Genomic DNA, 230,686 nt, shown 5'->3' on the forward strand with positions numbered 1-230,686 from the left:
CAACCGCACCGAAGTCATCAAGAACGACAGCCACCTGACGGTGGAGAACAACCGCGTCAGCCACACCAAAGGCAACCGCCATCACACCGTGGATGGCGAAAAGCGGGAGCAAACCGGCAAAGACCACAGCTTCAATGTCACCGGTACTCTACACCTGAAAGCCGGCACCGCCTGGCTCAGCAATTCCGGCACCGAACTGCACATCAAAGCCGGCCAGAAAGCCGTGATCGAAGCCGGCGCTGAGATCACCCTGAAAGCCGGCGGCAGCTTCGTGAAGATCGATCCCAGCGGCGTGGCCATGGGAGGCGCAAGCATCAAGATGAACGCCGGTGGGGCTGCAGGGAAAGGCAGTGGGCAGAAGGTGCAGGTGCCTGAGATGCCGGGGTTGGTGACGGCTGCTGGCGGGGCAGAGGCGCCGGAGGCGTTGGCGGAGGTTAGCCAGAGAGCGAATGCTCAGCCAAAAGCCATCGTTGCCCACCGACTGAAACAGGCTCGGATGAATCGAACGGCTATTGTTGAGCAGTGCCAGCAGAAACCCGATGGCACTTGTCCGCTTGGGAACTGTCCTTGCGGTAAGAATCAGACAGCGTGATACGTGAAGGAGCCCATTGTGGTATTTGCACAACCTTCGACTGACAAGGTGCGTTTTTTAGTGCTGGAGGCGCAGCAGAAACCATCGGTTGTGCGGTCTTTGTATGAGCAGACAGACGTTCCGAAGTGGCTTTATCTGTTTGCTGAGACTGACTGGCAACAGTACCTGGCCGAAAGCCCCGTTGTTCTGGAAGCTAAACAGCAGAGCCCGGAGTATCAGTGGGCTTTGAAAGGATTGAAAGAAGGGCGGCTTATCGGGCTGATTCTGGAGTCCTCTGAGAGCCTTGATTCCGTGACGGGTTGGCTAAGGGCTCGCTTGACAGTGCGCTTTGACGGGGAAAGACAGGGCCTGCTGCGACTTTACGACCCTGAGGTATGGCAACGCTTATCTCCGGGGACTCAAGACCAGGCGGATGTGATTGAACGGGTTATTTACTGGTACGGAGAAAGTGGTCAGGAACGTTGGCAAACCACCGACAGACCAAATCTGTTCACTATGTTGCCCGTACCAACGCTTTCAGAAACTCAGTGGCAGGCATTGAACACGCCTGATGCCTGAGTCTGAATTGATACGTTTAGAACGCAAGGAATGACAGGGATGTCTGAGAATAGTGCAAAGCAGTCTACAGCTGGTTGTAGCCAGACTTGCGAGGACGAATCGCTGATTATCGAGGTTATCGGCAAAGAGCATCCGGATGGGCATGCTTTTCGAATCTTTGATGAAACCAACTACGAGCAGCAAGAGTGGTTGGAGAAACAGGTTGAAATAGAACCTCTGGAAAATTCCATTCTGCATGTCTGGCCCTGGAAGGGGCAGCCCTCCAGGAATGTCTGGATAGAAATCAAGTCTGAAGATGGCCCGATTCGGGTGCCCTTTCTGGATGATGCGACCAGCACCGAAAGGGAGGTTGAGCATCAACGCCACGTCGTACTGCCGGTCGTGCCGGCGACCCTGTTGTCAGGCATAGAGCTACATGGGCAGAAGCCTGCCCGCCAGGTTCTGGCTCGTGCGGGGTTCCTGTATATCTTTTACAAGGAAAAGCTATGGCGTGAAATTGAAATCCGCATAGATGAAGAAGGGCAAACTTCGTATCACGATGTGGCGCTTACCAAGTATCGTTCGCGCAGTGGTCAGCTAGAGCCTGGATACCGGAAAGTCACTGGGTCCGCAATGAGTGAAATCTGGATACCGGCCCGGATTAACAGTGATTGGCTGACATTGGAGATGGCCTTCAGCGAATCGCAGTGGCCGGGAGAGCGCGTGATGCATTTGGAGCGCTCCGCTACAGACCGGGAAAATCGTTGCGTTAGCATCGATATGCGTTTTGGATCAGAAACGAAGGAAAGTGTAGAGAACTCCAATACTTCCAACGGTAACAGTGTTGCATTTCTTGCTGAGTATCTTTCACCGCAACGTTCCCGAGTGCCCGCATTGGAGTGGCAGTTTGACCGCCCAGATGACTATCTGTTGGATTTAGAGGGAACCTATCCGGATCGGGCTATGCAAAAAGCAAAGTCCATTCACCAGAGGCAGGAAAGTCCGGATCCCGAAGACCCGATCGCCGAAGACGAAAGACCGGAGATGACTGCTCTCAGCAATTGCCTGCATCGATCATTGCACCAGGCTGAGGAGGCATTGATACAGCAGTGTCGGCCAGAGGACCCAGAGCCCTTCACTTGGCCTGGCTCTGGAACTGCTGAGACGGATGCTACGATCAATGCAAAAAAACGTGGCATTGGCGTTATTCTGCTGGACGATCCGATCTACCAGCTTAGATACAATCAGCGTCGTCGACAGGTGGCGGCCTGGTATATGAATGCCGCTGTGCGGCGCGCCAAGGCAAGACCATACTTTGACTCTGCCTTGCTGGTCCATTCTGTAATCGAGCCAGAACACATTGCGTCGGAGCCTAATCAGCTTCACAAGCACATGGCGGAAATAAATAATCAGGGCAGAGCAGAGCTTGAACGCTCGCTTGCGGTTTCTGAGCGTCAGATGGGGCGAGCTTATCTCGAGAAGGTGCATTCTGAGCTATTGGAATTGCTATCAAACGAACGCACCCATCATGTTCTGACGGATTTGTTCACTCATGACAGCTATGATTACGCTGGTGCATTCAATTTCGTAACATCTCTGGTGATGAACCTTGTCACCGAACCGGCGGAATGTGATGCCCTCGACATTGACGTTGAAGGTGCGGTCGATGGTGAAGGAAAACACTGGTTACAGGGACTGTGTGAGGGCCGGCACAGTCGCGTTCTCTACTCTCTGCTGTTTCCCCGCTTCAGCCCGGAAGATCAGAAAAAACCGTATCAACCTCCGGCAGAGCCTCAGGTCAATCATGGCAATGGGCAGTTCCGCGAAACGGAACTCGCTGCCATGTCTATTACCGACCTTCCCGATATTGAAGAGCTAAAAACGATCGATGGACTTGAATTAGCAGTCGAAGCTGCCGCAGGGTCCTACGAAACACTTCTGACGGCGAACATGAGGCTCGGTAGTCAGGTTTTGATGAGTGTCCACGGCAATATGTGGGCTGCGATTCATCATGCCAGCCAAGCTATTGAGGCGAGAAATGCAAAGCTGGCGGCTATAAAAAAGCAGTTGGCAGAGCTTCGAATAGAAATCTCCAATCTTGAAAACCAACGCTGGAACATCGAACGGAGAATTAACAACCTCAGAGGGAAAGAAGCTGAGCTTGAGGCGATCCGGAACAAACTAATCGAGCTCGACGTACGCTTCAAAGAACTGAGCCGGCAGAAACAATCCATCATGAAAACGGCGGTTGCAGGCAGAATGAAGCTTTATTCTGTTTCGTTGGAGCAATTACGTCGGTCCCTACCGGAGCTTCTAGGGAAAGTGGAGTTGATGCGACTCTCGAAAGCGCGTCAGAAAGATTATTTCATCTTCGAGTTTAGTGAGGCTGAACTTAGGTCTGGAACTGGAAAGCGGGCTGTAGAGCTTTTTGGGGACTTGATACAGGCAGGCGAAGAACCTGACGTTCGCGCGTCAACAAGTAGAAGACGCAGCAAGGCTGCGGGTATCGCATCCGAGGTTGCTGAGGATGTATACGTGCTGGCAGTCCCTAAAACAGAAACGGTTGTGACGTTAATTGAGGATATCCGGAAAGCTGAGTCTGACTTCCGGCAAGCGGTGCGTGCGTTAGCTGAACTCGACGAGCTCGTTGGGCCGAGTCCCGGCACCCCCGCCGCGGCAATGGCTGCCGCTGCGCAAAGAATCGAGGCGGCAAAAGCTGAAGTTGCCCGAGCGGAACGGGAACTCAAAGCATTCGAGCAAGAGATTGATAGCCGGAGAAGCCGTGTTGCGAAGAAAGAACAGTATATCCGTGACCTGGAGGCCGCGAACGATGCGGCGAACAAGATTGATCAGGCAGAAATTAACAGTAACAGATCCAGTCGTTTATATCGGGTGTTGAATAAACCAGCTTTTCCGGTATTTGTTGGTTTGATTGAGGTGTTTAACTCAGCGAGCGTTTGGTCAGGGCGGTCTCAAGATGCAAGGATTAAAGGGAACAATCGTGCCGGCCTCCGAGTATTCAGTGCGGGTTTTGATCTGTTTGTTGCGGGCACGGCAATTAGTGAACGGTGGGTGCTGGGGCCATCCAAGATCTTGGCGCTCGAACTGCCAGAAGACATTGGAAGAGTTTTCGTTAAATCTCTTGGTGCTCCACTAACAGTAAGAAGTGGGCTTGGCGCTGCAGCCGGTTTTCTTATGGCCTTGGATGCCGGGTGGGATGCCTATTACGAGTATCGGATGGGAAATCACAAAGCGGCGTTCGGCTATGGATTGCTGGCGGGTAGCGGGATCGCTTTCGGATTCGCAAGTGTTGTAGGTAAATCAGGACTTCTTTTGGTGTTAGGGCCGAAAGGTTGGCTGGCGGTAGGTGTTATCCTGGCCGTAGCGGGCCTGGCGACGGTTTTCGCATTCAGCGACGAACCGCTCGACATCTGGATGCGGCATGGGCCTTTCGGGCCTTTGGCGGAGAAGCCCTTCTTGAAAAAACCAGATGAAGCCTACTATCGCTTGATCAGCCAGTTAATGGGCGTCACGGTCAGACTTGAATACAATCCCTTGCGACGAATGGCGCGAGACGGCGTTCTGGAGGGCTACAGCGATGATCAGGTGGCCGCTTTGTCGATGGCTGGTGAGCGTTTTGTGATTGAGAGCGCCATTCCTGAATTGTTCAATTCGGGCGGGGTTGTCACTGTTTTACCGAAGCTTCAGCTCAACGAAACGATTGCTGTCGCTAAAGGTAGATCGGGTCACGTTCAGAATAACCGAATAGAAGGGGCTGATCTGGAGCCTTATGTACTAATGACAGAGGAGTCTGGTACGGGTTTGCATATTTATCTGAATGCACCTGAGAGCGCGAGACGCAAATTAGAGACTGCAGTCTGGCAGAGCGATACGTGGGAAACGCGAACATATAGATGGAAGGCCAAAGTCCAGATTCAGGCGAGGCAATCGCTCGAATCCATGTTGATGGTCTTCCCGGCGCCTCCACCGCAAGACCCTCTCGTGTTTAGTAAATCGGACGAGCGTCATACCCAACCTGACTTTAGCAGTGAAGACCAGCCATTTTGGTACAGTCAAAGAGTTCAAGAAAATGTCGATTGATGTTTCTCCACATGGTAGCTCGAGTGATTATTATGGGTCGCATAGCTACCGTTCTGACTCGATTCCCGAGCAAAGCAATCAAACTCAGGAATTGAACCGAACCGGATTAGATCGCTCAGCCAGCTTACGATTACCGTGGGGTAATACCCGTGAAGTGATGCCGCCCACCTTCATGTCAAGAAACCCACCCAAGAAGTTGCGGCGACTGGAGAAAAAAGAGGATCTGGCAGAGAAGTACGGTCTTCACGTTGAGAGTAATCATGAATGCTTCCGGCATGCACCATTGGCTCTCCAGGCTCGATTAGTAAGTATAATTAGTGTTACAGGTGCGTTGTGGGCCTACATTGTTTCTCCCGGATATTTGATAACACTGATTTTGATGTCGCCGTTGTTTACGTCCATTAGTAGAAACTATTCCGAGTACATACAAAGTCTTGGTTTATTCGAATTTATCATGCTTGGAGGCGGCTGGATTCTCATTTTGATGGCCAAACTGGCGTTACGCCTCTTCCCGAAATGGCTTTTACGGAATGGCCGAGGCCCTGAATGGGAATTCAACCGTCGCACCGGCATGATCAAGGTTTGGCAATACCCGAAAAAGTTTCCTTTTCTCCCCAGAAAGCCGCCGGTAGTGGTTGAAAAGCCCTTCTACGAATTCGATGCCTGGTGCTGCGCGAGGGTGGATCGCTTTGGCACTTTGTTTGACCTGGTGCTCTCCCACCGTTACAGCAAACTGGATGTTACCGTTGGCGATATTCTCGGCGCCCACGGCAGTCCCACCATGTGTTACGCCTACTGGGATTTCATTCAGAACTACATGGATGTCACAAAGCCGTTGCCGGAGCTGCCCATGCTGGAGCAGTATCGACACCTTGACCCGACCACCGCAAAGCACGATCAGGCGGCGGGCCGTCCTGCGCGTTACTGGCGGGATATGGATGACAAAACTTTCAAGCGGAAAGTGGACGACATGTTTACCGATGTCTCTATCATCGATACCACACGCAGGCCAGACCTGATGGCGGAAAAGCTGAGTTATGCGTCCTGAGCGAGCAGGAAGCCCTCCCGGCCAATCTTGGGGTTGCTTGAAAACATGTGCTTCCCACAATGCTTGTGGGGTGAGGTCGACAGTTTGGTCTCGTTACTGATTGCAAAAGACCAATTAATATACGGTTAATGGAATGACCAATCTGCACAATGGCAACGATACTTTGTCATCTCATCCATCGGCTGAATCCAACTGGGAAGCCGGTGTGCGCCGCACAACCAAGGACCGTCGGTTACTAGTTCTGAGTCCTGAGCCGGTGATGACAGGGGCGCGAGCGGTGGACGTCAACGCTTGGATTAGGAGAAAGACCGATGGCTGGCTGGATTTGCAGGGCGGAAACCTGCTGTTTGGTGCCGAATTTGCGTTGATGTTCTTGAGCTTGGGCGTGTTATCCACTGGTATCTTGGGTTTTGGTCTGATGTTTGCGCTAGGCCCCGACTCGCTGGGCCGTTGGGATTGGGAGTCGCCACTTATAATGCTGATTGGAAACCTCCTGATTTCTTTACCCTGGGGCTTGTACATGCATTTCCTGGGTAACAAAGCCGTGAAAGAAACCCCACCGGTGCGATTTAACCTACAACGCCGGCAAGTAGCCATCCCGCGTTGGATTGAAGGAAAGGAATTCAAGCTTCCGTTTTGGACAGATAATGCAGCTGGAATAGCCTATATAGTGATCGCTTTTACAATAGCCGCAGTTCTGTATACGCCTATTGGTTTGGAAAACAATCCGGTGGAATACGTTCAACGTGTACGGAACTACTTGTTGACAGCTCTGGTAATTGAGGTTCTGGTGGTCGGCACTTACCTTTTCTTCGGCCTCCGCCTAAAGAAAAAACATGACCCCAAACTCGTCTACGAAATCTACCCGTGGGAGAAACTGGTCGCCTACATCGAAACCCGCCAGGACATCGGTCCCGGACTTATGGCTACCCACACGGTTCTCACCCTGGCGATTCCGAAGCCGGACGACCCGGAATCGGCCCTGGCCGCTGCCAGCATCAACGTCGGCCATGAAACCGCCGGCCTGGCCCAGTGGGAGTGTATTCGCCAGTTTATGGAAAACGGTCCCGAGGCCTGCCCGGATCCGAAAGAGGACGAAACCCTGGCCCACTACAAAGCCAAGTGCAGACAAGCCCGCAAAGAGATGTCCTTGTTGCCCTGGCTGAGCAAGAAGGTGGGCGACTGGTTCTTCCAGCGTTACCTGGCTCACATCATCACTGAACGCCGCATCAAGACCCTGGCCCTAAAGAGCCTGCCCGAGGAACTGAAAGCCTGGTCCGCGCCTTTGCCAAAAGAGCAATGGGCCAAACCGTCTGAGGCACTGCAGAACCTGAATCAACAACTCGCACGCGCTTATGAACGTGGCCTGAAGTTTACCCAGATGGGGCCAGTCTCTGAATGGCAAGCGGGTCGTGAGGAGAAGCAACAACAGAAGCGAGGAAAAGGTCGTTTCCGAGCCTGATTGTCTTATTGATTAATGGGCTGCTGTCGGATGTGGGAACCGATTGTTATCAGATGATAGCGGCGCGCTGATTGAAACGGTCCAACACGTATCTGGTTAATGGATTGACCAACATGCATTCGACGTATACCAAGCTTCCCGTTGTTAGACATGACGTGTACCGGAAAGACCGGGCATTAATGTACCAAACGGCTGGACTGCTGTTCGCTACGATCTGCGGTCTCGCCTACTGGTTTTACCTGGATACCTCATCAGTCGTACCGGCAATCATCTTTATTATCTTCACGAGCTTTGTTTTTTGGGGGTATCTGCGGCTGGATTTCGGAAACATCAATCACATGGTTGAAGTGACTCCTCAATTCTTGCGAGTCGATGACTGCCCATTAAAGGAAATCGCCTGGCGGGATATTGCTCAACTTAAACTGGAAAAGCGTTCCAGTTCACAGGGCGCGCGATCTGCGCTACTGATTATCTATTTGAAGGACGGACACAATTACCGTCTCCCGAAGCCTGGCAGATTCATATCGAAACAGCGCAGGGATGGTGGCATTGTTGCCACCAACCTTTACAACTACAAGGGCGATTACAACGAGATTTTTGAGCAACTTTGCGTGGCGAAAGAGGGCGGGCAATTTGTTCGGTGGTCATCTGCAATGAAAATAAATGTCCCAAGAACTTGTCTTTAATAAAAGGCGGTCCACCCAATTCATGACCAGATCAAAGTTCCCAATAACATCATCGGGTAGACTACCCCTTCGAAAGTCGCCAAAAGCATTATTCGAAAAGGAATTCAGTTATGACACGCAAGCTTCTCATCTCTTTATTTCTGCTATCCCTTGGTCCGTTTTCTCACGCTGCCGTCTACCAGTGGACAGATGCCAACGGTCAGACCCATTTCGGCGATCGCCCCCCGGCGAAGGCCAGTTCGAAGGAAGTGCGCGTCAATGCAGCGCCGGCCCAGGCTGATGCCACAGCCCGTGACCGGCAGCAGAAAATGACGGAGTTCCTGGAACAGCAACAGAAGGAGCGGGAGGAGCGTCAGGCCAAAGAAGCGAAAGCCCGGCAACAGGCCGAAAAGCAGGAGGAGCTATGCAGGAATCTCCAGGCCCGTCTCAAGCACCTGGAGAGTGTTTCAACCTTCTATGATATCAATGAGAAGGGTGAGCGGGAGTACGTGTCCGAGGAGGAAAACCTGAGAATCCGTGAGCAGTTCCGCGCCAAGGTTCAGCAAGAGTGTGGTGGCGCCTGACACGTTGTTTTACGGGTTGAAGACGACCTGTCGTCTCTATACCATAGCCGCTCCAAATGGAACTGTAGACATGGAGTCTAAGGAATGGAATCTTCCAACAAGCAGCGGCTTACCCTGGCCGATCTGCCCTATCGTATTGAAAAATCTCCCCTCGCCCGAAAGTTTGAATCACGCCAGAGCATCAGCACAGCGCTGTCATACATTGGTATTGCTGTCGCTATCATCGGGGGCCTGATTCTGATCGGCGGGCCGAGCTCTATCCAGGTTGGCTGGGATGGCCCCAGTCTTTGGGAACTGATCCTGCTGAGCCCCGGGCCCATCATATCCATTGGCATGTTGTTGCTGTTCATTGGCAGCCAGATTCTGCCTCCGGTTATTCAGGAGCTGGACGCCTTTATTGAAGAGAATTTTGCCTTGGTTGACGATAACGGTATTCCGGTCATGGATGCGGTCATTACCTGGCAGTCGGAGGCCGGTGGCAACCTGAGCGTGGTTGCTGTCTCTTTGAATCAGCCTGCCGAGTCTGAGCAAAGCGCCTGAGCCTGCTGGTTGATTACTCGGAATAACCGGCTGTCAGTCAGCTACAAGGATGGTAGGTCATGAATACCGTTGGCAAAGTGTCGAACGCATCTGTACTTAAGCGAGCTATCCGCAGCGATAACCCCAAACCGCTGCTGCAGGATTGGGCGCTCCGGCCCTTCTACGCCCTGTTCACTCTTGATGAACACGGGCAGGAGCGCGGAGCCTGCGTGCGTTGGGGCCGAGACCTGGCGGTGCTGGTTACGCTGGAAAAAACGGAAGCGGAGAGCCTGATTGAGTCATTGGTCAGCAGCGACAGCAGCCAGGAGATATATATAAAGTCTGTTCCTCTCTGGGAATTGGCGCGGTTTGCCTATTCGCAGCACATGATACTGGCGTGGGCCAAAGAGGATCTGGTATTCCCCAGGGAAGCGCTTGAGCTTGTCGGTTACAAGGCTTTCGTTTGCGATGCTGATGGTGCGGAAACCCTGGTCAAAGTGCAGGTAGTGCCTCTGGATAGCGGGGGAGAGAGTTCCTTGGTATCGGGTGATCTTCAGTGGTGGACCCGTGATTCAGGCGCTGAATCAACCGAGCGTGTGTTGATCTACAACGACAGCCTGCGGTGGAAAGACAACTCCGTGTTGCCGGCTCTGCCGGACAATGCGCGCCCGTTGTCGTTCCTTTCTCCTGAAGAGCGTGTTGTCTATGACCGGTGGGCTCGCCCCAGTCTGCCATTGGAGTTCGGTGATGTAGAGACCATTGATGCCGATGTGGATGTGCAGCTTCCCCCCAATGAGTGGCTTGGCGAAGATTGCCTGGAAGGGCCGAGAAAAATTTGCCATTTGATGGGGCAGTTAGTTTTTCCGAATGCTCGGAATTTCAAGCTGGAAGTGAAGCATGACAAGCTCGCGCTGGACGATGATCAGTCGGATGCAGAGTCATCAATGAAAGTAATCAGACTTACCTTCCTTTACCTCGAGCAGAACAGCCTGGATGACCGGATTACTCCGTTGTCGATTGCCCAGGAAACGCTGACGCTTGATGTATTGAACGCCCTGCCATTCCGCTTGCCAACGGCACCGGGGATGCACCCGATGCCCGAGAATTTGCTGGGAATGTTGAGACGTCGGCTGGCCTGGGGGCTGTTCTCAGCCTCACGGCAGCTGGACGGCGGCGCGTCGCTCCTGGATGGCCTGCTCCGTAGCCTTCTTGTTGCGTTTCCGGACAACGCTGATGAACGCTTCACCTGCGATCCTGACGACAGAACATTCCCGTTCCTTGCGGCGTTTCGATGCGATCATAAGCGGGTGCCGGTAATGGTGCTTGGAAATCAGGATGGCAACCTGGTGTGTAATCCATTAGTGGACCTGAACGTGCCGGAGGCCCAGGTACCCGAGACGTTGCCGCTGCGCGATGATCTGATTGTCGATGGCACGATGACCTTGTGGGCCCTGTCAGGCTCGGTATTGATACCCGAGCAACTGATCGAGTGTCCGCAGGGCTGGTACAGGGGGGCCAGGGTTTCGGCAAGACATGCAGTGTTGAATATGAGTAACAATCTGCATCTCATCAACTATGTCATGGCCGACGATGCACCTGAACCGGATGAACTCAAGGAGTCTGGAGGCAAGGATCTGCTGAAATGGATGGGAGGCATTGCAGTGATATTTGTTTTCGTTGTGATGCTTATGGAGGCCTGAACCTCCTCTTGTTGGGTCGCAAATGCTGATCCGCCGCTGGGGTTCTCAGCGGCGGATCTGAGCTTCCGGCTGATTTAGCATCGCGATCAGAGGGTTTCTGCGCATAACATGGTCCCGCAACAGGTAGCCGAGCAGCAAGCCAAAACCGAACCCGCCCAGATGCGCTGCCCAGGCAACCCCGCCCTGGCTGGTAAACATGCCAAAGATGTTGATGCCAGACCAGATCAGGAAGTACCAGTGAGGGGCGAGCTTTTTCTGATACACAACGATCATGAAGGTGAGGCTCGCGTGCCGGAACCACATCAGGTAGAGGCCAAACAGCGCGGCGATTGAGCCGCTCGCGCCCACCAGCAGCAGGGGGCCCTGAGACGAATCAAACAGAAGCAGTTCTGCCAAGGCTGCCATCATACCGGATAGCAGGTAGAGCCCGAGAAATGCCCAGTGACCCAGGGCATCTTCCAGGTTGTCTCCGATAATCCACAAGAAGTACATATTCCCCAGCAAGTGCATGAGCCCGCCATGCACGAACTGGTAAGTGAGAAGCTGCAGCACAATCTGAATCGGATCTGGTGCATCGGAGTTAAGCCCCAGGTTCACGAGGATCCAGTGCTCGCTTTCCGGTCCGTTCAGGTTGCCCAGAAAAACAACGGTGCAAAGTGCAATCAGGGTCCAGGTAACGAACGGAGCCTTCTGAGGCTGAACGTTGTATTCAACAGGCATGGCCGTGAAAAACTGGAACAGCCAGGATTTCCAGCTGACCTTCTTGTTAAGATCGGCCAGTGCATCTTTCAGCAGAGGAGAATGCATCACCTGCTCAACTTCGTCGTGATCAAGCCAGACGCCATCGCAGGATGGGCAGCAATCAATCTCTACCCGATAATTGGAGAGCAGCTGGTAATGCGCCATCGGCACCCGACACCGCCGGCATTGCCGGTCGCTGGTGCGCAGGCGTTTTCCCAGATTGAGTTCGTGATCATAGTCATCCACATGATCGTGTTCCGAAGAAATTGCCTCATTCAGGGCTCCGTCCTCAAACCAGAGGCCGTGACAGCTACTGCAGTCAGCAATACGGGAATCCCCACCTCTGACGAACCGAAGAGTGGGTGTGCCACAGGCGGGGCATTGTGATTTCATAATCTGGACAGTACCCGGTAATCTCGCCATTCCAGTAGCCAGCCTAATATCTGGCCGGCACCCCAGGCGGCAAGCATGCTGAATTGCGCGATGAAGAAGATGCCACCAGTGGCAAAGACAAAATGCATGATTACCAGTGGTATGTTGATAAACACAAACAGAACGAGCAAAGAGCCATCCTTCGCCTTTTCTTCCAGGTGCGCCTTCAACGTCGGAGGCTGCCAATGGGGAATGGCTTCGACTTGCTCGGGCTCTAGTTCGGCCAGGGTGCGTTCGTTGGCGGTTAGATGCCAGCCTGAGCGAAGCGGTTGATACAACGTCAGAGTATCACCCTCGTTGCTTCGGCGGAGCCTTAACGCCAACGAGGTAGATTGGCCTGAGTTCAGATGACCAATTTCACGCTGGTCGAAATCCAGTGAGTAAACATGCCTTCCTGTTCCAGCCACCAATGTGAATGCGGCAAGAGCCGCCCAGCCACAGAGCCAGACTGCCAGAATCAGCAGCAGGTTATTCTCACCCCACTGGGTAAAGGTGAAAGGGACCACAAAACCGTAGCAAAGAGCGGCAAACACCGGAAACCAGATCACCAGAAGGGAGGTCCAGCCACTGGCATTGCCTACCAGAAATAGAGTGTTGTTTTGGCCAGGGTTGGTGGCCAGTTGTTTCAGGCCGTCCAGCGGATCGGGTGCTTGAAGTCTTTCGTCAGCTATCGACATGGTTACAGGTTCCTTTCCACCGCGAAGAAGACGAGATCGGAATCGGGATTCGAGCTGAGCACCTGAAGATCATCATCAGAATCCTCCGGCAGCTTGTCGGAGAGCGCGATGGCGTACAGGGTGTTGTTCGCACGGACCATTCTCAGAAGGTACATGGCGGTGCCCGGAGGCGTTTCCGGCTCCCAGGACATTCGTGTTCTGACGGGCCGAATCAGGCCCTGGGCAAACTCCGGGATTGCACCGGGTGCGGCCGCTTTTTCCAGTAGTGGTCCGGCTCCGGCTACCGTCCCGGCCTGCAGCAGTAATTGGCCGTCGCGGTCTATCCCGACGATGCCGGAGGGCCAGGACAGAGCGCGCCATTGCTCAAGTTCGGCAAGTGATGGAGACTCCGGCATGTCCAGCGAATGCCAGTATTCTGTCAGCTCTTCCAGCCCCTGTGCCGAGATGTAGGTGAGCATCTTCTCATAGGGGCCCCGTGGCTCCCCATTATGCCGTCGGGTCTCAAAACTCCGACTGGCCGGGGCGTAGCGCAAGGTTTCATACTGGTTTCTTTCTTTCGAGAATCGGGTGCGGGAGGTGCCGGATACGTCGTGAATGGACACGATTTGTCCCGGCCCCCATTGATCGCTCTGATATTCCCAAGAAGAAAGGGTCTGGATTCCAACGACGGTAAAACCCACAAACTGGGGCGTTACACAGCGAAGCAGAAATCTTGGCGAGGGGCTGAGTCGAGCGGGTAGGGGCTTGGTGCAGTCTCCGGGCCTGATTCCGACTTCTTCGGTGGTCACCGGTTCGGCCTCGTTTGGCATCCGCCATTGCAATGACTCGGGAGAGTTCAACAGTTTTTGATGCAGCGCCTCGGCCAGTTCGCCCACCGAAGGTGCGGCCAGGGCTGGAGAGCAAAACAGGCATGCACAACAGAGAATCAAACTAAGATGAAGGGATGCTGGCACTGGCATGGCTATCAACTCCTCGCGGCTTGCATCGTTTGCCGGGCTGTCGAGCCGAAACCGCCTCGTTGGGTTTTGCCGTTATAGACCTTGCCGGAACTGCCCGCCAGCTGAGTACGCGCCATAGTGACGGGGCCACGGAGGTTTTTGTTTCCAAGATATTGGCCGTTCGCCGTCACATAGTGCCAGAAAAACGGGACGTGGCTATGGTGCGAATAGCTGTCGTCACTATCGTCTCCACTCTTGAGCGTCTCGTCGGAGATTCCGTAAACCGGCTGGAGCTGGCTATCACTCAAAGCTGAAGGGTCAGGTTGTTCGCCGTGGTAGCTTTTATCCAGTACCGACTGGTCAACCAGAAAGCCGGAATAGGGCGGTTGATAGAGGCCGTTGTCTGCCTGCTCACACGTGGCCAGGTTGTCGGCGCTACACCATCCGGTTTTGCAGGATTCCTCGTTGATTACATGGGCAAAGTCAGCTTCACACTGCGCCCGTGAGGTGTACTTCGGCGCCATGACGGCATGCCGCAATGCGACTTCCCGTTCGAGATCTTCACAGTAACCTTGTGCTGATGACAGGGTGCTCTGGCAAGCATCGATAGTCCGGAAAACACGAACGTCGGTATGCCATGGATCGAACCCAAGCACAACCAGTGGTGTTGCGCCCATCAGCACAAGCGTGGCTGCCTGGGAGCGTTTCTGGCGGCGAGAGCGGGTTTTAAGTGCGGTGCTGATCCCTTCCTGGGCGGCCATGGAGCATCCTTCTCCTCAAAGCGGTCTGGGCGGCGAATCTATAGCAAGCGAGAGAAAAGGTCAAACCTGGCGGCTTTCCTGTCAGTTACTTTCTGGGTAGACTCCCGCCGCTCATCCTCAACTCCAGGAGAAGGAACCTCCATGCAGCGTATTCAGCTCACGCCCCGCCCCGATTGGGTGTCGCAGGCGGAATCCTACGGTTTTCACTTTCACACGCTCGAAGGCGAGCCTTATTGGGATGAAACTGCGGCCTATCAGTTCAGTCTTCGGGAGATCGAAGAGGATATTGAAGCGCCCACCGAAAACCTGCACGCCATGTGTATGGAGCTGGTGGCGGAGGTGGTGGCCAGTGAGCGCTTGATGAAGCAGCTGGCCATTCCGGAGCGGGCCTGGGATCTGGTTGCCGAGAGCTGGAAGTTTTCGGAGCCTTCCCTCTATGGACGAATGGACTTCTGTTATGACGGCCAAGGCCCCGCCAAGTTTTATGAATACAATGCCGATACCCCCACCTCTCTATACGAAACCGGCTTTTTTCAGTGGTTGTGGCTGGAGCAGCAGGTCGCCCTCGGCCAGTTGCCTCAAGAGGCTGACCAATACAATCGATTGCAGGAAGCCTTGATTGAACGGCTGGAACTTATTGGCCGGGCTGGTCAGAGCTTGCACCTGGCATGTTGCCGGGACCATCCAGAGGATGCGGGAACCATCCAGTATCTTGCCGATTGTGCCGAACAGGCGGGCCTTAAGCCATCAAGCCTTTTCATGGATGAACTGGGTCTTAATGATCAGGGCCGGTTTGTAGACCTTGACGACCTTCCGGTAGATCAGCTTTTCAAGCTCTATCCCTGGGAATGGATTTGGCAGGAGGCCTTTTCGAAGGCTATCGCGCAGGGTGGAACGCAGTTTGTCGAACCTCCCTGGAAGCTGATTCTCTCCAACAAGGGCATCCTTCCTCTACTGTGGGAACGGCACACCGGGCATCCGAACCTGCTGCCAGCCTGGTTTGAACATGAAGTGGCGAATGGCGCGAACGTTGAACGATGGGTGCGCAAGCCGCTTTTTTCCAGGGAAGGAGCCAATATCTCTGTAGAGACGTCATCGGGCGTAGAGTCCGTTGTGGAAGGGCCGTACGGCGATTGCCCGACGATCATCCAGAGCTGGTGTCCGCCGCCGCAATTTTCCGGCAACTATTGCCTGATCGGAAGTTGGGTAGTCGGGAGTGAGGCTGTTGCCATGGGGATTCGGGAGGACAGCTCGGTGATTACCAAGGATACCTCCCGGTTTGTGCCGCATTTCATCTGTGACTAAATAGCTGCTCAGTCTGCGAGATACTGCCTGGCAAATCCCTGCAACTCCTCCGCCACGCGCTGGCGAATAGCGGCACGATCCTGCGGATCCAGTTCGTACTTGCGTGCCAGCAGTTCGAAATCCTCGTCTTTGAGGGTTACCGTCAGTCGCGGGCGGGCACGGCCTTTACGGTAGGGCAGGTGGAGCACCTTGCGCACCATGTCGGCGGTCGTCATATCCTGCATGGCCGCCGACACGCGAAAGGCGCGCTGGATGTCGTTGGACAGGTCGAAGGCCATCTGTACCGCCTGAACGGCCTGTTCTTCTCGGGACCAGTCCTGTTTCTTCGCCATGGGGTTGCCTGTGAGAGCGCCTTTGAGGTGCTTGAGTGAGCGCCCCGAACTCGGGGCGCTCAGGGTTTACGGGTTTGCGTTGCCGCCCTTGAGGCGAGCCAACACATCGTTGACGGCATCCTGTTCGCCGTCAATGCCGGCGGCTTTCAGTTTTTCGTCCAGATCTGCGCCGGTCAGCTCTTTTTCCAGGGTGGCGCTGGCGGTCTGGCGGTCTTCTTCCCGGGCCTGGCGCTCGCGAATCCGTTCCAATGTCTCTTTCGCGGTGCTCAGGGAGGACTGCTGGCTGTTGATGTTGGTGTCAATCTGCGCGGTGGTGCGTAGCACCCGCTCGTTGGTCTTCACCACTTGCAGTTCCCGGCGGTAGTCGGCCAGCTGTTTCTCGGCTTTCTGAACTCGCTCTTTCAGGCCCACAATGCGCTGTTGCAGCAGTTCCCGGGTTTGGGTCAGCTCCGAGGCGCGGCGTTCATGGCCAACAATTCGCTCCGCCACTTCCCGGGCCAGGTCTTCCTGGCCAGCCGCGATGGCTTTGCGGGCATCGTCTTCACGCTTGGCGGCGCTGTCCTGCTCGGTACGGATCTGTCGGGCCAGGGAGGCCGCTTCGGCCATCAGTGACGCCAGCTCCTGCTTGGCCTGTTTCAGCTCATGCTCGGAATCGCGCAGTTCCTGTTCCAGAATCCGGTTGCCCTGGCCGTCGACAACGGCTTCACCCAGTTCGTTCACACCCCCGCGCATGGCGGTCAGGATTTTTTTAAGTACGGTTCTCATGTCTCAGCCCTCACTCAAGCCAGGTAGTCTTCAAAAGTCTGTAACAGGTCGATGGCATTCTCGGCGAGGGTTACCAGTTCCTGCATGATCTCGCTGGTGCCGGACGTGGGGCTCAGTGCGCCATAGACCACATAGTGCTGGCCGGTTTTGCCAAGAGAGCTTAAGGGCATGGGAACACTGATGCGCAACATGTTTTCATGCAGCTCGTTCAGACGTTCCGGGGCCAGTTCCTGTTCGTCGAAAAGGTACGCAAGGCACAGAATCTGGGTGTCGGTTACGGTAATATACACCGGTGTTTCTTCGGCGCCGGACACGATCACTTGCAGCACCGGTTCTTCGCCGGCAATGGGCATGACATCGAAGGTTCGGCCAGCATGGGTGGCGTCACCCAGGGCCAGGGTGAGAGATTGGGTATCCACGAATAGCTCCTTCCTGTGGCGTTGAATCGGTTCGGCCGATCCGGACGAACCTTGTCCTGTCGCTTGACATTTTATGTCAATAATCCGAGTCTATACCTCGCAATTAAACATTTGCAAGAAATAGTTTGTTTACGTTATAAACAACTCGTCAGTCTGACACGGACTGTCGCCCAGTGGATTTACCAGAACGGATGTCTGGTCGCGTATGGATACATTCTTTGCAATTGCCTTCTCCTTCCCCACGGTCATTTTTTCCGTATTGCTGTGCGTGGCCATCGTTTACTGGCTGATTTCCCTTGTGGGTCTGGGCGATATCGAGGCCGATGGCGATATTGATGCCTCCGGCGACTTCTCCGGCCTGATGGTGACCCTGGGGCTCCAGGGTGTCCCGCTGCCACTCGTGCTTACTCTGTTGTTCCTGATTGCCTGGTTGGCGAGCTATTTTGCGGAGCTGCTGCTCGGTGCACTGGTGCCTGATGGTTTCCTGCATGCACTGTTCGGCCTGGCGATCATCGCCGGCGCTCTGGTGATGAGTGTTCTGGTGACCGCGGTTGTTATCCGCCCACTGCGGCCACTGTTCCGGCGGGCGTATTTACCCCCGCTTCAGAAACGTATTATCGGTACCGCCTGTGTCGTGACCTCAGCAACGGTTACGGAAACCAAAGGCCGGGCTGAAGCGATCCTGGATGGTGCCCACCTGGTACTGCAGGTTCGTAGTCATACGCCTTTGGCGCATCGCGAGCGCGCGGTGCTGATCGAACATATTCCGGACAAGAACGCCTGGTGGGTGGTTCCGGAAGCTGAATTCCTTGCCGGCGAATCGGCCGGTTAATCCCCGCACCTACTCCCTTCAATCAGCGCAGGAGAATGACTAAATGGACTTATCTTGGATGATGCCAGCAATCATGACCGTCGGGGTCCTGGTTCTGCTGATACTGGGCATACTGGCCCTGTTCAAGGCGTTTTACCGCAAGGTGGACCAGGGCCAGGCCCTGATCGTGAACGACCTGTCGCCCACGCCCAAGGTGTATTTCACCGGGGCCATGGTGCTGCCGGTTATCCACCGCGCCGAGACCATGAAAATCTCGGTCATTACCCTGGAGCTTAACCGTACCGGCAAGGAAGGGCTGATCTGTAAGGACAACCTGCGGGCCGACATTACCGTTGCCTTCTACCTGCGGGTGAATGAAACCCAGGAAGACGTACTGCGCGTGGCCAAATCGGTGGGCGTGGGCCGTGCCTCAGACCGGGATGCCGTGAACGAGCTGTTCAATGCCAAGTTCAGTGAAGCGCTGAAGACCGTCGGTAAGAAGCTCGAGTTCATGCAGCTGTTTGAGGAGCGTCAGCGCTTCCGCGATTCCATCGTCGAGACCATCGGTGAAGACCTGAACGGTTACGTGCTGGAAGACGTGGCCATCGACTACCTGGAGCAAACGCCGAAGACCTCGCTGGACCCGAACAACATCCTGGATTCCGAGGGCATCAAGCGGATTACCGAAATTACTGCCCTCCACAACGTGGAAACCAACCGTCTGGAGCGGGACCAGGAGCTGGAAATCCAGCGTAAGAACGTCTCGGCCCGGGAAGCCTCGCTGGAACTGGAGCGCAGCCAGGCCGAAGCCGAAGCGCGCCAGCGCCGCGAAATCGAAACCCTGCAGGCCCGGGAAACCTCGGAAACCGAGCAGGTGCGTGAGCAGGAGCGGGCCCGTGCCGAAGCCGCTCGCATCAAGACGGATGAAGAACTGGCGATTGCGGACGAAAACAAGCAGCGCCAGATTGAAATGGCCATGAAAGCCCGCGAGCGTGCGGTGCAGATTGAAGAAGTGCGTATTCGTCAGGCCCGGGAGCTCGAGGATGTTAACCGTGAGCGGGCGGTAGAAATTGAACGCATTGGCATGGAAAAGGCGTTGGAAGAAGAGCGCAAGGAAATTGCCGATATCACCAGCCAGCGTATTGCTGTTGAGCGCAATGTGGCGGAAGAGGAAGAGAACATCAAGGATGTTCGCAACCGCTCTGAAGCAGACCGCTTGAAGGTGAAGAAAGTGGTGGCGGCTGAAGCCGATGCCGAAGAACTGAAGCTGAAAGATGTGAAAGCGGCCGAGGCGGCGTTTGAGCGCTCCAAGCTGGAAGCTGAGCAGATTCGGGTTACCGCCCAGGCGGAAATGGACGCAGCCGAGAAGAAATCGGTGGCTGACGAGAAGCTGGCCCGCGGTCGCCAGGCTATGGCCGCGGCCGATGGCCTTGCCGAAGCGCAGGTCAAGGAAGCCCAGGCGTCTGCTATCCGGGCTGATGGTCTGGCCCGCGCCGAGGTTAAATCGGTTACCGCCAAGGCCGATGAAGAAGCCGGCATGGCCGAGGTTCGGGTGCTTGAGCAGCGTCTGGAAACCGAAGCCATGGGTGAAGAGAAACTGGGTGTTGCCAAGGCCGATGCCCGTAAGGCTATGGTTCTGGCCGAAGCCGAAGGTGAGCAGCGCATGGGCCACGCCAAAGCCGAAGCCCGCGAAGCCATGGCCAAGGCCGAAGCGGCTGGTCTGGTTGAGAAACTCAAGGCCTACGATGGCATGTCTGAGGAATCCCGTCACTTTGAAGAGTTCCGCATGAACCTGGAAGTTCATGAGAAGGAAGTGATGGCCCAGATCGACGCCCAGAAGGCTGGCATGCTGGAAAATGGCCGGGTTATGGCTGCTGCCCTGAAAGACGCCAAGTTCGAAATGATCGGCGGCGACGGTGGCATTTTCGAGAAGTTTGCCCAGGGCCTTGGCTACGGCAAGAGTGTTCAGGGCGTGCTGGACAAGTCCCCCTCGCTGCAGGCGGCGCTCTCGAACATTGCCGGCCGGGTGGCAGGTGAAAAGCCCAACCGCAGTTCCGAGACGGCCTGATAAGGCCGATGGCTCCCGGTACCGGACCCAAGGTGCCGGGAGTGCTTTCCCCTAACCGCATTCCCCTCTTTGGTTCAGGATGATTTGGTATGTCGACGGATCGCACCGAGCTCGAAAGCATTGTTCAGGAAGGTTCAGCCTTTGAAACCATCAAGCGCCGGCTGAAAGAGCAGGGCGGGCAACTGCGTGAGCAGGTGTCCGGGCTGAACCAGGCCCGCGAAGAGATCTTTGGCAGTGCCGGCATGAACGTGCTGGGCCGGGCCCGGGTGCGAACCGAAAACAACGCCATCGCCCGGGATGTGGTGCGTCTGGGCGACAAGCTGTTGTTCGGTTTCAATCTGCAGCTGGGCTTGCGCAAGACGCTGGTGATTGAAGATGTGTTCAGGCTGTACCACCTGAACGACGGCGACAGCGGGTTCGAGATGACCGAAGCGGCCATTGAGGGTTCGTTTCTCAAGGATGAACGCTTCGCCACCGACTTCCGGGAACTCCAGCAGTACTACAACACCGCCACGCTGTCGCAACTGGTGATTCTCAAAGGCATGTTGCTGATGGCGTTCCGCATCGGTGACAAGCTTGATGATCTTCGGGTGTTTCGCTGGGAACTGAAGCCCGATGGTGAGGTCAGCCGCTACATTGATAATCGCGGCGAGCGCGATCTGTCTTTCCCGGAACGTTTCAGTTTTCCCTGGAAAACCGTGGGCCGCGACAGCCAGGTTCAGGGCCGCTCTCCGCACCTGAACATCGCCGACACCCTGTTTGTGGATAACCTGCGGGGCAACATTACTTTCAAGGTGGAGAACAACACCTCCACCGGCGAAGGCATCTACTCGGACCCGGTGGAGTCCGATTCCCAGTCACTGGACGACGCCAGCTTCGATTTTGCCGATCTGGGCGAGATTCTGCTGGTGCGGATTCTGCCGTTTAACGAAGAACACTGGCGCTATTACCTGTTCAATCGCACCGAGCGCAAGATCGAGCGGGTTGACGCCATGGCCGGTTCCGTCGCGTCGCTGCCGGACAATCACGGCCTGATTTTTCCGTCGGGTTACTACCTGAGTACCGGCGAGCTGAAAACCTTCCAGATTCCCGACGGGGATTTCCGGCTCAAGCGTACCTTGCGGGCCCCCAACGGCGAAGACATGCTGTATGTCTTCTTCGAACAGCGCACCGGTCAGGTGATCCTGTTCCGCTACAACCTGATTCGCAAACAGGCGGATGTGCCACTGATTGGCCACGGTTACGCCCTGTTCGAAAACGGGCATCTGGTGATTTTCAATGCCGACAAGGAACCTACGCTGGTGCACCCGTTGCAGGTGTGGGAAACGCCGTTCACTTCTGAAAGTTTCCACGCTGCGGCGAACGTCGCCAACGATTCCGAGCTGGCGCGCATTGGCAATCCCGAGCTGGTGCGGGGAATTGCCGAGCTGAATACGGTGGTTACCCTGGTGGAGGGCGCCAGCGCCAGTGAGCGGCATTTCACCAACCTGATTCGTACCGTGGACCGTATTCTGGACCAGTTTTTCTGGCTGTCAGCGCGCCAGGAAGAAGCCTTGTTTGCCGGGTTAAACCAACAGCTCAGTACCATCCGAAGCACCGCAGAGCTGGTGCTGGATGAGTATGAAAAAGTCCAGAGCATTCGCGCCCAGACTGAAGCTGCGATTACCGAGGTCGCTCAGGACCAGGGCGCGTTGATGCGGGACCTGAAACCGGATAGCTGGAAAGCACCGGATCAGTTTGTCAGTTACCTGGCACGTTTGCGCGATCATCGCGGCCGGGTGCGAACTCTCAATGATCGGCGCTATGCCGACAAAGCCCGTATCGACAGTCTTGAAGAGGAGCTGGCCGAGGCTGAGGGCCGGCTGACCGAGCGCACCTTCCGTTTCCTGGCGTCGCCGGAGGCGCTGGATGGCTACCGCCAGACCCTGACCGAGTTGCAGACTGCGCTGGCCGAGGCCGACAGCCGGGATGCCCTGAAGAAGATTGTCGATCGCTATCGGGAACTGACCGAAGGCCTGGACATGATCCAGGGCATGCTGGCGTCGATGGGCGGTGACGATGCCGCGCTGGAAACGGCGATCACCGATAACATCTCGGGCATCTACGCGACCATCAACCAGCAGCGTTCCGAAGCGGAAATCCGGCTGAAAGAGCAGGGCAGTGCGGAAGCCCGGGCCCAGTTTGCGGCTCGTATCCGGCTGTTTGAGCAGAGCCTGGCGAACGGCGTCAGCGCGCTGTCGGATGTGCGCGAATGCGATGGTCTGATGACCCGGATGCTGGATCAGCTGCAGGAGCTGGAAAGCCAGTTTGGCGAATATGACGAGTTCCTGGCGGCTATTCTGGAGCAGCGTGAGAACGCCCATGAGAGCACCGAGGCACGGCGCCAGCAGCTCCAGGATCAGCAACAGCGCCGGGTAACCACGCTCACCGATGCCGCTGCCCGTATTCTCAAAAATCTGGGCCGCCGTACCGAACGTTTCAGCAGCCCGGAAGAGCTGCATGCCTTCTTCGCCTCTGATGCCATGGTTAGCCGGTTGCGCAGCATGGCCGGTGAGTTGCGGGAGCTGGGTGCCGCCATGGAGGCGGACGATTGCCTGGGCCAGCTTAAAGCGGCTCAGGACACGGCCCTGCGCAGCGTTCGGGACAAGGCCGATATCTTTGAGGATGGCGGTGCCGTTATCCGGCTGGGCAAGCACAAGTTCAGCGTTAACCAGCGGGAGCTGGATCTGACCCTGATTCCCAGGGACGATCATGTCCTGCTGCACCTGACCGGAACCCAGTATTACGAACGCCTGGAGGAGCCCGAGCTGGACCGCCTTCGGGGCTACTGGAACATGAGCCAGCCTTCGGAATCCGACCGGGTGTACCGGGCGGAGTATCTGTCGGCACTGGTGATTGAGGAGTTCCGCAAGACCGGAGACCTGCCGGTCAATGTCGCGGATCTGGATGAGCTGACCGGTTACATCCGCAAATTCGCCTCGCCCCGCTACCGGGAGGGCTACGAAAAAGGCATCCACGATCACGACGCAGCGCTGATTGTCAGTACGCTGTGGCCGGCGATTCAGAACGCCGGGTTGCTCCGTTTCAGCCCCAGGGCGAGGGCACTGGCCATGCTGTTCTGGGCCGAGTTGAGCCAGCAACAGAGCGCGGGCCAACAACTGCGTTCCCGGTGCCTGTCTGCCGGCATCCTCAGCCGCATGATGCAGTCCGATGAGCTGCTGGAATCCCTGCAACAGGAACTGGAACCGCAGCTCGCAAACTTTGTGGAAGAACAGCAATTGAGCCTGGCCGGGCCGGGCAGCGATGGTCGCAGCCTGGTGCATTCCGCAGCCCAGTACCTGGTGCGGCAGCTGGCGGAAGAATCCGAAGCCTTCGATATCACTCGCTATGCCGGGGATCTGGCGACCGGCTTTGTCGAGGCACTGAAACGGGATAACCAGTTTGCCCAGTATCAGCAGGCACTGGAGGTCGTGGCCGATCAGCCGGCTGCTCGCTGGAGCATCACCAGCCACTGGTTGAAAGCCTGGATGGCCAAGACGGATCAGCAGCATCTGCTGCACTATCTTCCGGAGGCCGTGGTTGTGCTGAACGTAGGCGAAACGGTGAAAACCTCGGTTCGCAGTGTGGAACTGGCGTTCCAGATTGAGGGTCTGCTGGGCCAACACCCTCGCATTGAAGAGCGCACGCTCAGTCTGCAACTGGATGAATTTGACGAGCGTCTGCGATATCACCAGCAGGAGATCATTCCTGGCTGGCAGCAGTTGCAGGAGGTGCGGCAACAGGTACTGGAGAAATGGCGTGGCCAGTTACGGCTGGACGAGTTCCGGCCCCGCCCGCTGTCGTCGTTCGTACGTAACAAGCTGATCAGCGAGAGTTACCTGCCGATCATTGGCGATAACCTGGCCAAGCAGATGGGCACGGCGGGTGAAGACCGCCGTACCGACCAGTCTGGGCTGCTGATGATGATCTCGCCGCCGGGCTACGGTAAAACGACGCTGATGGAATACGTGGCCAACCGTCTGGGCCTGATCTTCATGAAGATCAACTGCCCGAGCCTGGGCCACGACGTGATGTCGCTGGATCCGGAGAAGGCACCCCATTCCACCGCCGAAGCGGAGCTGATCAAGCTCAACCTGGCGCTGGAGATGGGCAATAACGTGATGCTGTATCTGGATGATATCCAGCATACCCACCCCGAGTTCCTGCAGAAGTTCATCTCCCTGTGTGACGGCACGCGCCGCATTGAAGGGGTGTGGCGCGGCAAGACCAGCACCTACGACATGCGTGGCAAACGTTTCTGTGTGGTGATGGCGGGTAACCCCTACACCGAGAGCGGCGAAGTCTTCAAGGTCCCCGACATGCTCGCCAACCGGGCCGACATCTACAACCTGGGTGACGTGCTCTCGGGCATGGAGCATGCCTTTGCGCTGTCCTACATCGAGAACAGCCTGAGCTCCAACCGGTTGCTGGCACCGCTGGCCACCCGGGGCATGGCGGACTTTTACCGGTTCGCCGATCTGGCCGAAGGCAAAACGGTGGCGGATTCGGACTTTGAACACGACTACAGTGCCGCCGAGCGCGATGAAATCGTTGCCCTGCTGAAGAAAATGATCCGGGTGCGGGAAACCGTGTTGCGGGTCAATCAGGCTTACATTGCCTCCAGCGCCCAGGCAGAAGCATACCGTACCGAGCCCACCTTCAAGCTGCAGGGCAGCTACCGGAACATGAACAAACTGGCGGAGAAGCTGTCGCCGGTGATGAGTGACCAAGAGCTGGAAGCCCTGATTGATGACCACTACCAGGGCGAGGCTCAGCTGCTGACCTACGGTGCCGAAGAAAACCTGCTCAAGCTCAAGCAGATGCGCGGCACCATGAATGACGAAGAAGCGGCACGCTGGCAGACCATCTGTGAGGAATACCGCCGCCGTCAGCAAGCCGGTGGCGACGAAGAAACCGGGGTGAAAGTGGTTCGCCAGCTGGGGCTGATCTCGGAACATCTGCAGCAACTGGGGCAACAGCTGGTTGCCGGACTGGACAGCCGAAAACACCCGGAACCGGACCTGGACAAGGCTCTGAGCCAGCTGTCCCGTTCCCTCGAAACCGGCCTCACCAAAGGCCTGCAATCGGTACAGCTGAATCCCGCTGTCACCGTCAACCTGGACAGCCCGCCCCAGGTGGGCGACGCGCTGATGGCCTTCGCCCGGATCTTTGAAGAATCCATTGTGCCGCTGGTGAAAACCATGGATGGCAAGCTGGATCTGGATTTGAAAACCCAGAGTGACATGAGCCGGGTGTTGCGGGTGATCCGGGAGCTGCAGGAGCGTTTGCTGGCCGGTTGACCACGTTGATACCGGGGGCGAATGTCTGGATCGCCCACCCCGGTATCAATGCGTTGGCTTTACTGAGGGATGGTCTGTCCTGAAGACCGGCGCAACTGCTCCATAGCACCAAGACTGGTAAATACTTCCAGGCTACTGACTGGGCTGGCGCCTGCGTCGGCCCCGACATAGTAGTCCGGCATGTCGATGGTTACGTCCTTCAGGGCCGGGTACATTACCTGGGCGATATCGCGCTGAATTTCGGCCATGTAGATATCCCGGGCGGCCTGTTTGGCCAGCAGGTGTGCCTTGGCGACTTCGGCTTCCGCCAGGCCTTGCTCACGAATGGCTTTTGCAGCGTAGGTGGCGGCTTCGGCATTGGCTTTCTGGATGTCTCTTTCAGCAACCGAGATTTCCAGCTGCTTCTGTTTCTCCAGCACGGCTACGGCCTTTTCTTTTTCTTTGCGGACGGTTTCCAGTTCTGCCTGCTGGCGCTCCATTTCCACTTCTTTCTGCTTGGAAATAATGGCCAGTTCTTTGCTGCGCTGGGCGTCCTGGATGGCCCGGGCCTTCTCGATCTCTTTTTCCAGCTGCGCGGTTTTGGCTTCGGCGCGGGCGGTTTCCTGGGCCTGGATCGCGGTGATCCGCTTGGCGACCAGGTCCTTCTTTTTCACCAGCAGCTCATCCAGTCGCTTCTCGGGCAGCGGACGGCCAATGGTCACCTGGCGTACCTGAATGCCATAAGCATCCAGCGGGTTGGCAATGCGCTTGGCTTGGCCGGCGCTGTCCTGCAGGATGATGTTCTTCCAGACCAGCTGCACTTTCCGCTCCAGCCGGTCGCCGTCGTCATTGGTTGAAGATACGGCAGCCAGGTCGGTCTGCTCCACTTCCACCTGCTGTCGCTCGGTTTCGTAAAGGCCATTCTGCAACTGGTCTTCCAGTTGAACCTTGAACTTGTTCAGACCACCCTGGAAGAACTCTTCGCCGGTGTACTGGGTGGCGGTCACTACGGTCACGTTCTTGGCGTTCTTGATCAGCAGGGAATCGATCAGGTTGTCGTAGCTGCGGAACTCACGATGCATAGCCACAATCTTTTCGGGATCTGCTGACAGTCGGAACCGGAAAGTGGCCGGAATCCGGGCGGTGTAGGTGTCAGCGAACTGCACTTCCACTTCGCCCAGTTGGCGGGTGGATTTGATCTTTTCACCACTCTCCTGGTTACCGAAACTCAGGGTCATGGCCTGATTGTAGGTATAAACGTTTGAGAAGAACGGTACCTTGAAGTGCAGGCCGGGCTCGGTGAACACGCGGATGGTGCCAAACAGGGTGTCCTGAACCACATAGGTGTAGCCCAGCTCCGTGGTAAAAAAGGAAGACATGGCCAGGAAGACCGCGAACAGCGAGCTTGCGATGGCCAACAGATATTTTTTCAGATTATTCAGAACAGCAGAGAGCAGTTTCTCTGTCCGTGAGATTGCCGGGGCGTCCATTCGATACTCCAGATGGGTTCTTGGGGCGGCCGAATGTACCGGAATGTTGTAAATAGTGTGTAGGAAGATCAGTCAGATCCTTGTAGGAAAAGTCTGCATATGAGGAGAAGTTGATCGGCTGGTCAAAAAAACGTCATGCGGTGGTCATGGCTCTTGTGAACACTGACGCTGCAGTATCATTCATTTCACAAGGAGCAGGTTATGAAGTTACGCGTTATCACAAGTGTGGTGTTGAGTACTCTGATGGCCGGAGCCGCCAATGCCACACCGGGCTGGCATGATGAACGTCAGTGGATGCCGCCTGGGCTGGAAAAGGCATGGCACGAGCACCGGGGTCATAAGGATTGGTATAAGTACCAGGGCAAGCCATCGGTTGAGGTGGGTGTGCGGCCCTACTGGCTGGTCGAGGATATGGATGACGGCCCGCTCAAGGAACGTCTCAAACGCTGTGACGTGCGCAACTTCCAGGTGACGGACTTCTCGATTGGTCACCGGGGAGCGCCCCTGCAGTTCCCGGAACATACCCGGGAGTCCTATCTTGCAGCCGCTCGGATGGGCGCCGGCATTCTGGAATGTGATGTTGCATTCACCAAGGATCGCGAGCTGGTGTGTCGCCACGCCCAGAATGATCTGCACACCACCACCAACATTGTCACCATTCCGGAATTGAACGCGAAGTGTACCCAGCCGTTCGTCCCTGCTGATCCGGCGACCGGCACTCCGGCCAAGGCTGAATGCCGGACCAGTGACATCACCCTGGCGGAGTTCAAGACCCTCGAGGGTAAGATGGATGCCTACGATCCGATGGCGACCACACCGGAAGAGTATGTCGGCGGCACTGCTGACTGGCGCACCGATCTGTATGCCAGCCGGGGCACCTTGATGACCCACCGCGAGAGTATAGAGCTGTTCAAGTCACTGGGCGCCAAGTTCACACCGGAGCTTAAAACGCCAGTGGTCGATATGCCGTTTGAGGGCGAGTACAGCCAGCGGGACTACGCCCGTCAGATGATTCAGGATTACATCGACGCTGGCATTAACCCGAAAGATGTGTGGCCGCAATCGTTTAATCTGGACGACGTACTCTTCTGGGTGAATGAAATGCCGCGCTTTGGTGAACAGGCAGTGTTTCTGGATCAGTCGCCGATCATGCCGGAGACAGAGTCTCTGGCGCACATGGAAAGCCTGAAGTCCCGGGGCGTGAACATTCTGGCGCCAGCGCTCTGGAAAATGCTGGCGCTGAATAGTTATGGCGAGATTGAACCGTCTGAGTATGCCCGCAATGCCCGCATGGCTGGTCTTGATCTGATCGCCTGGACCGTGGAGCGTAGTGGTCCCCTGGCAAATGGCGGTGGCTGGTATTACCAGACAGTTTCGGATGCCATCAATAACGACGGCGATGTCATGAATGTGATTGATGTGCTGGCTCGGGAGGTGGGCGTCATTGGTGTATTCTCGGACTGGCCGGCCACGACCACCTATTACGCCAACTGCATGATGAACCCGAAAGGGCGCCGTTAGCTGGAGCTGTAACACCTGTCTGATGCCTACATTAAAGCCGGCCCGTAGGTTAGACTGGCCGGCTTTAAACTGGCGTAAGGAGCCCAACATGATCTGGACCGTATACCTCTCCGGCGAAATCCACACCGACTGGCGCGAGCAGATTGCTGCGGGTGCCGAGGCGGCCGGCCTGCCGGTAGAGTTCACGTCTGCCAATACCGATCACGAATCCAGTGATGCCGCAGGTGACTTCCTGGGCAAGCCGGAAAACAATTTCTGGCGTGACCACCAGTCGTCCAAGGTAAACGCCATCCGCACCAAAACCCTGCTTGAGCAGTGTGATCTGGCGGTCATCCGCTTTGGCGACAAGTACAAGCAGTGGAACGCGGCCTTCGACGCCGGTTATTGTGCGGCTATGGGTACGCCATACATTACCCTGCATGACGAAGACATTGTGCATCCGCTCAAAGAAGTGGACGCCGCCGCCATGGCATGGGCTCAAACGCCGGAACAGGTGGTAGAGCTGCTGAAGTATGTAACGGCTTAAGAGCCGAAATATCGGAATTCTGTAAACAGGGACGTAACAGGGCAAAGGACTATGCCACTCTGCAATACCACCCGTGTCAGGGCGATGCCTCTGGCATTCAGTTTTATTGTTGTATCAATCTTCCTTTCAGCGTTTGGGCACGCCAGTGGCCGGCCGCCGGCTCTTCCGCTCGCCAATGTCTACCATCCCGGGGTCAATCTGGAAGAGTACTGGGTCAGTGAAAAGCTGGACGGTGTCCGGGCATTCTGGGATGGCGAGACGCTCTGGTCTCGGGGCGGGTACAGGTATAGCGCACCGGCCTGGTTTACCCGTCAGTTTCCCGCTCAACCGCTGGATGGCGAACTCTGGAGCGGTCGTGGCCGTTTTGCGGAACTATCTGGCGTAGTCCGCAAAGTTCAGCCAGTAGACCAGGAATGGCGTCAGGTGCGCTTCTACGTCTTTGATTTGCCCGAGCCAGATCGGCCTTTTGAGCAACGCTATAGACGCTTGCAACAGCTGGTGACCGCAGCAGATTCGCGTTATCTGGTACTGGTGGAACAGCAGGTAGTTGCCAGCCACGATGAGCTGATGGCCCGGCTTGAGCAAACGGTCGCGGCCGGTGGTGAGGGACTGATGCTGAAACGCCGCAAAAGTTGGTATCAGGCGGGCCGTTCAGATGACCTGCTCAAGGTGAAAAAACATCAGGATGCGGAAGCCACAGTGGTTGCTCATCTTCCCGGCAAGGGCAAGTATGAGGGATTATTGGGGGCTCTGGAGGTAGAGCTGGAAAGTGGTCGCCGGTTCCGGCTTGGCACCGGGTTTACCGATGAGGAGCGGCACAATCCGCCGGCTATTGGCGCCCGGGTTACTTTCCGCTATCGCGGCCTCACGGCTACAGGCTTACCCCGGTTCGCCAGCTTTCTAAGAATTCGTAATGACGAACCGGAGAGTATCGAATAGTTCAGCCTGCCAGCGCCTTCTTACTCTCGGCGAGTTCCTCGAGGGTGCTGTATTCACACTCGTTTTCAACGATAAAGCTGCGGCCTGAGTCGATCAGGATGTTGTCATCGCGCATGAAGCGACGGCCCAGCAGCACCGGATAAGAGAACTTGCCCCGATCCGTCAGTGAAAACTGGGTTTCATGGGTTTTGCCGCCAATACAGAAGTCCATTTTTATCACGTATCGGCGTTGTGACGGCGCGCCCTTGCGCTTGATCAGAACGGTCCGGTATACCGGCCGTTCGAATTCTAGAATCACTTCTTCGTGATCAATATCTCCTTCACTGGGCTGGTCTTCATGGTCGCCCAAGGGCAGTTGGAACCGCACCCATTCTTCATTGTCCTTCTCGAATGGTTCAACATTGACCGCATGCAGAGAGGAGGTCTTGGCACCGGTGTCGAGACGGGCTTTCAGGCGTATGCCGGTTTCGCCCATTACCACCCATTCCACAAACCCCATAACCTCGGGTTCCGGTGTGGCCTCTTCTGTGCTTTCGGCTGATGCCGGAAGCGCGGAAAAAATCAGGCTTGTCAGAGTGAGTAAGAGAACAGCAGATCGCATTGGATGCTTCCTTGTATTTTCCCGGTTAAACGACAAATACGGTTCGAAAGCGTATCAGGATTCCTTCTCTGTCGCCCTTGCGGGCAGATTAAACTTCCTTGAGCCGAAGCGTTGGCAGCCATTCGCCCGTGAGCCTTATTCTGGCCCGATTATCGCCATAGCCATTGTCCCTGGCAGGCGTACACTGGAGTTATCAACAGGAGAATGATGATGGCACCTCAGGCCTCAACCGGGCGAATCCAGCAACAGGTAGCGGCCATCGCCAGTGGTTTTCTTGGCGACTGGCTGGAGCATCGTGGCAATAGTCTTGCCGTTCCTATGTCCGTATTTGCCGGAGATACAGAGCTGAGGTAGAGAAACCGGAACCCGAGGCGCCCGGCCGTACCCTGTGCCTGTCGATCCACGGCCTCATGGAACTGGAGTCGGTATGGGATTTTCCCTCGCGACCGGGTTACCACTATGGCAGCTACCTGGCGGAACAGCTTGGCGATGCCAGCGCCCTGAAACTGCGTTTCAACACCGGTCGGCCGATTTATCGTAATGGCCAGGAGCTGGCGGCACTGCTTGAATCCCTGGTCAGTAACTGGCCCGTTCCGGTGCAGCGGTTGATCCTCACGGCGTGCACCACCGTGCCGTGAAACTGCAGCGGGTTCATTTGTCGGTGGCCGAAGAAAGTTTTCGGATACTGGAATCTGTGCCGGTTACCCGGCCCGGAGCGCGAGTGGTTCGGGGATGGCATCACGGCATTTCCCGGCTGAGTTACGGTAGTGTGGCGATGGCGGGGCAGCTGGTCACCACGCTCACAAGTCGCCAATTGCGCGAACGACATGACCAAAAGGTGAATAATTCTTAGTCCGGTTTTAACCCCAAAGCTGGCCAATCCTCGGTAGGGTGTCATTACGCAATCGGGAAACAAGGATTCCGGTTGATCGTTTCGACGAAAGGAAACCCAACCACAGAGGAAAACGCGTTATGAGCTATAAAGCCAGTTTTGCGTGTGCAACTGTTCTGACTGCCGCCGTCTTCACTGCCCCTGCTGTCTGGGCCCAGGATAATGTCAGCCGCGACAAGTCAGGACCGTACATCAGTGGTAGTTACGGGGGATACAAGGCTCACGGCGGCGAATTCGAGGACGAGAACGATCTGCTTGGTGCAGCTCTGGGCTATCAGTTCAACGAATTCTTTGCCCTTGAAGCCGAATACATCGATTTTGGCAATTTCGGCGATGATGACGTGGAAGGTAAGCTTAAAGGCGCGGGCCTGAGTGCCATCGGTCGCCTGCCACTGACCGACAGCTTTGGCGTTTATGCCAAGGCCGGAGCCTTTGCCTCAGCATTCGATGTAGACGCCTTTGACGAAAGCGAAACCTACGATGAGGTGAGTCCGTTTGTCGGTGCCGGTGTCGATTTCCGGGTGACCGAGCAACTGACCGCGTTCGCCGAATACAACCGCTACAACGTGGATATCGATGAAGACGACTTCAACGGGCAGGTGACCAATGACGGCCCGGACTTCGATACTGGCCGGGTGGGCCTGAAGTTCCAGTTCTGAGCCGTCTGAAACCAAAAAGCGCAGCCCGGCAAGGCTGCGCTTTTTGCGTTTACAGAGGTGGTATTACTGCTGGTTTTCCAGCTCACCAAAGGTGTCGGCAAACAGCGCCGTAGACAGGTAGCGCTCGGCGGAGTCCGGCAGGATTACCACGATGTTCTTACCCTGATGCTCCGGCTGCTTGCTCACCCGGACGGCCGCGGCTACCGCAGCGCCGCAGGAGATGCCGCACAGAATCCCTTCCTCTTTCATCAGCCGGTGTGCCATGGCCATGGCGTCTTCGTTGCTGATGGCTTCAACCTGGTCCACCAGGTCCATATCCAGGTTGCCCGGAATAAAGCCGGCGCCAATGCCCTGGATTTTATGGGGGGCCGGTTTCGGGTCCTGGCCGTTGCGTACCTGGGTGATGATCGGCGAATCGGTGGGTTCCACTGCCACGGTGGTGATGGCCTTGCCCTTGGTTTGCTTGATATAGCGGGATACGCCGGTCAGCGTGCCACCGGTGCCCACGCCGGCAACAAAGATATCCACTTCACCGTCGGTATCGTCCCAGATTTCCGGGCCGGTGGTGTCCTCGTGAATCTTCGGGTTAGCGGGATTCTGGAACTGCTGCGGCAGGAAGTGGTTGTCCGGATCGGAGGCAAAAATCTCCTCGGCCTTGGCGATGGCGCCCGGCATACCCTTGGCGGGTTCGGTGAGTACCAGTTCGGCTCCCAGGGCCTTGAGAACCTTACGCCGCTCGAGGCTCATGGAGGCAGGCATGGTCAGTACCAGCTTGTAACCCCGGGCGGCTGCCACGTAGGCGAGGGCAATACCGGTGTTGCCGCTGGTGGGCTCAATAATGGTCATGCCCGGTTTCAGAACGCCCCGTTTTTCAGCGTCCCAGATCATGGCAGCGCCAATGCGGCACTTAACGGAATACGCGGGGTTGCGGCCTTCAATCTTGGCCCAGATGGTGGCGCCATCATTCACCCGGTTCAGTTTCACCAAGGGGGTGTTGCCGATGGAAAGGGAGTTGTCGTTATAGATGCGTGCCATGGTTTGCTCCTAGTGTCTGATAAGATCTGCAGATCCTACCCCTTCAGGTCTGGCCAAGGCCAGACTGTAAGCGGGCATATTCAGAACCAAACGGAGTAAGGTTATGAGCGAAACCCCTTTCGACTGGGCGCACATTGCGGCGGCGGTCTGGCGCCGCCACCGTTCAGGCCTGCGGGCTATCCGTCGGCTGGACCCGGTCAGCTGGCGCGATCTCACCGGCATCGACCGGCAAAAGCAGGCCCTGGCCCGCAACACCGAGCGCTTCCTGGCCGGCGAGCCGTCCAACAACGCGCTGCTATGGGGGTCCCGGGGGACCGGTAAGTCGTCGCTGATCAAGGCCTTGCTCAACCGTTACCGGGATCAGGGGCTGCGGATGATCGAGGTTGACAAAGACGACCTGGTAAACCTGCCGGAAATTGTCGATGACATCTGCGACCTGCCCTTCCGGTTTGTGATCTTCTGCGACGACCTGTCGTTCGATGTGGGGGAGTCCGGTTACAAGGCACTGAAGAGCGTGCTGGAAGGCTCGCTGGAGTTACCGCCGGAGAATGTGCGGGTGTATGCCACCTCCAACCGCCGGCACCTGATGCCGGAGTTCATGAGCGACAATGTGAAAAGCGAAGTGCGGGATGGCGAGCTGCATCCGGCGGAGGCTATCGAGGAGCAGGTGTCGCTGGCAGACCGCTTTGGCTTGCAGCTGTCGTTCTATCCCTTCTCCCAGGATATCTACCTGCAGGCGGTGGATGCCCTGTTCCCGCAAGTGGCAGACCGGGAACAGCTGCATATCGAAGCGGTGCGCTTTGCCACCGGCAAGGGTGTGCGCAACGGCCGCACCGCCCAGCAGTTTTTCCGCCAGTTTGCTGGCGACCCCCGGTTCTGCTGAACCGCTACTGCCGACGGGCCATGCGGATGAAACGATGATGGATGGTGCGGATGCCGATAAACACCAGCACCATCACCACCGGTATGGCCAGGCCTGTCACCAGGGGTTCGTTGATGGTCAGGCCGGTGCCCGCCAGGGCGTCCAGCGCCAGTTTCAGCAGGCCAATCAGGTAGTAGGAAATGGCCACCACGGAAAAGCCTTCCACGGTGTGCTGCATCATCAGTTGAATGCGGGAACGGCGGTCCATGGAACTGAGCAGTTGCTGGTTTTGGCTCTGGATGGCCAGTTCCACCCGGGTGCGCATCATTTCCGAGGCCCGGTCGACCCGGCGTGACAGATCTTCCAGGCGTTCGTTGACGGCTTCACAGGTTTTTACCGCCGGGGTCAGTCGCCGGGTCATGAATTCGGTGATGGTCAGGTGGCCGGAGACTTCATCTTCCCGCAGTTCCTCCAACCGGGTCAGCACCAGCCGGTGATAGGCCCGGGTTGCGGAGAACCGGAAGGTGGTATGGGCACGGTAGGCTTCGATTCGGGCTGCGATGTTGGTCAGTTCTGCCAGAATCTGCTGTTCATCCAGGCTCTCGTTGTCCGCCAGGGACTGAGTGATGCGGGCAAGCTGCTGGTCCATGTCGTTCAGGGAAGGGGTGATTTCCCGGGCCACGGGTAAGGCCAGAAGGGACATCAGGCGATAGGTCTCGATTTCCATCAGACGCTGAACCAGACGACCAAGCTGGCTGTTGGACATATGGTGGTTCAGCACCATGAACCGCCCGAAATTGTCGCTGTGCAACTGGAATGAGCCCAGTACCCGGGCGGCGCCTTCCTGCGGGCTGCTGCCCACCAGGCGCATACCTTCAAAATGCTTGCGCATGAAGGCCAGCTCGCTGCGTGCGTCCTCGGAGGAGGCGCGCACCTCAACGTGAAAGGCCCCCACCACGGTACCCTCCAGTTGCGACAGCCAGCCGTCGGGCAACAGGCTCAGGCCGGTTTCGGCAAACGGATCCGCGTCTGAATCGGCCAGATTGATGAAGGTGTAGGAGGTAAACTCCATGTGCACTTCACGCCGGATGCGAAGCTTGCCGAAGCTCTGTTCGTAGCAGCTTACCTCTTGCTCCGGCCAGGGTTCGCCCAGCAGCCGGTGCAGTTTCTGGAGATGTTCAAACTGCCGGGTTCGCTGTTCCGGTGTGGTGATCACCGCAATCTGGGTGACCCGGGCATGGGGCGGAATGATCTGGAACGGTCGGGAATGAAGTTCCTGATACAGATCCGCCCGGAGCGGGTGAAAATCCAGGCTGTTGGTGTCGGCACTCACGGTGATGTCCTTGCTTTGGCCTCGGTAGCGGGGATGATAACCCGGAAACAGACCCCGTCAATGCCACTCTGGTGCTGGTTTCTGGCCTCTACCCGGCCACCATGGTAGTCGGCAATCAGTCGCACGATCAGCAAACCCTGGCCAAGGTGCCCGTCGTGAGCGCCGCTGCGTTGCGAGACGAACGCACCGAAAATATCGACGCCGTCATGGTCCGGCAGCCGGGAGCCTTCGTTGAACACCTCGATCAGATAATGGCTATCGCGAGTGTGCAGGCAAACATCAATGCCGCCGCCTTCTGGCGTGAAGTCCCGGGCGTTGTCCACCAGCTTGTCGAGCATCTGTACCAGCATTTCCGGTGAGCCGTTCATCACACAATCAGAGGCCGGGCCCGAATAAACGATACGGTGCCGGGTATCCAGCTGCTGGTACGCGGAGGTGGCTTCGGCCAGCACCCGGGCCAGATCAAACGGCTCTTTTTCGGTGTCCTCAAAGCTTTGCTCCAGCCGGGCGGCTTCGCTCATGCTGTGCAGGATATGTCGCAGGCGCTCGGTGGCGGTGGCTGCGCGCTCAAGGTATTGTTCCCGATCTTTCTCGGCGACTCCCTGGGCCAGGTTCTCAAGGGAGGAGCGCACCACCGCGACCGGGGTTTTCAGCTCGTGGGAGAGGCGTCTGGAAAAGCTTTCCAGATACTGGTTGTAGCTCTGCAGACGGGCCACCATCTGGGCAAAGTGCTGTTGCAGTTGCCCGAGTTCGTCCCGGCTCCGGGGTGAGGGAATGGCGGCCAGAATGCGGCCATCGTCGTCGACACTGGCCTCAACCAGCGCCTGCAGCCGGGTGATGCGCCAGGAAAGCCAGCTGGCATAACCCAGTAACACCAGCATCAATGCCAGAATGATCAACAGGCTCCGGGCCAGAACGCTCCCCAGGGTCGACCCGGACAGGGTCAGTAACTGATCCAGCGATTGCTCCAGTAACAGGGTACGGCCGCCGAACAGCTCATGCCGGGTGGCCAGCCAGACCGAGCCATCGTCGTGCCGAACCAGGCCGTTGTCGGGCAGCCTGGTCATCTCCAGCCGGTTGTTTTCCTTTGACAAGTGCATCGGTTCCGGCTGATACAGGCGAATCAGCCCGCTCAGTGCATTGAGGCTGATTTGTTCCAGAATCTGCCCGGGGGACAAGTCATCAAACACTGAGGCTGGGGCTGGCGCAGCGACCCGACTGTGGGCCAGTATCCAGGCTCCCGGTTCCAGTACCGTGGCCTGCTGCCCGAGGCTGATCTGGCTCTTCAGCAGGTGCTCCAGACGGCTGTCCTGTTGCACCAGCAGCGGCGGTGGTGCCAGTGCTGTCCCCGCGTTGCTGTCTGGCTGGCCTTCCCGGGTGGCCTGAAATCCCAGCCGGCTGCCGGGCGATGGCAAGGGGAGTTTCAGTTCCAGTTCCCAGCTTGCGCCTTTGTCCTGCCAGCTGGCCTGTAATCGGTGATCTCTGGCTTGTGCTGGCTCAGCCCGATACACCGGCACGTCACCGGGGGCCACCGCCCGGATAAACCAACGTTGGTCCTGGTTGCGAGCGCCCAGTTCTCGCGCCGGCGCCTGGAGCCATAATTCAAAGTGTTCATGGGCCTGGTCAGGCCGGGCCGGATTATAGAACGCCAGGCCCTGATCCAGCCGCTGGATCAGCAAATACAGGAACTGATCATCGTGACTGGCCTGCCAGCGTATTGGGGATGTTGTGCCGGCGGTTTGCCAGGGGGCAGGCTGATCGCCCTCGTCGAATCCGGGCCACTCATGGCCATAGCCGTCAATGGTGATGGCTTGGTCGGTGCTGCTTGCGTAGATGGCGGCCTGGTCGGCGACGACCGGGGTGTCCAGCAGCCGGTCGCCGGCCACGTCTGCCAGGCGGGTGCCCTGGGCCTGAAGCTGCTGCAGGGCCTGTTGGCGCAGGGCGTTGTCCAGCTCCAGCACGAAGCGCAGCCCTGCCCAGGGAATCAGCAGCATCAGCAAACTGGCCAGCAGCAACTGCCGTTTCAGGGTCAAGGTTCAGACCTCACGGGCATTCCAGCGGTAGCCCATACCGTAGGCAGTCTGGATGCCATCGAACTGGTCATCCAGCTGGCTGAATTTGCGGCGGATGCGCTTGATGTGGGAGGTCACGGTATTGTCATCGAGCACGGTGCTGGCAGCTTCCATCAGCTGTTCGCGGCTGCGCACATGGCCCGGGTGCTGAACCAGGGCATGCAACATCCAGAATTCGGTCACGGTCAGGTCCACAGGCTGGCCCTGCCAAGCCACCGTCATCCGGTCCACATTCAGGGTCAGCTTGCCCCGCGTGAGGATGTCATCGGGTTTCTGCAGTGCTTCGGCCCAGGCTTCCGCGCGCCGAAGCAGGGCGGTGATGCGCGCCAGCAGGTGCTCCAGGCTCATGTCTTTGGTGACGTAATCGTCGGCGCCCAGCCTCAGGCCATGCACGGAGTCGATGTCGCTGTCGCGTGCAGTCAGGAAGATAATCGGCAAGGTGGCAGACAGGCTGCGCAGATCCTGGCACAGGGTAAAGCCCCCCTCGGCTTCCTCGCCCAGCCCGACATCGATAATGGCCAGATCGGGCAGGCTCTGGCGCAGCACCTGCCAGGCCGCCGGCCGGTCGCCGTAGGTGGATACCCGGTAGCCCCGGCGTTCGAAGGCCGCGCGATAGTTGTCGCGAATGCCGGCCTCATCCTCAATCAGGACGATGTGCTTCTTCATGGTCGGTTCAGTCTGCCTTGTTGACGAAATCGCAGTGCCATTAAATCACGCTGACCATGGCATACAAGCGATGTCGACGCCATTGCCATAATTCATCATTTTTCATCGTCAGCGTGCCGGATTCTGCCATCGGGTTGCCCTGTGGCCGAGCTGAAATAGTGGCATCACCATCAAGACAAGGAAAATCCAATGATGCTGCTATCGCTGCTTGCCAACCCGGTCGTTCGGCCCGAATGTCACCAACCGTCCTTAAAACCGTCGCTGTCGACCCGGGCCAGACGAAACATGATCCGCTGCGCCGAGGGCATCAGCCTCTGGCTGGCTATGGTGCTGATGTTGTTTGTGCATCCGTTGTATGCCGAGGCCCGCGCCATGGAATCCGAGCAGCCCGGGCAGCTGTATCTGGTTGAGCGCAACAGTGCGTGGCAGGAACCGGCACTGGTTCTGGACAGCCGGTTTGAAGTACAGGTGACCGGCTTGCTGGCGCAGACGCACCTGACCCGGACCTTTCGCAACACCAGCGATGTCTGGCAGGAAGGCCTGTTTGTATTCCCGTTACCGGAGCAGGCCAGTGTCTATGGCCTCACCATGACCGTTGGCGAGCGGCGGATTGTGGGCCAGCTACAGCCCCGGGCCCAGGCTCGCCAGAACTATGAAAAGGCAAAGCAGGCTGGCCAGAAAGCAGCGACCGTGGAGCAGAACCGGCCGAACCTGTTCACCAGCCGGATTGCCAACATCGCACCGGGCGAGGAAGTGACCGTGGAAGTGCAATATCAGCAGCCGGTAAACTATCGTCATGGCGAATTCGAGTTGCGTTTGCCTACCACGCTTACACCCCGATACATGCCGGGCGCCCCTGTTGCCACGCCCGCCAGTGCATGGCAATCCGGCTGGTCATTACCCACAACGCAAGTAGCCGATGCCGATGAAATCAGTCCGTTCACGGTGCTTCCGGATGACGTAAACCCCGGCAGTCACCGCGCAACCATTCAGTTGGATATCGAAGCCGGATTGCCTGTTGATGAGGTGACCAGCCCCAGCCACCCACTGCAGGTCGAGCTGGAGGGTAGTCGTGCAACAGTAGCGCCGGAACAAGGGAAAATCCTGATGGACCGGGATGTAATTGTGCGCTGGCGGCCCGCTGACAACCAGGCTCCGACGGCCGCGTTGTTCCGTCAGCAATGGCAAGGCGAGGATTTTCTGATGGCCATGGTCATGCCGCCTGCAACCACCGGCCAGGTTCTTCGCCGAGAGCTGCTGTTCGTTATCGACACCTCCGGCTCCATGGCCGGGGAGTCTATCCGTCAGGCTCGCTCGGCTTTGTTGAGGGGGCTCGACACTCTGCGCCCGGGTGACCGTTTCAATGTTATCCAGTTCAACAGCCAGGCCCATGCCCTTTATCCGCAACCGGTGCCTGCCAATGGCCACTATCTGGCTCGGGCGCGGGATTATGTGCAGGATCTGAATGCCGACGGTGGCACAGAAATGGCCGGTGCGCTGTCACTGGCGATGGGTATGGACAGCTCGGAGTCGTCCGGCCATGTGCAGCAGATGGTGTTCATGACCGACGGCGCCGTCGGCAATGAATCGGCCCTGTTCGATCAGATCCGCACCGGGCTTGGAAACCGCCGGCTGTTTACCGTCGCCATTGGTACTGCTCCAAATATGCATTTTCTCCGGGAAGCTGCGCGCTGGGGCCGGGGTCAGTACACCGCGGTACACAGCGCAGCGGAAGTGGATAAAGCCCTGGGTAAGCTGTTTGCCGCCATGGAAGCGCCGGTGATGACGGATGTCGAGGTGCAATGGCCCGGTACTGTTGCACAACCGGTCCCGGCCAAACCGGGGGATCTGTTCCATGGTCAGCCTATGGTGCAGGTGGTTCGTGGCGCACCGGCTGAAGGGGAACTCACGGTCTCCGGCCGTTTACCCGGTGGCCGGTCGTGGCGCACCAGCCTGGATCTTGCCAGTGCTGCGCCGGGCAAGGGCCTGGACCGACAGTGGGCCCGGGGGCGCATCGATGCAGTGATGGACAGCGCGCGCCTGGCGGGCACTGAGCCTGATGAGGCGGCCATCGTCGAGCTATCACTGAGCCACGGTGTGATGTCGCCGTTCACCAGCTTCGTCGCCATTGAGGAGCGTGTATCTCGGCCTCAGGCAGAATCCCTCAATCAGGAGGCCGTGCCCACCTTGCTGCCGGCCGGCAGCCAGCCAGGAATGCTGCGTTACCCGCAAACGGCCACCTTCGGTCCGTTGCTGACCGCCCTGGGGCTGGTGGGGCTGATGTTCTCACTGGCCATTGTCATGCTCAGCCGGAGGCAGACGCTATGAGCCGGGCGTTGCTATTGTTGGTGGGTTGTTCCGCCACCCTGCTGGTCTTTGGTTTGTGGATTCCGTTCAAGGCACTGGTGGCCCAGGAAATGCTGGAGCTGGCCTGGGCCGAGAGCCAGGCCCGACAGAGCGAGGCAAGGCCCTGGCCCTGGGCCGATACCTGGCCAGTGGCGAAGCTGGATATACCGGAACAAGGCGTGTCCATGATCGTGCTGGAGGGCGTTCATGGTGAAAGCCTCGCGTTTGGTCCGGGGCGGGTGCCCGGTAGTGAAGGCCCCGGTGCGCCGGTGGTGCTCGCGGGCCACCGTGATACCCACTTTCGGCATCTACAGCATCTGGAACCGGGCGATGCGGTCAGGCTGCAGGGCATGGATCGGCAGTGGCGACGTTATCAGGTGACAGCCACCCGGGTGGTGGACAGTTCCCGTGAGTCTCTGGATACCCGGTCTCTGGCCCGGGATACCCTGGTATTGATCACCTGTTACCCGTTTGACAGCCTGGACGCTTCCGGCCCGTTGCGTTATGTGGTGGAGGCAAAACCGGCTTACGGTATGGAACAAATTGATACTGTCGCCGCTCTGTGATGTTGGCGTACACTTGTGCGCCAAAATGCAGTGAATCGGATCAAACAGAATGTCACAAGTTCGAAAAATCCTGGCCTGGCTCAGCGTTCCTGTCGTATGCCTGGTTATGATGTTGCTCTACCTCTTTCGGCCTTTCAATCCTGACAACAACCGCATCCTGGGCTGGGTTGTGGCCAGAATCGGCCGATGTATTCTGGGAATGAAGCGCCCCCTCTACGGCGCTGAAAACATGCCCAAGGATCGGCCGACCGTGATTATCGCCAATCATCAGCAGAACGATGATCTGTTTGTAATGGGTGATTTGTTACCGCCACGTGGGGTGGCGGTTGGTAAATCTTCACTGGTTTGGGTGCCATTCTTCGGGCAGGTATTCTGGCTGGGAGGCAACATCATCCTGAATCGCGGCCGTGCGGCCAAAGCTGTGGCCACCATGCAGGCCACCAGCGACGCCATTAACCTGGAACGCAAGAGCATCTGGGTGTTTCCGGAGGGAACCCGCAGCCGTGGCCGTGGCCTGGGTAGCTTCAAGAAAGGGGCATTTCACATGGCCGTTGCCGCTGGCGCACCCATCACCATGGTGTGTGCGGGCGAATACCATGGCAAATCCAGAGGCTGGACCGGACGACGGGAGCCTGTGCCTTTGCGGATTCTCCCGCCAGTCGAAACACAGGGCATGACCAGCGAGGACATTCCCGAATTGATGCACCGTTGTCGCCAACAGATGGAAGAGGCCATTACTGACCTCGCACTTACCCACGGAACTGCTTGAACAGCCAGTGAAAACAGGGCAGTCTTTCGGACGAAACTGACGCTGATTCTGGACATCTGGGGAGTGACATAATGAACCTGATCTGGTTTCTGATCATTGGCGGTCTGGCCGGCTGGCTGGCCGGGCTGATCATGAAGGGCAAGGGCTTTGGCGTGTTGGCCAACATTGGTATCGGGATTGTCGGCTCGTTTATTGGCGGCTTCCTGTTTGGCCTGTTGCAGCTGTCGGCCCACGGCGCCATTGGCCGCCTGGTGACCGCAACGGTAGGCGCCGTATTGCTGCTGGCCATCGTTAACAAGATCAAGAAGGGCTGACATGATCGTACCTGTCACTGCTGTTTTCGCGGCTGTCACCGGCCTGTTGTTGCTGGTGTTGTCGGCTCAGGTGGTCAAGTACCGGTTGAAATACCGCAAGGGCCTTGGGGTTAATGATGACCCGGAATTCGAGGCTGCCGTGCGCGCCCACGCCAATCTTGTGGAATACGCACCGCTGGGGTTGATCATGCTCGCCATTGCCGAGCTCAATGGCGTTTCCAGTTCGCTGATTTACTGGACCGGAATGGCGCTGGTGGTGGGCCGCATTCTCCACGCCTGGGGCATGATCAATGGCAAGGGCGGGCCACACAAGGCGCGCATGATCGGTATCCTGCTGACCTGGCTGGCGATTCTGGTTGCGGCCTTGCTGCTGTTCTGGAACGTCTGGCAGGTTTATGGCTGAGACGGTGTCCAGCCATTGAAGAACGGGGCCGCGAGGCCCCGTTTGTGTTTCTGGCGATTACAGTGCCTGGGCGATATCCAGGCTCAGGTATTCCAGTTCCACCCGCCGGTTGGCAGCGTGATCTTCCGGCCGGGTCAGCGGGCGATCGGAGCCCCAGGTGGCAAGCAGGATGGCCGATTGCGACACGCCTTCCTGAATCAGTAGCCGGGCCACAGCATTGGCCCTGAGCCGGGCCAGAAAACGGTTGTATTCGGCAGAGCCAAAATTGTCGGCGTGGCCGTGAATCCGGACCCGCATGCCGGGGTGCCCTTTGATATAAGCCGCGTGCCGCTTGAGCATGTCGATATCCTGGGCATCCAGGGTGTGTTTGTTGAAACCGTAGTGGAATCGGGTACGGTGGGGACGGTCGGCGTCGGCCGACAGTTGCCCGTTGGCGCCGGCGAAGGCCAGGGCGGCCTTGGCCAGCATATCGGGGTTGTCCAGAACGAGTACGGTCATTTGCTGCTTCCTCGAGTCGAGTGCCCGGCGTTTTTTGTTATGTCCCCTTCACTATTGATGTCAGAGGCCATAACGGCAATTGGCGAATGGTCGATAGCCACCCGGGTTCTATAGCTACCGATTGAATGGCATTTGTGTGACTGTGTGATTACACCGGGAAAAGAAGGCCCCGCTGTGGTAAAAAGCAGCTTTTCAGGGACAGATTATGATGAATTGTGACCGCCCATGCTGATTATTCCTGCCGAGAATGCCGTTAACTGGAAACGCCCGCCCTGGGTAACCCTGGGCCTGATCATGGCCTGTTTGCTGGTGTTTCTGTTCTACCAGGGCGGAGACGACCGCAAGCTCGAAGCCGCACTGGAAGACTATCTGGAGAGCGATCTGCTGGCCCTGGAGGCCCCCGCCTATGAGGACTACCTGCAGCGGGAAATCCAGTTCGAAGGCAACCAGCAACGGGTTCTGGAGTTGCAGGAGTTCCAGCAGCTTCAGGAAAATGAGGAAGAACTCTGGCAGGCGGTGACGCTGCTGCTGGATCGTGAGTTTTACCAGTATCTGCAGCAAAACCGGGATCTGATCTGGGCCCCGGCCGAGCGTAACCTGTGGCTGGAGCAGCGCTCGGCGATCGAGCAACAGTGGATCAGCCGGATGAGCGCCTATCAGCTGGGACTGGTGCCGGCAGAGCTCTCGCTGTACACGCTCATTACCTACCAGTTCCTGCACGGCGGCTGGGGCCATATCATCGGTAACCTGCTGTTCCTGTTCCTGCTGGGTTTTACCGTGGAAAAAGCGCTGGGCCCGGGGCGCTTTCTGGTGGCTTATCTGGTGTGTGGTGCTCTGTCCGGACTGGTTTTTACCGCCTTTTCCATGGGCAGTCAGGTACCGCTGGTGGGCGCATCCGGCTCCATTTCCGGGTTGATGGGCATGTACGTCGCCATATACGGGCTGCAGCGCATCCGCTTCTTCTACTTCCTGGGCGTTTACTTCAACTATTTCCGGGCGCCCGCTATCGCCATGCTGCCGGTCTGGCTGGGCAAGGAAATCTATGACTACTGGTTTGCCGGTGCCACCGGTATTGCCTACATGGCCCACGCCGGTGGCCTGGCGGCCGGTGCCGGGCTGGTGTGGTTGCTGGGCCAGAGCTGGCTGCAGGTGAAAGAAGAGTTCTTTGAGCCGGAGCAGGAAGAACAGGACGAACAGTTCACCAAGGCCTACGGCCAGGCCATGGCCAGCCTTGGCCGCATGGAGTTCGACCTGGCCCGGCGCCAGTTCGAGGCGTTGCGGGAGCGTTATCCGGAACGGCCCGTGCTGCTGGAGCACCTGTATCAACTGGCTAAATTAAGGCCGGACCTGGACAGCTACCGTCTGCTCGCCGAGGAAATGATGGCCGACGCCATCGCCCGGCGGCAGCCGGAACAGATGGTGGATATCTGGCAGGAGTACCTGAGCAAAGGTGAGGCCTATCATCCGTTGGCACCGGAGGCGCACAACCGTGTGCTGTTCGCCAGCCTGAAGCGCCATGATTTCAAAGCCGCGGAGAAGGCGTTTGAGCGCATGCGAGCCAAGGCCGAACCGGACATGGTGAACGAAGCTTGCCGGCTTCTGGTGGCAGAGTTCGAGAAACTGCAAATGGAGCCGAAAGCGCGCCATTACCGGCAGCTGTTGCAGCTGCACGGCTGAGGCGTGGCAGGCAAGCCCTCAGTCTGATACCTGAAAGCTTGCTTTCGGACCTTTCAACGGTTGCTGGTTCGCCGCCTGTTCCAGCCAGACATCAATGTGCTCGTGGGCCGGATGATTCACGCAGCGCTTCTTGATGAATGACAGGAAAGCACCGGCTTTTTCCCATTGCTGCAGGCCATTGGCGAGGGCCTGGGCGACAATCAGGTAGGCCGGTGCCAGCTGATCGCTGTCCGGGAAGCGTTTGTGGAAATCCTGCAGTAAACGGATAGCTGCTTTATGGTGGCCCCGATGGTACAGTGTGCCCGCACACTGCACTGCCAGTTCCGGGTCGTCCAGCTGGAATCTTGGCTCCACCACCTGCAACGTCTGTAACAGTTGATTCAACCCGTCTCCATCATGCCGTTGGGCCAGCCAGGCCATAATCCTGGGGTGGTAGCGGTACAGCTCTTCGGCATCATTGCGGGCGGTCAGCAACTGGTAGAGCTGGCCGATGCGGGTAGGGTTGGTCCGGTCCCGTTTGAGGGCTTCCTTGAGCATGCTCTGCACGCGGTCGTAGTTGCCGTCTTTCAGGTTCATGTCCAGATCGGCATCAAACCGGCTGCTGCGATCCCGCTGGTGTTGGTCCGTTTCCGAAATCTCGTCCTGAATGTCCGAGGCAAATCCGAGTTCTTCCTGATACTGGAACAGCAGGTAGCCCAGCATGTGAAACAGGATCAGGGTAAAGGTACTGTTCAGGAAACCGGCCAGGGGTTGGGCCACCCACATGGGGAAATGGTTCACGGCAAAATCCTGCGCCGCGCCGGAAGCCAGGGTGAGCAGAATCAGGTACCCGTAAAGCAGGAAGTAGGGCGTGCCGATGCGTGAGATCAGCATCGCCAGGTTCATGGGGTTTACAGCAGCGCCTACCGAGCGTTCCATGGCCAGCACCATGATGCTGGCCGGCAGTGCTAGTACCACAAACGCCACCGCAAGCATCATCAGTATCGGCCCGCCCAGCATGGCGGCGGCGCCTACCAAGCCGCCCATCAGCACAAACACCAACAGTTGCAGCACCACAATGTCAAAACCGCTGCCGGTAAACGCCACCGACACCGCTGGCGGTTTCAGGTGGCCTTCCGCGGTGTGGTTGATCACCGCATAGGTGTACTTGAACAGCGCCAGCGCCAGCACCAGCCAGATGATCAGGCCAATAATATTGGCTGGCGCCACTACAGGAACCAACGTGCAGATGGCGATGACAATCAGCGGATCGGTGTGGAAGGGGTAACGGAAAAAGGCCCCGACCCGCTGCCAGAAGGGCACCACTTCGGTGGCTGCGCCCAGATAACGCATGGCTTTACTGCAGCGGGGACAAAGCCCCCGACGCTGGCGGGTATCGGCATCCGGCATACAACGGCTGCAGTAGTGCATCTGGCATTCGCCACAATGCCACTTGGCAGGGTCGCCCGGATGGTAATGACAATCGTGCTTCACGTGAGACAGTTCCTGATCCGTCAGAAATCAGCCGCCAATCATGACAGAACTCGTCCCGAGCCGCACCTTTCGGGTTCAAAGTTGGTGGATGGGGAGTGTGCCTCGGGGGCGTATGTATAACTACTGAGGGCAGCAAAAGCCAGTGATCTGACGAGGGCGACAGGCGTATGTAACAAAAGTCCGTGATGTTCGGAATAACCCTATCAATCGCCAACCTGATTGGCCGTTAGTATTTTGTCTGCCCGCCCACTTCTTTTTCGCTTTGAGGAAAATCACATGGCCAACCTTATCCGTATCCAGGACCTGTCCCGGCAACAGGCGGTATCCACGGATCGGCAACTGCTCTTCATTCTGTTGGCCCATGTTCCTGTCGTAGGTCTGCTGGTGCCTTTGGGTTATGACACCCATGGTTTTGCTCTGGTTTCGTCAAGCCTGATTGGTGCGCTGGCGGTGATGGGTTACCGCTTTCTGCGAGGCACCAGGACCTGCTCAACTCTATTCGCTGTGTGTCTGATGCTCTTCTCTGCGGTGATGATTCAGGCTCAGCTTGGGCGCATTGAAATGCATTTCCACATATTCGCAGCGTTGGCGTTGGTCATTATCTATCGTGACTGGTTGCCCGTGGTCGCGGCGGCACTGACGATTGCTGTACACCATCTCGTATTCAATGGGCTGCAAATGGCCGGAGCTCATATTGGTTCCTTGCCTGTGATGGTCTTCAGTCACGGGAGTAGTTGGGGGGTGGTGTTCCTTCATGCTGGCTTTGTGGTATTTGAGGCATGCGTATTGGTGTTTTTTGCCTTGTTGATGAACAAAGAACGTAATCAGGCTTTCCAGATGATGTCGATTGTTCAGGATTTTGACCGTGACCACGATGTGTCGGGTCGCCTTCCTGTTGATGATCGAACTGCCAGTGGTGCATCGTTCAACGAGATGATGGAAAAAGTCAGCGAGTTGATCCAACAGATGCGGGATTTTTCCGGTGCACTGGGGAGCAACTCCAGGCAGTTGCTCCAGGCAAGTCAGCGCACACGACAATACGTTGATGACCAACAGCAACAGGCTGATCAGGTAGCGACAGCCACCAATCAGATGTCGGCCAGCGTGCAGGAAGTGGCCCACAATGCGCAACTGGCATCGGAAGCCGCCAAAGATGCCGCCGATTCTGCCTCTGCGGGCAGCCAGGCTATGGCCAGTGCCCGAACAATGACGGATGCAACCAATAAGGCACTGGAAGACAGCGCTCGGATGGTGGCTCAATTGGCTGACAAAGTGGAATCTATCGCCAGAGTTACAGGTTCAATTCACGATATCTCTGATCAGACCAATCTCCTGGCTTTGAATGCGGCTATTGAGGCAGCCAGGGCCGGCGAACATGGCCGCGGTTTCGCAGTAGTGGCGGATGAAGTACGATCCTTGTCGCGTCGGACCCAGGAGTTCACTGAGGAAATCCGTACGACAGTGGACGAACTGAAAAACCTGTCGGAGGCCACCAGCGCCGCCATGGAAATGGGACAGACCCGCTCCACAGAATCCAACCGGGCGATTCAGCAGGCAGCTGAGGCTATCAGCCGTATCGAGCAGGCCATTGATTCTGTGAGCAGTATGAACAACCAGATCGCTGCAGCCTGTGAGCAACAGGCTGCCACGTCATTACAGATCAACGAGAACATTCATGCAGTGGCCACCCGTAACAGTGAGGTGGCCGACGAGGCCGACAGTGTGCAGGGGTTGGCAGGTGAATTGGAGAACAGCGTCATCCGGGTTGATGAGTTGATCAGCCGTTACCGGTTGCTCTAGTCAGGATTCCTGCCAACGCTGGCGCACCTCAAGTATCGCCGGCAGGCAGCGGAAGAAGGCTTCGACCAACTCGGGGTCGAAATGCTTGCCGCTTTGCTCGCGAATCAAATCCGTTGCCTGTTCTATCGACCATGCTTTCTTGTAAGGGCGCTCGCTGGTGAGAGCGTCGAAGACATCAGCCAGGGCCACGATCCGGGCAGAGATGGGAATGGTGCTTCCTTTCAGGCCTTTCGGGTAGCCGCTGCCGTCCCATTTCTCGTGGTGATTCATGGCCACTTCCCGCGCCATGTTGAGCAGATCTGAGCCGTCTTCACCGATGATCTCCGCCCCGATTTCCGCGTGGCGTTGCATGATGACCCACTCATCCGGCTCCAGCTTGCCAGGTTTCTGGAGAATGGCGTCCGGAATGCCGATCTTGCCGATATCGTGCATCGGGGCGGCATTGAGCAGAGTGTCGGACCAGGCTTCGCCGAGGCCGGCCTCCAGCGCGATCAACCGCGAGAAATGGCTCATGCGGATAACGTGCAGGCCGGTTTCGTTGTCCTTGTATTCCGCCGCGCGCCCCAGCCGCTGAACGACGGCCAACCGGGTCTCTATCAGCTCGTCCATACGCACCAGCGACAGATGGTTTTTCACCCTGGCCCGGACAATCGCCGCATTCACGGGTTTCGTAAGGTAGTCCACAGCACCCAGCTCAAAGCCCCTGGCTTCGTCATCGGCATCAGACAATGCGGTGACGAAGATTACCGGGATAGCGCGGGTATCCTGGCCGGCCTTCAGGGTTTTGCACACCTCGTAACCGGACATGCCCGGCATCATCACATCCAGCAGAACAAGATCCGGTTTTTCGCTGCGTGCCAGTTCCAGCGCCCGTTCACCATCTTTGGCGAACAGCAGCCGGTAGTGGTCGGAAAGTACGTTGCGCAGTACCTGAAGGTTGGCTGGCTCGTCGTCCACCAGCAGCAGGGTCTTGGTGTCGGTCAGCATTGCGAGGCCTCCAGGGTATCGCGAAAAGTGATCAGAAGTTCGGCCGCTTTCTCTGGTTCGAAGTCGTCGAGAGCCTCGTTCATCGCATCGGCGATCTCCGTGGGCAGTCCTGGCTTCAGCTGGTCGATAGCGCGTTCCGGAATTTCGCCCTGGCTCAGGCGTTCGATCACTTGTGCCAGCGTTTTCGGGTCTATGGCATTCGGTTCAGTCCAGCTTGCGGGGCGCGTTTCAGAGTCCGCTGCTTGTTCGGTCAGCCACTGGCGTGCCCGATCAAAATCGTTCTGGAGCTCCTGCCACAGGGCCTCCGGCACCGGTTTTTCCGATTTCAGCCGGGTCTCCAGGTTTGCCAGCGTTGCCGCTAAACGCCGGAAACCCAGATTACCGGCAATGCCGCGAACCCGGTGGGCTTCGGCTGTCGGGTTATCGGGGCAGAGCCGGATTGCTTCGGGTTGATTCTCTGGAGCTTGCAGCAGACGTCCAGCCGCCCGTAGGTGTTTTTGGGTGTCCGGCCAGAGCTGCCTGAGCGTGACGGTATCTATCGTGCTGTCGTCGACATCATCGCCTGCATTGCTCGGAGCCGAAGCCTCTATGCCCAGGACTCTGGCCATCTCGGCAGTGAGTTCCGGCAGATTGAGTGGCTTGATGGCGAAACCGTCCATCCCTGCCTCCGAAGCCTGCCTCCGATCGTCTTCCAGCACGCTGGCGGTAAGAGCAATTACGGGCGTGTATCGTCGCTGGGCGGCTGCTTCATGTCGACGTATCGCCCGGGTGGCTTCGTGGCCGTTTATTCCGGGCATTTGCACATCCATCAGAATCAGATCGAAAACCTGGTTACTATAGAGGTCTATCGCTTCTTGTCCGTTCCCGGCCGTGGTGACCTCATGTTTGCGGTGAAGCAGCAGGGTTTTCAGCAGTTCGAGATTTTGTGGCACGTCATCAGCCACCAGAATGCGCAAAGGGGGAAGAGCGACTTCCTGGTCTGCCAGCGTATCCTCGTCCACGGCCAGGCCGCTAGGCAGAGGCAGTTCTACCTGGAAAACCGAGCCCTCACCCGGGCTGCTGGTCACGCTGATGGTGCCACCCATCAGTTCCACCAGTTGTCGGGCAATGGTCGTGCCCAGGCCAGTGCCACCAAAGCGACGGGTCATGCTGGAATCGGCCTGGGTAAACGGTTCGAAAATCCTGTCGATGCGATCGGCAGAAATGCCAATGCCGGTATCCTCAACCCGGATAACGACATTGTGCACAGAGGGCTCCTGCACCTTCAGGGTGACGCCGCCTGTCTGGGTGAATTTTACGGCATTGCTTAACAGATTCAGCACCACTTGCTGAATGCGCAAGGGATCGCCCTGGTAGTATTCTCCGGCCTGGTAATCCAGTGTCAGATAAAGCCCTTTGCGCGCGGCATTCAGGGATTGCGTGGCAATCACCTGGTCACAGAGGCGGCGCAGGTTAAAATCGCGCAGTTCGAGTTCGGTATGACCACCGTCCAGTTTGGCGGTGTCCAGTATATCGTTGAGCAGGTTAAGCAGAGACCGGGCCGAGGTTTTCACCACGCCAAGATGCCGTGCCTGAGTTTCATCCAGCGGTGTGTCCAGTACCAGGTCGGTGAAGCCGATAATGGCGTTCATCGGGGTGCGGATTTCATGGCTCATGTTGGCCAGAAACGCACTTTTGGCGGCGGCAGCCTGCTCAGCTTCCTCTTTCGCCCGGCGCAGATCGGTTTCCATTCGATGGCGTTCGGAAATGTCAGTGATGAAGCCTACGAAAGTGCTGATGCCGCCCAGCCGGGATTCCCCAATGCCGAGCCGAACCGGAATCTGGTGGCCATCTTTATGAAGAGCCCATACTTCGCGGCCAGAGCCTATGATTTTACGTTCTCCGGTGCGCAAATAGTTTTTCAGATAACCGTCGTGGGCATCACGATGGGGGTTCGGCATCAGCATGCTGACATTCTTGCCCACGACTTCATCAGCGCGGTAACCGAAGATGCGTTCAGCGGATTCGTTAAAGGAGAGCACAATGCCCCGATCGGAAATTTTGATAATGCCATCTACGGCGGCATCAACAATGGTGCGCAGTTCGCTGGCGGTTTCCTGGCTGCGCCTCATCAGAGCGCGATAACGGGCTACCGCGTTGACCCCGGATGCGAGCAGGCTGAGGGTTACCGTTACGAAAGCAATGGTCAGTGCCAGAATGGTGTGGCTGTTGCTCCCGGGCAGAAAATCCGGGGCGGGCTGGCCGATAAACCGGGCGGCTTCCATCGCAGTGTAATGCATGCCGGCGATGGCCAGCCCCATCACGGTACCGGCGAGTAAACGGCGCTTGTACCCGCGCAGGCGCGTTCTGTGGCGCAGTCCGAAGCTGATCCACAGCGCCAGGGTGCCCAGCATCACAGCCACCACAATCGACAGTGCGAATAACGTTGGGTCGTAGCGAAGTGCCGGCCCGATCTCCATAGCGGCCATGCCCAGATAGTGCATGGCACCGATGCCGGCCCCGACCACCACGCCACCACCGATCAGTCGCTGCCCGGTCAGGTCGTGCCGGGCCAGGAGGCTGAGCGCTACCCAGGAGGCAAACAGGCTCGGAGCGGCGGAAAGCGCGGTAATCCAGGGGTGATAGTGCACATGGGTGGGCATTTCAAAGGCCAGCATGCCGATAAAATGCATGGACCAGATGCCAAAGCCCAGAGAAGCAGAACCGCTGAACAGGTGCAGGCGCTGCATGTAAAGGGTGTTGCTGCGGCGCGCAGCGGCAGCCAGAGTCAGCCCCAGGTAGGAAGCGCCCACTGCGATCAGCAGAGACAACATCACCAGGCCATAGTCGTATTGGCCCGACACCAGTTTGTCAGTCTCGGTATTCAGAACAAAGAAGTGATCAAGCGCCGGCAAGCGAGATTCCTGTAAAAGTCGGGGAAAGCTGAGGTATGTACGGTATCAGTACGGGATTGGCTTCAGTATCGTCTTTTTGTGTAACTTGTATACGCCAGGTTACGGATGATACTGACAGTATTCACCGTGGTAATGCGGAACATTCACGGGACTGCAGTTGAACTCTCGCCATTCGATGCAATAGTTAAAGGAGATTTCCGACGAGGAGGCATCGCATGTCGAGTTCATCCCTGAGTAAAGACAGCCTGAATACCCTCTCCACCCTTAGCGCGGGTGGCCAGACCTACCACTACTACAGTTTGCCGAAGGCAGCGGAGACCCTGGGCGACCTCAATCGCCTGCCGTTCTCGTTGAAAGTGTTGTTGGAGAACCTGCTGCGCAACGAAGATGACACCACGGTCGACCGCTCCCACATTGATGCCATGGTGCAATGGTTGAAAGACCGGGGCTCGGATACCGAAATCCAGTTCCGCCCGGCCCGGGTGCTGATGCAGGACTTCACCGGGGTGCCCGGGGTAGTGGACCTGGCGGCCATGCGCGAGGCCGTGAAGAACGCTGGTAAAGATCCCGCCCTGATCAACCCGTTATCGCCGGTGGATCTGGTGATCGACCACTCGGTGATGGTGGACAAATATGGTAACCCGTCGGCCTTCAAGGAAAACGTCGCCATCGAGATGGAGCGCAACCAGGAGCGTTACGAGTTCCTGCGTTGGGGCCAGCAGGCCTTTGACAACTTCCGGGTGGTGCCGCCGGGCACCGGCATCTGCCATCAGGTGAATCTGGAATATCTGGGCAAAACGGTGTGGCAGAAGGAGGTGGACGGTAAAACCATCGCCTACCCGGACACGCTGGTGGGCACCGATTCCCACACCACCATGATCAACGGTCTGGGCATACTCGGCTGGGGCGTGGGCGGTATCGAAGCGGAAGCCGCCATGCTTGGCCAGCCGGTCTCCATGCTGATTCCGGAGGTGATCGGTTTCAAGATCACCGGCAAGCTGAGGGAGGGCATCACGGCGACCGACCTGGTGCTGACCGTCACGGAAATGCTGCGCAAGAAAGGCGTGGTGGGCAAGTTTGTGGAGTTCTATGGGGACGGCCTGAAAGACATGCCAGTGGCCGACCGTGCCACCATTGCCAATATGGCGCCGGAATACGGTGCTACCTGTGGTTTCTTCCCGGTGGATGAACAAACCATCAACTACATGCGCCTGACCGGGCGGGATGAAGCACTGCTGGAACTGGTTGAAAACTACGCCAAAGCCCAGGGATTGTGGCGGGAACCCGGTCATGAGCCGGTATACACCGACACCCTGGAGCTGGACATGGGTGAAGTGGAAGCCAGCCTTGCCGGCCCGAAGCGGCCCCAGGACCGGGTCGCCCTCACCAACATGAAAGCGTCGTTTGAGTTGCTGATGGAAACGTCGGAAGGCCCGGCAGAAAGCCGTGAGGCCAAGCTGGAATCGGAAGGGGGTGGTACAGCGGTCGGTGCTCAGAGCGCCTATTTCGAACACCCCGCCAGTCAGCCACTTCACATGAATGGTGAATCTACCCGGCTGGACCCAGGCGCGGTGGTGATTGCGGCGATTACCTCCTGTACCAATACATCCAACCCCAGCGTGATGATGGCGGCTGGCCTGATTGCCAAAAAGGCCGTGGCCAAGGGTCTGAAAACCAAACCCTGGGTCAAAACCTCACTGGCGCCGGGCTCCAAGGTGGTGACCGACTACCTCAAAGTGGCCGGCCTTCAGGATGACATGAACCAACTGGGTTTCAACCTGGTGGGTTATGGCTGCACCACCTGTATCGGTAACTCCGGCCCGCTGCCGGATGAAGTCGAGAAAGCCATTACTGATGGGGATCTCACCGTGGCCTCGGTGTTGTCCGGTAACCGCAATTTCGAGGGCCGGGTGCATCCGCTGGTGAAAACCAACTGGCTGGCCTCGCCCCCACTGGTCGTTGCCTATGCTTTGGCTGGCAACGTACGGGTGGACCTTACCAAGGATCCTCTGGGCGCAGACCAGGATGGCAACCCGGTGTACCTGAAAGACCTGTGGCCAAGCCAGGCCGAGATCGCGGAAGCGGTCGAGAAGGTCAAGACCGACATGTTCCGCAAGGAATACGGCGAGGTCTTCGAGGGCGACGACATCTGGAAATCCATCAAGGTGCCGGAAAGCAAGGTGTATGAGTGGAGTGACAAATCCACCTACATCCAGCATCCGCCCTTCTTCGAAGGCATGGGTGAGCAGCCCGAGGCCATCGATGACATAACGGATGCCAACATCCTGGCCCTGTTGGGAGACTCGGTGACCACCGACCATATTTCGCCGGCCGGCTCCTTCAAGCCGGATACACCGGCGGGCAAATACCTGCAGGAACATGGTGTAAAACCAAAAGACTTCAACTCCTACGGCTCCCGCCGGGGCAACCACGAGGTGATGATGCGCGGCACCTTTGCCAACGTGCGCATACGCAATGAAATGCTCGACGGCGTGGAAGGCGGCTTCACCAAATTTGTGCCCACCGGGGAACAAATGGCCATCTACGATGCCGCCATGAAGTACCAGGAGCAAGGCACGCCACTGGTGGTGATTGCCGGCAAGGAATACGGCACCGGCTCCAGCCGCGACTGGGCCGCCAAGGGTACTCGCCTGCTGGGCGTGAAAGCCGTGGTGGCGGAATCCTATGAGCGTATTCACCGTTCCAACCTGATCGGCATGGGGGTGATGCCGCTGCAATTCCCGGAGGGGACTGATCGCAAGAGCCTGAAACTCACCGGGGAGGAAACGATCAGCATTCAGGGACTGTCTGGCGAGATCAAGCCGGGCCAGACCCTGACCATGACGGTGAAATACAAGGATGGCTCTACCGAAACCTGCGAGCTGAAGTCACGGATTGATACTGCCAACGAGGCAGTGTATTTCCAGCATGGTGGTATCCTGCATTACGTGGTGCGGGAGATGCTGAAAAACGCCTAGGCGGCCGGGACTTCCAGCCAGAAGGTGGCTCCCTGGCCAGCTTCTGACGTGAAGTCGACGTCGCCCTCCATCCTGGCCATCAGCTCTTTGGTGATGGCCAGGCCAAGGCCAGTGCCACCCTTGCTGCGTCGATCCGAACTGTCGGCCTGGGAGAACTTCTGGAACATGCGCTCTCTGAATTCCGGAGCGATACCAGGTCCCTCGTCCTGCACGTAGATTCGAAGCCCTTGGCCATGCGGTTTTGTCCAGATACGAATCTGGCCGTTGACCGGTGAGAACTTGATCGCGTTTGACAGGATGTTGTTGAGTGCCTGTGCCAACCTTTGTTTGTCCGCCTTAACCGTGGATGCTGAAAGTTCTTGAGCGTTGAGAGTGATGTTTTTTTCGGTGGCATAGTTCTGGATGTTTTCCAGACTTTCGGTGATCGCCTCAGACACAGGAAATTCGACCACATTGAAATCCATCTTGCCCGCAATCAGTTTCTCGATGTCCAGCAGGTCATTGATCAGAAAACCCAGCTGATCGCTGTTTCTTTGGGCGATCTTCAGCAATTGTTGTGCTTTTCCTGAAAGCTCTCCGCCAGCATTGGTCGTTAACAGCGACAGCGCCCCGGAAATGGAGGTGAGGGGGGTTCTGAGTTCATGACTGACGGTCGAGATAAACTCGTTCTTTAATCGTTCCGCCTCTTTTCGTTGGGAAATGTCCTCGACGATGATCCAGATAACGGACTCTTTTCCCTGGAGGTCCAGGCGCAAACCGTGGAGCATGAGCGGCTGGAGAGTCCCATCTGCCATTGGGAAGAAGCCTTCAACTCCGGTGAAGCGAACCTGGCTTGCCAGGCGGTTGGATATTGAAGGTTCGCTGCGTTGTTGATCGCCGGAAAGGCTGCGCACATCGTCGAAATACCCGATGTTCTTGGCTTTCGAGTCCAGTATTCGGGTGAAGCCCGGGTTGGCCTGTAGCAACTCCCCTGAGATCGCGTCATAGAGGGCGATGCCGAACGGGGCGAGTTCAAACAGGCCCCAGAATCGGAGTTGCATCTGGCGATCACGGAGGATGAGTGTCGTTATCCAGAGTGTGCCGGCAATGATGATCAGAGTGACCAGCCCGAGCAGACTACGCAGCAGCCACGGAGAGTCCGGATGATCCGGCCATCCATCCGCTGGCTGAGCGTAGAGCTTCCAGGAAAATCCCGGCATGGCCATGGTTGTTGACACGGGCGCTTGCCAGGCTGCATCGGGCTCACCGAAAAACAAGCCTTCATCTATGTTGCCGGAGCCTGTCGTTGAGAGCGCAAAGACCACCTCGGGAGGGAGGCTGTCCAGCCCAATCGCGGTGTAAAGTCGATTCAGATCCAGAATGGCGGAGATAACCCCCCAAACCCGTCCCGTGTCGTTCTCGAAAATGGGAATACGCGCGGCCAGGCCCTGGCCTCCCTGTACCAGATTAATAGGGCCGCTGAAGACTGCTCGCCGGCTTTCCAGTAGCAGGGCCATTTGATCTCTTGACAAACTCTGAGCCTGAAGGTCGAGCCCGAGGGCAGCCTCATTTCCATCCAGAGGGTAGATGTGTTTTATGACAAATCCGGGGGCCAAACCGATATTCAGCAGTTCTGGTGCCAGTTTGAAGATGACGGAAGCCAGCCGCTGAAATCGCTCTTCGCCGATGTCGGGTTGGACCGCAACGTTTGCGGCGAGACCCCATACTGTCTGTGTGTTTTGCAGAATGGTGGCGCGCAGACGCAGCCCCAGATCATCTACCTTCTCTTGCCAGTTCGCCCGCACATCAGCCCGGTGTCGTTCCGTTGCGGTTGAGTCGATCGCCAGCGCGAGCCCGACCGTCAGCAGGCAAACCGTCAATCGAGCAAGCCAGACCAGGCCGAAAAAAGCTTGTTCTTGTTTTTGTGTGCTCATGTCAACGCAAGCTCATGTTAAGGGTAACTCCAGCCAAAAGGTGGAACCCTGCCGCTCGGCCGAGTTGAACCCGACACTGCCACCCATCTTCGTCATGATTTCTCTGGTGATTGCCAGTCCAAGGCCGGTCCCGCCTTGTCCGCGGGTAACAGAGCCATCTGCCTGCGCGAACTTCTGAAAGATCCTGGATCGGAAGCTCTCAGGTACGCCGATCCCCTGGTCTTTCACCAAGATGCGCACCGTCGATTCTGACGATTCAATATCGACGAGGACTTCGCTGCGCTCATGTGAGAACTTGACGGCGTTTGACAACAGGTTGGTGATAGCCTGTTTCAGCCGGATGCTGTCAAACAGCGCCGTGAGCCCCGGCGAGCCGTCCCGCAGTGTGATGCGCACCTGACGCTGTTTGGCAAAGGGCTGGATTTCTTCAATGGCGGCGGTCACGCACGTTCCAATGCCTTGCTCCTCAGGCGCCATGGGCATATTGCCCGCAATCAGTTTTTCGATGTCCAGGAGGTCGTCTATCAGCAGTTTCAGATGGTCGGCGTTGCGCTTTGCGATGGAGAGCATGTGCCGGCTTTTTTCGTCGATGTTCCCCGTAATACCACCCAAAATCAGCCCCAGGGACCCGGAAATCGAAGTGAGGGGAGTGCGCAGTTCGTGGCTGACGGTGGAGATGAACTGGTTCTTCATCTGTTCGGCTTCGTATCGCTCGTTGATGTCTACGATATAGCCGTGCCAGAGAATGCTGCCATCCGGCAGTTTTTCGGGGTTGGCCTGCCCCTCGACCCAGTGCCAGTTCTGGCCTTGCCACTGAATTCGATAACGCTGGTGCCAACGGCTCAAGTTGTCTGCGGACTCTTGAATGCTCTCAGCAACCTGTGGAAGGTCTTCAGGGTGGATGACGCCGAAGACTGGGCCGGCATCGTTTGCCGCAGCTTCGGCGCTGATGTTGTAGATCTGCTGGATACCTTGGCTGGTGTAGGGAAAAGTGCTGTGACCGTCTGGCCAGAGGCGGTACTGGTAGAGCATTCCCGGGGCGTTGCTGACGAGTTTTTCCAGGGTCTCGGCCTGCCGGGACTGGTGAATGGCGTCGGCGACCCAGCGGGCCAGCAGGTTTACAAACATCTTTTCCGTTTCGGTAAACGGTGGTTTGCGCGGTATGGAGGATGAAAAGTTCAGGGTTCCGAACAGTGTGTCATCTATCCAGATTGGCGCGGCCAGGTAGCTTTCCAGACCAAACTCGGCGTAGCAGGGGTGGTCCTGAAATCGCGAGCGCCCCATGTGGTTGATGGCGAGCACGTCACCCCGCTCGAGAAGAATGGAGCAGTAGGTTTGCTCAACGGGCAAGGTGAGTCCGTTCTCAAGCGCCTTGTTTCGGCGCGCATGGTGCCAGAGTACGGTGTAGGCGCCACCATTGATTTCGCTGACAATGGCCGTTTCTGTCCCCAGGAAATGGTTGGCCTTGTTGAGCGCTAGCGGAATGGCGGTATCAAGGTTGCCTTTCACTTCCAGAACGATTTCGTTCAGTGCATTCAGTGCCCGGGTGCGCTCACTGTAGTAGTTGCCCAGCTCCTGAAACTGGAGTTCGCGTTCGATGATATCGGCCAGGTCTCTGAGTGTTTTCTCGTCCCGGTTCGAAAAGCCTCGAGGTTTTTTGTCGATAATGCATAGGGTGCCAATGCGAAAGCCGGAGCGGTCTTCCAGCGGTGCGCCCGCATAGAAACGGATGTGGGGTTCTCCCGTGACCAGGGGGTTGTCGGAGAACCGCTCATCGGCCAGTGCGTCGGAAACCACGAAAGCCTCGGATTTCAGGATGGCATGGCCGCAGAACGAAATGTCACGACCGGTTTCCCGGACTCCCAGGCCATAGCAGGACTTGAACCACTGGCGTTCCCGGTCGACCAGTGACACCAACGCAATCGGCACATCGAACGCCTCGGCGGCAAGCCTTGTTACCCGATCGAAGCGCTCCTCCGGGGGAGTGTCGAGCAGCTTTGTCGCCTCCAGGGCGGAGAGCCGTTGTGGTTCTTCGGGTGGGTACTCAGGTGACTTCATGATCAGGCTCCCTTGAGGTCTCCTGGCGGGGGATGTCGAGCCAGAAATGGGCCCCTTGCTGGTAATAGTAGCCCACCTGGCCGTGCATCAGATGGGCCAGCTCACGGCAAATGGCCAGCCCCAGGCCAGTGCCGGACTGTGCCTGTTTTGAGGATGGGTTGGCTTGTGCAAACCGCTCGAACAGATGTGGGATAAACTGCTCATCCACCCCCGGGCCGTGGTCCGAAACGATGAATCGGATGGTGTTCTGATTAACCGCTCGGGCGGACAGCTGAACGGCGGCACCAGTAGGTGAGAACTTGATGGCGTTGCTGATAAAGTTGTCCAGTATCTGTCGCAGTCGCTGGGGGTCGGCTCGGACCACCAACGGTTCAGGGGCCGGGACTGCGCTCAAAGAGACACCATAATGGGTGGCCATTGAGCGATTGCCTTCAATGGCCTGCTCCAGGGCTTCACTGACCTGGATTGTGCCAATCTGCAACATCATTTTTCCGGCGATGGCTTTATTGAAATCCAGCAGATCTGAAATCAGCAGCTGCAGTTGTTCGCCGTTGCGCAGCGCTACTTGCACCATTTTCCGGGCCTTTTCCGGAAGCTCGCCGGCCGCCTCCCGGTCCAGCAGTTTCAAAGAGCCGTTGATTGAGGTCAGAGGCGTTCTCAATTCATGACTCACGGTGGCCACAAACTGGTCTTTCATCTGGTCCAGAGCTTCCCGTTCCTCCATCAGCCGGTTGAAGGCCAGCGCGAGATTGCGGGTTTCCGGTGGCCCCTTGGGCTTCAAGTGGCGGGTATCCGATGCGCCATCCACCATGGCCCTTATCCGCGTGGACATGTGTTCCAGGGGCCGGGTGGCAGTGCGCCCGAGTAGCCAGGCTGCGGTGGCCAGAATCAGTGCAGCCAGTACGCTGAGCAGCAGAAAGTTTTCAAATGAGGCCCTGGCCGGGCCGGTCACGCCTTCATAGGGCTCTGCGCGCAGAAACAACCAGCCGACACGCTCCAGATGACGGGTCGCATAAATCCAGCGTTTACCGGATTTGTCGGTCACGACACCCGATGTGACGCCAGACAGCGCTGCGTCGATAATCAGGTTCTCGCCGGGTGGGGGTAGCTCAGGCATCGGAGCGCCGGGGGTCAGCGAATCCACCTGAGTGAAATGCCCGGTATCGAGCACCTTGAAGATGGCGTTGCTTTTTTCACTCAAGGAGTCGGGAATGATGCCGGATTCAGCCAGGTTGATGCTGCCGCCCGCCAAGCCCAGCAGATCGCCGTCGTCACTGACAATGGGAGCCAGAAAAGACAACAGCGGCAATCCGGTGGTACGGCCGATAATGGGGCGGCTGATCACCGCTTGTCGGCTGGTCAGGGCTTCCCGGAAATGCGGGCGGTCTGAGTAGTTGGTGCCGATTCGTCTGGGCACAAAACGGTTCTCTGCAATGGCGACACCCTTGTCATCAAAAATGAGCAGACCGCCTTCGAAATAGCGTTCAAGACTGGGTTGGCGCCCGAGAAGCTCTTTCAACTCAGGCAGAGGGCGCAGGTTGTCGCCGTCTGTGAGAAAAGCCGAGAAGGCCTTCAGGGCCTCCAGGCGAATCTGAAGTTGTTGGTCCACGATGCGCGCAGCCGAGTCGGTTTCCAGCAGCTGCCTTTGGGTCAGAACGTTCTCGAAATCCCTTACCAGCCCGTTGTAGGCAAAAAACAACACGGCTGCCATGGTCGCAATACTGCTGGAGATCGTAATCAGGGTAACGCGTATACCTAACGATGGGGATCTCAACGGTAATCCTTAGTGGCGTGGTCGAGAGCGGAAAAACGTGGTTACATAGAGCTTAGAGTATTTCCAGAGTCGGAAAAACCAGGATTCGGGGAGTTTTTTTGGATAACCAGCAGCAAGATTACATCAGTGATCGCCTGAACGTTTTGAAACTGCGTTTTATCGAGCGATTGAGGGGCGAGTTGGCGTACCTTTCAGGCTTTGCTGACCAGGTTAGGAAAGGTCATGTTGATGAACTGGCACTTAATGACTGTCGTCAGAGACTTCATAAGTTGGCGGGATCTGCAGGCACGTTTGGTTTCCCCTCCCTTGGAGAATTTGCACGAGATCTCGAAAAACGTCTCAAGCGGGAGCAGAAAGCGTTGGCGAAGGGATCCGACGCCCAGTTCGATTTTCTTCCCGTTGATGAAAACGTCGCCGACCAGCTCGAACTCCTGATTGGCATCGCCGACCTGGATAACCCGTTGTCCACGGAGCGGGAGCGGTCGGCGCAAGCCGATGAAGAGCTGGTCTCCCATGGCATGCAGGTTCGGCTGATCGTGGTTCTTGACGCCACGGATCAACTGGAGTCCTTGCCGGATGAATTGCAGAAATACGGGTTTTCTGTCGAGACGATAGAGAGCCGGGAAGGCGTGGTGAAGGCCTCAGGTACTGATCCTGGTAATGCCGCAGCCGTGCTCTGCAGCGATGCCAGTATTGAAAGTGTGGCTCGTTGGTTGGAGGCCCATCCCCGCGGCGCCTATCAGCCACCGGTGCCGGTTGTTTGCATCGGACAGGCCGAAAACTTCGATCGTCGCTATCATGTTGCCCAGCACGGGGCACGTGCGTTCATGTCGGCGCCGGTGGATTTGCCCGAGCTGGTGGAGCGGCTGGAAACCCTGGTTCAGGAACTGGCCGCCGGCACCAAGGGCCGCGTGATGATCGTCGACGACGACCGGGAACTGGCCGAGCACTATTGCCTGGTGCTCAATTCTGCCGGTATTGAGGCCCATGCCGTATCGGACCCTTTGACGCTGCTGTCAGAACTTTATGCGTTCGAGCCTGAGCTGTTGCTGATGGATATTGAGCTAGGCGCGCATTCTGGCGTAGTTCTGGCTCGGATGATCCGCTTCCATGCTCGCTGGTTGAGCCTGCCGATTGTTTATTTGTCTTCCGAAGATGATCCGGAGCGCCAGCTTCGGGCGCTGTCCGGCGGTGCCGATGAGTTCCTGGTCAAACCGATTTCCGATGATTACCTCATCCGGGCCGTCCAGATGCGCTGTCATCGGGCTCGGCAGCTGTCTGAGCTGATGAACCGCGATAGTCTGACGCGACTGCTGAAACACTCGGTAATCAAACAGGAAGTGGAAAGGGAGCGTCAGCGTTGCACCCGGGGCGATTACAGTTCTGTTGTGGTTCTGCTCGACATTGATCATTTCAAGCAGGTAAATGACACCTGGGGGCATGCACAGGGTGATGTCGTCATCCGGACTCTGGCCAATCTTTTGCGCAACCGGCTGAGGGAATCCGATGCCATCGGTCGCTACGGTGGTGAAGAATTTCTTGTGGTACTGCCGCATTGTGAGCCGTCAGCAGCCCTGCGACTGATGTCCGGTATTCTTGAGAGCTTTTCTGAACTGGAGTTTTCCAGTGAAGACGACGTGTTCCACGTGACGTTCAGCGCGGGGGTCGCAAAAATCAATGATTTTTCTGCCGGTGATCAAATCATCGAGGCGGCTGACAAGGCACTCTATGAGCGGAAACGAAACGGCCGCAATGGCGTTACGCTGTATACAGCTAACGCGTAGGTCAATCATGCTACGGAGAATGCCTTGAAAGCATTGGTGCTTGAAGACGATGATCTCTTTTCGGAGCTGCTGGAGACCGTCGTGGCGGGGCTCCGTCCAGGCATGCGGGTGACGGTGGCGAGCCGGCTGTCCGAAGCCTTCCGGTTTGTTGACGATGACGATTTTGATCTGATTATTGCGGACTGGAACCTGCCGGATGGCTCGGGGCTGGAGCTGGTTCGCAGGGTGCGTTCGGCTAAAGCGACCATGCCCGTTGTGATCGTCTCGGCCCGGGCCGATCGGGACTCCGTATTGAAGGCCGCCCATTACGGCATCAATGGCTATATTACCAAGCCGCTGGACGTTCGTGTCCTGCATAAGAAACTCACCGATCTCCTGTCCGATACTCCTGCGAAGCTGCCTTCGATCTCGAGTTATCTGGCCGATGCGCTGGAGAACATTACGCAGTTGCCGTCCGATCTGGATGCTGCTGAGATTCTGGATTTATACCGGCGTCAGGACGAGCTTTCTGCTTCGCAACTTGCAGAGCGGTGGCGGGATCACCCAGCGCTGACGCTGCGTCTGCTGGATGTGGCCAACAGCACCTCCTTTCGGCGCACGGGTGAACCTCTGGATACAGTCCGGGACGCGATCAGTTCGATCGGGGTTGCGATGGCGTTAAACCAGGCGCTGGCATTGTCTCTGGATGTCTCGCGGAATATCCAGCATCCGCCGTTGCGCGCCCGGGCTGACGTCTATTATGGCCAGGCGCTCAGTGTCGCAAAATCCGCCCAGGCTCTGGCGCTGAGACTCAAAAAGCAGCCGATGCTGTTCCAGCAGGCTGGCTTGCTCAGTCGCCTTGGTGAGATGGCCCTGGTCAAAGTGCTGGATGAATACGTGGCGCTGGGTGGCGAGGTCGAGGAGGCCGCGTTTGAAGCCCTGTTTCGGGAATGGTCCGCACCGTTTGGAAACCGACTGAAAATTCACTGGCATCTGCCACTTGGTTTGAGAGAGTTGATTGGTGCAGTGCATTCGCTTGGTTCTGACTGTACCCGTGAAGACCGACTGTTGATGCGGGCGGCCACTCTGGAAGCGGCGGGTGAGAAAGCCGGCGAAGAATGCCAGCGTTTACTGCGACGGCTGGGCCTGGATGAGACACAATCAGAGGAGTTAAAGCCCTCGTGAGCCAACAAGTTGATCGCGTGCTTTACGTTGAAGATGATGAGGACATTCGCAGTGTGGCTGAGCTGGCACTGGTGGATGTGGGCGGCTTCGACGTCTGCCTGTGTGCCTCTGGTCAGGAAGCCCTATCGCGCATTGAGGAATTTGGACCGGATCTGGTTTTACTGGATGTGATGATGCCGGGTATGGATGGGCCCCAGACTCTGAAAGTCTTGCAGCAGCGCCCGGAGGGGCTGAATATTCCGGTCATCTTTATGACCGCTCGTTTGCAGCCCTCGGAAATTGAGGAATACCGGTCGCTGGGCGCTATCGGTGTCATTCCGAAACCCTTTGATCCCATGACTCTGGCCGATGATATCCGGCGTTTGGTGGCCGACCACCCGGAGCGTTGAACCGGGTGCGTCGTCATCGGTTTTAGGGTAGGCTGGCGCCCCGCAAATGAACTGATCACCGAGGTTGTCATGTCATCCCCCCAGTCGCCGGAAGAAATCAAGGCCAAACTCAACCTGGAGACCTCCCGCATTCGCTGGCATGAGCTGCAAACCTATTATGCCCGGGGTCAGGTAGTGCGAGTGGCGCCAGAGCTGGACCTGCTGAATGTGGCGGCCCAGTTGGCGGCGGACAACAAGGCCCAGTTTGAGCACTGGATGTCCGGTGGGCAGGTGGGCGAGGTGGCACCGGACCTCGCGCGCGCCTGGTACGACCGCAATGCGGAACTCTGGGCAGTCGTCATTGCCCCCTGGGTGCTGGTACAGGACCGTTCTGGTGAGTGTCTTCACTGAACTGCACCGTTTTTATCCCTAGCTGTTCTGCTCTTTATCCCTGTCTTCGTCCGAGGTTTTCATGCTGACCGGTGCGCTCCTGATCCTGGCCCCGTTATTTCTGGGCTTTGCCATTGCCCTCTCCAATCGTCAGTTGATGACCGTGATTCACTATTCGGTGGAGGGCCTGGTGTATTTCATCCTGGCCCTGTTGGGATTGGGGCTGGGACAGATGGAAGGGCTATTGGGCCAACTGGGTACCATGGCTGCCCAGGTAGCGGGGCTGGTGCTGGTCCTGCTGGTGGCGAACATGGCGGGCCTGTGGCTGTTTCACCGTTGGCAGCCCATGCACACGGAGGCGGCTGAAACCGGTTCCAGGCCCGGTTATGGCCGCTTGTTTCTGGCAGGCCTCAAACCGCTTTTGTCCGTGCTTGTCGGTGCTCTGCTCGGGTATTTCCTGTTCCCGGAACTGCCGATGGTGGACGACGTGGCCACCTGGGCGCTGATGTTGTTGCTGTTCCTTATAGGGCTTCAGTTACGCAATGCCGGCCTGTCATTGCGCAAACTGCTGATGAACCGCCAGGGGCTGGGGATTGCACTGGCTCTGGTGGTTAGCTCCCTGGTGGCGGGGCTGGCTCTGGTGCCGGTACTGGATATCCCCTGGCATCAGTCTTTGGCCCTGGCCTCCGGGTTTGGCTGGTATTCACTTTCAGGCATTGTCATTGGCGATGCCCTGGGACCCGCCTGGGGCGGCGTCGCTTTCCTGAACGATGTGCTGCGGGAAATTATTGCTCTGGCCCTGATACCGTTGGTAATCCATACCCGGCCAGCCATGGCCATCGGCTACGGCGGAGCCACCGCCATGGATTTCACACTGCCGGTAATTCGCAGTAGTGGTGGCCTGGCCTGCGTGCCGGTGGCCATCGCTTCCGGCTTTCTGCTGTCTTTCCTTTCGCCGGTGCTGATGGGAGTCTTTCTGTCGCTGGGATAGCTTGATTTTGCTCAATTTGACCCGGTGCAATGCTTTGGTCAGATTTACGGTTATAGTGGCTACGGATTAGTATGCAAAGAATACCCACCTCTGTCCCGGAGCTTCTGGATGCACCGCCGTCACTTTCTGCACCTGACAATAGCTGCCGCTGTTGCTGCGGGAATGAGTGGTTGCTCCCGGCGAGATCCTCTGAGAACCGGTATTCATCCCTGGATTGGTTACGAACCCCTGTACCTGGCAGAAGAATTCGGCTGGCTGCCGGAGACAGTGCAGTTGGTGAAAGGCCAGGCGGCCAGTGATTCCATCAGCGGACTGGTCTCCGGCAATCTGGACGCCGCAGCCCTGACTCTGGATGAAACCCTCAGGGTTCTTGTCGCCGGGGTGCCCGTAAAGGCCGTTGCCGTCACTAATGTTTCCGTGGGCGCGGATGTGCTTCTGGTGCGGCCTGCAATTACCAGCCTTTCGGGTTTGCGGGGCCGACGGGTCGCGGTGGAGCTCGGCGGCGTGTCCGGCATCATGTTGTTTTCTGTGCTTGAGCGCGCCGGCTTGACCAGTAACAACATATCGGTGGTGGATTTACCGGTCCACGAACACATCGGGGCCTGGCAGCGTGGTGATATCGACGCTTCCATCAGCTACGAACCGGAGGCCTCCCGGCTGGCGGCCGAAGGCGCGGTGCGTCTGTTCGACAGCAGCCAGCTGCCGGAAACCATCTTCGATCTTCTGGTGGTCACTGATGCAGCGGTCAGTCGGCAGCCAGGCGCGGTAAGGGATCTGGTAAAAGGTCATTTTCTGGGCCTGCAACATCTGGTGCGCAACACGCACGATGCGGTCTATCGTGTTGCTACGCGCCAGCAGGTATCTCCGGAGATGGTGCGTCAGTCTCTGGCGACGGTGATGTTGCCGGAACTGTCTGCCAACCACCGCTATCTCACCCACAATGGCCGGCTGGAAGTGGTGGCAAAGATGCTGGCGAGTATTATGGCTCGTGAGGGGCTGATAGATGCGCCCCTGCACTATGAGCATCTGACCGATCCGGCTTTCCTGCCTCGGAGCCTGCCATGATGAAGGGGATGCTTTACCGCTGCCTGGTTTCGCTGTTGGTGGTTGCTGTCAACGTGCCGGCGCAGTTGGCAGCCAGCGACTCGGTCACGCTCGGCGTTTTTGCCTACCGGCCTGACAATGTGATCAACGAACGCTATCAGCCGCTGGCCGACTACCTGACCCTGGAAACCGGCATGGCAGTGAACCTGAAGGTTTTCAATCAGGATGACATGAACCGTGCCTTGGCGGCCAACCAGATCGACTTCTTTCTCACCAATCCCAGCCACTTTCTGGTGATTCGCAGTGAACGCAGTCTGACCGGAGCCCTCGCAACCCTGCGCCGCAGCTGGCGGGGTGAAACCACGGGCAGTATTGGTGGCGTGATTATTACCCGTGTTGAACGGGACGATATCAACCGCCTGCAGGATCTGGAGAAAAAGAGTATTGCCACGCCAGGGCTGACCTATCTGGGTGGCTATCAGGCCCAGGCGCTGGAGTTGGCCAGCGTGGACGTGGATGTTCGGCGCCATAACCGGATGGTGTTTCTGGGTAATCACGACCGGGTGATCCGCTCGGTGCTGACGGGCGATACCGATGTCGGATTCATCCGAACCGGCATCTATGAAGAACTGCTGAACGAGAACCCGAGCCTTGCAGATGAGCTGAAAATCATCAATCCGCAGCAGCTGCGAGGCTATCCGTTTGTTCTGTCCACCCGGCTGTACCCGGAGTGGCCTCTGGTTTCTCTGCCCCATGTCGACAGCAGGACGGTACGCCGGGTTGCTTCCGCCCTGTTTGCTCTGGAGCCAGAGCATGCGGCGGCGCAGGCGGCGGGTCTGGCCGGGTTTTCGCCGCCTGCAGATTACCAGTCGGTCGAAATGCTGAGCCGAAGCCTGCGGATGCCGCCGTACGATCAGGTGCCGAGGGTAACCTGGGTCGACATACTCCACCAATACCGTAACTGGGTGATTACCGTTGCTGTGCTGTTTGTACTGCTGGTAATCACCAGTCTCTGGCTCGGCCGCAAGAAAAAGCAGCTGGCCTCTGAAGAGCGCAGGCTGCGCACACTGATTGCCAGCTGGCCCCAGCCGATGCTGATGATCCGCAATGGTGAACTGGTGGACTGCAACCGGGCGGCCGTGGATCTGGTTGGCTATACCTCCGAAGCTTCTTTGTTGGGCAAGTCCCTGGCGGCTTTCTCTCCCCATAGCCAGCCGGATGGAGCTCCGTCGTCACAGAAATCCGAGGCGCTCTTTACCCGGGTGACGGCTGGAGAGGTGTCCCAGACGGAATGGCTGTTTGTGCGTTCGAACGGGGAACGGGTGTGGGTGGCCATGACCCTGGCCCCGGTTTATGAACACGGCAGCGACATCCCTTCGGTACTCTGTTCCTGGCATGACATCACGCGCAGAAAGCAGGCCGAGGAACAGCAGCGGTTGGCGTTAAGGGTGTTCAAGAATGCCCGGGAAGCGATTTTTATCACCGATGCCCACGGCGTGGTGATGGACATCAACGAGGCCTACACCCAGATCACCGGGCGGGATCACAAGTCTGCTATTGGCAGCCTACCGCCCATGCCGGTAGATGAAGGCAGTGCCATACTGGTGGCCGCCAGCAGGCATGGAGTGTGGAGCGGAGAGTTTGCAGCCCGGCATCAGGACGGCCAGGCCATTGTCTTGAACCTGAGTCTGAGCAGTGTGCTGGACGAGCAGGGCGAACTGTCCCATTTTGTGGGTGTCTTCAGTGACATCACAAGGCAGAAAGAGATCGAGAAGCAGCTCCGGATCATGGCCCACTACGACGCCCTGACCAATTTACCGAACCGGGTACTGTTCTCGGATCGTCTGCACCAGTCCATGGCCCAGGCCCGTCGGCAGAATTACCGGTTGGCGGTTGTCTACATCGATCTGGACCAGTTCAAACCGGTGAATGATGCCTTTGGTCACGATGCCGGTGATGGCTTGCTGGTGGAAGTGGCCCGGCGCATGCGTGCGACCCTCCGGGAGGAGGACAGTCTGGCACGATTGGGCGGCGACGAGTTCGCCGCCATCATCGTCAATGTCCCGGACGCGGTTACCCTGGATATATTGCTCTCGCGTTTGCTAACGGTCATTGCCGAACCGGTGTGGGTGGCCAATCACAGCGTTGAAGTGTCTGCGAGTATGGGTTACACCCTGTACCCTCAAGGCGAGGAAATAGACGGAGATCAGCTGCTTCGCCAGGCTGACCAGGCCATGTATCGGGCCAAGCGTGAAGGCAAGAACCGCTATTACTGTTTTCAGGATGCCGATGCCTGATCATGGCTTTGGTTGAGTAGCCCCACGCCGTCCTGCCAATACAGCGCCTTGCTCCACTGATCGGTGAGCCGGCGCACGGCGCTGAGCTCATCCAGAACCTCGGCCCCCAGGCTGGAACTGAATTCCCGCCGGATCATCTTCTGCAGGGTGGCTGCTTTCAGCTGATGGTAGACGGTTTCGGCTTCCTGTAGCTGCTCCGGTACGGGCGTTTCTGAGGCCACCAGCGCCCGAATAACCTCGAAATAGCGGTTGAAAACCGACTCCAGCGTCTCGAAATCCCTGCGCCGGGCCAGCGCCCGGAGTCGAACCAGATGCAGGGTCAGCTCGGTGGCTTCCGCCAGGTAACGGCAGGTGCGAATGCTCAGCGTCAGGGCATCCACCACCGACGGATGCATTTTCTCGGCTCTCAGGCGCCCGATGTAGTCGGTAATGGCCAGGTTCAGGTTGCGCACGGCATCGGCCTTCGGGCGCACATCGGATTCCTCCAGGCTTTCCCGGTCCAGGCATACCCGCAGCAAACCCCGGCTGTGACCAATCAACCGCTTCATTTCCTGATCCACGGCGCCGATGGCCAGTTCCGGTGTCGTCACCAGAGTGTCATCGAGATAGCGGGGTTCGGCGTTGTCCTCTTCCTTGCTGCGAAACAGCCGGCCGAGAAAACGGGCGAACGGTTGGGTGAAGGGCAGCATGATGGCGGCACCCAGAACGTTGAACAGCGTATGGAATAAGGCCAGCGAAACCGCCGGGTTGGCTTCCAGGTCCAACAGGTTGGTCAGGGTATTCACCAGCCAGAGCATGGCCGGCAGCACCAGCAGGGCGATGACGCCGGTGACCAGGTTGAACAGGATATGCCCGGTGGCCAGCCGGCGGGCGTTTGCCGTGGCTTTCAGGGCCGACAGCGCGGCAGTCGACGTTGAGCCCAGATTGGCCCCAATCACGGCCGCGGCGGCATTGTCGAGCGGGATCAGGCCGCCAGCTGCAGCGGTGAGTACGATGGCCAGGGCGGCGCTGGAGGACTGGGTAAGAACCGTGGCCAGCAGGCCAATCAGCATGAAGGCCGGCAGGCCATAATCGGCGTTGATCAGGTGGCCGTTCTGGAAGCCGAGAGCCGAGGATTCGAGCGCGGTTTTGAGAATCGACAACCCCAGGAAAAACAAGGCAAAGCCTGCCAGAGCTTCCCCCAGAAACTGGTTTCTCGGGTTGCGGCTGACCAGTTTGAAGCCCACCCCGGCGGCCAGCAGTGGCAGCGCCATGGCTTCGATCTTGAAGCCGAAGCCAATCAGGCTGACCAGCCAGCCGGTCATGGTGGTACCGATGTTGGAACCGAAAACAACGCCCAGGGACTGGGCCAGAGTCATCAGGCCGGCATTCACAAACCCAATGGTTGCCACGGTTACCGCCCCGGAATGCTGCACGATACCGGTAATAACAAAGCCGGCGAATAGTGCCCGCAGAGGCGTTCTGGTCCAGTGCCCCAACATATGGCGGAGATGATGGCCGGCGGCGTTTTTCAGACCATTGGTCATCATCTCCATGGCCAGGAGAAACAGGGCCAGACCGCCCAGAACCTGGAAAACCGATGACAGCATGATGGATTATCTTTTTTATGGATGGGGCGTTAACACAAGCCTAGCAGAGCCCGGGCAGCTTTCAGAGTGTCAGACCAGAAACTTTCGGATATCGAGTTTGTAGTCGTCTGGATCGACCGCCCGAACGATCCGGTCCTGGTTGCCGGGGCGAGACAGATCAATGGTATGCACGGTTACAGGCATTCGGAACTTCGTGTTGTACATAACGCGCACCACGGGCAGTCTCTGGTCAGATTCATTCGTTTCGATGACCACGCCCAGCTTGCCGCTTTCAAGCAAGACCAATGAACCTATCGGGTACAGCCCAACGCAACGGATAAACTGTTTCACCAGCGTCGGATCCAGGTGATCCCCGGACCATTCCAGCAGTTTCTTCAGCCCTTGAGTCGGCGTCAGGCCTTTGTGGTAAACCCGGTCAGCAGTGATGGCATCGTAAACATCCGTGATGGCAACCATGCGTCCGTACTCGGTGATTTCGTCGCCTTTGAGACCCTCCGGATAGCCGCTGCCGTCCAGTTTCTCATGATGTTGGGCGGCGGTTATCACGGTGATCTCGCCGATGCCTTCGGTGCTGGCAAGAATGTCACGGGAATGGCGGGCGTGCAGCTTCATGACCTCGAATTCTTCCGCCGTCAGTCGGCCAGGTTTGTGCAGAACCTCATCGGGCGTAAGAATTTTTCCGATGTCGTGCAACAAAGCACCTACGATGGTCTGGTGCAGAACATCCTGAGAGAGGTTTCGGTAATGTCCGAACAGTGACATCAATACGCTCAGGTTGACTGAGTGTTCCAACAGGTAATTGTCTTTCTCGCGGATCCGTCCCAGGCAGCTCAGGGCATTGGCATTGCGTAGTACTGAATTTTGCAGCTCGTCTGCGAGCTGGTGGATCGGGGCCACATCAATTGCACCACCAATCTTGACGTTGTTCATGAAACTGCCCACCAGGCTTTGGGCCTGGCTGTGCACCTGTTGAGCAATAACTATTTCTTCCGCCAGAGGGGCCTTCGGGGTGTATCCCGGTTTCAGGGCTCCGGCATTCTGCAGGGCCGTTTCATTGCGCCGGTCCACCTCCGCCGCCGGCTCGGAATCCTGACAGTCGGCGCCCCGGCTGACATCAATGTAGACATACTGCACACCCATCCTGCGAATTTTTTCAATGGTCTCTTCCCGCTTGATCACCCCTTTCTTGCGCTGGGTGTTATGGGGGATCCAGTCGTTGTTGAGGTCGGTAATGTACATACCGACCTTCAGGGCAGAGATGGGAATGCGCTTAATCATAGGTTGGGGAAAAACGTCCGCAGGCTGTTTTGATAGGTCTGGCTCAATACCTGATCCAGGGGTAAATCCTTTACTTCGGCGATTTTCTCGGCCACGAACGGCAGGTAGAACGGCGCGTTTTCACGGCCGCGATAGGGCACAGGCGTCAGGAACGGGGCATCAGTTTCCAGCAGGATCTGCTCGATGGGCGTCATGCGCACAATGTCCCGCACGTTCTCTGCCTTGTTGAAGGTGGTGATGCCGTTGAAGCCCAGGCACCAGCCCTGGTCGATGGCGTATTGTGCCAGCCCGGGCCCGGAGGTGAAGCTGTGAATAACACCCCGGCGCTCCAGCGAATGCTCGAACTCTTTCAGAATCGCGATGGTGTCGTCATCGGCGTCGCGGCTGTGAATTACCACCGGGCGGTCGCTGTCGCAGGCAATCTGCAGCTGCCGGCGAAACACCTCCCGCTGCACGGCGCGATCGGCATTGTCGTAGAAATAGTCCAACCCGATCTCGCCGACGGCCACGATCTTGTCGTCGGTGGCATGCTGGCGAATTTCCGCCTCCACCTCATCGGTATAGGTTTCCGCTTCATGGGGATGAATGCCCTGGGTACCAAACACCCAGTCAGCCGAACCAGCCAGCTCGCGCACGGCGGCCAGGTTCTCAGGTGACACGGCAATGGTGATCACCTTTTCGATGTTGACCCGCTGGCTTTGCTCCAGAGTATCGGACAACGGCCGGTCTTTCAGGTAGTCCAGATGGCAGTGGGTCTCGATGATCGGATGATCAAATACGGGAATCTCACGACGTTTCTTGCTCATGCCAGGGTACTAGACTCCATCAGGGTCGGTGTATGGATGCTATTCTGAGAATCTGATCACGTAAGTGTATCACTTTGTACGATTATTGACCTGCAACGGGGCGATAGGGAGTTTCCTTGATGAAATATACAGCATTTGCCCGTTCCTGGTTCTTGAATCCTGACCAACCGGCTCTCGAAGGTTATCCCTCGCTGTACGAGGGCGAAGACAAGCTGCCTGCGCTTGAAGCCAGTCTGGAGGACATCGGAGAGTACCAGAGGCGGTTGTGGGCGAATCGTAAGCGGGCATTGCTGGTAGTCATCCATGGCCCGGACACCAGCGGCAAGGACAGCCTGATCCGGACGCTGGCCACCTACGCTGATCCGGCCGGCTTTCACGCCTGGTCATTCGGGCGACCCAACGCATCGGAAGCCGCTCATGATTTTCTCTGGCGGGTGACACCCTATCTCCCCGCCTATGGCCAGATGGTGGCCTTCAACCGCAGTCATCACGAGGCCGTCATCGGCGAGCGGGTATGGCCCGTGCGTGACGCCAGCACCTATCACTGGCCGGCCCGATTCGAGGCCATACGGAATTTTGAGCGCCACCTGGTCAGCGAAGGCACCAGTGTCGTAAAAATCTGGCTCAACCTTTCCGAGGATGAACATAAACAGCGATTGCTCAAACGCCTGGACAAGCCCAGGAAGCGCTGGAAGTTTGACCGCTCCGACATCGAGGGCTGGAAGCAGCGCGCCCGTTATCAGGCCTTCGCCGAGGAAGCCCTGGCTCAGACCCACACCGAGGAAGCGCCCTGGTTCATTGTGCCCGGGGACCGCAAACCCCAGGCCCGGGCGATTGTGGCGGCCTTGCTGGCCGGGGTGCTGAAACAGCTTGCGCCGGACTACCCGGCGGAGCATCCGGATGTACTGGAAGACTATCGTCAGCTGCTGGCAGCGAATGGCGTCAGCTAATGGAGGCAATATGCACATCGCAGTGGTAGGGGGTGGCGTGGTGGGTGTTACCACCGCCAGGGAACTGATTCGCCGGGGGCATCAGGTAACCCTGCTGGAGCGACACGACCTTGCCGGTAACGAGACCAGCAAAGGCAACGCCGCCCAGCGGTCTTACGGCGTGGTTTACCCCTGGGCTGATCCCTCCATGGTCTTCAAGGCACTGCCCTGGCTGTTGAAAACCGACGGCCCACTCAAGCTGCGAGTGCCGCCTTCGGTGGATGCCATCAAGTTTATGTTTGCCACCCTGCGCTACGCCTGGAGTCCTGGCCTGTTTGGCCTCAACAAACGGGCCATGCTGCGCCTGGGTGTCCACAGTCGGGAGCGATTTCTGGCTCTGGAACAGGAGCATGACCTGAACTTTGATGGCGACCACAAGGGCCTTCTGCACCTGGCCAGCAGCCCTGAGGCCATGGACGGTTATCGTGAGATCCACGACCTGCTGAATGAGCTGGGCATCGCCTCGCAGCTGCTCACGCCCGAGCAGGTGCGAGCCACAGAGCCGGGTATGACCGGAGACGGGCCCCTCTATGGAGCCATCAGCTATGACACAGACGGCACCGGCGATTGCCACCTGTTTTCCCGGGCACTGGCGCAGGTGTGTGAGCAGCAAGGTGCAAGTTTTCACTATGGTGTCGAGGTTGAGCGGCTGTTGTTTGATGATGAAACTGTGAACGGGCTCGAGTATCGAGCCCGCAGCGGTGAATTGGTCACCCTGGAAGCCGATGCGGTGGTGGTTTGCGCCGGATGCTGGTCACCGCAGCTGGTTCGGCCCCTGGGGCTGGAGCTACCGATCTATCCGATCAAGGGTTACAGCCTGACGGTGCCCCTGAGTGATCCGGACAAGGCCCCGGCCAGCACGATCCACGACGATAACCTGAAGGTGGTGTCTACCCGGTTGGGTAACCGGCTCCGGGCCACGGGCTTTGTCGAATTGGCGGACTTCAATCGCGACATTCCTGAGGCGCGCATCGCCACTATCAAGAAATCCGTGCGTTCACGCTTTCCCGGCTGCGCGGATCTTGAGGCTGCCGAAACCTGGACCGGTTTCCGCCCCATGACTCCGGATGGCCCCGCCATTATTGGTCGCGGACCCCGCCGGAACCTGTTTTTGAATACCGGCCATGGCACCTTCGGCTGGACCCTGTCGGCGGGCAGCGCCTCGGTGATTGCCCAGGTTATCGACGGTGAAGAACCGGCCGTGCCGCTGGATGCGTTCCGGCCCGGAAGGTTCCAGGAGTAAGCTCAGAGTTTGCGTTCGAGGTTGCCGCACAGGGTGTGAACAAAGCCGATGTCCCGTTCGGAGAGCATGGGCAGGCGCTGGAATACCCATTGCGACAGCTTGCTGTCTGCCGGGGCATCCAGCGCCGGTAACAGCGTTTCCAGGCGTTGCCGCAAGGCGCCCAGGCTGGCGTCTGAGGCGACCTCCGGCGCGCTGACACTCTGGCGCGCCAGTCCGGACAGCTCCCAGGCATACAGCATGACCGCCTGAGACAGATTCAGGGACGGATAGCTGACCGCCATCGGAAAGCCGGTGAGGAGATCGCACAGGGCCAATTCTTCATTGGCCAGGCCCCGGTCCTCGCGACCAAACACCAGTGCTGCCGTCGCCACCGAGCCGCCTTTGTTGGCCAGTACCGAGCGCAGTGCTCCGGGTTCGTGCCAGTCCTGTCGGTGATGGCGGGGCTTGGCCGAAGTGCCCATCAGCAAATCCGCTGAGTTTCTAACTGCAGCCAGATCGGGGAAAATGCGCGCATTATCCAGAATGTGGTCACTGCCATGGGCCAGCCAGTGGGCTTCGGGCCGCGTATGCAGGTCGGAATTGACCAGCCATAGCTCGGAAAAACCCATGGTGCACAGGGCCCGAGCAGCGGCGCCGACATTTTCCGGGACTTTCGGTTCAACCAGTACAAAGGCCAGTTTCATGACATTACCTCCGGCGGCGAGTTTACACCAAGCCTCGGGTTGTTTTTACCAGCGCTGGCAGTCTTTGAATGACTGGCTGCGGGAACTGGAGCCACTCTGGCGCCCCATCCCGTTCATGGAACCTGCCCCCGCCTGGCGCGACGCGCATCCGGACCTGGCGCGCTGGCTGGAGGCGCTTCCAGAGGTGGAGTGTCAGGACTGGGAGGAGCGGCTCCCGGAACTGTCCTCGGTGTTAGCCGGCTATGTCCCGGCGCTGGCCCGGTACCGGGATCTGCTTGATTTACCCCGTCTGGCGACCGAGGCCGAGGGCCGGCAGGCGGAACTGGCGGAGGTGGCCGCCGTTGATATGCCTGGCCGAAAACGACAGCAGGCCGGCGCATTCGCCGCTGCAATTTTGCCCCTGGGCTATCCGGTACTGGACTGGTGTTGTGGCAAGGGGCATCTGGGCCGGACCCTGGCCCGGCGGGGTGTGGTGCAGGTAACCGGATTTGAGTGGAATCCGGAACTGGTGACCGATGGCAACCGCCTGGCCGAACACTATGGCGACCCGGTTCGCTTGTCTCATCAGGATGTGATGGTTGATGGCCTCAAACTGCCTGAGCGCCACCATGGGGTGGCGCTGCACGCCTGTGGTGATCTGCACCGCCGGCTGATGCAATCCGGTGCCCAGGCGCGTTTGCCCCGGCTCAGTCTTTCTCCCTGCTGCTACCACCTGACCGGTGGTGAACGGTATCAGCTTCAAGCCCGGCGAACCCGGGAGTATGGCCAGTGCTTGTCGGTGGATCGTAACGATCTGAGGCTGGCGGTTCAGGAGACGGTCACGGCGCCGGAGCGAGTGCGCGAGCAAACCACGCGCATCAGTACCTGGCGTCTGGGTTTCGATGCGTTGCAACGGGAGCTGACCGGCAACAGGCATTACCTGCCGGTACCGTCGCACCCGGCCCGGCTCAATAATGGCCGTTTCGAGGATTTCTGTCGCTGGGCGGCGGCAAAGAAACAACTGGCTCTGCCCGCCGATGTTGACTGGGCAGAATGGCTGGCGCGCGGTGAGGAACGATATCGTCAGGTGCGCCGGCATGAACTGCTGCGGCACCTGTTCCGGAGGCCCCTGGAACTCTGGCTGGTCATGGACTACGCCGTGTTTCTGGAAGAGCAGGGTTACCGGGTTCGGCTGGGCACTTTCTGTGATCGCCAGCTGACGCCGAGAAACCTGATGCTGGACGCGGTACGCGAGGGCGATTGAAAGCCTGAACGGATTTCTGAATACGGGACAAAAGAAAGGCGCCCGAAGGCGCCTTACCGAGGGTGCCCGGATTGCCTTAACGGCGAACCTGGATGCGCGCCTCTACACGACGGTTCTGGGCACGGCCAGCCGGCGTGTCGTTGGTGGCAACAGGCTCGGTTTCACCATAGCCCACCGCGCTGACACGGTCCGGATCGACCCCCAGAGGCCCGGTCAGTCGACCGGCAACCGCTTCTGCCCGGCGCTGGGACAGAAACTGGTTATAGCCCGCTTCACCGGCGCTGTCGGTATGGCCAGCGATCTCAACGGTGGTTTCCGGGTATTCCTCCATGAAATCGGCGACGCGACGAATTTCGTTGTCATAGGCGTTGTCGATAACAGAGCTGTTGGTGGGGAACTGAACCCGCAGTTCAATGGTTTCCACCGTTTCAGTAATGCCCTCACAGCCGGTTTCATCGACCGTGGCGCCCGCGGTGGTGTCCGGGCATTGGTCCTGGCTGTTCACTACGCCGTCGTTGTCGCTGTCGAGCTCACAGCCTCGGCTGTCTACTTCGGCCCCGGCTGGGGTGTTGGGGCACTGGTCGCGGCTGTCGGCCACACCGTCGTTATCGCTGTCCAGCTCGCAGCCACGGCTGTCGACGCTGGCACTGGCCGGTGTGCCCGGGCACTGGTCGCGAGTATCGGGCACGCCGTCGTTGTCGGCATCGGCCGGGGCTTTCGGGGCCGGGGCAGAAACCGTGCGGGTAAAGGCCCAGCTCAAGCCAAGCGAGACCATGGTGTCGAAGGTGCTTTCGTCAATGCCGTGGAATTCCCGCAGATCGCCACGAATGGAAATGCCATCACTGACGTTGTAGCGGAAGCCGGTACCCACGTTTACCCGGGTTTCATCGTGATCGGTGCCTGCCGTACGGTAGGAAATGGTATCTCCCAGCCCGAAGTCGGCATGGCCTGCACCCAGAGAAACGTAAGGGTTCCAGGCTGCTTCCGGACCGGCGAAGTAGTAGGTGCCGTCAACCCGGATTTCGTCAAAATCGGACTCGCCAGACACATACTTGCGGTCGGCATCGGCCCGTGAGTACACGGCTTCAACTGACCAGTGGGGGCGGAACCGGTATTCGACACCAACACCGAACGTGCCGGTTTCACTCAGATCCCGTTTATCGTCAAACAGCTGGAAGCCGGCAAACGGATTCAGATAGATGGTTTCCTGGCGTTCCGCCAGGGCTGGTGTGGTAAGGGATGTTGCAAGGGCGGCCAGAGCGACCGGGCGCATGATTTTCATGCAGAACCTCCTGTCTGATTATTATGTCCTGAAGCTGTCTCCGATGATGACGGATAAACTCCGGTAAAACACTACGTTACTGAAAATCTAGGCCAGTAAGCCATAAAACACAAAATTTGGCATCTTTCGACGTCTTCGCAGTTGTACGCAGCCTTCACAGGCGACAGATCAATCACCTGCTGGCGTGAAATACAGATGCGCGCTTTTTTTACTGAAATTCAACGTGTCGCCATTGCCAAACCGGACCTCAAACGAGCTTTCGTCTTCCGAGATAACCTCGCCTGTTCCAAAGATGGCATGGGTCAGACGCTGCTGATGCCACACTGGTTCCGCCGTATTTTGGCTCACTGTTCCTTCGCTTTCCAGCTGAACGCCCTCGCGTTCAGCGTATCGCAGACTCACGGGGGTTAGCGGGTGGTCCAGCCTCAGGGGCTGGTCTGTCGGGGCAGTACCGGTATCCAGCGCGGAGCCGAGTTCCTGGGCTAATCCAAAGCACAGTTCGGAAACAAATCGACTGGGGCCTTGGTCGCCCGCCAGATGCGGGCTGGCCGGGGTGGGCCGGGTAATCAGGTGCAGATGGTGGCGGGTGCGGGTCATGCCCACGTAAAGCAGCCTGCGCTCGCTTTCCAGCAGGGCCCGGGCATCGTCCTGGGGACGCGGGCTGTAGGGCAGATATTTCTCCTGCAGGCCGGGAATGATTACCACGGGCCATTCCAGTCCCTTGGTCCGGTGAATGGTGGACAGCAGGACACCCTCGTCCCGATGTTCGCTGGCCTGTTGTTTCAGCAGGCTCAGGTGGTCCAGGGCTCCGTCGGCATTGACTTCCAGGCTTTTCAGGTGGTCGCGAAAACCCTGAATGGTATCAATCCGCTCCTCGGCACTGTCATGGGTCAGTGCGAGACTGCGAATACCCTCATAGAGATCCATGTGCTCGGCATAGACGGTGATCAGGCCAGCTACCGGCCCCTGATAGCGGTCGAGTTGCTGCAGGACTTCACCGAGTTTTTTCAGCTTTCTGGCAGCCATGGGCGCCAGGGCGTCGAAATCCAGACTGAGCAGCCGTTCGTGCCAGCCGGTGTCGAACGCCGCCAGGAACCGGGCCAGGTTTTCCAGTTCCGGTTCTTTCAGGCCTACGTGGGGGAACCTCAGAATCTGGCGGGCAATGTCCAGTCGGTCATTTTCTGCCAGCTTGTCGAGCCGACGGGTAACCACCAGCAACAGGGCCTGCACTGCCTGAACCTCGCGGCTGAACAGCGCGCCCTTACCGGCGTCGATCCGGTAGGGGATCTGGCGTGCCAGCAGTTTCAGTTCAATCGGCACGCTCTGGCTCCAGACCCGGAACAAGATGGCGCTCTGGCTTTGTTGTTCCGGCGCCAGTCCCTGCAGGATGGCCAGCACCTGGTTGCCATCGTTTTCGGCCTGATGCAGATGGATTTCGGTGGCGGGGGTACCCGGATGGGAATGGCACATCACATCCCGGCGGCCGGTATTATGGCAGATCAGGTGATTGGCCAGCAGCGCCACCCGGTGGCCGTAACGGAAGGTGTAGCTGAGGGTCTGCTCCAGCGGGCTTTCAAACTCATCACTGAACTTGCGCAGAATGAACTCGGGCCGGGCACCCCGGAACTCGTAGATGGTCTGATCCGGGTCGCCGACCACGGTTACCCGGGCACGGTCGCCAGCCACATAACGCAACAGCAGGTGCTGGATCTCGTTGGTGTCCTGGTATTCGTCCACCAGGATCAGATCCATTTTGTTGCCCACCAGGCGCTGCAATGGTGGGTTCTGGTGAATCGCCATCACCGGCTCATAGAGCATGTCGGCGTAGCTGATGCGGCTCTCGCTTTTGCGCCACTGCTCGAAGGAATGGAACAGGTCGATCAGGTAGCGGTGTTTGTCGGAGTAGCCCAGCTCCTCGAACACCACCTCCGCGGGTGCCAGCCCGGTTTTGACCCGGTCGATAAAGCCGGTGGCGGTTTCGACAAAATCCTTCTTGTTGCGGCGGATTTCATCGGCCAGTTCCTCCGGTGCCAGCCGCCGGGTCAGCAACCAGGCCTGGAAGCCGATCTCCTGTTCCGTCAGGATCTTTTCCGAAAAGCCCGGCAGATAGCCTTCGCGGACGAACCGACGATACAGCCGCAGGCCCATGGCGTGGTAGGTACGGATTTCAGGCAGCGCCAGGCCGCTCTGCTCGCAGACGGACTGTAACTTGCGCTCAAAGTCCACCTTGGCGCTGCGGTTGAACATCAGCACCAGCATCCGGTCCGGATCGTGGCCCTGGGCGAGCAGGTAGCGGATGCGCCAGGCCAGCGTGGAGGTTTTGCCGCTGCCCGCCACGGCCGTAATCACCGCATGCTCGTAACCGGCCGTGATGATGGCGCGCTGCTCGTCGGTCAGGTAATCCGGTAAGGACAGGTGGTCGGGGGCTTGGGTTTCGCTCGGCATGGCCGCTATTGTACTGGGCAACTGGTAGTGCGGATAGCGCTGCCGCATAATCCCGGCATAACTCAGGCTCCGATACATTCTTATGCCCAGCAGGTCCGAATTAACGTGAGTGATCAAACCGAGACAACAGCCTCTGACTGGTGCGCGTTCCAGCAAGCCCTGGCGGATAGTGGCCAGCGCCGGATGGTGTTGGTTGAGGGGGAGCGGCAGGTTGCGGTGGCCCGGGTAGCCGGGTTGTTGCAGGCGTTGTCGAGCGCCGAAGGTATTTGGGTCGGGCGCGAGCAGGATGCGGCCAGGGCTGGGCTCGGTCATCTGCGTGTTAAAGATTACCGGCGTGTACTGGGCCGGGAACTGCCCGTGCTGGTCTGGGATGGCTGGGAGGGAACGTCTCCGGACGCGTTTGCGGCACTGTCCGGCACCTTGCGGGCTGGCGGGTTGCTGTTCTGGCTGATGCCCCCGTTGGCGCAGTGGTCGGATTTTGATGACCCGGACTATAGCCGAACCGGGCTGGATCGGACGAGTGCTCATCCCTTTGCTGCCCGGTTGGCGGCGATACTGGCCGAAGATCCCGATGTCATTCGGCTTGTGGCGGAAGATGCCAGCGTGCCTGATCTTAACCGGCCGGAACCGGGCAGGGCGGGCTTTCAACCCGGGCAGACGGCCGAGCAGCAGGCTCTGGTTGCCGACATTGTGCGCACTGGCCAGGGCCGCCGCCGACGGCCGCTGGTGATTACTGCCGATCGCGGCCGAGGCAAATCGTCGGCCCTTGGCATGGCTGCTGCCCGCTTGCTCGGAACCGGCCGCAAACGGGTGCTGGTAACGGCACCTTCGGCTGATAACGTGGCTACCCTGTTCGCTCACGCCCGGCAGGCACTGGGTGATGCTCTGGCACTGGATACGCCGACCCATCTGACCACCCGGTCCGGTCATGAACTTTGCTTTCTGCCGCCACAGGAGTTGCTGTCGCAGCGGCCGGAGGCGGAAGTGGTCTTGGTTGATGAAGCGGCGGGTTTACCGGCCCAGTGGTTGAAAGCCGTGTTGCTGGGCTGGCCGAGGGTGGTGTTTGCCAGTACGGTGCATGGCTATGAAGGTACCGGCCGGGGCTTTGCCTTGCGCTTTCGACAGATTCTGGAACAGGAAACTCCGAACTGGCGCGCCGTCAGCGTTCGCGAGCCCATTCGCTGGGCGCAGGGTGACCCGCTGGAGCGACTGGTTTTCCAGCTGTATCTGTTATCGGCAGACGCGCCGGAGCCGCAACCGTTCGTCGCCGGCGACGTGCGCATTGAACGCTGGCAACCTGCCGCGGCCAGCGAACAGACCCTGGCGGAGGCCTTTGGTCTGCTGGTCAATGCCCATTACCGGACCACGCCCGCCGATCTTCGGCAATGGCTGGATGACCCCGCCGCGATGACCTGGCGGGCCAGCGTAGAGGGGCGGACCATTGGCTTGCTCTGGGCATCCACTGAAGGTGGCCTGGCTCCTGATCTGGCTGAAGAGGTGGTCGCTGGAAAACGGCGGCTCAGGGGCCATATGCTGGCCCAGTCACTGGCCAATCATGGCGGCGCCCCCGCCGCTGCTACCCTGAAAACCCTTCGAGTGGTCCGCGTAGCGGTGGCGGAATCGGCACGCAGGCTTGGGGTCGGCCAACGGTTGGTGGCGGCTGCCCATGAGGCCTGTGTTCAGGATGGAATGGATGCATTGGGTACCAGCTTTGGCGGCGAACCGGGTTTGTTGGCGTTCTGGCACCGATGTGGCCTGCGCATCGTGCGTATGGGTCTGAGCCAGGAGGCGTCCACCGGAGAGTTTCCCCTGCAAATGCTGATGGGCACCTCTGAGCCGGGGCAGCAACTTCAGCAACAGCTGAGCAGCCGGTTCGCCCGACACCGGCAACATCTGGTGTCCCGCCATTGGTACCAACTGGACCATGAACTATTGCTGGCCATCTGCGACGCCCTGCCATCATCGGCGTGGCTGGATGACGATGATCGCCGGGATCTGACTAACTTCGCGTATGGCTTTCGCGGCTTTGAACTAACCTTGCCGGTTTTGCAGGAGCTCTCTGGCTGCAAGGGTATGGCTCAGCGAATTCAAAGCCATCCGGAGGCAAAGCTCTGGTGTCGTGCGGTATTGCAGGGCTGGTCCTGGGTGAAGTTGCAGGAGGCCGGCCTATGCCGGGGCCAGCGCGATGCAGAGGCGCGGCTGCGGTTGCTGGCTCGAGAACTTCTGCAAAACGAGACGGAGTTGTGACCGGTTCGATTTAATTCCGGTGACTGGCTGAGCAGAATAGCTGCAAAACGCAAACAAGAGACTTCCGACATGGGCAGGGACGCGAGCAGCTATTTCCACCTGGTATTTTTCCTGGCACTGACGCTGCTGGCCGGATGCAGTACAACCGGGTCAGCACCTGAAACCGGAGAGGCCGGTGCCGGCCCGGAGGAGCTGATGGCTGCGGTGCGCGCGAATGAGGATCGGGCGGTACTTGAGCTGCTGTCCAGCGGGGTAAGGCCGGATGCCCAGGCCGGAGCGGAGCAAACCCCGCTTATGGTGGCTGCCACCAACGGTAACCGCCGCATTGTCCGTTTGCTACTGGCTGCAGGCGCAGAGGTGAATGCACGCAGTGCCGACGGCAATACCGCGGTGATCCAGGCTGCTGAAAATGGTCATCTTGCGGTGGTCCGGGCCTTGCTGGCGGCGGGCGCCAACGTGAACGTCAGCCAGGGTGGCGAATCCCTGTTGATGAAAGTGGTGGCCAGCGGTGATCTTCTGACCGCCGAAATGCTGCTGGCGGCCGGTGCCGATGTGCACTATCGCCGGGCGGATGGCACCACCGCTCTGGATCTCGCCCGCGCCAGCAACAATCAGGATCTTGAAATGCTGCTGGTGCAGGCGGGCGCCGCCCGCTGATTCAGAGGCTGTCCAGCATCATCGGGTCGGTCGTGTCGTCCCACACTGGCTGGAAATGCCGTTCAACCACCTCTTGCGGCACTTCGGCAACCGAGGGGTAAGACCACTCTGGGGAGCGGTCCTTGTCGACCAGCAGGGCGCGAATGCCTTCGGCCAGATCGGGTCTCCGGGTGCATTCTTCGGCCATGGCCAGTTCCATACGGAATACATCTTTCAACGACATCTGCTGGCCTTTCTGTATCTGGTGCCAGATCAGCCAGGCGGTGACCGGGCAGCCGGTCTTCAGGGTATGGATGCACGCCTGCCACCAGGGGTCGGTACTCTCCGAATTCCCCAGTTTTTCAACGATGGCCGGTAGCTCATCGCCTGCACTCAGGCGTGCGATGGTCTGTTCGTGCTGTTCCAGGTGCCCCGGAGCCAGCGTGCGGTAATCCAGCGCTTCCAGCTGGTTCAGCAGGCGGAACAGGCGGTTGTCGTCGGCGGCGGTTTCACCGCTCCAGCGTTCCTCCTGCAGCCGTTCAAGCAGGGCGCTGCTCTGGTCTGCTTCGATCACCATATCAGCCAGGCCCACTCGCAAGGCGTCGGCGACATTCAGTCGAGCGCCAGTCAGACCCATAAACAATCCGAGCCGGCCCGGGAGACGGTTCAGGAACCAGCTCGCGCCCACATCGGGAAACAGACCGATGCTGATCTCGGGCATTGCCATGGAGACATTCGGGTAGATTAACCGGTAGCGGCAGGCTGCCAGCAAGCCCAGGCCCCCGCCCATGACAATGCCGCCGGCCATGCCCACCACCGGCTTGGGGAACCGGTGCAGGGTAAAGTCGAGACGGTATTCCGCCGCAAAGAACCGCGCGGGCGCGGCTTTGTCGCCATCGCCTGTCAGTGCCGGGTACAGGGCCCGGATATTGCCTCCGGCACAGAACGCCCGGTCTCCCGCCCCCTGCAGAACCACCAGGCAGATACGGGAATCCTCGGCCCATTGCGCCAGCGCCTGCTGTGCCTGGTTGACCATCTCCTCGGTCAGGGCATTGAGTGTGCCCGGCTCGTTCAGGGTGAGCAGGCCGATGTGTCCTTCCCGGCAGGGGAGCTCCTGTACCTCAACTGGCATGGCTTGGTTCTCCGGTGGTATCTCTGATTGGGTATTTGTGGTTTGTTCGTACTGTCGTTCACAATGCTCAGGCGTAAAAGAGGACTATGGTCGCACGAAAGTCCTTGATCTATCACATTTGAGCTCACGGGCGGGTGTGCTATAAGTGAAACCTGAGTTACTGACCGGTTTTATGCCGGAATGTGAACGTTAAAACGATGAGAGGGTTAACACAATGAATCTGAAGCATCTTGCAGTAGCGGGCCTGTTCGCAGCTGGCGCGATGGTACCGGTCGCTTCCATGGCCGCCGGTGACATCGAAGCTGGTAAGGCCAAGGCCGCCGTTTGTGCCGCGTGCCATGGCCAGAACGGTATCTCTCAGGTGCCCATCTATCCGAACCTGGCTGGCCAGAAAGAGCAGTACCTGGTTGCAGCTCTGAAGGCGTACAAGGCAGGCCAGCGTCAGGGTGGACAGGCTCCGGTGATGCAGGGTCAGGCCACAGCCCTGAGCGATGCTGACATTGCCAACCTGGCAGCTTTCTACGCCAGCCTGCCGGCCGACGGCGGCAAGTAAGGCGTTGTGTTTGTCAGTGCTGCGGCTCAGGCCGCACCACTGACAATGCGATAGCTCGGACGGTAGGCTGAGGACCCGGGTAGCTTCATCCGGTTCTGCGCCACAAACTGCTCCAGCATGGCCTCCAGAGGCTTGATCAGCGTCGGGTCACCGGCGATTTCAAACGGCCCTTTCTCCTGCACCTGCCGGATTCCGCTTTCCTTCACGTTACCCGCCACAATCCCGCTGAACGCTTTGCGCAGATTCGCCGCAATCAGGTGAACCGGTTGATCGCGATGCAGTTCCAGAGCCCGCATGTTGTCATGGTTCGGCTCGAACGGTAGCTGGAATACCGGATCTATCTTCAGCATCCAGTTGAAGTAGTAGGCATCCTGCATGGCGCGGCGGAAGGTCTCCACGTCTTTCATGCCCTGCTTCATGGTCTGGGCGACCCGTATCGGATCATCGATGATGATCTCGTATTTGCTGGCAGCCTCATCGCCCAGGGCGTTGCGGATAAACTTGTCGATCATTTCGAAGTATTCGGCATTTTCCTGGCGGCCGGTAAACACCACCGGGAAAGGCAGGTCAACGTTGTCCGGGTGCAGCAGAATGCCGAGCAGGTACAGAATCTCCTCTGCGGTGCCTACGCCGCCCGGGAATACAATCACACCATGGCCACAGCGAACAAAGGCCTCGAGACGCTTCTCGATATCCGGCATGATCACCAGCTCGTTTACAATCGGGTTTGGCGCCTCGGCACCGATAATGCCCGGCTCAGTAATGCCGATGTAACGGCCATTCTTCACCCGTTGCTTGGCGTGGCCGATGGTGGCGCCTTTCATCGGGCCTTTCATGGCGCCCGGGCCGCAACCGGTGCAGATACTCAGGCCGCGCAGCCCCAACTGGTGCCCGACATCCTTGCTGTACTGGTATTCGTCGTGGCTGATGGAATGGCCGCCCCAGCACACCACCAGGTCTGGCTGACGCCCCGCCTCCAGTACCCTGGCGTTGCGCAGAATGTGGAACACCAGATTCGTTAGGTCTTCGGGGTTGTCTTTGCGGAAGCCGGCCACGCTGTTGGGCAGGGAGTGGCTGTAAACGATATCGCGCAGCACAGAAAACAGGTGTTCCCGGATGGCGCGTAGCATTTCGCCGTCCACAAAGGCGTGGCCGGGCGCATTGATCAGTTCCAGTTTCAGCCCCCGGGGCTGGGGCACCAGCCGTACATCGAAGTCGGCGTGGGCTTCCATCAATTCCTTACAGTCGTCGGTTTCGACGCCGGTATTGAGCACGGCCAGTGCACACTGACGGAAGAGGCGATACAGACCACCCTCGCTCTTGTCCTTGAGCCGGTTTACCTCGTAGTTGGAAAGGATCTCGAGGCTGCCCTCGGGGGAGACCAGGGCATTCATGGTGGTTTCAGTCATCGTTGGTGAAGCTCCTGATGGTTTCGGCAATGACGGATTTTGAGCCAGTCTGGCGAAAGGGTACACTAAGGCCTTTCTGGCTTTTACGCCACCCGACGTTATTCCGATCAAAGTCTTTTTTATGAAATTGCTGATTCGTCCCGCCCCGGAAGTGGCTATCAAGAGTAAACCCGTTCGCCAGCAGCAGATGCGCCAGTTGCGGCAGAATATCCGTAAATTACTGGCCCGGCTGGATCCGGAGATCCGTGTGGATGGCAGCTGGGACCGGGTGGACGTGGATGTGCCCGATGGCCGCAGCCTTGCCGGCCCGGTGATTGATGAGCTGGTGCGCATCCCCGGCATCTCGACCATCCAGGAGATCGGGGTGTTTCCGTTTGTCGATCTTGACGATGTGGGCGAAAAGGCGGTGCAGGCCTATGCCGAACGCCTGAAAGGCAAGACGTTTGCCGTTCGCGCCCGCCGTCATGGCGATCATGATTTCCGTTCCATTGACCTGGAGCGTTCGGTGGGCGCGGCGTTGTTGCAGGGCTCCGACGCCAAAGGCGTGGATCTGAAATCACCGGATCTTGAAGTTCGTATTGAGGTAAAGGACGACAGCTACCACATTGCCCATCGTCGCCACGAGGGGCTTGGCGGTTATCCGCTGGGGACGGTGGAAACGGTGATGACGCTGATTTCCGGCGGCTACGACTCGTCGGTGGCTGCCTACCTGATGATGCGCCGCGGCATTCGCAGTCATTATCTGTTCTTTAATCTGGGCGGTGCGGCCCATGAAGTGGGCGTGCGCCAGGTGGCTCACTACCTGTGGGAGCGTTATGGTTCGTCCCACAACGTCAAGTTTATTTCTGTGCCGTTTGAGGGTGTGGTCGCCGAGATCATGCGCTCGGTCAACCATCGCCATTGGGGCGTGGTGCTCAAACGGATGATGCTCAAGGCCGCTGCCGAGATCGCCCGGGATTACAACGCCTCGGGGCTGGTGATGGGCGATGCGGTGGCTCAGGTCTCCAGCCAGACCCTGACCAACCTGAATGTGGTGGACCGTGCCAGTGACGAGGTGGTGCTGCGCCCGCTGATTGCCATGGACAAGCAGGAAATCATCCAAATTGCCAAGGACATCGGTACCGAGCCGTTCGCCCGCAACATGCCGGAGTATTGCGGCGTGATTTCCAGCAAGCCGGTCACCCGTGCCAAGCTGCATCGGGTGGAGGAAGAAGAGGCGAACATGGACCCGGCCGCCCTGGCCGATGCCATCGCTAACCGTACCGACACCATGGTCAGCCAGCTCCTGGACAGCACCCAGACGCCGGAAGAGGTGGAGTTGATCCAGACGCCGTCGGTAGATGACGTGATTATCGACGTTCGCCACCCGTCTGAAGAAGAACGCTCGCCACTGACCCTGACCAACAACGACGTGCTCAAGATTCCTTTCTACGAGTTGAATCAGCAGGTGGCGGAACTGCCGGGCAACCGCCAGTACCTGCTGTACTGTGACCGGGGCACCATGAGCCGCATGCACGCCGGCCACCTGAAGGCTGAGGGGCATGGCAATATCAAGGTGTATGCCCCGGCGGTCTGATCAGCCCTCCAACCCCTTGAAAAACTGCTGGACGTTCTCGCTGAGGGCGTCCAGGTCATACCCGCCTTCCTGCACCACCAGCGTGGGTAAGCCCAACTGACGAAGGTGCGTGCTCAGCCGACAGAAGCCTTCGGAAGTCACCGATACTTTCGCCTGCGGGTCGTTCTTGTAGATATCGAAACCCAGGGTCAGGATCAGCACATCCGGCTGGTACAGGCGAATGGCGGCCACGGCTTCATCCAGTTTGGCGAAGAAATCCTCCTCGCTGGAGCCGTGGGGCATGGGCAGGTTGATGTTGTAGCCATAGCCTTCTCCTTCCCCACGTTCGTCCTCGAAGCCGCTGACCACCGGATAGAAATTGGTGGGGTCGCCGTGGATGGAGATGTACAGCACGTCGCTGCGGTCGTAGAAGATCTCCTGAATGCCCTGGCCGTGATGCATGTCGGTGTCCAGGATGACCGTTCGCGGGAACCGGCTCTTCAAGTGCTCGGCCGCGATGGCGGCGTTGTTCAGGTAGCAGAATCCACCGGCGGCATCCTTGCGGGCGTGATGCCCTGGTGGCCTGCACACAGCGTAGGCGTTGCGCTCTCCGGCGATCAGCGCGTCGGCGGCACCCAAGGCGGTCTGGGCCGACCAGTAGGCCGCCTTCCAGGTATTTTCGCCAATGGGGCAGCTGCCGTCTGCCAGGTAACAGGCGGCTTCGGCCAGGATGCCCCGCATGGCGTTGGGGGAACGTACGAAAATATTCGACATTACCTCGTCGCCCCAGTCTTCCATTTCCATCCAGCGCCGGTGGGCGGATTCGAGGAATCGCAGGTAACCCAGGTCGTGCACCTTGGAGATCGGGCCGGCGCCCTGGTCGGCCGGCTGCAGTACCGGGATGCCCATGGCTTTCAGGCCTTCGAGCATCTGGCCGGTGCGATCAGGCACCTCCTGAGGCTGGCGCATCTGGCCTCGGGTGAAATACGTCTTCGGGATGTGCAGGTCCTGCGTCGGATGAAAAAATGCTTTCATGAATCCGTCTCCTTGGGGTGTCAGGGAGAGCCTGTAAAAACTCTCCTTCGAGTATAGGCAGTCACCCGCCCGGGTCAAAAATGACGGCCAGGAAATCTCCCCCTGACTTTACAGGCCGCCACTCAGGATCCACTATGAAAGGCACGCGTTGCTTATGAACTTCGCCCCGGTCCGGGGCGTCACCAGTCATGCAAGAGGAGCCGAGATGATCGAGTCACCACTACTGGAAAACCTCACAGGCTACATTGGCGGGCGCTGGAAAGACTCTGCCGGCGGTGCCACGTTCGACGTTTACAACCCGGCCACCGGCTCGGTGATTGCCAAAGTGCCGTCGATGCCGGAGGAAGATGTTGTGGCAGCGGTGGAGGCTGGACAATCAGCGCTCCGGCTCACCAATCCCTGGCCGATTGAAACCCGCCGCAAGTGGCTGGAGGATATTCGTGACGGCCTGAAAGAAAACCGCGAAGAGATTGGCCGCATCCTGTGTATGGAGCATGGCAAGCCCTGGAAGGAAGCCCAGGGCGAGGTGGATTACGCCGCCGGTTTCTTCGATTACTGTGCCAAGCACATCAGCGCTCTTGATTCCCACACGATTCCGGAGAAGCCCAAGGACTGCACCTGGACGGTTCACTACCGGCCCGTGGGCGTGACTGGCCTGATCGTGCCCTGGAATTTCCCCATTGGTATGATCGCCAAGAAGCTTTCGGCGGCCCTGGCAGCGGGTTGTCCTTCTGTCATCAAGCCAGCCAGCGAAACCCCGCTGACCATGATCGCGTTCTTCAGCGTGATGGATAAACTCGACCTGCCGGATGGCATGGTCAACCTGGTAATGGGTAAGGCCAGCGTGATCGGCAAGGTGCTGTGTGAGCACAAAGACGTACCCATGCTCAGCTTCACCGGCTCTACCGAAGTGGGCCGCAAACTGATCGTGGACACCGCCGAGCAGGTGAAGAAGCTGGCACTGGAGTTGGGGGGCAATGCCCCGTTCATCGTCTTTGACGATGCTGATCTGGAGGCCGCCGCCGATAACCTGATTGCCAACAAGTTCCGCGGTGGCGGCCAGACCTGCGTCTGTGCCAACCGTATCTTTGTGCACGAGAAGGTGGCGGATGCCTTTGGCCAGAAGCTGGCCGAACGTGTGAACAAGATGACCGTTGGCGACGGTATGAACGATGGCATCGACATAGGCCCGCTGATCAACAAGCAGGGCTTCGACAAGGTGAAACGGCACCTGCAGGACGCCCTCGACAAGGGCGCCAGCCTGGTGGCTGGCAAACAGCCAGCGGAACTGGGCGATGGCCTGTTTTTCCCACCCACGGTGGTGCAGGGCGTGGACCGCAACATGGCCTGCTACCAGGAAGAAACCTTCGGCCCGCTGGTGCCCATGGCGCTGTTCCGGACCGAGGAAGAAGTCATCGAAGCCGGTAACGATACCGAGTTTGGTCTGGCCTCGTACGTGTTCACCGCCGATGCCGAGCGTGCCCAGCGGGTAGCCGCCGGTTTGAGGTTTGGCCATGTGGGCTGGAATACCGGTACCGGACCAACGCCGGAGGCGCCATTTGGCGGTATGAAAGCCTCGGGTATTGGCCGGGAAGGTGGTCTGGAAGGGCTGTTTGAATTTGTGGAGGCCCAGACTGTGCCGAGAGGTTTCTAGGCAGCCGGTCTTCAAACAGCAAAAAGGCGAGCTTCGGCTCGCCTATTTGCGTTCTGCACGGCAGAGATCAGGGCGTCAGGATAACCTTGACACTGTCGTCCACATCCGCGGAATCGATGTAGCCGATGGCGCCTGGTGTGGAGGCGACCTGGGCCTTCATGCCCGAAGCACTGCCGGCTTCCGCCGGAGGTTGACCACGACCGGTGAACACCTGTTGGGACCAGAAGGCCTTCAGTTGGGCATCGTTACGGCCGGTCACCTTGTCGTGGAACTCGGCACGGGTGGCGTTGCCTTCCGGGAGTTCAAACGGCTTCGCGCTCTGGCCATTCGGCAGGGCTTTGCTGCGGTTCAGATACAGATCCCGTACTTCGTTGGCGCTGATGCTGTCCGGGCCGGACGGGTTGCCGATCACCACGACTTCAGCCAGGGCCAGGGGGCTTGCCAGCAAGCTGGCCGCAAACAACAGGCTAAGCTTTTTCATGGGGCCTCCTTAGAATGCCGAGTCGATTTTGAGGGTGTAGACGTTGGTGCTGTCCGTGCCCGAAGCCAGAATATAACTTGGGTTCAGGTTGCCAGTGCCCTTTTCGAAACCACGGGAATGGGTGTAATCGGCTTTGATGGCCACGCCCGGAGTAATGTCCCAGCGCGTGCCGATGCTGAAGTCTTCACGCTGGAAGTTCAGGATGGATTCGGGGGCGATCGGAGTGCCTCCTGTCGTTGTAACAAATCCGAGTCGCTCATCATCGTCCTTACTTTCAACCCAGCCAACTGCGATGTACGGCGTCCAGCTGCCAAACCGATGGCCGACAGACAAGTAGGCGGAGTCGGTATCGGCAAATTTGCCATCCACTTCAACGCGGGTGACTTCACCGATGATTTGCCAGGCACCATCGTCGTAACTAGCGCCGATGCCATAGAAATTGCCTCGTTCCCCATCGGCAATGACCGTATCTACGCTTACATTAGCGGGGGCCTGGGCTCCTAGCCGGGTCGCATCAATATCCGCCTCGGCGGTTGCCGCCACACCACGCACAGTCCACACGTAGTCGGTCCAGGTCAGGTTCATGCCTGCGATGTTGCGCAGCTGTACGTCGCCGGAGTTGCCATCTTCATCGGTAAAGCCGGTGAAGCCGGTTGCGGTCAGCGAGGAGTTGTCGAAGTTCAGGTTGTAGCTGGCATCCGCACCGACATAGCTGGTCACGGCAATCGGGCCATACACGCTTTGGGGCGGGCGTGCCCACGGCTGGGCGTAACCGACTTCCAGGGAGTCGGAGTACATGAAGAACGGAATCCGCATCTTGCCGGCCCGAATCTGCAGGTTGTTGGTGGGGCGGTGGCTCAGATAGGCCCACTCCACCTGGGGTTCCCAGTCATCTTCGCCCCGGCCGACCAGTTGCATCACAATCTGGCTCTTCTGTGTGACGTCAAAGGTGCCCTGCAGGGCGAACAGGCTCAGATCCGCCACTTCGGATTCGTCGGTGATTCCGGCGTAACCGGCATCGTTGCTGGCCCGGGCGAAACCGGTGCTGAAAAAGCCGTTGAAGCGAATGCCGGTGTCTTTCGCGGAGTTCAGCTGTTGTTGCATGGCATTCAGCTGCTGCTGCATGCGCTCGAGGGTGTCCTCGGTACTCTGTGCCAGAGCCGGGGTCGCGGCCATGGCGAGCGCCAGGGGCGCTGCAGTAAACAGTTTTTTCATCAGGAGTTTCCTTTTTCTGGGGTTTTACTTAAACGCGGAACTGCCCGGCCACGCTCTGCAAGCCATTACTGACGTCCTGGATTTTGCGGCTGACCGTATCCAGCTCATCGGTGCTTTCCATCACGGCCTCGGCGTTGCGATGCATGTCGCCCATATGGCCAGTGACTTCGCTGAAGGTGGTGCTTTGTTCGTAGGTGGCCGCGGCAATCTGCTCGTTCAGCTCGCTGATCTGCTGAACGTTCTCGAGAATCTTGCGCAGGACCTCGCCAGACTCGGTGGTGGCATCCACGCCCTGCCTGGCCATGTCTACGCTGCCTTGCATGGAATGCACGGCGGCGCCGGAGGCTTTGGAGAGTTCTGAAATTACCTGCTGGATTTCTTCCGTGGCCTTGTGGGTGCGCACCGCCAGGCCGCGCACTTCATCTGCGACCACGGCAAAGCCACGGCCGTGTTCACCGGCGCGGGCGGCCTCAATGGCGGCATTCAGGGCCAGCAGGTTGGTTTGCTCGGCCACGGTCTGAATGGTTTCCAGCAGTCCGCCCACCTTCACGGAGAACTCGTCGAACTGGTTGACCAGGCTGGCAGTGTTTTCGATTTCTGCCATCAGTCGCTGGATGGTCTGTATGTTGCCCTCGACCTTCTGCTGCCCGGTGGTCGCAAACTTGGATGCGTCCTGGGTCTGGTCAGAGGCGCTGGAGGCAAAGCCCGCCACTTCCTCAACGCTTTTTACCAGCTCTTCCACGGAATTGCGGGTGGAGGAGATGGCCTGGGCCTGCTGGCTGATGCGTTCAAGATTGGTGCGGCTGGTGCTGCCCAGATGTGTGGCGACGCCGTTAAGCTCACCGATATCCTGCTGAATGGTGGCAAAGGATTTATGCAGCTTTTCAACAAAGTGGTTGAACTGGTCCACCAGATCCCGGAGTTCATCCTTGCCGGTGTACTCGATGCGGGAGGTCAGATCGCCCTCGCCAGAAGCCATGTTCCGCAGGGAGCTGATGATTTGCTGCAGGCTGCCGGAGACCGATCGACCTATAATCAGGCTCAGTGCAATCAGGACAACCAAGGCGACCACCACGATCGTTACGGAGACGGTAGCGGCTTCGCTGCTGGCCGCCGTGGTGTCGTCGATGGCCTGGGTCAGGCGGTTCTCCATGGCATTACGCATCTGGTCGAGATCCGAGCGCAGGCCCGCCAGGCGCTCGGCGTTGGCGGATGCTTCCTGGCCTATGCGACTGAAATCGGCGGTGCCCTCGATAATCGCGGTGGCGATGCGAGTGGCGGTGCTGTAGTAGCCGTTCAGCTCGGATTTCAGCGCTTTTACATCGCTCTGCTGGCTCGGGTTAAGCTGGGCAATGCGGTCAAGATTCTCAATAATCTCGGCGAGTTGCTCTCGAGTAGCCGCGATCTGCTGATCGTCGCCCGTGGTGACGGCGCTGTTGATCTGGTTTTCGATGAGTTGCAGCAGACCTCGGTTGATGGTGGAGAGTTCCAGGGACGGATAGAGCTGGTTGCGCACCTCTCCCAGTCGTTCCGAGTTGTTTCGTTCCGTGATGATGGAAAAGGCCTGGCTCACTACGAAAGCCACCACGGCTACAATCACCAGCAGCGCGAGTTTGTGTGAGATCTTGAGAGATGAAAGCATGTATGAAATCCCTGTATGCGTGGCCCACAACTCTGAACGGCGCGAGTGTAGGTTGTTTTTTGAACGCATGACACAGAATTAATGTGTCAGTGTGTTAAGTGCTGTATCGGCCACACTGGCTGTCTCTTTAAGCCTAGAGCCTTGAATTCGCCTGTATATACTCTTGAGGGGGTAGTTTGTGCCAGGGGAGGCAGCCGGGCTCTTGGCTGGTATACTGGGCTGTAAATTTAACCAGTAATGAAGCCTTGCTCCATGGATGTCTCTCATATTATTGATTCCCTGAACGACGCCCAGCGCGAAGCGGTGACGGCGCAGAACGACCATTTGCTGGTGCTGGCCGGTGCCGGCAGTGGCAAAACCCGCGTGCTGGTGCACCGGATGGCATGGTTGATGTCGGTTGACCGGGTGCCGCCCACGTCCATTCTGGCGGTGACTTTCACCAACAAGGCCGCCAAGGAAATGCGTTATCGCGTGGAGCAGATGATGCAGATTCCCACCCGTGGTCTGTGGATCGGCACCTTTCACGGAATTGCCCATCGTTTGCTTCGTTCCCACTGGAAAGACGCCGGCTTGCCGGAAAACTTCCAGGTGTTGGACAGCGACGACCAGTTGCGGCTGATCAAGCGAGTGATGCGGGAAAACCGCATCGATGAAAGCCAGTGGCCGCCGAAACAGGCCCAGTGGTTTATCAACAGCCAGAAAGACGAGGGCTTGCGGGCGGATCATATTCAGGAGAATCCGGGCGATCACTTCACCAATACCATGCTGAAGATTTACCGCCAGTACGAGAAGCTCTGCCAACAGGGCGGCCTGGTGGATTTCGGTGAACTGCTGCTGCGTTCCCACGAACTCTGGCTGCATCATCCGGAATTGCTGAGTCACTACCAGCAGCGCTTCCAGCACATACTGGTGGACGAGTTCCAGGACACCAATACCATTCAATACGCCTGGCTTCAGGTGCTGGCCAGCAACCGGGTGCCGCTGACGGTGGTGGGCGATGACGACCAGTCCATCTACGGCTGGCGGGGCGCGAAGATCGAGAATATCCAGCAGTACCAGCGGGATTTCCCCAATTCCCGGCTGGTGCGGCTGGAGCAGAACTACCGCTCCACCAAGACCATTCTGAAAGCCGCCAACTCGGTGATTGCCAACAACCAGGGGCGTTTGGGCAAGGAACTCTGGACTGACGGGGTGGAAGGTGAGCCGATCAGCCTGTACGCCGCGTTCAACGAGCAGGATGAAGCCAATTATATTGCCGATTCCATCTCGGCCTGGGTCAGCGAGGGCAATCTGCGCAGCGAATGCGCCATTCTCTATCGTTCCAATGCCCAGTCCCGGGTGCTCGAAGAAGCCCTGATGCGCCAGGGTATTCCTTATCGAGTTTACGGCGGGTTGCGGTTCTACGACCGTCAGGAAATCCGAAATGCGTTGGCTTACCTGCGCCTGGTGCATTACCACCGGGACGATGCCGCCTTTGAGCGGGTGGTGAATATTCCCACCCGCGGCATTGGTGCCAAGAGCCTGCAGGAGATTCGTGAATACGCCACCGGCCAGGGTATTTCCCTGTGGGAATCGTCCGAGCGGTTACTGGCCGCAGGCCAGGTGAAGGGTCGGGCGAAAACAGGCCTGCAGCAGTTTATGGAGATCATCAACACGCTGTCTGAAATGGCGGGGCACGCTTCCCTGCAGGGGCTGATGAAGCAGGCCATAGAGTCCAGCGGCCTGAAGGATTATCACGCCAGTGAGAAGGGCGAGAAGGGGCAGGCCCGGGTGGAGAACCTGGAGGAACTGGTCAGCGCGCTGGCGGATTATGATGTAGAAGAAGGTGTAGATCCGCTGGCGGAGTTTATAGCCCAGGCGGCGCTGGATGCCGGCGAATCACAGGCCGATGCCCATGAGGACAGTGTGCAGTTGATGACGCTGCATTCGGCCAAGGGGTTGGAGTTTCCGATGGTGTTCCTGGCAGGTGTTGAGGAGGGTTTGTTCCCGCACAGTATGTCGCTGGAGGAGCCCGGGCGCATGGAGGAAGAGCGCCGCCTGGCCTATGTGGGCATTACCCGGGCCATGAAGAGGCTGGTACTTACTTACGCGGAATCCCGTCGCCTGTATGGTCAGGAGAAGTTTCATGCACTGTCCCGGTTTGTGCGGGAGATCCCGGGGGACTGTCTGCAGGAGGTGCGGTTGCGTAATACGGTGACGCGGCCGGCGATGGTGGAGCGACCGAATGAGAGCCTGTTTGCCCAGGATTCGGCCCAGCAGTCTGGCTTCAGTCTGGGGCAGCGGGTTCGGCATCCGAAGTTCGGTGAGGGTATCGTGATGAACTCCGAGGGTACGGGGCATCATACGCGGGTGCAGGTGAACTTCGATGAGGGCGCCAAGTGGCTGGTGCTGGCTTATGCGCCTTTGGAGGCCTGTTAAACGGTTGAGTTAGCGTCATGCAGCCTTCGAGTAAGGGGGCTGCATGACGGTGGGAACGTCTTTCCAAAAAGCGCTCGAGCCGTCCATGGGCGCTTGTGTTCCGCCATCCCTGGCTCCACAAATTTTTGGAAAGACGTTCCCACCGCCATGCTCTGACGTTTCGGCAATCCGCAATAGTTCATGATCCCTGATTTCTTGGAAGGCTAGCTCAGAAGTTCGGGGCAGGTATCGGGGTGTGCCTCCCAAAAATGTGTGGAGCCAGGGATGGCGGAACAGAAGCGCCACAGGGATGTGCCGCCAGGAGCGGTTTTTGGGAGGCACACCCCGATACCTGCCTGACTCCAAGGTCAGCAATTCAAACTGCAGACGGTCACATCAAGACGGCGTAGATTACACCCGCCAAAATGATCCGGTAGATCACATACGGCCACATGCCCACCTTGTTCAGCCACTTCAGGAAGAAGTGGATGGCGGTAATGGCCATCAGGAACGAGGTGACGCCGCCGATCAGAAAGCCATTCCAGTCCACGATCACGTCGGATGTTGCCACTTCCAGCAGTTTTACCGCCGACGCCAGCACGATAATCGGAATCGCCAGCAGGAAGGAAAACCGCGAGGCGGTTTCCCGGGTCATGCCCAGGAACAGGCCGGCGGTGATGGTGACGCCCGAGCGGGAGGTGCCGGGGACCAGAGCCATGGCCTGGGCGACGCCAACGATAACGGCGTCTTTCCAGTTCAGGGAATCCATGGTGCGCTGGCGTTTGGGCAGCCAGTCGGCGATGCCCAGCAGGATGCCGAACACCAGGGTGGTGAAGAAGATCACCGACGCGCCGCGCAGTTCGTTGTCGATCATGTCGAGCAGGGCCAGGCCGGCGAGGCCGGCGGGGATGGTGCCGATCACCAGGTACCAGGCCAGGGCGCCCTGGCCGACGATTTTGCGCTGGCCCATGGAAATCAGGCCGTCCCGGGCGATGCCGAAGACATCCCGGCGGAAGTAGAGCACCACCGCCAATAGCGTGCCCACGTGCACCGACAAGTCGAAGCCGACGCCCTGGTCTTCCCAGCCAAAGAAGGCCGGTGTCAGGATCAGGTGGGCGGAGCTGGATATGGGCAGGAATTCGGTCAGTCCCTGGAGGAGGCCAAGGAAAAGGGCCTGGAAAATATCCATTCTTTTAATTCCGGTCGGTGGTGCTGATTAACGGGTTCGACGCTCAAAAAACGAGCGCGATATTAGCAGGGTGGTTGTCGGCTGAACAGGCGCGGATAGCGACGCGCCTGTTCAGCTTAATCGTTCAGGCCGGGAACTTGTCCCGGGTGTTATTGGCGATGCGCACCAGGGCGAGCATCAAGGGCACTTCCACCAGTACGCCCACCACCGTGGCCAGGGCCGCGCCCGATTGCAGTCCGAACAGGCCGATGGCCGCCGCCACCGCCAGCTCAAAGAAATTGCTGGCACCGATCATGGCTCCTGGGGCGGCGATGCAGTGGCGCACCTTCCAGAGCCTGGCCCAGCCGTAAGCGAGCAGGAAGATAAACACAGTCTGGATAACCAGTGGCACCGCAATCAGCAGTATGTGCAACGGATTTTGCAGAATGACTTCACCCTGGAAGGCGAACAGCAAGACCAGGGTGACGATCAACGCGGCAGGCGTCACCGGGCTGAGGCGTTTCATAAATACGTTGTCGTACCACTGTTCGCCGTGGCGGGCGATCAGGGTCCGGCGGGTCAGGTAGCCGGCGGTGAGGGGAATCACGATGTATAAGACCACCGACAGAATCACCGTATCCCAGGGCACCTGGATGTCGGAAATCCCCAGCAGGAAGACCACAATGGGCGCAAAGGCGAACAGCATGATGATGTCGTTCAGGGATACCTGCACCAGGGTGTAGGCGGCATCGCCTTTGGTCAGGTAACTCCAGACAAACACCATGGCGGTGCAGGGGGCGGCACCCAGCAGAATGGCGCCGGCCAGGTATTCGCTGGCCAGTTGTGGGGCGATCCAGGGTTTAAACACCACCATCAGGAAAAACCAGGCAATGGCGAACATGGTGAAGGGTTTGATCAGCCAGTTCACGATAGTGGTGATGGCGAGGCCCTTCGGCTCTTTTCGCACCCCGACCACGGCGCTGAAATCGATTTGTGCCATCATCGGGAAAATCATCGCCCAGATCAGGATGGCGATAGGGATGGACACCTGGGCGTATTCAAAGCGGGACAGGGTCTCGGGAATCGAGGGGGCAAGCTGCCCGATAGCTACACCGGCCACAATGGCCAGTGCCACCCACACGGAAAGGTAGCGCCCGAACAGGTCCAGGCCGCCGTCAGTGGTTTCAACCGTGTTCACATCGCTGTTACGGCTCATGGCACACCCTTAAATGGAACGTTGGTTCACACGTTTCGACAGTTCTTCGGCGCTTTCCTTGCGTTCGGAGTAGCGGTCGGTGAGGTAATCACTGCGGTCCCGTACCAGCAAAGTGAATTTTATCAGCTCTTCCATGACATCCACGATGCGATCGTAGTAGGGCGAGGGCTTCATGCGATCGTTGCCATCAAATTCCATGAAGGCTTTGGGCACCGAGGACTGGTTCGGAATGGTGACCATGCGCATCCACCGGCCCAGCACCCGCAGCTGGTTGACTGCGTTGAATGACTGGGAGCCCCCACAAACCTGCATCACTGCCAGGGTTTTGCCCTGTGTCGGCCGAACCGCACCCAGGGACAGCGGTATCCAGTCGATCTGGGTTTTCATGATGCCGGTCATGGCGCCGTGGCGTTCCGGGGAGCACCACACCATGCCCTCACTCCACTGCACCAGTTCCCGCAGTTCCTGAACCTTGGGATGGCTGGCGTCTTCGGCATCGGCCAGGGGCAGGCCGCGGGGGTTAAAGATACGGGTTTCCGCGCCCATGGCTTCCAGCAGGCGGGCGGCTTCTTCCACCGCCAGGCGGCTGAACGAGCGTTCGCGCAGGGAGCCGTATAGCAATAGAATCCGGGCTGGATGCTCGGAGGCCGGGGCCTCGAATACCTTCGATGCCGTGGGAGCATTGAACAGCTCAGCTTTGATGTTGGGAAGATCCGCGGTTGGCATGTTGATCGTCGATCCTTTACGTCATCACTGTGTCACACTAATATGCGAAAAACTGCATATTCGAATAAGCGTATATATTGGTCGGTAAATATGAAAGGTCAAGCCCATTACAATCCGATGACCCTGTTCAAGGCCCTGGGAGATGAACTCCGGCTTGCGGCCACGCTGTTGATCCACCGTCAGGGTGAGTTGTGCGTGTGCGAATTGATGGCGGCGTTTGAGGCGCCTCAGCCAAAAGTCAGTCGCCACCTGGCATCGCTGCGTGAAGCTGGCTTGCTGGAAACAGAGCGGCGGGGCCAATGGGTCTATTATTACCTTAGTCCGCACCTGCCAGACTGGATGGAGCGGGTGCTGGAGGAAACTGCCGTTAACAACCCGGCACTGATTAAGCAGCCGCTGGCCAGATTAAAGGCCATGGCGGATCGCCCGGCGGTGCAGTGCCCCTGATCATTTATCGCACATACGGATCGCGAAGGTCGCAAGGAGAACATCATGAGCAAGATCAAAGTAGGCATTAACGGGTTTGGCCGCATTGGCCGGCTGGCGCTGCGGGCGGCCTGGGGCTGGCCAGAGTTCGAATTCGTCGCCATCAACGATCCCGGCGCGGACACCCACACGCTGGCGCACCTGTTGAACTTTGACAGCGTACACGGCACCTGGAGTCGTGAAGCGATGGCCGATGGTGACGATATGTTGATTGACGGCCAGCGCATCCGGGTAACCCATAACAAGGCCATCGCCGAGACCGACTGGTCCGGCTGCGACCTGGTGATCGAAGCCAGCGGTGTGAACAAGAAGGTGGCTGTGCTGCAGGGTTACCTGGACCAGGGTGTCAAACGGGTGGTGGTCACCGCCCCGGTGAAAGAGCCGGGTGCGAAGAACATTGTCATGGGTGTGAACGAAGACATCTTCGACCCCGCCAACGACCGCATCATCACCGCGGCCTCCTGCACCACCAACTGTCTGGCGCCGGTGGTGAAGGTGATCCACGAGAAACTGGGCATCAAGCACGGCTCGCTGACTACGATTCACAGCCTGACCAACACCCAGACCATCATCGATGCGCCCCACAAGGATCTGCGCCGGGCACGGGCCTGTGGTAGCTCGCTGATCCCCACCAGCACGGGTTCCGCCACGGCGATTATCGAGATCTTCCCGGAGCTGAAAGGCAGGCTGGATGGCCATGCGGTGCGGATTCCGCTAACTAATGCCTCACTGACCGACTGCGTCTTTGAAGTAGAGAAACCCACGGATAAGGAAACTGTGAATCAACTGCTCAAGGACGCGGCCGAGGGCGAACTGAAAGATATCCTGGGCTACGAAGAGCGGCCGTTGGTGTCCATCGACTACAAAACCGACCCCCGGTCTTCCATCGTCGATGCCCTGTCCACCCTGGTGGTCAACGGCACCCATGTGAAAATCTACGCCTGGTATGACAACGAATGGGGCTACGCCAACCGCACCGTCGAACTGGCACGCAAGGTAGGCCAGGCCTGATATGAATGCCGCCATTCGCCAGTACCTGGTGATCACCGGCAACTACTGGGCCTTCACCCTGACCGATGGCGCCCTGCGAATGCTGGTGGTGTTGCACTTTCACCAGCTGGGCTATTCGCCCCTGGAAATTGCCCTGTTGTTCATCTTCTACGAGTTCTTCGGGGTGGTGACCAACCTGGTGGGCGGCTATCTCGGCGCCCGGATGGGCCTGAACCGCACCATGAATATCGGGTTGTTCCTGCAGATTGTTGCATTGGCCATGCTGGCCGTGCCGGCGGCCATGCTCACGGTGCCCTGGGTGATGGCGGCACAGGCGTTGTCGGGTATTGCCAAAGACCTCAACAAGATGTCCGCCAAGAGCGGTATCAAGCTGCTGGTACCGGACGAGCAGCAGGGCACCCTGTACAAGTGGGTGGCGATTCTCACCGGCTCCAAGAACACCCTGAAAGGGGTGGGATTCTTTCTGGGCGGCGTGTTGCTGATGGCCGCCGGGTTTACCGGTGCGGTAATCCTCATGGCGGTAGCGCTGGGGCTGGTGTGGCTGGCCAGTCTGTTCCTGCTGGGGCAGGACCTGGGCAAGAGCAAGGCCAAGCCAAAGTTCAGCGAGATCCTGTCCAAGAGCCGGGCCATCAATGTGTTGTCGGCGGCCCGGATGTTCCTGTTCGGCGCCCGGGACGTGTGGTTTGTAGTGGCGTTGCCGGTGTACATGGCCACGGTGTTCGGCTGGGACCACTGGAAAGTTGGCGGCTTTATGGCCAGCTGGATTATCGGTTACGGTTTTATCCAGACCATTGCGCCCAGAATCACCGGCCACGCCAACGATAAGTCCGGTGCCGTGCTTTGGGCGGCAGTGCTGGCGTTGGTTCCTGTCGCCATTGCCGGGGCTCTGTTGGCCGGTTGGTCGGCACAGGTGGTGGTGATTGGCGGTTTGCTGCTGTTCGGGGTGCTGTTTGCCATCAACTCCTCGCTGCACAGCTACCTGATTGTCAGCTACGCCCGGGGTGACGGTGTATCGCTGGATGTGGGGTTCTATTATATGTCTAACGCCGCCGGCCGGCTGCTGGGCACCATTCTCTCTGGCTGGGTGTACCAGGCCTACGGGCTGGAAGCCTGTTTATGGATTTCCGCTGCCCTGGTAGCCACAGCGGCAGCGTTGTCAGTATGGTTGCCGGAACGAGCGGAGAAACCAATAGGAGAAAAAGGCTATGTCTGATTCCAATGTGGTGGTCATTACCGGTGCCAATCGGGGTATTGGTCTGGAGCTGGCCCGGCACTATGCCGCTGAGGGCTGCGAGGTCATTGGCGTATGCCGACAGTCCTCGGAAGAGCTTGCCGGTGTGGCGGGTCAGGTGATCGACGGCGTGGATGTCACCACCGATGCCGGCATCGATAAGCTGAAATCCGGTCTGGCGGGCAAGCGTATCAGCCTGCTGATCAACAACGCCGGCCTGCTGCAGGACGAGCAGCTGGGCAGTATCGACTTCGACTCCATTCGCACCCAGATGGAAATCAACGCCTACGCGCCACTGCGCGTGGCCGAAGCCCTGACGCCTCTGATGGGGCAGGGCAGCAAGATCGCCAATATAACCAGCCGGATGGGCTCTATCGCCGACAACGACTCCGGCGGCCGTTATGGCTATCGGGCCTCGAAGGCTGCGCTGAACGCTTTCGGAAAATCCCTGGCGGTGGATCTCAAACCCAGGGGCATTGCCGTGGCGCAACTGCACCCCGGTTATGTGAAAACGCGAATGGTGAACTTTGGCGGGCTGATCTCGCCGGAGGAGTCTGCCAGGGGGCTGGCCGAGCGCATTGCCAATCTGACTCTGGAGAACACCGGGTCGTTCTGGCACAGCAATGGTGAGGAACTGCCCTGGTGACTTGGCTTTGACCGGGCTGTTGTTGCAAGGGGTCAGCGTTGGCGCGCTGCGTGAAGTAACGCTGACCGTTCCCGGCGGACAGGTAGTGTGCCTGTCCGGTGCCTCTGGCAGTGGCAAGAGCCGGTTACTGCGCGCGGTGGCCGATCTGGAGCCCCACGGCGGTCAGATTTCTCTGGATAACCTCAATCAACAGAGCGTACCGGCACATCAGTGGCGGCGCCAGGTGGTGATGGTGCCGGCGGAAAGCCAATGGTGGTTTGATGAGGTAAGCGCCCACTTTCCCGAGGGGGCTGGTGAGCGTTTGCCTGCTGCTCTGGGTTTCCCTGCCGAGGTGATGGACTGGTCGGTCAGCCGGTTGTCCTCCGGTGAGCGACAAAGGCTCGCGTTGTGGCGGGCCCTGGTTCTGGAACCAGACGCGCTGCTGCTGGATGAACCGACCGCCAATCTGGATAACGAATCGACAGAGGCGATCGAACGCTGGCTGTTGCAGGAGATTGAACAGCGGCAGATCGCCACTTTGTGGGTCGCCCATGATTCCGCCCAGATTCATCGGGTAGCCAACGTTCACTATCGGATTCGAGGATCCGCACTGGAGCCTGTCCATGGAAGTGATTGACCTGGCCTGGTGGAAGCTGGGCCTGGCGGCCTTGTTGGTACTGGCGTTGGCAGCGACGGCTTACCTGGGGCGGCTGGGGATCACCCGCAGCCTGTTGGTGGCGGCCATACGAACGGTTATTCAGCTGGCTTTGATTGGCCTGGTACTGGAAGCCCTGTTTGCCTCTTCCGCCTTCTACTGGATTGCGCTGCTGGCGGCGGTCATGCTGCTGGTGGCTGGCCGGGAAGTGGTGGCGCGCCAGGGCCGACGCCTGAAAGGCGGGTGGGCGTTCGGGATCGGCACTGGCGCGATGTTCGTGTCGTCGTTTACCGTGACCGTGCTGGCACTGGCGGTGGTGATTGGTCCGGAGCCCTGGTATACCCCACAGTACGCGATTCCTTTGCTGGGTATGATGCTGGGCAACACCATGACCGGGGTCAGCCTGGCTCTGGATCGTCTGAATGATTCGGTCTGGCGCCAGCGGGCGGTAATCGAGAACCGGCTGATGCTGGGCCAGACCTGGCAACAGGCACTGGAAGATATTCGCCGGGAAGCCATGCGCAGTGGCATGATGCCCTCCATTAACGCCATGGCAGCAGCCGGCATTGTCAGCCTGCCCGGCATGATGACCGGTCAGATACTGGCGGACAGCCCGCCCGCGGTCGCCGTTAAGTACCAGATATTGGTTATGCTGATTATTACCGTCGGCACGGGGTTTGGCGCGGTGATGGCGGTCAGTTGGGGAGGCCGGCGGCTGTTTGATGACCGGGAGCGCCTGCGGCTGGATCGTTTAACCAAACCGTGACCGGGCACCAAAGTCGCATGGGGTCTCAGTCGGGTTTCGAGCTAGGCTTGGTTTTCCGGTAACCGCAAAGACAATAATATGACCAGCCTACTGCAACGTTATCCTTTGCCAGTCATTGTGCTAGCACAATTGTTCGGCACCTCCCTCTGGTTCAGTATCAACGGGGTCTGGCTATCCCTTTCAGCCGAACTCGGGTTAGCGGAATCGGATCTGGGCCGGCTTACGCTGTCTGTTCAGGCGGGTTTTATTGCCGGTACGCTTGCTCTGGCGGTGACCGGCCTGGCGGATCGCTTCGGCGCCAGCCGCATCTTCCTTATTTCGAGCCTGCTGGGCGCACTGGCGAACGCCGGCTTTGTAGCGGGGGCCGGGGTGTTTCCACTGGACAGCTTGTTCCGGTTCGCTACCGGCCTGTGTCTGGCCGGAATCTACCCCCTCGGTATGAAGCTGGTGATTGCCTGGACACCCAAATATGCCGGCGCCGCCCTGGCCTGGCTGGTGGGTATGCTGACCCTGGGCACCGCTTTGCCACATCTGATGCGAGGGGCAACAGCAGGTATGCCCTGGGAGTGGCCACTGTTTGCATCGTCCTGTCTGGCGCTAATGGGCGGGCTGTTGGTGTTTCTGCTGGGTGACGGGCCGCACCTGCCCAAAGCCAGCGGGCGGCTTCCCCTGAGACAGGGCTTGTCGGCTTTACGCCTGCCCCGGTTCCGGGCCGTGGCGGGCGGTTATTTTGGCCACATGTGGGAGCTTTACGCCTTCTGGACGCTGGTGCCGCTGTTGATCGGGCGAGAACTGCAGCGGCTGGGACAGGGTGATGCCTTGATCCCCTGGTTGTCGTTTGCGGTGATCGGTATGGGTGCGGCTGGATGTATTGGCGGCGGCCGGATCAGTCGGACTCGGGGCAGTGAGTGGGTTGCCCGGCGGGCGTTGATGGTGTCCGGGGCATTGTGCCTGCTCTATCCCTGGATGAACGGGCTGCCACCGGAGTTGTTGCTGGCGGTGCTACTGGTTTGGGGCGTCGCTGTGGTGGCCGATTCCCCGCAATTCTCCGCGCTGGCTGCAGTCACGGCCCCGAAAGAAACCGTTGGCTCATCTCTGGCGGTCATGAACGCGGTCGGCTTTGGCCTGACCCTGCCGGCCATCTGGCTCACCAGTGGGCTCTGGAATGCCTGGGGGGGGTGGGTAGCGTTGCTGCTTTTGCCGGGACCGGTGTTCGGCCTGTGGTCCCTGAGCCGGGGGAAGTCCGAGGCCTGATATACTTGCCGATTACTTCGACCTCCTGCTTTGGACCGTCATGACCCAACGCATTCTGTTATTGTCCGCTTATGATGCTGCCAGTCATCAGCGCTGGCGCGAGCAATTGGTCGCCATGCTGCCTGATTATCATTGGCAGACGCTGGCGCTTCCGCCCAGGTTCTTCCAGTGGCGGATTCGAGGTAATCCGGTGAGCTGGCTGGATCAGCCCTGCCTGGAGGAATCCTGGGACCTGGTCATTGCCACTTCCATGGTTGATCTGGCCACCTTGCGCGGGCTGCACCCTCGAATCGCGAACACCCCCTGTCTGCTTTATATGCATGAGAACCAGTTTGCCTTTCCGGTCAGCGATCAGCAGCGGAGCCGGGTGGAGCCGCAGATGGTCAATCTCTACAGCGCTCTGGCCGCCGATGTGGTGGTCTTTAACAGTGCCTGGAACCGGGACAGCTTTCTGCAGGGCGTCGAAGACTTTCTCAACAAGATGCCGGATGCGGTGCCTTGCGGGGTGATAGAAACGCTCAGGGAAAGGTCTTCGGTGCTGCCGGTGCCGATTGAAGACCGCTTGTTTATCGAGCAGCCACGGTCCGTGAACCGGGAACGGCCGCATCTGTTATGGAATCATCGCTGGGAATACGACAAGGGGCCCGACCGGTTGTTCGGCCTGCTGGAACAGCTGGAGCAGCGCAAGCTGGACTATCGCATCAGTGTGGTGGGTGAAGGCTTTCGCAGCCGCCCGCAAGCCTTTGACCGGATTTACCAGCAATTTGCCCGCCGCATTGAACACTGGGGCTTTCTGGAACACCGGCAAGATTACGATCGGCTGTTGCGCAGTGCCGATATTGTGGTGTCGACCGCCCTGCACGATTTCCAGGGCCTGGCGATGCTGGAGGCGATGGCATCCGGGTGCTTGCCGCTGGCACCGGACCGGCTGGCCTACCGGGAATATGTGCCGGCAGACTGCCGATACCGGAGCCTGGACTCTGACCCCGGCGGGGAAGCCCTGGCGGCGGCTGAACAGCTGGCACGGCTGTTAAAGCAATCTCCCGAGCCGAACCCGCCACAAGGCTGGCGGGCGTCAGAACTGGCCCCGAAGTACCAGGCGCTGGTTAAGCAGTTGATGGCGCGGGCTTAGTGGTTCTGCTCCGGGACTTCCCGGATGCGCCCATGCTCATCAATCGCCACGTACACAAACAGCCCTTCAGTCACCTTGCGGGGTGTCTTGGAGGCGCGGTCCAGTGTCCAGACTTCCACGTTGATTTTCATGGAGCTGCGGCCGATGTCCACCAATTCACAGTAGCAGCCCACCTGGGAGCCCACACGCAAGGGTGACAGAAACTCCATTCTGTCCATCGCGACGGTGGCATTACGGCCCTGGGAAATGCGACCAGCCATGGTCGCTGCCGCAATATCCATCTGTTTGACCAGCCAGCCGGCGAAGACATCGCCGTTGGCATTGGTGTCTGACGGCAGTGGCACCACCTGCAGCATCATCTCGCCCCGGGGGGCGGGTTTGTCATCATCGTACGCAGTCATCAGGATCGCCTGTACAGCTTGTGAGTTGTTTTCTGTGCATGGTAACGGGCTGGCGCGGGGCTGCAAGAAAATTTGAACAATGACAGCTATATTTCAAGAGCTGTAACAAAGTTGTCACAGAGTGCCCCTAGGATGCATTCATCGGTAAAGCAGATCCGACACAACGTCCAAAGTAAATAATGGAGACTCGACGTGATGAAACTGAACAAAGCACTTGCAACCGTTGCGCTGGCCGGCTCTGTTGCCGCCCTGTCTGCACCGGCCATGGCCCGTGACACCATCAGCATCGTGGGCTCTTCCACCGTGTATCCGTTCGCTACTGTGGTAGCCGAGCGTTTTGGTGCCAACACCGATTTCCCGACACCCAAGCTGGAATCCACTGGTTCCGGTGGCGGCCTGAAGCTGTTCTGTCAGGGCGTAGGCACCCAGCACCCGGACATCACCAACGCTTCCCGTCGTATGAAGCCGTCCGAGTTTGATCTGTGCCAGAGCAATGGCGTGAAGGACATCACCGAGTTCCGCATTGGTTCTGACGGCATCGTGATCGCCAGCTCCAAAGAAGCCGAAAATCTTGAAGTAACCCTGGAGCAGCTGTTCCTGGCGCTGGGTAAAGAAGTACCCAACCCGAAAAACGAGAATGAGCTGATCGCCAACCCGTACAAGAACTGGAGCGACATCGATTCCAGCCTGCCGAACAAGCCGATCCGTGTGATGGGGCCGCCTCCGACTTCCGGTACCCGTGACTCCTTCAACGAGCTGGCTCTGCAGGGCGGCTGTGAAGACCTGCCTGCAGTTGCCAACATGAGTGAAGATGACATGGAAGGTGTGTGTCAGAGCATTCGCGAAGACGGCGCTTTCATCGAAGCGGGTGAGAATGACAACCTGATCGTCCAGAAGCTGATTGGTGATACCGGCATGTACGGCGTCTTCGGTTACAGCTTCCTGGAAGAGAATGCTGATCGTCTGCAGGCTGCTACCCTGAACGGAAAGGTGCCAACTGCCGAAGGTATCGCTGCCGATGAGTACCCGGTTGCCCGTTCACTGTTCTTCTACGTGAAAAAAGCCCACGTTGGTGTTGTTCCTGGCATCAAGGAGTACGCTCAGGAGTTTACCGGCATGGGCGCCATGGGCCCGAATGGCTACCTGAAAAGCGTTGGTCTGATCGTTCCGCCGCGCGATGCGCTGATGGATCTGCAGGAGAAGGCTGAAAAGATGCCTAACCTGACCAAAGACGAGCTGATGTAAGCGCGGACTACCGCGAGTAGTGAGCGAAAGGGTGCGGCTCTGAAGGGCCGCACCCTTTCGCACGTAAGATAGTTGAAAGTGCGAATTGGTTTTTTACGCTTTACACTTGTGACCTGCTAAACGTGTCAAACAGGAATTTTCATGCAACCGGCTAACCTCATGCTATTGGTCATTGCCTTCGTGGTGGTGGCTTATGGTCTTGGATATGCCCGCTCCCGCTCATTGGCCATGCCGATGGGTGGTATCCGGCATCTCAAATCCCTGCCGTTCTATTACGGAGCCCGTGCTGCGCTCTGGTGCGGCATTCCGGCACTGATTGTGCTGGCACTGTGGGCGGCATTTCAGGGTAAAGTCATTCAGTTGCTGGTGATCGGCTCCCTGCCACCAGACCTGGTGCCGGAAGGGGCAGGGCAAGCCAGTCTGCTGCTCAGCAAAATCAGCAACGTGGCCAGTGGCGCCCTGCCTCCGGGCTTTGTCGAGGCTCCGATTGCCGAGGCAGCCGAGCGGTTGCAGGCGTTGCGTGCTCAAAGTCGGCTCTACATGTCGGTTCTGGTTGTTGCCGTTGCGGTGCTGGCCGGCTTTTTGGGCTGGATCCGGATCAGCCCGAAGCTGAATGCCCGGAGCCAGGTTGAAACCACCCTGAAATGGATCTTTTTCGCCTGCGCTGCGCTGGCGATCCTCACCACGGTTGGCATTGTCTTTTCGGTTGCCTTTGAAACCTTCCGTTTCTTCCAGAAGATTTCCTTCTTTGAGTTTTTCTTCGGCACCCAATGGAGCCCCCAGACGGCGTTGCGCGCCGATCAGGTGGCAGCCGAGGGCGCCTTCGGGATGGTGCCCCTGTTTACAGGCACGCTCCTGATCTCTGCCATTGCCATGGTGGTTGCGGTACCGGTAGGGCTTTTATCGGCCATCTATCTGTCTGAGTATGCCAACAAGCGGGTACGGGGTATTTTCAAGCCGCTGCTGGAAATGCTGGCGGGTATTCCGACTGTGGTTTACGGCTTCTTTGCCGCCCTGACGGTGGCGCCGTTTATCAGTGATTTTGCCGCTTCCCTGGGTATCAATGCGTCTTCCCAAAGTGCCCTGGCAGCCGGTGGGGTGATGGGCATCATGATTATTCCTTTCGTTTCCTCTCTTTCCGACGACGTTATCAACGCCGTGCCGCAAACACTGCGGGATGGTTCGCTGGCACTCGGCGCCACCCAGTCCGAGACCATGAAAAAGGTTATCTTTCCTGCGGCGTTGCCCGGGATCATGGGCGGGATACTGCTGGCGGTATCCCGGGCCATCGGTGAAACGATGATCGTGGTGATGGCTGCAGGCCTGGCGGCGAATCTGACCGCTAACCCGCTGGAATCGGTGACCACCGTAACCGTGCAGATTGTCACCCTGCTGACCGGTGACCAGGAGTTCGACAGCGCCAAAACTCTGGCCGCCTTCGCCCTGGGTGCGATGCTGTTCCTGGCCACGCTCCTGCTTAACGTTATTGCTCTGAAAATTGTCCGCAAATATCGGGAACAGTATGACTGATCAACGTTCACAGGCGGAACTTGTCCGCCAGTCACTCAAGCGCCGTTACCGCAAGGAACGCCGCTTCCGTGCCTATGGTATCGCTGCCATCGCCATTGCCCTGTCGGCTCTGGTGATCCTGTTTGCCGATATTATTGGCAAGGGCCATACCGCCTTTATCAAAACCACCGTTACCCTGGAGGTGGATATCGACGGTGAGGCCATGTATCTGGACGACGCGTCCGACGAACGCCAGATGAAAATGGCCGATTTTGTCGAGCCCTTGATCCGCGCCTTGATGAAAGAAATCCCGGAAGCCGGGGAGTCGGACAGGGACGATGTCCGAGATCTGATCAACCCCTATGCCTCCAATCAGCTGCGGGATGCGCTTCGGGAAAACCCGGAGTTGCTTAATACCACCCAGACCATGACCTTCCTGTCCCATACCGATGTGGATGTGTACGTCAAACATGCCGGGGATGAGAACTACTCCATCAAGCTGAACGAGAAGCAGCAGGCGTGGATAGATACATTGTACGAGCGCGGCGTGGTGGATACCGGTTTCAATGACGTGTTTTTCAGCCGGGGCGATTCCCGGGATCCGTCCCGTGCCGGCATTCTCGGGGCGATTGTTGGCTCTTTGCTGACCATGGTTGTGACTCTGGCGCTGTCGTTCCCGATCGGGGTGGCTGCGGCCATCTATCTGGAGGAGTTTGCGCCCCAGAACAAACTGACCGACTTCATTGAGGTCAACATCAACAACCTGGCGGCGGTACCCTCAATCATCTTCGGTCTGCTGGGTCTGGCCGTGTTCATCAACCTGTTCGGCATGCCGCGTTCGGTGCCAGTGGTGGGTGGTCTGGTACTGACCCTGATGACCCTGCCCACTATCATTATTTCCAGCCGTGCGGCGATCAAGAGTGTGCCGCCTTCCATCCGTGAGGCGGCCGAGGGCATCGGTGCCTCCAAGATGCAGGTGGTGCTGCACCATGTGCTGCCGCTGGCCATGCCTGGCATGCTGACCGGTTCCATCATCGGCATGGCCCAGGCCCTGGGAGAGACTGCACCCTTGCTGTTGATTGGCATGGTGGCCTTTATCGTGGATGTGCCCGATGGTTTCTTCGATTCCGCCACGGTATTGCCTGTACAGGTGTTCCTGTGGGCCGGCAGCCCGGAGCTTGCCTTTATCGAACGAGCGTCAGCAGCCATCATGGTGCTGCTGACTTTCCTGATTGGAATGAATGCATTGGCCATCTGGCTTCGTAAGCGTCTTGAGCGCCGGTGGTGAGGAGGAGTTATATGAATACCCTGAATACAACGGTAACCAGTGAGGCTGATGTGCCCGAAGAGAAGGCCATTCCGGTGCAGGACGAACGACCGGCAGAGACAGTGATTGAAGAGGGTAAAACGGTCGGAACGCCGTTTGCCGACGATCCCAAGTTCAAGTTGCGCAACGTCGAGGTTTTCTATGGTGAAGACCGGGCCATCAAGAACATCAGCCTGGACATTGCCCGCAATGAGGTGATTGCGTTTATCGGGCCTTCGGGCTGCGGTAAGTCCACCTTTCTGCGTTGCCTGAACCGCATGAACGACAGCATCGACATCTGTCGGGTCAAGGGCTCGCTGCAGCTGGACGATCAGGACATCTACGATTCCAAGCGGGATGTGGTGGAGTTGCGTGCCCGCGTGGGCATGGTGTTCCAGAAGCCCAATCCGTTCCCCAAGTCGATCTACGATAACGTGGCCTATGGCCCCCGTATCCATGGCCTGGCCAATCGCAAGTCGGATCTGGATGACATCGTGGAGAACAGCCTGCGCAAGGCGGGGCTCTGGAACGAAGTGAAGGATCGTCTGGATGCCACCGCTACCGGTATGTCCGGCGGCCAGCAACAGCGGCTGTGTATTGCCCGCGCAATTGCCGTGAGCCCGGAAGTGGTGTTGATGGACGAGCCCTGTTCCGCGCTCGACCCGATTGCCACGGCCAAGGTGGAGGAGCTGATTGCGGAGCTGTCCGAGAGCTACACCATTGTCATCGTGACCCACTCCATGCAGCAGGCGGCCCGGGTGTCTCATCGCACCGCCTATTTCCACCTTGGCCATCTGGTGGAAGTGAACGAGACCGACAAAGTATTCACCTCTCCGGAACATGAGCTGACGGAGTCATACATTACCGGCCGTTTCGGCTGATACGTGTTCGGGGATAACGGAGACAGACACTATGCCTACAAAAAAGGACGATGTTTACGGGGATCACATTTCCCACAAGTTCAATGATGAACTGATGGAGCTGAAGACCCAGTTCCTCAAGATGGGTGGAATGGTGGAGACCCAGGTTGAACGGGCGGTGCAGGCCCTGGTAGACGGTGATGGCCATCTGGCCGAGGAAGTGCGGGCCAACGACAAGAAAGTCGACAAGATGGAAGTGGATCTGGACGAAGAGGCGACCCTGATCATCGCCCGTCGTCAGCCTACGGCACGGGACCTGCGCCTGGTGATTTCAGTGATCAAGATGGTGGCTGACCTGGAACGGGTCGGTGACGAAGCCAAGAAGATTGCCAAAATGGCGATCAAGCTGACGGAAGAAGGTCAGGCGCCGAGGGGCTATGTGGAAATTCGCCACATCGGTACCCACGTGCTGACCATGCTGCATGACTCACTGGATGCCTTTGCCCGGCTGGATTCCGAACAGGCACTGCGGATCATGAAAGAAGACAAACGGGTGGATGAAGAGTACCAGGCTGCGGCCCGTACCCTGCTGACCTTCATGATGGAAGATACCCGGAATATCTCCCGCTGTATGTCGGTGATGTGGGTGCTTCGTGCCCTGGAAAGAGTGGGGGATCATGCCTGTAACATTGCCGAGAACGTGATCTTCATGGTCAAGGGCGAAGACGTTCGCCATACCCCGATGGAGGAAGCAGAGCGGGTGGTCAGCCGCTGACCCGTGACCTTGTGAAACTGCTGCCATTGGTGGCAGTTTCCCCCTTGTTCCGGCCAGCAGTTACGCTATCATGGCCGGGACAAATCCACGTCTGAGGCCCTATGATTCTCCTTGTCGCATTCGCGATTATCTCCATCGGTTTTTCGTTTATCTGTTCTATCCTCGAAGCAGCTTTGCTGTCTATCACGCCCAGTTACATCGCGTCCCTGAAAAATGATCGTCCACAACTGTTCGCACGCTTGCGCCGGCTCAAGGATGAAATCGACGATCCGCTTTCCGCAATCCTGACCCTCAATACCATTGCCCATACGGCCGGCGCTACCGGCGTGGGAGCCCAGGTGGCGGTTGTCTTCGGTGAGGTCTGGCTGGGTGCTGCGTCAGCGGCGATGACCCTGGCGATACTGATCTTTTCGGAAATCATCCCGAAAACCATCGGCGCCAAGTACTGGCGTGTGATCGCCCCTTCGCTGCCGGCTGTGCTGGGATTCATGATGAAAGCCCTGCTGCCGTTTGTCTGGCTGTCGAAGCAGGTTACGCGCAGGATTGCCCCGGGTGACGGCGATACCGACATCCGGGCGGAAATCAGTGCGCTGGTAGAGATCGGCCGTGATCAGCAGGCTCTGGATGAGGAAGAGCGCCGGATTATCCACAACGTACTTCGTTTCCACGAGATCAAGGTCAGTTCCATCATGACCCCCCGCACGGTGTGCAAATTTATTGATCCGGACACCACCGTGCCGGAATTCCGGGATAAAGTGATGAAGTCGCCGTTTTCACGCTACCCGATGATTGATGAAGACGGGGAGACTCTGGGGTACGTGCATCGGGCAGACCTGATCAGCATGAGCGACGATGACGACCTGCAAAGCCGGCTGCGCCAGATCAAGCAGGTAAAAGCCAACACCAACATCGAATTTCTGTTTTCGGAAATGCTGCGGGAGCGCCAGCACATTGCGGTGGTGTACGACGAACTGGGGACCTGGCTTGGGGTGGTGACTCTGGAGGATATTCTGGAAACCCTGCTGGGTACGGAGATCATGGATGAGACCGATAATGTCTCCAACCTGCGCCGCTATGCCAAACAGCGTTGGAGCCGACGATTGAAGCGGTCGGCCGTACAGTAACCAAAAAGGGCAGCCTCGGTGCTGCCCTTTGTCATTCTGTGAGACAAGTCTGTGAGAAGGATGCTCAGGCCTGTTTCATCTTGTCGGTGTATGGCGGCCAGCCCAGGGGCTTGCCGGCGAGCAGATGCAGGTGAATGTGGAACACGGTCTGGCCGGAATTCTCACCGCAGTTCATCACTACCCGGTAGCCATCGTCGGCAAAGCCCATGTCTTTGGCCAGCTTTGCCGCCACCCAGTAAAGATGGCCGACCAGCTCACGGTCGTCTTCCTCAATGTCATTGATGGTGGCAATGGCTTTCTTCGGAATGATCAGCAGATGCACCGGGGCCTGTGGATTGATGTCCTTGAAGGCCAGGCTGATGTCGTCTTCGTACACGATGTCGGCGGGAATTTCCCGGTTGATGATCTTGGTGAAGATGGTTTCAGACATAACGGCTCCTTGTGTCGAGTAAATGCGCGTACGCCACTATAGGCCACCCAGGCCGGGCAGGCGATTAACGATTTGTTGAATCGGCGCGGGCAACTGTTCATCCAGGCCCATGGCGTAGCGAGCGACGCGATTGCGTGCGAACGGCAGTACCCGGGCCGCGCCAAGCCCGAGATTGCGGGCCAGGTGCACCGGCGGAATGGCATTGCTGAACAGGTGGTAGAACAGATCCATGGTCAGCATCATCCGCTGGTTGGCGGGCCGGCGGCGATGTTCATAGAGTTTGAGCCAGTGCGCACTGGCCAGGTCTTCGCCCCCGCGCCGGGCTTCTTTCAGCACGCCCTGCAGGCACTGGGCGTCCTGGAAGCCCAGATTGACGCCCTGGCCCGCCAGCGGATTGATGGTGTGGGCGGCGTCGCCTGCCAGCACCACCCGGTTCTGGTAATAGTGCTTGGCATGCTGGCGGGCGATGGGAAAGCTGGCCCTGGCGTCAATGTGGGTCAGTTCCGGTAGTCGTTCGGGGAAATGCTGCTGGATATCAGCCATCAGTTGCTGTTCGTCCATGGCCTTGAGTTCGTCCAGTCGGGCCGGGTGGTCGTACCACACGAGGGAGCCCCAGCTCTCTCCGGGGTGTTGCTCGCCGGCGCTGTGCAGGGGCAGGAAGGCCCTGGGGCCGCTGGGGTAAAAGCCCTGCCAGGTAATGTCTTCCACGCCGCCCCGATAGCGCGCCGAAATCACCATGGCCTGCTGCTCATACTGATCCCGGGTAACGCCGATACCTGCCAATTCCCGCACCCGGGACATAGCGCCATCGGCGCCGACCACCAGCTGGGCCTGCAACTGGCGGCCATCATCCAGGGTCACCGTGGCGTACTCTGCGCTCTGGACCAGATCCCGAACGCTGTGGCCTGTGATCAGGGTGACATCCGGTTCCGTTTCGGCAGTTTGCCACAGGGCCAGTTGAGTAATGCTGTTTTCAACGATATGGCCAAGATGTGGCGCGCTCAGGCTGTTGGCGTCAAATTCCACCTCAGTCAGGCTTTGGGGAATCAGTCGTTTGAGCGGATTTGGTGTTTCGTCCCAGACCGCCAGGCGGCAATATGGGGTAGCGCGCATGGTCAGTATTCGTGGCCAGGCACCCAGGCTGGCCAGATAGCGTTCGCTGCCGGCGCTGAGGGCGGATACCCGGATATCCGGGTGGCTGTCTGGCTGATAGGGGGCGGGGGAAGCCTGGTCGATCAGGGCCACGCGGATGCCCTGCTGGCCCAGCCCGGTGGCAAGTGCGGCGCCGACCATGCCGGCGCCTACGATGATGGTGTCAAAGGTCTGTGTCATATCCGGTTCCTGTCTGCTGGCCTCAGTTTACGCGATGCCGTGCTGCAGACAAGCGACCGGGGTCAATCCCGGGTGGATCAGTAGCCGGCTATGGAGGTAGCGGTTGCTTCCTCACGGTTGCTGGAGCGGCGGGGGTTGCGGACCAGCCAGGCCGGTTTGCGGGCGCCCGGACGGGTGAAGCCCTGGTTGATAACCATGGGTTGTACCAGGCTCAGGAAGTCCCGGGTGTTCATGTGAATGGATTCGCTGTGGCTGCCGGCGGCAAAGGCCAGTTCCGGTTGTTCGGTCAGAGCCTCGGCGCAGTAAACGCTCATGCCAAAGAGATTGCCAAACGGCGGCATGGCGCCCACTTCGCAATCGGGGAAGCGATCCTGAAAGGCCTGTTCGTCGGCCAGGTCGACAAAATCGGTGTCCAGAATCTTGCTCAGTCTGTCCCAGCGAATACGCCAGGTGGCCGGCATCACCAGCATGGCCATTTTGCCATCGAGTTCGATAATGACGGTTTTGACTACCCGATCCCCGGCGATCTTGACGTGATGGGCCAGTTCCTGGGCGGTGAAGGCTGGGGGGTGAGAGAGGCACATGTAGTCAACACCTGCCTCATCCAGAAATGTTTTCAGCTGCTTTGCCGGCATGTTCACAACCTCCTGACAGCATCGACAGTGTTGTGGAGCCATCCGCCTTTCCCGGGCCGGGCCCCGATGGCAGGCGGGGTTTTTACCCCGCCTTGTCGTCAGCTTAGTTCAGGATACGCACTTTGCGAGTTACCGGATGTTTCCATGTGAAATGGTTCCGTTTAATCAGCCTTGTACATGTGCACGTCCCGTTGCGGGAAAGGAATCGAAATACCCTCGGCGTCGAAGGCTTTTTTCACCCGCTCCTGCATATCCCAGTAGAACGGCCACAGATCGGCGCCCTTGGTCCAGGCGCGCACCGTCAGATCTACCGAGCTCTCGCCGAGGGCGCCAACAACGATCAGCGGCGCCGGGTCTTTCAGGGCGCGCTCATCCTCTTCGATCAGGCGTTTGCAGATGGCCTTGGCCTTGTCGATGTCATCGCCATAGCCAATGCCGAAGCTCATGTCGCAGCGGCGGGTTTCGTAGGCGCTCAGGTTGGTCAGGCTGGCGTTGGAAAGCTGGCCGTTGGGGATCACGATCCGGCGATTGTCGAAGGTGTCGACAATGGTGTAGAGGATGGTGATTTCCCGCACCGAGCCCAGAAAGCCCTGGGCATCAATAACATCGCCGACCTTGAAGGGTTTAAAGATAAGGATCAGCACGCCACCGGCAAAGTTGGCCAGGCTGCCCTGCAGGGCCAGGCCCACCGCCAGGCCGGCGGCACCGATGATGGCGACAAACGAAGTGGTAGCGATGCCCACCATGGAGGCGACGGAGATCAGCAGCAGAATCTTCAGAATGGCGCTGATCAGGCCACAGAGAAACTTGTTCAGGGTCGGATCTTTTTTGCCAAGGCGGTTGTCCAGCACCCTGACGAACCGGTTGATCAGCCAGAGGCCGATAATCAGCGTAACAATCGCCAGCAGAACCTTTGGGGCATAAGCCATGATCAGGGCAATGGCCTGATCCGCCCATTCAGAGGCCTGCCCGTTAGCACCGAATAACTCTTCCATAGGGAAAAACTCCTTGATCGTTAATATTTTCTGAGTGAGTTCTTATCGACAAATGACGTGGTTCAGCGGGATTTGTCTGAACCAACTATATAGCAGAGAAAGTTGTACACGGCATTACTGCCAACGCCCAAGATTACGTGCTGGTGCGGGATCTGGCCCACTCGGTGATGACTTCGGGGCCGCCCCGTACCAGTATTTCGCCATGTTTCTGGGTAAGCTGGTAGTCGTACATGGGGTCGTAGTAGTCGGTCAGCAGGGCCTCAATCCAGCCATGATGCCCTTCCAGGGAGCCATTGGCTTCCTGTTGATCCAGAGCCTGCAGCATCAGGTTACGGAGTTTCTGGTAACGCTCGCCGCCCAGGCGTTTGCGAATGCGGTCGATGGCGCTCAACAGGTAGTCCCGGAAATTCAGCCAGCCGGCGTCTTCACCGTCCCTGGCCCGGTAACTGGCCAGCATGCCTTCAACGTAGTCGGCCCGGATGATGGCAATACGCTCTTCCATGGCCTGTTCCAGAATCAGCAGGGGTGATTCAGACATCCGGGCCCGAAGGGTTTCCGGCAGGGCGCAGCGGCCAATCAGGCGGCTTTCGTCTTCAAGGTAGATTGGCCCTCCCACCTGGTGGCTGGCCTTGAGCATGGCCACCGCCAGCCGGTTCTCGAAGTCGATCTGGGAGGGTTGGGGAGTTACCTGCCGGCCAAAGCTGGAGCCCCGGTGATTCGCCAGGCCCTCCAGATCGACCGGATTGGGCAGTTGCATCAGTACCCGGGTCTTGCCAGTACCGGTGCGGCCGCTGAGAATCCGGAACTGACCTGATTCGATCTGTGCTTCCAGGCTGTCAATGAGGAAGCGACGCAGGGCCTTGTAGCCGCCTTTCACCAGCGGGTAGTCGATGCCGGAGTCCCTGATCCACTGCTGGGTCAGGCGCGAGCGCAATCCGCCCCGGAAACAGAACAGATACCCCTCCGGGTGTTGTGCCACAAAGCGCTTCCAGGCTTCAATTCGCTGGGCCTTGATGTCGCCGGAGACCAACTGGTGCCCCAGTTCAATGGCCTTGTCCTGGCCCTTTTCCTTATAACAGATGCCCACCCGGTGCCGTTCTTCGTCGTTCATCAGCGGGGCGTTTTCTGCAGACGGGAAGCTACCTTTGGCAAATTCCACCGGCGCCCGGACGTCCATCAGCGGCACATCGTTCAGGAACAGGTTGAGGTAGTCGTCGGTATCGGGTCTGCTGGCCATATCAACGGATCACTGTGATTCAGGGTGAGGCGGCAGTATACCGAACCGGCGATATCCCGGCATCCCGGACAAGGGTACAATCCCAAGTCCTTTCAGCACTGGCGAGGGAAAATTATGAGCCCCGATGTTCTCAATCGGCATCTTCAGAAAACCCTGACTCGAGGCCGGGTGGCGGTTTCGGCGCCTGCGGGCTGCCCGGATATCCAGCTGTATCTGTTCGACCCGGGGGTGCTGGATGGGCCGTTGAGCCATGATGAAGCTCAGGCTGTGGTGGCCGAGCCGGCGTACTGGTCGTTCTGCTGGGCCAGCGGGCAGGTGCTGGCCCGGTGGATTCTGCAGCATCCGGACGTGGTGGCTGGCAAGACCGTGCTGGATTTTGGCTCCGGTTCAGGGGTAGTGGCTGTCGCCTCCGCACTGGCCGGTGCTGCCCGGTCCATAGCCTGCGACATCGACGCGGCAGCGCTGGATGCCGCGGCTGCCAATGCCCGACTGAATAATGTGACGGTTGATTTGTGTGACGACTGGGCAAACCGGCCCGGGAGCGTCGACCTGATTACCGCTGCGGATGTTCTGTACGACCCTGAAAATCGCCCGTTACTGGCGGCCTTCGAAGCAGCCGCGCCCCAGGTGCTGCTGGCGGATTCGCGAGTGAAGGATCTTGGTCATTCCGGTTATGTGCAGCAGGCTGTGATCGAAGCCAGAACCTGGCCGGATCTGAATGAGTTTGAGGAATTCAACAAGGTGAGGATCTATCTGGCCGGCGGTGACTGAGCTTTTCTGGCCAGAAAAAACAAAGGGCAGCCATCAAGCTGCCCTTGAACAGGTACTGAACCGCCATCCGGGGCAGTTCAGATTCGGAACAGGTTGGCGCCTCCGTGCGCGATGGGCAACTGCCGTGTTGCCATTCCTTGCTGCCGTTCCCTGGTGCCAGCATCCGAGCCGGCGATCCGATTCGTTATCCCTTAAGCGAAGCGTCCCTGTGTCCCTGCTTCTCCCCGCAGTCCGTGCCGGGGTGCATCCAGTGCGTCGTCCTTTCCCTGTCATCCTTGACGGTGTTCATATTACCAATGCCAGCTTTACAAACGTGTGAACTATGCACGCAGAACGCGTTGCCGAACTCGTCAAACATGGGAAAGTTGTTACAAATCATTCATGTAGACTTTGGTTTGTAACTGGAATTACAGACTGCGTACGAGATATCACAGGGAGTTCCTACAGGTATGTAGGAAATATCTCACAAAGATTCGGGCGATTTTCGCAAATCCGATTCTTGAGCCAGTCGCAACCCAGGCCAGGGTAGCAGGCCAAGGCCGATGCCAACGGCATCCGCTGTCAGATCCGCGAGGGAGAAATCCCGGTACGGCAGGTTGGCTTGCACCACCTCCAGTATCAGGCCGAAAGCCAGCAAGGCGGGGGCGTACCAGAGCACCGAAAGCCGCGGCCATGCCAGGCGGGTCAACAGGGTGAGCTCCAGAAAGGCAATCAGGTGATTGATCTTGTCATTGGGCGCCGCGGGGATGGGGTAGCTGTTGCTGGTGGTAGCCAGATAAAGGATCGCAGCAATGGAAACAAACAGTGCTGCCTGCCAGAGCCGTTGCATGGTCAGAATGGAAACAATAATGGAACGGATGCGGGGCATAGTGGAATCCAGGCGTCCTCGCGGGCTGTGGGAATGGTTTCGACATGATATGCTTTGCGCCCCGTTATTGTCATGGCAGCGGAGGAACACCAGTAATGCTCAAGGGTAACTTTTTTCGTGGACTGGGCTATCTGGGGGAAGGCTTCGGGCTGATTCGCCAGCCGGGCCTCCGGTTGTTTGTGGTCATTCCGCTGATCATCAACATTCTGCTTTTCGGTCTGCTGTTCTATTTTCTGGCCGAGCTGTTCACCGCCATGATCGCCGCGGCCATGGCCTGGTTGCCAGACTGGGCCTGGTTGCAGGCACTCGACTGGCTTTTCTGGCTGCTGTACGGCGTGGTGATTCTGCTGATGCTGGCCTATGGCTTTGTGATCGTGGCCAACCTGATCGGCTCTCCCTTCTACGGCTATCTGGCAGAACTCACCGAGAAACAGCTGACTGGCCAGGAAGTGTCTACGGACGATAGCTGGTCCGCCATTATCAAGGACATTCCCCGCGCGCTCTGGCGGGAGGTTCAGAAGATTGCCTATTACCTGCCCAGGGCCCTGGGCTTGTTCATTATTGGCCTGATTCCTGTGGTCAACCTGGTGGCCGCTGTGCTCTGGTTTTTGTTCAACAGCTGGATGATGGCGCTGCAGTATGTGGATTATCCGGCCGACAATCACAAGGTCAGCTTTCCGGCTCTTCGTAAACTGTTGGGCGATACCCGGCTGTCGGCTCTCGGTTTCGGCCTGCCGGTTGCCCTGGCGGCGATGGTGCCGGTGCTCAACCTGTTTGTGGTGCCAGCGGCGGTGTGTGGTGCAACGGCCTATTGGGTTCGGGAAAACGGTTCAAACACTCAGTAATCAGTCATCGGAGGTTTCTTGGAAACATCGGAATTTGTCATCGGCCAGCGTTGGGTCAGCCACAGCGATACTGCCCTGGGTCTGGGTATCGTAACGGACATCTCGGGGCGCAGAGTCACCCTGGGGTTCCCCGCTGCCGATGAAGAGCGCACCTATGCCATCGATAATGCGCCCCTGTCACGGATCGTGTATCAACAGGGCGAGGAAATAGAGACCTTTGACGGTGAGCGCTATACCGTGCGGGCAGTGGAAGAGCTCGATGGCGTTCTGGTGTACCACGCCGATGACGGTGAGAATATCCAGCCGATTTCCGAGGTTAAGCTGGCGGGCTCTGTGAACTTTTCCGCGCCCCATCAGCGCCTCTTTGCCGGCCAGTTTGACCGCAACGGTGCCTTCCGGCTACGCGTCGCCACCCTGCAGCACATGGACCGTCTGCGGGCGTCGCCGGCCCAGGGGCTGATTGGGGCACGCACCCAGCACCTGCCACACCAACTCTACATTGCCCACGAAGTAGCGCGTCGGCATGCCCCCCGGGTGTTGCTGGCCGATGAGGTAGGGTTGGGAAAAACCATTGAGGCAGGTCTGATTCTCCATTATCAGCTGCAGACCGGTCGAGCCCGCCGGGCGCTGATTGTGGTGCCCGATTCTCTGATCCACCAGTGGCTAGTGGAAATGCTTCGGCGTTTCAATCTGCGCTTTTCCATTATTGATCAGGCCCGGTACGACGACCTCAAGGCCGAAGAAGATGATGTCGACGCTCTGGTTAACCATATTTTTGGCGATGACGATGCGGTTAACCCTTTCGAGTCTGACCAGTTAGTGCTGTGTAGCCTCGACTTCCTGGTGCGCAGCGAGAAGGCCCGCAAAGATGCGGTGGCGGCGGGCTGGGATCTGATGGTGGTGGACGAAGCTCATCACCTGGCCTGGTCGCCGGAACAGTCCAGCCCGGAATACGATGTGGTTGAGCAGTTGTCCGGTGCCAGCCAGGGCCTGCTGCTGCTGACCGCAACACCGGAACAGATCGGCGTGGCGAGCCACTTTGCGCGCCTGCGCTTGCTCGACCCGGCCCGGTTCCACAATCTGGAGACCTTCCGGGAAGAAGAACAGCACTATGAAGTGATCAATCAGGTGGTTCGGCGCCTGCAGCAGGCGCCGGATACTATCTCAAAAGACGATCGGCAGGCCCTGGCCGGTTGGCTGGGAGATGAGCTGGACGAATTGCTGGCCCGGGATGATGCCCACCAGGCGGTGATCGATGCGTTGCTGGATCGTCACGGCACCGGGCGAGTGTTGTTCCGGAATACCCGGGCCGCCATTCAGGGCTTCCCGGAGCGACAGCCGTTACCGGAACCCCTGCCGTGCCCGGACCTGTATGAACACCATCAATACGGTGTCACCGGGCTGGCGCCTGAGCAGGCAGTGGATGAAGAAGACTGGCTGGCCCAGGATCCCCGGGTGAGCTGGCTGGAGAAGAAACTGGTCAGCCTGCGCCCGGCCAAGGTGGTTGTGATCTGTGCCAAAGCCAGCACGGCCATGGCACTTGAGCATTATCTGCAGTTACGGGCCGGTATTCGCAGTGCAGCCTTCCACGAACACCTTAGTCTGATTGAGCGCGACCGGGCCGCGGCTTATTTTGCCGATACAGAGCAGGGGGCACAGGCGCTGATCTGTTCGGAAATCGGCAGCGAGGGCCGCAACTTCCAGTTTGCCCACCATCTGGTGCTATTTGATCTGCCGGCCAATCCGGACCTGCTGGAACAGCGCATTGGTCGCCTGGACCGGATCGGCCAGACCGAAGCGATCCGTATTCACATCCCCTATCTTCAGGGAACCAGTCAGGAGGTTCAGTACCGCTGGTTCCAGGAAGGGCTGAATGCGTTTGCCGAGAGTTGCGCGGTGGGGGTTGCCGTTCAGGAACACGTTCATGACCAGTGGCAGCAGGCCCTGGGCGGTGACGAGAGCGAGCTGGAGCCTTTGTTGGCGGCCAGTGCAGCCGAGACGGCGCGCCTGAAAGACATGCTGCACAACGGTCGGGACGCGCTGATTGAACTGAATTCCTGTCGTGTTGATGAGGCTGAGGCGTTGATCGCCGGGATCGAGGAAGAGGAGAACGCCGCTGAAGTCCGGGACTACATGATTCAGGCTTTCGATATCCTCGGCGTTGACCTGGAAGACCATAGTGAGCACGCGGATATCCTGAAGCCTGGCGAGCAGTTCCAGGCCGGCCTGGTGGCGGAGCTTCCCGAAGACGGGCTGACCGTTACCTGGGATCGTCAGCAGGCGTTGCAGCGCGAAGATATGGCGTTCATGAGCTGGGAGCACCCAATGGTCACCGGCGTGATGGATTCGGTGAACAGCTCCGGGCTGGGCAAGGCTGCCCTGGCCAATCTTTCGGTCAAGGCCCTGCCACCGGGTACGCTGCTGCTGGAAGCCGTATTCGCGGTGCACTGTCCGGCGCCCGAATCCCTTCAGCTGACCCGATACCTGCCGGTTTCACCCCTGCGCCTGGTGGTGGATGTGAATGGCCGGGATCTGTCCAAGGCTCTGCCCCATGAACGGCTGAATGAGCTTTGCTCCAATATCCGTCGACGCACGGCCCAGGCCATCGTGCCGAAAATCCGGGCCGAGGTGGAAACCATGGTCGACCACGCCGAGACACTGGCGGAGCCGCATCTGTCTCCGCTCCGCGAACAGGCGCTGGCGAGGGTAGATGACAGCTTCATACCGGAGATTCGGCGTCTGGAAGCACTGCAGAAAGTGAACCCGGCCATCCGCAACGAAGAAATCGACTTCCTGCGCAGCCAGCTGGAGGCCGCTCGCAGTGCCGTAGAACATGCGTCTCTGGCCCTGGAAGGTATCCGGGTGATTGTCACATCGTAATGGTGCTAACCGACTGAGCGCCGGTCATTATCTGGCGAACAGACATCTGTTAGGGTAAGTTGAACGTAACGAAGTGTAGTCAAAGGGCTCCGGCACTGGCCGGAGACTCCAATCCATGGAAGACAGAGAGATCCTGAGATGACTTTGATTCTTTTTCTGGTGGCTCTGGCCGGCCTGTTGTACGTGATGCGCCGGGAATCCGGTGCCAAGCCCGCCATTGGCGTGATGGTCGTGGTGGGTGTGCTGTCCCTGTTTATGGCCTCTGGCTGGCTTGCCTTTGTACTGCTGGCTGGTGCGGCCATTACTGCTTTGGCGGGTCTGCCCCAGTTCCGGCAGAGCTGGCTCACCCCGCGGGTGTTTGCCATGTTCAAGAAGGTGGCGCCCAAGGTGTCTGACACTGAGAAAGTAGCCCTGGAAGCTGGCACCGTTGGCTGGGATGGCGAACTGTTTACCGGCCGCCCGGATTGGCACAACCTGCTGATTAACCGTCACACCGGTCTGAGTGAGGAAGAACAGGCCTTTGTCGACAACCAGTGCACCCAGGCCATTTCCATGTGTAACGCCTGGGATCTGGCGGTTGAGCGTGCCGATCTGCCCAAGGAGCTCTGGGATTTCCTGAAGAAAGAGAAGTTCTTCGGCATGATCATTCCGAAGGAATACGGTGGCCTCGGGTTTTCCGCCAAGGCCCAGACTGCAGTGCTGCAGAAGCTGGCCGCCAACGAAATGCTGATGGTCACCGTCGGGGTGCCCAACTCCCTCGGCCCGGGCGAGCTGCTGGTGAAGTACGGTACCCAGGAGCAGAAAGACTATTATCTGCCGAGACTGGCCGATGGCCGGGAAGTCCCCTGTTTTGGCCTGACCGGGCCTCGCGCCGGCTCTGATGCCACTTCGCTGCCAGACACCGGCATCGTCTGCAAGCAGGAAGTGGATGGTAAAGAAGTGGTGGGTATCCGCCTGAACTTTGAAAAGCGCTGGATTACGCTGGCGCCGGTGGCCACCGTGGTCGGGCTGGCCTTCCGGATGTTTGACCCCGACGGCCTGCTGGGCGAGACCAAAGATTATGGCATTACCTGTGCGCTGATTCCCCGGGATACCGAGGGCATGGAAATCGGCCGGCGCCATTGCCCGATTGGGTCCCCGTTCATGAACGGCCCGATCAAGGGCAAGGATGTGTTCATTCCGCTGGACTACATCATTGGTGGCCAGGAAATGGCCGGTCAGGGCTGGCGTATGCTGGTTGAATGCCTCTCGGTAGGTCGCTGTATCACCCTGCCGTCCGGTGCGGCCGGCGCCGCCGCCTATGCTGTGGGCACGGCCGGTGGCTTTACCCGAATCCGGCGTCAGTTCAATACGCCGGTGGCGGAAATGGAAGGGGTACAAGCCCCGCTGGCCCGCATTGCGGCTAAAACCTACATTGCTCAGGCGGCGGTCAATCACACCGCCAACATGATCGACCGGGGCGAGAAGCCGGCAGTACCTTCGGCCATCCTCAAGTATCACCTGACTGAGTTCCAGCGTGAAATTCTGACCGATGCCATGGATGTGCACGGCGGTAAAACGGTGACCCTTGGTCCCCGTAATTACCTGGGCATCGGCTACAGCGGTGCGGCGGTGTCTATCACCGTTGAGGGTGCCAATATCATGACCCGCAGCCTGATGATCTTCGGTCAGGGCGCCATCCGTTGTCATCCGTACGTGCTGAAAGAGCTTGCCGCGAAGGACAATGATGATATCAAGGCGTTTGATGAGGCCTTCTTTGGTCATGCCGGGTTGATCTTTGGTAATGCGGCCCGTGCCTTTACCCAGGCACTGGGGCTGGGCAAGGCTGATGTACCGTTCGACAGTGCCTCCCGCAAATATGCCCAGGCTCTGGCGCGGTTCAGCTCTGCCTTCGGCCTGTGTGCCGATGCGGCCATGACAACCCTGGGTGGTGAGCTGAAAATGCGTGAGCTGATTTCGGCACGCCTGGGTGACATGCTGGCGAATCTGTACCTGGCTTCCATGGTGCTGAAGAACTGGCACGAAACCCAGCCGGTGGACGGCGAGAAAGAGCTGATGCAGTACAGCCTGGCCTACCTGCTGCATCGCACCGAGCTGGCGCTGGACGAGTTCCTCCAGAACCTGCCGAACCGGCCGGTGGCGTTGGCGCTGCGGGCTATCACCCTGCCGCTGGGATGCCGTTGGGATGCGCCCCATGATGAATTGGCGCGCAAGCTGGCCCGTTCCATCACCACGGATACTCCGGTTCGCAACAAGCTGATGGCTGGTGCCTGGACCACCGACGGCGAAGGCACGGTGGAAAATCCGGTCGCCCGCTATAACGGTCTGCTGAAGGACTACGACAAGGCCGAGCAGCTATATCGTAAAGTCACCAAGGCTTACGCCAAGGGCGAACTGCCGATGACCGCACTGCACCCGGAAGAGCGTTTCGAGGCGGCCCTGGAGGCGGGCGTATTCAGCAAGGAGGAGGCCGACTTCATGCGGCAGTATGAAGAGGTGGTGCTGGAAATGCTCACCGTGGATGATTTCCCGTTTGACGAGTTTGCCCGTAACCGGGAAACCCTGATCGACCACAACCCGGCCTGAGGCGGCCGGGTAGCATGTGGTGGTCGGTTCTTGCAGTCAGCGTTGGCGCCGTCATTGGCGCCAACCTGCGCTGGGGTCTTGGGCTATGGCTCAATGCCAGTTATCACGCCGTTCCCTGGGGCACACTGGTTGCCAACCTTAGTGGTGGCTGGCTGATTGGCCTGTTGATGGCTTTTTTCAGCCAGAGCAGTGTGCTTTCGCCGGAATGGCGTCTGTTTGCGGTGACAGGTTTGTGTGGCGCCCTGACGACTTTCTCGACCTTCTCGCTGGAGATGTTCGCCGCGCTTCAGGAAGGCAAGTGGGGCATGGCCCTGGTCGGAATTCTGGCCCACGTGGTTGGCTCTATCCTGATGACAGCACTCGGGTTTCTGACCTTTTCCCTGGTGCGTGGGTAAGCCTGCGGGCCAGTCAGAATCTGTGGGTATCACTACCTACACAAATTATTGAAATTACGCTTGGCAAGCCCGAAATTCCAGAGTAGAGTGGGTTCGTAGGAAAGAATCAGTAAAGCAGTTCATGAATAAGACGTACCTCCGCAGTTAGTAGTGACCGTCCTGTTTTTGATCCCGCGAGTTCTGTTTTTCCGTTACACGCTGACCAGCACCCTATGAGTGTGTGGCAGCAGATAATATGATTGATTTCAGGAAGTTTAAGTATGTCTACTACTACCGGTACTGTTAAGTTCTTCAACGAAGCAAAAGGCTTTGGCTTTATCACTCGTGAAGGCGGCCCGGACGTATTCGTTCACTACAGCGCCATTCAGGGCTCTGGTTTCAAGACCCTGGCCGAGGGCCAGCAGGTCGAGTTCACCGTAACTCAGGGCCAGAAAGGTCCTCAGGCGGAGAACGTTGTTGCTCTGTAATCCCCTGAGGATTCAGCAATAACCCAAAAAAGGCAGCCGAGGCTGCCTTTTTTGTTGCCTGTTTATTCCCCGAAAATTTCCTCGTAAAAGCGCATGGTGCCCTGCCATGAGCGCCGCGCAGCCGCTTCATCATAGGCGATTGGCATGTCGAACTCTGCCGCCACCTTATCGGCATTGGGATTGGTAAAGGAATGCTTCACGCCAGGGAAGCTGACCAGCGTCAGATCCACTTCGGCATTCTGCATTTCCCGAACCAGCCCGGCCACCTGTTCCGAGGGAACCATGTCATCTGCGCCGCCTGTGTAAACCTGCACTCTTGCTTTCACCGTGCCAGCTTCGGCCTGCAGCGGGCTGCCCAAGGCACCGTGGTAGCTGACTACGCCATCCAGATCCACGCCCATGCGAGCCATGTTCAGGACCACGGCACCACCGAAGCAATAGCCCTGAGCGGCAATACGGTCCGGATCCACGCTGTCATGGTTCTGCAGAAGTTCCTTGGCTTTCAGGAAGCGGGCTTTGACCTGCTCCATATTGCGGGTCGCCTCCTGCATGAACTTCTGGGCGGTATCCGGATGGTCGGCCTGCTTGCCGGAGCCATACATATCCAGTGCGAAGGCGGTGTAGCCGGAGGCCGCCAGCTTTTCTGCCTGTTCCCGGGCAAAGTCGTTGTGGCCCCACCATTCGTGTACTACCAGCACGCCGGGGCGTTTCTGGTCGAACTCGTCGTCCCAGGCCAGGTAGCCGGTGAAGGTTTCGCCATCTACGGTGTATTCAATGGTTTCGGTCTGCATTTCGGCAAGCGCCTGTGTACTGGTCATAAAAAGAGAGAGGATTGCTGTTGGTACTGCGGTTCTGATACGGATCATCGCGTTTGGTACTCCTTGCCAGGGTTGGTGACACTTCCATGGTTACGTTGGCAGCCAGAAAACCGATGCAGGCCTGGAGGCATGCCATATTTTCAGAACTAAACGGTCTTATAGGCCAGATCTGATAAGTAAAGAGCATCAATGCCGGCTTTCCCGAATCTGATTCTTGACTATAGTTAAGAGCAGGAACGGTTTTAAGTCCGAAATGGTTCGGGCACCGTATCCACCCATACCAACAACAGCAATAAAGGGGGTGGTTTATGCTTCTGTCCCATGCGTTTGGTCTCTTCACCCACCCGGAAGATGAGTGGGTATCCATTAAGAAAGAACACGAACATCCAACTCGTCTTTATGTGGCGTACGTAGTCATTCTGGCGGCCATAGCGCCGATCTGTGCTTACATCTCGACGGCCCATTTTGGTTGGTCTATCGGTAACGAACGACTGATCAAACTCACCGAAATCAGCGCGCTCCAGATGAGTGTTCTGACTTACCTCGCCATGCTGGTTGGCGTCTTTGCCCTGGGTTATGCCATTAACTGGATGGCGAAAACCTATGGCGCCAAGGAAGAACACGTGCCCTCCAACGGCATTGCCCTGGCTGCCTATTCCTGCACTCCACTGTTCCTGGCCGGTTTCGCGCTGCTGTACCCGGTACCCTGGTTCAATGCGGTGGTGTTCCTGGCAGCGGCCTGTTATGGCGCCTGGTTGATGTACGACGGCTTGCCGATCGTCATGGGCATCGAGAAGGAGCGGGCGGTCATGTACGGAGGGGCTCTGCTCACGGTGGCACTGGTGATCCTGGTATCCACCCGAGTCGGTTCCGTCATTCTCTGGAACCTGGGGCTCGGGCCGGTGTTCGTCAGCGGCTAGCCAAAAACGTTGTTCACTCTGACAAAACGGGAGCTTCGGCTCCCGTTTTTTGTGACTGCCGTCTGCTTGCGATGCACCTGTCGGAATTTGCCACAGCCCTGTCGCAATCCGGCAACGCGTTCTTCATATCTCTGGTCTAGCTTTTCAGGCCAACCGGTTTTGGTTTCCGGGCACGATAAAAAGCATATGACGAACATGACAGGGGTGGACAATGGCTAGACTGACGAGACGGGATTTTCTGAAAGCATCGGCACTGGGTATGGGGGCGGTGGCGATTTCCAGCGGCCTGGCGGGGTGTGTGCTGGACAGCGACGACAAACGGCGGGTTGATTTTACCCATGGTGTGGCCAGTGGTGATCCGCTACAGGACAGCGTTATTCTCTGGACCCGGGCCGTGCCCGAGCGCGGCAGCAAGGTGAAAGTAGGTTGGGAAATCGCCACCGATGCGGAGTTTGCCTCGGTGGTGCGCTCAGGAACCGCCGAAACCACCGACGCCCATGATTTCACCATCAAGGTGGATGCCCAGGGGCTGATTCCGGGCCAGCGCTACTTCTACCGTTTCCGCTCTTCTGGTGCCACCTCTCCCGTAGGTGCCGCGTCTACCTTGCCGGAAGGGGCGGTAGAGCAGGTTCGACTGGCCGTGGTGTCCTGCTCGAACTACCCGGCCGGTTACTTCCACGTTTACCGGGAAGTGGCAAACCAGACGGACCTGGATGCTGTGGTTCACCTCGGTGACTATATCTATGAGTACAGCAGTGACCCGGACAGCTATGCCTCGGAAGACGCTCAGGAGTTGGGCCGTACCTTCCCGGAGAACAATAACCGGGAGTTGCTGACACTGGCCGATTACCGCCGCCGGTATGCCATTTACCGGGAGGATCCGGACCTGCAGCTGGCACATCAGCGGCTACCATTCATTGTGGTGTGGGACGATCATGAAGTGGCCAACGACACCTGGCGCAATGGTGCTGAAAATCACGATGACTCTGAAGGCGATTTTGAGCAACGCAAACTGGCTGCTCTGCAGGCCTTCTTCGAATGGATGCCGATCCGGCCGGTAATCGAAGGCAACGACGAGGCCATCTATCGCAGCTTCCGCTTTGGCGATCTGGTGGATCTGCATATGCTGGATACGCGCATTATCGGGCGCGATCAGCAACTGGATTACCTGAACTATCTTAGCGAAGCCGGCCTGAATGTGGATCAATTCACGGCCGATGTGACCGATCCAAACCGGACACTGCTGGGCGCTGAACAGCGCCTGTGGTTGCAGAACAAGCTGGCCACGTCGACCGGGCGATGGCAGGTGCTGGGACAGCAGGTGTTGATGGGGCGTATGGATCTGCCTGCTGAGTTGCTGCTGGCGATTGCCACTGAAACGTTTGACGATTTGCCGGCAACACTTCAAGAACTCGCGACATTAAAAGGAATGCAGCTGCAGGGTATGCCACTGACGGAAGAGCAGGAAGCCCGAATCGGCACAGCCGCACCCTACAATCTCGACGCCTGGGACGGCTATCAGGCAGAAAGAGAAGTCGTTCTGGGCATGGCGCGGCAACTCGACAAAAACCTGGTGGTGCTGGCCGGAGACACACATAACGCCTGGGCCAATAACCTGAAAGATATGAATGGCAACCAGGTGGGTGTGGAATTTGCCACCGCCTCAGTGTCTTCGCCCGGACTGGAGGACTATCTGGGACTGCCTGATGCCATGATTGCCGATGCGGAGCAGGGCATTGGCCTGCTGGTGGATGGTCTGGACTACCTGAACATCAATCAACGTGGTTATATGGTGGTTACCTTCACACAGGAAGAAGCCCGGGCCAACTGGTATTTCGTGGATACCGTCAAGAGCCGGGAATACACCGTTGATAACAGCCGGTCCGCGGCGCGGAAGAGCTTGCCGGGCGCCGGGAATCGAACGGTCGATCCGGTATAGCCAACCGGGCGCGGCTATACCGGCCATCGGTTTGATCTGGCGCATTGGCGGTATCGGCAGAATCCTGTGTAGTTAACCCAGGCCTTATGCAGGGAGCAGGGATATGTCAGAAGTCAGTACGTCGGGTTCAAAGGGTTCGGTGGCCAGGGGGGAGCAGTCTCAGGCCTGGCATGCCATAGCCGCAGAACAGGCGCGGGTGTTTCTGGATGCACCGGAGCCTTTGACCGACGAAAGCGCGCAGGCCAGGCTGGAGACCTTTGGTCCCAACCAGTTACCAGAGGGTAGGACGTCCGGCCCCCTGGCCCGTCTCGGGCGCCAGTTACGTAATTTCCTGATCTACGTACTGCTGACCGCAGCGGCCATCACCGGTGCCCTCGGGCACTGGGTGGATGCCGGGGTGATTCTGGCGGTAGTGATTATTCAGACCCTGGTCGGCTTTATCCAGGAGGGGCGGGCCGAGCAGGCCTTATCGGCTATCCGTCATATGCTGGCTCCCCGCGCCCGTATTGTCAGGGCCGGCGGCCAGCATCAGGTGGATGCGAGTGAGTTGGTGCCCGGGGATACCGTGCTATTGGAAGCCGGTGACCGTGTGCCCGCCGATATTCGCCTGGAAAAAACCAACAACCTCAAGATTGAGGAAGCCATACTGACCGGCGAATCCCAGGCGGTGGACAAGTCCCCCGACCCGGTGGAGGAGCAGTCGGCTCTCGGCGACCAGACAGGCATGGCGTTCTCCGGAACCATGGTGGCCACAGGCACAGCCCGGGGCGTTGTCGTGCGCACTGGTACGCATACCGAGATCGGCCGCATTTCCGGCCTGCTGGCGGATACCACAAGCCTGAAAACTCCCCTGCTTGAACAGATGGACCGGTTTGCGCGGGTGCTTTCGCTGATCGTTGTAGCCGCCGGCATTATCATCTTTTTTGGCGGACTGGCGTTCAGTGGTCTGGAATTCCGGGAGCTGTTCATGGCCGTGGTGGGCCTGACGGTGGCGGCCATTCCCGAAGGCTTGCCGGCCATTCTTACCATTACCCTCGCCATTGGGGTGCGCCAGATGGCCCGTCGCAAGGCGGTAGTTCGCCGGATGCCGGTGATCGAAACCCTGGGTGCGGTATCGGTCATCTGCTCGGACAAGACCGGCACACTCACCCGTAACGAAATGATGGTGACCACGGCCGTGACTGGCGGTGAGCGTTATGAGATTACCGGCGAAGGTTATGGTACCGACGGCAGGGTCTGCCGGGAGGGCCAGCCGGTCACTGGCGATGGGGTGCTGGCTGAGCTTGCCCGGGCAGCTGCGCTGTGTAATGACGCCAGCATCATTGGCAAAGACGGGCAGCCTTCTATCCATGGTGACCCCATGGAAGCCGCGCTGAAAGTGTTTGCCGGCAAGGCGGAATTTGATCACCTGAACAGTGCCACCGCCTGGCCGCGAGTGGATGAGGTTCCCTTCGATACCCGCATACGGTTCATGGCCACATTGCACCACGACCACCACGGCCACGGTATTGCCTATCTCAAAGGTGCTCCGGAACGGATCCTGGCTATGTGCGCGCACCAGGTGTCCCCGGATGGTGGAACCGAGTCGCTGAGCAAAGAGCACTGGGAACAGGTCATTACGGAGATGGCTTCCGAAGGTCTGAGAGTGCTGGCACTGGCGCGCAGGCCAATGGCGAAAGGCAGCCGGGAGCTGGTGGTGGAGGAGCTGGAACAGGGCGCGGAACTGCTGGGGGTGGTGGGTTTGCTGGACCCGCCCCGGCAGGAGGCTATCCGGGCTATCGAGGAGTGCCATGATGCCGGTATTCGGGTGAAGATGATCACCGGCGACCATGCCTTGACGGCCGGTGCCATTGCCCGAAAACTCGGGCTGCGCAATACCGACCGGGTACTGACCGGCAATGAGCTGGATGAGCTGGATGAAGACCAGCTCCGGGATCTGGCCGGCGAGGTGGATGTGTTTGCCCGCACCAGCCCCGAGCACAAACTTCGGTTAGTGAAAGCGCTGCAGGCACTGCACGGTGTGGTGGCCATGACCGGTGATGGGGTCAACGATGCACCGGCACTGAAGCGCGCTGATGTCGGTATTGCCATGGGCGTAAAGGGTTCGGAAGCGGCCCGGCAGGCGTCATCGGTGGTGCTGCTGGATGACAACTTTGCCAGCATTGCTGCGGCTGTCCGGGAAGGGCGCACGGTTTACACCAACCTGCGCAAAGGCATCGCCTTCATGCTTCCGATTAACGGCGGTGAATCCGTCAGCCTGATCACTGCCTTGTTACTGGGACTCACGCTGCCCATTTCCGCCTTGCAGATTCTGTGGGTGAATATGGTCAGCTCAGTGCTGCTGGCCATGACGCTGGCGTTTGAGCCGCCGGAGCCCGGCGTCATGCGACAACCGCCAAGACCCCGGGATGAATCCTTGCTGCAGGGTTTTGTGGTCTGGCGGGTAGCGTTTGTCTCCCTGCTGTTTCTGGTGGGTATCTTCGCGGCCTGGTTCTGGGTGATGCATCGCCATCAGGATCCGGTGCTGGCCAGCACATTAGCGGTCAACACCCTGGTGGCGATGGAGGTCTTTTATCTGTTTGCGGTGCGTTATCTTGATAGCGCCTCAATTACCCTGCGGGGGGTTCTCGGCACGCCCGTTGTGCTGGCAGCGATCGCGGCGGTCGTGGCGTTGCAGCTGTTGTTCACCTATCTGCCCTGGTTCCAGAGCACCTTTACCACCGCTGCTCTGAGCCTGGAGCAGCTGGCATTTTCCGTGGTGGCCGGTGTCGTGGTCCTGGTGGTGCTGGAGCTGGAAACCGCGATACGCAACCGGCTCAAGGCAGCCCGCGGGTAATCACTCCCGGATCCCCCCGGCCCTCCACAGCGGCCAGTTCGGCGCTGGAAAGCCATTCTCCGGGAGGTTTGTCCATCACCTCGGCGCAGGCCGCCAGGGCATGGCCCCATGAGCAGCGGTTGGCGAACAGCATGCCTGCTTCATTCAGCGTGCCGCCCCGGTTGATATAACCCAGCACCCGGGATTGTCCGGGTTGCGGGAACAGTGTGTGCAGGTGTCCGCGGAACACTTCCGGCCGCATATGGGTCAGGGCGACCCGCCGGTGCATGCGATGAGGGAAAAGGCGCTCACGCTCAAACTCGGTCAGGCAGGAGGCCGCTTCCATCGGATCCCGGGGTTGGCGGAAGCGCCCGGGTTCCTGCAGGTAGACCAGCCGGAACGGTGTGCCGGTCTCGCGCAAACGTTCGCAGGCCCGTATGGCCTCGGAAAGCTGATAGGCGCCGTTGGCAATCAGCAGCAGGGGCTCCTCGCCAGCCGAGGTATCCTCGTCCACCACCAGGGCGCCATGTCGGGCCAATGCTTCAGCTTCGCTGCCATTGAACACGCACGGGCGCTCCCGTTTCGGGATAACGAGGCAACTGATGCGGCCCCGCTCCCGGTAAACCGATGGCAGAATCGCCAGGGCGCTGTTGTAGTCAGCCGGGAAAATCACCCGGGAGACATCGCTCATTTCTCCCAGTAAAGCCTCACAGAAGCTGGTGTCCTGGTGGGATTGCTCGTTCTTGCCGTTTTCCCATGTGTGCGAGGTGGCAATCACTGGCAGTCCCAGCCATTGGGGTGGCCGGCCCACTTCTTTCTGATGTCGGGCGAAGATCAACTCCTGGCGGATAGCGCCGAGCATTTTCACGCAGAAGGCTTCGTAGCTGGCCACCAGATTCAATCCCGCTTTATTGGCCAGGCAGGCAGAGACGACCGCCTCTTCATTCAGTGCCGTAATGATCTTGCCGTGTACTGACTCGGCCTCGTTCTCCGGGTCGTTCACGCGGTGCTTGAGGCTGTCGAGCACGCCTTTGAGTCGATTGCTGGCGAGTTCGTCCGGGTTGCCGACCCGGGGCCGGAGTTCCGGGTTGTCCGCGACCAGAGCCTTGAAGAATTCATCAACGGCAGTCATGGGGGAACATTTGTTCTGAGCCCAGGGCAAAACCGGAATGGCAGGTTCCGAGGGGCGGCGAAGCGCCAGCGGGTGATCCCGCTCAAGTGGCCGGCCCTGTTGGCTGTGTTCATTCAGCTCAGATACCGCCAGGTTCAGCTCCTGCGGTTTTACCCATAGCGGCGTTGCATACTCATTGAACAGCTCCCGGGATCTGGCATCCATGCGTGGATTGCCCGGCAGAGGCAGATTGTGAGCTGCGTTTTCTCCGGCGCCATAGAAACCATAGCCTTTCACGGTCTCTGCGATACCGTAGGGTATGCGAACCGGGTAGCTGGTCTCACCTTGTTGCGCGGCGGCGCCATGGGCTGCAAGAGCCTGCTCCATGTCGTACATGGCGCAGACAAAGGCGGCGGGGTCACGGCCGTCGAATCGTACCGGATCAAAACCCCGGTGTTGCAGGTGCTGCTCAAACCGTTCCAGACCTTCACGGGTACCAAGCTCGGTTCGTTGTTCAATGCGCCGGCCATTGGCGATCATCACCGGCAGGACCAGGCCGCAGTCCTCGGCCCGCCACCATCGGGGTATCCAGTCACTGCCGCGCTGCTCTTCAGCGGCGCCATCGGAGAGAAAGGCTACCAGGGATTCCCCGGGCAGCGGCATATGGGCGTACTGCAACTCGGCAAACCCGAGATAGCCACCTTCGATAATGCCTCCGGCGGTGTGGGGGTTCACGTGGCTGCCCAGGGGCGCAGCCATGGTACCGTCCGGTTTCTGGCGATAGCTGTAGAAGTCGGAGGCCAGCCGCGACAAGCCCTCGGGTGCCAGGTAACGGGTGCGTTGCTCGGGATGCAGATTGCCGGTCAGCACGTTGAGGGCATCCACGGCGGCCACGCAATGCCCTTGCCCCATCAGCCAGCTGCGGGTTGTTCCGGTCAGATTGTTGAGGGCCAGATAGGCCGCGTAGGCGGGCACCATGTTCAGGGCGCCTCCGGTATGGCCTTCCGGTGAGGCCTTGAAATCCTGGGCAGCCAGGGGCGCACCGGCAATGTCCACCCGGTTGCAATAGGTCATATGTACCACCAGCCACAGGCCGGCGCTGGTGAGCCGGTCCAGGGCAATCAGCTTCCGGTAAACCGTGTCTTCATCCGGTTGGTGCCCGGCGCTGACCAGTTTGCTGGCCAGTTCCCGGACTCTGGCGGAGGTCTGTTCGGAGTGCCGGATAACGCCATAGCCCTGCTGCCAGCACTGGAAGGCTGAGCCTGGTGTTGCCTCGTTGGGCGCCGGAGCTTGTTCAATTGGCGATGACATGACGGCCTCCATGGCTGATGAGTGTGAAAGAAGTGTAAAACGGACCGCGGGCAGCCCCCTTGATGCAGGTCAGTCGTATCTGCATCTTTTAGCATGCACTGAGCTGGTGCTGTATCTCGGGGGGAGGGTAGGATTGGGTGATGTCGGCAGTTAACGGTTTCTGTGCTCCAGGCTGAACGGGCGGCCCCAGTAATAGCCCTGCCCGTGCAAGCCCGGGAACTGGTGTAGCCAGAGGGCGATGGTTTCGTCTTCCACGCCCTCGACCACCACATCCAGATCCAGGGCTGTGCCCAGCTCAAGAGCGGCACGCAGTATTTTCTGTCTGGAGGGGTAATCCAGTACCCCCTCCAGAAAACTGCGGTCGATTTTCAGCTCATCCAGCTCGAACTGTGCCAGGGCTCCGAGTGAGGAGTGGCCGGATCCGAAGTCATCCAGTGCAATCCGAAAGCCCATCGCGCTCAGGGTTCGGATGGTACTGCGGGCCGTGTCCGGATCGGTCATCATGGCGGTTTCAGTAATCTCCAGGCTGACATTGGCCGGTTCCAGCTTGTGCCGTCGAACGATGGCACCGGCTTCCTCGTGGAACAGGCTGTGGGCCAGGTCCTTGGCGGAAATGTTCACAGCTACGGTGATATCGCGGCCATACTGTTCACGGAGCTGGTGACTGTCCCTGCAGGCACGGTCCAGCACCCAGAGTGTAACCGTGTGAATGATCCCCACTTCCTCGGCCAGGGGAATCCACTGGCTGGGCGATATCCTGCCGAATTCCGGGTGCTGCCAGCGAATCAGGGCTTCCAGTGAGCCAATCCGGCCATCGCGGATGTTGATCTTGGGCTGGTACTCCAGCCACATTTCGCCGGAACGCAGCGCTTGTTCCACATCCAGCATCAGCATTTGCTGGCGGTATTGCCATTCGGCAATGGCCGGATCATAAACCACCAGCGGCAGGCTCTCATCCAGTGAAGCAAAGCCGGCACAGGCGAGTACGCCGGCCGGTTCAGCACCGTGTTCCGGGGCGTGGGCGACGCCAACCGAGGCGGCCCAGGAAAATGAAAAACGGCCTTCGCGGAAATTCTCGGACAACCAGCGGCTGATGGCCTGCAGACGTTGTCTCTCCAGCGCCTCGTCGGGGTGGCGCAACAGGGCAAAGGCATGGTTGACGGTGTCCAGGGTAGCCACGCTGTAACCGTTGATCATGACCAGTTGATCGCCCACCGTTTGCTTGAGATACCGGTTGAGTTGTCGGAGATACTGCTTCAGGAGCTCTTCTGCGGCACGGTAGCCCAGGGCCTGTTCCAGTTCATTGAACCGGGCCAGGCGAATCATGCACAGGGTGTAGGGGGTTTTATGGCAGTCCAGAGCGCCCAGGGTTTCCTCCAGCATGGGCCGATTGGGCTTGCCGGTTACTCTGTGGGTTTTCAGTAAACGGTCATAATCGCGCTCGATGCTGGCCCGGAGTTTCTGTTCCTCCTGAACCCGTATGTCTGAGCTCATGCGTTTCTTGCGTTCTTCCAGCAGTAATTTACCCACACCACTGGTCAGGATCAGGGAGCCGGTTGCGGCGCCCAGGAAAAAAGCAGAGTCAGTCAACGCATTCACGGGCAACCAGCCAACGGTGCGAAGTGATGAGGTGACAGCCCCGATCACGATTGCCAGCACCGACAGGGCATAGTAGCGGGCGTAAACATGGCTGTTCAGCTGCCGTAGGCTCAGGGCAAAAATGAATAGCCCGCCGATGGCGCTGCTCATCAGGAAGGCGTGTTGTCCCAGGAACTGAAAGCCCAGAGGCGCAGCCAGCAGGTGCGCTCCGGCAAGGAGGCTGAAGGCCCGGAGTATCCGGGCCTCAGTGCGGGCCAGCTGGAGAAAATGCGGGGTAAATTCGCAAAGCGCGATCAGACACAGCGGCAGACTGATGTTGAGCAGGGCATTGAGCTCTGGCACTGCCGGCCAGATCAGCCACAGCCCCAGGCCATCCATCACCAGCTGACTGTAGATAACGCTGATCATCAGCACGCTTAGCCAGGCCAGGCCCGGTCGGCGGAGCTTGGCGACGATGCTCAGGTTGAGTAAGAGGGCAAACACCAGCAGGCCGGTGACAAAGGACTTCCAGGCGGTGATGGCGGTGCCGGCACCGAGAGCCTCGGCGCTGTCTGACAGAATGACTGGCAACAGTACCGAGCCGTGATTCTGCACTTCCATCAGCAGGGTGGTGGTGCCCGGTTGCAGCGTGACCGGCCAGACCCACTGCGGCAACGCCAGGTAGCGTTGATCGAAGGGATATCGATCGCCCATCGCAGGTAGGCGTTCAATCTGGCCGTCCGGGTGAATCAGGGCCGGCTGCAGGTGATCCAGGTAGGGTGCGGGCACCGTCACCTGGCTGGTCGCAGGTTCTGACGCCGGGTTCTCAAGTGTCAGGCGGAAAGTTGCGGGCTTGTAGGGGTAGCCGATTCCGGAATAGCGGGTATCCGTGCGGCTCCAGGCTTGGGATTGCCAGAGTTGGTCTTGCAGTACCTTGCCCAGGGGGTGGATCAGATATTCGATCTGGCCAGTGATGCGAGGGCCGGTTGCGGAGCTGTCGGTCTGGACAGAGGGACTGACCGACAGGGTCGGCAATTCCTGCCAGAAGGTGGTGGCAAGTCCGTACGTGATGGCCAGGAGAAGGATGACAAACGGGAACGACTGGTGCAGCCACGCCGGTAATCTGCCCGAGCGGGTTTCCCTGGAGAGAGTCTGGCCGAGCGACGGAGAGTCCATCCTGAACGCATCCTGAAACTGGAAAGCGGCACCGTTACACTCTGGTTACAATGATTAACGAGATGTAACGAATTGATTTGACTAATATTTTACATGAATTTAAGATTTTTTGCATTTGCTGTTTAAAACGCATGATTGAAAATGAGACCTGCGCCCGGCCCATGTGCGCTGATATAGTTCGCGCTATCGATCAATTCCCAGTTAAGGCCCGAGAGGCAGGTAGTTCACCATGCGTTACTCCGTATTTCTCACTGTTGTCGTCTTTCTCCTGGCGGTGTCCTGCCAGAGTGCTGCCAGTCCGGAGCGGGCGCCGAACCTGGCGTCGGTGCAGGCAGCGGCGGCCGAAGTTGGCAAAGAGGGCCTGCTGTTCGGTAAGCACGCCGATCGCCCGGTACCGGTGGCGTCGATCACCAAGCTGATGACGGCACTCGTGGTGGTGGAATCGGGACAGGATATGGACGAGTGGCTGACGTTCGAGGAGCGTCATGTCGAGGCTGCCGCGAACGCCTGGAGCCGCATTCGGGTGGGCTCTCAGCTTCGGCGCCGGGATGTGCTGCGGATTGCCCTGATGTCATCCGAGAACTTTGCTGCCTACACTCTGGCACGTACTTATCCCGGCGGCTTTGACGGTTTTGTGGCCGAGATGAACGCCAAAGCCAAAGCCCTGGGGATGGCTCAGACCCGATTTGTTGACCCGACCGGTCTCTCTACCGGCAATGTGTCCACGGCAGCGGATCTGGTGATCCTGGCGCGTGCTGCGCTCAAGCATCCCGAAATTCGTGAAGCCTCGACCACCGGCTACTACCGGGCCGAGTTCCGCAAACCCCGGTACAGCCTGTCGTTTGGCAATACCAATGCGTTGGTGCATCGGGACAGCTGGGGCGTGAGCCTGAGTAAAACCGGATACCTGACAGAGGCGGGGCGCTGTCTGGTGATGGTGTCGGAGATGAACGGAACGCCGGTGATCACGGTTTTGCTGGACTCTCTGGGTACCCGGTCTCCGATGGGGGATGCCGGCCGAATCAAGCGCTGGCTTGCCACGGGCCAGCCAGGGTCGGTGGCTCCGGCCGCGAAGCGTTATGCACAGGAAAAAAATGCAGCCCTGATGGCGGCAGAGGCGAAACAGTCTCGGACCACCACGGCGTCCTCACAATAAAGGAACAGTTCAGACCATGATTGAGATACTGACCACCGGTGGCACCATCGACAAGGTCTACTTTGATGCCAACAGCAAGTTTGAAATCGGGGACAGCCTGTTGCCGGAACTGTTGACGGAATCCAACATCCATGACGGCTATGAGGTTCGCCCCCTGATGCGCAAGGACAGCCTGGAACTGACCGATGCGGACCGTCAAACCATTCTGGCCGCAGTCAAGGCCTCGGCCAGCCAGCGTATCCTGATTACCCATGGCACCGATACCATGGCGCAGACCGCCGAGGTACTGAAATCGGTAGCCGATCGCACGATTGTGCTGACGGGCGCCATGCAACCTGCGCGCATGCGGCGCAGCGATGCTACCTTCAACGTTGGCTTTGCCTGGGCTGCGGTGTCGCTGTTACCGGCGGGGGTCTACATTGCCATGAATGGTGAGGTGTTTGAGGCAGGTTCGGTGCGGAAAAATCTGGAAGCCCAGAGGTTCGAGCGCGCTTAGGTGGGTGGTGGTCACTCGGTCACTGAGCGGATTTCCTGAGGTGTCAGAGCCCGGAATTCACCGGGCGCCAGATTATCGTCCAACTCGATACTGCCGATGCGAAAGCGGTGCAGAGCCTCAACACGATTGCCAACGGCGGCCAGCATTCGTTTAACCTGGTGGTAACGGCCCTCGCTGATGGTCAGGTCGATGACCTTGTCGCTGTGTACACGGACCTCGGCGGGCCTGGTCGCCGTGGTTTCACCGTTTAGCATGACGCCTTTTTCAAGCGCCCGGCGGGCCTCGTCCGGGATAGCCTCGGCCAGCCAGACCCGATAGCTTTTGCGGCATTCCCGCCGGGGTGAAGTGACCGCATGGGACCATTGGCCATCGCTGGTCAGCAACAGCAGGCCAGTGGTGTCTTTGTCCAGACGCCCTGCCATATGAACCCGACTGGCCAGATTACCGGGCAGCAGGTCGAGAGCGGTTGGCTGACTGCTGTCAGTGGTGGCACTGAGCACCCCGGCGGGTTTATGCATCATCAGGTAGATATCGCCGGGTAAGGTAACCGGCGTACCGTCAAGATGAACAGATTGTTCGGCCTCCACCCGACGATTGGCTTGCCGACAGGTTTCTCCGTTCACCTTCACACGCCCCGCCGACACCACCTTTTTTGCCTCCTTGCGGGAAAGTTCTGTAGCGTTCGCCAGATACTGGTCCAGCCGCATCAGCAAGAGCTCCCCTGGTTGGGAACGGATAGGGTCGCCAGGCACAGTACCGGCACCTGGCCGGTCATTCGATCCCACAACAGGGGCAGGGCGGCCCGGTTAAGCGCCGGGCGGGGCAGGCGATCACTGGCGAGTGGTTGTAGTCCGCCTTCGGCGGTTTCAGCCAGGATGAAGGTGAAGGGGTGAGCGCCGGGTATGCCCAGCCGGATATCCGTTGCGGTTATCTGAGTGCCGTTCTGTTGGTAGTCCAGAAAACCGCCGGTAAACCATTCCAGCCGCCGGGATTCCGGAAGCTCGGCGACAAGGCGGGCAAGCTCCGGCTGCCGTGGGAAGCGTTCCAGCACCAGCTCATCGCTGGCATCAAGAAAACCGGTTACAACTTCGATTCTTTGCTCGGCATTGACTGCCGTGGCACGCCACAGAACAGTGTTGAATGGCATGGGCTGAACCATCAGGGCTGCCTGCTCCATACCGGCATTCGCCAGGGCCGGTCGCACGCGCTCGGTGATGATCTGCTGTGCAACCAGGGTCCAGCCGAGATAGAGACTGGATAGAAGCAGTCCGGCTGCAACGGTTCTCGAAGCCGGTGGTCGATACAGAAAGGCCAGGCAACCCGCCAGCAGTGGCAAGGTATAGAGCGGATCAATGATAAAGATACTGTTGATCGCCACGGGCCGGCCAATGGGCCAGAACAGCTGGGTACCGTAGGTGGTAAAGGCATCCAGCAACGGATGCGTGAGCAGGATCAGGCCAACCAGAGCCAGCCATCGCTGATAGGAGATGAGCGCTTTCCAGCGCCACAGGCCCCAGGCGATGAGCAGAGACAGTGGCGCCAGAATAAACAGGGAATGGCTGAACCCCCGATGCTGGGTAAAGTTGGCAACGGCTGTGCCATAGTCAATGACTACGTCCAGGTCGGGTAATGTGCCGAGCAGGGCGCCGGTCAGAAGGGCTGATCGTCCCAGGGTTTTGCCGGCAACCGCGCCCGCAATGGAAGCGCCAAGTGCAGCCTGTGTGATGGAGTCCATAATGTCCCGATTCGTGGTGACTGGGTGATACCAGTATTATGCGCGGATTCGGGATTCAGATCACGGGAGGTAGCAGTATCGCCGGCAGCACAGGGTACTGCCGGCGAAGAGGGAGTTGCTCAGACCTTGCGGCGGCGCGCCAGGCCCAGGCCAGCCAGACCGAGTCCCAGCAGCGCGAGAGTACCGGGTTCCGGTACGGAGCGAACATTCAGCTTGGCCAGCAGATCGACAGAGGTTGCCTTGCCTTCCTGGGTTTCAATTTCATTCAGGCCATTGGCAAAGCCAAGTAGAGACAGAGAATAGATATTGGAGCCGAACTGGAACTCAGAACTCTCAATCATGTTGTCAAGAATAACGACATCATCAACGTCCTGCTCGACGCTCCAGCAGAACCCCCACCAGCATTCCTGACCGACATTCGGTGTTTCGTTGTGAATGAAGTCGAAGGTATAGGGGCCGGTTACCGTGCTGTTGCTAACCGTTGTGGAGAAGGTGGCGAATACATCCAGGCTCACGCCAGTGATACTTTCACCGGTAATCCGGTTGTTGAAATGTGTAAAGGTTCCCAACACAAATGGGTCGTCTGAGGTGATGGTCTGTGGCAGGCTGGCAGGGCCCTGAAAACCATAGCCACTCTGTGGGCCTTCGTTGCAGGTTTTCCACCACAAGTGCCCGGTGCAGGTAACTTCGCCGGTTCCCCAGCGCAGGGTGTCAGTGCCCACGCCCGTAACGTTGCTGCCATTGCTCGGCGCGTTCCAGGTTCCTGAAACCGATTCGAGGTCCACCGGGAAGGCCCAGGCAGTTGCGGCGAAGCCAAATGTTACCGCCGCTACGATTCCTTTCATCATTTTAAGCATTGTCCACACCTTAACTACTCGCAGTTGTAGGATTGCCTGGAAATGGCCAGGCACTACCAAGGTGTGTAGCTAAATGCGTGCCAGTATTTTTTGTCTATTAAATACAATGATTTATAGCGTTGTGTTTCTCTGGCTGTAAAAAAACTGGACGCTTTCAGGAGCCGCTGTAAACTCCGAGAGCCGCTAATACCTGTTCTGATGGAAAGCCGTCAGCCACCAGGCCCTCCGCCTTCTGGTACGCGCGAATGGCCTTGCGGGTATTGGAGCCCAGGATGCCGTCGGGTTCCCCGCTCGGGTAGCCTTTGTCATTCAGAGCCTGTTGGAGCTCCAGCACCTGATTTCTTGACAGCGCGGGCTGGTCTTCCGGGGGAGGGTTCTGAAGCTTTCCGGCGCCGGCAATCCGGTCTGCCAGATGGCCAACGGCAATGGCGTAGAACTCGGACCGGTTCCAGCCCATGATCACCCGGAAATTACTGTATACCAGAAAGGCCGGGCCCTGGTGGCCGCTGGGCACGATCAGGGCCGCCTCAATGGGCTCGTTGGCCAGGTGGTTACCGAAGGCATCGGTGATGCCCATCTTGCGCCAGTCTGCCAGGGGCAGACGACGACCATCGGCCACACTGAAATCAAAGTTGTCGGGTAACAGCACCTCCCGCCCCCATCGATAGTCGCCATCCCAGCCCATGGACTCGAGAAAACGACCGGCAGACATCATGGCGTCAGGCAGGCTGTTCCAGAGATCCCGGCGCCCATCGCCATCGGCGTCGACCGCGTGTTTCAGGAATACCGTCGGCATGAACTGCACATGGCCCATGGCGCCGGCCCAGGAGCCTTCCATCTGATCAGCGGGAATAGCGCCTTCGTCAATAATCCGCAGGGCAGCGATCCATTGCTCTGTGAAGAAGCTGCTGCGCCGGGCATCGCAAGCCAGGGTGGCGAGGGCACTGGGCACCTGCATCTTGCCGAAGTAGCTGCCATAGTTGGTTTCCAGACCCCAGAATGCGGCCAGATAGGGGGCGGGAACACCGGTTTCCGCGGTCACGCGGTCCAGGAGTTTACGGTGTTCTGCCAATAATTCCCGGCCTTTGCCGACCCGGGCGTCGTTAACCCGTCGGTTCAGGTAGTCGGCAAAGGTGGTGGTAAATTCGGGCTGTCTTCGGTCCAGCTCAATCACTCTGTCGAGGTGCACCACGCCGGCCATCACCGACTTTACTGTGGATTCACGCACACCGGCGGCGACGGCTTTCTCTCCGAGCGCCTGTTTGCATTGCTCAAACGCCGGTGTGGCGGTTGTTTCGGTTTCTGCCCTGGCAACCAGCGCCAGCGTGCTCAGGGAAATCGCCACCAGTGTACGGCGAATGGCAGTCCGGGAGATCAGGTCAGGCACGGGAATCCTCGCAATAGAATCGTTTGGGCATCGGCTGCCATGTTAGCGCGTTTTCCGTGTCGGGAAATACCGCCATAGCCTACAGTGCCACGTGTTTTTTTCGGTTGGGAAGGGGCCCGGTGAACGCCGGTTTTGTCGTCTTTTTGTAGCACTCCGGTCACGTCAAGACCGGGATGTTCTATAGTTGGAGCATGAGTGGAATCCGGAGCAGATGTCGCTATGGCAATACTGAAGGCGCTGGTGGTCGACGACGCCAGTTTTGTGAGAGATCTGGTGAAACGGACAGTGCGACAGCGCTTTCCCGTCATTGAAACCACGGATGCCCAGAATGGCCGGCGTGCCCAGTCCCTGATGTCCAGAACCAGTTTTGACCTGGTGCTGTGCGACTGGGAAATGCCGGAGATGTCCGGGCTGGAACTGCTGCAGTGGATGCGCCAGCAACCGCAGTACCAGAAGGTGCCGTTCATCATGATTACCAGTCGCGGCGACAAGGATCATGTTATTGAGGCGGTCAAGGAAGGGGTGTCTGAATACCTGGGCAAGCCTTTCAGTCCGGATGGGCTGAGTAAGAAAATCATCAAGGTGATGGGCCGCCGCCTGAAGGACGCCATGGATCGCAGCGGCAAATCACTGGAAGGACCGGCGGAGGCGTTCAAGGAATCCGCCGCCTTGCTCACCCAGAAGCGGGAGGCGCCGGCATCCAGGCCCGAAGCCTCAAAGCCTGAGCCCGTTGCTGATAACCCGCTGCTGAATGTTGGTAGTGCAAAAGCGGCAGCCGGCAAGCCTCAGGCTCGTGGTGTCATGAGTATGGCATCTGTGAGGTTTTCCGACAGTACACTGAAATCGGTGGTCAAGGATATCAATCTGACGGAAGTGCGGGTGATCGCCAAGCGGGATCAGGAATTCCCGGGGATTCTCGATCAGGCGGTGGTGGATATCGACATGGGCGATGGCCAGATGGCGCGTCTGAACGGTTACGTGCATCAGTTGCAGGCTGTGGACAAGCGCCAGGATACCGACTTTGTCAGTGTCACTATCCGTTTTGTCGATGAAGACCCTAAGAAGCTGGAGGATCTGTCGCGATTTGTGGCCAGGTTCCGGGCCTCAAACCGCTAACTGAGGGCGCCTCAGTCCTCCGGAACCTGTTCGGGAATCCTCTCGACCAGGCGCTCCCTTGGAAAATGGCAGATAAATTCGCTGCCTTCGCCGACTTTGCTGCGAATTTCCAGGTTGCCGTCGTGATTGATCAGCACATGCTTGACGATAGCCAGGCCCAGGCCGGTTCCGCCGGTGTCCTTGTGGCGACTGGGATCGGCGCGATAGAACCGTTCGGTCAGCCTGGGGATATGGATCGGATCAATGCCGATGCCGGTATCCTTGACGGACAGATGGGCGCCTTCGCGATTGGTGCTCCAGGCAACTGTGATGGCTCCGCCGGCCGGCGTGTATTTCACCGCATTAAACACCAGGTTGGAAAATGCACTGCGTAGCTGGCTTTCATCGCCCTGCAGCAGGCGGTGGTCACTGATCTGAACCGTGATCTGGTGGCCCTTGTCGCCGCTCAGGGCCCGGGCATCATGACAGATCTGGTTCAGCAGGGCGTCGACATCGGTCAGCGTGTCATCCACCGTATGCTCGCCGGTTTCGATACGGGACAAGAGAATCAGATCTGTGATCAAGGCCTCCATCCGGGAGGCCTGTGCCGCCATGGTATTGATAGCCCGGCGCCACTTGGCAGGCAGCTCATCACCATGATCCACCAGGGTTTCAAGGTAGCCACTGATCACGGTCAGCGGTGTGCGCATTTCATGGGAAACGTTGCCGACAAAGTCGCGCCGCATTTGTTCAAGCTGATACAGCCGGGTGACATCCTTGGCCACGATCAGGCGGTCATCGTCGCCGAACAGGCTGATCTGGATCTGCAGATGGATGTGGGGCTTGGCTGGCGAGTTGATTTCCAGGGGCTCGCGGTAATCCCGGGTATCGAAATAGGCCTTGAATGCCGGGTTGCGGATCAGGTTATGGATGTACTGACCCTGATCGGTGCTGCGGCGGAAACCCAGCAGGTATTCGGCTGAGCCGTTCCACCACTCCATGGCGCCACGGGCATCGGTCATGATAACGCCGTCGCGCATGGCGTTGGTGGATTCCTGAACCCGGTTGATACGGGCCCGCAGGCGATCCTGGGTCATCAGGTGGTTCTGGTTCAGCTTGTGCAGGCTGTCGAAGATATCACCCCACAAGCCGATGCTCTGGGGCGCTTCGTCGGAAGCGCTGGGGTTTCCCAGCCACTGGTAAAGGCGCCGGGCCTGGACCAGGGTCCACCAGAGATAGGCAACAAGCCCCACCAGCAACCCGTAGAGCGGCTCGCCGAAATAGAACCCCACCAGTGTGGTGCCTGCGAGCGCGGTGATGATCAGTCTCAGGTAACGGGACCAGTTGTGTTGCATCCACTACTGCCTTGTCGTGTTGCCGGCGCTGATGCCGTGATCGCCGGACGATGAGGGGCGGTCCGGGGCTGTCGTCAGGGAGTAAATCAGGCCACTTTGGTGGAAAACCGGTAGCCCGTTCCCCGCACGGTCTGAATCAGATGATCGTACCTGTCTCCCAGCGCCTTGCGCAGGCGGCGGATGTGAACGTCGACGGTGCGTTCCTCGACATACACGTTGCCGCCCCACACCTGATCCAGCAGTTGAGACCGAGTATAGACCCGTTCCTGGTGAGTCATAAAGAACTGCAGCAGGCGGTACTCGGTCGGGCCCATATTAATGGCACCGTCGGCCGTGGTCACACGATGGCCGACCGGGTCCAGGGTCAGACCATCCACTTCGATGGGGCTGTCGACACCCGGCGGTGTGGCACGACGCAGAACCGCTTTCAGGCGGGCTACCAGCTCACGTGGGCTGAACGGCTTGGTGATGTAATCGTCGGCACCGACTTCCAGGCCCTGAATCTTGTTATCCTCTTCCACCTTGGCGGTCAGCATGATGATAGGGATATCGGCGGTGGCCTCTTCTTTCTTCAGCCGGCGCGCAAGTTCGACACCGCTGGTGCCCGGCAGCATCCAGTCCAGCAGGATCATGTCTGGTTGCTTGTCGATAATCAGGGCATGGGCTTCACGGGCGTCCGCTGCCTCCAGGTAGTCGTAATCCGCCATTTCGAGCGCGACCGCAATCATTTCACGGATAGGCGCTTCGTCATCGACGATCAGGACAGTTTTTCCACTCATATGCATCAACCTGTGTCAGACCTCGGGAGTTCTCTGATCAGAGGTGCGAACACACTCCCTTGTAATGTTGCCGAGTCATTACAACGCGTCTTTGTTACAAGTATATGACATGGGCGGGTAGTCAGAACGCCAGATCCAACGCCAGCCCCAGAAACACTGCAAAGCCGGCCCAGTTGTTATTGAGAAATGCCTTGAAGCATCCTTCCCGGTTCCGCTCCCTGGCCAGGTACTGGTGGTAGACGAAGAGCGTGGCCATGGCCACAACGCCGAGATAATAGAAGGAGCCCAGTTCCGCCCGCTGGCCCACCATCACCAGAATCACCACCACCATGGTCTGCAGCAGAGCGATGATCGCCCGATCTGCATCACCAAACAGGATGGCTGTCGATTTTATGCCGACTTTCAGGTCGTCATCCCGGTCGACCATGGCATAGAGGGTGTCATAGGCGACCGTCCAGAGCACGTTGGCGGTAAACAGCAACCAGGTGAGCTGACTGAGCTGGTTGGCCTCAGCTGCCCAGGCCATGGGAATGGCCCAGGAAAAGGCGGCGCCCAGAAACAGCTGGGGCAAATGGGTGTAACGCTTCATAAACGGGTAGATAAAGGCCAGCAGTGCACCACCGAATGACAGATACAGGGTCAGGGTGTTGGTGAACAGCACCACCATCAGAAACGACACCAGGCATAGCCCGGCAAACAGGGCGACGGCTTCCCAGGCACGGACCCGGCCGGCGGTGAGCGGGCGATCCTTGGTGCGTTTGACGTGGCGATCCCAGTCCCGGTCGGCAAAATCGTTGATGGCGCAGCCCGCGGCCCGCATGAAAAATACGCCCAGGGTGAAGATCAGCAGGTTGGCAAATGACGGGGTCCCCTCGGCCGCCAGCCAGAGTGCCCAGTAAGTTGGCCACAGCAGCAACAAAGTGCCGATCGGACGGTCGATGCGCAGCAGTCGTGCGTAATCCGCCAGGCGGGCATGAACATGGGTGGGCAGGGCGTTCTGCAACATAGGAGCTGGTATCCGCTTGTTGATGCGTGAGAGTGCACCCGATTATAGCCAGCGGCAGCGGTAGGGTTAACCCTGGTTGTGAGACTGGTATAGCCGGGGTAACAGGTATTCCCCCACCAACAGGGCGCAGGAACCCCGGTGGAACAGGGATCTGCGGGCAAGGCGAGGGTGGCCGTTGCTGCGGACTTTGCAGAGCCCTGTTTCCAGTGGCCCCCGCTGCCACTCGGGGCTGCTGAACAGATAGGCGCCCAGTGGCTTGTTGCCAAGATTGCGCAGGCGGCGGCCGTGGCCGTGCAGGCAGTTCTGTGGAATAACCGTTCGAGCCAGCACCCACGGGCGGCCGTCACCGCACAGGCGAACTTCCCTTACCCAGGCAAGCTGGCGCGGTGCCAGGTTCAGGCGCTTCGCTTCTTCAGGGGTTGGGGTTGAAAAACCTTCCCTGAGAATTTCAACGTGAAAGCGTTCCTGGCATTTTTGCTGCAGTGCCCGGGTAAAGGAACCTTCTACCATCAGCCAGTAGCGGGCCGGGCCATGAACCTCAGGACAGTAAAGGCCGGCCGCCGCCAGCGACCGGTACCAGAACGTGGGAGGTATGCTCAGCTCGGGGGGCTGGTCACAGTCCTTTAACGGCATAGATTCCCGGAGCGTTGCGCCAATAGCCTTTGTAGTCCATGCCATAGCCGAACAGGAATCGATCCTCAACGTAAAGGCCGGTAAAGTCTGCCTTCAGGCCGGGGCGCGCCTTGCGATCGTGCTCCTTGTCTACCAGCACCGCAGTCAGAACCTCGCTGGCGCCATGGGCCAGGCAGTAATCTGCGATGGCGCACAGCGTCGTACCCTCGTCCAGGATGTCGTCGACGATCAGAACCGTGCGGCCTTTCATGTCGGCTTCCGGCTGAAGCTTCCATTCCAGAATGCCGCCGGTGGTCTCCTGGCGGTAACGGGTGGCGTGCAGATATTCGGCCTGAACCGGAAACTTCAGTCGTGGCAAGAGCTGACCGGTCAGGATCAGGCCGCCGTTCATGACGCAGAACAACAGGGGGTTACTGTCTTTGAGGCGATCGGTGATGGCGCTGGCCATGGTGTCGATGGCGGTATGCACCTGATCTTCGGGAACCAGGCAGTCAGCGTCTGCCATGACCTGGTTCATTTCAGCGACGGTATCGGTCATAACGATCGGGTCCTGTCCAAAACGACGGATTATACCGAAGTGGGGCGATCGAAGGGAGGGGCGTGGCGGTATTGCCATGTCTGTAATTGTGGCTATTGGCAGAAAACCCCGGGCCCGGTTGTCGGTGCTGGCATTGGTCAATACCGGTGTCGCGGTTATGATGGCAGCCAATCGGGTGAGTGGCAGTTGGCTGGAACCCGGTCGCATTTTGTGATCATTCTGCTTGATTGCTTTATTGTTCGACAATAATATCTGCGCAGACAAATTGGTGGGAGCTTGTTATGAAGAAGTGGCAGTGTGTGGTGTGTGGCCTGATTTACGACGAGGCTGAGGGATGGCCGGAGGATGGCATTGAGCCCGGCACCAAGTGGGAAGACGTGCCTGAGGATTGGGTTTGCCCGGACTGCGGTGTGGGCAAGGAAGATTTTGAAATGATCGAAATCGGCTAAAGGCAGGACAGAGTCATGACCGAGCAGACACCTATTGTGATCGTTGGTACCGGTTTGTCGGGTTACTCACTGGTACGGGAATTTCGCAAACTGGATAAGGAAACCCCGGTCATCATGGTGACTGCCGACGACGGCGTCAGCTATTCCAAGCCTATGTTGTCGACCGGCTTTACCAAAGACAAGGACGCGGATGGTCTGGCCCAGGCCAACCCTGAGGCCATGGCCGAGCAACTGGGAGTGGAAATTCGTCCCTGGTCCACGGTTACGGGCATTGATACCGATGCCCATGAGCTCAAACTGGGCGACCAGCGCATACGTTATGCCAAGCTGGTTCTGGCCTGGGGCGCCGACGTCATCCGCCTGAGTCTGGATGGTAACGCGCAGGACCGGGTTCATTCCATCAACGACCTGATGGATTACCGTGCCTTCCGTAAAGCCCTCGCCGAGGGCAAGCGGGTCGCGATTATGGGGGCGGGCCTGATCGGGTGTGAGTTTGCCAATGATCTGCGCAATGGTGGCTACGAAGTGGACGTTATCGCCCCGGACTCATCGCTGATGCCCAGCCTGCTGCCGGAGACAGCCGCTGGTGCCGTGCAGGCTGAGCTGGAGAGGCTTGGTGTTCGGTTCCATTTGGGGACGGTGGTTGAGCGGGCAGAGAAGCAGGGCAGTGGCGTCGAACTGACGCTCGGTAATGGTGAGCAACTCCAGGCCGACCTTGTTGTGTCTGCGGTGGGGCTGCGCCCCCGCACTGAACTGGCCCGCGAAGTCGGGATCCGTTCCGGCCGGGGTATTCAGGTGAACCGGGCTCTGGAAACGTCTGCACCGGATGTCTTTGCCCTGGGTGATTGTGCCGAAGTGGACGGGCGCGTTCTGCTCTATGTGCTGCCGTTGATGGCCTGTGCCCGGGCGCTGGCGAAAACTCTGGCCGGTACGCGCACGGAAGTCAGCTATGGCACCATGCCGGTGATGGTAAAAACACCCTGTTGCCCGACCGCAGTCTGCCCACCACCGATGGATGCCGAGGGGGAATGGCAGGTGGAGCAGGACGGGGCTGATGTCAAAGCCCTGTTCCGGAGCCCGGACGGCGACACGCTTGGCTTCGCAGTGACCGGCCGGTTTGCTCTGGAAAAGCAGACACTGGCGAAGGAAGTTCCTCCTATTCACCGGGACTGAAGCTTGCGGCTACCAGTGAGGTTGGCTGGTAGCCGATTGCCGTCTTTGGCAGTTTCAGCCGTTGCGAAATTTTCCTGTCTGGGGTAGAAAACCCGTTCGTGAGCTAACAAAAGACAGGAGCGCGCATGCTGGATGTAACCCGAAAACTGGTGGAGTTGCTGGATCTTTCCCCGATCGGAGACGATCATTTTCAGGGCGACAGTGAGGATCTGGGCTTTCCGCATGTATTCGGGGGGCAGGTTCTGGGGCAGGCCCTGATGGCGGCCAGCCGGACCGTCGAAAATCGCCTCTGCCACTCCCTGCACGCCTATTTTCTGCGCCCTGGCAATCACAGCATGCCGATCGATTATGAAGTTCAGCGGGTTCGGGATGGCGGCACGTTCTCGGTGCGCCGGGTGATTGCCCGGCAGGACGGCAAGGAAATCCTGACCGGTTCCATGTCGTTCCAGGTCGCAGAAGACGGATTGGACCATCAGGTTGCCATGCCGGCAGCGCCGGACCCGGATACACTCAAGTCCGAGCAGGACTGGGGCAAGCTGATCGCAGATAAAGTGCCGGAGAAAATGCGGGATATGTTGACCCGCGACCGGCCTATAGAGATCCGTCCGGTCGACCCGATGAACCCGTTTAAACCGGAAAAGCGCCCGCCCCATCGCCAGAACTGGTTCCGGGCCCTCGGACCCTTGCCGGATGACCCGGTGCTGCACCGGTGTCTGCTGACTTATGCCTCTGACTTCTCCTTTCTGGGAACGTCCCTGACTCCTCACGGGCGCACCTTCATGAGCAAGAACATGCAGGTTGCCAGCCTGGACCATGCCATCTGGTTCCATCGGGATTTCCGTATGGATGACTGGCTGCTTTATGACAAGGACAGTCCGAGTGCCTCGGCGGGCAGGGGCTTCAATCGGGGCAATTTCTTTACCCGGGATGGTGTTTTGGTGGCCTCCACCACTCAGGAAGCACTGATCCGGGAACGTAAGGCCTGAGGGTTGTAATCGCCCAGCCAGTCGACCATGTCATCAAAGGGTAGCGGCCGGGTGAGGAAGTAGCCCTGCACCAGATCGCAGCCCATGTCTTTGAGCAGCGACAGGGTTTTCTCATCCTCCACCCCCTCGGCCACGACGGTGTAGCCGAGGCTGTGGCACATGTCGATGGTGGTGCGCACGATCACTCTGTCCTGCTCCCGTTCCACTATATCGGTAATCAGTGAACGGTCGATCTTGATTTCGCCCGCCGGCAACTGCTTGATGTAGGACAGGGACGAATAGCCGGACCCGAAGTCGTCAATGGAGAGCGGAATGCCCGCGGCATCAAGCGCATTCAGCGCCCGCAGCGAATTGGTAGGGTCCTGCATCATGGAGGTCTCCGTGACCTCGAAGGTGATGGCCCCGGTGTGTACCTGGTAGCTTTGCATCAGCCGTTGTACGAACACGGCAAAATCCGGCTCCCGCAGGTTATTGGGCGAGATGTTGACGGCGATTCCGGCATCCCAGCCGATCTCCAGCAGCCGCCCGCGCATTTCCAGGGCCTCTTTCAGCACCCATCGGGTCAGGGGTTTGATCAGCCCGGTCTGTTCGGCCACCGCGATAATTTCATCGGGCCGAACCGGCTGTTCCCGCCTTGGCCAGCGAATCAGTGCCTCAAATCCGGTAATGGCGCGGGTACGCAGGCACAGCTTGGGCTGCAGGTACAGAGTCAACTCATTGTGATCGATGGCGTGGCGCAGGTCGGAGACCAAGGTTAGTCGGTCGGCGCTGTAGGAGTCCCGGGAGGATTTGTAGTAGGCAATTCCGCGGTCTCGGGCGCGGTCAGAACCTTCGGCGATCACCGCCCTGCGAATCAGGGTGTTGGCATCGTTTCCGTGAGTCGGGTAGAAAGCCACGCCCAGCTGTGGATTCAGGGGAACCTGCATGCCAAGGAAATCCACCGGGTAGCGGATCTCTTCAATGCTGCGCAGCACGATTCTGGGCACCGACAGCGCCTGGTCGGCATCCACCACAAAGGCAAAGGTTTGCGGGTCGAGGCTGGCCAGGAAGAAGGTTCGGTTGTCGGTCTGCTCCAGAGAGATGGCCCCAGGTACATCCTTGATCACCGCGTTGTAGTGTTTGGAGGCCAGCTCCAGAATGCGGTCGGTGTTGCGGTGGCCCAGGGTCTTGGTGACCGGATACAGGTTGTCCAGATGGATGATGACCACGCCGAAGCGTTTGCCGCGCTGGCTCCGGATCAATTCGTTCAGGCGCATTTCATAGCTGCTGCGATTGGGCAGGCCGGTGAGCGGATGGTGCAAGGCCTGGTCCATCAGCCGGAGTTCGGCTGTGCGCCGAGCTTCGAGTGCCTTGAGTTCCGCCTCCTGGGCCAGCACTTTCTCCTGGCGCTCGTGATAGATCCGGATGGCCAGAGCCAGGCTGAGCAGGATCGCCTGGAAGGCAGAGCCCAGTTGCATGCCATAGACCGAGAAGAAACTGGTGGGAATCAGGCCATACTTGTTGGCGGCGGTAATGGCACCGCCCAGGGTCACGGCCCCCCAGGCCAGGGTGTAGTACACCGCCTGTGGATTGCCTCGGGCCCATTGCAGGGGGCCGACGACAGTAAGCAGCAGGCAACTGGGAATCGCCAGGGCCACGGTTAGCCGGATGCCAGTGCCGTAATCAATCACCATGGTCGACAGTGCCAGTGCTCCGTTCAGTAAGATGGTGGCGAGCATGAGACGGTCGAGCCGGGGGCTGCACTCTCGCAGCTTGAGGAACGACCGTGAAAACATGAGGGTGAACAGCATGGCCAATGGTATCGACAGCACCATGGCGTTGCTCTGAACTGCAGGGAGTGTCGGCCACAGGAACTGGTAGGTAGTACCGTTCAGGGTGCCGATCAGGATCAGGTAGCCCAGGGTCGAGAGTACGTAATAAAGATAGATGGATTCCCTGAGTGCCAGGAACACAAACAGGTTGAAGCAGATGGCGGTAATCAGGATGCCGTAGTACAGGGCGTGAACCTGGCTTTCTACGGAGGTCTTCTCGAAAAAGCTGCGATTGTTCCACAGCCTTAGCGGCACTTGCATGGCACCGTCGGTGTCGATTCTCAGCAAGATGCGGTAGTCGTGACCGGCTTCAAGCTGGAACGGAAACAGGAAGTGCGGATGCTCCACCGGGCGCTCCGAGAACAGCATGCGGTCGCCGGTCTGATAGCTCAGCTGGATTTCGCCGTCCCGTAACAGATAGAAATCGATCCGGTCGAGGTGCGGGTAGGTGATCTCCAGGAGATTGGTGGTCTGGGGACGGGTGATGGGGAACCTCAGCCAGACCTGGTCACGGGTGTAACCGAAATTAGGCGTTTGTTCGTTCAGGATTTGCCAGTCGCCGGATTCCAGGGCCTGTTGCGGGCTGCGTTGGTCGTCCGGCGCCAGTCTCAGGTACTCAATGGCCGGAATATAGCCATCACTGGCAGCCATGGCGGGAAGCGAAAGCGCCAGAAGAATCAGCAGGGCTGCCAGGGGTCGGGCCAGTTGCATCAGAATCACAGGTTACCGTTCTTGTCGTTATGGCCTGAGTATGGCCTGTCGTCTGGGGCGGCTCAAGCCGTAACCGGCAGACTTTTGGTAACTTGTGTAATAATTGGTCAAATCCCGTTAATCCAATCCCGGACCCAGGGCAGGGCTTCCGCCTCCGGCTCCATGGTTTCCAGTGCATCAATCCGCAGGGTGTCACCGACCTTACGGGCGCCGGTTTCATAAAGTGCTTCTTCCATCAGGTCGCCGGCGCCGCAAAAGGTGTCGCCATAGGAGCTGTCGCCCAGCACGATCACGCCAAAGGGGCGGCCAGGCTGCTGAGGCAATTGTTCGCGCAAGTCCAGATAAAACGGCAACAGGTTGTCGGGGATTTCACCCTGGCCAGTAGTGGAGGTGCACACCAGCAACGCGTCGTGGTTGTTGGTGATATCGGCCAGGGTTGGATTTTCCAGAACCGTGACGGTGTGGCCTTCGGGTTCCAGTTCCTGCTTGATACGGCGCGCTGTCAGCAGGGCGCCCCCGTAAACGCTGCCGGTAAGAATGCGAATTGCTGCCATAACGACTGCCTGTGTTGATGGGGTAGGGATGTTCGGGGCAGATAGTAAAGGCGTGGCTGGTTCGGCTCAAGCCGAAGTCTGTGGGCCGGGCCCGGCGTTCTGACTCCGTACTCTTGGGGCAATACGGTTCCGGCCACTCTCCTTGGCGTTGTATAGCTGTACGTCGGCCTGCTTGAGCAGTTCGTTGATCGATCCGGATTTGGAAATGGAGCATACCCCGGCACTGATGGTGACTGGCAGGGTTTGTTCCCGATGGTGAAAGCGGGTGGCTGCCACTTCTGCGCGCAGGCGCTCAGCCAGGGTGAGTGCCTGTAGCAAAGTGGTGTCGGGTAATAGCAGCAGAAATTCCTCACCGCCCCAGCGGGCAGCCACATCCGACTGGCGGACAATCTGCCGGACCAGATCCGCGAACTGGCGCAGAACCTCGTCTCCGGCATCGTGGCCAAAGTCATCGTTAATGCGTTTGAATAGGTCCAGATCAATCAGAACGACGGAAAAATGATGGCCGGAGCGCTCGAACCGGGAGAACTCGGTGTTCAGTCGGCTCTGCATGTCTCGCCGGTTTGCCAGCCCGGTCAACTCGTCGGTGCGGGCGGCGTGTTCGTGGGCCTGGGCGAGTGCCACCAGTTTGTTGCGGGCCCGCAACCGGCCGGCTTCCAGCACGAAACAGAAGATCGACTCGAAGGTGAGTGTGGCGAAGAAACGGATCTTGAAGTCGGTGCTGTATTCGGCGCTGACCCCCGGCATGTCGGGAAACTGGAACACCAGGATGGCCAGCAGGTAGCAGAACAGCAGGATAGCGGTGCCACCCTTGAGGCTGGTCAGGTAGAACAGCAGGGGCGGGAACACATAAAACCAGAGCGGGCCGGTATTGCCCTCGCCGCCGGAGGCAATCAGATAGGTGAACAGCAGCCCGACAATAACCAGCAGGCCCCCTTTCTGGACCGTTCGGTCCCGACTCCAGGCGTACCAACCAATATTGAGAGTGATCGGAACAACGAATGCCCAGAGCACCCAGGCGTGCAAATAGTGATCGGCATACCAGGCTTTGGCGCCGATCCCGGCCAGAAACAGAATCGCCATGGCTGACAGGCCATTCAGTAGCCGGGAGATCTGAAGCTCCTCATGCTCGCTGGACTGGGTGTGGCTGGTAAGGCTGGTATCTGTCATTAACTGTTATTCTTTTTGACATATTTTCGGGAATTATGCGTCAAAAACCATCTTGATTGCAGCATTAACTATCAGGATTGTGAAGGGGGCCATTAACCGGGATTTGTTTCAATTTGATGGCAAAAAATTTATAGTTTGCCCCCGGCGAACACTGCTCAAACCCCTTCTGTCCACAAGACAAGAGAATCAATTGGTATGGCCCGTTCCAGCAGCTTTCTGGATAACCTTCTCACCAGCCCCTCCACGGAACGGTACAGGGTCGGACTAAGTGTACTTTTCCTTCTTTGTGTCTGGCTTGTGGTTGGTTCCTTCAGCCAGGGCCTGCCTAACGCCATGTTATTGATGGCCGCCGCGGTCATTGGTGGCTACATGGCAATCAATATCGGTGCCAACGATGTCGCCAACAATGTCGGGCCGGCGGTCGGGTCCGGAGCCCTGTCGCTGGGTGCGGCAGTGCTTCTGGCGGCCGTATTCGAAGCCGCTGGCGCACTGATTGCTGGCGGCGATGTGGTGTCTACCATCAAAGGCGGGATTATCGATCCGACCACTCTGGAAGACCCGCGCGCGTTTGTCTGGTTAATGACGGCGGCCCTGCTGGCGGGCGCCCTGTGGCTGAACCTGGCCACCTGGATGGGCGCGCCGGTCTCAACCACTCACTCCATCGTGGGCGGTGTCCTGGGGGCCGGAATTGCCGCTGGAGGCTGGGCCATTGCGGATTGGGCGGTGATGGGCAAGATTGCCGCAAGCTGGGTGATTTCGCCGGTTCTGGGCGGTGCCCTGGCGGCGCTGTTCCTGTTCGCAATCAAGAAAACCGTACTGTATCGCCAGAATCTGGTGTCCTCTGCCCGTACCTTTGTACCCTGGCTGGTGGCGATTATGGCCTGGGCCTTTTCCACCTATCTGATGATCAAGGGCGTCAAGAAGATCGTCAAAGTGGACATGGTGGAAGCTTCGGTGATCGGCCTGGTTGTGGCAGGAGTGGTGTTCTTCGTGATGCGCACCCTGGTGGGCCGCAAAGCCTCGACCATGGAAAACAGTGCGCAGGGGGTAAATACCCTGTTCACCTGGCCGTTGATTTTTGCCGCAGCCCTGTTGAGCTTCGCCCACGGCGCCAACGACGTGGCCAATGCCATTGGCCCGCTGGCAGCCATCAATGATGCCATTCAGGCTGGCGGTGGCGTGGTTACCTCAGCGAAGATCCCGCTTTGGGTGATGCTGGTAGGCGCCCTGGGGCTGGCGGTCGGGCTGATGCTGTTCGGGCCGCGCCTGATCAAAACGGTAGGCTCGGAGATTACCGAACTGGACAAGACCCGGGCCTTCTGTATTGCGCTGTCTGCGGCGCTGACGGTGATTCTGGCTTCCCAGCTTGGCCTGCCGGTCAGTTCCACCCACATTGCCATTGGTGGCGTTTTCGGTGTCGGCTTCCTGCGTGAGTATCTGAAATCCAACTACGCGACCCAGCTGCACAAGATCATCGAACACCATGACCCGGTCGAGCAGGAACGCCTCAAGCCGTTCCTGGATGATTTCCGTAATGCCTCGGTGGAGGAAATGGAGAAGCTGCTGAAACAGGCGAAGAAGAAAAAGCAGCAGGTGCCTTTGTCCAAGTCGGAGCGCAAGCGCCTGAAGAAGATATACCGTGAGGAGATGGTCAAGCGCTCCCATCTGGTGAAAATTGCCGCGGCCTGGATCATTACCGTGCCGGCGTCAGCGATTATGGCGGCGTTCCTGTTCTTTACCCTGCGTGGCCTGATGGTCTGACCGTTGTGCGGGGCTGGTGATGGCCCCGCGCTTTGTCCATACTATAGGTAATGCATCCGGCAGGCGTGGCCTGTCGCTATCCATATTCGGGGAGTACAACATGAGTTCATCTGTCGAGAGCCGTCAGGCGCGGATGATTGAAGAGTTGCGGGTGTTCATCAAGAAAGTGATGAGCGATCCGACGATTGCCGTGAAGTCCATGGAGATTGCCCGCAAGTACAAGGGCGAGGCCAATGCCGATGAGCTGATGGCTCGTGAGATCAGTGCCAATACCACGATCCGGATTCCGGAGAGCTGGAGTGAGGCCGACAAGATGTTTCTGGAAATCCTGCACGAGGTGCTGGATGACGAAGAGGCGCTTTACTGATTCTGGCTTTGGAGTAGGTTGGGGCTTGTGGGAGCCCTTTCCAAAACACGCTGTGGATACTTCCCTGTACGCTCTGCTCCGCCATCCATGGCTCCGCAAGGTTTTGGAAAGGGCTCCCACAAGCCCCGCCCCACGCCGCGGAGCTGTATTCCGGAAGCACTAGGCCTGCCTGGCCTCTTTCTGGTTCTGCTTCAAAACCGCCGCAGCCATCTGGTGCAGGATGGCCATTTCATCGGCAATCCCATCTTCCTTCGACAGTTCCCTCTGCTCCCTGAGAATATCTTCCAGAATATCCGGCGTTGTTAACGGGTTGGCCAGAACCACCCGGAACACAATGCACGGGAAGTGGTAGTAACGGGCGGGCTCAAGTCGGGTTCGGGAGACGAAGGCTTTGCCGCGTTCCCGTTGGGTTTTCTGAATGAACTTGGTGATGCGGTTCAGGCAGGTGTTCATCTTTTCTGCCTGCAGCTCATCGGCCATGGCCAGTGCCTGGCGCACATCTTCCGGGCAATAGCGGTAGGTCAGGATGTTCAGTTCCGGGCGGGTGACCAGTTCAAAATCCGGTTGTTCATCGATCATGTTGGCAAAGGTTTTGGCTTTGTCGATGCCCTGGTCGATGAGAATTTCGTAGCCTTCTCTGGCGAGGATTTTCAGGCCTGAGTGAATCAGCATGGCCATGCCCGGGCGCGAGCCTTCCAGGGTGGTGCTGCCGAGGTCCCGGGAACCTTTCCGGATGATGTACTGGGCGTGGTGTTCTACCGCGCTGGCCAGGCTGGGATCCTTGAAGACCACCAGGCCGGCGCCCATGGGTACGTAGAGCTGTTTGTGGGCGTCGAAGGTGACCGAGTCGGCTTTCTCGATGCCGCGCAGCAGGTGTTTGTGGGTGCGGGAGAACAGGGTTGGCCCGCCCCAGGCGGCGTCGACGTGGAAGTGGGCGCCGAATTCCCGGGCGATGTCGGCCATGGCGTCCAGCGGGTCGACGTTGCCGGTTTCGGTGGTGCCGGCCACGCCGCAGATGGCCATGACTTTGATTTTCTGTTTCTGCAGCTCCAGACATTTGTCGCGCAGGGCGTCGGTCTGGATCCGGTTGAATTCGTCGGTTTCCACCGGCACCAGGGCATCCCGGCCAAGGCCGAGGACGTCGGCGGCTTTGCGCAGCGAGTAGTGGCCGCGTTTGGAGACGACGATGGCGGCGCCTTCATGACCGTAGTATTTCAGGGCGCGGAACAGGCCTTCTTCGTGCAGGCCGCGGAAGCTGCCTTCGGCCGGGAAGGCGCGATTGCGGGCAACCCACAGGGCGGTAAGGTTGGCGACCGTGCCGCCCGAGCACATGGCGCCCAGCGCATGCCGGGGGTCGTGCATCCATTTCCGGTAAAAAGAACCGTCTTCCTGGTACACCAGCCGGTGTATCTGCCCCAGTACCTGGCGTTCCATGGGCGTGAACGCCTTGGAGGTTTCGGTTTTCACCAGGTTCTGGTTCAGGGCGATCATGATCTTCGACAGCGGCAGCATGAAGTAGGGCAGTGCCGAGGTCATGTGGCCGATGAACGCGGGTGACGCGGTATGAACGGAGTTGGCCACCAGTTTGTCGAGCAGAAACTGGGTCTGCTCGGAGACAAAAACGGGCTTCTCCGGGATGACGTAGTCGGAGAAGTCTTTCTCGACTTCGGACAGGTCCCGTTCGATGGCGACGATGTGTTCCTGCAGGAATCCGGCCAGGTTGCGGGAGATGTCCTGGTCGATCCGGCTCAGGGTCGACTCCGGCGCTTCGGGCACCGTGAACACGCGATACATTGCCTCCAACGAGGCCTGGGCGGATTTTTTCTTTCCGGTCATAGCACCACACACATTCAGTGGTATCCGATGGGTTGGTTCCGGAAACCCATCGGATGGAGCCGGGCATGGCCCGGTTGCGAAAATGTCTGCCAGCCGCCAAGCGGGGCATTGGTTCCCTGAGGCTGCGTAGTATAAGACCTGTCAGGCAATGACGCCATGCCTGCCGGGCCAGCGGTCCGGGTTAGAGAATTTCCCGGTGTACATCCAGGATGGCGGCGTCGATGCGGTCCTGGATGTCTTTTTCGACCTGATCGAGGCGCTGGGTGATCTGCTGGGCGCTGGCGCCGAGGGCGGCGATGGTCCAGGTGGCGCAGTCGAGGGCGTCGTGGTCGGCGGTTTCGGCCACGGCCAGGTCCGGTTCTCTGCCCCAGATGGCTTTCATGGCGGTGAAGGCTTTGCGTTTGGCTTTTAGGTCTTCGCAGCCGTAGAGCTGGAAGTGCAGGGTGAGGACGCCTACGTGGGGGGTAATATCCTGGTGCTGTTGTGGGGTTTTGCCTTCTTTCAGCAGTTTTCTAAGGGCGTCCGACATCGTGGCCTTAACCTTGGAGTTGGAACATGCGGGGGATGCCTTTCCAAAACACGCTGTGAATACTTCCCTGTACGCTCTGTTCCGCCATCCATGGCTCCACAAGGTTTTGGAAAGGCATCCCCCGCATGTTCATGAACCTTATAGGGGGAGTCCGGTTTGCATAACCGTTTTGCCTCCGTGAATGTCTTTAGCCTACTACAGGCGTCCCCCGTTTGATAATCGCTGCCGGGTTGGTGCCGGAGGGCAGGTTGCCGTAGTTCATGCCGCCGCTGCTTTGCAGGCGGGAGGCGCAGAAGGCATCGGCGACGTGTTTGTCGCCAAAGCGCAGTAACAATGAGCCTTGCATGGTCAGGGCCATGCGGTCGACCAGGTTGCGGGCGCGGTACTGGAAGTCGCTGATGTCGGCGAAGTCGTGTTGCAGTTGCGCCAGGTACTGGTCGAAGCGGCTGTCGGTGCCTTTGGCTTCGGCGGCTTCTTTGAAGAAGGCGTCGAGGGTTTCGGGTTCTTTTTGCAGGGCGCGGAGGGTGTCCAGGCACTGGACGTTGCCGCTGCCTTCCCAGGTGGCGTTAACCGGGGATTCCCGGAACAGTCGGGGCATGATGCAGTCTTCCATCACGCCGCTGCCGCCAATGCATTCCATGGCTTCGTAGGCGTGGTTGGGGGTGCGTTTGCAGATCCAGTATTTGCCTACGGGGGTGGCCAGGCGGGCCAGCAGGCGTTCGTGTTCGTTGTTCTGGTTGTCCATGGCCCGGGCGACGCGCATGGTGTAGGCGAGGGCGGCTTCGTTTTCGATGATCAGGTCGGCCAGGACGTTCTGCATCAGCGGCTGGTCGCTGAGGGTTGCGCCGAAGGCGCTGCGGTTGTGGCAGTGGTGCGTAGCCTGGGCCACGGCCTGGCGCATGCCGGCGGCGCTGCCAATCATGCAGTCGAAGCGGGTCATGGCGACCATTTCGATGATGGTTCTGACGCCGCGGCCTTCTTCACCGACCATCCAGGCCAATGCGCCGCGGATTTCCACTTCGCTGGAGGCGTTGGCAACGTTACCCATTTTGTTCTTGAGTTGCTGTACCTGCCAGGGGTTCTTGGTGCCGTCCGGGCGCCACCGGGGCATCAGGAAGCAGGACAGGCCGCTGGTGGTCTGGGCCAGTACCAGGAAGGCGTCGCACATGGGGGCGGAGACGAACCATTTGTGGCCGACCAGCTCGTAGGCCTGGCCGGGGCCTTCCTGCCCGATGGCGTAGGCGCGGGTGGTGTTGGCGCGCACGTCGCTGCCGCCCTGTTTTTCGGTCATGGCCATGCCGATGGTGACGGAGGTTTTTTCGCTATCCGGCAGGTTGCGGCTGTCGTATTCGTTGGCGAGGATTTTCGGGGCCCAGAGCCTGGCCAGGTCCGGCTGGTTCTGGATCGACGGGATCGCTGCGAAAGTCATGGTGATCGGGCAACAGTGAGCGGCTTCCACCTGGGAGTGCAGGTAATACTTGGCGGCCCGGGCCACGTGGGCGCCTTTGCCCGGGTTGGTCCAGGGGGAGCTGTGCAGGCCGTTTTCCAGGGCTACGCGCATGAGTTCGTGGTAGGCCGGGTGGAAGGTGACTTCGTCTATCCGGTGGCCGTAGCGGTCGTGGGTGCGGAAGCTGGGTTTGTTGGCGTTGGCCTGGTTGCCGAGTTCGATGGTGTCGGCCAGGCCGGCCCAGGCCCCAAAGCGGGTGAGGTCGTCGTTGGCGAAGCCTGCGCCTTCCCGCAGAACGGCTTCCCGCAGCGCGGTGTCCTGTTCGTAGAGGTTGTAGTTCTCCAGCGGTCGGGGCTGGTTGATGACCTCGTGGGTGGCCGACAGGTAGCGGTTATCGTCGGTGGACTCGGTCTTGCGCTGCGGGCTGTTCATGGTTAGCTCCTGGTGCCGGTTAACCCCCGTAGGCAGAAGCAAACGATGGTGTCGACCAGCTCATCTTCGTTGTTGTCGTGTCCCGGCGGTGTTTCTGTCTGGGTCGGTGACAGCGGCCCCACCAGGGATTCCGAGATGGCGCCAACCAGGCAGGTGCTGGTGAGGCGGGCATCCTGGTCCGGTATGCAGCCTTCGGTTATGCCGCTCCGGATCGCTTGTTCAAACAGGCTGGCGTAGGCTTTGCGATACACCAGTCGCTCTTCTTCCACTTTCGGGTCTACCGGCTCGGCAATCAGTGCCCAGGCTTTCATCGGGCCTTTCAGGGCCCGGCGGGCGAACTGGCGCAGGGCGTTATCCAGGCGTTTAACGGCATTGCCGTCTACTGCCAGTGCTTCGGCAACCTTGTCGACTTCACGCTGGGTGGCCAGGCGAAAGATTTCCGCGAACAGGTCCTCCCGTGACTCGAAGTGGCGGTAGATGGTGCCCGTGGCAACGCCCGCCAGCCCCGCGATGCGGGTAATGCGTGCGCTGCGAAAACCGCCTTCGGATACGCACTCCCAGGTGCATTCAATGATCTTTTTTCGCGCCTCGGCTTTGCGCTGGCGCATTTTTTCAGTTTCACGATAGGCCATGCCGGCTCCTTGCAAGCATTGAATCAATATTCATTCTTTGTGTCAATTCTCAGTGCCGTTGAAGTGCTGTTATCTGAGCTTTCAAAACAATGGGTTATCTGTGATTACAAAAAATTACAAAAAAGTGGTTGTCAGGAAATAGCGTCAGTCATGAAAGCAGATTATAAAGACGCCAAGACGGGCCGTCAGATGGCCGGCAGTCGAGACGGGGTGCGTCTTCCAGAGCATCTGGCCACCCGTAAAGCTGTTTTCGTTGATGGAGATAAACCATGAGTGAATTCGACGAAAGCAATCTGGAGCAGTCCAGCAGCTGGACCAGCGACAGCGACGATAACCATTCCATTGCCGGCCGTGCCCGGGTTCGGGCCCAGTTGCAGGCAGATATTGAAGCCTTTCTGCAAGGCGGCGGAAAGATACAGGAGGTGGACACCACCTTCCGTTCTGATACCCCGCGCAAGGTGGAGATCGGGTTCAACAACCGTTCCCTCTGATGGCGTTTTCTCGCCGGGCAGCGGCTTCCGTTGTCCCGGCAACTCCGTTTATCTGTCATCTCTTTGTCATCTGTCAACGGCACACTCGGCTCAGGCCTGCAACGGGCGGCTTCTGGGGTGTATGATGTCATCACTTTCCAAGGCCATCCATGTTCAGGAGGTTATCCGTGTCGAAGCCGAGTCTTGCGCACTCCAGTCGAGCCTATCCGTTCACCCGTTTACGTCGCAATCGTGCCAGTGATTTTTCCCGGCGTCTGGTTCGGGAGAGCCAGTTGTCACCCGATAACCTGATTTTCCCGGTGTTTGTGCTGGAAGGCGAGAATCAGCGTGAAGCCGTGCCTTCCATGCCGGGGGTCGAGCGTCTGAGCATCGATCTGTTGGTGGAGCAGGCGGCGGAACTGGTAGAGCTGGGTATTCCCGCCGTGGCGCTGTTCCCGGTAGTGCCGGCGGAGAAAAAGAACCTGTCCGGCTCCGGCGCGTGGGATTCTGATGGCCTGGCCCAGCGGGCGGTTCGTGCGCTGAAAAAGGCGCATCCGGAACTGGGGGTGATTACCGATGTGGCACTGGACCCGTTCACCACCCACGGGCAGGACGGCATTATCGACAACGATGGCTATGTGCTGAACGATGTCACGGTCGAAGCGCTGGTCAACCAGGCCCTGTCCCATGCCGATGCCGGTGCCGATGTGGTGGCACCGTCCGACATGATGGATGGTCGGGTGGCGGCCATTCGTGAGGCCCTGGAAGGGGCAGGCTATGTGAACACCCGGATTCTGGCCTACTCTGCCAAGTATGCGTCCAGTTATTACGGCCCGTTCCGGGATGCGGTCGGCTCGGCTGCCAACCTCGGCAAGGGTAACAAGGCCACCTATCAGATGGACCCGGCCAACAGTGATGAGGCCATTCACGAGGTGGCCATGGATCTGGCTGAAGGCGCGGATATGGTGATGATCAAGCCGGGCATGCCCTATCTGGATATTGTGCGCCGGGTGAAAACCGAACTGCAGGTGCCAACGTTTGTGTACCAGGTCAGTGGCGAATACGCCATGCACATGGCCGCAGCTCAAAACGGCTGGCTGGATGGCGATGCGGTGATGATGGAGAGCCTGATGGCCATGCGCCGGGCCGGTGCCGATGGCATTCTGACCTATTTCGCCGTGCGCGCTGCCAGGCTGATGCGGGAGCGACAGCGATCATAACCGGGCAGCGGCTGGTGGCCGAAGCCCGCCTCAACGATGGATACAAAGAGCAATGACAAGCGAAACCGTGACAGAGACAGGCAGTGAACAGAGCGTCCCGGCGCCGGTGGATCTTCCACCCGTTGGTGAGGAAGTGAATCTGGATGCGAGCGAAAACTACTTCAACCGCGAACTGAGCCAGCTGCAGTTCAATTACCGGGTGTTGAAGCAGGCGCTGGATACCACGCACCCTCTGATAAACCGTCTGATCTTCTGCTGCATTTTCAGCAGCAACATGGATGAGTTCTTTGAAATCCGGGTGGCGGGCCTGCGCCAGCAGATGAAGTATGGCCGTGAAACCGTGGGTGTCGACGGCATGCTGCCGGAACAGGTGCTGGCGGAGATCAGCCGCGTTGCCCACGACTATATCCACGAACAGTACGACATTCTCAATAATGTCCTGATTCCGGAGCTGGAGCAGGAGAACATCCACTTTGTCCGACGCCGTGAGTGGACGCCGGCCCAGGCCGAGTGGGTGCGTAATTACTTTGACGAGGAAATTCTGCCGGTGGTCAGCCCGATCGGGCTGGATCCGTCACACCCGTTCCCCCGCCTGGTGAACAAGAGCCTGAACTTCATCGTCGAGCTGGACGGCAAGGATGCCTTTGGTCGCGAGACCGGGATGGCGATCGTGCCGGCGCCTCGCTCCCTGCCGCGCCTGGTGCGTTTGCCGGATGAGGTGTGCAACGGCGGTGATAATCTGGTGTTCCTGTCTTCGATGATCCACGCCCACGCTGATGAGCTGTTCCCGGGTATGGAAGTGAAGGGTTGCTATCAGTTCCGGCTGACCCGGAACGCGGACCTTGAGCTGGAAGACGATCTGGAAGACCTGGCGTCGGCCCTGCGCGGCGAGCTGCTGAGCCGTCGGTTTGGCGATGGAGTCCGTCTTGAGGTGGCGGATAACTGCCCGGAGGAGCTGGTGCAGTTCCTGCTGCGGGAATTCGGCCTCACCGAGCGGGATCTCTACCAGGTCCACGGCCCGGTAAACCTGACCCGCCTGATGGCGGTGGGTGGCCTGGTGGACCGCCCAGACCTGACCTATTCCAGCTTCTCGCCGTCGATTCCGCGCCAGATTCGCAGCAAGGAATCCATGTTCGATGCCATTCGCAAACGGCCCCTGCTGCTGTTACATCCCTATGAAAACTTCAGCCCGGTGGTGGATCTGCTGCGCCAGGCAGCCAAGGATCCACAGGTGCTGGCCATTCGCCAGACGCTTTATCGCACCGGTGCCGACTCGGAAATTGTCGAGGCCCTGGCCGATGCCGCGCGTCGAGGCAAGGAAGTGACGGCGGTTATCGAACTGAGAGCCCGTTTCAGCGAAGCCGAGAACCTGGAGTTGGCCAGTCGGCTGCAGGAAGCCGGCGTGATCGTGGTTTACGGTGTGGTCGGGTACAAAACCCACGCCAAGATGATCCTGATTGTCCGCCGGGAAGAAGGCCGCCTGCGGCGCTACGTGCATCTGGGCACCGGTAATTACCATGCCGGGAACGCACGCCTGTACACCGACTACAGTTTCATGACCTGTGACGAGTCCATCGGCGATGACGTCAACAAGCTGTTCCAGCAGTTAACCGGCATGGGCAAGGCGTTGAAGATCAAAAAGCTGTTTCATGCGCCGTTTACCTTGCACAACCGTCTGATCAGTCTGATCGAACGAGAGGCCAGCTATGGTGAGCAGGGGCGGATTATCTTCAAGTTCAATGCCCTGACCGAGCCGCAGATGATCAAGGCCCTGTATCGGGCCTCCCAGGCCGGGGTCAAGATTGATCTGGTCATCCGTGGCATCTGCTGTCTGCGTCCGGAAGTGCCGGGACTCTCGGACAATATCCGGGTGCGTTCGGTGATCGGCCGCTTCCTGGAGCACACGCGGGTGTACTATTTCGGTAATAGTGGCCGGCCGGAGGTGTATTGTTCCAGTGCTGATGGCATGGAGCGCAACCTGCTGCACCGGGTCGAAACCGCGTTCCCGGTTGAGGAGCCCGCGCTGATTGCACGCCTGCGGGAAGATCTGGATACCTATCTGGCGGACAATTGCCAGGCCTGGGTGTTGCAGCCCGATGGCAGTTACATTCAGAATCAGCCCGGGGAAGGTGAAGAGCGACTGGCATCACAGCTGGTCCTGCTGGAGCGCCTGACCGGCAAACCCAACTGAGGCCGGTGGGCCGGCACCGAAAAAAAACACAGGACGGATACCTTGAAACTAAAAAAATGGACCCTGGCCGGTCTGGCCGTACTGCTGGTGGCTGGCGGTGCTCCCTGGGGTGTGGGCTATGTCACCGAGCAGCACTGGCGTGAAGCAACACTGGAAGTAAACCGGGCCCAGCCCTTTCTGAATCTTGAGACCGAGCAGTATCGTCGTGGTGTGCTTGGTTCCGAGGTATCCGCTACCGTGACCCTGAGAGATCCTGAGACCGGGGATTCTCACACCATAGCGATCGAAATCCAGGTGTCCCATGGCGTAACTGGCAGCCTGATGGATTTCCGCCCGCGCCAGGGGTGGCAGCCAGAGGGGGCTGACTGGTTTCCGGACGATGAGCCCAGTCTGACGCTGGAAACCCGGCTCTGGGGCAGCGCCACGCTTGAGCTGACAGCACCGGTGATGGACATTGATAACCCGGAGCGGGAGACCTCACTCAAGAGCAGTGGCGGTCTGGTGCGGATTGATGTTGGGCGTCTTGGTGAAGCGGCAGACTTGCTGGTGGTCTGGCCGGCTATCCGCCTCAGCGATCCGGAAATGGATGTGACGATCGACAACGTCCATATGGAACAGAGCATGGAATGGCTGGTGGGGGATATCTGGACCGGCGCTGGCGTGATGACCGTGGATAACCTGACCTTGCAGGGGGCTGAGGCTCCCACAATGACCTTGGCCGGGATGTCGCTTGAAAGCGCCAGTGATGCCCGCCAGAACGGCGAGCGCCTGGACTCGCAGGTTACCCTGTCGCTGGAATCGGCTGCTCTGGCGGATCAGGCCTTTGGGCCGCATCGGTTGGAGGTGGCGCTGGAGAACCTGGATGTGGCCAGTTGGAATGACTTCAGTGGCGCCATGGCGGATATGCAGGCACTGGCTTTGACCGCCGGAGACGACCCGAGGGCCGCGTTTGAACAACAGATGGCGGTGATGCAGCGTTTTAACGAAGCCCTCCGCAGTCTTGCTGCCGAAGGCTTTTCCATGGGGATCCGGGAGCTCAGTCTGGCAACGCCTGAAGGGGAAGTTACCGGCTCACTGGACATCAGCCATCCGGAGCTCTCCGATCAACAGCGTGACAACATGTTGATGGTCATGCAGGCGCTGACCGGGAGTGTGAATTTCAGCATGCCGGTTGCCCTTGCGGAAGACTATCCCGCCGTGCGTATGCAGGTGGCGCCATTGATCAAACAGGGCCTGCTGGTTCAGAACGGTGAGCGCCTGGTCATGGATGGCCGGATGGAGGATCTGGTACTCACCGTAAACGACGTGGAAATCCCCCTGCCTCCGCTGCTCTGAATCTCAACGACCCGCCAGCTGCTGGTACTTCGCCATCAGCTGCGTTTCGGTGATCATCAACGCCCGTCGGATTTTCCTCAGGATTCGCTGAACTTCTGTTGCAGGGCTTCTGCCACAGCCGGGTCTACAAACTCGGAAATGTCCCCGCCCAGCGAGGCAATTTCGCGAATCAGGGTGGAGGAGATGTAAGAGAGGTGGTTGGCGGGCGTCAGGAACACGCTCTCAACTTCCGGCGCCAGTCGGCGGTTCATGTCGGCAAGCTGGAATTCATATTCAAAGTCAGAAACCGCGCGCAATCCCCGCAGGATAACGGAGGCGTTTTGCTCGCGCACGAAGTCGGCGAGCAGGTTGCTGAAACCGGTGACGCTGACGTTGGGGAGGTGTGCGGTGGCCTTGCGGACCAGTTCGCAGCGTTCTTCAAGATTGAGAAGTGGCTGCTTTTTCGGGTTGTAGGCGACGGCGACGACAATTTCATCGAACATGCGGCCGGCCCGTTCGATGAGGTCGGTGTGGCCGTTGGTGATGGGGTCGAAGGTGCCGGGATATATGACTTTGGGCATGCACAGCTCCTTTTGTTGGTGAGCCGTAGGATAGCAGCATTGCCTTTGGGGCTGTAGTCCAGAGCGCCGACAATCTGTTTTATGACTCTGGTGCTGGCGCAGGTCGGGGGCGGGTTTCCGGGAGACGCTACAAGCACATCCATGTGCGCTTCTTTCGGGCCGTCCATGGCCCTCAAGACTCCCGGAAACCCGCCCCCGACCTGCGCGATCAACTGGAGTGCTGGCCGCCCCGGCCTCCTACTTCAGACTCCTTATTGCCTCTCTGGAAGGGGGCCTCTTAATCGCGGTTCAGGCAGAGTTGGCAAGCCTCTGCGCCAGTCTCGAGCTGTTCCTCGCTGCCAACGCATACACCGACAACTGCGGGTTTGCACCGATGCTGGTGGGAAAGATGGAGGCATCGTGGATGTTCAGGTTGGCGATGTGGTGATGCTCACCGAAGCCGTTCACCACCGAGGTTTTCGGGTCTGTGCCCATGCTGCAGCCGCCCATCTGGTGCGCGGTGAACAGGCGGGCACGGTGGGGTTTCATGGGCAGGTTGTTGATGGCGTCTCTGGCCTGGTTCCAGCTGGTGTACCAGTCGGAATCCAGGTGCATGGCCTGGACGGCTTCGGCGCCGGCGGCGAACTGGATTTCGGCCATGGTGAGGTAGGCCTTGCGCAAGCCTTGCCAGAGATAGTCGGTGATCGGGTAGTCCAGTACCGGGCTGCCGTCGTCTCTGAGTGACACCGTGCCGCCCGGGCTGTCCGGGTGGAAGCCGTCGCGCAGCAGGGCGATGACCGATTGCATCCAGGGCAGCTGGCCCAGGTTGTCTCGTTGTGGCTGGCCGTGGCCGGGTACCACGCCGGCGGCCATGGCCGGGTGCAGGGGCGGTACTTCCAGTTTGTAACCTACCGGGCCGTCGATGCCTGCCTTGAAGTTGAACTCGTCCGAGTAGATGGACTGGGGAGCGCCGTAGAATGGGTCGATTTTCGCCGGCATGCGGGCGACGGTGGCGTTGACCGGATGGATGAACGATCGTTTGCCCACGCGCTGGTATGGGTCGGGCAGTTGCGAGCGAAGCAGCAGGCCGGGGGAGCCAATGGCGCTGGCAGCGACCACGAATTGCCGGGCTTTCAGGGTGACCGTGATGCCGGATGGGGTGACGCCGTCCGGGCCCATGGCGGAGGCGAGCAGGTGGTCGATCCGGTCCTGATTCACCACCAGGCGTTCTGCCCGCAGGCCGTGGAAGAGTTGTGCCTTGTGATCCAGCGCGCCGGGGATAGTGGTGAGTAGCGCCCCCTGTTTGGCGTTGGTGGGGCAGCCCACGCCGCAGTAGCCGCTGTTCCAGCAGCCTTTGACGTTTCTTGGAATCACCTGCCAGGAATAGCCGAGTTTTTCGCAGCCCTGGCGCAGGATGTCGTTGTTCAGATTGGGTGGGGTTTCCCATGGCGCCATGTTGTGGCGCTGCTCACGGCCCTCAAACCAGGGGGCCATGGCGTCCGGCGCCAGTCCTTCCAGGCCAAGTTCCTGGCTCCAGTAGGTGAGCGTTTCCTCCGGGGTGCGGAAGCTGCTGGTCCAGTTCACCGTCGTGGAGCCGCCGACGCAGCGGCCCTGTAAAATCGCGATGGCGCCATCGGCGGTGACCCGGCTCATGCCTTCCTGGTACAGATTGGCGTAGGACGTCAGCTCGTCCATCTTGAAGTCTTTCTGATAATACAGTCGACCCTCTTCCACCAGAATCACTGACAAGCCCTGACGGGCCAGGATCTCCGCGGTTGTGCCGCCTCCGGCACCGGTGCCGATAACGACAACATCCGCCTCTACCGTGCGGTTTTCGCTCAGTTTGCTGGCATCGGTCACATTCCAGCCGGCAGCCAGTCCCCGGGCAATGGGATCGTTCATGGACATACTCCGCTCCTCAATACGATGGGTATCCGGGGTTTTCTCAAACGGCAGGTTTGAATTGTGGCAAGGCATCCACCATCCAGGCGGGAGGCCCCGGATATCCAGACAGGTGCCAGTGGTCTTCATGCCCATAGAAGGCGACATTGCTGATCTTGGTCAGGGCAATGTAGCCGTTATTCAAAAGTCCGATCCGGCTGTCCCGCCAGCGCCGCAGAAACGCGTCGGCATCGGCGGTACTGACCGAGGGCCAGTCTGACCATACCCGGCCCAGGGCGATCCGGGTGGGGGCAAAGTTAAGCAGATCAAAGAGCTTGCGCAGCTCCTGCTGATTCGCCGGGCCGAACTTCACAATGCCCTGGTCGATCCGTTCAATCGTGCCGGCAATGGCAAAGCGACGCTGGTTCGGTTCCTCCGGCAGAGCTCCGGCAAACATGGCCGGCAACAGGGCCTCGAACAGGGCGATGTCATCCCGGCTCAGAAACTGGAACTGGTGGCGGGCGTCCATGCGGCTGTCGACCGCACTGACCCGGCCCGCGGGGGCCGTAGCGCAGCCGGTTAGCCCGGCGGAGAGGCTGACGGTGCTCAGGAACACCGCGCCGCCTAAACCGGTTTTGAGGAAACTGCGACGGCTAACATCCGGCTGACAGGAATTCTTCGTATCGTGTTGGCTTGTCATTGTAGAAGCTTCTTTGTCTTTTATTATTCTGTTCAGGCTTGCTAGAACGTCAGGTGGCCAGGGTGAAGGGTGTCTCTCCAGGACTGTGCAAAACAGGGATGTTTTGCTCAAGCCTACATGGACGTATTAACGGCGTGTCCTGGAGAGACACCCTGCACCTTGGCCTTGTTCCCAGCCAAGCAGGCAGGCGTGTTTTGTCAGCGAATAAACAGCTTATACACCAACCGATGCGCCGCCGTACCATGGGGCGCATACACGTATTTGCCGCTGTTGAACTTCTGCTTGGTGAAAATCGCCCGGTGATGGGAGAAGGTCAGGAAGCCTTCCTTACCGTGATAGTGCCCCATGCCGGAATCACCAATCCCACCGAACGGCAAGTCGTCCTGGGCCACATGCATCAGGGCATCATTGATGCACATGCCGCCGGAATGTGTGTTGTCTACCACATGCTGCTGGTGCGACTTGTCATAGCCAAAGAAATACAGCGCCAGCGGCCGTGGCCGGTCATTGATGTAATGGATCGCCTCGTCCAGACTGCCGTAACTGATGATCGGTAGGATCGGGCCGAAAATTTCGTCCTGCATCACCTTCATGTCTGGCGTGGTCTTCAACACCAGCGTCAGCGGAATCTTCCGGGTACCGTCCTTCATGTTCTCGTTGGCGGGATTGATCTCCACCAGTTCAGCCCCCTTGGCCCTGGCATCTTCCAGATAGCCCTGCAAACGATGGTACTGGCGCTCATTGATGATGGCCGTGTAGTCGTCGTTATCCCGCAGGCTCGGGTACATCTCGGCAAACCGTGCCCGGAATTCATCCACGAACGCCTGCACCCGGTCGGCAGGGCAGAGCACATAGTCCGGTGCTACGCAGGTCTGGCCGGCATTGAAGGCCTTGCCGAAGGCGATACGTTGGGCCGCATCTTCCATGGGGACATCCGGCGACACAATGGCCGGGGACTTGCCGCCGAGCTCCAGGGTTACCGGGGTCAGATTTTCGGCCGCCGCGCGCATCACCAGCTTGCCTACTGAAGTAGAACCGGTAAACAGCAGGTGATTGAACGGCCGTTGGGAGAAATCGGCGGCCACATCGGCCTCGCCGGTGATCACCGACACCAGATCCTCCGGGAACATCGACTCGATGATCTCCTTGAACAGGGCCGACGTGTGCGGAGTGAATTCCGACATCTTGATCATGGTGCGGTTGCCAGCGGCCAGGGAAGCGACCAGCGGACCGACCGCCAGATACAGTGGGTAGTTCCAGGGCACGATGACGCCCACGACCCCTTTGGGCTGGTAATAGACCTTGTTGCTGGCGGGCTGGAACAGCACCGAGACATGACGCTTGGAAGGTTTCATCCAGTCGCCGAGATTCTTCAGAGTGTAATTGATGCCCTGAATCGACGGCATGACTTCGGCAATCAGGGATTCGTCTTTGGAGCGACAGCTGAAATCCCGGTCGATGGCCTCGACCAGACGATCCTGATGGGTAAGAAGCGCCCGTTTCAGGCGCTTGAGATTCTCTTTGCGCTCGGTCAGGGACGGCATCGGATTGTTGCGGAACGCCTTTTTCTGGTCCTCAAAGACCCGATGCGTGTGCTGGATCTGCTTTTTGCTCTCAGTGAGCTGGACGACGGTGGCACCCATGATTCTCTCCCCCTGACTGCCCGGAGCGACCTGCGCTGGCAGTCGGTTATTGTCGTTGGCCAAAATCTGTGCGATTTGCGCTTGGGGGTATTATTAGAGTATATACTCTAGGCAGTCAAGAAAGCCGGATGGCTCTTTAGGCCATCCGTGACCGTGATAACAACAAACACCGGCGTGACGATGAAAACCAGAGACAAGATACTGTTATCCAGCCTGGAGCTGTTTAATGAAAGGGGTGAGCGCAACATCACCACCAATCACATTGCCGCGCACCTGGCGATATCGCCGGGTAATCTGTATTACCACTTCCGCAACAAGTCCGACATCATCTACGAGATTTTTCAGGAATATGAAAAGCTGGTGGATTATTACCTGGATATCCCCGAAGACCGGCCGATGACGCTGGAGGACATGACCTTCTATCTGGAGTCGGTGTTTGACGGTCTCTGGAGCTATCGTTTCTTCCACCGGGATCTGGAATACCTGCTCGACAGTGACCCGCGGCTGCGCCAGGACTACCGGGAATTCACCAATCGCTGCCTGGCGGCCATCAACCGGATTTTCGGAAAGCTGGCGGATGCCGGCATTATCCAGCCCCAGCCGGAGGACCTGCGTTCGGCCATGTCACTGAATGTCTGGCTGGTGATTACCAACTGGATGGCGTTCCTGAAGACGGCGCATGCGGCCGAGGAACCCGCCAGTCTGTCGCTGACTGAGTTAAAGCAGGGGATCTATCAGGTGTTGACCCTTGAAGTCCCCTATCTCACACCGGAGTATCGTGAGCGGGTGCTGGCATTGCGAGAAAAATATCGCCCTACCTTGCCGGAAGCCCAGGGTATTTCCGGTGTTGAGGCATGAATTTGGCGAGCCTGGTCAAAGTTTGATCGAAAATTGAACTTTTCGGGAGTGGTGCAGTCACAGATTACGACGTTGGGAACCGGACACTCCCTGCGTCTCCTGAGTGAGTTCTCAGGTTTTCGGCCTCTGTGGTTTCAGAGGCTCATAGCACGTCGCAAACCCTGACGTTTTCACCGGCCTGTCTTCAGTCAGGCCGGCTTTTTCATGCCTCAATCGGTGCCTGTTCTTCGGCTTCAAGCCACTGGGTCAGCGCTTCCCGGCACTCGTCTACTCCGCGTTTGGAGGTAGCCGAGAACATGATCAGGTGCTCCACGCATTGATATTCCTTCAGTTTCTTCGCGATACCCAGCATGGCGGTTTTGGCCTGGCCGAATTTCAGTTTGTCGGCTTTTGTCGCCAGAATCATCAGCGGCAGGTGGTTATGTTCACACCATTCCACCATCATCTGGTCAAAGTCGGTGAGCGGGTGCCGGATGTCCATCACCAGAACCAGGCCACGCAGGCAGCGTCGATCATTCAGGTAGTGGCCGAGATGTTGTTGCCAGTCGTCTTTCATGTCCCGGGACACTTTCGCATAGCCGTAACCGGGCAGATCGACCAGGCGAGCATGTTCCCGGTTCAGGCTGAAAAAGTTGATCAGCCGGGTGCGACCGGGGGTTTTACTGGTGCGGGCCAGTTTGCCGTTGGCGGTGATGGCGTTCAGAGCGCTGGATTTGCCAGCGTTGGAGCGGCCGGCAAAGGCAACTTCGGCGCCATGGTCGGGTGGGCATTCGTCCAGTTTGGAGGCGCTGATGAGAAAACGGGCGCTGTTGAACGAGAGGCTTTTTTGAGTCAGATCAGGGTCCACGACGGTTGGTGTTCCTTTGGATTTCAGTTATCGGCGATTAATGTATAATGCTACACCAATTTCCGGCGGGACGCCTCGCGTTGCCGCTGTATGCCCCGGTTTTGCACCTGACGACCCAGTGCCTGCCGGCTGCACAACGAAGAATACTTTCAAGATGCAAAGATGAGAGAAGCGGAGCGAGCATGAAAAGACTGATCGCAGGAGTTGTTCTCGGAGTTGGCCTTACAGCGATGGCTCACGGGGCAGGAGATCCGGCAGCGGGTGAACAGAACGCAGCAGTGTGTGCGGGCTGTCATGGTCAGGGTGGAGCCAAGCCGGTAATGGCTGTGTATCCAAAACTGTCCGGTCTGGGCGAGAAATATCTGTACAACCAGCTGGTTGACATCAAATCCGGGGATCGTGCCATTCCTGAAATGACGGGCCTGCTCAACGCCATGTCCGATCAGGATTTGCAGGATCTGGCTGCCTACTTCAACAACCAGGAAATGGTTGTTGGTCAGGCCAATCCGGATCTGGTTGAGCAGGGTCAGGCACTGTACCGCGGCGGCAATATGGCCTCCGGTGTACCGGCCTGTTCCGGTTGCCATAACCCCTCCGGCATTGGCAACGAGCCGGCGGGTTACCCTGCCTTGGGCGGACAGACTGCAGAATATGTTATCAAGCAGTTGAAAGCTTACCGGGCGGGTGAGCGCGCCGGAGGCGCGAATGCCGGCATCATGATGGATGTTGCCTCCAAGCTGACAGACGCTGAGATTGAGGCGGTCGCCAGCTACGTATCCGGCCTGAACTGATCGACAGCCGTCAGTTACGACTGAAAACCCCGCCTCGGCGGGGTTTTTGGTATCCGGTATTCATAATACCTAACCGTTCGGTAACGCATTCCTTTGGCCCTCCGGTGGAACTTTTTCGCATCCCTGGGTCATAATCCCCGTTAAAATTCATTGATGGCTCGGAGATTCCCGATGATCAGAACCCTGACGTCTTCCGCCGTTCTGGCGCTTTCACTGTTGTCTGCTGCTTCCCTGGTCAATGCCCAGCCCTGGGTGGCCGGAGAACACTACCGGGTACTGGATAATCCGGTAAGAACGGCATCGGATAACGGTGTCGAAGTGGCGGAAGTCTTCTGGTACGGCTGTCCGCACTGCTACAACTTCAAGCCGCTGGCTGAAGCCTGGGAAGCGGAGGCTCCGGACTACATCAACTATGTGAAGCTGCCGGCGGCACTGGGTCGCAGCTGGGAGCCGCATGCCTACGCATTCTATGCCCTTGAGGCCATGGGCGAGCTGGACAAGGTGCATGACGCGCTGTTCGATGCCCTGGCCGGAGAGCGCCGCCCCCTCAATACCCCGGAAGCTCTGGCTGATTTTGTTGCCGGGTATGGCGTGAACGCCGAGAAGTTTCTGGAAAACTACAACAGTTTCGGGGTGCGTGCCAGAGTGCAGCAGGCCCAGGCCAAGATTCGTGGCGCGCGCATTACCGGTACACCGACTATGCTGGTTGATGGCAAGTACGTGGTAAGTGCCTCCATGGCGGGTAGTCACGAAAACACCCTGAAGGTGGTCGAGTATCTGGCGGAAAAAGAGCGCAGCGGGTCTGAGTAAGGCGCCATGCGGTTCGCCGGACGCTGGATGGGCTGACCGGAGAAGCGGCTGATAATGTACAAGCGAATCCGTAACCAGCTGAACGGTATACTCAGAAACCAGGAAAGCTCCCGGGGCACTTGTTCCGGGAGCGAGCATGTGCCGGAGTTTGAAGCTCACCGGCACATCCGGCTACTGACTTTCAATATTCAGGTTGGTATCAACACTTCGTCCTATCACCATTATCTGACCCGCAGCTGGCAGCATTTTCTGCCCAATCGCCGGCGCTACGAAAACCTGGATCGGATTGCCACCCTGCTCAGCCAGTATGATGTGGTTGCCCTGCAGGAGTGTGATGGCGGAAGTCTTCGCAGTGGTTACATCAATCAGGTGCAATACCTGGCCGAGGCGGCCGGGATTCCTTACTGGTATCAGCAATTAAATCGCAACCTCGGCCAGATTGCCCAGCACAGTAATGGCCTGTTGAGCCGTTTCCGCCCGCTGGATGTCACTGAACACAAATTGCCGGGACTGATTCCCGGGCGTGGCGCCATCATTGCGCGCTACGGGGATGAGGAAGACCCGCTGGTACTGGTGCTGATGCATCTCTCTCTCAGCAAGTCGGCCCAGCAGAAGCAGCTTGGATTTATCCGCGAGCAGATTGCGAGCTATCGGCATGTGGTGCTGATGGGGGACATGAATGCCCATGCAGATCAGTTGCTGACACGAACACCGCTGAAAGAAACCGATCTGATTCCGCTGCCCGACACCGCGCACAGCTTCCCGAGCTGGCGCCCGGAAAAGGCGCTTGACCATATTCTTGTCAGTCCCTCTCTGGAAATCCGGCGCTCTGAAGTGGTGAGCTATCCGGTTTCCGACCACCTCCCCATTGCCATGGATGTGGCGCTGCCCAAAGGCTATCTGGAAACATTCTGAGTCTTGTCTGATGCGTCCAGGCAATAAAAAACCCGGCAGATGCCGGGTTTTTTGTGGAGGCAGGATCAATTACTTGATCTTGGCTTCCTTGTACGCAACGTGCTTACGGACAACCGGATCGTACTTTTTGATCTCGATTTTTTCCGGGGTGTTACGCTTGTTCTTTTTGGTCGTGTAGAAGTGACCAGTGCCTGCTGAAGATACCAGCTTGATTTTCTCGCGCATGATGCGGCTCCTTAAACTTTCTCGCCGCGGGCACGAAGATCGGCCAGCACAGCGTCAATGCCTTTTTTGTCGATGATGCGCATGCCCTTGGTGGAAACGCGCAGCTTCACGAAACGCTTCTCGGACTCAACCCAGAAACGGTGGTTCTGCAGATTCGGCAGAAAACGACGACGAGTGTGGTTCATCGCGTGGGAAACGTTATTACCGGTAACCGGACGCTTACCGGTAACCTGACAAACTCTGGACATACTTGCCTCCGACCTGAGCAATGGTCTCTATCAATACGAATTCGTTTTTAATGCGTCTCTGGTTGCTCCGGAGCCATACCTGCTGCCGGTTTGCGCTTCTGAAACAGAACGCTGCTCGCCAGACGCCGCCAGAAAGGGACGCTTTTATACCAGAACTGGCCGACCAACGCAAAAAATTGTTGGGAATTTGGCCAGTTTCGGGGCGGTATCCTTCACGGGGCTACATCAATCCTCGTTCAGCAAGGGATATTACCTCACCGTGGCCGATAACCATATGGTCAAGAACCCTGATATCGACCAGTCCCAGGGCCTCTTTCAGCCGGCGGGTCAGGGAAATGTCAGCCTGGCTTGGCTCGGCCACGCCGGACGGATGGTTGTGGGCAAAGATGACTGCGGCGGCATTGTCCTCCAGAGCCTGGCGCACCACCTCCCGGGGGTAAACCGCTGCGCCGTCTATCGTACCCCGGAACAGTTCCCGGTACTGGATGACCCGGTGACGGTTATCCAGGAACAGGCCGGCGAACACTTCATGAGGGTAAGTGCCCAGGCGGCTGGTGAGAAAGCGCCGGGTATCTTCCGGTGAGCGCAGCGGATCGCCCTGGCGCAGCGGCTCGTCCATCACTCGCCTCGCCATTTCCATGGCAGCCTGCACCTGGGCATATTTGGCGGTGCCCAGGCCTTTGACCTCGCAGAATTGTCGGCGGGAAGCGGTCATCAGGCCGCGCAGTCCGGAAAATTCGGTGATCAGGTGTCGGGCCAGGGCCATCACCGGCATGCCGGTGGTACCGGTACGCAGGAAAATGGCCAGGAGTTCGGCATCTGACAATGATTCAGGGCCGTGAGTGAGCAATCGCTCACGGGGCCGCTCATCGGCGGGCCAATGGCTGGGTGGCATGTTTGCTTCCTTGCTGGTTTCGGGGAGTGCGTCCTGCACCGGGTTCTCGAAATTACAAAGGTTACTCCAAAAGGTAACATTTGGTAAACGAACAGGGGTGCTGGCAGGCTGCCCGTCTGCGCTCGGCATGCTATCTTATAACTCTTTCATTTTACGGGATTACGGAGCCCGCATGACCGCCAAGCGAATATTGTTGGGAATTACCGGTGGTATTGCCGCCTATAAAAGTGCGGAGCTGGTTCGGCTGCTGAAAAAAGCGGGGCACGAAGTCCGGGTTGTCATGACCCGGGGGGCGGAGGCATTTGTTGCGCCGCTGACCTATCAGGCTCTGAGCGGCGAACCGGTGCGCTCCTCGCTGCTTGACCCGGAAGCCGAGGCTGGCATGGGGCACATCGAGCTGGCCAAGTGGGCCGATCAGGTTGTGGTAGCGCCGGCGTCTGCGGATTTTATGGCCCGTCTGGCCCATGGGCTGGCCGATGACCTGTTGACCACGGTCTGTTGCGCCACCGAAGCGCCGATAGCGTTGGCCCCCGCAATGAACCAGGCCATGTGGAAGAACTTTCGTACCCAGCGGAACCTGGCGCTGTTGACGGAAGACCCGCAGATTACCGTCTGGGGGCCGGATCAGGGCGAGCAGGCCTGCGGCGATACCGGTCCCGGGCGCATGCTTGACCCGGAACGTCTGGCGCGTCTGGTAAACGGAGAAGACGTGGCTGAAACTACCGGGTCGCTGTCGGGCAAGCGGTTGGTGATCACGGCCGGGCCAACCCGGGAGCCGATCGACCCGGTGCGCTACATTACCAATCACAGCTCGGGCAAGATGGGCTACGCCCTGGCCGGTGCGGCCGCGGCCGCCGGGGCCGAGGTGGTGCTTATCAGCGGACCTGTCAGTCTGTCGGCGCCGGCGGGGGTTGATGTCCGGCCTGTCAGCACCGCTCAGGAAATGCTCGAAGCTGCCAGCAAAGCGGTCGATGAAGGCTGCGATATCTTTATCGCCACGGCCGCGGTGGCAGATTACCGGCCCGAGGTGTTCGCCAGCGAGAAAATCAAGAAAACCAACGACAACATGAGCCTGGCGCTGGTCCGTAACCCCGATACCCTGGCGACCATCGCAGCCAGGGCTGATGCGCCGTTCACGGTCGGCTTTGCGGCTGAGACCACGGATGTGGCGCGCTATGCGACCGACAAGATGCAACGCAAGAAACTCAATATGATTGTCGCCAACGATGTGTCCGTGCCCGGGCTCGGCTTCAGCAGCGATCGAAATGCGGTTACGGTGTTCTGGCCTGAGGGTTCGGAATCCATCGGGCCGGACAGCAAACAGGCGATCGCTGCCCGTCTGGTGGCGTTGATTGCAGACCAAAGCAACAGGATTGAACAGGCATGAGTAAAAGAAAGTTTCAGGTACGGGTTCTGGATGACCGCATTGGTACCGCGATTCCGTTTCCCGAATACGCCACCGAAGGCTCTGCAGGCCTTGATCTGCGGGCGGCATTGAAAGAAGCCAAGACCGTTATGCCGGGCGAGACCCACCTGATTCCTACCGGCCTGTCTGTGCATATTGCCGACCCGGGGTTGGCCGCCATGATCTTGCCCCGCAGCGGGCTCGGGCACAAGCATGGGATCGTGCTCGGAAATCTGGTGGGGTTGATCGATTCCGACTATCAGGGCGAGTTGATGGTGTCCTGCTGGAACCGTGGCCAGACGCCATTCACCATCGAGGTGGGCGAACGTATTGCCCAGATGGTGCTGGTGCCTGTGGTACAGGCGGATTTCGAGATTGTGACCGAGTTTGATGCCAGTGACCGGGGCGAAGGTGGCTTTGGCTCCACCGGGAGCCACTGAGTCGGGCATCTTTACCTGGCAGCGAGTTAACTGGCCGGCGTCTATACTCAGCGGATACAGAACTATCCGGGAAAGAAAATAACTGCGGGATGCATTATGAAATTCGCCAAGAAAAAAACCAACGCGTCTTCCGGTGATGAGCAGCCGGAGAAGAAACCCGGAAAAAAACAGAAACCTTCCAAAGCGTCCAAAGAAGCGGCTGGCTCCGGGTTAAAGAAACTCGGATCGGTCGGGCTGAATCAATCGCTGGTGGTGCTGATGGCCGGCGTGGTAGCGGTGGTGCTGGCCCACTTTCTGGTGGTGGTGCCCGCCGGGGAAGCCCGTTATGAAGCGGCCAGTGCCATGGAGGTGGACAGTGCCCACCGGCGCCTGAATCAGTCGCTGACTGCGCTGCAGGAACAGGTTCGGGCGGTGGCCAACCAGCGCTACGCCGCCCTGGCTCTGGCAGAGCGCTCCGATCTGGCGAATCTGGCTGAGCAACTGCAAGCAGCGCTGCCCGGCTCCGCCCAGGTGTTTGTCTTCCCGTATCGGGAAGTTCCCCGGACCGGTAACGGCGATACCCTGCTGGGATTTGCGGGCCTGGAACTGGCCCGGCGGGCAGAAAATGGACAGAACCTGTTGCCGGACGCCTTCCCCCGGGACAATCAGTGGTATCTGCAATTTGCCGCGGCGGTACGTCACCCCACCAGCAATGCCGTGGTTGGTAGCGTACTGGCGGTCTTTGAAGCGTCCCATATCCAGCCACTGCTTTCCGTGAGCAACTCGCAACTTGGGGGGCAGCTTTCATTGGTGCAATCCGTGTCCGGTGCTTCACGAACCGTGGCCAGCGCCGGTAACGGTAACGGCCCGGAGCTGTCCCGCACCCTGCTCAATCCGGACTGGTCCGTCCGTTACCAACCGGCCTCGGCACCGGTGGCGCCGGTAAGCACCATTCTCCTGGCGATTCTGGTGGGGGTGCCTGCGCTGGTGGCGGCGGTTCTGGTCTGGATGCTCCTTGGCAACGCTCAGCGTGGTATACGTCAGGATGTGACCGCGCTCATTCAGTGGGCCCACAAGGTGTTCGGGGGCGAGCGGATGAAACTGCCGGCTCTGCGCTGGGATATGGTAGCGTCCACCGGAGAAGTGCTGTTCCGTCTGTCCCAGATGGTGGAGAAACGGGTGGCCAAGGCTGCGGAGTCGGCTGCACCCAAAGCAGCTCCTGCCCGCCGCAAGGCAGCGACGGCGGAGGATGAGCCGTTGTTTCAGGACAAGGACATGCCGGACATTGATATGCTCGATGGCGATGAGGATGTGCTTGGCTTTGGTGGCTCCGAGGATTCCCTGTTCGACGAGGATATCCCGGAAGTGGCAGAAGCCGAGGTGCCTGTGGTTCAGGTCAACCCGGAAATCTTCCGCGCCTATGACATCCGGGGCATCGTTGGTCAGACCCTCTCGGCCGAGGTAGTTGAAGTCATTGGTCGCGCGATCGGCTCGGAGGCGACAGAGCGTGGCGTCACGGATATCTGCATTGGTTTTGATGGCCGTCATTCCAGCCCGGAACTGGCCGATGCCCTGGGGCGCGGCATCATGGCGACCGGGTGCAACATCATTCACCTGGGTGCCATCCCTACGCCGGTGCTGTATTTTGCAACCCATCACCTGCAGACCGGTTCTGGCGTTATGGTGACCGGTAGCCACAACCCGGCCAACTATAACGGCCTGAAGATCATGCTGGGCGGAGAGACTCTGTCTGGTGAAGCTATCCAGAAGCTGCACCAGCGCATCCAGACCGCCGACCTTGTCAGCGGGCAGGGGGAGCAATCCCGGGACGACGTGCGCCGCGCCTATCTGGACCGTATCGTCGGTGATATTGCTGTGGCCGCGCCGTTGAAAGTGGTGGTGGATGCCGGTAACGGCATTGCCGGAGAGCTGGGCCCCATGCTGGTTGAGGAACTGGGCTGTGAAGTCACACCACTGTATTGTGAAGTGGACGGTGATTTCCCTAATCATCACCCGGACCCCGGCAAACCCGCGAACCTGCAGGACCTGATTGCCAAGGTTAAGGAGACCGGCGCCGATATCGGGCTGGCCTTTGATGGCGATGGTGATCGTCTGGGCGTGGTTACCAATACCGGCAAGATCATCTGGCCGGATCGCCTGCTGATGCTCTTTGCCAGGGATGTGGTGTCCCGCAACCCCGGCGCGGATGTGCTCTATGACGTGAAGTGCAGCCGCCGGCTGGCCAGCGTGATCTCGGAAGCTGGAGGGCGCCCGATCATGTGGAAAACCGGCCATTCCCTGATGAAAGCGAAAATGAAGGAAACCAGCGCCCTGCTGGCGGGCGAAATGAGCGGACACATTTTCTTCGGCGAACGCTGGTACGGCTTTGACGATGGCCTTTACTCGGCTGCCCGGCTGCTGGAAATCCTGGGTATTGAGGATCGTCACTCCGATGAAGTCTTTGAAGACTTCCCCGAGGATATCAGTACCCCTGAGCTGAATGTCGAGGTGACCGAGAGCGACAAGTTCGCCATCATTGAACGGCTAGGTCAGCAGGCGGATTTTGGTGACGGCAATATCAGTACCATTGATGGCATTCGGGTAGATTATGCCGATGGCTGGGGGCTATGCCGTGCGTCCAATACCACGCCGGTTCTGGTTCTGCGCTTCGAAGCCGAAACCGAACAGGCACTGGAGCGGATCAAATCCGTGTTCCGGGAGCAACTGCAGAAAGCGGCACCAGACCTGGTGGCGGAATTCTGAAACCCATTACTGTCGTAAGGAATAACACAACATCATGGCGCTGGATCGTGAAACAGCAATGCAGGTGGCCTCGGTACTGAGCCGGGGCCTGCCCTATATCCAACGGTTTACCGGCAAGACGGTCGTGATCAAATACGGCGGCAACGCCATGGAGAACGAAGACCTGAAAAGCAGTTTCGCCCGGGACGTGGTGCTGATGAAGCTGGTGGGGATCAACCCTATCGTGGTTCACGGCGGCGGCCCCCAGATCGGAGAGCTGCTGGAACGCCTGAATATCCAGTCCCGCTTTGTTAACGGCATGCGGGTTACCGATGCGGAGACCATGGACGTGGTCGAAATGGTGCTCGGCGGCCAGGTGAACAAAGAAATCGTTTCCCTGATCAATGCCCACGGCGGCACCGCGGTGGGCCTGACCGGTAAGGATGCCAATCTGATCCGGGCCCGGAAGCTGGAAGTGGTCAATCGCTCGCCGGAGCTGGAGCGGCCTGAAATCATCGATATTGGCCATGTTGGCGAGGTGGCAAGCGTCAACGTGGATGTTATCGACATGCTGACCCGCAGCAACGTGATCCCGGTTATCGCGCCCATCGGTGTCGGGCCGGATGGCGCTTCCTACAACATCAATGCGGACCTGGTAGCCGGCAAGGTGGCAGAAGCCATGAAGGCGGAAAAGCTGATCCTGCTGACCAATGTCTCCGGCCTCAAGAGCAAGGAAGACAAAGTGCTGACCGGCCTGACCGCCCAGCAGGTGAACGATCTGATTGAAGACGGCACCATCCATGGCGGTATGTTGCCGAAAATCCGCTGTGCCCTGAGTGCGGTGGAAAACGGCGTGCGCACCTCCCACATCATCGACGGACGTGTGGCCCACGCCTGCCTGCTGGAAATCTTCACCGACGAGGGTGTCGGTACGCTGATTTCCCGTAACTGATACTTCTGGCCGGGAGTTACCGGATGAAACGCCTGCTGTCATTTCTCGTTATCACAGGAATAGTGGCCTTCGCCGGTTTTAAAGCTGGCGTCTGGTGGCTGACGGACCAGCGCCTGGCAGAGGCGCGCACGGCCTTATCGGAATACGGTGTGCTTGAGCGGGGTAGCATCAGCTCCTCCGTGGATGGTCGGGTCATACTCCGGCAGGCGCACTGGGAGGATTTCCGGCTCACTCAGCCATTGCAAATGGGTCTGATGGAGCTGGAAACCGGCTCTCCAATCGCTCTGTTGACCACACTGATGAGCCCGGACAGCTTGCCGGCCAGTTGGCGGCTGTCCGTTGAGCGCGCCAGCATTACGCTGGAACCTACCATGTTCCGGAACTGGGTGACGGCGGCGCCGGATGAAACTGCCCAGGCCCCGCTAGCCAATCTGTCCTGTGCGCCGGACCCAAGGCAGCAACTGGGCAGTGGGGATTTGATGCGTATGGGGATTCCTGATATCCGGGGCGACATGTTGCTGGAGCAGACCCCCGATGCCCTGCGTTTTGAACTGAATACCCGAGAAACCGGAAGCCTGGAGCTGGTTTGGCCAGACGCCAGACTGACCCTGGGCAATCTGGCCGACCCGGCCTCCATGGGGGCCGGGCCACTGCAACTGACCGTTCGTGACGCGGGTCTGATGCGCCGCCTCTCTGCCTATTGTGCCCGCGAGACCGGGCTGGAGGTCAGCGACTGGGCTGGGCGGGGTGTCGCCGCATTGGAGAAGGGGCTGCAGGCTCGTGGCCTGGAAGCCAGCCCGCAATTGCTGGCACTGTATCGGCAATGGCTGACCGAAGGGGGCGAGGTGACCATGATGCTTGCACCTGGCTCGGAAACCTTCGGGCTGCCCGTACGTACCGACTCGGAAAACAGCGCCAGCCTGCGCGTATCCTATAACGGTGCCACCGTGCCGGATGTGTACCTGACCGAAATGCAACGGGTGGAACCAGCATTGCCTGCGCAGGCAATGGAGCCTGTGGTACCACCGGAAGACCCGGATTCCGAGCAGTGGTACCCTGACAGTGTTGAGAGCGCCAATATCTGGCTTGGCCGGCGCGTAAGGGTTACGCTCTCGAATGAAAATCAGGTTGAGGGGCGGCTGGTCAGCGTTGGCGAGCGGGATATGGAAATCGCCCGCACTGTGGCCGGGGGTGAAGTGGCGTACCCCATTCTGATTCGTGCCATTACACAATTTGAAGTCTGGCGCCGGGGCCGCCCGGAATAGCGCCGGGACGGGAGGCAATAAGTGACCGCAAGCGCAAGCACAGGGGTGCCGGGTATCAGGGAAATGCTGGCCCGGCTGATTTCATTGCCATCCATCAGCAGTGCCTCGCCGGAGTGGGATCACAGTAACGAAGGTGTGGTCCGCCTGCTGGCAGAGTGGCTCGAACCCCTGGGGTTTACCGTCGAGATCATGGAAGTGCCGGGCATGCCCGGCAAGTTCAATCTGATCGCCACTCTGGGTATCGGTCCGGGTGGACTGGTACTCTCAGGCCATACCGACACCGTACCATTTGACGACAAACGCTGGCAAAGTGATCCGTTCAGTCTCACGGAAAAGGACAACCGCTGGTACGGTCTGGGCACCTGCGACATGAAGGGCTTTTTCCCGCTGGCCATTGAAGCCGCCAGAGCCTTTGCCGGCGAGCCCTTGCAGCAGCCGCTGATTATCCTGGCCACTGCTGACGAAGAAAGCTCGATGAATGGCGCCCGGGCACTGGCAGAAGCCGGCAAACCGAAAGCCCGTTACGCGGTGATCGGCGAGCCCACCAATCTCAAACCAGTGCGCATGCACAAGGGCATCATGATGGAGCGGTTGCGGTTTGACGGGCAATCGGGCCATTCCTCCAACCCGGCCCTGGGCCGCAACGCGCTGGAAGGCATGCACGAGGCGCTCGGCGAACTGCTGGCTCTGCGCAGCGAATGGCAGGAAAAGTACCGCAACCCCAACTTCGAGGTACAGGTGCCGACCCTGAATCTGGGCTGTATTCACGGTGGTGACAATCCGAATCGCATTTGCGCCCAATGCGAATTGCACTTCGACCTGCGTCCGCTGCCGGGCATGAACATGGACACCCTGCGCCAGGCGATTCTTGACCGGATGCAGCCTCTGGCCGAGCGGCGGGAACTCAAACTCACGTTTGCCCCCCTGTTTGACGGCGTGCCGCCGTTTGAAACACCTGCCGACGCCGCTCTGGTCAAAGCCTGTGAGAAACTCACGGGCCACACGGCACACGCCGTTGCTTTTGCCACGGAGGCACCCTGGCTGCAGAAACTGGGGTTGGAGACCCTGGTGATGGGGCCTGGTTCGATCGACCAGGCGCACCAGCCGGACGAGTTTCTGGAACTGTCCCAGTTGCAGCCGACGGTGGATATCCTCAAGGGATTGATCAAAAGGTTCTGTCTTTGAGTAGACTGGCGGTAAGGCGGGCGGAAAGCTGTCCCGGCATTCGCCATTCTTGGCAAGCATTATCAGGGTATAAGGAATAAAGGTTTGAAATCAAACGACTGGCTGCACGGATTCCGCCATTCCTCTCCGTACATCAACGCCCATCGCGGCCGAACCGTCGTCCTGACCATGCCCGGGGATGCCATCGAGCACCGCAATTTTATCAACATCATCCACGACATCGCTTTGCTCGGCAGCCTTGGCGTCAAGTTGGTGGTGGCGTTCGGTGGCCGCCCCCAGATTCAGTCGCGACTGGATGATGCCGGCCTGGAATCCTCCTTCGCACGGGGCTTGCGCATCACCCCCGATAACCATCTGCCGATGGTTATGGAAGCCATTGGCGGGCTCAGGGCCTACCTGGAAAGCCAGCTCTCCATGGGGTTGGTGAATTCACCCATGCACAACGCCCGGATTCGGGTCAGCAGCGGCAACTACGTCACCGCCAAACCCGTTGGCGTGCTGGATGGCATTGATTTTGGCTACACCGGCCGCGTCCGCCGTGTTGATACCCGTGGCATCGAGCAATTGCTGGAGCTGGGGCATATTGTTTTGCTGCCGCCAATGGGCTATTCGCCCACCGGTGATGCCTTCAATCTTTCCTATGAGGATGTCGGCAGCCAGGTGGCCGCGGCGCTGCAGGCGGAGAAACTGATTGTCTTCATCGACGACGAAGGCTTGCTCGACGAAGACGGCAGCCTGATACGCGAACTGTCCGCCCGTCAGGCCTCCGAGCGCTTGAACGACAATGCCGTCACCGGTCACGACGCGGCCCTGCTCAAGGCCGCCTGCGATGCCTGTGTCAAAGGCGTTCGGCGTGCCCACATCATCAGTTATGTCGAAGACGGCGCCCTGCTGGAAGAGCTGTTTACCCGCGATGGTTCCGGCACCCTGGTCAGCGGTGATAACTACGAACAGATTCGCCAGGCGCGGGTAGAAGATATCGGGGGCATTCTGGAGCTGATTCAGCCGCTGGAAGAGCAGGGCGTGCTGGTTCGCCGCTCCCGGGAAATGCTGGAAACCGAAATCGACCGGTTTGTGGTGGCGGAACGGGACGGCACCATTGTCGGCTGCGCCGCGCTGTACCATTATCCGGAGGAGGGCGCCGGGGAGTTATCCTGTTTTGCGGTCGACCCCTCCTACCGCCGTGCCGGCCGTGGCGACGAGATTCTCGCCATGGTTGAAAAGCTGGCCCGGGGCCAGGGCGTCCACAAACTGTTCGTGCTGACTACTCAAACCGAACACTGGTTCCGGGAACGCGGTTTCCTGCCTACCGCTGTGCAGGATCTGCCGGGGCCAAAGCTGGCTTCATACAACACCCAGCGTAATTCAAAGGTGTTCTACAAACCGCTCTGACAGTAATTCCAGCTGTGCAGTGCGACTGTCCGCCGGCTGTAGGGAAAGCTCCTCGACAGCCCGGTAAAAATCGTGGAAGCGGTAGTTCAGCTCTTTCAGCATCTGTCGGAAGGCGGGAACATGCTGATTATATTGCCGGAACAATGCCAGCTGTGCGTTGTTAAGCTGCACCGGCGGCGGGCCGAAAGGCCCCGGCTCTTCATATTGGTCGGCCAGGTTGGCGTAGTCCCGGGCCAGTTCGTCGAGCAGTTGGGCCTTGCGCGCCCGCAGCGTGGATTTGTCCATCGTATCCTGGCGGGCATAAAGTTGTTGGAGTTGCTCGCTGGTGGCGGCGACCAGTTCCAGAGTCTTTTGCCGGTGCTGTAATCGCGCCAGAGCGCGCTCAAAACCCTCAGATGCCCCTTGCCGCTTCAGCCAGAGCCGAAGCCCTTCCAGTTCCACGGCAGTGGCAAAGCTCTCGTTAAAGGCGGTATCACCGTTGATATAGAGCACGCGGTGGGCCAGCTCGTGAAACATCAGGGCGACCATGCGGTCATCCGCCAGGGAGGTGAACCCGGTATGCAGCGGATCATCGAACCAGCCCAGGGTGGAGTAGGCGGTTACGGCGCCGATAAAGGTATCATAATGGCGTTCGCGAAAGGCCGTCTGCTCCTGTCGGGCGTCGGCTAGCTGGAAGTACCCGCGATACGACTGGCAGCCCACAAACGGATAACACCATTGGTGGGGGGTAAGCGAAAACTCCGGCACGGCGACCAGATTCACCACCACCCATGGCCGCCCCAGCGCCACGTATTTACGGAAGGCATCGTCTACCGGCAAGGCCAGTTCTTTCGCCGCGAATTCTCGTGCTTGTGCTGCCAGCTCAAGCCGTCGGCGAAGTTCCGGGTCGGTTTCCGGTGCTGTGGTTACCTGGTTGATGGGCCTGGCCTTCATCATCAGGGACACATGGCCGCCAATGGCCTGGCCATAGTAGCCAATGGTCGTACAGCCATTCAGGGGTGTTACCAGTAGCAAAAGGAGATAGATCTGACTAAGCTGTCTCATGAATCATCATATTATGATGTTGTGGGTATGAGGCTGTACAATTCCTTATCCGCCGACGGCTGTCACAGATTTTTAACCGACCGCCGCAGGCCTTATCATAACAGCTCGAACCTACACCCACTCAGGGACGTTGGCCGGATTTCCGCATCCGGCAACATGCCGGCTTTGCAACTGGTCAGGTAGTTCATGGATCCGAGAGAGCGTCGCAGCAGCCCCCGACAGCCGATCAAACTTGCCGCTCAGATAGATGCCGGCAGTGGTGAGGCGTGGCCCTGCCAGATTGCAGATTTCTGTGCCGAAGGCATGTTCATTCGTTATTCGGGCGAAACTTCAGGCAAAATCGAACGGGCTTTTGCTCGCGGCGGTGTTACCGAACTGGTGGTTCGGTTCCGAGGTCTTGAGGGCAATCGTCGATACGAGCTTCATGTCAGCCCGGTGCGGCGCATTGACGGTGCCATGGGCGTGCATTTTACCCGCCCCGATTCCGATGCCTTCAACGCCATGCTGCAGTTGTGTGGCAGTTCCGGGGATCAGGCCCGGTCATCACTTCGCGCCCCCAGTGAACGCGTTCAGTTTGTGCTTCACCAGTGTGCCAAAACCGTCACGCGGTTTATTGAACCACTCATGGATGCCTGTTTTGTCCAGACGGTGGAGGCACTGCGTATTGCGGCCCAGAAAGCCCCAAACGACCAGCTTGCCAATGAGTTGATGGATGCATCCGGCCAGATTCAGGGGCGCCAGCGGGTGCTCTGGCATTACATGAGCCGCAGTCTGGAGTCGCCCTTAAAACCGGAGCCCAAAGGCGCGCCCGGTTCAGTGTTGTCGGTGGTAGACAAAAACGAGTTTGAGGACTGGCTGGCAATTCGGGTGATGGTTACCCGTGCTGATACCCAATACCGTGGCGACCTGCTGCAGCTCAAGCTGAGGCTGGACAAGTTAGGTATCGCCAATCGCACCGGCCATCATAATCCCCTCGGTCCCGCCCTCGTGTGCGAAGCCTTCCATAACGCGCTTGCCCAGCTGAAAGTCAGCCGGGACGTTGAAAAGGTCTGCCTGAAGACGTTTGAGCAGACGGTGATCAAACAGCTGGAGCCGTTGTATCGGGAGTTGAACAATATCCTGATCCGGCATGGTGTGTTGCCGGATCTGGACCTGTCCCGTTATCTGAGCGAACAGGCGCCGGCCAGGAAGGAGCCGCCGGCCGAGGTGCTGAAGCCGGAGCCTGAAACACCTCTGAATAAGCCGCAGCCTGAGGCGCCGGAAAGCAAACCCGGACAAACGGCCCGCGGGCTGAAAAACCGGGTAGCCGGAGAGTTCCGGGGGTACGCTCGCGCAGCCCAGACCGCCTTTGCCACGGTCAGGAACCTGCTGACAACACTGCAGGCCAGTCGTGTGGAGAATGGGGAGGCGACGCCAGAGCCGTTTGCGGCCAATGCCCGTCCGCTGTCTCAGGGTGAACTGCACCGGGAATTACAGGAGCTGCAGTTACGCGCTGCGGCCCCGGAAGAGCCGGCCGTGCCCTTGCGGGACCGGGTGGTTGGAAAGATACGTGAAACCGGTGACACGCGGCTCAATGCTGAGCAGCAGCAAACCCTGGACGTTGTCGACCGGTTTTTCCGGAGCGTGGTCGATAGTCCCAAACTCAGTGACTACGCCCAGAGCCGCATGCGTCAGCTGGAAGTGCCGGTGCTGAAAGTGGTGATGCGTGATCCCGAGTTCTTTGAGGACCAGGACAGCCCGGTCCGTGGCGTGATGAATCGCCTGGCACAACTGGGCGTGAAGGGTGGCCGGCTGAACCCGGTGGTGCAGCGCCGGGTGGATGAGCTGATTCACCGCATTGCTACCGAGTTTGAACAGGATACCGGTGTGTTTGAGCAAACCGTAGGTGAGCTGGACACCCTGATTGACCGGCAGAACCTGGTGTATCGCCGCAACGTTGAGCGGGTGACGGCTGCCGCAGAGGGTGCCCAGAAGGTTGCCGAATCCAAAACCGCCGTGGCCAGCGCGCTGGAAAGCAAACTGGCTGGCCGCAAGGTTCCCAGGGCCCTGGTCAGCCTGCTCGACGGTGGCTGGCGGGATTTATTGTCGCTGACCTGGATTCGCCAGGGACCAGACAGTCAGTTATGGCAGGACTACCTGGCAGTGATCGATTCGCTGATGGCCTTTGCCGAGGACCCGGACAGCAGCATTAACCTGCCCGAACTGTTGCGGCTGATTCAGGATGGTCTGGCGTCGATCTCCAGCAACCATATGCCGTCCTCCCAGATCCGGGATGAGTTGAAGCAGTTCCTGGTGCGTCGGCCTGACAAGGCGCCGGAAATGGTTGAAATGCCTGCGGTCAGTGGTGTCCGCCCGGACAAACAGGTGCTCAGCGAGCGGGAACAGCGCAGCCTGCAACGCTGGATCAACCGGGCCCAGCAATTGCGCACAGGCGACTGGCTGCGGGATCAAACCAAGGCGGAAGATCCCCAGTATATCCGCCTGGTGTGGATTGCCCGTGGTTTCAGCCGGTTTGTATTTGTTAATCACCAGGGTATGCGGGTGGTTGAGCTGGAGCTGGAAGCTCTGGCCAGACAAATGCGCAAAGGCATCATCGTACCGGATAATCAGTATGATCGACCGCTGGTAGATGAGAGCATCGACCGCATGGTTCGCAACGTCTATGACCAGCTGTCCTGGGCATCCACCCATGATGAACTGACCCGGCTGCTTAACCGTCGGGAATTCGAGCGTATGCTGGAACAGCAACTTGCCCGCCGGGAAGATAGCCGGACTTTATTGCAACTGGATCTGCGCGGGTTCCGATTGCTGAATGATACGGCGGGCTACCAGGCCGGAGATGAAACCCTGAAACGGGTGGCGGAGGTCATCTGTCGGCATGTGGGCGATGGCATGCCGGTGGCTCGTCCCGGAGGCAATGAATTTGCCATGCTGGTGCCTGAAGAACAGGGGCCGGAAATTGCCAAGGCGCTCCTGGAAGCCATTGCAGATGAGCCCTTCGAGTATGGCGGACGGTGTTACACGTTAAATGCCAATGTTGGTCTGGCGCCGGAACTGCCCGCGTTGATCAGCGCCGAAAAATGGCTGAAAGCCGCCGAACAGGCGCTCAATTCTGCCCGTGACAAGGGCCCTGGCCGTTTCTCTATATACACTCTCGACGCAGATGACCAGGCCCGGCAAGAGCAGATTGCAGCCCGTGTGGCTGGCCTGAGCAACCCGGATGAAGAACGCATGCTGCTGCGTTGCCAGAAGATCATCCCTCTGCACGGCAGCACCCGCATGGGGGCGCAGTATGAAATTCTGATCAGTATGTACGACGACAGCGGGCAGCTGATTACCGGCCAGGATTTCGTCCGCATGGCCGAGCGCTATGACCGTATGCAGGCGGTGGATCGCTGGGTCGTGGGGCACATGCTGGATTGGCTGAGGGATCAGTCGCCGGATCCGCGCCATGTAGGCGGTGTCTGCATAAATCTGTCCGGCTATTCGTTGAACGACCAGTCACTGCTGGAATTCATTTACGAAAAGCTCAGTGAGAAGGATGCGCCTATTGAGCGTCTCTGGTTCGAGCTGACGGAAGCCTCTGCCATTCATGATCTGCAATCGGTGGCGGATTTCATGCTGGAAATGAAAGAGCTCGGCTGCCGGTTCTGCCTGGGTAACTTTGGCAGCGGCCCCAGTTCCTTCCAGTTCATGCGATCGTTGCCGGTAGATCTGATCAAGATCGACAGTGCCTTTACCGGTCAGTTGGCAGCCAACCAGACGGACCAGGCGATGGTCAGGTCCATGGTTGATATGGCTCACTACATGGAACGGGAAGTGATTGCCTCTCAGGTTGAATCCCGTGAGGTTCTGGATATGCTGAGACAACTGGGCGTGGATTACGCTCAAGGGTTTGTGGTCGAGAAGCCCCGACTGCTGACCAGCCTTGTCTGACGCACATCCGGGAACCTGAGCTTTTTATGTCCAGACGCCATCCGATTATCGCCGTTACCGGGTCTTCCGGGGCGGGCACCACCACAACCGGGCAGATCTTCAGCCGTATGTTTGCCAGTGAGGGCATTGCTGCCGCCATGGTCAGTGGCGACAGCTTTCATCGGTATACCCGGGAACAAATGGCACGGCTCGCCGCTAAAGGGCAGTTTGGTGAACGCAACCATTTTGCCCTGGCAGCCAATCATATCGATAGGCTGGAAGCTCTGTTCTATGACTACAGCCATACCGGCAATGGCCGTTACCGACAGTACGTTCATGACGAAGATCGCGACCTGGTGGCCGAAGGCTACAAACCCGGCACCTTTACCCCCTGGGGCCCGTTACCTGCGGATACCGATGCCCTGTTCTACGAGGGGCTCCATGGCGGGGTGGTGAGCGACAACTACAACATTGCCCAGTACGTTGACTTGCTGATTGGTGTGGTACCCATTGTCAATCTGGAGTGGATTCAGAAAATCCATCGGGACACTCATCAGCGCGGCTACAGCCAGGATGCCGTGGTTCAGACCATCATCAATCGGATGGACGATTACGTGCACGACATCGTGCCGCAGTTCTCTCATACCCACATCAACTTCCAGCGAATTCCGCTGGTGGATACGTCCAACCCGTTCGTTGCCCGGGATGTGCCCAGTGAGGACGAAAGCATGGTGGTCATTCATTTCAGGGAAACGGCGGAAGTGGATTTTGCCTGGTTACTGCAGGCCATTCCCCAAAGCAGTCTGTCCCGCCACGACACCCTGGTGATCCCGGGGCCGAAAATGGCCCTGGCCATGGATCTGATTATCCGGCCCATGGTCCAGAGCCTGATGGCTGGCAGAACCTTTGCCTGATCAGACCGTCAGGGTGCCATCGCGGTAGTCGGCCAGCGCCTGCTCAATCTCGGTCGTTGTGTTCATCACAAAGGGACCATACTGGACAACTGGCTCGCCGATGGGGCGGCCGGCAATCAGCAGCAGTTTTGCGCCGGCCTCTCCGCCTTCAATCAGAACTTCATCCCCCTGGTCCAGAATGTTTGCCGAGGATGGTACCAGAGCCTGGTTCCGGTCTTCGCTTACCAGACTTGCGACGCCTTCGTACAGGTAGACCAGAGCATTGAGCGCCTGAGGTACCGGTAAAGAAACTCTCGCTCCGGGTTCCAGATGGACGTCGGCGTACACAGGCTCAGTGCTGCCGCCGGTGACTGCACCGGTGACGGCACCGCCACCGATTTCCAGTTCACCGGCAATTACCCGGACTGAAACACCCGGCTGACGCGCTATTGGAATTTCTTCAGGCTGAATGTCCCGGTAACCGGCGGGCTTCATTTTTTCAGCGGCCGGCAGGTTGAGCCAGAGCTGGAATCCCCGCATGACCCCGGATTCCTGCTGCGGCATCTCCGAGTGCACGATGCCCCGGCCTGCCGTCATCCATTGCACCCCACCGTTGCGGAGGTTGCCGCGATTCCCCAGGTGGTCTTCATGCAGCATGTGGCCTTCAATCATATAGGTGACGGTTTCAAAGCCCCGGTGCGGGTGGGCCGGAAAGCCGGCAATATAGTCTTGGGGCTGGTCAGAACCGAATTCATCCAGCATCAGGAACGGATCCATGCGCACGGATTGACGCTGGCCCAATGAGCGTTTGATACGAACCCCGGCGCCATCGGATGTGGCCAGTGCGGGAATGGTTTGTTTCAGGGAGCGAAGCATGATCCCGTCCTCCTCTCGGTTAGTCATGGGGCTATTTAACCGGGATGGTGGAAGGGATGAAATCGCAGAATTCTGGCGGGGGAAGTCAAAAAAACTGACGAAGGCATCAAAAGGTGACGACGGGAGCCCCGTCGTCACCCCCGGAGCGATTATTCCACGTTGCGGGAGTAGAAGATTTCCAGCATTTCCCGGCGCAGGCGATCCTCGATGGACTGGGCTTCTGCCGGGTCCAGGTCGCCGGCGTTCACTCCGAACACATAGTTGTCCAGATTGAACTCCTTGAGCATCATCTTGGTGTGGAACAGGTTCTCCTGATACACGTTGACGTCGATCATCTGATACGCGTTCTGGGTATCCTCGGTCAGGTAGTTCTGGATCGAGTTGATGTCGTGATCGATGTAATGCTTGGTACCGTCCACGTCACGGGTGAAACCGCGTACGCGGTAGTCAACGGTAACCACATCCGAGTCGAAGCTGTGAATCAGGTAGTTCAGTACCTTCAGCGGTGAAATCAGACCGCAGGTGGACACGTCGATATCGGCCCGGAAGGTGCTTACGCCGTCATGGGGATGGCTTTCCGGATAGGTGTGCACCGTCACGTGGCTCTTGTCCAGATGCGCCACAATGGTATCCGGCAGCGGACCAGGGGACTCTTCGTTATTGGCTTCGCTGTCGGACAGTTCGTGCTCGGCGATCAGCATGGTGACGGACGCACCATGAGGCTCATAATCCTGGCGGGCAATGTTGAGAACATTGGCACCGATGATCTTGACCACATCGGTCAGAATCTGGGTCAGACGCTCGGCGTTGTACATCTCGTCGATGTAATCAATATAGGCTTCGCGTTGTTCTTCGGTCTGCGCGTAACAGATGTCGTAGATGTTGAAGCTTAGGGATTTGGTCAGGTTGTTGAAACCGTGCAGCTGGAGTTTGGTTTCCATGCTCAGCCCCTCCGGGAAATGGAGATGAATGATCACAGGGAGAGGAGCTCTCCCTGCCGAGGCCGCCACCGACTACTGACCGGGTGAATGGAATTGTTCACCTTTTGCGCAGACCGGCGGAGAAAGTTGCGTATTATGCATACCGCAGGTGTCATTGAATAGTATTTGCAATGACATTTTTTATAACGGAAAGCCGCGGTTGCAGGGCGCTGGCCGGAATCTGCCCTGCCGTTCTAGCTGGCGGCCTGAATCTCGAAGCTGTGCGTGATCTCGACACCGGCTTTGCCCAGCATGATCGAGGCTGAACAGTACTTGTCGGCAGACAGGCTGACAGCGCGCTCCACCTGCTTTTCCTTCAGATTGTTTCCGCTAACCACAAAATGAAGATGAATGCGGGTGAACACGGCCGGCACCTCATCAGCGCGCTCCGCATCCAGCTCACAGTGACAGGCGGTCACGTCCTGGCGGCTTTTCTTCAGGATGCTCATCACATCGAAGGAGGAGCAGCCGCCCACGCCCATCAGCAGTAACTCCATCGGGCGCGGCCCCAGATTCTCACCACCGTGATCCGGGGGACCGTCCAGTTGAACGCTGTGGCCACTGCCACTGGTTGCTTTGAAGCTGGCATTGCCGGTCCAGTCGACGGTTGCTTTCATCGGAGTTACCCCTGGTGCCTGAATGAATGGGCAGGATGCTAGCACAGTTAACTCCCTGCGGCATGATGTGGTTGCGACCAAAGCGGTATTGCCTTCAGATACATCCTGTATCCGCTTTTGAGTTGCCCAAAAGTTACCTTCTTGTTATAAGTTGCGTGGCATATCAGTAAAACCCCTAACCCGCACGGACAGGCGGGGATATAAAAACGATCAGGAATCGCCAGACTCTGAGGAGGCATGTCTCGCATTATGGCTACCATTGTCAAGCCGGTTGAGCAGAAGACCAAACACCTGGATTACTTCCTTTCCCAATGCCATCGCCGGCGTTACCCAGCCAAAAGCACCATCATCTATGCAGGTGATAAAAGCGATTCCCTGTTCTACATCGTCAAGGGTTCGGTCACTGTCATTATTGAAGACGACGATGGTCGCGAAATGATCATGGCCTACCTCAATGCCGGTGATTTCTTCGGCGAGATGGGGTTGTTCGATAACATGGATTCCCGCAGTGCCTGGGTCAAAGCCAAGACCGAGTGCGAGGTGGCGGAAATCAGCTACACCAAGTTTCGGGAAATCGCCCAACAGGATCCGCGCGTGTTGTACTTTATCGGTGAGCAGATGGCCTCGCGCCTGCGCCAGACCACACGTAAGGTAGGCGACCTGGCGTTCCTCGATGTCACTGGTCGGGTGGCAAGAACACTGCTGGATCTGTGCAAGGAGCCGGATGCCATGACTCACCCGGACGGCATGCAGATCAAGATTACCCGTCAGGAAATTGGACGCATTGTTGGCTGCTCCCGGGAAATGGTCGGACGGGTGCTGAAAACCCTGGAGGACCAGGGGCTGGTGCGGGTCAAAGGTAAAACCATGGTGGTTTACGGTACTCGCTGATTGTCTCCTTCCTGCTCCTCCTGGCACTCCAGATGAACCGATGCGCCGCCTGTTGGTGGACATCGGTCGCATGCCACTTTTTTCCAGTCCCTCGTTGCCAAGCCATTAACGATTAGCGGTCACAAAACTCCCGACAGACTGGCGGATGGCGTCGGGCTCGGTCAGTGGTGCCCAGTGCGGGGCGTCCAGTTCCTGAAGTGTCAGCTTTCCGGTCCAGTGCACCAGGTGTTCGGTCAGATGACGGCCGACGTAGGCGTCGCGCGTGGGAATGATGACCTGAACGGGGCAGCGGGTGTGCCGTGGCCTTGGGCGCAGCAGCCTGGGCAGGAAGTTTGCTCGATAGAGCTTCACACCATATTGTCCGTCTGCTTTCTGCCAGGGGCTGAAACGGGCGTCTTCAACCTGTTCCTGTGTCTTCAGATAGTTCGGCCAGACTTTGTCCAGCCCGGCTTTCCAGATCATTTCCGGTAGCAGCGGCAGCTGGAACAGGAAAACATACCAGGAGCTCGCCAACTGACGCAGTAGTTTGGTGGTGCCTCCGTTCGCAGGTGAGCCTATCTGATTGCGAATCCAGAAGCCGACATGATCCAGGCAGGGGCCGGAAATGGAGGTGTAGGAGCGAATACGCTGCTGAAGATCGGGGTCCGTCACCGATTCCCAGCTCTGGATGGAGCCCCAGTCGTGGGCAACCAGATGAAATGACCGGTCGGGGACAATGGCGTTGACGACTGCTTGCAGATCTTTTGCCAGCAGCGTCAGACGATAATCCCGGGTGCGAGCTGGCTTGTCGGAGCGGCCAGCCCCGCGGACATCATAACGAATCACCAGATATTCCTGGCTGAGTGCTGCCGCCACCTTGTCCCAGACACTGTGGTTGTCGGGGTAGCCGTGTACCAGAACAATGGGCGTTGCCTCGGGGTTGCCCTCCGCAACGGCGTAGAGAAGAAGGTCTCCACTGGTCACCCAGTGTTCACGTTTGGTCGGCATGTCTCTGCTCCCGGCATGGTGTGTTCAAACGCCAGAGTAGCGGTATCACTGGTCACACTCTGTGGCCGAAGGGGCCAGAAGTCGTTCAGTCCACCAGGGCAACCGATTTGATCTGGAGCCACACCGGCTGGCCGGGGGTGAGTGCCAGCTGGGCCGCGGAGCGGCTGGTGAGCCGGGATAGAAACGGGGTATTGCCGGCCAGCAGTCGCACCAGGGTGGTGCCGGGGGTGACGTCTGTCTCGACACGGTCCACCCGCGCGGGCAGCAGATTCTGGATACTCTGGTCGCGATGCTCCGTCAACGCGATACTCACATCTCTTGCCAGTACCTGTATGCGGGCCGGGTCGCCGGGCCGGAAGCGCGGATCCTGTCGCAGCCACAGGCTGCCACCGTCAAAGCTGAAACGGGCGAGGTGCCATTGGTCATCCAGTGTGTCCAGTGTTGCCTGAACCAGCACGCCAGCATCTTCCTCCAGCCGAAACGGCTGGTCTACCCGCGCGAGAGTCTCTTGCAGTGGTCCCTGTGCGATAACACGCCCCTTGTCCATCATCACAATATGGTTGGCCAGGCGCGCCACTTCGCTGGTGGAGTGGGAAACGTAGAGCATCGGAGTCGCCAGGTGGTCTCGCAAGCGCTCAAGGTAGGGCAGTATCTCCTGCTTTGAGTTCTGATCCAGCGCCGACAGAGGTTCATCCATCAGCAGCAGTCGAGGGCTGGTGAGTATGGCCCGGGCAATGGCTACCCGTTGCCGTTCGCCACCGGACAGTCCGGCTGGCATACGCTCAAGAAGGTGGGCCAGCCCGAGCCAGGAGACGGCATCGTCAAACCGGATCTGGCGTTGCTGGGCTGGAACCCGGCGTTGCCCGAACGTCAGGTTCCGGCGCACCGACAGGTGAGGAAACAGATGCGTCTCCTGGAACACATAGGCCAGGGGCCTTTGATGAACCGGCCTGAACAGGGTGTCTGTCTGCCAGGGCGTGCCGAATACGGAAAGTTGTCCCTGGGCCTGCTGCAGCCCGGCGATGCAGCGGAGCAGCGTGGTCTTGCCGCATCCGGAGTGACCAAACAACGCGGTAATTCCGTTGCCCGGCAGTTTCAGGTCGACATCCAGTTCAAATCCGGGGAACCGGCAGACAAAGCGCGCCTCGATGGCTGTGGAAGTCATCGCAGTGCCCCCGCCCGAGCCCTGCCATTGAGAGCGTACAGGGTGACCAGAACGAGGAAGGAGAACACCACCATGCCCGCTGCCAGCCAGTGGGCTTGGGTGTACTCCAGGGACTCCACGTGATCGTAGATGGCCACCGACAGCACTTTGGTCTCGCCGGGGATATTGCCGCCAATCATCAGGATGACGCCGAATTCGCCGATCGTGTGGGCGAAGGTCAGCACGCTGGCGGTGATGAAACCGTTGCGGGCCAGTGGAATCACGACAAAGAAAAACCGGTCCCAGGGCCCGGCCCGGAGGGTGGCAGCGGTCTCCAGAAAGCCTTCACGGATACCCTCGAAAGCGTTCTGCAGGGGTTGCACCGTAAAGGGCAGGGAATAGATAACCGAGGCCACTACCAGGCCTTCAAAGGTGAACGGCAGTAAACCCAGACCAAGACGTTCGGTCAGCTGGCCGACCCAGCCGTTCGGGCCAAGCAGCAGCAGAAGATAAAATCCGAGCACGGTGGGCGGCAAGACCAGTGGCAAGGCGACGACGGCAGCGATGGGCTGGCGCAGCCAGTGACGGGATCGCGCCAGCCACCAGGCGATGGGAGTTCCCACCAGCAGCAGTACCAGGGTTGTCAGTGAAGCCAGCTTCAGGGTCAGCCAGACCGGCTGCCAATAGGTTTCCAGCATCAGTCCGTCGTGTCGTATCCGTAGCCCTGAATAATCGCAACAGCCTCCGGGGATTGCAGGAAGGCGAGCCAGTCTCTGGCAGCAGTATTGTCGGCACCACGCTTCAACAGAATCGCCTGCTGGTCGATGGGGGCGTAATAGCTTTGAGGAATGCGCCAGAGTGTTCCGTCCTGATCTGGCCAGGCTTTGACCTGAGCCAGCGCCACCAGACCGGCCTGGGCATTGCCGCTGGCAATGAACTGGAAGGTCTGGGCGATGGAGTCGCCACGGACCAGTTTGGGTTGCAGAGGTGACCAGAGTTCCAGGTGTTCCAGGACCTGCTGTGCGGCCAGGCCATAGGGGGCCGTTTTAGGATTCGCGATGGCCAGCCGGGAGAACGGCTGTTCGTTCAGGTAAGCGATGGGCGAGAGGAAGGCCGCGGTTTCGGGGCTCCAGAGCACCAGCTTGCCTCTGGCATAGGTGAAACGCGAACCGGGAACGGCCATCCCCTCGGATTCCAGTAACTGGGGGCGTTGGGCATCGGCTGCCATGAACACATCAAACGGAGCACCGTTGCGAATCTGGGCGTAGAGTTTGCCCGTGGAGCCAAAACTGGCGGTGACCTGGTGGCCGGTTGCAGCCTCGAATGTCTCCACCAGACTGGCGGTGGTGTCGGTGAAATTGGCAGCGACGGCGAGGGTCAGATTCCCCGCGTAAACGTTGCTCAGGGGCAGAAGCAGCCAGATTGCCAGCAAACGGAAAAAACGCCAGCAGGTACGGCGGCTCATAGCGATTCCTTATGGTAGTGACTGGGCCAGTGGCAGGTCGCCGGCCTCCGAGCGAGCGGGCGACTGAATACGGCATAAGGTTAGCACGTATTGCCACACTTCCATGCGATTGGTTTCATTGAGCATCTCATGGCGCCCGCCGTCGAACAACCGCAGCGTTACCTGCTCGATGCCTGACTCCCGGATGGTCTGAAAATGCTGGCGCACGCCTTTCCCCATCTCGCCCACGGCATCGGCGGTGCCGGACAGCAAGTGCACCGGCAGATCCCGATGCCAGGTTGCCGGCCGGATGCTCAGCATACCGCCAATGAAGTCCTGCCAGAGCCCCACGGTGCAATCGAAACCACAGGAAGGATCGGCTTCGTAGCGATCTACCTGCTCGACATCACGGCTCAACCAGTCGCTGCCGGTGCGGTTGGGGCGAAACGCACGGTTAAACTGGCCGAAGGTCATCTTGCCAATCAGCCGGCTGCGGTGGCGCCGGCCACGGACGCTGGCAATCAGGTTAACCAGTAGCCGCGAGGCCAGCAGTTGAGGCCGATGGATGCGGTTGGTGGCACTGAGGATCAGGGTGTTGATACGGTCGCCATATTGCTGGGCATAGCTCTGAGCGATGAACGAACCCATGCTGTGGCCGAGCAGATTCACCGGCAGGCCTGGATGCTGCTTGCGGGCGGTCTCTACCACTTGCGCCAGATCGCCCACCACCCGTTGCCATCCGTCCTGGTCTGCATAATGCCCCTGGTGTTCAGCCGGGCAGTGGGGGCCATGACCCCGGTGGTGATAGGTGATGACAAGAATGTTGTGAGCTCCGAGCCAGCGAGCCAGCTCTTGATAGCGATCAGCGTGTTCAGCCATACCATGGCTGATCACCAGAACGGCTACGGGCTGTGCCGGCAGATATTGCCGTCCGACAATGGTGTGGCCATCAGGGGTATTCAGCGTCAGAGGGTGTTCGGTCATGGTCTCGGCCCACATCCTTGTTGTTGTTCTGAGGTGCCGGGCGCTGCCACTCCGGCGGGTTCCATAAATGCTGAAGACGGGACAATAAGCTGCCGGGGCGTGCCATGTCGCGGAACATGTCCACATATTCGTGGGTCCAGAGCACAATCAGATTATTGGAATGAATCTGCCGGGTAATTCCGTATTCCGGTGGGTTGCCGGCGCTCTCAGGGACAAAGGTTCCGAACAGGCGATCCCAGATAATCAGTGTGCCACCGTAGTTGCGGTCGATGTATTCCGGGTTGCGACCATGGTGAACACGGTGGTGGCTGGGGGTGTTGAAAAGGTACTCGATCCAGGCCGGCAGGCGCCCCACCAGGGTGGTGTGCACGAAAAACTGGTACACCAGAGAGAAGGCATAGGCGATGCCGATCCACACCGGGTTGAATCCGATCAGCGCCATGGGCAGATAGAAAATCCACATGCCGTTGAAAATGTTGGTGGCATTCTGGCGCATGGCGGTGGAGAAATTCATGCGTTCGGACGAATGATGGACCACATGGGCGGCCCAGAACCAGCGCATGCGGTGGCTGGCCCGGTGCATCCAGTAGAAACAGAAATCCACGCCGAGAAAGGTCAGAAATCCGGTCGCCCAGTTCAGCTCCAGTTCCAGCAGGCGATAGTGATAGCAGAGCGCGTAGACGGGAAAGGCGATCAGGCCGGCAAAAAGTAGCTCCGTAACCTGGTAGCCGGCACCGAGGGCGAAGTTGCGAATAGCCTCCGGCAAGTTCATCAACCGTGGGTCATGCCGTATCTTCAGGTATTCCCACAAGGTAACGGCAATGAACACGGGGGTGGCGATGACGAAAATCAGCTGTCGTTCGTCAAGAGCCAGCCAGGGGGCCAGGGCCTGCCAGAGGCTGATCAGCCCGCTGTCTTCCAGCACCGCCCGCATCATGTCCATCACCACCATGGCTGCTCCCCGAATTATTCTTGTAGAGAGTCATCATCTCACAGCACCGGTTAAAGGCGATGTCCTATTGCGCCAGGGTTTCTGGCCTATTCCGCCATCGCCTGGCAAATGTCACCGGTTCTGGCGGTAAACTGCTGCGATGGGCTCGATGGCAGCCTGCCGTTCGGATAGCCAGGCCTGCACGGGCTTTGGGATCTTGGCCGGCTTTGGCCAGGGCACGGGGTACTCGGGCGGCTGGAACAACGGCGCCAGCAGTGAACAGGCAGTGAGATCGGCGTGGGTGAACTGATCGCCGACCAGGAACCGACGTTGCTGATAGATCTCGGCCAGTTCTGTAACCAGAGCCTCCAGGGTTGCCTGTGAGGTATCGGCGGTTTTCTGGTTGATCTTCATCCACTTGCGCATGATCTCATCAACCCGGCTGAAGGCCAGGCTGAGCAGGATGCGGTTGTAGAACGGTGTGCCCGCTGCCAGCATGGGTACCACTACTTTCGGACGCTGCAGAAAATAATGATACACCCAGGTGCGCAGCGCGGGGCCGGCCTGTTCGTCCAGCTTCTGTTCCCATTCAAGAACCCTGGCCTGAAGGTCTGGATCCTCCGGCATCAAGGGCCTATCCGGAAAGACCTTGTCGAGGTAATCCAGGATCTGCCCGGATCCCTGGATGATCTGGCCGTCGTGCTCGAGAACCGGCACAGACGATTCCGCTCCGGTCAGTTTGCGTATGGTGTTGACATGCTGGCCCGGGAGCAGGTTGACGGTCTGATAGTTGATGCCCTTGTAATCCAGGGCCCAACGCACCTTTTCGCAGTAGTGCGAAATGCAGAACTGATAGAGTTTGATCGCCATGGTATTGCTCCGGATGTCTGGTGACCCAAGATTAACCTTTCTGTAGGCGAATTCCCAAGACTGCAGGCGTAGAATGCAACGGTTATCTCACTATGTATCAGGGGGTTATATGAGTCTTGCAAAGAATGTCATGGCGATGCTGTTGATTACGGGGTCGCTCTGGGGTTGCTCCCTCAATGCGGAGAAAGAGAGTGGAGAACCCGGATCACTGGCTGGTAGCCAGTGGTTGGTAGAAGAGATTGATGGAGAGCCGGTGCTTGAGGGTAGTGAGGTTACCATCGGGTTCACCGACGAAGGGCGGGTGTTTGGCTCATCGTCCTGCAACCGTTACAACGGTGGCTGGCATGTTCAGGGCAAAGAGCTGGTGTTTTCCCAGATGGCCGCGACGCGAATGGCCTGCCCGGAGACCCAGATGCAGCAGGAAAACCGGTTTCTGAAACTGCTGGGCGACGTTCACGGGTATCAGTTCGCCGCTGATGGCCGTCTGGTGCTTGAGACCGGGCAGGGCGTTACCATCCTGGCCTCGCCAGCCGCTGAACAGGAGTAGTTGTGGTCGCCTTGGCGATGACGTGACACAGATACGCTTCTGCCTCAGCGGTTTGCGTCGATCGTGGTGAATCCAGGGCGGAATCTCTACAATGGCGACTTGTAGTCTGGAACAACAGAGGATGTGTTCATGTTTTTGCGACAAGGTGTATCGCTGTCTGTCGTGGTTCTTGCTGGCACGCTGATGAGTGCCTGTTCATCCAGCCCGACAAAGACCGGGTTGTCGGAATTTGGCAGGTATCAGTGTGGCCAGCTGGAAGTTACAGTCACCAGCTCCGGAGATGGCGAACTGGTAGGGCTGGAGTACCTGAATCGCCGGGTTCTGCTCAAGCCGGCCGAGAGTGCCTCAGGCGCTTTGTTTGTAGCGCCCGGCGACCCGGATACCCGGTTCTGGAGCAAGGGGGAGCGGGCAACGCTGAGCCTGCGTGGCGAGACGCTTCCCGAGTGTCTGGAACCGGGAGCCATTGAGTCCTCGTTTCGTGGGATAGGCACGGAACCTTTCTGGTCTGTTCTCATCGAGAATGGCCAGATGCGGCTGACCCGCCCCTACGATCAGCAAGTCACCGAAGATATCCGCCTGAACGAGATTCTTGCCAATCGTCATGGCCGCGGCTATGAGGCCACGTTGGGTGATGAGCGGGTGGAAGTGCGGATCGCCCACCAGCTGTGTGAAGACCAGATGGCCGGCGCTCAGTATCCGGCTCAGGTTCGTTTGACACTCGGCGATGAGACGTTCGAGGGCTGTGGCGGGGATCGTCAGCGCCTGTTCAGGGGGGCCGAATGGGTGGTGGAAGACCTTGGCGGTACCGGCATTATTGACCGCTCCAGGATGACCCTGAGGTTCCTGGCGGATAACCGGGTCGCGGGTCGGGCCTCCTGTAATCGTTATATGGGAAGTTATAACCTGACCGGAGAAGGGCTGTCATTTAGTCCGCAGGCCACCACCATGATGGCTTGTGCGCCAGCGCTGATGAACCAGGAAAGGCGATTCCTGGAGCTGCTGGGACAGGTAACGGATGGCCGGATTGGCCGGCATGGTGAATTGCTGCTGCAAACACCCGCTGGCGATACCATCAAGGCTTTTCAGTCTGAGGTGGAGAGCCCGTAGGACGCCTTGGTCGCGTTCAAACGGCCAGTTTCAGCCAGTCTGGCCAGGCCCGCATCCAGTAGCCTGGCCAGTTCTTCCGCCCTTGGATTCCCGGCTGCGAAGGCAATGTAGACGGGAGCCTGATGGGCGATACCGGCCAGTCTTGGGGTGTTATATCCTGAATGCTCCCGCAAAAACCAGTTCATGACCGCCTGGTCTTCGGCGAAGGTATCCGTGCGTTCCTGTGCCAGTAGTCTGAGGGCTCGCCCCAGGGGTGCTGCTCCGGAAATGACCCAGACTCTTTCGGGATCATCGGCATAGTCTGCAATATAACGATCCAGCTCCGGAGAGTAGGAGTAACCGTTGATCACCAGCAGGGTTTTGCCGTTAAGCGACCCCAGCCCCTGGTATTGCCACTGACTCTCCGGATGGGTGTACAAGCCGATACGGGCAGTGCCCATGGGTCTCTCCGGAAAGACAAAGTCCGGGGCGTCTCCTTTCAGGGCGCCGATGACGCCATCAATCCGGTTCTCCCGGGCCAAACTCACGGAACGGGCCCAGCCGTAGTTTCTGTACTCAAGTTCAAAGCCGGATTCGGCAAAAATTTCCCGCGCAATATCCACCATATAGCCTTCTTTCGGTGCTCCGGCCCGGCAGTTATGGGGGCACCAGGGGTCGGCGGCGAGAATGATCCGGTGTTGATCAGGGGTGGGAGCAGGTTGCTGACGTGTGGCGTTTTCCTTGGCTTCATACCGTCCTGATTCTGTAGCCTCATCGGGTGAGCAGGCGGCCATCAACAGGGCCAGGATGATCAGCAAAGTTCTGGGCATGAGCGGGCTAGGTCACGGTAATCTGCGAAGGTGCATTTTCATAGTATACCCTTGCAAACTATTTGCAATGTCAGGTTCGGTGCTGTCAACGGACTGAAGCATTCGTGGCGCACACTGTCCGGAGCTGTTGCCAGAGAGCCCGAAATGACCGAACTGAAAGCATTGACGCCCCACGCTGTGATACCTACTGAGCAAGCCCGCCGGGACAAAGGCCAGAAACGAAGGCTTCGCACTTTCCTGCCGGAGCTGATCCAGCTGGAGCGGCTGCTGGCGGAGGCGCCAGAGGGTGTCTCCAGTTCTGTCCTGTCCCGTGTGAACGTTCGGGACCTGGAGCTGCCGGTTTATCGGGTCGATTTGGGTACCGAGCGTCAGGATGCGCCCGTTGTCGTGCTGATTGGCGGTGTCCACGGGCTGGAACGTATTGGTACGCAGGTGGTGATGGCCTGGCTGGCCTCGTTCCTCGCCCGGATGGCCTGGGACGACAGCGTGCAGGCGCTGCTGGAACGGGTGCACATCACGCTCTTGCCCATGCTGAACCCGGGCGGCATGTACCTGAACCAGCGCAGCAATCCGAACGGGGTTGATCTGATGCGTAATGCGCCGATCACGGCCCAGGATCGCAGTGCCTTCCTGTTGGGAGGGCAGCGGCTTTCACCACGCTTGCCCTGGTATACCGGTGATCCCGAACAGGGGATGGAAGCCGAGAACCTGGCCCTCGAGTCGGTGATCCGGGAGCTGCTGCCGGGCCGTCCGTTCAGTCTGGCGCTGGATTGTCATTCCGGCTTTGGCTGGCAGGATCAGATCTGGTTTCCCTACGCCTACCGCCGCCGGCCCATGCGCCGTATCGGCTCGGTCATGGCGCTCAAACTGATCTGGGAGCAGGCCTACCCCAATCACACGTACCGGTTTGAGCCGCAATCTGCCCATTACCTGACCCATGGTGATCTCTGGGATTACTTTTACAAACAGGTTAACCGAACCAGCGACGGTGTTTTCCTGCCGCTCACCCTGGAAATGGGATCCTGGCGCTGGATTCGGAAACGACCGCGCCAGCTGTTCCGGCTGGAGGGGTTCTTCAATCCACTGGTTCCGCACCGACACCGACGCGTGTTGCGCAGTCATATGCCGTGGATCGATTTTCTGCTGAACGCCGCCGCCAGTTATAAGAACTGGTTGCCCGGGCCGGAGGAAGAGTCCATGCTGAGGGAAGCTGCCATTATGCACTGGTACAGGGATAGCCGATGACATGCACTGGATCCTTCTGAGAGGTCTGACTCGGGAGCAGGGCCACTGGGGCCATTTTCCGGCACAGCTTCGCTCGGCCTTTCCTGAACACCGGTTTTACACCGTCGATCTGCCGGGAACCGGCACGCTGTTCCGCGAGGATTCACCCGACTCCATCCCTGAGATCCGACGGCGCGTCTGTGAACAGGTGAATCACATACCCAGGCCCTTCAGCCTGCTGGCTCTGTCAATGGGCGGCATGGTGGCCCTGGACTGGGCTCAGCATGCGGAACCCGGGGAGTTGCAGCACCTGGTTCTGGTCAACACCAGTTCCGGTTTCAGCCCGTTCTGGAAACGCATGCGCCCGCTGGCCTGGCCGCGCGTCACTCAGCTGCTGGCCCGTCGTGAGCTGTTCCACCGGGAGCGGGATATTCTGCGCCTGACGTCCAATCGAGAGATCCCACTGTCTCTGTGCAAAGCCTGGTACAGCATCCAGCGCCAGCGCCCGGTCAGCTATCGGACGGCGTTCAATCAGTTGCAGGCGGCGGCCCGGTTTCAGCCCTTGCCCGAGCGGCCTATGGCAGATGCCCTGCTGCTTGCCAGTAAGGGTGACCGCATTGTGCACTGGCATTGCAGCGCCGAACTGGAACGGCGCTGGTGCTGGACGCTCCGGCTGCATCCGGATGCCGGGCATGACCTGCCGCTGGATGAACCCGGATGGATCATCCAGCAGATGGAACATTGGTTGCCTGGTCAATAGCGGTTGCTTGACGCAACTGTTTTTTGCGGTCACGCTCATTGGCGTCAATTCAACGAGTGAACGGAGCCAATAACAAGATGAAACTCTTCGAAACCCGAACCGCCCCCAATCCGCGTCGAGTGCGCATGTTCCTGGCCGAGAAAGGCTTGCTGGACCAGGTTGAACTGGTGCAGGTGGATATTGAAAAAGGGGAGAACCTGAGCCCCGAATTTGTTGCCCGCAATCCGATGAAGAAAGTGCCGGTGCTGGAACTGGACGACGGCACCTGCATTGCCGAGACCATGGCCATCTGCCGTTACTTTGAGGAAAACTATCCGGACACGTCCAACCTGTTGGGGGAATCGCCATTGGAAAAAGCCCAGGTGGAGCAGTGGCTACGTTGGATCGAATTCTATTTCATGATGCCCACCGGCATGTGTTTTCAGCACACCACAGGTTATTTCAAGGACCGGATGAATCCCATCAAGGAGTGGGGGGAGGAGTGCGGCCAGGGCGTCGAGAAATTCATGCATTTCCTGAACAAGCAGCTCGAGGGCAAGGAATACCTGTGCTGTGACCGGTTCACCGCCGCCGACATCAACGCTTTCACCACCGTAGCCTTTGCCCGGGTGGTCAATATCCGCATCAAACCGGAGCAGGAACACCTGCAGGCCTGGTTCGACCGGATCAAGGCCCGGCCTTCGGCGCAGGCCTGAAGGCCTCAATTGGAACCGGACAGATGTGCCCGGTTCCTACCGTGCTCCTTTGCCCAATACAGTGCCTCGTCTGCCCGGATAATCAGCGGATCAATTCCCTCGCTGGTACGGTGCTCCGCCGCGCCAAGGCTGAGAGTCTGAGTGTGGTCAACACCGTGGATGTCTATGGCACGGTCGGCCATTTGCCTCCGACACTTCTCGGCTACAATCATCGCGCCCTCAGCATCGGTGTCAGGCAATAGAATCAGAAATTCCTCGCCGCCCCAGCGGCACAGGGCATCCTGCTGGCGCAAACAGCTTCCGAGCCTTGTCGCCGTCTCCAGCAAAACAAGATCTCCGGCCTCGTGGCCTCAGGTATCGTTCACCTTCTTGAACTTGTCGAGATCCGCAAGGATTACGCTGAATACGCTATCGGAGCGTGTCGCTCTGGCATATTCCTGGCGCACCAGTGGCATGAACGCCCGACGGTTCAGCAATCCGGTCAGCGGGTCGGTGGTTGCGATCTCATGCAGTTTTTCTCTGGAGATAAAGCCGTCTACGGCGACTTTACGCACAAACGCCATCAGCATGCAGGTGACAAACATGATCAGCGCCGGGCCGATGAACACGGCAACCAGTGTAACCAGGGGCAGCCCCTTTATAATGGCGGCCAACCAGAACACCGATACCGGAATCAGCACGATCAGTATCCATTCTCGGAAGCTGCGCAGGGCCATCACGGTGGCACCAAAAAAGGCGATTGTCATGGCATCTGATACCTGGGTTACCATGATGGGCTCGTAGAGTGTGAATAGGTACAGCAGAGCGAGTGCCAGACCGCTCAGAGTGATGCCCATCAACCTCAGGAAATACCGAGCCGGCCAGCGCGGATGTCCGGTCCAGTGTGCGATCAGAGCCAGAAGCGCAGCGCCGATCAAGGGCAGGCGTAGCAGCAATTCGGTGGTTCCGAGATTCGCCTGATGGACATGAAAGTACGTATGAGAGACGTGGTAGAGAGACACGGTAACGAGGAGCAGCAAGGCGCCACCATATTGGAGGCCAGACTCCATACGCTCTTTGTAGATTTCAAAAGCGGGTTGCCACTTCTGAGGAATTGAGTTTTTTGCTGCGTCCAAGGGCTAATCTCTGACATAGTTTGAGTCACTATTCAGTGTAATTGTTCTCTATGGTCGCCCGGAGAACAATAAGGTAAAAGGCTTACCTCTTTTGGGGCGGTATAAAGGAAGTGTAATGACACAACAGGACAGACTCGAAAAAGCACTAAACGCCATCGACCAGGCAAACCAGCAGGATCCCAACCGTGAGGACATAGCTGGTAAATCCATGCCCAGGGAATACGCCTATAGCCTGCACATGACCCGCTGGCTATTTGAACTGGAGCCGGAACCTTCCGAACGCATGCAGATTGCCTGTCGTGCCCAGCATATCGAGCGCTGGACCATGCCTCGGAGTGACTATGGTGAGGGTCGCAAGAATTACTATCAGTGGCGACAGGCGTGCGGCCGAATGCATGGCCGCCGGGCGGCTGAGATCATGGCGAAGTGCGGCTATCCACAAGCCGAGTGCGAGCGGGTCGAAACCACTCTGACCAAGCGTAAACTGCGGGAAGACGAAGATACCCAGTTGCTGGAAGACGTGGCGTGTATGGTGTTTCTGGAGCGCTATTTTGCGCAGTTCTTTGAAGACAATCCGGATTACGACAAAGAAAAATGGCTGCGCATTGTGCGCCGGACCTGGGCCAAAATGACGCCCCGTGGCCACAGTGCTGCCCTGAAGCTGGCCGAGGGCATGCCCGCCCATCTGTTGGCTTTGCTGCAGGAAGCGCTTGCCGCACCCGCTGAGTAAATCCTGCACTTGAGCTATCGTCATCCGTTGCATATGATATGCATTATCATTTGGCAATGGATGGCAAACCATGGCAACGCTGGCCAACCGAAACCCGAAGATTCTGATTGTCGAAGACGACCAATCCCTCAGTGATCAGCTGTCCGGATTACTGGCCTCCCGGGGCTATCACGTGGTGCAGCGCTATGAGGGTGATCAGGCACTGGTTACCGCCATGGGGCAGCGGCTGGACCTGATTCTTCTGGATGTGCTGCTGCCGCGCATGAACGGCTTCGAATTCCTGGAGAAGCTCCGTAAAACCCGCCAGACCCCGGTCATGATGCTGACCGCCTGTGGTGCCGAGCAAGAGCGCATTATGGGGTATCAGCAGGGGGCCGATGACTATGTGCCAAAGCCTTTCAGTTTCACCGAATTGCTGCTGCGAATCGAGGCGTTGCTGCGGCGCACCCTGGGCGAAACCGATCAACGTGCAGACCCTGCAACACTGTCTGCTGGTGAGCTGAAGCTTGACCGCCACGCCATGACCGTCAGCGTTCAGGGGGATCCGGTCGCCCTGACTCCGATCCAGTTTCGCCTGCTCTGGATTCTGGTGTTGCATCAGAGCGAAGCGTTGAGCAAACCCTATCTCTATCAAGTGGTTCTGGAGAAAGAATTCAGTCGCTACGACCGAAGCCTCGATATGCACCTGAGCCGGGTGCGTCGCAAGCTGGTGGAGGCTGGTGTTGCCGGCGATCGTCTCCAGACGGTGCACGGCAAGGGGTATTGCTTCCAGTGAATCGTCGTTTGTGGTGGAAGCTGTCAGGCACCCTGGCGCTGGGAACCCTGGTGTTGTTCTGGGTTATTTCCTTTCTGGGGGCCACTACTGAACAGCAGATGAGTTTTATTGCCCGCAAGCATCAGGAGACCCTGAAAGACTGGGGGCACACAGCAGAGCGTCTGTATCTGGCCGGTGACGAACAGGCCCTTGCCCGCTGGCTGGAGCAACTGCAACGTGAGGAAAACACCTGGGCCGCGGTGGTTCAGTCCGAGATACAGCCGCTGGCTGGCAGTGAACTGTCATCACAGTTTCAGGAGGGTTTTCGGCTTGGGCGCAACGTGGAATGGAAGATCCATCTGTATTTCACCGAAAACCCGATCATGGATCTTACTTTCACTGATGGTCATACCCATTTCCTGATTACCCTGCCTCAGCGTATGCGGCCGGGCGCTTACCTGCCGGAGGCCCGGCTGTTCCTGAAAGCTGCCCTGCCACTGACGGTACTGCTGGCATTGTGCCTGGTGATCTACCGGCACCTGATGAATCCTGTTCGCCAGCTGGAACTGGCAACCCGCCAGTTCAGCGAGGGCAATCTGGGAGCCCGGGCCCGGGCCCTGCTGGGTAACAGGAACGACGAGCTGACCGCGCTGGCAGAGACCTTTGACCGGATGGCTGAGCGGATCGGCGATCTGATCCAGTCCCAGCGCCGGTTGATCTCCGATCTCTCCCATGAGCTGCGAACGCCCCTGACCCGGATTGATATGGCCATCAGTTGCGTAGAGGAAGGGATCGATACCCAGCATTTCCTGCCCCGGATACGGCGGGAGTGCGATCTGATGCGCGCCCTGGTGGAGGACACCCTGACCCTGGCCTGGCTGGAGAACGAGCAGCCGGAGCTCAACCAGGAGGATCTGGATCTGACCGATCTGGTGGATACCATTGCGGAAGACGCCCGCTACGAGTACCCGGAGCATCATATCAGGACCGAGCTTCCGGAACAGGCGGAGATTCGGGGTACCAGTCATCGGGCGTTGGCACAGGCCATTGAAAATGTGGTCCGTAATGCCTGCAAGTATACGCCGGCCGGTGGCACGGTAATGATACGGCTGCAGGAGGAAGCCGGTGGATACCGGCTGTCGGTGGAGGACGACGGGCCGGGTGTTCCGGCCGAGCAACTGGAGGCGATCTTCCGGCCGTTTTTCCGTGCCACACGGATCCGGGAAAGTGTGCCGTCTGGCCATGGCCTGGGGTTAGCGCTGGCAAGCCGGCATCTGGATGCCATAGGGGGGCGAATCCGGGCCTGTAATCTTGCGGGGAACGGTGGTCTGGCGATGCATTTGTGGTTGCCTGCAGTCCGGATGTAACAAATGTAAAACTGGTTCACTTCGCGACACAAGTTATCGAGAATGCACTCCAAATACGAATCATTTGCATAATGGAGTGCGGTCGTGATGGCAAATTCCTCACCGATGAAACAACCCCGGCGCTTTCGTCGCAACACCCTCTGGCTGGCACTGATGGCAGCACCTCTGGCTCATGCACAGCCGGTGTCTCTGGATCCCATTCAGGTAACGGCAGACCGTGAGGTGGACGCCGATACTGTGGTCGATGCAGAGACCATAGAGCGTTTCCAGGCGGACGATCTGGAAGACGTCTTTGCGGGCCAGCCAGACGTAAGCGTTGGTGGGTCCAACAGCATCGCCCAGAAAGTTTATGTCCGAGGCTTTGAAGACCCGCTTTTGAACGTATCCGTGGATGGCGCCACCCAGGCTGGGGCACTGTTCCATCACTCCGGTCGACTGTCGGTGGAGCCGGAGTTGCTCAAGCAGGTTGAAGTCAATGCCGGGGCTGGCCGGGCCACTGACGGGGCTGGCGCTCTGGGTGGCTCAATCCGCTTTGTCACCAAGGATCCCGAAGACATGTTGCGGCCAGGCGAAAACGCCGGGGCCCTGGTTAAATTCGGTTCTTTCTCCAATACCGATGGCTACAAAGCCAGTGGTACCGCCTTTGGCCGGCTGAGCGATAACTGGAGTACCCTGGTGTCTGTCAGCCAGAGTGACCACGAGCCCTTCAAGGATGGCAGTGGCGACCGTATTGCCGGCAGTGATGCCCGTCAGCAGCTTGGTTTTGCCAAACTGGTGGGCCAGTTGCCGGCTGATCAGACCCTGAAGCTCAGTCACGAGGTGCGCACCGATGAGGGGGAGCGGCCCCAGCGCCCACAATTGATTGTCAGTGGTTTCAATCGCCTTTACGACCTGGATGGCCGCCGGGACACCACCACCCTGAATTACGGATACGCACCCGCAGGCAATGCCCTGGTAGATCTTGAGGCAACCGTTTACCACACCGAGTCAGACATCGAGCAGAACGTTGAGGATCGCTGGGGGCGTTATTTCGGGTTTAGCCGGAACATCGGCGGCGACCTTCGCAACACCAGTCGTTTTGGCGAGCACAGCCTGACCTACGGTGTCGATTATCGGGAGGACAAGGTGAACGCCGGGTATCAGGAGGATAAAAGAGCCGAACAACAGACCGGTGAAGTACTGGGTGTGTACCTGCAGGGCGATCTATGGCTCACCAGCCGCCTGTTGTTCAGTGCCGGTGCCCGTTATGACGACTACCGGCTCAAGGACAACAACGACCAGCGCTTCAGTGAAGACGAGGTCAGCCCGAATGCCAACCTGGCCTGGGAAGTGGTGGACGGCCTCACCCTGAAAGCTGGTTATGCCGAGGCCTTTCGCGGGCCAACCACTCAGGATTCGTTCAAGCTGGAAGGCTCTGAAAACGATCCGGATCTGGAAGGTGAAAAAGCCCGGAATACTGAAGTCGGTTTTGATTACCGCTACGACAACTTCCGACTGTCGGCCGAGGTGTACCGTTCTGAAATCAAGGACGCCATTGCTGATCCGTTGCTGCCGTTCCGGGAATCCATCTACAAGAACATCGGTGATCTCGAGTCTGACGGCTATCTGATCTCGGCCGGTTACCAATGGCAGGCACTTTCCGCCGGACTGAGCTTCCACAGTAACGATGCCGAAGTGGATGGCCAGCCGTTGACGGTGTACGAGCACAATCTGCTGGGTAACACCATGGGAGATACCTGGATTGCGGACCTGGCGTACCGCTGGGATCGAAACCTGGAGTTTGGCTGGCAGGGCCGTTTTGTTCAGGGTATCGATAATCTGGACACCTCGGTTGGCAGCATCGACAAGCCTGGATACGGCGTGCACGACCTGTTTCTGCACTGGCTGCCCACCGGCAATGAGGATCTGCGCCTGAGCCTGACCATCAAGAACGTCGGCGACAAGCAGTACCTGGATCATGCCAGCAATGCGGATTACCAGCACATTGAGGACTATGAGGGAATCGTTGGCATGCCGGAGCCGGGGCGGGACATCCGTGTTGGCCTGGCCATGCGGTTCTGAGGTCCGTGATGTTGCGTTACCAAATCACAGCCGCCCTGATGGGCGGCGTTTTCTGTTTACTGGCTGAGCTCTCCCTGGCGGCGGACACGGTTACCGATCTGGCGGGGCGGACGGTAGAGGTGCCCGAGAGTGTCGAGCGAGTGATACTGGGCGAGAGTCGCTACATTCCGGCCCTTGCCATACTGGAAGGGGAGCAGCTGCCGGATCGCCTTGCCGGGCTGTTGCCGGATTTCGAAATGACGGATCCGGGGGGCTATGCCCAGTATCTGAAAGCGTTTCCCTCGCTCGCGGATATTCCTCGGGTGGGGCATACCTCGGCTGACAGTTTCAGTCTGGAAAGTGTGTTGGCCATGGAGGCAGACCTGGCCATTTTCAGTCTTGAGGGCCACGGCCCCGGTGCCCATAACCGGGCGCTGATTGACAGCCTGCAGCGAGCGGGCGTGGCGGTGGTGTTTGTTGATTTTCGCCAGGACCCGCTGGTCAATACCCCCAGGAGCATGGCTGTTCTGGGTGAGATTCTCGGGCGTCAGGATGAGGCCGAGGTCTTCAACCGGTTCTACCAGCAACAGCTCGCCCGGGTCACCGACGTAGTGGAAGATATTCCGCGAGGCGACTGGCCCAGCGTGTTCCTGCACAGTCGTCTGGGCCGGCATGACAGCTGCTGTGAGACCATGGTGGAGGGCATGATGGGGCACTTCATCAAGGCTGCCGGCGGCAGGAATGTGGCCCAAGGCCGGGTTCCCGGGGTCAGTGGTGTACTCAATCTGGAATACCTGATCAGTGAGCCGCCCCAGCGCTACGTAGCCACGGCCATTGGCTCCCGACGGTATCAGGCGTCCGATACCGACAATGCTTACGTGATGCTCGGGGCCGGTATTGATGAGCAGATGGCCAGGGCATCGCTTGTCCGGGCCACCGACCGCCCGGGACTGCGGGCGGTTAAACCCATCCGAGAGGGTCGGGCCATGGCCATCTGGCACCACTTCTACAATACGCCCATGAACGTGGTGGCGGTCCAGGCTCTGGCCCGGTGGTTTCACCCGGAGGCGTTTGGCGAGCTGAACCCGAACGCGACCCTGGCGGAATTCTACCGGCGTTTCCAGCCAGTGCCGCTCGACGGAGTCTATTGGGTGACAGCCGGGGAGGCCCAGAAATGACGCCAGTGCAGTATAGGCAAGATGCTGGGCTGAAATCGTCTACCACCAGGGTGTCCTCGCTGGCCGATGACTATCGGCGTTTTGTCTGGCGCCGGGTGTTATGCCTGGGAGGGTTGACCCTCGCGGCGATGACGGCACTGCTGGTGGATATTGCCAGCGGGCCGTCGATGTTGGGATTGCTGGATGTGTTCAGAGGACTACTCAACCCTGAGGGTATCGATGCCGGCACCCGCGTGATCATTGAGGATATCCGACTGCCCTACGCGTTGATGGCGGTGGTGGTCGGCGCTTGCCTTGGCCTTGCCGGGGCGGAGATGCAGACGGTACTGAATAATCCGCTGGCCAGCCCGTTTACCCTGGGCGTCGGTGCGGCTGCCACCCTGGGGGCGTCCCTGGTGATTGCCTTCAATATCTCGGTATTGGGGCTGGCGGCTCATGTGCTGTTGCCTCTATCTGCCTTTGTGTTCGCCGCGGCCGCCTCGCTGCTGATTCTGGTATTGTCACGCACTCTGGGGGCCTCGGTGCATGCGGTGGTGCTGTTTGGTATTGCCCTGTTATTCGGCATCAACGCAGTGGTGGGCCTGATCCAGTTCATGGCCGACGCCGAGTCGGTTCAGCAGATTGTTTTCTGGACCATGGGTAGCCTGGCTCGGGCCAGTCTGGACAAAGTGGCCATTGTCGCCCTGGTGCTTGCGCTGTGCCTGCCGTTTTCCCTTCGTAATGCCTGGGCCATGACCCTGTTGCGCAGTGGTGAGGAGCAGGCCCGCAGTCTGGGTATCCGGGTGGAGCGCATGCGCCTGGTGGTGCTGATGCGGGTCAGCCTGTTGACCGCGGCGGCCATGTGTTTCGTTGGGGAAATCGGGTTTATCGGCCTGGTGGCGCCCCACATCGCCCGTTTGATGCTGGGTGAAGATCATCGCTTTCTGTTGCCGGGCAGCGCCCTGGCCGGGGCCGTTCTGCTGTCGTTGTCATCCATCGCCAGCAAGCTGCTGGTGCCGGGGGTGGTATTGCCGGTGGGTATTGTGACCGCCCTGGTAGGTATCCCGCTGTTCATCACCCTGATCATTGGCCGCAGCAGGAGGGCCGCGTTGTGACCCTGAAGCTGCAATCCGTGACCGCCGGCTACCGGAACCGATCCGTCTTCACCGGACTTACCCTGCCGGAGATACCCGCAGGCTCCCTGGTGGCCGTGGTTGGCCCTAATGCTGTGGGTAAGTCCACGCTGCTGAAATCCATCGCCGGTCTGCTGCCGATTGCCGGCACCATGACCTTTGCCGGGGAGAATCTGGCGGCGATTACTGCCCACCAGCGCATTCGTCGTGTCGGCTACCTGCCGCAACCACTGCCCCAGGCCATTCCCCTGGTGGCCTACGAAACTGTGTTCAGCGCCTGCCGCTCTGCTCGCGGCGACTGGTCCCGGGAAGAGACCGAGCTGGCGATCGAAGAGATTTTCGACACCCTGGGTATCCGGCAACTGGCGCTTCGGCGACTGTCGGAAATGTCTGGTGGTCAGCGCCAGATGGTAGGGCTGGCTCAGGTACTGGTACGCCAGACGCCATTGATGCTGCTGGATGAGCCCACCAGCGCCCTGGACCTGCACTGGCAGCTCAACGTGCTCAACGCGGTGCGTGACGCCACCAGCCGGACCGGCTCGATTGCCCTGGTGGCCAGCCATGATCTCAATCTGACCCTGCGCTATTGCGACCAGGTTCTGGTGTTGTCTCCCGGCGGCCAGGCCGTGCTGGGCACACCGGCACAGGTACTGACGCCGGAGCTGTTGGCCCGAACTTATGGTATCGAGGCCCGCATCGAACGATGCTCCCGGGGACATCCCATTGTGCTGGCGGATCGTCCGCTATCTGCCAGTGTTAACTGACCCATTGAGGTAAGGAGTCTGCAATGCCAACCATGAATGCCCGAGTCGCCACCACCGATCCCGGTCGCCTGATCAATCGCCTTTGCAAACACTTTCGCCACAAGATTGAGGCTGAGTGGACCGCAACCGACGGCAGGCTGGCTTTCTCCATCGGTGAATGCCGGCTCGAAGCCGCAAACCGGGAGCTGCTGATGCGCTGTCAGTCACCCACCGGAACGGAGCTGGAGGAGTTGGGCCAGGTGGTGGCTTCCCACCTCATTCGCTTTGCCGGCGATGAGGTGGATGAGGTTCATTGGAGTTAGACGGACGACGGGATCAGTTTTGTCGGACGAAAACGCAAAAACAGCGCCACGGCCAGCCCGAACGTGAGCCATTCAGCAAGGGGCAGTGCCACGAGTAGCGGCCACTGTGGCGCGAACTGGGCAATACCTATCAGTAACAGCGCAGGAAGAATCAGGCTTCGGGAAAAGGCCACCAGGACGGAGGGGATGGGTTTGTGCATGGCGGTCAGGTAAACCGACAGCAGTACGTTAATACCGTTGACCAGGAATAACGGCCACAGGATGGTCAGAAAACGGTCTGCCAGGGCCGCGGTGGCCGGGTCTGCCGTGGTGTCCAGAAACAGGCGGACCACCTGATTTCCAAACAGCCACACCGTGACCACCAGCGTCAGTGCCAGGCTCAGAATGACGGTGGCCCCGCAGCCCATGAAGCGCCGGATACGTTCGGCATTGCCGGCCCCGAGGTTGTGGCTGATCAGCACGTGCATGGCGTCTGAAATGCCATAGAACACCATCAGGCTCAGGAAGATCAGATAGTTCACCACGGTAAAGGCGGCTACCCCCGCCACGCCCTGAGTGGTCATCAACAGCCAGTTGATCAACAGCATAACCAGCCCCACGGAGAGTTCGTTGATCCACTCCGAAACGCCATTGGCGAACGCCTGGGGAATCTCCTGCCAGTGTTTTTGCTGAAGCTGGAAGTGAAGCTTGCGTTCCGGCTTGAGAAAGTAACAGGCCAGAACCGCGAACTGCAGCACCTGGGCCAGGCCGGTGGCGATGGCGGCGCCGCGCAAACCGTAATCCAGGTAGCCCACCAGCAGGGCGTCCAGCAGGATATTGGCGGCGGCTCCTGTTACCAGAGCCGTGGTTGCCAGCCCAGGGAAGCCGTCTACTCGCACGAAGTAATACAACACCATGGTGACCAGCTGGGCCACCAGCACCCAGATGATCACCAGAAAATACTCGGACATCAGCGGGTAAATGTCCGGGGAGGCGCCGAGCACACGATAGATCGCATCATGGAACAACAGCCCCGCCAGTGCTCCGGTCAGAGCCAGGGCCAGAGTAGCCATCAGACACTTGCTGAAGATGGCAGATGCGGCGTCGGTCCTGCCTTCGCCCAGATAGCGGCCAGCCCGAACGGTACCACCAATGGCCAGGGCGAGCGCCATGCCGAATAGCAGGGTAAACCAGGGAATCAGCAGGTTCAGAGCCGCCAGGGCATCTGCGCCGGCGAAGTTGCCAATGAAAATGCCGTCAACGATGTTGGCGGTGGTCAGTGCCAGCAACCCCGCTACGGAAGGCAGGGCATAGCGGAAGAAAACCGGCCAGAAGGGGCCGGTCAGTATCGGGTTGTCGGAATCCTTGCCGGTCTCTGCGTCCATACTTTCCTCACCCGTTTATCCTGTGAATCAGCCAAACAGCTCCTGCAGTTTCTCACCCGGATCTGGCGCGCGCATGAACGACTCACCCACCAGAAACCCGTATATGCCCCGGCTGGTCATGGCCTCAACATCTGAACGGGTCATGATCCCGCTCTCGGTAATGGTCAGTCGGTTTTCGGCAATCCGGTGGTGCAGTTCAAAGGTGGTGTCCAGCGACACCTCAAAGTTGTGCAGATTGCGGTTGTTGATGCCTACCAGCGGCGTGCTCAGGGTAAGCGCATCGTCCAATTCCTCGCCATCATGCACCTCCACCAGCACATCCAGGCCAATCTCATGGGCGATGCCCTCCAGTTCCTGCATCTGGTCTTTGGTCAGGCAGGCGGCAATCAGCAGAATGCAGTCGGCGCCAATGGCCCGGCTTTCATACACCTGATAGGGCGCCACCATGAAGTCCTTGCGGATCACCGGCAGGCTGCAGGCCGCGCGGGCGGCTTTCAGGTAGTCTTCGTGGCCCTGGAAGAAATCTTGGTCGGTGAGCACTGACAAGCAAGCCGCACCGCCTTGTTCGTAGCTTTCGGCGATGCGTTCCGGTTCAAAGGGATCTCGCAGGATGCCTTTGCTGGGTGACGCCTTCTTGATCTCGGCAATGACCGCTGGCCGCTGAGCTTCGATGCGGGTGCGCAGGGCATTGGCGAATCCACGCGCTGGAGCTTGATCGCTGGCCATGGCTTTCAGGTCTGCAATCGAAACCTTGGGCTTACGTTCATCAATTTCCTCCCATTTCCGATCAACGATTTTACGCAGGATGGTGGGAGTCTTATCCAAATGTCGTTCAGTCATCTCGTGCCTGCTGAATTGGGTGCTGGAGCCGATGATGGGGGCCTTTCCAAAACACGCCCACAAGTACGTCCCTGTAGGGCTTGACTGTAGCCATCCATGGCTACAGACAGTTTTGGAAAGGCCCCCACCACCGGCTCTTCAAACTTGGTCAGGGCCTTCCGGAGTTAGTGGCCCTTAGAAACACTGAGAAAAATCAGCCAGCTCCGACATCTTGCCAGCCGCCAAACCGGAACCCATGGCATCCAGTGCCATGTCGACGCCTTCTTTGGCGGTCTTGGCCAGGCCGGCGACATAGATGGCCGCGCCGGCGTTCAGCGCGATCATGTCGCGGGCTTTTTCGGTTGTCTCGTCGTGGTTGCGGCCGAAAGCGGCCTTGATCAGCTTCAGGGATTCGTCGGAGGAATTCACCGTCAGGCCCACCAGCGACTGGCTCTTGATGCCCAGGTCTTCCGGCGTCAGGTCGTATTCGGTGATTTCGCCATCTTTCAGTTCGGCAACATGAGTGACCGTGGCCAGACTGATTTCATCCAGGCCATCCTTCGAGCAGACCACCATGATGTGTTCTGCGCCCAGGCGCTGCATGACTTCTGCCATCGGGCGGCACAGTTCCCTGGTGAACACGCCGATAAGCTGGCGGGTGACGCCGGCCGGATTGGTCATCGGGCCAAGAATATTAAAGATCGTCCGGCAACCCAGCTCCCGGCGCGGACCGATGGCGTGTTTCATGGCGCCGTGGTGGGCCGGGGCAAACATGAAGCCGACGCCGATCTGCTCGACACAGCGGGCCACTTCCTCCGGCTTCATGTCCAGGTTGATGCCGGCCTTCTCGATCAGGTCGGCGCTGCCGCTCTTGGACGATACGCCCCGGTTGCCGTGCTTGGCGACGAAGCCGCCGGCTGCGGCCACCACAAAGGAAGAGGCCGAGGAGACGTTGAACAGATTGGCACCATCGCCCCCGGTGCCGACGATATCCACCAGCGGGCTGGCGTTGATGCTGACCTTGGTGGCCAGTTCACGCATCACTTCGGTGGCGCCGGTGATTTCGTCGATGGTTTCGCTCTTCAGGCGCAGGCCCATCAGGAAGGCACCGATCTGGGCGTCGGTGGCTTCGCCGTTCATCACAATACGCATCACATCCTTCATTTCGTCCCGGGACAGGTCCAGGTTGGAGGCGATGCGGTTCAGTGCTTGTTTCATGTCCATGGGGTCGTCGGCCTCTTGTTATGTTCTCAGGAAGTTGCGCAGCAGTTCATGGCCCTGTTCGGTCATGATCGACTCGGGGTGGAACTGCACGCCTTCGATGGGCAGGGTCTTGTGGCGTACGCCCATGATTTCTTCAACGGAGCCGTCGTCGTTGCGGGTCCAGGCGGTCACTTCCAGGCAATCGGGCAGGGTGTTCTTGTCGATCACCAGGCTGTGGTAACGGGTAGCCTGCAAGGGGTTGTTCAGGCCGCGAAACACACCTGCATCATTGTGATATACCGCTGACACTTTGCCATGCATTACCTTGCCTGCCCGGATGACGTCGCCGCCGTATACCTGGCCGATGGACTGGTGGCCCAGGCAGATACCCAGGATAGGCAGTTTGCCGGCGAAATGACGAATGGCGTCCATGGAGATCCCCGCCTCGTTGGGCGTGCAGGGCCCCGGGGAAATCACCAGTCGCTCGGGGTTCAGAGCTTCGATTTGTTCAATGGTGATTTCGTCGTTCCGGTATACCTGTACGTCGGCACCCAGCTCAGCCAGGTACTGCACCACGTTGTAGGTGAAGGAATCGTAGTTATCGATCATCAGCAACATAATCTGTTCCTCCGCCTCAATGGTCGTAGTCGTTGTAGGTCATGGCCACGGCACGGAAAATTGCGCGGCCCTTGTTCATGGTTTCTTTCCATTCGAGGCGGGGAATGGAGTCTGCCACTACGCCGGCGCCGGCCTGGATGTGCAGAGTATTGTCCTTGATGACCGCGGTGCGGATGGCGATGGCGGTGTCCATGTTGCCGTTGAACGACAGGTAGCCTACGGCGCCGCCGTATACGCCACGCTTCACCGGTTCCAGTTCGTCGATGATTTCCATGGCGCGGATCTTCGGCGCGCCACTCAGGGTGCCGGCGGGCAGGGTGGCACGTAGCACGTCCAGGCAGCTGGTGTTTTCTTTCAGTCGACCGGTCACGTTAGAGACAATGTGCATGACGTGGGAATAGCGCTCCACGATCATCTTGTCGGTCAGCTTCACTGTGCCGGTTTCCGACACCCGGCCGGCGTCGTTGCGGCCCAGGTCGATCAACATCAGGTGCTCGGCGATCTCTTTCGGGTCGGCCAAGAGTTCCTTTTCCAGGGCTTTGTCCTCGGCATCGGTGGCACCACGCTTGCGGGTGCCGGCGATGGGCCGGACGGTGACTTCCTCATCTTCCACACGCGCCAGGATTTCCGGAGATGAGCCGACAATGTGGAAGTCTTCCAGATCCAGGAAGTACATATACGGTGACGGGTTGAGCACGCGCAGCGAACGGTAGAGGTTCAGGGGTGGTGCCTCGAAAGGAATCGACATGCGCTGGGAAATGACGGTTTGCATGACATCGCCATCCAGCACGTAGCCTTTGATCTTGTCCACCGCCGCTTCGAATCTGTCCTGGGTAAAGCCGGAAATAAAGTCGCTCTCGTCCACCACCTTGCCGCGTAGATGTTCCGGCGTGCGGGGGGCGTTGGCGGTCTGGCGGTGCAGTTGGCTTTCCAGCTCGTCGATGCGGCGTTGCGCCGCTTCGTAGGCGCCTTCAATAGACGGGTCCACGTGCACAATCAGATGCAACTTGCCGCGCAGGTTGTCGAACACCACGATTTCATTGGACACCATCAACAGAATATCCGGCGTGCCGATCTGGTCGGGCGGGCAGCTGTTGCGCAGGCGCTTTTCGATGTAGCGCACGGTGTCGTAGCCGAAATAGCCCACCAGGCCACCGTTGAACCGGGGCAGTTCGGGCAGGTCCGGGGCGTTAAATCGCTTCTGGTAGTCGTCCACGAAAGCCAGAGGGTCATCGACCTCTGCCTGTTCGACCACTTCGCCGTTGCGGCTGACTTCGATGCGGTGGTCGAAGACTTTCAGAACTTCCTGGCTGGGTAAGCCAATGATTGAATAGCGACCCCATTTCTCGCCACCCTGTACCGATTCAAACAGGTAGGAGTATGGGCCGCTGGCCAGTTTCAGATAGGTGCTGAGGGGAGTGTCGAGATCCGCCAGAACTTCGCGGTACACAGGGATACGGTTATAGCCGGCTTCAGCGAGCTCGTGGAATTGCTCGGGTGTCATGGTTCGGTTTCCTGAAATCTGATCTGCGTTTTGTCAGAACGGTGTTACACCGCTGTGACCGGTGGTGCGGGCAAGCAGGCATGCGCCATCAGCCCCGGGGCTTGCTCAGCCGGTGCGCCATCGCCACCATCGTGTTGCGCGGGTTGTCAGGATGCCTCGCGCTGCAGTCAGATTCAGTCCCTGCACGGCAGGAATCTCCCGAATTGATGTGTTCAAAATAAAACGTCCTTGCGAGATTACAAAAGCTCGGCCAGCGAATCAACAACAGCATCTGCACCGAGACTGTCAACGGAGCCGCCAAAGTTATAGCCATACCTGACGGCGACGCAGGGGATGCCTGCTGCCAGGGCTGCATTGACGTCTGCCTTCGAGTCCCCGACCATCACCGTGGTGCCCCGTGTGCCGCCCAGTTTTTCCATGGCGTGCAGCAAGGGCGCCGGGTCCGGTTTTTTCACTGGCAGGGTATCGCCACCGACCGAGAGGTCGAACCACTGATCCAGACCGGTTTTTTCCAGCAGGGGCTGAACAAACTGGTCAGGTTTGTTAGTGACCACGGCCATCCGGCAGCCCAGTTGCCTCAGGTGGTCCAGACAGTCATGGACGCCGGGAAATACCTCGGAATGCCGGCCATTCAGCTGGCCGTAGGCGTGATAGAAAATGGTCAGGGCGTCGTTGAACAGCGCCTCATCTTTAGCGGTGGCGGGTTCCCAATCGGTTTTTCCGGCCAGGGCCCGGCGCACCAGAACCTGGGCGCCGTTGCCAACCCAGGTGCGCACCTTGTCCAGGCCTGCCGGGCTACGCCCCAGGTGCTCCAGCATCTGATCCACGGCGGCGGCCAGATCCGGTGCGCTGTCTACCAGCGTGCCGTCCAGATCAAACAGGGCGACTCCCGGCCAGCGGGCGTTGAACAGGCCTTTCAGGCTCATCCGCCGATCACCTTGCGGGCCTGCTCAAGTTCCTCTCGCATGGCATCGATGGTGGCCTTGTAATCCGGAGTGTTGAATATGGCAGAGCCGGCCACAAAGGTGTCGGCGCCGGCCTCGGCAATTTCCCGGATGTTGTCGGTTTTCACGCCACCATCGATTTCCAGGCGAATGTTGTAGTTGCTGGCATCAATCTTCTTGCGGGCTTCCTTGAGCTTGTCGAGGGTGCCGGGGATAAACTTCTGGCCACCGAAGCCCGGGTTCACTGACATCAGCAGCACCATGTCGAGCTTGTCCATGACGTAGTCCATGTAGCTCAGCGGGGTGGCGGGGTTAAACACCAGCCCGGCCTTGCAGCCGCCGTCGCGGATCAGTTGCAGGGAACGGTCGATGTGGTTGCTGGCCTCCGGGTGGAAGGTGATGTAGCTGGCGCCGGCGTCAATAAACATGCGGATCAGGTCATCCACCGGAGACACCATCAGGTGCACGTCGATGGGGGCGGTAACGCCGTGCTTGCGCAGGGCCTCGCACACCATGGGCCCGATGGTGAGATTGGGGACATAATGATTGTCCATCACATCGAAGTGCACCACGTCGGCACCAGCAGCCAGAACGTTATCGACTTCTTCTCCCAGGCGGGCGAAATCGGCGGAGAGGATGGATGGGGCAATCAGATATGGATTCATCGGGGCTCTCTCGGTGTAGTGAATTATCGGCCTCTGGGCAACCCTGCTAGTCTATCAGTTTGCCGGTCATTTTCGCAGCGGGATAGGTGCATTGGCTCATGGTGTTGAATGCAATCAGATTACTTTGTCTGTTCTTGATCAGCGGCTGGCTGAACGCCGCTGTGGCCCAGGATGGGGCGAAGGGGGGTGAGGAAGCGGAACCCGCGACCAAGGCTAATCCAGCGTCAAGATCGGGCTTTTCAACGGGTTTGGGCGAATGGGCGCTGGTACCGCGTTACCCGGAGCAGGCTGTCTGGCTCGATCTGGACGACGAAGGCCGGGCGTTGGGGTTGTTCCTGCCCGAATACGTTACGCCGGCAACCGGGGCTTTACTGATACTGGCCGACGAAGGCCAGACGGCCGATGAGGGTGTGCTGGGATCGTTGCGGGTGGCGCTGGCGGAGCGGGGTCTTGCGGTGATGACGGTTGGCCTCGGGCTGCCGCCGGAGGCGATACGCCGACATCGCATGGATGTCATGGCGCCTGGCCTGGATGATGACGCCGGACAGAACCCGGATCAGGGCGGGAATACACCGGATTCGGTCATGATTGATGTCGCTGAGGAACCGCCTCTTGATGACCTGACCGCAGATTATCGAAATTCGGTTCGTACAATTCTGTCCGCCGGGGTAGCCGCGTTGCAGCAGCGTGGCTATGAACGTGTGGGCGTGCTGGGCATTGGCTGGTCTGCTGACTATGTCACGGACTGGGCGGCGGACGCCGCTGCCGTGTCCGCGGTGGTCTGGCTGGCCCCCCGGTTCCCGGCCCGGCAGGCCGTTACCTTGCCCTCGTTGTTGAAGGAGCGAAACGGAGGGCAGGGATGGCCGGTGCTGGATCTGCATGGTTCCGGTGGTCGCTCCGGGGCAGAGGGCCGGGCGCGGGCGGCGGCGTTTGCTCGCGCGGAGGTGACCGGTTACGACCGTCAGCCCTTGGCCCTCAATCAACCGCTCCGGGCTGAAGATGGAGTGCGGGTTGCCAGCCGGGTCAGTGCCTGGCTGAAAAAACGGTCGGCCAGCCGGGATTAAAGTGCCCGATGCCTCTGGCGGATCAGTTCCCAGGCCTGTTGAAAGCGTAACAACCGGTCCTTTGCCATCGCCACTTCCGAAGGCGTCAGTTTCTGCTGCGCCAGTTTGTCCGGGTGACAGGCGGAAACCTGTTTGCGGTAAGCGCGTTTGATGGTTTCCAGCGAATCACGTCGGGTCACACCCAGAATCTGGCAAGCCTGCTCGTAGGTCGCCGGCTTTTGCGGCGGCGCGGCAGTGCGAATCCACACTTTGCTGGCGTAGCTTTCGAAAATGTCATCGCTGATGACCACGGGCAATCCCATATGGCTAATGGCGTCTTCGCAGCGGTAGCGCCGGGCCTTTCCGGGCTGACCCAGGATTTGTGCACCATGGCACAGGCAAATGGCCGTTTTCAGGGCCGGTGCCGGCCACAGTAACAAGGCCAGGCGCAGCATCAGGCCCTGGCGCACGGGCAGGTGGTCAGTTTCCTTGCCCTTGCGAAACTGTTTGATGGCTTTGCGGCGTTGCCTGGCCGAGAGGGTCAGGGCTTTCATCAGGGCTTCGGCATACTGAATGTCCGGTTCCCGGACCCTGCCGTCGGCCTTGGCAATGTAACCCAGAAAAAAGAACAGTGGCTTTCGACACCAGCGCGGCAGGTGCGCGCGCTCCATCAGGGTGCTGGCCTGATGCCCGCAACTGGTCAGTTCCTGCAGCAGTTCCCGGAACGACGACTCCATTCTCGCCGGGAGGGCTGGTGGATTGCTCTGGCTCATGATGTCCGGGCCCTTTCGTGCAGCCACTGGTCCAGGCTCTGCAATCGTTCTGGTGTGCCGACATCGATCCAGTGGCCCTTGTGGTGCAAGCCGATGACCCGGTTGCAGGCCATGGCTCTGCGCAGCACCGGGCCAAGTTTGCCGGCGGCATCGTCCAGTTCATCAAACAGGCGCCGGTGCAGCAGGCTGATACCGGAGAAAGTGAGCTTATCGGCCCCGTCAGGGGTCAGAAAGCCGTTGTCCTGAAGATGAAAATCCCCTTCCGGGTGGTGGGGCGGATTCGAAACCATCACCAACAAGGCATCGGCGTCAGCCTGGGGCCGGAGTTGGCTGAAATCGAAATCGCTCCAGATGTCCCCATTGACTACCAGGAACCAGTCGTCGCCCGCGTCGGTCAACAGTGGCAGGGCCCGGATGATGCCACCGGCGGTTTCCAGCGGTTCACCCTCTGCAGAGTAGCGAATGCTGACACCAAAGGCCTCGCCATCCTCCAGCCGGGCTTCAATCTGTTCCCCCAGCCAGGCATGGTTGATCACAATGTCGCTGAAACCGGCGTCGCGCAGGCGCTCAATATGATGAACGATCAGGGGCTGCCCCCCGGCTGACAGCAACGGCTTGGGGGTGGTCAGGGTCAGCGGGCGCATACGCTCGCCTTTGCCAGCGGCGAGAATCATAGCCTTCATGGTCAGTGAACTCCCGGCTCCGGCAGCGGGCCAATGCGTTGTTCGATGGCCGGAATCACGGTGCCGCAGAGCCACTCGTGAAAATGCCGGAAGGCCGGTTGCCGGGCGCTGGCATCCCGCAGGTAACTGACGGTGCGGGGAATGTCAGCCAGATATCCGGTCTTGCCGTCGCGAATGGCGAGGCGAGCAAAAATGCCGGCAGCTTTCAGATGGCGCTGCATGCCCATGAGCTCAAACCACTGCCGGAAAGTATCTGCATCAGCGCGGTGCAAACCGGCCTGCTGGCTGGCGTTACGAAAATGCTCCAGCCAGCTTGCCAGTCGCTGTTCCGGCCAGCGCACGTAGCAGTCTTTGAGCAGGGAGACGGCGTCGTAGGTGATGGGGCCGCGCACGGCGTCCTGAAAATCGATCACGCCGGGAGGCGTCTGGCCATCACGGACCAGAAGATTGCGGGAGTGGTAGTCACGGTGCACGGTGACCTCCGGCTGCGCCAGAGCACTTTCACGGAGCAGACCGAAGGCGGTGTCCAGCAGCGCCCGTTCCTGGTTGTCGAGTTCCAGGCCCAGGTGTTTTTCCAGCAGCCAGTCCGGGAATAGCGCCATCTCCCGGTCGAGGAGGGTCTGATCATAGGCGGGTAGTGGGTAGTCTGCCGGGTCTTCCAGCCCGGCAATACGCGCCAGTTCGTCCAGTGCGGCCCGATATAGGGTGTCCGCATCGCCCTGTTCCAGGGCGGTTAACATCAACTGATCGCCCAGGTCTTCCAATAACAGAAAACCCTGCTCAAGATCCTCTGCTGCAATGGCGGGCACGGCTATTCCGCGTTGATGCCAGTGCCGGGCGATGGCTACAAACCGAACGCAGTTTTCGTGCTCTGGTGGGGCATCCATCACAATAAAAGGGACGGGTTGCCCGCCCGGCACGTCTTTCCAGACCCGGAAGTACCGTCGAAAACTGGCGTCACCGGAAACCGGTGTCGGGCTGGCGGCCGAGAAGCCGGGTATCTGACTGACCCAGCGGGTCAGCAACTGCAAGCGGTAATCCATGGTCAGATCAGTATTCCTGAATCGGTGGATGATGGCCGGCGCGTTAACCGTGCACTCTCTGCACCGGAGTATAAAGAGGGTAAAACGGAATTGCAGCGGGCTTTCCGTTAACAAGCCTTGAGGGCGCGTGTAAACTAGATGCCCTTACGCCCAGCCATCATTCAAATGGAACAGGAATTTCGTCAACGTGCCCAGCCATTGCTCCTCCCTGTTGTGCGCCAGGTTCCGGCTTTCAAGCCTGGCCGTCATCGTGGCATTGGCAGCGAGTGGCGTACGTGCTGAAGGGACGGGTAGCAGCCCCAGCGCCGCTGAGATTGACTGGCGCCCGCGCAGTGAATTGCCGCCAGAGGTGGCCGGTCGGCTGCCGGTATTCTGCGAGGGAGGTTATCTGCCTGGCACGGTTGGCGGCGATGGCACCGTGGTGCCGGGCGCGGGCATTGAGGGTCCCATGCCACTGGAAGCCAGTGCCCTGAACGCCCGCTATGAACTGGATAGTGAACTCTACCTGCAGGGTGATGTGCGCCTGCGCCAGGGACCATTCCAGGCGAGCGGCGCGGAGGCCAGGTACAATCAGCAGTCGGGCGAATTGCAACTGCAAGGACCGCTGGTCAGCCGAGGTGAAGGCTTTCTGCTGACCGGGCAGGACGCGAACTATTCTACCCAGTCCGGGCAACTGGATATCAACACGGCCACGTTTCTCCTGCACGAGTCGGAACTCAGGGGCGAGGCCTCATCCCTGTCCAGGGTCAGTGAAAGCCAGGTGGTTATCTCCGATGGCATGATCACTACCTGTGGTCCGGGCCAGAACGGCTGGTCGATTGTGGCATCGGACATCGAGCTGGATCAGGCGGAAGGTTTTGGTACTGCACGGCACGTGCGGCTGGAAGTGTTGGATGCGCCGGTATTCTACTGGCCTTACATTACGTTCCCGATTGATGACCGCCGCAAGACCGGTTTCCTGTATCCCCAGTTTGGCTCATCCAGCGCCGGTAGCGGGGCCTATCTGGCCTTGCCGTACTATCTGAATCTGGCATCCCATTATGATGCCACCCTCACACCGCAGTATATTCACGGTCGCGGCCTGTTCACGGAAGTGGAGGGGCGCTACCTCAGTCGGTATGGCGAATCGGTGCTGCAGCTGGGGTATATCGA

General features: G+C 58.8%; 200 protein-coding genes and 2 pseudogenes (1 of these 202 cut by a window edge). 110 read left to right on the top strand and 92 right to left on the bottom strand.

All coding sequences use genetic code 11. The annotated features are described in order from the left end of the window. The 9 genes and pseudogenes from ARC85_RS04470 to ARC85_RS04510 all read left to right on the top strand — a co-directional run. Nucleotides 1-592, top strand: a pseudogene (locus tag ARC85_RS04470) (type VI secretion system tip protein VgrG); the annotation flags it as partial. An 18-nt stretch (nt 593-610) separates the two neighbouring features. After that, a complete protein-coding gene (locus ARC85_RS04475; RefSeq protein WP_227548852.1) occupies nt 611-1,150 on the top strand; it encodes a DUF4123 domain-containing protein in 540 nt (179 codons plus the stop codon). Nucleotides 1,151-1,189: 39 nt separating this feature from the next. Beyond that, nucleotides 1,190-5,230, top strand: a complete 4,041-nt coding sequence (locus ARC85_RS04480; protein WP_153740309.1) for a hypothetical protein — start codon at nt 1,190-1,192, stop codon at nt 5,228-5,230. Beyond that, a complete protein-coding gene (locus ARC85_RS04485; protein ID WP_153740308.1) occupies nt 5,220-6,278 on the top strand; it encodes a hypothetical protein in 1,059 nt (352 codons plus the stop codon). Before ARC85_RS04480 ends, ARC85_RS04485 begins: the two co-directional genes overlap by 11 nt. A gap of 763 nt (nt 6,279-7,041) precedes the next feature. After that, nucleotides 7,042-7,740, top strand: coding sequence for a hypothetical protein (locus tag ARC85_RS04490; RefSeq protein ID WP_286714370.1), 699 nt, complete (start codon nt 7,042-7,044; stop codon nt 7,738-7,740). 113 nt (nt 7,741-7,853) lie between these two features. After that, complete coding sequence (locus ARC85_RS04495) at nt 7,854-8,426, top strand: hypothetical protein (RefSeq protein ID WP_286714371.1); 573 nt, start codon at nt 7,854-7,856, stop codon at nt 8,424-8,426. 110 nt (nt 8,427-8,536) lie between these two features. Then, nucleotides 8,537-8,989 (top strand): DUF4124 domain-containing protein, encoded by a 453-nt coding sequence (locus ARC85_RS04500; protein WP_286714372.1) that lies wholly within the window; start codon nt 8,537-8,539, stop codon nt 8,987-8,989. A gap of 84 nt (nt 8,990-9,073) precedes the next feature. Next, entirely contained in the window at nt 9,074-9,529 is a 456-nt protein-coding gene (locus ARC85_RS04505) for a hypothetical protein (protein ID WP_206853899.1), read from the top strand. Between the two features lie 59 nt (nt 9,530-9,588). Continuing rightward, complete coding sequence (locus ARC85_RS04510; RefSeq protein WP_286714373.1) at nt 9,589-11,208, top strand: hypothetical protein; 1,620 nt, start codon at nt 9,589-9,591, stop codon at nt 11,206-11,208. A gap of 45 nt (nt 11,209-11,253) precedes the next feature. Here the strand turns inward: ARC85_RS04510 and ARC85_RS04515 are convergent, their stop codons facing one another. The 4 genes from ARC85_RS04515 to ARC85_RS04530 all read right to left on the bottom strand — a co-directional run bounded on the left by ARC85_RS04515 (nt 11,254) and on the right by ARC85_RS04530 (nt 14,757). Next, entirely contained in the window at nt 11,254-12,342 is a 1,089-nt protein-coding gene (locus ARC85_RS04515) for a rhomboid family intramembrane serine protease (protein WP_286714374.1), read from the bottom strand. After that, on the bottom strand, nt 12,339-13,058 hold the full coding sequence (locus ARC85_RS04520) for a hypothetical protein (RefSeq protein WP_286714375.1): 720 nt from the start codon (nt 13,056-13,058) through the stop codon (nt 12,339-12,341). The genes ARC85_RS04515 and ARC85_RS04520 overlap by 4 nt, the downstream gene beginning before the upstream one ends. Before the next feature lie 2 nt (nt 13,059-13,060). Further along, entirely contained in the window at nt 13,061-13,660 is a 600-nt protein-coding gene (locus tag ARC85_RS04525; protein WP_286714376.1) for a hypothetical protein, read from the bottom strand. Between the two features lie 362 nt (nt 13,661-14,022). Next, entirely contained in the window at nt 14,023-14,757 is a 735-nt protein-coding gene (locus tag ARC85_RS04530; RefSeq protein WP_286714377.1) for a DUF1190 domain-containing protein, read from the bottom strand. Between the two features lie 141 nt (nt 14,758-14,898). Between ARC85_RS04530 and ARC85_RS04535 the strand changes: the two genes are divergently transcribed. Next, the gene (locus tag ARC85_RS04535; RefSeq protein ID WP_286714378.1) at nt 14,899-16,062 is read left to right on the top strand and encodes a glutathionylspermidine synthase family protein; all 1,164 of its coding nucleotides are present in this window, start codon (nt 14,899-14,901) and stop codon (nt 16,060-16,062) included. An 8-nt stretch (nt 16,063-16,070) separates the two neighbouring features. Here the strand turns inward: ARC85_RS04535 and ARC85_RS04540 are convergent, their stop codons facing one another. The 3 genes from ARC85_RS04540 to ARC85_RS04550 form a co-directional block, all read right to left on the bottom strand. Beyond that, nucleotides 16,071-16,394: a hypothetical protein gene (locus ARC85_RS04540; protein WP_226596109.1), complete on the bottom strand. Its 324-nt coding sequence runs from the start codon at nt 16,392-16,394 to the stop codon at nt 16,071-16,073. Between the two features lie 66 nt (nt 16,395-16,460). Further along, entirely contained in the window at nt 16,461-17,159 is a 699-nt protein-coding gene (locus ARC85_RS04545) for a PspA/IM30 family protein (protein WP_011787110.1), read from the bottom strand. Between the two features lie 14 nt (nt 17,160-17,173). After that, nucleotides 17,174-17,578, bottom strand: coding sequence for a YjfI family protein (locus ARC85_RS04550; RefSeq protein WP_011787109.1), 405 nt, complete (start codon nt 17,576-17,578; stop codon nt 17,174-17,176). A gap of 205 nt (nt 17,579-17,783) precedes the next feature. Here ARC85_RS04550 and ARC85_RS04555 point away from each other — a divergent pair, with 205 nt between their 5' ends. From ARC85_RS04555 to ARC85_RS04565, 3 genes are all read left to right on the top strand, one after another. Next, nucleotides 17,784-18,410 carry a hypothetical protein gene (locus ARC85_RS04555; protein ID WP_199452788.1) on the top strand — a complete coding sequence of 209 codons (627 nt, stop codon included), beginning with the start codon at nt 17,784-17,786 and terminating at the stop codon, nt 18,408-18,410. A gap of 43 nt (nt 18,411-18,453) precedes the next feature. After that, nucleotides 18,454-20,457, top strand: a complete 2,004-nt coding sequence (locus tag ARC85_RS04560; protein ID WP_011787107.1) for a hypothetical protein — start codon at nt 18,454-18,456, stop codon at nt 20,455-20,457. 89 nt (nt 20,458-20,546) lie between these two features. Further along, nucleotides 20,547-25,796: a DNA repair ATPase gene (locus tag ARC85_RS04565; RefSeq protein WP_286714379.1), complete on the top strand. Its 5,250-nt coding sequence runs from the start codon at nt 20,547-20,549 to the stop codon at nt 25,794-25,796. Nucleotides 25,797-25,855: 59 nt separating this feature from the next. Here the strand turns inward: ARC85_RS04565 and ARC85_RS04570 are convergent, their stop codons facing one another. After that, nucleotides 25,856-27,265, bottom strand: a complete 1,410-nt coding sequence (locus ARC85_RS04570; protein WP_023009428.1) for an SPFH domain-containing protein — start codon at nt 27,263-27,265, stop codon at nt 25,856-25,858. 201 nt (nt 27,266-27,466) lie between these two features. On the opposite strand from ARC85_RS04570, the gene ARC85_RS04575 reads away from it, so the two are divergent. From ARC85_RS04575 to ARC85_RS04585, 3 genes are all read left to right on the top strand, one after another. After that, a complete protein-coding gene (locus ARC85_RS04575) occupies nt 27,467-28,786 on the top strand; it encodes a glycerophosphodiester phosphodiesterase family protein (RefSeq protein WP_286714380.1) in 1,320 nt (439 codons plus the stop codon). 88 nt (nt 28,787-28,874) lie between these two features. Further along, nucleotides 28,875-29,312 (top strand): YtoQ family protein, encoded by a 438-nt coding sequence (locus ARC85_RS04580; protein WP_014422944.1) that lies wholly within the window; start codon nt 28,875-28,877, stop codon nt 29,310-29,312. A gap of 51 nt (nt 29,313-29,363) precedes the next feature. After that, on the top strand, nt 29,364-30,251 hold the full coding sequence (locus ARC85_RS04585; RefSeq protein ID WP_286714381.1) for a DNA ligase: 888 nt from the start codon (nt 29,364-29,366) through the stop codon (nt 30,249-30,251). A gap of 1 nt (nt 30,252) precedes the next feature. Here the strand turns inward: ARC85_RS04585 and ARC85_RS04590 are convergent, their stop codons facing one another. Further along, complete coding sequence (locus ARC85_RS04590; RefSeq protein ID WP_286714382.1) at nt 30,253-30,852, bottom strand: ATP-dependent zinc protease family protein; 600 nt, start codon at nt 30,850-30,852, stop codon at nt 30,253-30,255. Between the two features lie 204 nt (nt 30,853-31,056). Between ARC85_RS04590 and ARC85_RS04595 the strand changes: the two genes are divergently transcribed. The 3 genes from ARC85_RS04595 (at nt 31,057) to ARC85_RS04605 (ending at nt 32,403) form a co-directional block, all read left to right on the top strand. Beyond that, nucleotides 31,057-31,206 (top strand): hypothetical protein, encoded by a 150-nt coding sequence (locus ARC85_RS04595; protein WP_286714383.1) that lies wholly within the window; start codon nt 31,057-31,059, stop codon nt 31,204-31,206. A gap of 56 nt (nt 31,207-31,262) precedes the next feature. Beyond that, nucleotides 31,263-31,490 carry a hypothetical protein gene (locus tag ARC85_RS04600; protein WP_286714384.1) on the top strand — a complete coding sequence of 76 codons (228 nt, stop codon included), beginning with the start codon at nt 31,263-31,265 and terminating at the stop codon, nt 31,488-31,490. A gap of 334 nt (nt 31,491-31,824) precedes the next feature. Then, nucleotides 31,825-32,403: an outer membrane beta-barrel protein gene (locus ARC85_RS04605; RefSeq protein ID WP_286714385.1), complete on the top strand. Its 579-nt coding sequence runs from the start codon at nt 31,825-31,827 to the stop codon at nt 32,401-32,403. 63 nt (nt 32,404-32,466) lie between these two features. Here the strand turns inward: ARC85_RS04605 and cysK are convergent, their stop codons facing one another. Then, nucleotides 32,467-33,438 (bottom strand): cysteine synthase A, encoded by a 972-nt coding sequence (gene cysK / locus ARC85_RS04610; RefSeq protein WP_286714386.1) that lies wholly within the window; start codon nt 33,436-33,438, stop codon nt 32,467-32,469. 103 nt (nt 33,439-33,541) lie between these two features. Between cysK and ARC85_RS04615 the strand changes: the two genes are divergently transcribed. Further along, nucleotides 33,542-34,321 (top strand): ATP-binding protein, encoded by a 780-nt coding sequence (locus ARC85_RS04615; protein ID WP_286714387.1) that lies wholly within the window; start codon nt 33,542-33,544, stop codon nt 34,319-34,321. A 4-nt stretch (nt 34,322-34,325) separates the two neighbouring features. Here ARC85_RS04615 and ARC85_RS04620 read toward each other — a convergent pair whose 3' ends face one another. From ARC85_RS04620 to pdsR, 3 genes are read right to left on the bottom strand one after another with little or no spacing between them, the layout of a single operon-like run. Continuing rightward, the gene (locus ARC85_RS04620; RefSeq protein ID WP_286714388.1) at nt 34,326-35,633 is read right to left on the bottom strand and encodes a DUF3422 family protein; all 1,308 of its coding nucleotides are present in this window, start codon (nt 35,631-35,633) and stop codon (nt 34,326-34,328) included. Beyond that, complete coding sequence (gene pdsS, locus ARC85_RS04625; protein ID WP_286714389.1) at nt 35,630-37,666, bottom strand: proteobacterial dedicated sortase system histidine kinase; 2,037 nt, start codon at nt 37,664-37,666, stop codon at nt 35,630-35,632. Before pdsS ends, ARC85_RS04620 begins: the two co-directional genes overlap by 4 nt. A gap of 3 nt (nt 37,667-37,669) precedes the next feature. Next, on the bottom strand, nt 37,670-38,371 hold the full coding sequence (gene pdsR, locus ARC85_RS04630; RefSeq protein WP_011787092.1) for a proteobacterial dedicated sortase system response regulator: 702 nt from the start codon (nt 38,369-38,371) through the stop codon (nt 37,670-37,672). A 189-nt stretch (nt 38,372-38,560) separates the two neighbouring features. Here pdsR and ARC85_RS04635 point away from each other — a divergent pair, with 189 nt between their 5' ends. The 5 genes from ARC85_RS04635 to ARC85_RS04655 all read left to right on the top strand — a co-directional run bounded on the left by ARC85_RS04635 (nt 38,561) and on the right by ARC85_RS04655 (nt 42,769). Then, on the top strand, nt 38,561-40,699 hold the full coding sequence (locus tag ARC85_RS04635) for a marine proteobacterial sortase target protein (RefSeq protein ID WP_286714390.1): 2,139 nt from the start codon (nt 38,561-38,563) through the stop codon (nt 40,697-40,699). Next, nucleotides 40,696-41,283, top strand: coding sequence for a class GN sortase (locus ARC85_RS04640; protein WP_011787090.1), 588 nt, complete (start codon nt 40,696-40,698; stop codon nt 41,281-41,283). The genes ARC85_RS04635 and ARC85_RS04640 overlap by 4 nt, the downstream gene beginning before the upstream one ends. Before the next feature lie 49 nt (nt 41,284-41,332). After that, a complete protein-coding gene (locus tag ARC85_RS04645; protein WP_286714391.1) occupies nt 41,333-42,052 on the top strand; it encodes a lysophospholipid acyltransferase family protein in 720 nt (239 codons plus the stop codon). Between the two features lie 71 nt (nt 42,053-42,123). Then, on the top strand, nt 42,124-42,366 hold the full coding sequence (locus tag ARC85_RS04650) for a GlsB/YeaQ/YmgE family stress response membrane protein (protein WP_011787088.1): 243 nt from the start codon (nt 42,124-42,126) through the stop codon (nt 42,364-42,366). A gap of 1 nt (nt 42,367) precedes the next feature. Next, nucleotides 42,368-42,769, top strand: coding sequence for an MAPEG family protein (locus tag ARC85_RS04655; RefSeq protein WP_199452826.1), 402 nt, complete (start codon nt 42,368-42,370; stop codon nt 42,767-42,769). 57 nt (nt 42,770-42,826) lie between these two features. On the opposite strand, the gene ARC85_RS04660 is transcribed toward ARC85_RS04655, so the two are convergent. Then, nucleotides 42,827-43,267: an OmpA family protein gene (locus tag ARC85_RS04660; RefSeq protein WP_199452828.1), complete on the bottom strand. Its 441-nt coding sequence runs from the start codon at nt 43,265-43,267 to the stop codon at nt 42,827-42,829. A 225-nt stretch (nt 43,268-43,492) separates the two neighbouring features. On the opposite strand from ARC85_RS04660, the gene ARC85_RS04665 reads away from it, so the two are divergent. Next, on the top strand, nt 43,493-44,944 hold the full coding sequence (locus ARC85_RS04665; RefSeq protein WP_121207876.1) for a rhomboid family intramembrane serine protease: 1,452 nt from the start codon (nt 43,493-43,495) through the stop codon (nt 44,942-44,944). A gap of 18 nt (nt 44,945-44,962) precedes the next feature. Here the strand turns inward: ARC85_RS04665 and ARC85_RS04670 are convergent, their stop codons facing one another. Beyond that, on the bottom strand, nt 44,963-46,417 hold the full coding sequence (locus tag ARC85_RS04670; protein WP_286714392.1) for a hypothetical protein: 1,455 nt from the start codon (nt 46,415-46,417) through the stop codon (nt 44,963-44,965). A gap of 276 nt (nt 46,418-46,693) precedes the next feature. On the opposite strand from ARC85_RS04670, the gene ARC85_RS04675 reads away from it, so the two are divergent. Then, complete coding sequence (locus tag ARC85_RS04675) at nt 46,694-48,217, top strand: methyl-accepting chemotaxis protein (RefSeq protein WP_286714393.1); 1,524 nt, start codon at nt 46,694-46,696, stop codon at nt 48,215-48,217. On the opposite strand, the gene ARC85_RS04680 is transcribed toward ARC85_RS04675, so the two are convergent. Together ARC85_RS04680 and ARC85_RS04685 are read right to left on the bottom strand one after the other, a co-directional pair. Then, nucleotides 48,218-49,204: a response regulator gene (locus ARC85_RS04680; protein ID WP_286714394.1), complete on the bottom strand. Its 987-nt coding sequence runs from the start codon at nt 49,202-49,204 to the stop codon at nt 48,218-48,220. It abuts the gene before it with no gap. Continuing rightward, the gene (locus ARC85_RS04685) at nt 49,198-52,098 is read right to left on the bottom strand and encodes an MHYT domain-containing protein (protein WP_286714395.1); all 2,901 of its coding nucleotides are present in this window, start codon (nt 52,096-52,098) and stop codon (nt 49,198-49,200) included. Before ARC85_RS04685 ends, ARC85_RS04680 begins: the two co-directional genes overlap by 7 nt. 215 nt (nt 52,099-52,313) lie before the next feature. Between ARC85_RS04685 and acnA the strand changes: the two genes are divergently transcribed. After that, nucleotides 52,314-55,076 (top strand): aconitate hydratase AcnA, encoded by a 2,763-nt coding sequence (gene acnA, locus ARC85_RS04690; RefSeq protein ID WP_286714396.1) that lies wholly within the window; start codon nt 52,314-52,316, stop codon nt 55,074-55,076. Here acnA and ARC85_RS04695 read toward each other — a convergent pair. The 3 genes from ARC85_RS04695 to ARC85_RS04705 are packed head-to-tail and all read right to left on the bottom strand — an operon-like array spanning nt 55,073 to nt 60,821. Beyond that, nucleotides 55,073-56,989 (bottom strand): ATP-binding protein, encoded by a 1,917-nt coding sequence (locus ARC85_RS04695; protein ID WP_199452839.1) that lies wholly within the window; start codon nt 56,987-56,989, stop codon nt 55,073-55,075. The genes acnA and ARC85_RS04695 overlap by 4 nt on opposite strands. A 12-nt stretch (nt 56,990-57,001) precedes the next feature. Continuing rightward, nucleotides 57,002-59,047 (bottom strand): GAF domain-containing protein, encoded by a 2,046-nt coding sequence (locus ARC85_RS04700; RefSeq protein ID WP_199452841.1) that lies wholly within the window; start codon nt 59,045-59,047, stop codon nt 57,002-57,004. Next, nucleotides 59,034-60,821, bottom strand: coding sequence for a sensor histidine kinase (locus ARC85_RS04705; protein ID WP_153740285.1), 1,788 nt, complete (start codon nt 60,819-60,821; stop codon nt 59,034-59,036). Before ARC85_RS04705 ends, ARC85_RS04700 begins: the two co-directional genes overlap by 14 nt. A 98-nt stretch (nt 60,822-60,919) precedes the next feature. Here ARC85_RS04705 and ARC85_RS04710 point away from each other — a divergent pair, with 98 nt between their 5' ends. The 7 genes from ARC85_RS04710 (at nt 60,920) to ARC85_RS04740 (ending at nt 68,859) form a co-directional block, all read left to right on the top strand. Then, a complete protein-coding gene (locus ARC85_RS04710; RefSeq protein ID WP_286714397.1) occupies nt 60,920-62,605 on the top strand; it encodes a diguanylate cyclase in 1,686 nt (561 codons plus the stop codon). A gap of 24 nt (nt 62,606-62,629) precedes the next feature. Then, nucleotides 62,630-63,769 carry a response regulator gene (locus ARC85_RS04715; RefSeq protein ID WP_286714398.1) on the top strand — a complete coding sequence of 380 codons (1,140 nt, stop codon included), beginning with the start codon at nt 62,630-62,632 and terminating at the stop codon, nt 63,767-63,769. Beyond that, nucleotides 63,766-64,158 (top strand): response regulator, encoded by a 393-nt coding sequence (locus tag ARC85_RS04720; RefSeq protein WP_286714399.1) that lies wholly within the window; start codon nt 63,766-63,768, stop codon nt 64,156-64,158. Before ARC85_RS04715 ends, ARC85_RS04720 begins: the two co-directional genes overlap by 4 nt. A 69-nt stretch (nt 64,159-64,227) precedes the next feature. Beyond that, a complete protein-coding gene (locus ARC85_RS04725; protein ID WP_286714400.1) occupies nt 64,228-64,548 on the top strand; it encodes a DUF2288 domain-containing protein in 321 nt (106 codons plus the stop codon). A gap of 61 nt (nt 64,549-64,609) precedes the next feature. Beyond that, on the top strand, nt 64,610-65,518 hold the full coding sequence (locus ARC85_RS04730; protein WP_153740281.1) for a LysO family transporter: 909 nt from the start codon (nt 64,610-64,612) through the stop codon (nt 65,516-65,518). Between the two features lie 108 nt (nt 65,519-65,626). Then, complete coding sequence (locus ARC85_RS04735) at nt 65,627-66,583, top strand: ABC transporter substrate-binding protein (protein ID WP_153740280.1); 957 nt, start codon at nt 65,627-65,629, stop codon at nt 66,581-66,583. After that, nucleotides 66,580-68,859, top strand: a complete 2,280-nt coding sequence (locus tag ARC85_RS04740) for a diguanylate cyclase domain-containing protein (RefSeq protein ID WP_153740279.1) — start codon at nt 66,580-66,582, stop codon at nt 68,857-68,859. The genes ARC85_RS04735 and ARC85_RS04740 overlap by 4 nt, the downstream gene beginning before the upstream one ends. Here ARC85_RS04740 and ARC85_RS04745 read toward each other — a convergent pair. From ARC85_RS04745 to ARC85_RS04755, 3 genes are all read right to left on the bottom strand, one after another. Then, complete coding sequence (locus ARC85_RS04745) at nt 68,841-70,448, bottom strand: Na/Pi cotransporter family protein (RefSeq protein ID WP_022993239.1); 1,608 nt, start codon at nt 70,446-70,448, stop codon at nt 68,841-68,843. The two genes, ARC85_RS04740 and ARC85_RS04745, sit on opposite strands and share 19 nt — an antisense overlap. A 69-nt stretch (nt 70,449-70,517) precedes the next feature. After that, nucleotides 70,518-71,726, bottom strand: coding sequence for a cyclic di-GMP phosphodiesterase (locus ARC85_RS04750; protein ID WP_286714401.1), 1,209 nt, complete (start codon nt 71,724-71,726; stop codon nt 70,518-70,520). Then, the gene (locus ARC85_RS04755; protein WP_286714402.1) at nt 71,723-72,532 is read right to left on the bottom strand and encodes a TatD family hydrolase; all 810 of its coding nucleotides are present in this window, start codon (nt 72,530-72,532) and stop codon (nt 71,723-71,725) included. The genes ARC85_RS04750 and ARC85_RS04755 overlap by 4 nt, the downstream gene beginning before the upstream one ends. A gap of 119 nt (nt 72,533-72,651) precedes the next feature. Here ARC85_RS04755 and ARC85_RS04760 point away from each other — a divergent pair, with 119 nt between their 5' ends. Both ARC85_RS04760 and ARC85_RS04765 read left to right on the top strand, forming a co-directional pair. Further along, on the top strand, nt 72,652-73,482 hold the full coding sequence (locus ARC85_RS04760) for a polyphosphate kinase 2 family protein (RefSeq protein WP_286714403.1): 831 nt from the start codon (nt 72,652-72,654) through the stop codon (nt 73,480-73,482). A gap of 10 nt (nt 73,483-73,492) precedes the next feature. Then, a complete protein-coding gene (locus tag ARC85_RS04765) occupies nt 73,493-74,764 on the top strand; it encodes a D-amino acid dehydrogenase (RefSeq protein WP_286714518.1) in 1,272 nt (423 codons plus the stop codon). Between the two features lie 2 nt (nt 74,765-74,766). On the opposite strand, the gene ARC85_RS04770 is transcribed toward ARC85_RS04765, so the two are convergent. Continuing rightward, nucleotides 74,767-75,447: a tRNA/rRNA methyltransferase gene (locus ARC85_RS04770; RefSeq protein WP_286714404.1), complete on the bottom strand. Its 681-nt coding sequence runs from the start codon at nt 75,445-75,447 to the stop codon at nt 74,767-74,769. Here ARC85_RS04770 and ARC85_RS04775 point away from each other — a divergent pair. Beyond that, nucleotides 75,446-76,690 (top strand): methyltransferase, encoded by a 1,245-nt coding sequence (locus ARC85_RS04775; protein ID WP_286714405.1) that lies wholly within the window; start codon nt 75,446-75,448, stop codon nt 76,688-76,690. The genes ARC85_RS04770 and ARC85_RS04775 overlap by 2 nt on opposite strands. Nucleotides 76,691-76,766: 76 nt before the next feature. Here the strand turns inward: ARC85_RS04775 and ARC85_RS04780 are convergent, their stop codons facing one another. Further along, nucleotides 76,767-77,972 (bottom strand): OmpA family protein, encoded by a 1,206-nt coding sequence (locus ARC85_RS04780; protein ID WP_286714406.1) that lies wholly within the window; start codon nt 77,970-77,972, stop codon nt 76,767-76,769. Between the two features lie 168 nt (nt 77,973-78,140). Continuing rightward, nucleotides 78,141-80,465 (bottom strand): ATP-dependent helicase, encoded by a 2,325-nt coding sequence (locus ARC85_RS04785; protein ID WP_286714519.1) that lies wholly within the window; start codon nt 80,463-80,465, stop codon nt 78,141-78,143. A 57-nt stretch (nt 80,466-80,522) separates the two neighbouring features. On the opposite strand from ARC85_RS04785, the gene ARC85_RS04790 reads away from it, so the two are divergent. Together ARC85_RS04790 and ARC85_RS04795 are read left to right on the top strand one after the other, a co-directional pair. Further along, a complete protein-coding gene (locus ARC85_RS04790) occupies nt 80,523-82,664 on the top strand; it encodes a tRNA(Met) cytidine acetyltransferase TmcA (protein ID WP_286714407.1) in 2,142 nt (713 codons plus the stop codon). 69 nt (nt 82,665-82,733) lie between these two features. Further along, nucleotides 82,734-83,321 carry an ankyrin repeat domain-containing protein gene (locus ARC85_RS04795; protein ID WP_014422904.1) on the top strand — a complete coding sequence of 196 codons (588 nt, stop codon included), beginning with the start codon at nt 82,734-82,736 and terminating at the stop codon, nt 83,319-83,321. 1 nt (nt 83,322) lies between these two features. On the opposite strand, the gene ARC85_RS04800 is transcribed toward ARC85_RS04795, so the two are convergent. Next, on the bottom strand, nt 83,323-84,432 hold the full coding sequence (locus ARC85_RS04800) for an enoyl-CoA hydratase/isomerase family protein (RefSeq protein WP_286714408.1): 1,110 nt from the start codon (nt 84,430-84,432) through the stop codon (nt 83,323-83,325). A gap of 214 nt (nt 84,433-84,646) precedes the next feature. On the opposite strand from ARC85_RS04800, the gene ARC85_RS04805 reads away from it, so the two are divergent. Further along, the gene (locus tag ARC85_RS04805; RefSeq protein WP_206853750.1) at nt 84,647-84,985 is read left to right on the top strand and encodes a c-type cytochrome; all 339 of its coding nucleotides are present in this window, start codon (nt 84,647-84,649) and stop codon (nt 84,983-84,985) included. A gap of 26 nt (nt 84,986-85,011) precedes the next feature. Here ARC85_RS04805 and ppnN read toward each other — a convergent pair whose 3' ends face one another. Then, nucleotides 85,012-86,394, bottom strand: coding sequence for a nucleotide 5'-monophosphate nucleosidase PpnN (gene ppnN, locus ARC85_RS04810; RefSeq protein ID WP_011787057.1), 1,383 nt, complete (start codon nt 86,392-86,394; stop codon nt 85,012-85,014). 121 nt (nt 86,395-86,515) lie between these two features. On the opposite strand from ppnN, the gene thiI reads away from it, so the two are divergent. Beyond that, nucleotides 86,516-87,970: a tRNA uracil 4-sulfurtransferase ThiI gene (gene thiI / locus ARC85_RS04815; RefSeq protein ID WP_286714409.1), complete on the top strand. Its 1,455-nt coding sequence runs from the start codon at nt 86,516-86,518 to the stop codon at nt 87,968-87,970. Here thiI and ARC85_RS04820 read toward each other — a convergent pair whose 3' ends face one another. Beyond that, nucleotides 87,971-88,984, bottom strand: a complete 1,014-nt coding sequence (locus ARC85_RS04820) for a histone deacetylase family protein (protein WP_023012097.1) — start codon at nt 88,982-88,984, stop codon at nt 87,971-87,973. A 205-nt stretch (nt 88,985-89,189) separates the two neighbouring features. On the opposite strand from ARC85_RS04820, the gene ARC85_RS04825 reads away from it, so the two are divergent. Beyond that, a complete protein-coding gene (locus tag ARC85_RS04825; RefSeq protein WP_286714410.1) occupies nt 89,190-90,638 on the top strand; it encodes an NAD-dependent succinate-semialdehyde dehydrogenase in 1,449 nt (482 codons plus the stop codon). A gap of 67 nt (nt 90,639-90,705) precedes the next feature. Here ARC85_RS04825 and ARC85_RS04830 read toward each other — a convergent pair whose 3' ends face one another. The 3 genes from ARC85_RS04830 to ARC85_RS04840 are packed head-to-tail and all read right to left on the bottom strand — an operon-like array spanning nt 90,706 to nt 93,976. Further along, nucleotides 90,706-91,119: a substrate-binding domain-containing protein gene (locus ARC85_RS04830; protein WP_011787053.1), complete on the bottom strand. Its 414-nt coding sequence runs from the start codon at nt 91,117-91,119 to the stop codon at nt 90,706-90,708. A gap of 9 nt (nt 91,120-91,128) precedes the next feature. Next, nucleotides 91,129-92,334: a hypothetical protein gene (locus tag ARC85_RS04835; protein WP_286714411.1), complete on the bottom strand. Its 1,206-nt coding sequence runs from the start codon at nt 92,332-92,334 to the stop codon at nt 91,129-91,131. Between the two features lie 28 nt (nt 92,335-92,362). Continuing rightward, complete coding sequence (locus ARC85_RS04840) at nt 92,363-93,976, bottom strand: methyl-accepting chemotaxis protein (RefSeq protein ID WP_286714412.1); 1,614 nt, start codon at nt 93,974-93,976, stop codon at nt 92,363-92,365. Nucleotides 93,977-94,228: 252 nt separating this feature from the next. Here ARC85_RS04840 and uvrD point away from each other — a divergent pair, with 252 nt between their 5' ends. Next, a complete protein-coding gene (gene uvrD / locus ARC85_RS04845; protein WP_286714413.1) occupies nt 94,229-96,394 on the top strand; it encodes a DNA helicase II in 2,166 nt (721 codons plus the stop codon). 370 nt (nt 96,395-96,764) lie between these two features. Here uvrD and ARC85_RS04850 read toward each other — a convergent pair whose 3' ends face one another. The 3 genes from ARC85_RS04850 to arsH all read right to left on the bottom strand — a co-directional run bounded on the left by ARC85_RS04850 (nt 96,765) and on the right by arsH (nt 99,483). Next, the gene (locus ARC85_RS04850) at nt 96,765-97,562 is read right to left on the bottom strand and encodes an undecaprenyl-diphosphate phosphatase (protein ID WP_023012092.1); all 798 of its coding nucleotides are present in this window, start codon (nt 97,560-97,562) and stop codon (nt 96,765-96,767) included. 124 nt (nt 97,563-97,686) lie between these two features. Next, nucleotides 97,687-98,757, bottom strand: a complete 1,071-nt coding sequence (arsB, locus tag ARC85_RS04855) for an ACR3 family arsenite efflux transporter (RefSeq protein WP_286714414.1) — start codon at nt 98,755-98,757, stop codon at nt 97,687-97,689. A gap of 9 nt (nt 98,758-98,766) precedes the next feature. Then, the gene (gene arsH, locus ARC85_RS04860; RefSeq protein ID WP_286714415.1) at nt 98,767-99,483 is read right to left on the bottom strand and encodes an arsenical resistance protein ArsH; all 717 of its coding nucleotides are present in this window, start codon (nt 99,481-99,483) and stop codon (nt 98,767-98,769) included. Nucleotides 99,484-99,573: 90 nt separating this feature from the next. On the opposite strand from arsH, the gene ARC85_RS04865 reads away from it, so the two are divergent. The 8 genes from ARC85_RS04865 (at nt 99,574) to ARC85_RS04900 (ending at nt 106,643) form a co-directional block, all read left to right on the top strand. Next, complete coding sequence (locus tag ARC85_RS04865; RefSeq protein WP_236043508.1) at nt 99,574-99,930, top strand: metalloregulator ArsR/SmtB family transcription factor; 357 nt, start codon at nt 99,574-99,576, stop codon at nt 99,928-99,930. A 45-nt stretch (nt 99,931-99,975) separates the two neighbouring features. After that, nucleotides 99,976-100,980: an ArsJ-associated glyceraldehyde-3-phosphate dehydrogenase gene (locus tag ARC85_RS04870; protein WP_286714416.1), complete on the top strand. Its 1,005-nt coding sequence runs from the start codon at nt 99,976-99,978 to the stop codon at nt 100,978-100,980. 1 nt (nt 100,981) lies between these two features. Then, the gene (arsJ, locus tag ARC85_RS04875) at nt 100,982-102,193 is read left to right on the top strand and encodes an organoarsenical effux MFS transporter ArsJ (RefSeq protein WP_286714417.1); all 1,212 of its coding nucleotides are present in this window, start codon (nt 100,982-100,984) and stop codon (nt 102,191-102,193) included. Beyond that, entirely contained in the window at nt 102,186-102,857 is a 672-nt protein-coding gene (locus ARC85_RS04880) for an SDR family oxidoreductase (protein WP_286714418.1), read from the top strand. Before arsJ ends, ARC85_RS04880 begins: the two co-directional genes overlap by 8 nt. 7 nt (nt 102,858-102,864) lie before the next feature. Further along, nucleotides 102,865-103,473, top strand: coding sequence for an ABC transporter ATP-binding protein (locus ARC85_RS04885; RefSeq protein WP_235853312.1), 609 nt, complete (start codon nt 102,865-102,867; stop codon nt 103,471-103,473). Beyond that, nucleotides 103,460-104,257 (top strand): ABC transporter permease, encoded by a 798-nt coding sequence (locus ARC85_RS04890; RefSeq protein WP_286714419.1) that lies wholly within the window; start codon nt 103,460-103,462, stop codon nt 104,255-104,257. The genes ARC85_RS04885 and ARC85_RS04890 overlap by 14 nt, the downstream gene beginning before the upstream one ends. Before the next feature lie 78 nt (nt 104,258-104,335). Beyond that, entirely contained in the window at nt 104,336-105,511 is a 1,176-nt protein-coding gene (locus tag ARC85_RS04895; protein ID WP_113879119.1) for an MFS transporter, read from the top strand. A 40-nt stretch (nt 105,512-105,551) separates the two neighbouring features. Further along, entirely contained in the window at nt 105,552-106,643 is a 1,092-nt protein-coding gene (locus ARC85_RS04900) for a tRNA-queuosine alpha-mannosyltransferase domain-containing protein (protein WP_286714420.1), read from the top strand. Here the strand turns inward: ARC85_RS04900 and ARC85_RS04905 are convergent. Beyond that, nucleotides 106,640-107,044, bottom strand: coding sequence for an acyl-CoA thioesterase (locus ARC85_RS04905; RefSeq protein WP_011787037.1), 405 nt, complete (start codon nt 107,042-107,044; stop codon nt 106,640-106,642). The two genes, ARC85_RS04900 and ARC85_RS04905, sit on opposite strands and share 4 nt — an antisense overlap. 192 nt (nt 107,045-107,236) lie before the next feature. On the opposite strand from ARC85_RS04905, the gene ARC85_RS04910 reads away from it, so the two are divergent. From ARC85_RS04910 to ARC85_RS04935, 6 genes are all read left to right on the top strand, one after another. Continuing rightward, nucleotides 107,237-108,289, top strand: a complete 1,053-nt coding sequence (locus tag ARC85_RS04910; RefSeq protein ID WP_286714421.1) for a substrate-binding domain-containing protein — start codon at nt 107,237-107,239, stop codon at nt 108,287-108,289. Nucleotides 108,290-108,430: 141 nt separating this feature from the next. Further along, entirely contained in the window at nt 108,431-109,819 is a 1,389-nt protein-coding gene (gene pstC / locus ARC85_RS04915) for a phosphate ABC transporter permease subunit PstC (protein WP_011787035.1), read from the top strand. Continuing rightward, entirely contained in the window at nt 109,812-111,086 is a 1,275-nt protein-coding gene (pstA, locus tag ARC85_RS04920; RefSeq protein WP_114433676.1) for a phosphate ABC transporter permease PstA, read from the top strand. The genes pstC and pstA overlap by 8 nt, the downstream gene beginning before the upstream one ends. 11 nt (nt 111,087-111,097) lie before the next feature. Then, nucleotides 111,098-111,985: a phosphate ABC transporter ATP-binding protein PstB gene (pstB, locus tag ARC85_RS04925; protein ID WP_206853723.1), complete on the top strand. Its 888-nt coding sequence runs from the start codon at nt 111,098-111,100 to the stop codon at nt 111,983-111,985. Between the two features lie 31 nt (nt 111,986-112,016). Then, nucleotides 112,017-112,739: a phosphate signaling complex protein PhoU gene (gene phoU, locus ARC85_RS04930; protein WP_278351009.1), complete on the top strand. Its 723-nt coding sequence runs from the start codon at nt 112,017-112,019 to the stop codon at nt 112,737-112,739. Between the two features lie 101 nt (nt 112,740-112,840). Further along, a complete protein-coding gene (locus ARC85_RS04935; protein ID WP_278351010.1) occupies nt 112,841-113,863 on the top strand; it encodes a CNNM domain-containing protein in 1,023 nt (340 codons plus the stop codon). 64 nt (nt 113,864-113,927) lie between these two features. On the opposite strand, the gene ARC85_RS04940 is transcribed toward ARC85_RS04935, so the two are convergent. From ARC85_RS04940 to mnmH, 5 genes are all read right to left on the bottom strand, one after another. Continuing rightward, the gene (locus ARC85_RS04940; RefSeq protein WP_113879123.1) at nt 113,928-114,293 is read right to left on the bottom strand and encodes a histidine triad nucleotide-binding protein; all 366 of its coding nucleotides are present in this window, start codon (nt 114,291-114,293) and stop codon (nt 113,928-113,930) included. A gap of 36 nt (nt 114,294-114,329) precedes the next feature. Then, a complete protein-coding gene (locus ARC85_RS04945) occupies nt 114,330-115,625 on the bottom strand; it encodes an FAD-dependent monooxygenase (RefSeq protein ID WP_286714422.1) in 1,296 nt (431 codons plus the stop codon). Between the two features lie 77 nt (nt 115,626-115,702). Continuing rightward, complete coding sequence (locus tag ARC85_RS04950) at nt 115,703-116,260, bottom strand: aminoacyl-tRNA deacylase (protein ID WP_113879125.1); 558 nt, start codon at nt 116,258-116,260, stop codon at nt 115,703-115,705. Nucleotides 116,261-116,421: 161 nt separating this feature from the next. Next, nucleotides 116,422-117,255: a mechanosensitive ion channel family protein gene (locus ARC85_RS04955; protein WP_011787027.1), complete on the bottom strand. Its 834-nt coding sequence runs from the start codon at nt 117,253-117,255 to the stop codon at nt 116,422-116,424. Nucleotides 117,256-117,388: 133 nt separating this feature from the next. Then, nucleotides 117,389-118,492, bottom strand: coding sequence for a tRNA 2-selenouridine(34) synthase MnmH (gene mnmH / locus ARC85_RS04960; RefSeq protein ID WP_273031742.1), 1,104 nt, complete (start codon nt 118,490-118,492; stop codon nt 117,389-117,391). A 114-nt stretch (nt 118,493-118,606) separates the two neighbouring features. Between mnmH and ARC85_RS04965 the strand changes: the two genes are divergently transcribed. Further along, on the top strand, nt 118,607-119,263 hold the full coding sequence (locus ARC85_RS04965) for a 50S ribosomal protein L11 methyltransferase (protein WP_286714423.1): 657 nt from the start codon (nt 118,607-118,609) through the stop codon (nt 119,261-119,263). Nucleotides 119,264-119,726: 463 nt separating this feature from the next. Here the strand turns inward: ARC85_RS04965 and ARC85_RS04970 are convergent, their stop codons facing one another. Then, nucleotides 119,727-120,131, bottom strand: coding sequence for a VanZ family protein (locus ARC85_RS04970; protein WP_199452884.1), 405 nt, complete (start codon nt 120,129-120,131; stop codon nt 119,727-119,729). A 95-nt stretch (nt 120,132-120,226) separates the two neighbouring features. Between ARC85_RS04970 and cysZ the strand changes: the two genes are divergently transcribed. The 5 genes from cysZ (at nt 120,227) to ARC85_RS04995 (ending at nt 127,304) form a co-directional block, all read left to right on the top strand. Beyond that, the gene (gene cysZ / locus ARC85_RS04975) at nt 120,227-120,976 is read left to right on the top strand and encodes a sulfate transporter CysZ (protein ID WP_011787023.1); all 750 of its coding nucleotides are present in this window, start codon (nt 120,227-120,229) and stop codon (nt 120,974-120,976) included. Nucleotides 120,977-120,994: 18 nt separating this feature from the next. Beyond that, nucleotides 120,995-123,856 carry an RNA polymerase-associated protein RapA gene (gene rapA / locus ARC85_RS04980; RefSeq protein WP_199452886.1) on the top strand — a complete coding sequence of 954 codons (2,862 nt, stop codon included), beginning with the start codon at nt 120,995-120,997 and terminating at the stop codon, nt 123,854-123,856. A gap of 138 nt (nt 123,857-123,994) precedes the next feature. Next, entirely contained in the window at nt 123,995-126,442 is a 2,448-nt protein-coding gene (locus ARC85_RS04985; protein ID WP_199452888.1) for an acyl-CoA dehydrogenase, read from the top strand. 14 nt (nt 126,443-126,456) lie between these two features. Continuing rightward, nucleotides 126,457-126,837 (top strand): fluoride efflux transporter CrcB, encoded by a 381-nt coding sequence (gene crcB, locus ARC85_RS04990; RefSeq protein WP_114433684.1) that lies wholly within the window; start codon nt 126,457-126,459, stop codon nt 126,835-126,837. 260 nt (nt 126,838-127,097) lie between these two features. Then, nucleotides 127,098-127,304, top strand: a complete 207-nt coding sequence (locus ARC85_RS04995; protein ID WP_008172950.1) for a cold-shock protein — start codon at nt 127,098-127,100, stop codon at nt 127,302-127,304. Between the two features lie 62 nt (nt 127,305-127,366). On the opposite strand, the gene ARC85_RS05000 is transcribed toward ARC85_RS04995, so the two are convergent. Then, on the bottom strand, nt 127,367-128,170 hold the full coding sequence (locus ARC85_RS05000; protein ID WP_199452890.1) for a dienelactone hydrolase family protein: 804 nt from the start codon (nt 128,168-128,170) through the stop codon (nt 127,367-127,369). Between the two features lie 260 nt (nt 128,171-128,430). Here ARC85_RS05000 and ARC85_RS05005 point away from each other — a divergent pair, with 260 nt between their 5' ends. From ARC85_RS05005 to ARC85_RS05015, 3 genes are all read left to right on the top strand, one after another. Beyond that, entirely contained in the window at nt 128,431-129,042 is a 612-nt protein-coding gene (locus ARC85_RS05005; protein WP_199452892.1) for a Yip1 family protein, read from the top strand. 211 nt (nt 129,043-129,253) lie between these two features. Further along, nucleotides 129,254-130,981, top strand: a complete 1,728-nt coding sequence (locus ARC85_RS05010) for an alkaline phosphatase D family protein (RefSeq protein WP_199452894.1) — start codon at nt 129,254-129,256, stop codon at nt 130,979-130,981. 103 nt (nt 130,982-131,084) lie between these two features. Continuing rightward, nucleotides 131,085-133,817: a cation-translocating P-type ATPase gene (locus tag ARC85_RS05015; RefSeq protein ID WP_286714424.1), complete on the top strand. Its 2,733-nt coding sequence runs from the start codon at nt 131,085-131,087 to the stop codon at nt 133,815-133,817. Here the strand turns inward: ARC85_RS05015 and ARC85_RS05020 are convergent. Both ARC85_RS05020 and ARC85_RS05025 read right to left on the bottom strand, forming a co-directional pair. Beyond that, complete coding sequence (locus ARC85_RS05020; RefSeq protein WP_286714425.1) at nt 133,798-136,218, bottom strand: phosphoketolase family protein; 2,421 nt, start codon at nt 136,216-136,218, stop codon at nt 133,798-133,800. The two genes, ARC85_RS05015 and ARC85_RS05020, sit on opposite strands and share 20 nt — an antisense overlap. A gap of 150 nt (nt 136,219-136,368) precedes the next feature. Then, nucleotides 136,369-138,972, bottom strand: a complete 2,604-nt coding sequence (locus tag ARC85_RS05025; RefSeq protein WP_286714426.1) for an EAL domain-containing protein — start codon at nt 138,970-138,972, stop codon at nt 136,369-136,371. Between the two features lie 229 nt (nt 138,973-139,201). Here ARC85_RS05025 and pbpG point away from each other — a divergent pair, with 229 nt between their 5' ends. Continuing rightward, on the top strand, nt 139,202-140,128 hold the full coding sequence (gene pbpG / locus ARC85_RS05030; protein ID WP_286714427.1) for a D-alanyl-D-alanine endopeptidase: 927 nt from the start codon (nt 139,202-139,204) through the stop codon (nt 140,126-140,128). A gap of 16 nt (nt 140,129-140,144) precedes the next feature. Beyond that, on the top strand, nt 140,145-140,624 hold the full coding sequence (locus ARC85_RS05035) for an asparaginase domain-containing protein (RefSeq protein WP_199452904.1): 480 nt from the start codon (nt 140,145-140,147) through the stop codon (nt 140,622-140,624). A gap of 11 nt (nt 140,625-140,635) precedes the next feature. On the opposite strand, the gene ARC85_RS05040 is transcribed toward ARC85_RS05035, so the two are convergent. The 4 genes from ARC85_RS05040 to ARC85_RS05055 all read right to left on the bottom strand — a co-directional run bounded on the left by ARC85_RS05040 (nt 140,636) and on the right by ARC85_RS05055 (nt 144,603). Next, nucleotides 140,636-141,331, bottom strand: a complete 696-nt coding sequence (locus ARC85_RS05040; protein WP_199452906.1) for a pseudouridine synthase — start codon at nt 141,329-141,331, stop codon at nt 140,636-140,638. Then, nucleotides 141,331-142,359 (bottom strand): metal-dependent hydrolase, encoded by a 1,029-nt coding sequence (locus ARC85_RS05045; protein ID WP_286714428.1) that lies wholly within the window; start codon nt 142,357-142,359, stop codon nt 141,331-141,333. The genes ARC85_RS05040 and ARC85_RS05045 overlap by 1 nt, the downstream gene beginning before the upstream one ends. 119 nt (nt 142,360-142,478) lie before the next feature. After that, nucleotides 142,479-143,216 carry a THxN family PEP-CTERM protein gene (locus ARC85_RS05050; RefSeq protein WP_286714429.1) on the bottom strand — a complete coding sequence of 246 codons (738 nt, stop codon included), beginning with the start codon at nt 143,214-143,216 and terminating at the stop codon, nt 142,479-142,481. A 154-nt stretch (nt 143,217-143,370) separates the two neighbouring features. Further along, on the bottom strand, nt 143,371-144,603 hold the full coding sequence (locus ARC85_RS05055) for a lytic murein transglycosylase (RefSeq protein WP_286714430.1): 1,233 nt from the start codon (nt 144,601-144,603) through the stop codon (nt 143,371-143,373). A 219-nt stretch (nt 144,604-144,822) separates the two neighbouring features. On the opposite strand from ARC85_RS05055, the gene ARC85_RS05060 reads away from it, so the two are divergent. Beyond that, nucleotides 144,823-145,719 carry a response regulator gene (locus ARC85_RS05060; RefSeq protein WP_114433693.1) on the top strand — a complete coding sequence of 299 codons (897 nt, stop codon included), beginning with the start codon at nt 144,823-144,825 and terminating at the stop codon, nt 145,717-145,719. Between the two features lie 11 nt (nt 145,720-145,730). Here the strand turns inward: ARC85_RS05060 and phoR are convergent, their stop codons facing one another. The 5 genes from phoR to ARC85_RS05085 all read right to left on the bottom strand — a co-directional run bounded on the left by phoR (nt 145,731) and on the right by ARC85_RS05085 (nt 150,009). Continuing rightward, a complete protein-coding gene (phoR, locus tag ARC85_RS05065) occupies nt 145,731-147,053 on the bottom strand; it encodes a phosphate regulon sensor histidine kinase PhoR (protein WP_286714431.1) in 1,323 nt (440 codons plus the stop codon). Nucleotides 147,054-147,139: 86 nt separating this feature from the next. Further along, nucleotides 147,140-147,832: a phosphate regulon transcriptional regulator PhoB gene (gene phoB / locus ARC85_RS05070; protein ID WP_022993201.1), complete on the bottom strand. Its 693-nt coding sequence runs from the start codon at nt 147,830-147,832 to the stop codon at nt 147,140-147,142. A 121-nt stretch (nt 147,833-147,953) separates the two neighbouring features. Beyond that, nucleotides 147,954-148,838: a 4-hydroxybenzoate octaprenyltransferase gene (gene ubiA, locus ARC85_RS05075; protein WP_022993200.1), complete on the bottom strand. Its 885-nt coding sequence runs from the start codon at nt 148,836-148,838 to the stop codon at nt 147,954-147,956. Nucleotides 148,839-148,904: 66 nt separating this feature from the next. Then, nucleotides 148,905-149,471: a chorismate--pyruvate lyase family protein gene (locus tag ARC85_RS05080; protein WP_278351028.1), complete on the bottom strand. Its 567-nt coding sequence runs from the start codon at nt 149,469-149,471 to the stop codon at nt 148,905-148,907. Beyond that, entirely contained in the window at nt 149,452-150,009 is a 558-nt protein-coding gene (locus ARC85_RS05085) for a hypoxanthine-guanine phosphoribosyltransferase (protein WP_022993198.1), read from the bottom strand. Before ARC85_RS05085 ends, ARC85_RS05080 begins: the two co-directional genes overlap by 20 nt. A gap of 76 nt (nt 150,010-150,085) precedes the next feature. On the opposite strand from ARC85_RS05085, the gene ARC85_RS05090 reads away from it, so the two are divergent. The 4 genes from ARC85_RS05090 to tesB all read left to right on the top strand — a co-directional run bounded on the left by ARC85_RS05090 (nt 150,086) and on the right by tesB (nt 152,617). After that, a complete protein-coding gene (locus tag ARC85_RS05090) occupies nt 150,086-150,223 on the top strand; it encodes a hypothetical protein (protein ID WP_278351030.1) in 138 nt (45 codons plus the stop codon). A gap of 67 nt (nt 150,224-150,290) precedes the next feature. After that, nucleotides 150,291-150,458, top strand: coding sequence for a rubredoxin (locus ARC85_RS05095; protein ID WP_008173532.1), 168 nt, complete (start codon nt 150,291-150,293; stop codon nt 150,456-150,458). 15 nt (nt 150,459-150,473) lie between these two features. Further along, nucleotides 150,474-151,631, top strand: coding sequence for an NAD(P)/FAD-dependent oxidoreductase (locus ARC85_RS05100; RefSeq protein WP_286714432.1), 1,158 nt, complete (start codon nt 150,474-150,476; stop codon nt 151,629-151,631). Nucleotides 151,632-151,756: 125 nt separating this feature from the next. Beyond that, entirely contained in the window at nt 151,757-152,617 is an 861-nt protein-coding gene (tesB, locus tag ARC85_RS05105; RefSeq protein WP_011786999.1) for an acyl-CoA thioesterase II, read from the top strand. Here tesB and ARC85_RS05110 read toward each other — a convergent pair. The 3 genes from ARC85_RS05110 to ARC85_RS05120 all read right to left on the bottom strand — a co-directional run bounded on the left by ARC85_RS05110 (nt 152,584) and on the right by ARC85_RS05120 (nt 156,863). Then, a complete protein-coding gene (locus tag ARC85_RS05110) occupies nt 152,584-155,139 on the bottom strand; it encodes an EAL domain-containing protein (protein ID WP_286714433.1) in 2,556 nt (851 codons plus the stop codon). The two genes, tesB and ARC85_RS05110, sit on opposite strands and share 34 nt — an antisense overlap. Nucleotides 155,140-155,246: 107 nt before the next feature. After that, the gene (locus ARC85_RS05115) at nt 155,247-155,693 is read right to left on the bottom strand and encodes a flavodoxin (RefSeq protein ID WP_286714434.1); all 447 of its coding nucleotides are present in this window, start codon (nt 155,691-155,693) and stop codon (nt 155,247-155,249) included. 66 nt (nt 155,694-155,759) lie between these two features. After that, a complete protein-coding gene (locus ARC85_RS05120) occupies nt 155,760-156,863 on the bottom strand; it encodes a GGDEF domain-containing protein (protein ID WP_286714435.1) in 1,104 nt (367 codons plus the stop codon). Between the two features lie 195 nt (nt 156,864-157,058). Between ARC85_RS05120 and ARC85_RS05125 the strand changes: the two genes are divergently transcribed. Together ARC85_RS05125 and ARC85_RS05130 are read left to right on the top strand one after the other, a co-directional pair. Further along, complete coding sequence (locus ARC85_RS05125; RefSeq protein WP_286714436.1) at nt 157,059-158,624, top strand: inorganic phosphate transporter; 1,566 nt, start codon at nt 157,059-157,061, stop codon at nt 158,622-158,624. A gap of 100 nt (nt 158,625-158,724) precedes the next feature. Continuing rightward, nucleotides 158,725-158,991 carry a hypothetical protein gene (locus ARC85_RS05130; RefSeq protein ID WP_031210303.1) on the top strand — a complete coding sequence of 89 codons (267 nt, stop codon included), beginning with the start codon at nt 158,725-158,727 and terminating at the stop codon, nt 158,989-158,991. Nucleotides 158,992-159,150: 159 nt separating this feature from the next. On the opposite strand, the gene panP is transcribed toward ARC85_RS05130, so the two are convergent. From panP to ARC85_RS05150, 4 genes are all read right to left on the bottom strand, one after another. Further along, nucleotides 159,151-160,827 (bottom strand): pyridoxal-dependent aspartate 1-decarboxylase PanP, encoded by a 1,677-nt coding sequence (panP, locus tag ARC85_RS05135; protein WP_286714437.1) that lies wholly within the window; start codon nt 160,825-160,827, stop codon nt 159,151-159,153. Between the two features lie 181 nt (nt 160,828-161,008). Continuing rightward, the gene (locus ARC85_RS05140) at nt 161,009-161,356 is read right to left on the bottom strand and encodes a DUF503 domain-containing protein (protein WP_286714438.1); all 348 of its coding nucleotides are present in this window, start codon (nt 161,354-161,356) and stop codon (nt 161,009-161,011) included. Nucleotides 161,357-161,543: 187 nt separating this feature from the next. Further along, the gene (locus ARC85_RS05145; RefSeq protein ID WP_286714439.1) at nt 161,544-163,235 is read right to left on the bottom strand and encodes an isovaleryl-CoA dehydrogenase; all 1,692 of its coding nucleotides are present in this window, start codon (nt 163,233-163,235) and stop codon (nt 161,544-161,546) included. Nucleotides 163,236-163,237: 2 nt separating this feature from the next. Next, the gene (locus ARC85_RS05150) at nt 163,238-163,867 is read right to left on the bottom strand and encodes a TetR/AcrR family transcriptional regulator (protein ID WP_286714440.1); all 630 of its coding nucleotides are present in this window, start codon (nt 163,865-163,867) and stop codon (nt 163,238-163,240) included. A 9-nt stretch (nt 163,868-163,876) separates the two neighbouring features. On the opposite strand from ARC85_RS05150, the gene ARC85_RS05155 reads away from it, so the two are divergent. From ARC85_RS05155 to ARC85_RS05175, 5 genes are all read left to right on the top strand, one after another. After that, nucleotides 163,877-164,140: a hypothetical protein gene (locus tag ARC85_RS05155; RefSeq protein ID WP_199452939.1), complete on the top strand. Its 264-nt coding sequence runs from the start codon at nt 163,877-163,879 to the stop codon at nt 164,138-164,140. Then, nucleotides 164,137-164,358 carry a hypothetical protein gene (locus ARC85_RS05160; protein WP_199452941.1) on the top strand — a complete coding sequence of 74 codons (222 nt, stop codon included), beginning with the start codon at nt 164,137-164,139 and terminating at the stop codon, nt 164,356-164,358. The genes ARC85_RS05155 and ARC85_RS05160 overlap by 4 nt, the downstream gene beginning before the upstream one ends. Nucleotides 164,359-164,507: 149 nt before the next feature. Beyond that, nucleotides 164,508-165,557 (top strand): porphobilinogen synthase, encoded by a 1,050-nt coding sequence (gene hemB, locus ARC85_RS05165; RefSeq protein ID WP_286714441.1) that lies wholly within the window; start codon nt 164,508-164,510, stop codon nt 165,555-165,557. Nucleotides 165,558-165,609: 52 nt separating this feature from the next. Further along, nucleotides 165,610-167,748, top strand: coding sequence for a polyphosphate kinase 1 (ppk1, locus tag ARC85_RS05170; RefSeq protein WP_286714442.1), 2,139 nt, complete (start codon nt 165,610-165,612; stop codon nt 167,746-167,748). A gap of 42 nt (nt 167,749-167,790) precedes the next feature. Then, the gene (locus tag ARC85_RS05175; protein WP_286714443.1) at nt 167,791-169,083 is read left to right on the top strand and encodes a DUF945 family protein; all 1,293 of its coding nucleotides are present in this window, start codon (nt 167,791-167,793) and stop codon (nt 169,081-169,083) included. Nucleotides 169,084-169,160: 77 nt separating this feature from the next. Here the strand turns inward: ARC85_RS05175 and coaD are convergent, their stop codons facing one another. From coaD to ARC85_RS05195, 4 genes are all read right to left on the bottom strand, one after another. Beyond that, on the bottom strand, nt 169,161-169,643 hold the full coding sequence (gene coaD / locus ARC85_RS05180; protein WP_014422845.1) for a pantetheine-phosphate adenylyltransferase: 483 nt from the start codon (nt 169,641-169,643) through the stop codon (nt 169,161-169,163). A gap of 288 nt (nt 169,644-169,931) precedes the next feature. Then, a complete protein-coding gene (locus ARC85_RS05185) occupies nt 169,932-171,530 on the bottom strand; it encodes a GMC family oxidoreductase (RefSeq protein WP_286714444.1) in 1,599 nt (532 codons plus the stop codon). Nucleotides 171,531-171,567: 37 nt separating this feature from the next. Next, complete coding sequence (locus tag ARC85_RS05190) at nt 171,568-172,203, bottom strand: hypothetical protein (protein ID WP_286714445.1); 636 nt, start codon at nt 172,201-172,203, stop codon at nt 171,568-171,570. A gap of 197 nt (nt 172,204-172,400) precedes the next feature. After that, nucleotides 172,401-173,846 (bottom strand): coniferyl aldehyde dehydrogenase, encoded by a 1,446-nt coding sequence (locus ARC85_RS05195; RefSeq protein ID WP_286714446.1) that lies wholly within the window; start codon nt 173,844-173,846, stop codon nt 172,401-172,403. 180 nt (nt 173,847-174,026) lie between these two features. On the opposite strand from ARC85_RS05195, the gene ARC85_RS05200 reads away from it, so the two are divergent. Further along, complete coding sequence (locus ARC85_RS05200) at nt 174,027-174,704, top strand: TetR/AcrR family transcriptional regulator (protein WP_286714447.1); 678 nt, start codon at nt 174,027-174,029, stop codon at nt 174,702-174,704. A 202-nt stretch (nt 174,705-174,906) separates the two neighbouring features. On the opposite strand, the gene yihA is transcribed toward ARC85_RS05200, so the two are convergent. Continuing rightward, entirely contained in the window at nt 174,907-175,551 is a 645-nt protein-coding gene (yihA, locus tag ARC85_RS05205; protein WP_226609834.1) for a ribosome biogenesis GTP-binding protein YihA/YsxC, read from the bottom strand. A gap of 182 nt (nt 175,552-175,733) precedes the next feature. Here yihA and ARC85_RS05210 point away from each other — a divergent pair, with 182 nt between their 5' ends. From ARC85_RS05210 to ARC85_RS05220, 3 genes are all read left to right on the top strand, one after another. After that, nucleotides 175,734-176,342 carry a c-type cytochrome gene (locus ARC85_RS05210; RefSeq protein WP_286714448.1) on the top strand — a complete coding sequence of 203 codons (609 nt, stop codon included), beginning with the start codon at nt 175,734-175,736 and terminating at the stop codon, nt 176,340-176,342. 171 nt (nt 176,343-176,513) lie between these two features. Next, nucleotides 176,514-177,152, top strand: a complete 639-nt coding sequence (locus ARC85_RS05215; RefSeq protein ID WP_011786977.1) for a thiol:disulfide interchange protein DsbA/DsbL — start codon at nt 176,514-176,516, stop codon at nt 177,150-177,152. Nucleotides 177,153-177,206: 54 nt separating this feature from the next. Beyond that, entirely contained in the window at nt 177,207-178,067 is an 861-nt protein-coding gene (locus tag ARC85_RS05220; RefSeq protein WP_286714449.1) for an endonuclease/exonuclease/phosphatase family protein, read from the top strand. A gap of 69 nt (nt 178,068-178,136) precedes the next feature. On the opposite strand, the gene rpmG is transcribed toward ARC85_RS05220, so the two are convergent. From rpmG to radC, 3 genes are all read right to left on the bottom strand, one after another. Continuing rightward, nucleotides 178,137-178,292: a 50S ribosomal protein L33 gene (gene rpmG, locus ARC85_RS05225; RefSeq protein WP_008173465.1), complete on the bottom strand. Its 156-nt coding sequence runs from the start codon at nt 178,290-178,292 to the stop codon at nt 178,137-178,139. A gap of 11 nt (nt 178,293-178,303) precedes the next feature. Continuing rightward, a complete protein-coding gene (rpmB, locus tag ARC85_RS05230) occupies nt 178,304-178,540 on the bottom strand; it encodes a 50S ribosomal protein L28 (RefSeq protein ID WP_011786975.1) in 237 nt (78 codons plus the stop codon). A gap of 220 nt (nt 178,541-178,760) precedes the next feature. Further along, complete coding sequence (gene radC, locus ARC85_RS05235) at nt 178,761-179,435, bottom strand: RadC family protein (RefSeq protein WP_014422834.1); 675 nt, start codon at nt 179,433-179,435, stop codon at nt 178,761-178,763. Nucleotides 179,436-179,607: 172 nt separating this feature from the next. Here radC and coaBC point away from each other — a divergent pair, with 172 nt between their 5' ends. From coaBC to argA, 7 genes are all read left to right on the top strand, one after another. After that, nucleotides 179,608-180,822, top strand: a complete 1,215-nt coding sequence (coaBC, locus tag ARC85_RS05240) for a bifunctional phosphopantothenoylcysteine decarboxylase/phosphopantothenate--cysteine ligase CoaBC (protein ID WP_286714450.1) — start codon at nt 179,608-179,610, stop codon at nt 180,820-180,822. Next, the gene (gene dut / locus ARC85_RS05245) at nt 180,819-181,280 is read left to right on the top strand and encodes a dUTP diphosphatase (RefSeq protein ID WP_286714451.1); all 462 of its coding nucleotides are present in this window, start codon (nt 180,819-180,821) and stop codon (nt 181,278-181,280) included. Before coaBC ends, dut begins: the two co-directional genes overlap by 4 nt. Nucleotides 181,281-181,376: 96 nt before the next feature. Beyond that, nucleotides 181,377-184,022: a phosphomannomutase/phosphoglucomutase gene (locus ARC85_RS05250; protein WP_286714452.1), complete on the top strand. Its 2,646-nt coding sequence runs from the start codon at nt 181,377-181,379 to the stop codon at nt 184,020-184,022. 34 nt (nt 184,023-184,056) lie between these two features. Then, nucleotides 184,057-184,953 (top strand): acetylglutamate kinase, encoded by an 897-nt coding sequence (argB, locus tag ARC85_RS05255; protein ID WP_014422830.1) that lies wholly within the window; start codon nt 184,057-184,059, stop codon nt 184,951-184,953. A gap of 23 nt (nt 184,954-184,976) precedes the next feature. Next, complete coding sequence (locus ARC85_RS05260) at nt 184,977-186,218, top strand: acetylornithine deacetylase (protein ID WP_286714453.1); 1,242 nt, start codon at nt 184,977-184,979, stop codon at nt 186,216-186,218. Nucleotides 186,219-186,239: 21 nt separating this feature from the next. Then, nucleotides 186,240-187,403: an acetylornithine deacetylase gene (gene argE / locus ARC85_RS05265; RefSeq protein WP_286714454.1), complete on the top strand. Its 1,164-nt coding sequence runs from the start codon at nt 186,240-186,242 to the stop codon at nt 187,401-187,403. 84 nt (nt 187,404-187,487) lie between these two features. Continuing rightward, nucleotides 187,488-188,795, top strand: coding sequence for an amino-acid N-acetyltransferase (argA, locus tag ARC85_RS05270; RefSeq protein WP_286714455.1), 1,308 nt, complete (start codon nt 187,488-187,490; stop codon nt 188,793-188,795). Here argA and ARC85_RS05275 read toward each other — a convergent pair. Continuing rightward, nucleotides 188,769-189,839 carry an aminopeptidase gene (locus ARC85_RS05275; RefSeq protein WP_286714456.1) on the bottom strand — a complete coding sequence of 357 codons (1,071 nt, stop codon included), beginning with the start codon at nt 189,837-189,839 and terminating at the stop codon, nt 188,769-188,771. The genes argA and ARC85_RS05275 overlap by 27 nt on opposite strands. A 186-nt stretch (nt 189,840-190,025) precedes the next feature. On the opposite strand from ARC85_RS05275, the gene ARC85_RS05280 reads away from it, so the two are divergent. Both ARC85_RS05280 and ARC85_RS05285 read left to right on the top strand, forming a co-directional pair. Next, nucleotides 190,026-193,775: a DUF1631 family protein gene (locus tag ARC85_RS05280; RefSeq protein ID WP_286714457.1), complete on the top strand. Its 3,750-nt coding sequence runs from the start codon at nt 190,026-190,028 to the stop codon at nt 193,773-193,775. A 26-nt stretch (nt 193,776-193,801) separates the two neighbouring features. Then, a complete protein-coding gene (locus ARC85_RS05285) occupies nt 193,802-194,668 on the top strand; it encodes a phosphoribulokinase (protein WP_278351048.1) in 867 nt (288 codons plus the stop codon). On the opposite strand, the gene ARC85_RS05290 is transcribed toward ARC85_RS05285, so the two are convergent. The 3 genes from ARC85_RS05290 to ARC85_RS05300 form a co-directional block, all read right to left on the bottom strand. Then, complete coding sequence (locus tag ARC85_RS05290; protein WP_278351049.1) at nt 194,669-195,523, bottom strand: pirin family protein; 855 nt, start codon at nt 195,521-195,523, stop codon at nt 194,669-194,671. 149 nt (nt 195,524-195,672) lie between these two features. Continuing rightward, nucleotides 195,673-196,464, bottom strand: coding sequence for an adenosylmethionine decarboxylase (gene speD / locus ARC85_RS05295; RefSeq protein ID WP_011786962.1), 792 nt, complete (start codon nt 196,462-196,464; stop codon nt 195,673-195,675). A 233-nt stretch (nt 196,465-196,697) separates the two neighbouring features. Further along, the gene (locus tag ARC85_RS05300) at nt 196,698-197,120 is read right to left on the bottom strand and encodes an OsmC family protein (protein ID WP_011786961.1); all 423 of its coding nucleotides are present in this window, start codon (nt 197,118-197,120) and stop codon (nt 196,698-196,700) included. A 249-nt stretch (nt 197,121-197,369) separates the two neighbouring features. Here ARC85_RS05300 and crp point away from each other — a divergent pair, with 249 nt between their 5' ends. Next, on the top strand, nt 197,370-198,011 hold the full coding sequence (gene crp / locus ARC85_RS05305; RefSeq protein ID WP_007153756.1) for a cAMP-activated global transcriptional regulator CRP: 642 nt from the start codon (nt 197,370-197,372) through the stop codon (nt 198,009-198,011). Between the two features lie 105 nt (nt 198,012-198,116). Here the strand turns inward: crp and ARC85_RS05310 are convergent, their stop codons facing one another. The 7 genes from ARC85_RS05310 to ARC85_RS05340 all read right to left on the bottom strand — a co-directional run bounded on the left by ARC85_RS05310 (nt 198,117) and on the right by ARC85_RS05340 (nt 204,371). Then, complete coding sequence (locus ARC85_RS05310; RefSeq protein ID WP_286714458.1) at nt 198,117-198,998, bottom strand: alpha/beta fold hydrolase; 882 nt, start codon at nt 198,996-198,998, stop codon at nt 198,117-198,119. A gap of 85 nt (nt 198,999-199,083) precedes the next feature. Next, nucleotides 199,084-200,163, bottom strand: a complete 1,080-nt coding sequence (gene modC, locus ARC85_RS05315) for a molybdenum ABC transporter ATP-binding protein (protein ID WP_199452980.1) — start codon at nt 200,161-200,163, stop codon at nt 199,084-199,086. Further along, nucleotides 200,160-200,840, bottom strand: a complete 681-nt coding sequence (gene modB / locus ARC85_RS05320) for a molybdate ABC transporter permease subunit (RefSeq protein ID WP_199452982.1) — start codon at nt 200,838-200,840, stop codon at nt 200,160-200,162. Before modB ends, modC begins: the two co-directional genes overlap by 4 nt. Beyond that, nucleotides 200,840-201,607, bottom strand: a complete 768-nt coding sequence (gene modA / locus ARC85_RS05325) for a molybdate ABC transporter substrate-binding protein (RefSeq protein WP_286714459.1) — start codon at nt 201,605-201,607, stop codon at nt 200,840-200,842. Before modA ends, modB begins: the two co-directional genes overlap by 1 nt. Before the next feature lie 9 nt (nt 201,608-201,616). After that, nucleotides 201,617-202,570: an alpha/beta hydrolase gene (locus tag ARC85_RS05330; RefSeq protein WP_286714460.1), complete on the bottom strand. Its 954-nt coding sequence runs from the start codon at nt 202,568-202,570 to the stop codon at nt 201,617-201,619. Further along, complete coding sequence (locus ARC85_RS05335; RefSeq protein WP_286714461.1) at nt 202,536-203,522, bottom strand: sterol desaturase family protein; 987 nt, start codon at nt 203,520-203,522, stop codon at nt 202,536-202,538. The genes ARC85_RS05330 and ARC85_RS05335 overlap by 35 nt, the downstream gene beginning before the upstream one ends. Nucleotides 203,523-203,633: 111 nt before the next feature. Next, nucleotides 203,634-204,371 carry a glutathione S-transferase family protein gene (locus ARC85_RS05340; protein WP_286714462.1) on the bottom strand — a complete coding sequence of 246 codons (738 nt, stop codon included), beginning with the start codon at nt 204,369-204,371 and terminating at the stop codon, nt 203,634-203,636. A 109-nt stretch (nt 204,372-204,480) separates the two neighbouring features. On the opposite strand from ARC85_RS05340, the gene ARC85_RS05345 reads away from it, so the two are divergent. Next, entirely contained in the window at nt 204,481-204,918 is a 438-nt protein-coding gene (locus ARC85_RS05345) for an META domain-containing protein (RefSeq protein ID WP_286714463.1), read from the top strand. A gap of 129 nt (nt 204,919-205,047) precedes the next feature. Beyond that, nucleotides 205,048-206,025 (top strand): META domain-containing protein, encoded by a 978-nt coding sequence (locus ARC85_RS05350; RefSeq protein WP_286714464.1) that lies wholly within the window; start codon nt 205,048-205,050, stop codon nt 206,023-206,025. Here the strand turns inward: ARC85_RS05350 and ARC85_RS05355 are convergent. Beyond that, nucleotides 206,001-206,834, bottom strand: coding sequence for a substrate-binding periplasmic protein (locus tag ARC85_RS05355; protein ID WP_286714465.1), 834 nt, complete (start codon nt 206,832-206,834; stop codon nt 206,001-206,003). The two genes, ARC85_RS05350 and ARC85_RS05355, sit on opposite strands and share 25 nt — an antisense overlap. Nucleotides 206,835-206,978: 144 nt before the next feature. On the opposite strand from ARC85_RS05355, the gene ARC85_RS05360 reads away from it, so the two are divergent. The 3 genes from ARC85_RS05360 to ARC85_RS05370 all read left to right on the top strand — a co-directional run bounded on the left by ARC85_RS05360 (nt 206,979) and on the right by ARC85_RS05370 (nt 209,513). Beyond that, nucleotides 206,979-208,079: a M14 family zinc carboxypeptidase gene (locus tag ARC85_RS05360; RefSeq protein ID WP_286714466.1), complete on the top strand. Its 1,101-nt coding sequence runs from the start codon at nt 206,979-206,981 to the stop codon at nt 208,077-208,079. A 1-nt stretch (nt 208,080) separates the two neighbouring features. Further along, a complete protein-coding gene (locus ARC85_RS05365) occupies nt 208,081-208,818 on the top strand; it encodes an alpha/beta fold hydrolase (protein ID WP_286714467.1) in 738 nt (245 codons plus the stop codon). A gap of 77 nt (nt 208,819-208,895) precedes the next feature. Beyond that, nucleotides 208,896-209,513 (top strand): glutathione S-transferase family protein, encoded by a 618-nt coding sequence (locus ARC85_RS05370; RefSeq protein ID WP_286714468.1) that lies wholly within the window; start codon nt 208,896-208,898, stop codon nt 209,511-209,513. 5 nt (nt 209,514-209,518) lie between these two features. On the opposite strand, the pseudogene ARC85_RS19630 reads toward ARC85_RS05370, so the two are convergent. Beyond that, nucleotides 209,519-210,562 (bottom strand): annotated as a pseudogene (locus ARC85_RS19630) (GGDEF domain-containing protein). Nucleotides 210,563-210,743: 181 nt separating this feature from the next. Between ARC85_RS19630 and ARC85_RS05380 the strand changes: the two are divergent. The 8 genes from ARC85_RS05380 to ARC85_RS05415 all read left to right on the top strand — a co-directional run bounded on the left by ARC85_RS05380 (nt 210,744) and on the right by ARC85_RS05415 (nt 218,875). Then, nucleotides 210,744-211,358, top strand: a complete 615-nt coding sequence (locus tag ARC85_RS05380; protein WP_286714469.1) for a DUF4202 domain-containing protein — start codon at nt 210,744-210,746, stop codon at nt 211,356-211,358. A 70-nt stretch (nt 211,359-211,428) separates the two neighbouring features. Next, nucleotides 211,429-212,133, top strand: coding sequence for a response regulator transcription factor (locus ARC85_RS05385; protein WP_286714470.1), 705 nt, complete (start codon nt 211,429-211,431; stop codon nt 212,131-212,133). Then, nucleotides 212,130-213,479: a sensor histidine kinase gene (locus tag ARC85_RS05390; RefSeq protein ID WP_286714471.1), complete on the top strand. Its 1,350-nt coding sequence runs from the start codon at nt 212,130-212,132 to the stop codon at nt 213,477-213,479. Before ARC85_RS05385 ends, ARC85_RS05390 begins: the two co-directional genes overlap by 4 nt. 87 nt (nt 213,480-213,566) lie before the next feature. Next, complete coding sequence (locus ARC85_RS05395; protein WP_286714472.1) at nt 213,567-215,540, top strand: TonB-dependent receptor domain-containing protein; 1,974 nt, start codon at nt 213,567-213,569, stop codon at nt 215,538-215,540. Between the two features lie 8 nt (nt 215,541-215,548). Then, a complete protein-coding gene (locus ARC85_RS05400) occupies nt 215,549-216,697 on the top strand; it encodes a TroA family protein (RefSeq protein ID WP_273031190.1) in 1,149 nt (382 codons plus the stop codon). Beyond that, a complete protein-coding gene (locus ARC85_RS05405; protein ID WP_273031192.1) occupies nt 216,694-217,791 on the top strand; it encodes a FecCD family ABC transporter permease in 1,098 nt (365 codons plus the stop codon). The genes ARC85_RS05400 and ARC85_RS05405 overlap by 4 nt, the downstream gene beginning before the upstream one ends. After that, nucleotides 217,788-218,573, top strand: coding sequence for an ABC transporter ATP-binding protein (locus ARC85_RS05410; RefSeq protein ID WP_286714473.1), 786 nt, complete (start codon nt 217,788-217,790; stop codon nt 218,571-218,573). The genes ARC85_RS05405 and ARC85_RS05410 overlap by 4 nt, the downstream gene beginning before the upstream one ends. Nucleotides 218,574-218,596: 23 nt before the next feature. Beyond that, nucleotides 218,597-218,875, top strand: a complete 279-nt coding sequence (locus ARC85_RS05415; protein ID WP_286714474.1) for a DUF2218 domain-containing protein — start codon at nt 218,597-218,599, stop codon at nt 218,873-218,875. Here ARC85_RS05415 and ARC85_RS05420 read toward each other — a convergent pair. From ARC85_RS05420 to rpe, 7 genes are all read right to left on the bottom strand, one after another. After that, nucleotides 218,872-220,239, bottom strand: coding sequence for an MATE family efflux transporter (locus tag ARC85_RS05420; protein WP_286714475.1), 1,368 nt, complete (start codon nt 220,237-220,239; stop codon nt 218,872-218,874). The two genes, ARC85_RS05415 and ARC85_RS05420, sit on opposite strands and share 4 nt — an antisense overlap. 27 nt (nt 220,240-220,266) lie before the next feature. Then, complete coding sequence (gene trpC, locus ARC85_RS05425; protein ID WP_286714476.1) at nt 220,267-221,079, bottom strand: indole-3-glycerol phosphate synthase TrpC; 813 nt, start codon at nt 221,077-221,079, stop codon at nt 220,267-220,269. A 174-nt stretch (nt 221,080-221,253) separates the two neighbouring features. Next, nucleotides 221,254-222,282, bottom strand: a complete 1,029-nt coding sequence (trpD, locus tag ARC85_RS05430) for an anthranilate phosphoribosyltransferase (RefSeq protein ID WP_273031208.1) — start codon at nt 222,280-222,282, stop codon at nt 221,254-221,256. An 18-nt stretch (nt 222,283-222,300) separates the two neighbouring features. Next, nucleotides 222,301-222,879: an aminodeoxychorismate/anthranilate synthase component II gene (locus ARC85_RS05435; protein ID WP_153740216.1), complete on the bottom strand. Its 579-nt coding sequence runs from the start codon at nt 222,877-222,879 to the stop codon at nt 222,301-222,303. Nucleotides 222,880-222,895: 16 nt separating this feature from the next. Beyond that, a complete protein-coding gene (gene trpE / locus ARC85_RS05440; RefSeq protein ID WP_011786928.1) occupies nt 222,896-224,383 on the bottom strand; it encodes an anthranilate synthase component I in 1,488 nt (495 codons plus the stop codon). Between the two features lie 236 nt (nt 224,384-224,619). After that, nucleotides 224,620-225,309, bottom strand: a complete 690-nt coding sequence (locus ARC85_RS05445) for a phosphoglycolate phosphatase (RefSeq protein ID WP_014422790.1) — start codon at nt 225,307-225,309, stop codon at nt 224,620-224,622. Further along, a complete protein-coding gene (gene rpe / locus ARC85_RS05450; protein WP_011786926.1) occupies nt 225,306-225,992 on the bottom strand; it encodes a ribulose-phosphate 3-epimerase in 687 nt (228 codons plus the stop codon). The genes ARC85_RS05445 and rpe overlap by 4 nt, the downstream gene beginning before the upstream one ends. Before the next feature lie 98 nt (nt 225,993-226,090). Between rpe and ARC85_RS05455 the strand changes: the two genes are divergently transcribed. Further along, on the top strand, nt 226,091-227,056 hold the full coding sequence (locus ARC85_RS05455; protein ID WP_286714477.1) for a DUF3530 family protein: 966 nt from the start codon (nt 226,091-226,093) through the stop codon (nt 227,054-227,056). On the opposite strand, the gene ARC85_RS05460 is transcribed toward ARC85_RS05455, so the two are convergent. From ARC85_RS05460 to ARC85_RS05470, 3 genes are read right to left on the bottom strand one after another with little or no spacing between them, the layout of a single operon-like run. Next, complete coding sequence (locus ARC85_RS05460; RefSeq protein WP_286714520.1) at nt 227,053-227,808, bottom strand: DnaJ domain-containing protein; 756 nt, start codon at nt 227,806-227,808, stop codon at nt 227,053-227,055. The genes ARC85_RS05455 and ARC85_RS05460 overlap by 4 nt on opposite strands. Beyond that, a complete protein-coding gene (murU, locus tag ARC85_RS05465; protein WP_153740212.1) occupies nt 227,805-228,491 on the bottom strand; it encodes an N-acetylmuramate alpha-1-phosphate uridylyltransferase MurU in 687 nt (228 codons plus the stop codon). Before murU ends, ARC85_RS05460 begins: the two co-directional genes overlap by 4 nt. 2 nt (nt 228,492-228,493) lie before the next feature. Continuing rightward, a complete protein-coding gene (locus tag ARC85_RS05470; RefSeq protein WP_286714478.1) occupies nt 228,494-229,534 on the bottom strand; it encodes an aminoglycoside phosphotransferase family protein in 1,041 nt (346 codons plus the stop codon). Between the two features lie 238 nt (nt 229,535-229,772). Here ARC85_RS05470 and ARC85_RS05475 point away from each other — a divergent pair, with 238 nt between their 5' ends. After that, nucleotides 229,773-230,686 carry the 5' end (the start) of an LPS-assembly protein LptD gene (locus ARC85_RS05475; protein WP_286714521.1) on the top strand. It continues 1,420 nt past the right edge of the window, so the window shows 914 of its 2,334 coding nt (coding positions 1-914); its start codon is at nt 229,773-229,775; its stop codon lies off the right edge, out of view.

It is taken from the genome of Marinobacter sp. tcs-11 (assembly GCF_002049515.1).
In the GTDB taxonomy this organism is placed as follows: domain Bacteria; phylum Pseudomonadota; class Gammaproteobacteria; order Pseudomonadales; family Oleiphilaceae; genus Marinobacter; species Marinobacter nauticus.

Coding starts and splice junctions, on each gene's coding strand:
- ARC85_RS05460 (WP_286714520.1), bottom strand. CDS start 227,808: ATGAGCCAGAGCAATCCACCAGCCCTCCCGGCGAGAATGGAGTCGTCG.
- ARC85_RS05405 (WP_273031192.1), top strand. CDS start 216,694: ATGACGCCAGTGCAGTATAGGCAAGATGCTGGGCTGAAATCGTCTACC.
- ARC85_RS04740 (WP_153740279.1), top strand. CDS start 66,580: ATGATGAAGGGGATGCTTTACCGCTGCCTGGTTTCGCTGTTGGTGGTT.
- ARC85_RS05125 (WP_286714436.1), top strand. CDS start 157,059: ATGGCCCGTTCCAGCAGCTTTCTGGATAACCTTCTCACCAGCCCCTCC.
- ARC85_RS04675 (WP_286714393.1), top strand. CDS start 46,694: ATGGCCAACCTTATCCGTATCCAGGACCTGTCCCGGCAACAGGCGGTA.
- ARC85_RS04800 (WP_286714408.1), bottom strand. CDS start 84,432: ATGCCAGTTGAGGTACAGGAGCTCCCCTGCCGGGAAGGACACATCGGC.
- hemB (WP_286714441.1), top strand. CDS start 164,508: ATGTTCAGGAGGTTATCCGTGTCGAAGCCGAGTCTTGCGCACTCCAGT.
- ARC85_RS04745 (WP_022993239.1), bottom strand. CDS start 70,448: ATGCTGTCATCGGTTTTCCAGGTTCTGGGCGGTCTGGCCCTGTTTCTC.
- ARC85_RS04545 (WP_011787110.1), bottom strand. CDS start 17,159: ATGAGAACCGTACTTAAAAAAATCCTGACCGCCATGCGCGGGGGTGTG.
- ARC85_RS05250 (WP_286714452.1), top strand. CDS start 181,377: ATGAAATTCGCCAAGAAAAAAACCAACGCGTCTTCCGGTGATGAGCAG.
- ARC85_RS04755 (WP_286714402.1), bottom strand. CDS start 72,532: ATGAGCAAGAAACGTCGTGAGATTCCCGTATTTGATCATCCGATCATC.
- ARC85_RS05195 (WP_286714446.1), bottom strand. CDS start 173,846: ATGGGTGCCACCGTCGTCCAGCTCACTGAGAGCAAAAAGCAGATCCAG.
- ARC85_RS04560 (WP_011787107.1), top strand. CDS start 18,454: ATGGACTTATCTTGGATGATGCCAGCAATCATGACCGTCGGGGTCCTG.
- ARC85_RS05415 (WP_286714474.1), top strand. CDS start 218,597: ATGCCAACCATGAATGCCCGAGTCGCCACCACCGATCCCGGTCGCCTG.
- ARC85_RS04635 (WP_286714390.1), top strand. CDS start 38,561: ATGATGCTGCTATCGCTGCTTGCCAACCCGGTCGTTCGGCCCGAATGT.
- ARC85_RS05115 (WP_286714434.1), bottom strand. CDS start 155,693: ATGGCAGCAATTCGCATTCTTACCGGCAGCGTTTACGGGGGCGCCCTG.
- ARC85_RS04905 (WP_011787037.1), bottom strand. CDS start 107,044: ATGACTGCGTACGATGATGACAAACCCGCCCCCCGGGGCGAGATGATG.
- radC (WP_014422834.1), bottom strand. CDS start 179,435: ATGCCACCCAGCCATTGGCCCGCCGATGAGCGGCCCCGTGAGCGATTG.
- ARC85_RS04945 (WP_286714422.1), bottom strand. CDS start 115,625: ATGACACAGACCTTTGACACCATCATCGTAGGCGCCGGCATGGTCGGC.
- murU (WP_153740212.1), bottom strand. CDS start 228,491: ATGAAGGCTATGATTCTCGCCGCTGGCAAAGGCGAGCGTATGCGCCCG.
- ARC85_RS05280 (WP_286714457.1), top strand. CDS start 190,026: ATGGATCCGAGAGAGCGTCGCAGCAGCCCCCGACAGCCGATCAAACTT.
- ARC85_RS05120 (WP_286714435.1), bottom strand. CDS start 156,863: ATGACAGATACCAGCCTTACCAGCCACACCCAGTCCAGCGAGCATGAG.
- ARC85_RS04890 (WP_286714419.1), top strand. CDS start 103,460: ATGGAAGTGATTGACCTGGCCTGGTGGAAGCTGGGCCTGGCGGCCTTG.
- ARC85_RS05145 (WP_286714439.1), bottom strand. CDS start 163,235: ATGAACAGCCCGCAGCGCAAGACCGAGTCCACCGACGATAACCGCTAC.
- ppk1 (WP_286714442.1), top strand. CDS start 165,610: ATGACAAGCGAAACCGTGACAGAGACAGGCAGTGAACAGAGCGTCCCG.
- ARC85_RS05090 (WP_278351030.1), top strand. CDS start 150,086: ATGTCTGTAATTGTGGCTATTGGCAGAAAACCCCGGGCCCGGTTGTCG.
- ubiA (WP_022993200.1), bottom strand. CDS start 148,838: ATGTTGCAGAACGCCCTGCCCACCCATGTTCATGCCCGCCTGGCGGAT.
- ARC85_RS05215 (WP_011786977.1), top strand. CDS start 176,514: ATGATCAGAACCCTGACGTCTTCCGCCGTTCTGGCGCTTTCACTGTTG.
- acnA (WP_286714396.1), top strand. CDS start 52,314: ATGTCGAGTTCATCCCTGAGTAAAGACAGCCTGAATACCCTCTCCACC.
- cysZ (WP_011787023.1), top strand. CDS start 120,227: ATGCTCAAGGGTAACTTTTTTCGTGGACTGGGCTATCTGGGGGAAGGC.
- ARC85_RS04770 (WP_286714404.1), bottom strand. CDS start 75,447: ATGAAACTGGCCTTTGTACTGGTTGAACCGAAAGTCCCGGAAAATGTC.
- ARC85_RS04785 (WP_286714519.1), bottom strand. CDS start 80,465: ATGCGGCAGCGCTATCCGCACTACCAGTTGCCCAGTACAATAGCGGCC.
- ARC85_RS04865 (WP_236043508.1), top strand. CDS start 99,574: ATGAAAGGTCAAGCCCATTACAATCCGATGACCCTGTTCAAGGCCCTG.
- ARC85_RS04995 (WP_008172950.1), top strand. CDS start 127,098: ATGTCTACTACTACCGGTACTGTTAAGTTCTTCAACGAAGCAAAAGGC.
- ARC85_RS04695 (WP_199452839.1), bottom strand. CDS start 56,989: ATGAGCACACAAAAACAAGAACAAGCTTTTTTCGGCCTGGTCTGGCTT.
- ARC85_RS05395 (WP_286714472.1), top strand. CDS start 213,567: ATGGCAAATTCCTCACCGATGAAACAACCCCGGCGCTTTCGTCGCAAC.
- ARC85_RS05385 (WP_286714470.1), top strand. CDS start 211,429: ATGGCAACGCTGGCCAACCGAAACCCGAAGATTCTGATTGTCGAAGAC.
- ARC85_RS05335 (WP_286714461.1), bottom strand. CDS start 203,522: ATGGTGGTGATGGACATGATGCGGGCGGTGCTGGAAGACAGCGGGCTG.
- crcB (WP_114433684.1), top strand. CDS start 126,457: ATGTGGTGGTCGGTTCTTGCAGTCAGCGTTGGCGCCGTCATTGGCGCC.
- ARC85_RS05130 (WP_031210303.1), top strand. CDS start 158,725: ATGAGTTCATCTGTCGAGAGCCGTCAGGCGCGGATGATTGAAGAGTTG.
- ARC85_RS04680 (WP_286714394.1), bottom strand. CDS start 49,204: ATGCTGACCGACACCAAGACCCTGCTGCTGGTGGACGACGAGCCAGCC.
- ARC85_RS04640 (WP_011787090.1), top strand. CDS start 40,696: ATGAGCCGGGCGTTGCTATTGTTGGTGGGTTGTTCCGCCACCCTGCTG.
- ARC85_RS04895 (WP_113879119.1), top strand. CDS start 104,336: ATGACCAGCCTACTGCAACGTTATCCTTTGCCAGTCATTGTGCTAGCA.
- ARC85_RS05370 (WP_286714468.1), top strand. CDS start 208,896: ATGAAACTCTTCGAAACCCGAACCGCCCCCAATCCGCGTCGAGTGCGC.
- ARC85_RS05445 (WP_014422790.1), bottom strand. CDS start 225,309: ATGAGCCTGAAAGGCCTGTTCAACGCCCGCTGGCCGGGAGTCGCCCTG.
- ARC85_RS04805 (WP_206853750.1), top strand. CDS start 84,647: ATGAATCTGAAGCATCTTGCAGTAGCGGGCCTGTTCGCAGCTGGCGCG.
- ARC85_RS04515 (WP_286714374.1), bottom strand. CDS start 12,342: ATGAAATCACAATGCCCCGCCTGTGGCACACCCACTCTTCGGTTCGTC.
- ARC85_RS04780 (WP_286714406.1), bottom strand. CDS start 77,972: ATGAAAATCATGCGCCCGGTCGCTCTGGCCGCCCTTGCAACATCCCTT.
- phoB (WP_022993201.1), bottom strand. CDS start 147,832: ATGAGTGGAAAAACTGTCCTGATCGTCGATGACGAAGCGCCTATCCGT.
- trpE (WP_011786928.1), bottom strand. CDS start 224,383: ATGACACCCGAGCAATTCCACGAGCTCGCTGAAGCCGGCTATAACCGT.
- arsB (WP_286714414.1), bottom strand. CDS start 98,757: ATGAGCCGTAACAGCGATGTGAACACGGTTGAAACCACTGACGGCGGC.
- ARC85_RS05275 (WP_286714456.1), bottom strand. CDS start 189,839: ATGAGACAGCTTAGTCAGATCTATCTCCTTTTGCTACTGGTAACACCC.
- ARC85_RS04750 (WP_286714401.1), bottom strand. CDS start 71,726: ATGATTAAGCGCATTCCCATCTCTGCCCTGAAGGTCGGTATGTACATT.
- ARC85_RS04605 (WP_286714385.1), top strand. CDS start 31,825: ATGAGCTATAAAGCCAGTTTTGCGTGTGCAACTGTTCTGACTGCCGCC.
- ARC85_RS05100 (WP_286714432.1), top strand. CDS start 150,474: ATGACCGAGCAGACACCTATTGTGATCGTTGGTACCGGTTTGTCGGGT.
- ARC85_RS05160 (WP_199452941.1), top strand. CDS start 164,137: ATGAGTGAATTCGACGAAAGCAATCTGGAGCAGTCCAGCAGCTGGACC.
- ARC85_RS05185 (WP_286714444.1), bottom strand. CDS start 171,530: ATGTCCATGAACGATCCCATTGCCCGGGGACTGGCTGCCGGCTGGAAT.
- ARC85_RS04645 (WP_286714391.1), top strand. CDS start 41,333: ATGTCACAAGTTCGAAAAATCCTGGCCTGGCTCAGCGTTCCTGTCGTA.
- ARC85_RS04765 (WP_286714518.1), top strand. CDS start 73,493: ATGCACATCGCAGTGGTAGGGGGTGGCGTGGTGGGTGTTACCACCGCC.
- ARC85_RS04485 (WP_153740308.1), top strand. CDS start 5,220: ATGTCGATTGATGTTTCTCCACATGGTAGCTCGAGTGATTATTATGGG.
- ARC85_RS05455 (WP_286714477.1), top strand. CDS start 226,091: ATGGTGTTGAATGCAATCAGATTACTTTGTCTGTTCTTGATCAGCGGC.
- ARC85_RS04540 (WP_226596109.1), bottom strand. CDS start 16,394: ATGGCGAAGAAACAGGACTGGTCCCGAGAAGAACAGGCCGTTCAGGCG.
- ARC85_RS05210 (WP_286714448.1), top strand. CDS start 175,734: ATGAAAAGACTGATCGCAGGAGTTGTTCTCGGAGTTGGCCTTACAGCG.
- ARC85_RS05150 (WP_286714440.1), bottom strand. CDS start 163,867: ATGGCCTATCGTGAAACTGAAAAAATGCGCCAGCGCAAAGCCGAGGCG.
- ARC85_RS04775 (WP_286714405.1), top strand. CDS start 75,446: ATGACATTACCTCCGGCGGCGAGTTTACACCAAGCCTCGGGTTGTTTT.
- ARC85_RS04835 (WP_286714411.1), bottom strand. CDS start 92,334: ATGAAAAAACTGTTTACTGCAGCGCCCCTGGCGCTCGCCATGGCCGCG.
- ARC85_RS04595 (WP_286714383.1), top strand. CDS start 31,057: ATGATGATGGCACCTCAGGCCTCAACCGGGCGAATCCAGCAACAGGTA.
- ARC85_RS04965 (WP_286714423.1), top strand. CDS start 118,607: ATGAGCCCCGATGTTCTCAATCGGCATCTTCAGAAAACCCTGACTCGA.
- ARC85_RS04970 (WP_199452884.1), bottom strand. CDS start 120,131: ATGCCCCGCATCCGTTCCATTATTGTTTCCATTCTGACCATGCAACGG.
- ARC85_RS04900 (WP_286714420.1), top strand. CDS start 105,552: ATGACCCAACGCATTCTGTTATTGTCCGCTTATGATGCTGCCAGTCAT.
- coaD (WP_014422845.1), bottom strand. CDS start 169,643: ATGCCCAAAGTCATATATCCCGGCACCTTCGACCCCATCACCAACGGC.
- pstC (WP_011787035.1), top strand. CDS start 108,431: ATGCAACCGGCTAACCTCATGCTATTGGTCATTGCCTTCGTGGTGGTG.
- uvrD (WP_286714413.1), top strand. CDS start 94,229: ATGGATGTCTCTCATATTATTGATTCCCTGAACGACGCCCAGCGCGAA.
- ARC85_RS05050 (WP_286714429.1), bottom strand. CDS start 143,216: ATGCTTAAAATGATGAAAGGAATCGTAGCGGCGGTAACATTTGGCTTC.
- ARC85_RS04880 (WP_286714418.1), top strand. CDS start 102,186: ATGTCTGATTCCAATGTGGTGGTCATTACCGGTGCCAATCGGGGTATT.
- ARC85_RS04850 (WP_023012092.1), bottom strand. CDS start 97,562: ATGGATATTTTCCAGGCCCTTTTCCTTGGCCTCCTCCAGGGACTGACC.
- ARC85_RS04530 (WP_286714377.1), bottom strand. CDS start 14,757: ATGGCCGCCCAGGAAGGGATCAGCACCGCACTTAAAACCCGCTCTCGC.
- ARC85_RS04585 (WP_286714381.1), top strand. CDS start 29,364: ATGCCACTCTGCAATACCACCCGTGTCAGGGCGATGCCTCTGGCATTC.
- ARC85_RS05025 (WP_286714426.1), bottom strand. CDS start 138,972: ATGGACTCTCCGTCGCTCGGCCAGACTCTCTCCAGGGAAACCCGCTCG.
- ARC85_RS04505 (WP_206853899.1), top strand. CDS start 9,074: ATGGAATCTTCCAACAAGCAGCGGCTTACCCTGGCCGATCTGCCCTAT.
- ARC85_RS04795 (WP_014422904.1), top strand. CDS start 82,734: ATGGGCAGGGACGCGAGCAGCTATTTCCACCTGGTATTTTTCCTGGCA.
- ARC85_RS04840 (WP_286714412.1), bottom strand. CDS start 93,976: ATGCTTTCATCTCTCAAGATCTCACACAAACTCGCGCTGCTGGTGATT.
- ARC85_RS04730 (WP_153740281.1), top strand. CDS start 64,610: ATGCTGACCGGTGCGCTCCTGATCCTGGCCCCGTTATTTCTGGGCTTT.
- ARC85_RS05110 (WP_286714433.1), bottom strand. CDS start 155,139: ATGCAACTGGCCCGACCCCTGGCAGCCCTGCTGATTCTTCTGGCGCTT.
- rpe (WP_011786926.1), bottom strand. CDS start 225,992: ATGAATCCATATCTGATTGCCCCATCCATCCTCTCCGCCGATTTCGCC.
- ARC85_RS05300 (WP_011786961.1), bottom strand. CDS start 197,120: ATGAAAGCAACCGTCGACTGGACCGGCAATGCCAGCTTCAAAGCAACC.
- ARC85_RS05420 (WP_286714475.1), bottom strand. CDS start 220,239: ATGGACGCAGAGACCGGCAAGGATTCCGACAACCCGATACTGACCGGC.
- ARC85_RS05435 (WP_153740216.1), bottom strand. CDS start 222,879: ATGTTGCTGATGATCGATAACTACGATTCCTTCACCTACAACGTGGTG.
- ARC85_RS05020 (WP_286714425.1), bottom strand. CDS start 136,218: ATGTCATCGCCAATTGAACAAGCTCCGGCGCCCAACGAGGCAACACCA.
- ARC85_RS04575 (WP_286714380.1), top strand. CDS start 27,467: ATGAAGTTACGCGTTATCACAAGTGTGGTGTTGAGTACTCTGATGGCC.
- trpC (WP_286714476.1), bottom strand. CDS start 221,079: ATGACTGAACGACATTTGGATAAGACTCCCACCATCCTGCGTAAAATC.
- ARC85_RS05045 (WP_286714428.1), bottom strand. CDS start 142,359: ATGGACTCCATCACACAGGCTGCACTTGGCGCTTCCATTGCGGGCGCG.
- rpmB (WP_011786975.1), bottom strand. CDS start 178,540: ATGTCCAGAGTTTGTCAGGTTACCGGTAAGCGTCCGGTTACCGGTAAT.
- ARC85_RS04570 (WP_023009428.1), bottom strand. CDS start 27,265: ATGGACGCCCCGGCAATCTCACGGACAGAGAAACTGCTCTCTGCTGTT.
- arsH (WP_286714415.1), bottom strand. CDS start 99,483: ATGCCAACCGCGGATCTTCCCAACATCAAAGCTGAGCTGTTCAATGCT.
- ARC85_RS04555 (WP_199452788.1), top strand. CDS start 17,784: ATGGATACATTCTTTGCAATTGCCTTCTCCTTCCCCACGGTCATTTTT.
- ARC85_RS04535 (WP_286714378.1), top strand. CDS start 14,899: ATGCAGCGTATTCAGCTCACGCCCCGCCCCGATTGGGTGTCGCAGGCG.
- ARC85_RS04665 (WP_121207876.1), top strand. CDS start 43,493: ATGCTGATTATTCCTGCCGAGAATGCCGTTAACTGGAAACGCCCGCCC.
- ARC85_RS05000 (WP_199452890.1), bottom strand. CDS start 128,170: ATGATCCGTATCAGAACCGCAGTACCAACAGCAATCCTCTCTCTTTTT.
- ARC85_RS04650 (WP_011787088.1), top strand. CDS start 42,124: ATGAACCTGATCTGGTTTCTGATCATTGGCGGTCTGGCCGGCTGGCTG.
- pstB (WP_206853723.1), top strand. CDS start 111,098: ATGAATACCCTGAATACAACGGTAACCAGTGAGGCTGATGTGCCCGAA.
- panP (WP_286714437.1), bottom strand. CDS start 160,827: ATGACCGGAAAGAAAAAATCCGCCCAGGCCTCGTTGGAGGCAATGTAT.
- ARC85_RS04870 (WP_286714416.1), top strand. CDS start 99,976: ATGAGCAAGATCAAAGTAGGCATTAACGGGTTTGGCCGCATTGGCCGG.
- pstA (WP_114433676.1), top strand. CDS start 109,812: ATGACTGATCAACGTTCACAGGCGGAACTTGTCCGCCAGTCACTCAAG.
- ARC85_RS05290 (WP_278351049.1), bottom strand. CDS start 195,523: ATGCTTCGCTCCCTGAAACAAACCATTCCCGCACTGGCCACATCCGAT.
- crp (WP_007153756.1), top strand. CDS start 197,370: ATGGCTACCATTGTCAAGCCGGTTGAGCAGAAGACCAAACACCTGGAT.
- ARC85_RS05035 (WP_199452904.1), top strand. CDS start 140,145: ATGATTGAGATACTGACCACCGGTGGCACCATCGACAAGGTCTACTTT.
- ARC85_RS04660 (WP_199452828.1), bottom strand. CDS start 43,267: ATGACCGTACTCGTTCTGGACAACCCCGATATGCTGGCCAAGGCCGCC.
- ARC85_RS04955 (WP_011787027.1), bottom strand. CDS start 117,255: ATGGAAGAGTTATTCGGTGCTAACGGGCAGGCCTCTGAATGGGCGGAT.
- ARC85_RS05470 (WP_286714478.1), bottom strand. CDS start 229,534: ATGGATTACCGCTTGCAGTTGCTGACCCGCTGGGTCAGTCAGATACCC.
- ARC85_RS04590 (WP_286714382.1), bottom strand. CDS start 30,852: ATGCGATCTGCTGTTCTCTTACTCACTCTGACAAGCCTGATTTTTTCC.
- pbpG (WP_286714427.1), top strand. CDS start 139,202: ATGCGTTACTCCGTATTTCTCACTGTTGTCGTCTTTCTCCTGGCGGTG.
- pdsR (WP_011787092.1), bottom strand. CDS start 38,371: ATGAAGAAGCACATCGTCCTGATTGAGGATGAGGCCGGCATTCGCGAC.
- ARC85_RS04655 (WP_199452826.1), top strand. CDS start 42,368: ATGATCGTACCTGTCACTGCTGTTTTCGCGGCTGTCACCGGCCTGTTG.
- modA (WP_286714459.1), bottom strand. CDS start 201,607: ATGAGCCGCCGTACCTGCTGGCGTTTTTTCCGTTTGCTGGCAATCTGG.
- cysK (WP_286714386.1), bottom strand. CDS start 33,438: ATGGCACGCATCTATAACGACAACTCCCTTTCCATCGGCAACACCCCC.
- ARC85_RS04940 (WP_113879123.1), bottom strand. CDS start 114,293: ATGTCTGAAACCATCTTCACCAAGATCATCAACCGGGAAATTCCCGCC.
- ARC85_RS05010 (WP_199452894.1), top strand. CDS start 129,254: ATGGCTAGACTGACGAGACGGGATTTTCTGAAAGCATCGGCACTGGGT.
- ARC85_RS04825 (WP_286714410.1), top strand. CDS start 89,190: ATGATCGAGTCACCACTACTGGAAAACCTCACAGGCTACATTGGCGGG.
- ARC85_RS05095 (WP_008173532.1), top strand. CDS start 150,291: ATGAAGAAGTGGCAGTGTGTGGTGTGTGGCCTGATTTACGACGAGGCT.
- ARC85_RS04820 (WP_023012097.1), bottom strand. CDS start 88,984: ATGAAAGCATTTTTTCATCCGACGCAGGACCTGCACATCCCGAAGACG.
- ARC85_RS05015 (WP_286714424.1), top strand. CDS start 131,085: ATGTCAGAAGTCAGTACGTCGGGTTCAAAGGGTTCGGTGGCCAGGGGG.
- ARC85_RS04495 (WP_286714371.1), top strand. CDS start 7,854: ATGCATTCGACGTATACCAAGCTTCCCGTTGTTAGACATGACGTGTAC.
- dut (WP_286714451.1), top strand. CDS start 180,819: ATGAGTAAAAGAAAGTTTCAGGTACGGGTTCTGGATGACCGCATTGGT.
- ARC85_RS04500 (WP_286714372.1), top strand. CDS start 8,537: ATGACACGCAAGCTTCTCATCTCTTTATTTCTGCTATCCCTTGGTCCG.
- ARC85_RS05040 (WP_199452906.1), bottom strand. CDS start 141,331: ATGCGGCTGGACCAGTATCTGGCGAACGCTACAGAACTTTCCCGCAAG.
- thiI (WP_286714409.1), top strand. CDS start 86,516: ATGAAATTGCTGATTCGTCCCGCCCCGGAAGTGGCTATCAAGAGTAAA.
- ARC85_RS05200 (WP_286714447.1), top strand. CDS start 174,027: ATGAAAACCAGAGACAAGATACTGTTATCCAGCCTGGAGCTGTTTAAT.
- trpD (WP_273031208.1), bottom strand. CDS start 222,282: ATGGACATGAAACAAGCACTGAACCGCATCGCCTCCAACCTGGACCTG.
- ARC85_RS05085 (WP_022993198.1), bottom strand. CDS start 150,009: ATGACCGATACCGTCGCTGAAATGAACCAGGTCATGGCAGACGCTGAC.
- ARC85_RS05220 (WP_286714449.1), top strand. CDS start 177,207: ATGTACAAGCGAATCCGTAACCAGCTGAACGGTATACTCAGAAACCAG.
- ARC85_RS05080 (WP_278351028.1), bottom strand. CDS start 149,471: ATGCCGTTAAAGGACTGTGACCAGCCCCCCGAGCTGAGCATACCTCCC.
- ARC85_RS04985 (WP_199452888.1), top strand. CDS start 123,995: ATGACTTTGATTCTTTTTCTGGTGGCTCTGGCCGGCCTGTTGTACGTG.
- phoR (WP_286714431.1), bottom strand. CDS start 147,053: ATGCAACACAACTGGTCCCGTTACCTGAGACTGATCATCACCGCGCTC.
- ARC85_RS04700 (WP_199452841.1), bottom strand. CDS start 59,047: ATGAAGTCACCTGAGTACCCACCCGAAGAACCACAACGGCTCTCCGCC.
- tesB (WP_011786999.1), top strand. CDS start 151,757: ATGCTGGATGTAACCCGAAAACTGGTGGAGTTGCTGGATCTTTCCCCG.
- ARC85_RS04520 (WP_286714375.1), bottom strand. CDS start 13,058: ATGTCGATAGCTGACGAAAGACTTCAAGCACCCGATCCGCTGGACGGC.
- ARC85_RS04565 (WP_286714379.1), top strand. CDS start 20,547: ATGTCGACGGATCGCACCGAGCTCGAAAGCATTGTTCAGGAAGGTTCA.
- coaBC (WP_286714450.1), top strand. CDS start 179,608: ATGACCGCCAAGCGAATATTGTTGGGAATTACCGGTGGTATTGCCGCC.
- ARC85_RS05365 (WP_286714467.1), top strand. CDS start 208,081: ATGCACTGGATCCTTCTGAGAGGTCTGACTCGGGAGCAGGGCCACTGG.
- modB (WP_199452982.1), bottom strand. CDS start 200,840: ATGCTGGAAACCTATTGGCAGCCGGTCTGGCTGACCCTGAAGCTGGCT.
- ARC85_RS04725 (WP_286714400.1), top strand. CDS start 64,228: ATGTCATCCCCCCAGTCGCCGGAAGAAATCAAGGCCAAACTCAACCTG.
- ARC85_RS04760 (WP_286714403.1), top strand. CDS start 72,652: ATGAAATATACAGCATTTGCCCGTTCCTGGTTCTTGAATCCTGACCAA.
- ARC85_RS04950 (WP_113879125.1), bottom strand. CDS start 116,260: ATGCCGGCAAAGCAGCTGAAAACATTTCTGGATGAGGCAGGTGTTGAC.
- ARC85_RS05340 (WP_286714462.1), bottom strand. CDS start 204,371: ATGGCGATCAAACTCTATCAGTTCTGCATTTCGCACTACTGCGAAAAG.
- modC (WP_199452980.1), bottom strand. CDS start 200,163: ATGACTTCCACAGCCATCGAGGCGCGCTTTGTCTGCCGGTTCCCCGGA.
- ARC85_RS05005 (WP_199452892.1), top strand. CDS start 128,431: ATGCTTCTGTCCCATGCGTTTGGTCTCTTCACCCACCCGGAAGATGAG.
- ARC85_RS04480 (WP_153740309.1), top strand. CDS start 1,190: ATGTCTGAGAATAGTGCAAAGCAGTCTACAGCTGGTTGTAGCCAGACT.
- ARC85_RS05330 (WP_286714460.1), bottom strand. CDS start 202,570: ATGACCGAACACCCTCTGACGCTGAATACCCCTGATGGCCACACCATT.
- ARC85_RS05345 (WP_286714463.1), top strand. CDS start 204,481: ATGAGTCTTGCAAAGAATGTCATGGCGATGCTGTTGATTACGGGGTCG.
- ARC85_RS04600 (WP_286714384.1), top strand. CDS start 31,263: ATGGAACTGGAGTCGGTATGGGATTTTCCCTCGCGACCGGGTTACCAC.
- ARC85_RS05060 (WP_114433693.1), top strand. CDS start 144,823: ATGGCAATACTGAAGGCGCTGGTGGTCGACGACGCCAGTTTTGTGAGA.
- ARC85_RS04615 (WP_286714387.1), top strand. CDS start 33,542: ATGAGCGAAACCCCTTTCGACTGGGCGCACATTGCGGCGGCGGTCTGG.
- ARC85_RS05140 (WP_286714438.1), bottom strand. CDS start 161,356: ATGTCGGACGCCCTTAGAAAACTGCTGAAAGAAGGCAAAACCCCACAA.
- ARC85_RS05285 (WP_278351048.1), top strand. CDS start 193,802: ATGTCCAGACGCCATCCGATTATCGCCGTTACCGGGTCTTCCGGGGCG.
- mnmH (WP_273031742.1), bottom strand. CDS start 118,492: ATGGCCAGCAGACCCGATACCGACGACTACCTCAACCTGTTCCTGAAC.
- argB (WP_014422830.1), top strand. CDS start 184,057: ATGGCGCTGGATCGTGAAACAGCAATGCAGGTGGCCTCGGTACTGAGC.
- ppnN (WP_011787057.1), bottom strand. CDS start 86,394: ATGACTGAAACCACCATGAATGCCCTGGTCTCCCCCGAGGGCAGCCTC.
- phoU (WP_278351009.1), top strand. CDS start 112,017: ATGCCTACAAAAAAGGACGATGTTTACGGGGATCACATTTCCCACAAG.
- ARC85_RS04510 (WP_286714373.1), top strand. CDS start 9,589: ATGAATACCGTTGGCAAAGTGTCGAACGCATCTGTACTTAAGCGAGCT.
- ARC85_RS04935 (WP_278351010.1), top strand. CDS start 112,841: ATGATTCTCCTTGTCGCATTCGCGATTATCTCCATCGGTTTTTCGTTT.
- ARC85_RS05260 (WP_286714453.1), top strand. CDS start 184,977: ATGAAACGCCTGCTGTCATTTCTCGTTATCACAGGAATAGTGGCCTTC.
- ARC85_RS04735 (WP_153740280.1), top strand. CDS start 65,627: ATGCACCGCCGTCACTTTCTGCACCTGACAATAGCTGCCGCTGTTGCT.
- arsJ (WP_286714417.1), top strand. CDS start 100,982: ATGAATGCCGCCATTCGCCAGTACCTGGTGATCACCGGCAACTACTGG.
- speD (WP_011786962.1), bottom strand. CDS start 196,464: ATGGAAACCAAACTCCAGCTGCACGGTTTCAACAACCTGACCAAATCC.
- ARC85_RS05310 (WP_286714458.1), bottom strand. CDS start 198,998: ATGCCGACCAAACGTGAACACTGGGTGACCAGTGGAGACCTTCTTCTC.
- ARC85_RS05380 (WP_286714469.1), top strand. CDS start 210,744: ATGACACAACAGGACAGACTCGAAAAAGCACTAAACGCCATCGACCAG.
- ARC85_RS05190 (WP_286714445.1), bottom strand. CDS start 172,203: ATGACAAGCCAACACGATACGAAGAATTCCTGTCAGCCGGATGTTAGC.
- ARC85_RS04580 (WP_014422944.1), top strand. CDS start 28,875: ATGATCTGGACCGTATACCTCTCCGGCGAAATCCACACCGACTGGCGC.
- ARC85_RS05360 (WP_286714466.1), top strand. CDS start 206,979: ATGACCGAACTGAAAGCATTGACGCCCCACGCTGTGATACCTACTGAG.
- rpmG (WP_008173465.1), bottom strand. CDS start 178,292: ATGCGCGAGAAAATCAAGCTGGTATCTTCAGCAGGCACTGGTCACTTC.
- ARC85_RS05355 (WP_286714465.1), bottom strand. CDS start 206,834: ATGCCCAGAACTTTGCTGATCATCCTGGCCCTGTTGATGGCCGCCTGC.
- ARC85_RS04830 (WP_011787053.1), bottom strand. CDS start 91,119: ATGAAAAAGCTTAGCCTGTTGTTTGCGGCCAGCTTGCTGGCAAGCCCC.
- ARC85_RS05350 (WP_286714464.1), top strand. CDS start 205,048: ATGTTTTTGCGACAAGGTGTATCGCTGTCTGTCGTGGTTCTTGCTGGC.
- ARC85_RS05400 (WP_273031190.1), top strand. CDS start 215,549: ATGTTGCGTTACCAAATCACAGCCGCCCTGATGGGCGGCGTTTTCTGT.